Raw genomic sequence first — 230,686 nt, 5'->3', positions numbered from 1 at the left:
ACAACCAAAACAACCAGAATAACCAGAACAACCAAAACATAGAAAATTCACAACCTTAATGATGAAAGCTGAACCATAAGTAGAGTCCTTCTACGAATGAGCCAGCTTTTTTTCTTATAAAAAATAGCAGAGCAGCGTTTCTCCCGTTACTTGGAGATCGCTGCTCTGCTGTTGCTGTGCCGCTCGGTGTTGCTCAGTGCTGCTCTGTGCTGTGGGCTCGGTGTTGCTGTGCTGCTCGGTGTTGCTGTGTGGCTCGGTGTTGCTGTGCTGCTCGGTGTTGCTGTGCCGCTCGGTGTTGCTGTGCTGCTGTGTGTTGCTCTGCTGCTCTATGCTGTTAGTCGTTGGCTGCTTGACCCAGCAGTTTCATCATCCCCTAAGGCTTAAGGACCCAGATGCCGTTATTTGCGAATTTTCAGCTTTTTGAGCAGGGTTTCGGACTCCAATGAAGCTATTCGTTAGAAAGAGGCGTAATTATGGTGTTTTTCATACCAATAGCGACTATGGAGTCCGATAGCATAACAAATATGGATTAATATTGCGTTTAGGGTCATCCATGTCCGATAGGTGCTACAGATGTTTCGTAGGTCCAAATATTATCAAACTAAACAAAGAACAGGAGTTGTCCCAACGGCCATTTCATGGCTTATGTGACAACTCCTGTTTTTACTCATTGGTGCTTGATTCAGCAGCTTAATGATTAGTGAGATTAAGGATCTATTTTACAGATAATTTCAATTGTTTCTGTGTTGCATTGTAACTCCATACAAGCGCAGGGAACTTCTTCTTAAAGGCATTTAATTCAATGAAGGTCTCGCCGTTCTGAGAAAGCGCCTCTTTGGAGGACAATGTAAAGCCGGTCGCTTTACCTGCCCCGTTCGTTACGATGACTTTTTTGTTCTTGGCATCCCATGTGATGTCGCCTTCGATCAGTGCACCTAGTACGAGCGAAGAAGCATAAGTCTTATCTCCTTGCTTTATTAGACCTACATTACCAGCAAAAGCAACCCCGTTGACGTTCAAGATATGATGATCACCGGAAACCTCAATGCTTTTCATTCCTGCAATCTGTAGAGCGGTAATTAGCTGTGCAGTTTTGCCTTTAACCTCAATATCCGGTGCAAGCCCGATGTGATTAAAGTCTTCTTTATTTGGAGTTAGGTATTTCTGCGTAGTCAGCTTCAGCATGTCTCCATTAGACATTGGAAGCAGGCTCTGAATACGTGCTTTGCCGAAAGAACGAGTGCCTACGACGGTAGCGAGCTTATTGTCACGTAATGCGCCAGTAAGCGCCTCAGAAGCGCTGGCAGTGTACTCATTCGTTAGAATGACGACGGGTACGCCTATTTTGCTGCCGCTGGTAATCGTTACTGGAGTAAGTGCTCCGGTTTGATCAGAGGTATACATCATAATGCCTTTATCCATAAAATTGGAGGTAATGTTGTATGCCGAATCCATATAGCCGCCTAAGTTGTCACGCAAATCAAGCACCATCGATTTCATACCTGCTGCGCGCATCTTTTTCAGCATAGCGGCGAATTCTTCATCGGAATTCTGTGTGAAACCGCTCAGTGTGATGTAGGCTATCTTCTGTCCAACAATGGTTCCGGTAACGGAAGTTGAGCTGATTTCATTCCGGGTTACACGAAATGATTTAGACACTCCATTCCGGAGCACCTGCAGAGTGACCTTGGTGCCTGCGGCTCCGCTTAACTCGTCACCTTCAGTCTCTTCAACGGGGATTCCGTTAATTTTGACTATCGTATCGCCGCGTTTCAGACCTGCTTGTTCTGCAGGCGAACCGGGTGTTATGTCTTCGATGTAGAGCTCTGTTGCGGTATATTGCAATCTAACACCAATACCAACGTATTCCAGATCAACATCATGTTCAAATTGTGCCGCTTCCTCGGTATTGAAGTATTGGCTATAGGGATCATCCAGGGTGTTCACCATGCCATCAATGGCTCCACGAATCAAGGTATCCTTATCTACACCGGAGAGGTTATAGTTCTCCAGAATATTCATGACTTCATTGATAAGATCACGGTTATCTGTAGATGCCTGAGCGGCATCGGCAGCAGACACCACTGGAGCAAAAGTTAGGGATAAAGCCAGACAGCTGCCTAGAAGTGCACTTATTACTTTATTGGATTTCATGGAATCATACGCCCTTTTTATATAATTTATAAGATAAGAAAGTATACACTGCACGAATTAACTTTCTGTGACGTATGGTTGTTAGGATTTCACAAGTTTATAGTAAACGCTGTAGGTGTTATCAGTAGTCCATACCCCGTTATCCGACTTGGATAAAATGAAGATCGTGCCTTGCTCAAAAGTTTCCTCTTCACTGGCATCCTTCTCTTTGCTTTCTACATAAATAGCTGCTTCTTTGGCGCTAAAATAGTAGATACTCGAAACGCTTGGAGTATAAATGACGTCATATGAAGTAAAGAAATCTTCCAGATCTTCCTTAAGGGAAGTATCATATTCTTCTCCGTATGAAGTCATGGTGGAAAGAACAGCGGCCGAATTTTGTTCATTCATAGCTTGATAATATTTGGTGATATTACCTTTGATGGCATCCGCATCATTTTGAGGAATGTTAGCTGCTGTTTTTAGAGCTTGTTCACGAGTCAGCAGTATCACGGAGCTTTGGGATTCCACAGATGATATTTTCCAGCTTCCATTCTTGCGGACAAGTGTATACATGTATTCGTCCTCTGTATCTGGCGTATAGGCCCCACCTGTCCGGCGAGAGCTTTCCAGTGTATAGACAGTAGCGTCATTGCCTGAAATATCAATGATTTCCAAACTCTCAATAGTATTTTTTATGTCAAAAATCTCAAAGGATGCATTAAGATCCGCTACTGACTCCGCATTTGAGGATTCTGAATCCATAAGGGAATAGAAGCTAATCGCTTTTTCTTCATTGAAATACTTATTAGACAAACGGATTAATGCTGTAATCGCTGCTTCGTCCTTATCTTTGGATACTGGGGTGGTAATTTGCACGCTTCTGCTGGTTGAATTCCAGACGGCTGTGCCTCCGGTTGCCTCTGCGATAAAACGTAAAGGAATGTATGTAGTGCCAGCTGAGGAGACTGGTGCGGTGGTCAGTTTTTTCACGGTTCCGTTAACGGTTGCGCGGTTGCTGCCAATTTTCAGGCTGATCGCCAGATTTGAACTTTTACCTGTTACTGTTCCAGTCTTGGCATCCCAAAGCACCTGGAGTCCAAGCTTTTCGAAGATGACCCGGAAAGGGACAAGTACAGAATTGTTCGCTAAGTATGGGGTTCCTGCGGTAAAGGAAACCTTACTGCCGTTGATATAAACATCAATCGGTTTTGAAGCAGCAAAAGCCGGGACCGCCAGTATCAGGGCCAGAAGACTTATGCTCAAGAGGGATAATAATTTTTTCAACAGTACTCTCTCCTTTTATGTAACTCTTTGTAAAATAGCCTCATTATACCATTTGATTTCTCTCTATGTCTATCAATTGGTGTTAGTTTTGTCACACCAAAAATAGCCGGAGATATTGAAATCTCCAGCTTTTTGATCCCCTGATCTCAGACTAAGAAAGCTTCACGGACACGGTTCCAGAACGGAAACGGACGATACCTTGCGAAGCTGACTTTTTTGTCTGAAACTTGACAGCGTACTGAAATCAGGTCATCAACAGGAATGTTGTTATGATCTACGGTGAGCAGCAAACGCTGGTCTTTACATGAAAAAATGTCACAATGATGATGCTTCGGCAGTAGTAGCGGCGAGCCCATTGTCCGGAATACACGGTTGTTAATAGACGCGATTTCGGCAATCTGCAGCGCTTCTATTGAAGGGTGAACCATAGCGCCACCAAGGCTTTTGTTATAAGCGGTGCTGCCAGAGGGAGTTGAAATACAAAGTCCATCGCCTCGGAACATTTCGAAGGTGACATCATTGATGTCGATTTGGATCATTATAGTTCCATCCACCCCTTTAAGGGTAAATTCGTTGAGGGCAATGTGAGACGAAGATCCCGATTTTTTGTGAATCTCCAGCTCTATTAATGGATATTTCACAATGCGCGGTTTCTGCGGCTCAGTATCACCGGTTCCGCACATATAATCGATTAAGGTGGGCAGCTCTTCTGCTTGCCAGTCCGCATAGAAGCCGAGGTGTCCTGTGTGCACACCTACAAAGGCTAAGTTGGGAATCTGATCGATAAAGGTATGAAAAGCGTGCAGCATTGTGCCGTCTCCACCTATCGAGATGACGATTTCCGGAGACTCGGCATCCAGTTGCAAATCCCGCTCCGCCGCCAGCTTGTGAAATTGCTCGGCAAGTTTGATTGACAGCTCATCACCGCGGTCCAGAACATAATATCTCAAGATGTACAAGCTCCTTTATATAATTCCGTCATACACCGATCATAATCAATCTTGCCCCGGAACACAATATGTAATCAACTTCGGCGCATCAATCGGAGCATTGCCATAAAGACAGGAATAAGCAGTGACACTAGAAGAGCAACGGCCAGTATAAGACTCAGTAGAGCTAGGCTGGCAGTGACACCAGAGGCTGAAGGTGTGAAGGCGGTGGAGGCTGGCAGAGAGACCCAGGCAGAAGACAATCCTGATCCCATCACAGGCTTCCATAGCAGCACCACGAGACCTGCTGCGAGTACGGCATGTATTAGTCTCGCAGTTAAGAACGGCAGATAACGCAGCCCGGTACCGTTCAAAATACTGGCGACTTGGGCATGTACAGATAATCCGCCCCAAGAGAGAATAAAGGCAGCTGCTGCGACCTTGAATTGAAGCGGGATGGAAGAAGCGGCTTCACCAGCAGAACGGGCACCTATGGTGACCTCGAATAATCCGCTGATCAAGGCCTGAGCTAATTCGGGAGGCCCTCCAACAAGGGAGACGAGAGATCCGGCCAGGCTAAATAGTGAGGGCAGGATTCCGGCACGGGCAAGCAGCTCCATTAGCACGTTGAAGAATACAACCAGACCCCCTACGACAATAATAAGCTGTAGCGAGGATTGGATCGCTCCTTTTAACAGCTCCCCGAAGCTACGTCCATCCTTGCGCCGGGCTTCGGACATCGCAAGGAGTGCGGCATGTATTCTGCCGAATCCTTGTTTTGCTGGAGCAGAGGGGACGTCAGAACTACTTTTTGTTGGGTCTTGGGTGGGGGTCTTTTGTTCCTTACGTCCATGAAATGACATTAGGAGACCAACCATTAAGCCACTTCCGTAGTGGGCTAGTGCCAATATTAGCCCCAAAGAAGCATCGCGAAAGAACCCAACGGATACCGCCCCTAATAGAAAAATAGGATCGGAGGAGGTTGTAAATGCTACAAGGCGTTCACCTTCAATTCTGCTGATCAGCTTCTGCTCCCGCAGCTTAGCGGTTAATTTGGCTCCAACGGGATATCCTGATACATATCCCATGGCCGCGACAAAACCACCGCTGCCTGGTATACCGAAGAGGGGACGCATCAGTGGATCAAGTAAAGCGCCGAAGAGATGGACAATGCCTAAGCCTAGCATGATTTCAGAAATGACGAAGAAGGGAAACAGTGAAGGGAAGAGCACGTCCCACCAGATGGCCAGGCCACGTAAGGCTGCGGCAAGAGATGCTTCAGGATGAAGTAACATAAGCAGCATACAACCTGCCAATATGAATCCCAGCAGCGGGCCGCCAATCTTTTTAAAAGTCATAATTAACGCCTCCTGGTCTATGGTTAGATGTATGCAAAAAGAGGGACAAACAGCACAAAAAAATGGAGAAAGCGGTTACAATTATCTGTGCTTTTTCGCAGGAATTATGATATTATGTAATAAATAAATGCACCCTCTGTTACACGATTAAATGGGATGGAGTGATGGCGATGAGCGTTATAGCCGGAGTTCTCGTTTGTGCTTTTGTATATGTAATCCGGGTCTCTCTCGTCCCTCCTGGTGATGAGGAATTTAGGACCTACTAACCTTACTCTTCAGGCGCTGAACTATAGTTTAGCGCCTTTTTTCTGTAGTTTAGAGAGCACTTTCGACGGATATCCGTGTTATGCTTATCTTTGGTATAATAAAATAAGTAACGTTTCATTAATATGGAAGAAGGCTGGTAACCTCAATGAATCCAAATGAGAGTATATATGACAATCTAGGGGGGGCTGAAGCACTACATCGGTTGGTGGAAGTGTTCTATGCCAAGGTACAGCTTCATCCGCAGCTGGGACCCTTGTTCCCTGAAGATATTACTCCAGTTCTGGAGAAGCAATATCAATTCCTGACACAGTTTTTTGGCGGGGGTCCACTTTATTCGGAATTACATGGACATCCCATGATGAGAGCAAGGCATATGCATATTCCTATTACTCCAGAACGTGCTGAGGAGTGGTTACAATGTATGAAAGAGGCACTGGTGGAGACTGGAGTCGAAGAACCACTGCGTTCATTCGTGCTTAGCCGCCTTGCAGGTCCTGCACATCATTTTGTTAACATGCCCCAGGAATAACAAGGGACAGGTTGATCCTGAAAGGAATGAGAGTACTTGACAGAGTTAATACCCCTATATTCTATTAAGGTCAAGTGTTGCAACTGTGAAAATGAATTTTCAACCTCGCGGGTACGCCCTAGTCTAAAAAAGGCTATTCGGCGTGATGCTGATTTCTGCGCGTATTATAAAAATGAGAATCCGGATTATTATGTTGTACGGGTCTGCCCCAATTGCGGGTTTGCCTCCACAGAAAATTCGGCTGACAAGCTGACGGAACGCCAGCGCAAGGCATTTAATGAACAGGTAGGGAAACGCTGGAAGAGCCGGGACTTTGGAGAGAAACGAGACTGGGAAACTGCGCTCGAGACCTATAAGCTGGCGCTTTTATGTGCTCAAAGTATTAACGATAAAGATCGGATTATCGCAAGTCTGCTGCATCATATTGCTTGGCTCTATCGCTATCAAGGGGAGACTGAGCAGGAGAAGCGTTTTTTACGCTATTCTTTGGACGAGTATGTTAAGGTCTATGAAATAGATGGCATTGCCGGCAATGATGCCCGGCTCATGTACCTGATCGGCGAACTTAATCGGCGGATCGGAGAATACTCAGTGGCTGTAATGTGGTTCTCCCGTCTGATCAATGATCAGAAGATCATGGATGCGGCGATGATTCGAGCGGCACGTGAGCAGTGGGTTATTTTACGGGAGCAAATGCGTGCTGAGGCTCTAGATGTTGAAGTTGATATCGAAGGCTTGTCTTCAAGTTCATAATGTTTGCGAACAACAAAAAGCGCAGAAGAGAATTAAATTCTCCTCTGCGCTTTGTAGAAAGAAAATGTTAGGATTTGCTTATCTGACAGCTCGATCGAACAAAAGGTAATCGCCGTCATTATCTATAACTGTAGGACTGGCGCTGCAGCAGGGGAAGACGAGCAGTTTTTTCTTGCCGTCACGAACGATTTGTAATTCTTTTGGCTTCATAGGCAGAAGCACATTCTCTGAGTTGCAGAATGGACAGTATTGCACATACATATCGCCTAGAATGATGTCATAAGGCCAGGTATGACTAAATGGAATCATTGTGAGTCCTTCCCAGAAGGAGTCTCTTCATTTTCGCCCTCAGTTTGTGGGGGATTTTCTTTTTTGGATAGCTCCGCTATTTTTTGTAGTAAAATATGTTGGGGCATATGCATCAAGTGTTCCAAAGGAACGCCTAGTTGCTTGGATAACGTAATGGCTGTTTCCGGTGAAATTTGTAGTGGCTTCATATGGATGCCCTCCTAAAGTTTATCGGCTATAAATGTTCAGATATCGTTATTCACTTTACCATGGTGTTAAGACAATTACAAAGAAAGTCAAATGAAAGCAAAGGAATGGTGAGTACACATGAAACAACCGTTATCACTGACTTGGGAACTTGATACTATTTTTCCGGGGGGTTCTTCGTCTGCAGAGTTAGAAGGGTTCTTGAGCAAGCTTGAAAAAGATATTTTATCCTTGCAAGGCTTTGTGAAGGATGCTGTGGCACCAACGGATGTTGCGTCTACCAAAGCATTGGATGAGGTTATAGCATTGCTTCAGAGCTGTTCAGGAAGACTTGTGGAGGTCACTTCCTTCGCAGACTGTCTAGGCGCTCAGAATCAGATGGACAAGGGTGCGGTAAGGCTGGCGGCCAAAGTGACAAGCATGCGCGCCGGATTCGAAGGGATCAGCTCGCAATTTAGCAATGTACTTCGTCAGACTACGGACAAGGTATGGGCTGAGTGGATGGCTCGTCCAGAGATTGCTCCTTTAACGTTCGTACTGAGCGAGAGCCGTGATTTGGCCCGTGAGAAGATGAGCCCTGAGCTGGAAAGCTTAGCGTTGGAATTAGCTGTTGACGGATATCATGGATGGAGCGGGCACTATGATACGATTGTTAGCTCGATCAAGATCCCATTTGAGGATGAAGAAGGAACAAAGCTGCTATCTGCTGGTCAAGCTTTTAATAAGCTGGATGATCCAGATCCAAAAGTGCGGCAAACGATGTTCCATAAATGGGAAGAGGCTTGGACTGAAGCGGCAGATAATTGCGCGGATACCTTAAATCACTTAGCAGGCTTCCGCCTGAAGCTCTATAAGGGCAGAGGGTGGGACGATGTTCTGAAAGATCCGCTCAGCATCAATCGTATGACACAGGACACCTTAAATACGATGTGGGACGTGATTACGAATAGCAAACCTGTACTTGTGTCCTACCTTCAGCGTAAAGCCAAGCTGCTGGGACTGGATTCTCTCTCATGGGTCGATGTCGAAGCTCCTGTAGGCAAATCCTCCGGCAAGATCCCTTATGATCAAGCTGCGAAGGATATCGTCACACAGTTCCGTAAATTTAGTCCTAAGATGGCTGAGTTTGCAGAGCGTGCCTTTGATAATAACTGGATCGAGGTTGAGGATCGTAATGGCAAACGCCCTGGTGGATTCTGTACTTCCTTCCCTGAGAGTAAAGAATCACGGATATTCATGACTTACAGCGGCACACCTTCCAATGTTTCAACATTGGCCCATGAGCTGGGACATGCTTATCATTCCTACCTGCTTGATGATCAACCTGTATTTAATCAGAATTATGCAATGAACGTTGCAGAGACCGCTTCAACCTTTGCAGAAGTGATTGTATCTGATGCTCAGGTTAAAGCTGCGGGCAATGCAGAGGAGAAGCTGGCTCTGCTTGAAACGAAGATACAGAACAGTGTGGCATTCTTTATGAACATTCACGCTCGATTCTTGTTTGAGACTCGCTTTTATGAGAAACGTAAGGAAGGTCTTGTAAATGCTGAGGAACTGTCCGCTCTGATGGTGGAAGCACAGAAAGAAGCTTTCTGTGGTGTGCTTTCTGAATACCATCCTCACTTCTGGGCGTCAAAGCTGCATTTCTATATCACAGATGTACCTTTCTATAATTTCCCGTACACCGTTGGTTATATGTTCAGTACAGGCTTATATCGTCTGGCATTACAAGAGGGAGCTTCCTTTGCAGACAAATACGATAGCTTGTTGCAGGATACCGGCGTGATGACATTGGAGGATTTGGTGCTCAAACATTTGGGTGTGGATCTGACAAAACCGGATTTCTGGCAAGGAGCTACAGATCTGATTGTGGCTGATATCAACGAGTTCTTGGAGATGACAGAGCATTTAGCATGAAATGTCTAAAATAAGACAAATTTCAGTGCGCAAAAAATAACGGAATTTCAGTGTGAACACGCAAAGACCCCGGTTAAGGGGTCTTTTTTTAATGCTTAAATGTCGAAAACCCCCGGTTTATAAAAATTAATATACGAATGATCCATGAATTTTGCGCATTACTAGGGATAATAACCCAATTTTGTAGAATAATGTTGTTTGACGTATTTAAGGGGTCTATAATGAGCCTTGAGCCTTATAAAAGGCTTGCATGGAAGACAAATGAGCTCAGCTCAAAAAGCTTAAGTAAGCGCTTACTAAGCCGATTTGTACGAAGTAAACTCGAAGTAGCTAAGCTCACAAAACGATATAAATCGAACCAGAAACTTGGGAAAAGGGGAAGGAGTGGCGGAGGGGAATTTTGGAACTGTAAGAGCGAGAGCGACTGCCTTTGTCTCCGAATTTCACCCGCTATACGCGTAAGAATTCAAGAAATTTGGAGACAACAGCGGCTGGAAGTCCAAACATTCCCCGCAGTAGCGACGGACCCTTAGCCCAAATATTTAGGGTTCGATTTATAAGACGAAGTAAACTCGAAGAAGCTAAGCTCACAAAACTTTTAGGAGGAAAGATATGCTTAAGACAGAACAGCTATCATTAGCAAGACAGATGGATTTGGTGTTTAGGGAACTGCAAGAGGAATTGTCAGGACTATCTTCCGGTACGGTATTTGTGCAAATACGAAATAATACCATTGGCAAATTCGGCATACGTCATCATCCTTTAGCCGGTCGGGGGGGTGGATTCACAGAAGTGAAGGAAGGAATAACGGAGAGCCAGCAGTCTTCTTTTCGTCTAATGGCACTGGAGAGTCTGAAATACAAACGCCGTTGGACTCATGGTGAGATCAGCTATGAATTCGCTATAAGACAGGGTAAGCTAATCGTAGATGCTACGCTGGAGTCTAATTATAATATGGCGAATCTGATGATTCGATCTCCCCGTAATGCTTACGCCGAGAGTGCTGATCAATTTTTAAGTTAAACGTTTTACATAAAAATTGTTTGCAGCTGGGACTATAGGCTATAAATTAGAAAAACCCCCCACAGCTTCTAGAAGAAGTGTGAGAGGTTTGAAAGCTAGTCGGCAATAGGCTGTTTAAGACCTCTGCCGGATAAAACACTTAAGATAACGATGTTACTGACGACCGGACAGTTGTTGTTCTGCCAGTTGTACTAGACGTTTAGTGATGTAACCTCCCAAAGAACCAGTTTCGCGGGAAGTGTAGTTCCCGTAATAACCGTCAGCTGGGATCGTTACTCCAAGCTCTTGTGCTGCTTCATATTTCAATTGTTGCAACGCTGCATTTGCTTGAGGAACTACAAGGTTATTGGAACGGCTGCTACGACCTTGACCTGCTTGACCCATGTGTGTCACCTCCTTCGCCCGTTGTGAAGATAGTATGAGCGCTAAGAGGCTAATTCATGCATGCTATCGAAAGGTTTTAAGGATGGTAATTATTAGTCGATTAAAAGTAAGGGTAGAAAGCCCAAATAACTAAGCTCGCACAAAAAATCGGCCTTCTCTTACGTAAACGCAAGGGAAGACCGATATAATGTATATCTGCTTTAATTCTCGGGATAGATCATTTCCAGCATAGTGGACAGCTCAAGACTTTGACCTGGTTCTACCTTCAGCAAGCCCGTGAAGGAAGGGTCATCGGAAACGTTAGGAGCATCCGGGAGCCAGGTGTAAGGTTCGATGCACAGAAATTGATCGGCCGGCCCTTTGGTATACAGGACCCAGTGGCGGAAATGATTCTCGTCAGCTGTATAACGAAGACCATAACCATCATCGCGTAATAGCAAGGCTTCTACGGGCTGCTTGTCACCAATACGTAGAGCAGTATCAAAATTAGTTCCCTGGAGGTTGATTCCAGAGTTTAGTGAATCTAGATCACCAAGTGGAATTAGATTGCCGCTAGGGAGCAATTCATCGTTTAGTTCATAAATGCTGTTTACGGGCAGCTTGAGATTCCAGCGTTCAGGTTCTCCATCGATCATAAACCAGGTGTGATAACCGATCCCAAAGGGAATACGATGATCGCCGAGATTTGTAACCTTTAAAGTCTGGCTGAGCCGGGCATCCTGAAGCCTGAATGTCATTTCGAATTTGAGTGGAATGGGAAATTGCTCCATCCAGTGCGGATCATCTTCAGTAAGGAATTCAGTAGTGACTGCACAACCGTCCTCGTCTTCCTCAATATCGCTGACACACCAGGATTGAGTCCGGTGTAGACCATGGATATGATTGTCACCAGCGGTATTCTGGTCAAATTGATAACTTGTACCCTCGAATTGAAATTTTCCTTTACGAATTCTTCCGGGTGGAATTAAGAGCGGGATGCCAAAATGGTAAGGTTTTTGCATAAAGAAAGCTTGATCGCTTTCATCAGGCCGCCGCAGAATTTCCCGTTGTTCTTTTACATCAAACAATGAAATCACGTTGTTTCCTAGTCGCGGCAAAAGCGTGACTTCCAGTTCGCGGCTGTGCAAAATATAAGTATCATAACCGCCCCACTGCCCTTTGGTCACCTGTTTCATGAGATATGCTCCTTTATCGTAACTGTAATCGAATAGAACATGGATAACCTTATCATAACAGATTTATGCGGAAGTGGTTAAGTGATTTGACAACTTCTCTTTATGGTTCTATGATGAAGGCATTAAATTATGATGAGAATGTGATGACGGGGACAAGTAGACAGGAAATGCACCTTCAGAAAGCCGGTGGTTGATGCGAACCGGTAGGACACTCCTGATGAATGGACCCCTGAGCGCCGCGCTTGAACGGGAGCAAGATGCCCTAGTAGACCGGCCGGATCTTCCCCGTTAACGGAAGACTAAGGCTGTTTCCCTTTGACTATACAAAGGTTAAGCAGCGAATAAGGGTGGCACCACGGTCTCACGTCCCTTGCGGATGAGGCTTTTTTTGCGTTCTCGGAAATCGGAAATTACATCTAACGGAGGTCTATATTATGTTGAAAAAAGTAATGTCAGGCATACAACCGAGCGGTTCTCTAACTTTGGGTAACTATATCGGAGCGCTGAAAAATTTTGTGAAGCTGCAAGACGATCATCAATGTTTCTTTATGGTTGTCGATATGCATGCGATCACCGTTGCTCAAGATCCTGCGGCACTGCGTGAGCAGTCTGAAGCTGTAGCTGCACTCTTTATCGCGGCAGGAATTGATCCTGTGCGTTCGAATGTATATATGCAGTCTCATGTGCCTCAGCATGCGGAATTGGGCTGGATCATGACTACGCTAACGGCAATGGGCGAGCTTGAGCGTATGACACAGTTCAAAGATAAATCATCAGGTAAGGATTCAGTTGGTGCGGGGCTATTCGTATATCCTTCTTTAATGGCAGCAGATATTCTTGTTTATAATGCGGATCTTGTGCCAGTAGGTGAAGATCAGAAGCAGCACTTGGAGTTGACCCGTGATTTAGCTGGCCGTTTCAATAACCGTTTTGGCGAATTCTTTACGATTCCTGAACCGTATATCCCTGAAGTTGGCGCACGCATTATGTCTCTGGATGATGGCACTAAAAAAATGAGCAAGAGCAGCCCGAATGCAGGCAGCTATATTGCCCTGTTGGATTCGCCGGATGTGATCCGTAAAAAAATCAGCCGCGCAACGACTGATTCTGGACGTGAAGTGATCTTTGATCCGGCTAACAAGCCAGAGATTAGTAACTTGATGAGTATTTACTCGGAATGTTCTGGGATGTCCCTCCAGCAAATTGCCGATCGTTATGAAGGACAAATGTATGGTGGCTTTAAGAAGGATCTTGGGGAAGTGGTTGTATCCACACTTGAGCCTTTGCAACAAAGATATCATGAAATTCGCAGTTCAGGTGCGATCACTGATATTCTTGCTGAAGGTGCTGAACGTGCACGTATTGTTGCAGCTGAGACGTTGAATGGCGTAAAAGAGCGGATGGGCTTTCTGCCAGCTCGTTAATCTTAGTCAGAGCTTAAGCTTTCCTGTTTGCGTCTAATTCTGGCTTTGAGGATAAATCCCCAGCCAATATTCATTACGCAAAGAAAACCAAGCAGAAGTGCCAGCCAGAAGCTATAGCTGATCGCGATTGAAGCGGCAGTGAGAATAAGAATAGAAGAACAAGCGAACCAAAGTGAGAGTCCTTTACCCATTAAGAGCCTTCCTTTCCGTGTCTGCTAAAATGAATCCCGGAGTATTATAAAATACTCCGGGATTTTTTGTGATTATAGAATAGATCTCTCAGTAAGTCTACAGTTTCATCGTAAAGAACCAGGGTCGATGGAAAATCGTTTGTCGAGCTTATCACTGCTAAGCCAGCCTACATAAGTATTTAAAGGTTTATATTGGTTATCCATAACTAATACAGCCACAAAAGGGTATTGTTTGCGGTGTAAATAACGAACGTCTCCCCAGCGCACCATATATCCTGAAGGAAGCTCCTCCACTTCGGCAACCGCATAAGAGGTGAAATATAGAAAGGACTGAATATCTGGATGCGACTTGGATATTTCCACAGCGGGATGATTCGAGCAGACCGCATGTTTGAACCATTCCAGGCGGTTGTTCAGTAGCTGTCCAACGTCATAGCTGCCGTCTTTTTTCACTTTAACTACGTTCCAGCGTTTAAGTGAAATTGTAGGGATTACAATATAACGTTCACCAGCATTATGGTGTATATCTTTAAGCTTGATGTTTCGTGTAAGGCGGGCATGAACAACCGTTCTCCAAATATAATAAAGAATGGTACAGGCATAAAGCGTAATAAATAAAGGTTTGGGCGGCACAATCCCAGTGATCCAGAGTAGAATAGCTGCGATATGGCTGCCAAAAATAAATGGATCGAAAATGTGGATGATATTCCAGGCAATCCATTTCTCAGTAAATGGACGGGCGGCCTGGGTTCCATAGGTGTTAAACAGATCAGAGAAGACGTGCACGCCTACGCCTATGAAACCCCAGAGTGCAACATGGCTTAAAGCTGCCAAATCAGTAAATCCAAACAGAGGCCCTAAGACTAGGGCAATCAGAGCGGGCCACAAAATTAGAAAAGGCAAGGAGTGTGTGATTCCCCGGTGATTACGAATATATATTGCATTGTCCTTTAGTCTTAATGCGGTATCGGCATCAGGAGCTTGTGAGCCTAAAATCGTAGCCAGCATAACGGCCCCGGCCAGTTTAGGGTCAGAAGCAACGACAGGATCTACGAATGAAAGTCCGGCTAACCCTATGCCCATAACTAAATGTGTAGCGGTGTCCATTGGTCAGTTCTCCTTTGTTGTTCGGAAGTACATTATTAATAATTACCCAAATACAGCTTAGGTTATTAACGGGCTGGAAATAAATATTGTCACGTAATTGTCAAATTCATGAACATACTGTGCCATGACTGTCAAAGTCTCCTCGGGTTTGATATGATAAAGTTAACAGCGAAGTCTATTTAGTGCTTCGGCTAGAACGTTAGAAGTTCGTTTAGAAGGAGGATCATTTGGTGTGGATAATCATATAACATTTCAAGCTTCTTCCGATTCTGCAGCTATGTCTGCAAAATCTCCACCGGAAGGTGCAAGTTGGCGTGATTTCATTACCGTAACAAAACCCGGTATTATCCGATCTAACCTCATCGCTGCCTTTGCAGGATATTGGCTGGCTTCAGGTTGGGATGTTCAATACGGCAGATTAGTTCTGACTCTGCTCGGTACAATGCTGGTTATGGCTTCGGCCTGTGTTTTTAATAACTATTTCGACCGTGACCTGGACATGAAGATGGAAAGAACGCGCGATCGGGGGCTTCCTACAGGACGACTGAAACCCAAAACCGTATTGCTGTATGCTATTGGGCTAGGGATTGCGGGCTTGATTGTACTGTTTGCTTTTTCCGGAGTTTTAGCCGGTCTGTTCGGGATTGTAGGGATGTTCGTTTACGTTGTAGTATACACCCTTTGGTTGAAACGGACATCAACATGGAGCACTTCAGTAGGTGCGATCTCTGGAGCTATGCCACCGGTAATTGGCTACGTTGCAGTTACGGGAACAGTTGATCTAGGGGCTTGGCTGATGTTTGCGATGTTGTTTCTGTGGCAACCTCCCCATTTCTGGGCACTCGGGATTAGACGTAAAGAAGAATATAGAGCCGCTGGATTTCCGCTGCTGCCTGTAGTCAAAGGAACACGTCGTACGAAGTTTCAAATGATTCCTTATGTAGCACTGTTGCTGCCTATTCCAGTGTTAATGTACGCCTACGATTATGCAGGCATTTTTTATCTGGTGATTTCAACAGCGCTGTCCCTGGCTTGGTTAATCATAACCTTGATGGGCTTTGCAGCAAAAGATGACGAAGTCTGGGCGAAGAAGAACTTCCTCTTCTCCATTAACTACCTAACGGTAAGTTTGATCGTACTTGTATTGAATACGATTCACGGTTAAGAAGAGGGAGGGTATTATTGTCCGTGCAGACCTTTAAGCGTTATAAATGGACCTGGATTCTACTATTGCTTGCTTTGGTAATGGCTGGTTATCTGGCAGTTAATTCTTTGAATTTAGGAAAAGAAAAACTGCCGGTAATCGGAGAAGTGCAGGACTTTTCACTTGAAAATGTGGATGGAAACCAGATTACTCTGGCTGATACACAAGGTAAGGCGCGGCTGGTATACTTTTTTTTCACACAATGTCCGGATGTATGTCCTATAACTACGTTTCTGTTATCTCAGACGCAGAAAATTCTGGTCGACGATGGCAGCTTTGGAAAAGATACGGCGTTCGTCTCCATTTCTTTTGATCCAGAGAATGATACGCGTGAAGCCATTAAAAGCTTTGCGGACCGTTTCCAGGCAGATTATAAGGGTTGGTACTTCTTACGGGGGGATCAGGAAGTCATTCGTAAGCTGGCAACTGATTCTTTTAAAGTACTAATTGCAGGGAATAGTAAAGAAAATTTCGTACATGCCAATCGCATAGCATTGGTTGATCGGGACAATCGTCTCCGTGCATTGTATGACGCAGGGGATACGGATAACATAACGCCTGAATTTCTTGCCGATAGGCTGAATGAATTGGCTCGTGAATAGAACATAACCGCATAACAGAAACGCCTTTTTCGAATCCCATTTATTGAAGGATAACGAAAAAGGCGTTTTTAATTTCTTAGGCAATATATCGCGAATCAAAAAGGAATGGGTTCAGGGTAAATGATGAACTCTTCCAGACCCGCTTTTTCAAGCTGATTGATATTGTATTCATCTGGAGTGCCTTCCACTCCGGCATAACCCCGGCGTGTATAGATGTGACCAGCATCGGGAAAGGCATCGCGGAGAATCCCGCGTATTTTTTTGCCTGAACTGTCGTTATCCATATAAAGATATACTTCTCCATCTCCTACTTTTTGTCGCAGGGACTCGAGTTTGAGCGTATTTAATGTACCAAAGGTACAGAGGATTTCGACTTCCGGTACCAGCACGCGTCGTAATCTGCTGCGATCGTTTTTGCCTTCGACAATAATCGTAATGGACATTTGCTGACAATCACCTCCGGAAATGAAGTCTGAACTTACAGACTCATTATAGTTTACCGAAGGAGGAGCAGTTTTAACAACTGTTTCTACAGGAAAATCTTCATTCCCCGGGAAATGTCGTAAAAACAATAAATCATGCGGCCCGCCCATTCCATTTGGAAGAGTAGGTAGACAGTTTGGTTGAATTTTTTGGCGGAAGCAGTAATAGTGCAACCATCAGCAATAGAAAGGCAATGAAATAAGGTGAAACAACGGCTCTTAATTGTCCTGCGGCCACAGGGCCTGCGAATGCGCCTAGTGACATGGCTATCGACTGCATGGAGAAGGTGCGTCCCATACGTCCTGGTCCACCTAGACTAATAAAGAGCGATGCCATTGCAGGAAATAATATTCCTTTGGCTGCACCCAGCATAAAGAGAATAACGGAAGCGGGAATGCTGTGAAGTGAGGCGAGCGCAAAAAAACAAAGGGCCATACCTAGCAAGGCCACGGCTATTCTTCCTCCTGGGGAAAAGCGGTTCAGGAAGAACAAACTGAGTGTTACCAAAGCCCCTAAGCTAAGGAGCGATAAAAGAATTCCTGTGGAAACAATGCTATTACTTCCGGTCTGAGATAGAGGAAGTTCAAAGAACAGAACCCCTTGTGAACAAGAAACGAAAAAAGGCAGCAGATAATAACGTTTGGAAACTGGATTGGCATCGGATATAGGGACCGAAGGAAGATCCTGTTTTTTTAAAGGAGGTGCTGCAGAGTTTACAGGGCGCACTAAACGCCGGGCAGGCGCCGGTACACTGAAAAAAGCCATGATGCCTGTAGCGATAAGCAGCCATCCCAATGTGGTGAAGGTGCCGGAATAGCCAGCTTTAGCTACGATAAAGGCCCCCGCTGCCGGGGATACCACTGAAGCTAAGGTATGAACGATACCATGTCCGGACATATATTTCCCCTGCTCAGTAGCATCAGATGATAATGAAGCCAGCAAGGTCATGCACGCTGGAGAGAGGAAGGCGAGCGCGAACCCGCTTGCTGCTCGTAGCATCAGCAAATGCCACGGAAGCTGAGCATGAGCCTGCAGCAGTAGAATGGCTCCCGCAGTAACAAGGCTAAAGACGATGTAGCGGCGGCTGCCATTACGATCGACGAGTACGCCTGCGAGCAAATTGCCAGGAAGATGGGTTAACGAATACATGCCCATCATCCAGCCAATAAAGGCGGGTCCCGCACCAAGAGAGATGGCAAAGGGCGTTAGAATAGGATACTGTGCATGTAAATCAAAAAACGCCAGAAAAAGAAACAGGTACAGCCACAGCGCAGTTTTCACAGGGAAACACCTCCGAGAGCCACCTACAATAAAGATTAATGCAGGAAGGCGGATTTTAAGAAGATCAAATTTAAGCAACTACTTGTACTTTACGTGGGACAGAGAGGGCTTATACCGCTTTTTTAATTCCTATAAGCAGGTATACCTTTCTCTGGCTGTGGAACCATGAATTATGATGGGCATTCATGTATAATAATTAATATTGGCGTCATGTCTATAGAGGAGATAATCCTTAGGACGAAACTAGGTGATAGGGGTGTTGTGAGGTTGATGGATCCAGAGGTGTGGTCACAGTTTATTAGAGAGAATTGGTTAGTTATTGTTATTGCGCTCATTCTGTTGTTCGCGGTTGTTAATTTGGTCAAAACGATGTTGAAATGGGCGATTGTCATTATTATCGTTGTAGGTCTATTCATCTATAGTGGTGTGACAATGGACCAAATTGGTAACGCTGTGAATAAGGTGGCAGATGGAACGGTAAGTACGGTGAAGAAGGAAGCACAAGAGGTTATGCTTAAAGAGGCGCAGGATGCGAAGTACACTTCAAATGGTGACGGAACATTTACGATTACAACTCCGAATATTGAAGTGAAAGGTACTACTGGCGAAGATAAGGTAGAGGTTACTTTCCGCGGAGTTAGTCTTGGGAAGTGGAGTATTACTGATACCACACAAACATTTATCGAGGAAGCTCGGAAACATCAATAAACGGCTTCAGTTTAAATCATTATCAAAAACAAGCAAGCGGGCGACTGAAAGGGGAGATCGGATATGATAAACGGTTGGTTGACTAGTCTGAGTGATGCAAATATCATCTCCATCGCCCTCCTGCTGGTAGTAGTCTTTTCACTATTGCAAGGCTGGAGCAGAGGGTTCTCAAGTGCTACCGGAAGATTATTCGGTCTGCTGGGAACAGGACTGTATACAATAGCTTCTTTGGTGCTGGCCATTCCTGCTGCGGCTTATCTCAATCCTCATGTACAGACTTGGGCAGCAGGAATAAGTCTGCCTGATAAACAGCTGACCCAGTGGCAGCAAATTTATTATACGGCTGTGTCTGTGCTGGCGGAATCGCCGCTGGTGCGGTTTCTATTGTTGTTATTGCTCTCTTATATCTTAATTCGCATGCTTCTGGGATTGTTGTCTATACTGCTCCCATTCCATCAGCTACGGCGCACCAAGACATTTAAGGACAGAAAGATTACGCAAGTAAGCCGTATGGGCGGAGCTATCATAGGATTAATTATAGGTTTGACTCGTGGTTTAATTATTGTGCTTGCTCTCTTCATTTGTGTTGGCCTAAATCCAGAAAGTCAATTTAGCCGTTATGTGGAATCTTCTCCGATCTACAGTCAAAGCGCTGCCGCTGTATTTGAGCCCTTTGTTGGGGAGACAGTGCAGAAAAAGCTGCCTATTCTGACGAAGACCGTTGCAGCTGAGATGAATGATATCCTGCGCAGAAAATATGAAGTTATTGATCATGACATTCCACAAGATATTGTGGGTGCGGCTGAAGATATTATTGGACAAGCGCAAGGAGACGAGAAGAAAGCCAAACTACTGTATGATTGGGTAGGAACACGAGTAACTTATGATTACGCCAAAGCGGAAAATTATGAAAAAAATAGAATTTGGCATGAACAGACCCCGCAGGATACCTTCGACACACGCATAGGGGTATGTATTGATTATGCACGTCTTTACGCTGTAATGGCCCGCTCCCAAGGATTGCAGGTGCGCGTTGTAACGGGTCAAGGCTATGATGGTCGAGGCGGGTATGGCGCACATGCCTGGAATGAAGTTTATATAAGTGACCGGCAAGCTTGGATTCCATTGGATCCCACTTGGGCGAGCAGTGGGGATTGGTTTAATCCGAAGGATTTTGACGATACGCATATTAGGGAGAACGCACTCTGAGTGAGGGCGCCGCACTCCTTCCGTGTGGTACAATAAACTCATACCAACCGCTCTAACACAAATGCGAGTGCAATGCTCACAATCAGCTTCTTAGAAATCACCTTCATTATAAGAGCAATGTCGCTGGCTAAGGCAATTCAGACATTATTTTTATATAGAAGGGAAGAAAGCTGGTGAGCTTTGGGAAGCAGCTCCCGCCTGCGGACGGGAAATCTTCGAAACATTCTGTAGGTCTGAGATTGAATCTGTTTTTCTTTGGCACCTTTTTTATTTTTTGTATCATTATTGTGCGTCTTGCAGGTTTGCAGTTTACTGAGGGAGCTTTGCTGACAGAAGAAGAGATCAAACGGGATACGAAGTTTGTTCCGCTGGCAGCCATGCGAGGGATTATTTTTGCTGCCGGGGGTGAGCAGATAGCCTATTCTACACCTATTGAGTCGCTCTATCTTACCCTAAATAAGGAATATACAGCTAAAACTACCGATAAAGTAACGGGTGAAACCTCACTAACGGAAAAAGCGAAAAATAAGTCTAATGACCTTGCAGCAAGATTAGTAGCGGAGTTTGAGAAATATGGAAGTGCAGATGCCCCTAAGTTAACGCAGCAGGACGTGCTGGATTTACTTGATCTGGACTTTAAAAAGTATCTGGGTTATGTACCGCGTCGTATAAAAGCAGGGCTAACTTCAGAAGAAATAGCTTATTTCATGGAACATAAGGATGAATATCCAGGTATTACCATTGTGGAAGAAAGTGTACGCCACTACGATAAAGATACGGTAGCTGTGCAGACGGTGGGTTTTGGTAAACCTTTTAAATCAACCGAAGACATAGCGATGTACAAAAATATTCGTAGTGCAATGAAAGACAATTCTTCACCGGGACTTATGTATAAAACGGAAGAATATGTAGGATTTGACGGTCTGGAAATGCAGTATCAACGCGAACTGCGCGGAGAAAATGGTTATCAGGTCATTTCGGTCACTCCTCAAAATATGGCGGAGAAGGTAGAACAGACCGTTCCCCCTGTAAAAGGCAATAACATTTGGATGACCATTAATAAGAATGTTCAGATGAAGACTGAACAGGCCATATTGGATCAGATTAAATGGCTGCACACCAATGCTGTTCAAGGCGAAACTCATCCTGATGCTTTAACAGGTTATGCAGTAGCAATGGAAGTAGAGACTGGGAATATTGTCGCTATGGCGAGTATGCCTGATTACGATTCGAATGTATGGACAAAGGACTCGCTGCCTACATCTGTCTGGAATAAAATTATGAATAATCATCTGAATGGTACAATTACCTCGAATTCTTCCGGGAGATCGGGTCATGATTTTAGCTCACTTGTATTCTTGGGATCGACCATTAAACCGTTAAGTGTATTAATTGGTTTAAATGAAGGGTTTTTTAACACCTCGAGCACCTATCCCGATGTGGGGATTACCTATTTCGGTAAGGATGATAAATCATCGGTTAGAAATTCATCAGGTCACGTCTATGGAAAACTGTATCCGGCTGATGCTATCAAGCAATCCTCTAACGTATTTATGGTAGATATGGTCGGAAAGCAACTATACAAGAAATACCTGGGGGATAAAGGTGTAGAGGTCTGGGACGAATATATGAAAAAGTTCGGACTGGGTGTGTCAACACAAAGTGGTCTTCCCGGTGAATCACCAGGTCAGATTAACTATACAGATTTCAAGGCTGCAGGGAGCTCACAGGCCGCGCTCGTCTACGCATCTTTTGGCCAGCAAGGCAGTTATACTACATTACAGCTTGCCCAGTATGCTACTACACTTGCAAATGAAGGTGTTCGAATTAAACCGCAGCTTGTAAGTAAGATTACTGATGCGCAAGGTAAGGTGGTTAAGGAATTTAAAAAAGAAGTGCTTAATAGCGTAACCTTTGATAAATCGTTCTGGAGAGAAATCAAACAGGGAATGAGCAGTAAAGTTAGTGCTTTTGACGATTTTCCTTATGATTTTGCCCGTAAGACAGGAACCTCTGAAAAAACGGATAGAAAAAATATAAACCGTGATAACGGGGTCTTTATTGCCTTTGCTCCACGTGAGAATCCGAAGCTGGCTGTAGCGGTTGTGATTCCGGAAGGCGGCTTTGGCTCCAATAGTGCAGCTCCGGTTGCCCGTAAGATTTTTGATGCTTATGATTGGGAATATGGGCTGGATGGGGTTCCGAAGAAGAATATTCCACCTGTGGCAGATCCCGTTCAAGAACAATAAGCTTAAATTAGAGAAAAAGGAGAGAAAAACTGTGAGTTTTTTCCGTAAGCAGGCCTCACCTCCTGACGAGACCAGCAGCAAAAGTTCCATTGGCCTGCGACTCAACGTGTTTTTCTTTAGCACGTTCGTTATATTTTGCGTAATCATCATCCGACTAGCTGTTCTGCAGTTCGTGGAAGGTCCAACTTTAACTGAGGTAGAGACGAGTAGAGATACTAAAAATGTACCGTTAGCTTCCATGAGAGGGGTTATATACGCTGCAGGTGGTGAGAAGCTAGCTTATTCCACACCTGTTCAATCGCTGTATATCACACTCAATAAAGAGTATACGGCTAAGGAAACAGATAAAGTCACCGGTAAAACAACGCTGACCCCAGAGGCTAAGGCCAAGTCTGATGCATTGGCAGCCAAGCTGGTAGCTGATTTCAATAAATATGGGGATCCAAATGCAGAGAAGATGACGGAGAAAGATGTAATTGATGCGTTGGATTTATATTTCCGTAAATCACTTGGCTTTATGGCACGGCGAATTAAGGCTGATCTGACTACTGAAGAAGTTGCTTATTTCATGGAACATAAAGGAGAATATCCGGGGCTTGAGATTGTCGAGGAGAGCATTCGTCATTACGATAAAGATACGGTTGCTGTACAGACGATTGGTTATATCAAACCCTTCAAATCCGCGAACAGTCTTAATATTTATAAAAACATTCTAAGTGCTATGAAAAACAATCCGGAGCCAGGGCTAACGTATAAGGATGATGAATTTGTTGGATTCGATGGGCTGGAGCTGAAATATCAGCGTGAGCTTCGCGGGCAAAACGGCTATCAGGAAATTTCTGTCAATCCACAGAATATGGCGGAGAAAATTGAGCGTGTCGTTCCGCCTGTCAAAGGAAATGACATCTGGACAACGATTAATAAGAACGTTCAGATGAAGACAGAACAGGCGATAACAGATCAGCTCAAATGGTTGCACTCTAATACCGTACAAGGCAGAACGCATCCGAATGCTTTAACGGGATATGCAGTAGCGATGGAAGTAGATACTGGCAATATTGTTGCTATGGCGAGTATGCCTGACTATGATACGAATGTTTGGACAACGGGTTCTTTATCTGCAGATGTCTGGAACAGTATTATGGATAACTATCAGAACGGCACGATAACTCCTATTTCTTCAGGAACTTCAGGGAATGGACTAAGATCTGTATTGCTTCTAGGTTCAACGATTAAACCTTTGAGTGTACTCGTGGGCCTGAATGAAGGGTTGTTTTCAACTTCTTCTTATTATCAGGATAGAGGTTTTGCGACTTTTGGTAAGTCTGGGCATGAAACGAAGGTAAGAAACTCTTCTAACCACGTATATGGTTCTTTGGATCCTGCTAGAGCCATTGAGAAATCCTCGAATGCATTTATGGTCGATATGGTCGGTAAAAGATTGTATGACAAATATAAAAGCAAGGGGATAGACATCTGGGATGTCTATATGAAAGAGTTCGGCCTTGGTGTATCTACGGGAATTGACCTGCCAAATGAATTCTTGGGTCAAAGAAACTATACCAATATAGAAGCTGCTGGTAGTGCGCAGTCCGCACTGGTCTATGCCTCTTTCGGACAACAAGGAAGTTATACAGTAATGCAGCTTGCACAGTATGTTACAACACTTGCTAATGAAGGACAGCGGATTAAACCTCAATTGGTTAGCAAGATTACTGATGCAGATGGAAATATAGTCAAAGAGTTTAAACGTGAGGTGCTTGATGAAGTAACAAACTTCGATAAGTCCTACTGGAATGAAATTAAGCAGGGGATGCGAAGTGAAGTTAGTGCTTTTTCTGATTTCCCTTATGACTTTGCCCGTAAGACGGGAACCTCTCAGCAAGTAGCTAAGGGTGAAATTCGCGATAATGGGGTATTTATTGCATATGCTCCACGTAATAATCCTAAGTTGGCTGTGGCGGTTGTAATCCCTGAAGGTGGTTTTGGTTCACAAAGTGCGGCACCAGTCGCACGTAAAATATTTGATGCCTATGATTGGGAATATGGCCTTGATGGAGTTCCAAAGAAAAGTCTCCAGTCTGGTAATAATACTAATGATAATGCGAAGGAGGGAGAGACTACAGGTACCGAGTAACTCTGACCCTATGGCTAAGATTTAAAAAATAAACAGCTTCTCAATAGAGAGCATACAAGAATGGAGGGGTGGCAAATGATTGCCAAATACCGCCTGCTTGCATTGGATATGGATGGAACCCTACTGAATGATGATCAGATAATTACACCCACAACGGTGGAATGGATTCAAAAGGCGGTCAACGCAGGCGTTCATGTCTGTCTGTCGACAGGCCGGGCATTTGTAAGTGCCTTACCCTATGCAGAGCAGCTAGGTTTAGAGACACCGATGATCACTGTGAACGGCAGTGAGGTGTGGAGAGCGCCACATGAAATATACCGGAGATCACTAATGGATCCCAAGCTGGTACAAGAAATGTATGATCTTGCAAAAGCAGATGACATCTGGTTCTGGGCTTATTCTCTGGACGAAGTTCTTAAACAGGATAACTGGGATGGGGATGTAACGGGTAGAGAATGGCTTAAATTCGGTTATCACACTGAAGATGATGAGCTTCGTCATAAGCTGTTGCTTCGTCTTCAAGATATGGGTGGACTGGAGATCACGAACTCTTCTCCGCACAATCTGGAGATTAATCCTCTAGGCGTGAATAAGGCAGCAGGAATAAAGGAAGTCTGCAAGCTGCTGGGAATAGAAATGTCGCAAGTTGTAGCTGTGGGCGACAGCCTTAACGATCTGGCGGCGATCCAGCAGGCTGGGCTTGGGGTTGCCATGGGCAATGCGCAAAAGACGGTTAAACAAGAGGCTGATGTTGTGGTGGCGACCAATAATCAAGACGGGATTGCCGAGGTCATCCAAAAGTATATCTTTACCGAAGCTGCAGCCTCTGTAGGCAGCAAATAATAAAAGCAGTACTGCGAAGTGAATCCATGGAGCATTATGCTAGTAGGAGGTTAAGGAATTGACGATCCTGGGTTGGATTCTTATTATTGTTTTGTTTGCTGTAGGATTGGCAGGGGCTGTGTATCCCATACTGCCGGGTGCGTTAGCGATCTATCTTGCCTTTTTTGTATACGGCTGGTTCTTTTCTTTTGAGCCCTTTGGGGTTTGGTTCTGGATTATTCAAACACTGATCGTTGTAGTTCTTTTTGTTGCTGATTATGTTGTAGGAGCGTGGGGTGTCAAAAAATTTGGCGGTTCACGTTCATCGATTATCGGGAGCACGATCGGGCTGATCTTGGGACCTTTTGTTATTCCCGCTTTTGGTCTTATCATTGGACCATTTCTAGGGGCTTTTATTGGAGAACTGATCGTGGGATCTTCCCCGTCTAAAGCTGCTAAGGTAAGTGTTGGCTCCATACTCGGCTTATTTAGCAGCACCTTGGTCAAAATCGTGTTGCAGGTAATTATGGTCGTCCTCTTTTTTATATGGGTCGCCCGGTTTTAATTTAACAGTGAAGAAGGGGAAAGAGTTTGTCCAAGAAAGAGTCTTTTGTTAAAGGCACGCTTATCCTTGCTGCTGCAGCTTTGGTGGCAAGGGTACTCGGGCTTGTCCAGCGTGTGCCGCTGGAGCATTTATTTAATGATGTTGGTAATGCTTCATTTACACAGGCAAACACAGTTTATTTAATGTTATTACCGCTGGCTACAGCAGGGATTCCAAGTACATTAAGTAAAATGGTATCTGAGCGTTATGCACTGAATAGACCAAATGAAGCTCAGCAGGTGTATCGGGCGGCATTAATCTTTGGTGTTGTAGTTGGCGTAATTATGAGCGCATTGTTATACATAGGTGCTCCTTATTATGCAGAATATGCAAAAGTTCCTGAAAGTACTTTGGCGATCCGGGCCATAGCTCCGGCACTCCTACTCTTCCCTTCTATAGCAATGATGCGTGGGTACTTTCAAGGGCGGAATAATATGATGGCTGGTGGCATCTCTCAAATTGTGGAGCAGATCGCGAGGGTATCTACAGCTGTTCTTCTGGCATTTGTATTGTTACAAAAAGGGTACGACAACACTTGGATGGCTGCTGGAGCATCATTCGGTAGTGTATTTGGTAGTGTTGGTGCTTTTGGTGTAATGCTCTATTACGCTATGAAATTACGGCGTAGTGAGGGGCAAACTGCGTTATACGAAACGAATGAAGCGAAGCTTCCTCTATTTGGAATTTATAAGGATATATTTAAATTATCCATTCCTATCGTTCTATCTTCAGTTACGGTTCCAGTAGTGAACTTTATTGATACATCTTTAATTGTACCGTTACTGAGTGGACAAGTTGGTGTAGCTGATGCCACACGTGCTTTGGGTATTTTCGGGAGTCGGGCACAGAGTGTCGCCGGGATTCCGCCGGTTCTTTCTATAGCACTGAGCACTTCACTAATACCAATTATTTCAGCTGCATATGCCCGTCGGGATGAGAAACATCTAAAAGGGCAAGTGACGTTAGCGCTTCGTATCTCTATTTTAACAGGAGCACCGATTGTTCTATCACTCGTAGTTGCTGCATATTCAGTTAATGGCCTCTTATTCAGTAGTTTAGATGGCAGTGGTATCGTAGCCATGCTTACTTTAGGAACGATTTTTCAGATTACGATGATGACAACGAACTCTATTTTGTTAGGTATGGGCAAATCGCGAATTTCCATGTATTATGTGTTAGCGGGTATTATTGTAAAATTAGTGGCAAGCTTATTACTTAGTAAGGTATTTGGCATCTACGGAATCATCGGTGCAACAGCACTTTGTTTCGTGGTCATTACTTTGCTTAACTTACGTATGCTGAAATCGATTGTGCCTTTTGAAATTATGGGCAAACGTTGGGGCGGTTTCGTGATTGCGGTACTTGTGTCCGGCGGGATTGGTTATGGCTTGAATGAGGCTGGGATTCTGTTAACAGATCTGATGCCTGCACGTTTGGCGTTTCTGATCACTTGTCTTGTTGTAGGAGCAGCCGTTGTTGTTATTTATCTAGTACTGCTTATTGTGCTGGGTGTGCTGACTAAACAGGAAATCTCCAGTTATCCGCGGGCGCTGCAAAAATTATTGAATCCGCTGATGAAGTTACAGCCTGCACGTGTTCGTATGAGAGAATAGGTTTGACTTCTACACTGCATTTTGCTTCACTTAAAGAGTAGAAAATAGACAGATATTGAAGAAGGGACTGAGTAAATCATGGACAAAATTAGTTCTCCTGCTGAATTTCAGGTAGCCATTCAATCACCTCGATTAACAGTGGCCATCTTCAAGGCTGACTGGTGCTCGGATTGTAAATTTATCGATCCTTTTATCCCAGAGGTAGAGCAGGCTTATGCAGACCGCCTTACACTGGTTGAGGTAGATGTTGATGCCGTGGGCGATGTTAGCCAAGAACAAAATATTATGGGTATTCCAAGCTTCGTCGCATATTCGGATGGACGGGAATTGGTTAGATTCGTTAATAAATTGCGCAAATCCCGTGAAGAGATTGAGAATTTCCTTGATAAAGCGGTCCAAGTGCATCAAAGCCTTCAAAAGTAATTCCTAAGGAACCACCGCTTTCGCCTGTTTGTGCAAAAGCGGTGTTTTTTTGAAATATAAGTCTGGCTGCTTCTTCATTACTAAAAACTGCGGGTGATATTTTTGACGACAAATCAGTTGAAATGGCTTAGTTATCTTACTTGCCTTATCATGTTCCTCGCTGTACTCGGAGGAGCGGTAGTGACGAAGACTGGATCGGGCTTGGAATGCGGAAATGAATGGCCGCTCTGTCATGGAAAATTAATTCCGGCTTATACTATAGGCTCGATGATTGAATACACCCATCGCTTGTTTAGCGGTTTGGCAGGGTTATTCTCACTTGCCTCGATGTTTGCTTTTTGGCGTTATGCTCGTACGCGGCGCGATTTGCTGGGATATGCATTTATGACCTTAGTATTCGTCATCGTTCAAGGTGGTATGGGAGCGCTTGCAGTAATTAAATCCCAATCCGCTGCTGTAATGGCGTTGCATATGGGTTTTTCTTTGATCGCCTTTTCAAGCGCTATGATGTTGGCTCTTGGAACCAAGAGATGGCATGAAGCACGTGAATATGATCATAAGCTGGAGGCTCAAAAGAAGCCCGTAAGTAAGGCTTTTCGCAATTTAACCTGTTTTACTGCCATCTATTCTTATATTGTCGTGTATATTGGAGCCTTTGTAAGTCATACGGATTCACAAGGCGGGTGTTCGGGTTGGCCGCTTTGTAATGGAGAATGGGTTCCGGAGCTTTCCGGAGGTGTAGGTGTTGTTTTTACGCATCGGATTGCGGCTTTAATCTTATTCATGCTTACTGCGCTGCTTGGGCATTTAGCATTTTGGAAACATAAGGATTATCCAGAGCTTAGAGCGCTAGGTATAGCTGCAGTGCTGTTATGCTTGATGCAGGTATTTAGTGGGGCGGCTGTGGTTTACACTCTAGATAATGAAAGGCTGTACATATTTGCCGCTTTGGCTCATATTTTACTGATTGCCAGTTTGTTTGGTGTCTTATGTTATATGAGTGTAAGAGTCTGGCAGCTAAATCGCGCGAGTAGTGTCGTGTCTGGAAAAAATGTAACGAGCCCAATGATTCCACCGCCTTGGTAGAACATTCCCTCCGTGGATAGAGGTGCTTCACCCGCGGAATAATAAAGTGGAAATCGGTATATCGTGGAGCTGATTGGCCGATGCTTACGTCGCGAGTTTTGTACGAAGCAGTCCATGGAAGCAGACGCTGAACAAAACTTTAGGAGGACTGGGATATGCTGCGGGTATTACTTGGAGAGCCGCCTCGAAAGAACAGCGGTGTGTTGGCTGATGCGATGGAGAATATGGCCACTTTTGCAGCATTGCTGCGCAAGGAAATGAGTGCCCATGAGGATAATGACCATGAATACCGCAAGCTGGAGATTTGGACACGTGGGCTGATTTCCTCTCTGGATGAACTGGAGCAAAGTTGGTTCGCGGCCGCTTTTTACCGGAAATTAGTGATTGCGGGTTATATGGATGATATGACACCGGTGGAACAGGGCGATTATGCACGTTATGTTTATTTTTATAAAGATGGCTTTATCCGGGTTTTCTCTCTTCTGGACAAGCTTGGGACGGTACTGAATCATTTTTATGATCTCAAAACATCCAAATTAAAAACGCACTTTTCTTACTTTACAGTGCTGCGTCAGCTTCAATTATTGAATGTGCATCCTGCATTAGCGGATCAACTGGAAGAGATTAAGAACTCCTACCGCGATCCATTGGAGAATTTACGCAAGCGCAGAAATGCTGAAATTCATTATATGAATTCCGAAATGCAGGATGATTTGTGGCAGCGGCACCAAGGTCTGCATGACAAAATTCAGCTCGAGGATCTGGATAGCCATCTTGAGGATTTAAAACAATCGCTCGAAATGAACTGTAAGACATTAATCGCGGCATTCAGCTACAGCAATGAACAGCTGCGTAAGGAAATAAGCAAGGTAAAGAGCATAAAATCGTAATTGTTCAATATATTTCCTTTTGACAAAAATAGATAAACTCACTATACTTATGCTTGCATTAAAGTATGTACGATTTCAGAAAAAATATAATTTCATAACTTTATCTTATCGAGAGCGGCGGAGGGATAGGCCCGATGAAGCCCGGCAACCGATTTGTATCCAGCGCGGGAAGCGTTGTACAAATGTCATGGTGCTAATTCCTACAATGGCGCAGGTTGCGGTCGTTGGCAGATGAGAAGGCATTGTCTTAATAAACCCACAGAGCCTCTTGCGATCTGCATCGATCGTTGGAGGTTTTTTTGTATAGAATAAGTGAAGTATAAAGGGGGGCGACGAGAGTTGATTAATCTAAAAGGGATAACAAAGGTTTATGGAAAAGGGAGTAATGCGGCAACAGCACTTTCTGGATTGAATCTGTCCATCGAGAAAGGTGAAATATTCGGAGTCATCGGCCACTCTGGAGCCGGGAAAAGTACATTGATCCGTTGCATTAATCTGTTGGAACGTCCGACAGAAGGAGAGGTCTGGGTAGACGGTGTTGAGCTAACCAGTCTTAACCAAGGTCAGCTGCAGGAACAGCGGCGCAAGATTGGGATGATTTTTCAACATTTCAATTTGCTGTCTTCAGCGACCGTGTACGATAATATTGCCTTTCCACTGCGCCTTGCAGGTACGTCGAGAACAGCTATTGATACAAAAGTCAAAGACCTGCTCGCTCTAGTTGGGCTTGAAGAACATAAAGATAAGTTTCCTTCTCAGTTATCTGGAGGACAAAAGCAGCGGGTCGGCATCGCCCGGGCACTAGCCAGTGACCCTGATGTGCTGCTGTGTGACGAGGCCACTTCTGCGCTTGATCCCCAGACAACGGACTCCATTCTTAAGCTGCTGCTCGATATTAATAAAAGATTCCATTTGACCATTGTGCTGATCACACATGAAATGCATGTAATCCAGAGCATCTGCGACCGTGTCGCGGTCATTCATGGTGGTGGGATTGTTGAGCAAGGCAAAGTTACAGAGGTATTTCTCAAGCCGCAGCATGAGGTTACACGCGATTTCATCCGCAGTGAGACACAGAATGAAGGACCTCTTCGAGTGGCGCTTGATGCTGCTGCCGGGGATAACTCTAAAGCTGTCAAAATTACTTTTTTCGGAGAAAAAACATACGGCTCGGCACTATCCGATGTCGTGCGTGATACGGGTGTAAGCTTTGCAATCTTACATGGTACCATCTCAACGATTAAAGATGTGCCTTATGGACAGATGATTGTGCGGTTCGAAGGGCCAGCTGAGGCGATTGCTGTAACGATCTCCAGGCTAATTGCTCAAGGCCTTGATGTGGAGGTGATTTCGTAATGAATTTTGCAGATCTAAATTGGCAAGAAATGATGGATGCTACGGTTGCTACTATAAAAATGATATTTTTTTCCGGATTGTTCACAATTATTCTTGGTTTACCACTCGGAATTTTATTGTATTTATGGGGGAAATCGAATAGTATAGTAATCAGAGTAACTTACTCGGTCTTATCATTACTTGTAAATATTCTACGTTCCGTACCCTTTATCATTTTGATGGTGGCTCTAATTCCTTTCAGCAAAGCCGTTGTTGGAACCTCCATTGGTGTACTCGGTACGATTCCACCTCTGGTGATTGGTGCAGCTCCGTTTTTTGCCCGCTTGGTAGAGACGTCGTTAAGAGAGGTAGACCGCGGAGTCATCGAAGCCGCACAAGGTATGGGAGCATCGACGAACCAAATCGTTATGCGTGTTCTTTTGCCAGAAGCTCGTCCAGGTCTGCTCGCTGGAGTTACGATCACACTGGTTACACTGGTCTCCTATACAGCAATGGCTGGTATGGTTGGGGGCGGCGGATTAGGTGACTTGGCGATTCGTTACGGCTACCACCGCTATGAGACGGAGATTATGATTGTTTCTATAGTATTTATTGTCGTACTGGTGCAATTGCTACAAATGGCCGGTGACCGACTCGTAAAACATTACACACGGAAATAAGGTACATCCATATATATCCTTATTCAATACAAAATATAGATTAGAGGGGGATTTACAATGAAAAAAGTACTACTTACATTTTTTAGCCTGACACTGGTTGCGGTGCTTGCGGCTTGCGGTAACAACAATGCATCTAATAATGCTGGGAGCTCGGCTGCTACAACAGCACCAAACGCAGAAGCAACAAGTGAACCTACTAAAGATCCAGTGAAATTGGTTATTGGTGCCTCACCTGTTCCTCATGCTGAAATTTTGAAGGCTATTGCTCCATTGCTTGAAAAAGATGGAATTACACTTGAAATCAAAGAATTCACTGACTATATTCAACCTAACGTGCAGCTTGATGAGAAGGAGTTAGACGCTAACTTTTTCCAACACCAACCGTATCTGGATGACCAAAACAAAAATAATAAAACCGACCTGGTCTCTGTTGCATCCGTTCACGTTGAACCTTTTGGAGCTTATTCCAAAAAAATCAAATCGATCGATGAGTTGGCTGATGGTGCAAAAGTTGCCATTCCGAACGATGCTACTAATGGTGGCCGTGCACTAATCCTACTTGCAAAAAATGGTCTGATTACCTTGAAAGATGATACAAACATTGCTGCAACAAAAGCAGATATCACTGAAAACAAGAAAAATCTCGACATCATTGAGTTGGAAGCTGCTATGCTCCCACGTCAACTGGATGAGGTAGACCTTGCTTTGATCAACACGAACTTTGCACTAGACGCTGGTCTTGTGCCAACTAAAGATGCATTGTTCATCGAGGGTGTAGATTCCCCTTATGCTAACATTTTGGTAACCCGTCAAGACAATAAAGATTCCGAAGCCATCAAAAAGCTGGTTGCTGCCCTGAATTCTCCAGAAGCTAAAGCTTTCATTGAAGAAAAGTACGAAGGTGCGATCATTCCAGCGTTTTAAGGAATGAAGCTAAATACGTCTATAGTCATAACAAGAACCCGCAGCCAAGTTGGCTTGCGGGTTTTTATGTTCTAAGGTTGTGAGAGAATGTTAAATCCTCTATAATAAGAAAATCCCGATCTCCTATACAGGAGAATCGGGAGGGTTATTGAACGGGATTTAGAATACTTGAACTACTTCTTCAACGCCTTCTACTTCTTCAAGGAGGGCGCGTTCAATCCCGGCTTTCAAGGTGATCGTGGAGCTTGGGCAGCTGCCGCAGGCACCCATAAGTTTCAACTTAACGATGCCGTCTTCCACATCGACCAGTTCTACGTCACCGCCATCGCGCTGCAGGAACGGACGAAGCTTATCCAGCACTTCTAGTACTTCATCATACATTTCGGTGCTTTGTGCATTCTCACTCATTTCTCAATCACTCCTTTCGTAAGTTCATTATAGTACAAAAAGTTAAAAAATAAAATGGTTAGGCGGAATAGGGAGATCATCATGAGACCAATTATTGAATTTTGTTCCAGCAACATGGGTCACGGAACAGACAAGCTAATGCATAAGCTGGAGGAAAATCCAGATTATGATGTCATTGAATACGGTTGTCTGAACAATTGTGGAGAGTGTTATTTAATGCCTTTCGCCATGGTTGAAGGTGACATTATTGCAGCAGACACTGTTGCAGAGCTAGAAGAGAAAATTGAGGCCAAGATCAAAGAGCTTGAGGCTTGGTTTAATATAGATCTTGACTAAATTTCTCGAGAAAAAAAGAGGGAGCACTCCATAATCTAAATTATGGAGTGCTCCCTCTTTTTGGAACCTTACTTGAACAAAATCCACCAATTTGATCGATTAGGCAACATATTGGAGAGTGCAGGTGCTACCGTGAAGGTGCCACCGGACTCAGGCGACCTTATATTGAGTGTTTTCCTACATTTGGATTGCTATCGGACCCCATAGTCACTATTCACCTGAAAAACAGCATAAATGAACCTCATTATAAGCAATAACTTCACTGGAGTCCGAAACTCTCCTTCAAAGGCTGAAAATTTGCGAATAAGGTCATCTGAGTCCGAAGGGTATACGCACCAATAACGTAAGGAAGCTACTCTCGTGTTTATCTGAGAGTAGCTTCATTTAATACTTATGAACCAATCATAGGCTTATCCTAAAGTGCGTTTCGACATCCAGAGCACTCCGCTCTTGAGGATGCGGGGAACCCGTCCTTTGACGGAGCGTTGTCCCATAAGTCCGAATCCTGCTTTTTTTCCTAGTGACCCTAAAGTACCCTTCAGGCGAATAGGATGAAGCTTAGGAGTCTCACCGCGCCAGGTCGCTTGGATAACCTGAGCTACCTGCTCACCCTGTGCTCCAGCGGCTTGTGCGCTTGGTGCGAATGGCAGACTGGCACAGTCGCCAATCACATATACCTCCGGATAATCCGGTATACGATAATACTCATCCAGCATAATCCGTCCACCACGGTCCTTCGACACATTCAAATCTTGAACTACTTTTACAGGTTGAATCCCTGCGGTCCATACTGTCACATCTGAAAGGATTTCCTCGGTACCGTTAAAAATCGAATCCTTCTCTACATGAGATACAGAGATTCGTCCCAGCGTTTGCACCTGATGGTGATGAAACCATTCCTCTACGTACTGTGACAGCTTTGCCGGAAAGGCAGACAAAACACGTTCACCGCGATCCAGAATAGCGATGTTAAGGTCTGGACGGCTTTCCCGAAGCTCTGCGGCTAATTCAACACCGCTCAATCCTCCACCTACGATGTTTATCGTTCCGTAAGGCTTCACATCATTTAAACGGCGGTAGGTTTCCCGAGTACCAGCAAAGGTCTGGATGCTGCAGGTATATTGATCAGCACCAGGGATGTTGTGGTAATTGTCGGTACAGCCAAGAGCAATGGCTAGGAGATCATAAGATACAATCTCACCGGACTCCATACTGACTATTTTGCTCTCCAAATCAATGGAACTCACTTCACCGTACCGGACAGTAAGCCGGGGGTGAACCGGAAAATGAATGCGCAGGTGATAATCAGTTACGGTACCTGCGGCGAGCGCATAATATTCCGTTTTGATTCCTTGATAAGGCATTCGGTCAATTAAGATAATTTCAACATCATGAGGAAGATGATTATTGAGTAATTCTTGAATTAAGGCTAGGCCGCCGTAGCCACCGCCAAGAACGAGTATTGTTCTCATGCTGACCGAACTTCCTTTCCAATATGGGATAACAAATCTCAGGTAGTCTTCTTATTCGTATACCTTAACTTCATTATAGAAAGTGTCACGTTCGACAGGAATTCGTCCAGCACCTTTCACTAGCCAGATCAATTCGTCGCGAGTCAGACCTTCCGGTGTTAAGGCGCCAGCTGCGTGGCTGATACGTTCTTTTAGAATTGTGCCATGCACATCTGATGCACCGAAGTTCAGCGCGACTTGAGTAAGCTGAGGGCCAATGTTAATGAAGTATGCTTTGATGTGATCGAAATTGTCCAACATCAATCTGCTGATCGCAATGGTCTTCAGATCCTCATAAGCAGAGTTGCGGCGCATGATGCCAGCGTTTTTATTCTTAGGCTGCATGGACAATGGAATGAATACCATAAAGCCATTGGTTTCGTCCTGCAAATCACGGATTTGCATCATATGGCGGATACGGTCTTCGTGAGATTCAATGGAGCCGTACAGCATAGTGGTATGGGTCTTCATCCCAAGCTGATGTGCTGTCCGATGGACTTCCAGATATTCTTCCACATTAGCTTTATCTACACGCATTTTTTTACGATATTGGTCGGATAATATTTCTGCACCACCACCGGTGAGTGTTTTCAGTCCAGCAGCACGCAATTGTTCCAGTACCTCACGAATACTCAAACCGCTAATACGGGTAAAGAAATCAATTTCAGCGGCAGTGTAGGCTTTTAAGGTAACCTCAGGGAAACGTTCGTTCAAAGCTTTTAAAGAATCCACATAATATTGGAAGGGAACCTTGTCGTTATGGCCACCAACAATATGGAATTCACGTACGCCTGGGTGGATATGCTGTTCGACATATTGCACCATTTCCTGACCGGAAAGGGTATAGGCTCCCTCTTCTCCATCATCTTTGCGGAAATTGCAGAATGCACAGTGCGATTCGCAAACATTGGTGAAATATAGACTCATGTTTTCGATAAAATATACCCGATTGTGATTCTTGGCGATATTGACTTCATTCGCTAGCTGGCCAATGGTAAGTAAATCGTTGCTTTGATATAAATAAACGCCATCTTCCAAATTCAATCTTTCGCCGCTGCGAACCTTATCAATAATGTTCGCCATTCGGGCATCCGTGTGGGGGGTAAAAAGAGTAGACATATTATGATTTCCTCCTGAAAGTTTACGAGCAGATTGCTCGAAGATAAATTCCAGACGTACCCAAGTGGTAGCTGTTCATTCTAGAAAAGAAAGAGGCGAGCTTGCCTCCGTGACAAATTTCCGAATTTTTACTTAGAGTGCCTTCCCTATTATAAACCTACTCTCCTAAGGGTATCAACAGCTTGATATTGATGGTGTTTTTTGCTGTGAAGGGTCATGCCGAAGGCAGTTGTGACTTGAGGGTAACGGAATAGTCGGTTATACTGAATTTATCAAGCATAAACGTCATTGGCATCCTTATAAAGTTGATAAGCGTTTAAGCGAGAAATATAAGACATAAAGAATAGGTGCAACACTTATACTTTCTTATATTTTTAAGAAATAACTTTTGGCCGGAAGGTCCCTTAAACATAAGTTTCCGCTTATGAAGGGAGACGAATTTGTAGGAGGATGAGATCATGATTAATATTAGTGAAAAGGCAGCAGAACAATTAAAGGCGATGCTTGCTGAACAAGAAGTACCGAACATGTTCCTCCGTATTGGAGTAACGCCCGGCGGTTGCAGTGGATTCTCGTACGCTATGGGCTTTGATGATAATGAAACCGATCAGGACGTATATATGGACATTCAAGCCATGAAAGTGGTTGTGGAGAAGGAGAACCTTCGTTACCTGGACGGTCTCGAAATCGACTTTGAAGAATCCGGTATGACGGGTGGTTTCACCATCAACAACCCTAACGCTACTGCAACTTGCGGCTGCGGTTCAAGCTTCCGTACAGCTACGGATGCAGGGAAACCTAACGAAGAGCCTTGCTAATCACAGCAATCACGGCTCCAAGCCCCGTGTTGGATTCTAACAACACAGGCTTGGAGTTTTTTTTATTCTCAATGACAAAAATCATCACAAGGAGTTCGGAAATGGAAATGGAAATCAGAAAATTAAAAGCTGGTGAACAGCCTCCATTAGAATTACTTCTATTAGCAGATCCTTCGGAGAGCTTAGTTAACGGATATTTACAAAGAGGGTTATGTTGTGTGGCTGAGGTGGATAACAGCATCATCGGAGTCTACGTTGTGCTGCAGACAAGACTGGAGACTGTAGAAATCGTAAATATCGCCGTCGACGAAAATAAACACGGGCAAGGAATAGGTAAGCAGCTGCTGAACCATGCGATTCAGAATGCCAAGCAGCTTGGGGCAAAAACCATTGAAATTGGCACAGGAAATTCGAGTGTTGGACAATTGGCACTTTATCAGAAATGTGGATTCAGAATCACCGGCATTGATAGAGATTTTTTTATTAGGCATTACAGTGAAGAAATCTTTGAAAATGGGATTCAAGTCATAGATATGATACGCCTGTCGCTGGATTTATGAGTAATAGGGGAGTTTCTCAGAAGTCATTTAATGGGCGCTGGGGTAGTTCTTTATTCTTTTACATAGGAAGCAAACGATATATCGCTAATCATGTATCGCAAGCCAGGTATCGGACACAGAGGACCCTAAACGCCGCATTTTCCCATATTTGTGGTGCCAACGGACCGGATTGCCGCTATTGCTATGAAAATCAGTAAATATGAAGCTCTTTCTAAGCGATAGTGTCACTGGAGTCCGAAACCAGCCTCAAAGGTTGAAAATCTGCAAATAACGTCATCTGGGTCCGAAATGCTCATGGGTTAACGACACTGTTGAAGCAGATAGCTATTGTTTAAAAACACAGAGCAGCGATTCTCCACATAACTGGAGAATCGCTGCTCTGTGTTTTTTTTGCGAGGGTCGGACCGTCTGTGCATAGAAGTAAGCTGTTTATAGGCAGTCCCCTGCGTACATTAGGCTGGAATAATAAACTTGTAATTAATCATAAATACGATGAGCGCTGCAGCTCCAAGGGAGAAGGCGATACAGCCCGTACCCAGTGCTCTGCGTTTGTCTTTAATAAATTTAAAGCCAATGGCGCAGATCAGTATAGTCGTTCCAGCCAATACAATGGACATCCCAAGCATAGCCACCCAATATAAAACCTCAAAAAACTGTGCCATTCTGAGCCCTCCCCGCGCTGTGCTTTTTAGTGATTCTGTTAGTACTCACTATAATAGTAGAAATTGAAAATGTAACCGCTATTAATAATACAACGATTTTGAAGATTATTCTAGTTATAGTGAACTCATCCATTAAGATATTGATGTCGAATTTCTTGAGAACTGAATCTACAAAATCCGCGGTTGTACCCTGTCGCTGTCGACTGATGCTGTGCTAAACACTAAGCCCTTTTTGCTAAGAGCGGCATCTTACACGGACAATCATACAAGAGGGCGAGACCTTCTCTGAGTAATGTATAGGGTAGGCTGGATTGTGAAGGGAGGGAAAGGACGATGGCAGGAAGACAATTGGCCAGTAAGTGGCTGAAGACAGAGGCGTTGCTGACCGACGCTCGGGTTGCACCCTATATCCCAATGACGAGGGGGTACAGGGCAGAAACGCTCCTGGCAATGCTTCGTAGATATGGAAATGTTGTCATTAAACCTATTGTGGGTGGCGGAGGTTACGGTGTAATCAAAGTTTTTCGGGATAGTCGCGGTTATGGATTCACCTATATGGACAGAACTCGAATTTACAAGGATTTTGGATCCATGAGACGTGCGCTTAATACTGTGAAGGCAAGACGCAGATATTTGATTCAACAAGGGATTTCCCTTGCGAGAATCGGTGGACGGCCTATTGATTATCGGGTCAAAGTAGTTAAGAATGGTGAGGTTTGGGAATTTCGCTCCATGGTAGGGAGATTGGCTCGGCCAGGTCTGTTCGTAACCAATCTTTGTAAAGGGGGAACGATGCTATCATGTCGTGAAGGACTTCGTAGATCGTTGCCGCGGATTAAAGCTTCAGCGAAGAAAGCAGAAATGCGGAGACTAACCCATGTATGTATCGGAATTATGGAACGGCATTTTCCGGGAATAGGTGAGCTGGGCTTTGATTATGCTGTAGATTATTCGGGGAAAATATGGATTTTGGAGGTTAATACAAGACCTCAATAAATTAACAATTATTTTAAGAATTGACGATAATAGAGTAGTAAGATAAAATTGCGTTTAGTTGCGTTCTTTTGGGGTAAATAACATTGTAATTTATTTACAATAAAAATATATTTTTTGCTTTATACAAGTGGTTCAATCCTGTGTATAACTATTATCCCCATAGTCCACTGTGTAGCTAGTACCTTTATAACGCTTACACACATTTTATACACAGGATTTCCACATGTACTTGTGGATAACGCGAACGCTTGTTCGAAAAATGATAGTTTGATATGATAGATTCAGATCCAAATAAAGGAAAGGTAGATGAAGTTTATGGTTGAATTGTCGGATGAGATGCTGCTTGACTCTTACCATAGAGCAATAGAGCTGCAACTAGAGCATGATTTCATCGCTCTTCTACTCGTTGAAATTCGCAAACGAAACTTACACTCTCCAGTACATGCGGTTCTTCATTAAAAAAGCGCAAAGGATAACTTTGTAGCAGGCTACATATATAAAACCGCGAGGCACAAACAAACATAAAAGGGTATCCTCACAGGCTGTTATCAACAGGCCTGTAAGAATACCCTTTTTTATTGTGTTAATAGATTTAGAGTTTCATATTACTGCTGTGACCCGGTGATAGCTTCGCTTCTGGATCAATGTACACCTTAGCATTATTCACAGCCGTTGGAGCTTCGCCAAATCCTACAGCAATCAGCTTCAGCTTACCAGGGTAAGTTGTGATATCGCCGGCAGCAAATATGCCTGGAATGCTTGTTTCCATACGCGAGTCAACAACAATGGAGTTCCCTTCAATATCAATACCCCATTCGGCAATAGGACCTAGGGAAGAGATGAATCCGAAGTTAACAATAACGCTGTCCACTTCAATTTCTTGAGTTTCTTTGGTCTTGATATTTGACAATGTAACCTTGGTAATGAACTCATCACCATGCAGCTCTGTAATTTCAGTAGGGGTAACTACGTTAACCTTGGAAGCCATCAGGTTCTCAACGCTATGTTCATGCGCACGGAATTTATCCCGGCGGTGAATCAGGGTTACCTGTTCAGCGATGGGTTCCAGCATGAGCGCCCAGTCAACTGCAGAGTCACCGCCACCGCTGATCAGAACTTTTTTATCTTTAAAGGCATTTAGATCATTTACAAAATAATGGAGGTTTGCTTTTTCAAAACGTCCAGCGTTGGGTAATTCCAAACGACGAGGTTCAAATGCACCTACACCAGCTGTAATGATGATCGCCTTACTGTGGTATTCGGCTACATCGGTTGTAACCACAAAATGACGTTCGTCCCGTTTTTGAACAGAAATCACTTTCTCCTCCAGCCGGATATTGGATTGGAACATATCCATTTGCCGAGACAGGTTGTCGACCAATTCTTGTGCTGTTACTTTTGGAAAACCTGCCACATCATAAATGTATTTTTCTGGATAAAGGGCAGCAAGTTGTCCCCCCAATTGGGGCATACTTTCAATAAGGGTTACTGATGCCTGACGCATTCCGCCGTAAAATGCGGCAAACATGCCAGCTGGCCCGCCACCTATGATTAAAAGGTCGCTCATAGGAACGCTGGATTGCTCTTGGGTCACGGGATATTACACCTCCGAGTTGATATATTCATTTTGCCATACTTGTGTACCTACTTATTATAATCATTGTGACACATACCTGCAAAGAAAGACTTTAGAAGTCAATAAAAGTGTGACGTTTTTTAGTATTTTAATGTTTGATTAATGCTACACTAAGGTTTACAATGGATATGGTCAATTTAGAAATGCTTCAAGTTTGATTGGAATTTCTTCTAAATATAAGTGTATAAATTCACAAAAAGGACCGTACATTGTTTCAATAAAAAATACAAAGACAGATTTACCTCTTGGAAGGAGCCGGAACATGAGTAGTATTCCCAAAATCGTTATCTTAGGCGCGGGCTATGGGGGTATTTTGACCGCACAGCGCTTGCAGAAGGCTTTGAATTATAATGAAGCGGATGTCACGCTTGTAAACCGTCACGAGTACCACTATTTTACTACCCATCTACATATGCCTGCGGCGGGTACGGACAGTATTGAACACACTCGGGTGTCCATTTCGAAACTAATCGATGAATTCAAGATTGACCTCGTGAAGTCATCTGTTCAGGAAATTCGTACTCAGCAGAAAAAGATTATTTTGGAGGATGGTACCCTATCGTACGATTATCTTGTCATTGCTTTAGGTGGAGAGCCTGAAACATTTGGTATTCCTGGACTTGATAAATACGCACTGACAATCCGGAGCATCAATTCCGTTCGTTTAATTCGCGAGCATATTGAATATCAATTCGCTAAGTACAAGAACGAGAACAATGCTCAGGAGCATATTAATTTTGTTGTCGGTGGTGCCGGCTTTAGCGGTATCGAATTTGTAGCTGAATTAGCTGACCGTATCCCTGGACTGTGTAAAGAATATGACGTTGATCCAAGTATGGTTAATATATATAACGTAGAGGCTGCTCCGACAGCACTGCCTGGTTTTGCTCCTGAGCTTGTGGAGTATGCGATGGACTTGCTCACCAAAAAGGGAGTTACCTTCAAGATGGGTGTTGCGATCAAGGAGTGTCTGCCAAACGGGGTAATTCTGGCATCAGGCGAAGAAATCAAAGCCTCCACAATTATTTGGACAGGCGGAATCCGTGGCAATCGTCTTATTGAGGCTGCCGGATTTGAAGCTATGCGTGGGCGCGTGAAGGTAGATGAATATCTACGTGCACCGGGCCAAGAGAATATCTTCATTATTGGTGATGGCTCCCTTATGATTAATCCGGAAGGACGCCCTTACCCGCCAACCGCTCAAATTGCTATGCAGCAGGGTGAATGCTGTGCGCATAATTTGGTGGCGGCAATCCGCAATCAACAGCCGAAGAAATTCGCATTCAGCAATAAAGGAACCGTAGCTTCCCTAGGCAAAGGCCAAGGAATCGCTGTAGTAGGCAGCAAAACTTACAAGGGCTGGACTGCAGCTCAGTTGAAAAAAGTTGTAGATATGCGCTACTTGTTCATTATCGGCGGAATTCCGCTGGTTCTGAAAAAAGGAAGATTCTTATAAGATGCGCCATTGCAGCGTACAGGTACGCGGACTGCTGACTCGTGAAGAATTGGACCGTTATAACGGACTGATAGAGGTTGGATCTTATCTGGAGGATCAGAACCAGTATGATCTGGCTTATATCGTTCAGAAGGAAATTGATCTGCTCATTCTCCCTGGTATCGAACGCCTGAAGGATAAAGGGCGCGCTCGGGATCGGGCCACGGCTGAATATCTGGAAAGTTTACGTGAAGATGATGAGGATAACGAAGATGAGGATTCAGGAACTTCGGTGTCTTAATCTAATCATATGGCAGTTAAAAAGGGTGTGTCTCCATGCGAACTGGAGACACACCCTTTTTTTGTTGTTACAGCTTGAGCATTTCTTCAAAAGATTCTTCAGTCAGCAGATTGCCGACATAAAAAGGTCCGAATTCGCCGTAGCGAGCACTTACTTCGTCAAAACGCATTTCGTATACCAGCTTTTTGAATTGCAGTGCATCTTCAGCGAACAGAGTCACGCCCCATTCCCAGTCATCAAAACCGACGGAGCCGGTAATAATTTGCTTCACTTTACCTGCATATGAACGTCCAATTAACCCGTGTGAAGCCATGAGCTCCCGGCGTTTGTCCATATCAAGCATGTACCAGTTATCGGCAAGCTCGCGTTTTTTGTTCATAGGATAGAAACAGATGTGTTTCGCTTGCGGTAAAATAGGCTTTAAACGTGCGGCAACATGCGGATTCTGCATAGGGTCGCTGCCGTCGCTGCCACTGCCACCAGCAGCGTAGTTGCTTAATTCAACAATACTTACATATGAATAAGCTTTGGTTGTATATTGAGCAAAAGCGATTTTGTTAAAGGCGGTCTCAAGCTGGTTCAAAGCTTCTAGGCTTTCGCGCAAAAACATCATTACAAAATCAGCCTTTTGGCCCACTATGGAGTATACTGCGGTGCTGCCTTCTTTAGCTTCCTCAACAGGGCTCCATTCCTGCATAAAAGCATGTAGTTCTTCCAGGGCAACGGCACGTTCTTCATCATCTGCTGCCGTCCAAGCGGTCCAGTTCAGAGAGCGGAAGTCATGCAGTGCATACCAGCCTTCCAGTGTCAAAGCGGCTTCGATCATGATCTCACTCCTTAAAAGTTTTACGAAGCATAAGCCTCGCTGAAATAACATCGCGTAAAACTTGCTTCGAAAGCATACGCTTAGTTTTACGAAGCATAAGCCTCGCTGAAATAACATCGCGTAAAACTCGCAATTGAAGCATAAACTTAGTCTTACGAAGCATCTGCTTCATAGGCTATGTATGATCTGATTAATCTACTTGCATTGTATCGCAATCAAGCCGCCAAGAGCAAACGGAGGCATCCTCTAAGTGTGCGAATTAGTGCGTGAATTTGAATAAAGTTCATTGCTTCGTGACATTTTTTCTAGTAAACTTACTACTAGCTTGTAAAAGATGTGCGCTTCTTTATAGAAAGGGGTGGAGACGGTAAGATGGGATTTATTCCAGTGTTTATCCTAGCCGTTTTATTCTTTGTGATGATGTTTGGTATCGGCTTTATTCTTAACATGTTAATGAAGACAACCTGGTTTCCCGCTTATCTATTCGTACTTATTATTCTACCCGTCGTAATCTATTCTATTTGGGATAGAAACGCGATGTCGCTCTGGGAGCATCTCTCCAGTTTCCACTTTGTTGATTATCTTACAGGTGTCGCTGGTCTTGCAGGTGCTATACTTAGTGGATGGACCATTCAAAAGCTGCGCTTTGGCGGTTACAAGATGTTTTAAAGATTCGAAAGAGCCTATGTTATGAATCAGTCTTATATTTCTGCGAGAAACGGGATACCTTCCTCTTTAGAGGACGGCGAAGCCGTTTCTTCTTGTTTAATAGAGGTAGATATTCGTAAGAAGAAGTTGATTATATTGCGAAAAGAGTCGAAATTGGGATTTTATTTACATTTTCGCTATGTTAATTTGTGATAGAATAGAATCCTGTATGAATTCGTGTAAACAAGGGGGTATCCGTAGATGCGGATGAGTAACTTACATCATTTCACCGAACATCATCGGTACTGCGTTTCCCGCGAATTTGGTCTTAGTGTTATAGATGGACGTATGCTTAGCTCTGTATATCAACCTATGGTAGGAGCCTTTGCAATCAGTTTCTATCGCTTGCTGGTTGAACATGTGCCAGCAGATAGCATTGGCTATTCTGGAGTGGAGCAACAGCGCAGGCTATTTATGACTTTGGGTGTTGAACCCAATGAGAAAGGCCGCAAATATTTAATTGATCAGGCTTCCCGGTTAGAAGCAGTGGGTCTGTTGCAGACCTGTCGAATCTATGTGCCGGAAACAGATGATTATTTGTATGAATATGAGCTAATGCCGCCGCTATCGCCAGCCGACTTTTTTGCCACTCAGCATTTAACCTTGCTGTTACGTGATAAGATTGGCAAATTTGCTGTGCTGTCCTTACGGGAACAGTTCTGGAATCGCGAGCCGGAAGAGTGGAGTCGCAGATCTATAGGCAAAGAGAATATTTCCGTGCCTTTTTATGATATTTTTCAACTTAATACACATGTCATTGATTATGAGCTGGAGCAAGCTTTGGCAGAGGTAGCCTCTGTTCGACAGCCCGGCACGCTTGAATCCGGAGAGCAGGCAATCGGATATAGTGACATTATTTTGCGTTTTCCACGGGAATCTGTGAATCGGGCTCATGTAGAAAAACTGCGCTTTGACCATACTCAAATGGGTGTAATTAACTATGTTGCTCATAAATACGAACTGAGTCCGCAGGATTTATGTCGTTTGCTGGATGAGGATGGAGTGTTCTCACCGGAGGGCGAGGTCATGCTGGATGCGTTGCAATATAAAGCGAGCCAACATTTCAGGCAAGATATGAAACGACAGGAAAAACGTGAAATTGCAGCTGCGAAAGTTGTTTCTATCCGGTCCAGTGCGACTGAAGAGAACGATGATTCTATAGCACCACCAGAGCAATCAGTAGAGATGGAGTATTATGTAGAAGTACCGCCACAATTTTTGTCCAAATGCGACATTCACCAATATAATATGATGCTGCGAAACGAACCTTATACAAGACTGCTACAAACCTTTTTCCCGGGTGCAGTACCCAGCCATCTGATGGATATGTTCGAGAAAATAGATCTGAACTATAAGCTGAGCGGTGAAGTAATTAATGTACTCATTCATTATTTAATGACTATGGTAGCCTCGGGTGGAGAACAGCGGATGAACCGCAATTTTGTAGAGGCTATCGCCTCCAATATGCTGGTGAAACAAGTGAACACCTACGAGAAGGCTGTAAGATATATTAGAGATCAGTCCAAAGTGAAGGGCAAGGGGACAACGGCTAATACGGCTGGAGGAACACGATCACGTTCTTATGCCAAAAATACAGGCCGCTCCAATAAACCGGAAATTCCGATTGTGCTGGATGATGGAAGTGCCGGAACAGTATCGGAAGAGGAATTCGCGGCGATGATGAAGAAAGCGGCAGAAATTAAGGCCAGTAAGAAAAAAGGCGTATCGCAAACGCCTTAATGAAAGAGAGGTGGAACAATGGAGTCTATGGGCGATGTACTTCGTTCGATCAACAATCCAACTCTACGGCAGCGTCAACGCGATCTTGAACAGGGGTTATTCAATCATCCACTTGTGAAGGCATTACAGTCCGAACATCCTGAACTGGACGAATCACGACTGCGGCTTCATATGAGTCGCCTGTATCAATATGTAGAGGAAAGCCGAAACTGTGCGAACTGCCCAGGACTAGAGAAGTGTCCAAATGATTTTCCTGGCCATTATAGTAAACTAACGGTAGAAACTGTGAATGGTTCAGTGGATCTATATGAACGCAAGACGGCATGCCGGCTTAAAGTGGCACAAGATAATCAGGATAACATCCGCAAACGTATTCGTAGCTTTTATGTGGACGAGCGTGTACTTAACGGCGGTTATGATGAGATAGATATTATGGGCAAAGACCCGCGCCGGGTCTCGGCTGTGAATAAAATATTTGATTATATCACGAATGTTAAAGAGGAAGGCCTGACTTCACGCGGCATTTATTTACATGGCTCTTTCGGAACAGGCAAAACTTTTTTGATGTGTTATTTACTGCATGAGCTTGCTGTTACTGGATATACCGGAGTGATCGTATACATGCCGGACTTTATAGAGGACTTGAAATCGATCATGATGGATGGCCAGAAGATGAAGGAAACTGTTGATACGATGAAAAACTGCGATTTACTTATTTTTGATGACATTGGTGCGGAAAATTTGAATCCTTGGGCTCGTGATCATGTACTTGGGGCGATCTTGAATTATCGGATGAACCGCAAACCAACCTTCTACACCTCGAATTATCCGTTGGATGGCTTGGAGAAACATCTTAGCTTTACGAGCAAAGATGGTGAAGAGGTCTATAAAGGCCAACGACTAATGGATCGCATTGCTCCTTTTGTGGATGTTCTTCCACTGCATGGGGAAAATCAACGAGGGGCCAATAGATAAGCCTGGAATATTCATAATGTAAAATTCAAAAGAGCAGTGATTCCTCTTTTATTGGAGGATCGCTGCTCTTCGTTTTTTTTAGTTATTCGAACTCAAACGCCGCTTTTTCCCTGCTACGAAGCAGGATCGCCTTAAGTCCTGATTGTTTTTCACTTGTTCAAACACACTTTCGGGTTGCAGCATCTGGCGGGCATACTGAATCTGATCGATAATTAGGGAATATCTCCCTAAAAATGAACTGATTCGTCAGCGAAAACAGATATTCTCCCGATTATTAGGGAGGAATTCCCTGATTCCGTTCATTTATAGCAATTATCGGCTATAATCAGGGAGGTTTTCCCCCATTATTCTCAAAAAAAGAAGCCGCCCCATAAGTAGCATTCACTACTTTTGAGACAGCTTCTTTTTATTGTGCGATGATTCCTTTATTCCGAGAGAATGAATTTAAGGATGACCATTCCGAAAAAGACAACCGTCATAAACGTGGTCATTCCGAAAAATCCGGTCATTAAATCCCCAAGATCATTGCGGGGTTCTTCGTTGATATGTTCTCGTGGGTCCCGTACTTGCGCGTTAACATCCATAGTTTCTGCCTCCTTACAGGGACAAGCCCTGTATTATTAGATGCAAATTGACATTAGTTTATGAAATAAGTCATTGACAATTAATGCGCTTTCTTTAAGTATACCGAAATGCTGGGGAGGTTGTAAAGAAAAGAGTACGCAAAAAAAATACATTGAAGGCAATATAATTGCGAGTGATATTTCACATATCCCATAAAGATATGTTATACTTGTAATGTGTCGGTAAGTGGTAATTTGGTTATCATATTACATGAAACAATTTATTAACTCATATTTCGGAGCAGCTTCCATGAACTAAGCTTTGGCTTAAGATGTGCGTAATGCTTCGCAAAACTTAAAGGAGGAACAATATCATGGCTATCGTGAACGTGTCTGACCAATCCTTCAGTAACGAAGTGGAAGGTCAAGGTACTGTAGTAGTAGACTTCTGGGCTCCTTGGTGTGGTCCTTGTAAAATGCTCGCTCCAATCTTGGATGAATTGTCCACAGAGCTCGGAGACGACGTGAAAATTGCAAAATTGAATGTGGATGAGAATCCGGAAACGGCTTCCCGTTTTGGTGTTATGAGTATCCCAACTCTGATCTTCTTCAAAGATGGTCAACCGGTAGATAAAGTTGTGGGACTGAACTCCAAAGAATCCCTGAAAAATATCGTAGCAAAACATCAATAATTGATAGATGCTACTGTTCGGGCCTCGGCCCTGCCACTCAGCGCCTTCGGTTCATTCCGGAGGCGTTTTGTGTGCTGAATGCCAACTAATCATGGGTCCAATTTAGCTGGAGGGGATCATTTTGGACAATATCCGCAATAAACTGGCACTACTACCCGATCTGCCTGGCTGCTATCTGATGAAGAATCAGGAAGGCACTATTATTTATGTGGGCAAAGCGAAGGTACTTAAGAATCGGGTACGCTCTTATTTTACAGGCAGTCATAATGGTAAAACGCAGCGGCTTGTCGCTAATATTGCTGATTTTGAATACATCGTTACGTCCAGTAACATGGAAGCGCTCATTCTAGAGTGTAATCTGATTAAGAAACATATGCCGCGTTATAATGTGCTTTTGAAAGACGACAAGACGTTTCCTTATATAAAAATAACGAATGAAACTCACCCGCGCCTTGAGGTTACACGCCGGGTGATTAAAGATAAAGCAAAATATTTTGGCCCTTATCCTAATGCTTATGCTGCTCAGCAGACAAAAAAGCTCCTAGATCGTATGTACCCGCTTCGTAAATGCGGCGTGATGCCAAAGGAGGTCTGTCTTTACTATCACATGGGCCAGTGTTTGGCACCGTGTGAGAAGGAGGTTCAGAAATCCGAGTATGAGCAGATTACGCAGGACATCGCTGCTTTTCTAGGCGGAGGTCATGAGGCGGTTAAAAAGGATTTACAGCAAAAAATGCAGGAAGCAGCTGAGGAATTATATTTTGAGCGGGCGAAGGAACTGCGGGATCAGATTATCCATATCGATGCATTGATGGAGAAGCAGAAGATCAACACTACAGATACTAAGGACCGGGATGTATTTGGTTATGCTGTAGACAAGGGATGGATGTGTGTACAGATTCTGTACATGAGACAAGGGAAGATGATTCAGCGCCATTCCTCCGTGTTCCCGTTCTATGGTGAAGCCTACAGTGACTTTATGTCTTATGTGACGCAGTATTATAGTGATAATCCCGCTTTGCCGCAGGAGATCCTGCTGCCGGATGTGCTCGATGAGGAATCTCTGGCTAATAAAGAGACTAAACCCGAGATCGCCATAGCTGCTCCAGCAGAAGCGGATTTACAACAGGGTGAAGATACTCCTGAATCGGCTGAAGAGGCTGAGGCACGTGCGACGGCGGCGGAGGAAGCTGCGGCAGCTGGGATCGTGGATGCCGCTGGCGGCGCCTCCATTCTGCAGGAGTGGCTGGGCATTAAGGTGCTTGTGCCACAACGCGGTCTTAAGAAGCAGATGGTTGGCATGGCTTGCCAAAATGCAAGAGTGGCTATCGACGAGAAATTCCGGCTGATTGAACGGGATGAAGAGCGTACCTCTGGAGCAGCGATCAGCTTAGGCGAGAGCTTGGGGCTTGAACGCTTGAGCCGTATTGAGGCGTTCGATAACTCGAACATTCAGGGGACTAATCCGGTCTCAGCGATGGTTGTCTTCATTGATGGTAAGCCTGCACGAAAAGAGTACCGTAAATATAAGGTTCGTACGGTGGTGGGTGCGGATGATTATGGAACGATGCGCGAGGTCATTCGGCGGCGATATGAGCGGGTATTGAAGGAGAATCTTCCGATACCGGATCTTATCGTGGTCGATGGAGGGAAAGGGCAAATCTCCTCTGCTATTGATATTCTGGAGAATGAGCTGGGATTATTCATTCCGGTCTGCGGCCTTGTTAAGGATGATAAGCATAAGACGGCTCAGCTTTTGGTTGGAGATCCGCCAGAGCCTGTCGCGCTAGCCCGGGACAGTCAGGAATTTTACCTTTTGCAGCGGATTCAGGATGAGGTCCATAGGTTCGCGATCACCTTCCACCGTGAACAGCGCGGGAAGTCCATGGTTACCTCCAAGCTGGACTCTATACCTGGTATAGGTGAGAAGCGCCGTAAAGCGCTGCTAAAGCATTTCGGGTCGCTTAAGAAAATTAAAGAAGCCTCCGTGGATGATTTCCGTACACTTTCTATTGGAGAAAAGCTGGCAAAACAAATTCTTGATGCGCTCAAGGATGAAGAGCCAACCTCATAGCAATGGTGACAAAAGAAAAAGGGTATCAAAGCAGCGACTAAAGCTGCTTTGATGCCCTTTTTTAATTTCATTACGTCTTCACATTAGTTTAAATCAAAGAAGAAGGCTCCACCGGCTTAGGCTTCTGTGGTGGATTAAATCGATAGACGATGTAAGCGACTATGAACGGCATAATAATCGCGAAGATACCCGCGCCTACATTTACGCTCTCCTTCATAAAGATCAGCGTAGCGCCCATCAGGATGCTGTCAAACACGACGTGGCTGAACATGACAGCAATAAATCCGTAACGAAGGAAAATATAACTGAACAGCAGCCCGATTACGGTCAGCTCAATGGGACGGGAGCTGATGGGATAGATCGGATATAACGTATGGCCAAACGCCCAAACCAGCGTGGTGATCAAGCAAGCGATAAAAGTGTTCCGGAACACCTTTTTCAGCATAGGAATTCCGAAAAAGCGATAAATGGCTTCCTCAGATAAACCAGCGAGCCATGCGACGATAGGCAGAAGCCAAGCATATCTCATGTTATAAGGAGATTGGGTGGCGTCTGTAGTAGACCAATTGTGCAAGGTAAACGATAATATGATGAACATAACCGTCTGCACCCCTAGCAGAACGAAAGCCCAGATGTATCCAGCCCGGATACTGTCCAACACATATTGTCCATAGCCGGGCTCTTTGGCGCGGGGCCAAGGGTTCATGCCTTCCTCTTTTCGCCATAAGCCATTGCCGCCCACTAAAGAAAAGTAGAGCAAGGAGGACATCAGCAGGCTGTACAAAGCATAAATGATAAACATAATGACAGAGGTAATCTGTGCTTCTAGCCCTTCGCCCGTTGATTCAGGCAGCATATTATAGGTGCTGATCATCATGATTACAAAATAGGCTGAGCTTAGGAATACTCCACGTTTAAAGGAAGTATGCTCTCTTCTAAGAATACTGTAGACGAGTGCCAGAATTCCTAAAATCAGTGTGGGTATACCGTAACCGAATAATGTTAGCTTTTCCGCTAAAGAGGTCTGTCCTTGTACGTAGGAGGTATGCCAAGCCGGTGCAGTGAATCCGGCATTAAAGCTGGATACCTGCTCTCCACTGAAATCAAAATAATAGTGCAATAAGGATTCGCCGACCTGAACAGTACTATCCGTATATACTAGCCCATGGCTTCCTGTATTCGATTCAATTTGTAGTTTGGCAGGATTTACTTCCCATTCCTGAAGCCAAGGACGAGCAAGATTCTCCTTCTGCGCTAGAGTGAGGTCAGCTCCCTTGTCCTCTTTTGCACCAACGGAAGCAATGCCTGGCCCCTCATCGGAGACAACTTTTGCAGCCTTTGAGAAAGCGACAATCTTACCGGTATACATATTGAGGTCAACGATGATTTGCGGCTCTTGCTCCGCTGAAGGAGTAAGCGTTGCCCGAAAGACATCAAAAGGATAGTTTTGATCCAATTTTTTCTTGGTGTAGTCCTCCACAAGCTTCTCGCGAGACATATAACCATAAAAGGAAGAGTCCGTCTGGTAAAGTACATTCCATTGATCGTTTGGTGCTTCGGTGTAGTTGAGCTTTTGTTCTGCGAATAATATGGCTTGGTCACGGGCTTCTGCCTTGCTAATGACGGTGGTATCTTCACCTGTAGGGCTACTAAGCAGTGAAGGGGAAATCTGAAACATAATAAATAGAATAAGACCGATAATGCCCGAGATGATGAGCCTCTTGGAGAGGGCACGTTGCTGTAAGGGCTGGCCGACGGGATTCATGTAACGCCTCCTTGTTATGTACTGACAATGTTATGTTCCATTATAGTATTAGTGCCTGGTTGGTTACAAAAAACATTATATGTTCTTTTTATGGGTAATAGAGATAGTATAGAATAGTCATGTGAATTTATACCATGAATTTTATCGTGTTCATTTCTGCACGAATGATGAGAATCGGTGTAATTGCAGGGAAAACACGGAAAAGTGATGAGAAAAGGCACTCCTTTTGATGCAGTCTCTTTAAACCGCATTTTTTCATGTGAATGAGCATTAATTGTGTCTTTGTGAATTCACTAAATAACGTATATAATTTGTATGCAATTGTATAGTAGCCGAATTTCTGGTGAAAACGGGGGAACCATAAGAAGTGATGAAAAGTGGAGTGTACACGATAAATGGCACTTTCATCAGGGGTGAATTTCGTTCTGGGAACGAATAGGGCAGCCTGCACAGTCCGAATCCGACAGCTAACCTCGTAGGCTAATTTACTGCAGGAACCAAGTCAGCATTGGTTTTCCAGTGCTTTTTTTGTTGGAATTTTTGATAAGAAGGTGAGCAAAGTGGCTTCACAGTTTCGCAGGATTTCTGAATTTAAGTTTCTGAAGCTCTCGCCGCCGCAGATACTGGTGCTTGGTTTTGCATCGATCATTCTGATAGGGGCCTTGCTGCTTATGCTGCCCATCTCAAGCACAAGCGGGAATTCCGTGGAATTTATTGATGCATTATTTACTTCAACGTCGGCAACCTGTGTTACAGGGCTTGTTGTGCTGGATACCGGAACTTCGTTCACCATTTTTGGGAAAACCGTAATTATGATCCTGATCCAGATCGGCGGCTTAGGTTTTATGACCATGGCCACTCTATTTTCACTGGTGTTAAAGCGTAAAATATCTTTGCGGGACAGGCTAATCCTACAGGAAGCCATGAATCAAGGCTCTATGGAAGGAATTGTGCGACTGATCCGGAGAGTCCTCATATATTCTCTTGTCATAGAAGGCTGTGCCGCTGTGCTGCTGTCTATTCGCTGGGCTTTTGATATGCCGTTGGGAAAAGCGATTTATTATGGCATATTTCATGCGGTGTCTATGTTTAATAATGCGGGGTTCGATATTTTTGGGGATTTTCGCAGTTTAACTGATTATGTATATGATCCGCTTGTGAATATTATTGTAATGTTTCTGATTGTCTCCGGCGGGATTGGTTTTATTGTAATGTCAGATCTGGTGGAGTTTCGGGTAACCCGCAGGCTGTCTCTACATAGTAAAGTTGTCCTGTCCACCAGCACAGGGCTGATTCTGATCGGAGCTTTGGTTATTTTTATATTTGAGTTTACTAACACTCGTACCCTGGGTTCACTGAATTTCGGCGGTAAAATATTATCGGCCTTCTTTCAATCCGTGTCTCCCCGTACGGCTGGCGCGAACACAGTAGATATTGCTGGACTTCGGCAGGCTACACAATTTTTTATAGTGATTCTTATGTTTATTGGTGCTTCTCCGGGCTCAACGGGCGGCGGGATCAAGACAACAACCTTTACAATGATGATTGGTGCTGTAATTGCTATGCTGCGTGGACGGGAAGATGTTGTGTTGTTCCGTTATCGGCTGGCTCAAGAGCGCATCTACAAGGCATTAACGATCACGCTGCTGGCTTTGTTGTTAATCGCCTCTGTGTCGATGATACTCTCCACAACTGAAGACAGTAATTTCTTGGCAATCTTGTTTGAGACGACCTCCGCCTTTGCTACGGTAGGACTGACTATGGGGCTAACTCCGGAACTGTCAGCGATCGGTAAGGTTCTACTCTGTCTGACGATGTTTGCAGGTCGGCTAGGTCCACTAACCTTAGCGTATGCACTCGGTCCCAAACAGGGTAAACCACTGTATAAGTATCCGGAAGGTAAAATAATTATTGGATAGGAGTTAATTAGAAATGAAAGCACAGCAATTTGTAGTAATCGGCTTAGGTCGCTTCGGTTCAAGCCTGGCGCTTGAGCTGATGGAAATGGGCTACGAGGTGCTCGGCATTGACCACCATGAAGAACGCGTGGAGGAAATGAGCGATCAGCTGACGCATACGGTAGTAGCAGATGCTACAGATGAGGGAATTATGCGCTCGCTTGGTGTACGGAACTTTGATTGTGGGATTGTTGCGATTGGTGACAATATGGAGAGAAGCATTCTGGCGGCCATTTTGTTGAAGGAGATTGGAGTCAAGCAAGTGGTGGCTAAGGCAATCTCTATCCTTCATGGCCGCGCACTGTCGCGGCTGGGGGTTGATCGGGTTATTTTTCCGGAGCGGGATATGGGGATTCGTGTGGCACATCAGCTGGTGACGCCCAATTTGCTGGATTATATTGAACTGTCCAAGGATTATAAAATTGTCGAGCTGACCGTACCGTCCTGCATGAACGGCAGAAGCTTGTCTGATTTAAATACAAGAGCTAAATATGGCTGCAGTATTGTTGCCCTAAATAGGGAAAGTGGAATAATCGTCGCTCCAACTGCCCATGATTATTTAAGTGAAGGCGATGTTATGGTACTCATTGGTCCTAATGAAAGTATTGACCGTTTTGAGAGTGAAGTTGTGAACCAAGAATCATAGGAAAAGAAGCTGACTCAAAAGTAGTGAATTCTACTTGGGGGCAGCTTCTTTTTTATGGAGTAAAGAGTAGGAAACGTATTGGATTTTAATATGCCATATGACTATGGACCATGCGTAGTGTTCTATAATGTTGGTTTGGTCGGTGCGCGACTTGCTAGGTGTGGTTATCGTACGGCTTGCAATTAGATGATTTGTGGTATCTGTGACGGTGAAATATGTGTGGCGAAAAGCGATATGTGTTCTTTGTTTGTGCGATGTACAGAGTGGGTTTTAAACTAGTTGGGGAAAAACTCCCTGAAAATAGCCGCTATTCGCTCTAAATGAACGACATTAGGGAATTCCTCCCTAATAAACAGAGGGATTCCTTAATTAGTTACTGAATCGGCCGAAAATTAGGGAAGTTTTCCCTAATTTTAAGTCTGCTGAACAGAAATCTCTGAACTTCAGGGAGAAATTCCCTAATTACGCTATAAGTACTTCACTTATTGCCTCATTTGGAGATCACTAGGTGCGCCCCTTGATTCATTTGGTCCGGCTTTACTGCTCGCGTTCTGTCAGAAACATCTCTTCGGTAACTTGCACCAGACTGCGAGCCGCCGTGCTCATGCTTCCATCGTCACGGTAGATCAGGCAGGTGGTCCGTTGAGTTTGCTCCAGCTCCTTGATATGTAAGGACACCAGCCCGCCGCCGTTCAGCAGTTCTGGACGCAGATAAGACTTTGGCAGTAACGCAGCCGCTTTGACGGTCGGAAGCAGCCGTACGATGGCTTCGAAGGAGTCAATCTCCATGCGCACATCGGGATCAATCCCGCAGCGCTGGAATAGATCGTCCGTCAGACGCCGGTACCAGGTCCCCTTTGAGAAGAGAATCATAGGCAGCCGGGATAGATTATCCATGGTTAGCTTGGAAGATAAATTTAAAGGATGCTGCTCTGAGACGACTAGTCGCAGTTGATCCTCAAATAGAGAAATGCAGCGCAACCCGGGTTCTTGAATAGAGGAAGCGATCAGACCTACATCTGATTTTCCCTCACTAACTGAGGATACGATCTCATGCGTTCGGCCAGTGATCAGCTTCAGCTCTGCGGTCGGATATTTGTCCATATAAGCGTTTACCAGCGGCGGAAGCGTGGTCTGCAGGGAGGTAAGACTAGCCCCCAAGGTGACAAGCCTTGGCTCCCCCTCTTTGAATTTGGAAAGAGCCTCCAGAAACTTCGAACGCTGCTGCCGTTGTTCAAGCGCATAGGAATAAGTGAGACGCCCAACCTCGGTTAACTCCAGTCGTTTGCCATAACGATTAAACAGTGCGACCCCCAGACGTTCCTCGAGTTTAGAAATTTTGCGAGACAAGGCGGGCTGGGATAGATTGAGCTGGCGTGAGGCCCGGTTTAAGCTGGAATGTTCCACAACTGCTGCAAAAACATCTAAATCGTCAAACATAATTGAGTTCCTCTCCTAATGCGATGTACGATCAGTAGTGATGAAATTCATAGCCGTAAGAGTAACTGTTCTTATTACATAAGGAAAATCAGGTTATGTCGGAAAATGTTGTTTTGCTAAATGAGAATTATTATCATATAAAATCTATTCTTATGCGTTTATTGTATAACGTTTAATAATTAGATTGCAATTCCCTTATAAGCGAAAAAAGAGTAACATGAAAAGTGACACAAGATATTCACATTTTGTGAAAAATAAAACTAAGTCCGGTAAACTCTAGGATAACGGTAAATTAAGGAATTATTGTCATTGGATTGTCAACGTTATCCTGTGTCAAATGTAGTTCCGGCGGTGAATACCCATTAATGAAAACGCTGTTTTAATCGGAAAGGGGTTACTTTGTATGAAAGGATTTTATTCCAGAAAGATTCATTCCTTGCTAGGCGTTATCCCACTTGGAGCCTTCTTCATTGAGCACATGATGACGAATTTTGCGGCTGTAGAGGGTGGCGCTTCCGGTTTCACTGACAGCGTGTTATGGCTGAACAGCCTGCCGCTCGTCTTCTTCCTGGAATTGTTCGGTATATGGCTTCCTCTGCTGTACCATGGGGTATACGGACTTTATATTGCGTATCAATCCAAGCCGAACTTGAACCGTTTCAACATTGAAAGAAACTGGCGTTATACCCTGCAACGGATTACAGGTATTGTTACCTTCATCTTTATCGTCTGGCACTTGTTCCAAACACGGGTTCAGGTGGCGGTGGGTAATGTGGAGCACGAAGAATTAGGCGGTCTGATGCATGATATCGTGACTCAGCCACTTCTGCTGACACTGTATATTATCGGTATCGTTGCTGCATGCTTCCACTTCTCGAACGGTCTCTGGTCTTTCTTGATCAGCTGGGGAATTACCGTTGGTCCACGTGCACAGCGGGTATCTTCTTACCTCTGTCTTGGCATATTTGTATTAGTAACTTTCATGTTCCTGATTTCGCTGGTTACTTTCCGTGACAGTGAATTTCAAACTGCAGCAACCATTGCCCAGTCCATAAAGACCTTCATTTAATTTAAGAATCCTTTCTGATATTTTCGATAAAAGGAGTGAACTATCATGGCAACATCCGATATCATTATCGTGGGCGGCGGCCTGGCCGGCCTGATGGCTACCATCAAGGCAGCGGAAGCCGGTGCGCATGTCCATTTATTCTCATTAGTTCCTGTAAAAAGATCACACTCCGTATGTGCGCAAGGCGGCATCAATGGCGCTGTAAATACCAAAGGTGAGGGCGACTCCCCTTGGGAGCATTTTGACGACACCGTCTATGGCGGTGACTTTTTGGCGAATCAGCCGCCGGTTAAGGCGATGTGTGAAGCTGCGCCAGGTATTATTCACCTTATGGACCGGATGGGCGTTATGTTCAACCGCACACCGGAAGGTCTGCTCGACTTCCGTCGTTTCGGCGGAACGAAGCGGCACCGTACAGCTTTTGCCGGCGCGACTACAGGCCAACAGCTGCTGTACGCGTTGGATGAGCAGGTGCGCCGCTGGGAAGCTGAAGGTCTCGTAACTAAACGCGAGAACTGGGAGTTCCTTTCAGCTATCATCGACGACGAAGGTGTATGCCGCGGCATCAGTGCCCAGAATCTTAAGACGATGGAGATTGAGACTTTTCCTGCGGATGCTGTTATTTTAGCAAGCGGCGGGCCGGGTATTATTTTTGGCAAAACAACGAACTCCGTTATTAATACAGGGACAGCCGCAAGTGCGGTGTATCAACAGGGCGTACATTATGCCAACGGAGAATTTATCCAGATTCACCCAACGGCTATTCCGGGAGATGACAAGCTCCGCCTGATGTCGGAATCGGCACGTGGCGAGGGCGGCCGTATCTGGACTTATAAAGACGGGAAGCCGTGGTATTTCCTAGAAGAAAAATATCCGTCCTACGGTAACTTGGTGCCGCGCGATATTGCTACACGTGAAATTTTTAATGTGTGTGTGGATCAAGGGCTGGGCATTAATGGCGAGAACATGGTGTATTTGGACCTCTCTCACAAGGATCCAAAAGAGCTGGACGTGAAGCTTGGCGGGATTATTGAAATTTACGAAAAATTCATGGGGGATGATCCCCGTAAAATACCAATGAAGATCTTCCCGGCTGTGCACTATTCTATGGGCGGCATGTGGGTTGATTACAATCAAATGACGAACGTTCCGGGTCTTTTTGCAGCCGGAGAATGTGAATATCAATATCACGGAGCGAACCGTCTAGGCGCCAACTCTCTGGTATCTGCTATTTACGGCGGTATGGTCGCAGGACCAAAGGCTGTTGAATACATTAAAGGCCTGAAGAAATCATCGCAGGATATCTCTTCTTTCGTATTCGATAGCTTCCACAAAAAGCAAACGGACAAATATGAGTCTCTATTGGCAATGTCAGGGACAGAGAATGCTTATGTGATCCACAAGGAACTGGGCGAATGGATGACCGCTAATATGACCGTGGTGCGGCACAATCCGAAGCTGGAAGCGACCATTGGCAAAATCAAAGAGCTTAAGGAGCGTTATCGCAAGATCAATATGAATGATGCATCGCGCTGGAATAACCAAGGTGTGGCCTTCACTCGCCAGCTCTGGAATATGCTGGAGCTGTCCGAAGCGATGACACTTGGAGCGCTTATGCGCAATGAGAGCCGTGGTGCACATTACAAACCGGAATTCCCGAATCGTAATGATGAGGAGTTCTTGAAGACCACAAAAGCAGCCTGGACTGCAGAGGGTCCACAAATCTCCTACGACGAAGTGGATGTCTCGCTGATTCCTCCACGGGTACGCGATTATTCGAAGGATTAATGCTTTCCAGAAACAGAATAGCTTGCGAGGCAAGCTTCATGAAATAAAATCAGGCAATTTTAGGAGGGAACCATTATGGCGGAAACAGCTGCAGCTCCCAAAAACGTAAAGTTTATCATCACCCGCCAGGACGATCCACAAAGTTCATCGTATGTCGAGGAATTTGAACTTCCTTATCGTCCAGGTATGAATGTGATCAGTGCTTTGATGGAAATTCAGCGTAACCCTGTGAATGCCAAAGGTGACAGCACAGTTCCCGTATGCTGGGATTCCAACTGTTTAGAAGAAGTGTGCGGAGCTTGCTCCATGGTGATTAATGGCAAACCCCGCCAAGCCTGCGCTGCACTTATAGACAATCTGGAGCAGCCTGTACGCATTGAGCCTATGAAGACATTTCCGGTGGTGCGTGACTTAGTCATTGACCGTACCCGGATGTTCAATGCGCTAAAACGGGTGAAAGCATGGATTCCGATTGACGGTACGTACGATCTTGGACCGGGACCGCGGATGCCGGAGAAAAAACGGCAGTGGGCCTATGAATTATCCAAATGTATGACCTGTGGCGTATGTTTGGAGGCTTGCCCGAATGTCAACGAAAAGACGGATTTCATCGGACCGGCAGCCATTTCTCAAGTACGTCTGTTCAATGCTCATCCTACAGGTGAAATGAACGCTGACGAAAGATTGGATGCTCTGATGGAGGATGGCGGGATCGATGGCTGTGGTAACTCACAGAACTGTGTACGTGCTTGTCCAAAGGGGATTCCTCTTACGACATCCATTGCAGAAATTAACAAGCAAACAACGAAGCATATGTTCAAACGTTGGTTAGGTGTGTAATTAATAGTACCGCCAAATGTTTATCTATTGAGCTATCCTCAAAGTGGATTCCATTCGCTGGGGGTAGCTTTTTTTATGTTGTTAAGACTCTCTTATCTGCTTGAGGCGGGAAAGTCTTGCAGGGCTGGAGCAGGTTCAGAACATTGACCAATTTATGCTATAATATCCATTGTTAACGTAATGTTAGCTGTGGAACAAGGAGGAATAATCGTGATTTGTCGGGAGCAAGATGGAGCAATTGTAATGGTTAAGCAGCATGATCACGGGAAACTTGCCGGAGAGCTGGCCATTGGGTTCAAAGAGCAGCATGTGCCAACTGAAGGACGCCGGGAAGAGGTACTGTGGGCAGTAGCACAGCATGATAGGGGCTGGATTGATCTGGATGAGACCCCTTTCTGGAATGATGCGGAGCAAGCACCCTACACCTTTATTGATTTTCCTGTAGTGCCTAAGTTGACCTTTTATAAGCGTGGATTAGATGAGATCGAGGAACACACACCGTACGGAGCGTTGCTGTGCAGCTTGCATTTTGAACGGCTTATTAAGATAGCGGGACTCGATTATCCAGAACTTACTTTATATCAAGAACATGAAGAGGAACGCAGAGCACGTATCCATCGGGAACTTGAAGCTTCTAAGCCTATTGGGGAAGATGAGCTGTATTATGATGCCCGCCTTTTAGAATTCTGCGATGATCTGTCCTTGTATTTGGCCTTAAATGAGCCGGGGTGTCCGAAATCAGAGGAGCATCCATGGTGGCGTGAAGGGTTCTCAGGTACTGAAGATTTCAGTTTTACGTCAGGTCGTGTCATCACAGCGGAGTGGCAGGATAAGTCAACGTTAATGCTTGAACCGTTTCCTTTTGAAAAAACGCTGGAAGTAGCATTTATGCTGAGACGAGTCGAAAAATCAGAAATCGCAAAAAAAGGGATTGCACGCGCTTACAGCGAAACTCCGGAAGAAGAATGCCGGATTGTTCTAACTGCCCGGAATAATATATAAGTTATTATTTGGACCATCTGTTTTTCGGGGAAAAGGTAAAGAAAGGAGAATCTCCCTATGAAGATACAATCGTCTGGGGCTTCTCCCAATAAGAATGGCGATAAGATCCACAAGGACACCTCTAAGGGGCATTCTGGTGGCGAGTCTACAATTACCCGCCGGCAGTTCCTGACTCGGGGTGCGGCTGCTGTAATCGGCGCAGGATTGCTTACAAGCGGATATGCATGGCAGGGGGAGCCAAACTGGATTGAGGTCACTAAGCTGGACTTGCGCTTCAAGGAGCTTCCTTCCGCTTTTTCAGGGATGAAGCTTGTTCATTTCAGTGATACGCATCTCGGATTTAATAAGGATGCCAGGGATCTCGCCCGGCTCGCTAAACATATAAGTAAAGCTGAACCGGATCTTATTTGCTTCACGGGTGACATTGTGGACAGCGATCCTGAGGATCTTGTTGAAGCCGTACCGGTGCTGGCAGCGTTAAGTGCGCCATTGGGTAAATTTGCGATATTAGGCAATCATGATTACAAGAATACCCAGCTGGTTACCGAGCTGCTGGAGTCTGCGGGCTTCCGGGTGCTAAGGAATAAATCCTACCTTCTAAAAAGAGGCGGGGCAGTCATGGCGGTTACGGGTCTGGATGATCTGTTACACGGTAAACCCGACCCAGCGAAAGCAATTACTGGTGTTCCTGAAGGAACCTTTAACGTTCTTTTGATGCATGAGCCGGATTATGCGGATACCGCACAGGCCTATTCATTTGATCTACAGCTTTCCGGGCACAGTCATGGCGGACAAATTCGCCTGCCCTTTATAGGTGCGCCATTTACACCTTATGGATCTCTTAAATACATAAATGGATTGTATTATACAGAAGACAAAGCCATGCCTGTGTATGTGAATAGAGGGTTTGGAGAGACATACATGCCTTTTCGGTTATTGTGTAGGCCAGAATTAACGGTTCTGACGCTGCATCGGTCCATGAGCTGATTAGGCTGGAATTTTAGCTGCACGGAAGGGGAGAGAAGATGAGCACCTATGGAGCAGTGTTGTTAGAGACACAACATGGTTTAGCGGTAGATCTGAGGCTGATCATGCCTGAGGATGTTTTAGCTTTGCGGCAGCTGCTCTCCCATCCAGATGTGCAGCGCCATATTCTAGTACGCTCCGGCCCTGGATCAGTATCTGCCCAGGTGGAGAAGCTGGTAAACCGGATGTTATTTGCCTTCGATCCTTGTGCGCTGCATGCCGGGATCTATTTAAAGGGGCAGCAGCGGTTAATCGGTATAGTGGCTTTGCAGAATTGGAACCGCCGTGAGGGCACAGCTACCTTAGGATATATGCTGGACCCGGCATGGTGGGGATGCGGGCTGGCGACGGAGGCCGTGGGTTTGTTTTTGAACTATAGTGTTCATACCCTTGGGATAACAAGGATCGAAGGACGCTGCACAGGAGATAATATTAGATCGGAACGTGTGATGCTCAAGAACGGTATGAAGCTGGAGCGGGTGATGCCCAAAGTCGGCTCCTTGGACGATGTAATGAAAGTATTCACATTGTTACACAAATGAAATAATGCCGTTATCAAACTCTAACAGTGTGCGGTTAAACTAAGTACATGACCCCCTTTTAAAAATATACTGCTTTGGGACCCGATGATTCGGGTCCATTTTTTTTGTTTGAAAAGAGTAGCGTAAGTGATTGGCAGTACCGAATCCGATCGTTTATGATTAACATACTATGGAGTGGAATGACCAAGGAGGCGTAACATTTTGAATGAAGTGGTACAAACATTAAAAAATCATCGTTCTTTCCGGCAATATTCAAACCAGCCTGTGGAGCCAGAGAAGCTACAAACAATGATTGAATCGGCTCAAGCCGCACCGTCATGGGTTCATGGACAGCAGGTATCGATAATCGCCATCAAAGATCCTGCGCGTAAGCAGCAGCTTTCAGTTTTGTGCGGAAATCAGAAGCATGTAGCGGCAGCACCGGTTTTTTTGGTGTTTTGCATGGATTTTTATAGAGCTAAAGTAGCTAGTGAGCTGGAAGGCAAGTCTTTTGAAGCCGTAAAAGATGTGGATGCACTTTTGGTTGGAGCTACAGATGTGGGAATCTCATTGTCTAACGCGATTGCAGCGGCGGAATCCATGGGACTGGGCATCATTCCTATTGGAGGTGTACGCCGCAACACAGCGGGTGTGATTGAACTGCTGAAGCTGCCGGAGTACGTATTCCCTGTCGTCGGTCTCTGCGTGGGATACCCAGCGGAGGAGGTTTCTCAGAAGCCGCGGCTGCCGCTGGAAGCTATATTTCATGAGGAGCAATACAATCCGGATGTACAAGGCCTCCTGGAGGCATATAATCAAACCCACCGTGAATACTTGCAGCAGCAGGGGATGACGGAGAGAGATTGGACCAGTACGATTGCTCATTTTTATGAGATCAACCCGGAATATGGAGATGCGAAACGTACGCTGAAACAACAAGGTTTTAGCTGTGATAATCTGTAAATAAACAAAAAAATGCACCAAGCTGAGATTGGTTTAACGGAGGGTGAACCCTGCCCCTAAACCAATAACGCTTGGTGCATTATTTAATTTCTCGCTTTAACGCTTACCGTCCTTATAGGGACGTTGAAGGCGTTTAGGCTTGATTACAGAGAAACTTTGACTTTTTGGCGCTGCTTGTAATAAACCCAGTGTGTAAAGCCTATTGCTTTGAGCTGTGCAGCTACCGCATCCCGATCCTCAGCGACCCGGGACGGCTTATGTGCATCCGAACCGAAACTAACCTCTACGCCAAAATGTAGTGCCCGCTCCAGAATATCTTCAGAGGGATACCAGCCGCCGACCAGCTTAGTTCCGCCTGAGGTATTGATTTCGATGGCCACGTCACATTCACTAATTACACGCAGACAATCGTCAATCGGCTGAGGTGCAGGAATTTCGGAAAAAGCAGGATAATTCCCCTTCATCGCATCAATATGCCCGAGTATTTGGAACATACCACTGCGTGCGGAATCAGCAATCAACCGGTAATATTCAGACTTCACGCGGATCTTCTCATTTTTGCTAAGGTTTTTCCAGCGCCCTTTGTTAAAAATGCTGACTCCACCAACACTATGTACCGATCCAATCACATAATCAAAAGGGTAGGCGGATAATGTCTTGCGGTATATCTCAGCATGTTCGGGGAAGTAATCTGATTCGATGCCTAACAGGACGTCGATAACGCCCTCGTACTCTTTTTTGAGGGAGAGAACATCATCTACATAATTAGCAAATTCGGATTTAGCCATTGCGATTTTGGGAAAAGCCTGATCGGATGGATCTCCGAAATAGGGAGTATGATCGGAAATACCTATAACGCCCAATCCAGCGGCAATCCCAGCTTCGATATAATCTCTAATCGTTCCGTCAGCATGGCCACAGCGGAAATGATGGGTGTGTAAATCAAATTTCATCAAGAACATCTCCTTTAAACAAGGTTATGCAATCAGCTCAGAAGTAATCGGTTCCTGTGGGTGGGATTTATTCAGACCCGATAAATTGGGTTTCTGGCATGCCTTTAAGATCGCTTAGGAACTGCCTCATAGCAGAGTTTACGTATTTTCCTGATTTCGTGATCACACCAACAGGATGCGTGACCTCCAGCTCAATAATTGGCACAATTTTGAGAGTGCCGGCTCGAACCTCAGCGGTAACTGACTGCTTGGAAATAATGGCGGCGCCCAAATCGAGCTCGACCATCCGTTTCACTTCCTCGCTGCTGGTCAGCTCCATAATGACCTGAGGTTGAATGCCATGTTTGTTCAGAACCTCATCCGCAAATTTACGGCCCACTGTGTCTGGTGAGAGCAGAATCAGCGGGGTTTTGCTTAAGGCTTCTATCCCAGCGGTCTTCACTTGAGCGAGAGGGTGTCTGGGAGAGACCACCAGTTCGAAGGTATCATAATACAAAATGGAAGTAGACATGCCCGGGCTACGTCCAATTAAATAACCGATGCCGACATCAACAATGCCGTTTTCGACATGCTGATAAATTTGTGATGAGGACATAGAGGAAATTGATGTTTTGATATGGGGGAACTGGTCTTTAAAATAAGATAGAATACGCGGTAAAATTTGAATAGCGATTGAGGTAGTTGTGCCTAAAACTATATGACCTTGGGGATTTTCATCAAGATCTGCAAGCCGTTCCTTAAGTTCCTCGACAATCCTCACTATTTGTTCCGCATGCTCCAGAAAGACAGTCCCTCTATCCGTTAATGTAACAGGCTGGTTTCGGTCAACCAGCTGAGTCTTGAACTCTTCTTCAAGGCTCTTAATCTGTGCTGAAACCGCTGGTTGGGTCAGATTAAGCAGTTCTCCGGCCTTGCGAAAGCTCATCGTTTTGGAAATTGTTATTAGTGTCTCCAGCTGGCTGATGTTCATGGAATACCTCCTTTGGACCATCGAATTGGATGTGTAATTGCGTTAATATCTTACGTTCCACGTTGGCATTTGTTTAAATTATAGGAGATAATACCCGGCAGAGCAATGTTGCTGCGTAAACTATCTTGGGTTTGAATTCGACATATGCATTAATTTTTGCTGAATTGTGCCGATATATAAAGTATAATATATCCATATTGCTTGGGACTTTTGGTATATGACCAAAGCACGATAAAGGGGGAGACTAGACATTCATGAAAGCAGAAGTAATTAATCCGTTTCTAGAGTCTGCACGGACTGTTATAGAACAAGTAATTCAGGTCTCGCCTTCTACGGGGAGTTTAGGCATTAAAGAAATTGAACTGATCGATAATCATATATGGATTCAAGTAGGGATGACAGGCCAACTGAGCGGAAATATTATATTTGGTATCGCGGAGCAGGTAGCCTTGCGAATGGTATCGATTATGATGGGTGGCTTTGTGATCACCGAGATGGATGAGATGGGTCAAAGTGCAATTTCAGAGCTGAGCAATATGATCAGTGGGAATGCCAGTACCATTCTATATAATCAAGGTGTTTCGGTGGATATAAGTCCTCCTCAGATTATGAAGATGGAAAGCATGTCTTTTATGCCTCGTAAAGCGCTTAGTATTCCGTTGTTGATGGATGGGGTTGGAGAGATGGATATTCAGGTGATGATCTCTTAGGCAAGAGTTAGGAGCTGAAATACTTTTCATGGTACTCAAAGATAAGGTTGTTGTGATTACAGGAGCGTCCAGCGGCATTGGTGCATTAACGGCACAGATGCTTAGTAAAAAGGGGGCAATCCCTGTCCTGGTAGCACGTTCCGAAGCGAAGCTGAAAGAAACAGCGGCCGGTATCCCGGGCGTTTTTGGACTGTACACCTGTGACGTAACAGATGCTGAGGGTGTTCAGAAGACCTTCGCACAAATTTTGGAGGCATATGGCAGAATTGATATTTTGCTAAATAACGCAGGGTACGGCAAATTTGCTGCTTTTACGGAGATGGAGCCTCATGAATTTGACGATATGATGGATGTTAACTACATGGGGATTGTCCGGTGCACGAAGGCTGTTATTCCACATATGCTGGAGCGGGGAAGCGGCCAGATTGTAAATGTGGCTTCCATGGCAGGGAAGATAGGCACAGCCAAGTCCGTAGCCTATACGGCTACCAAACATGCTGTACTCGGATTCACAAATGCGCTCCGTCAGGAGCTGCGGAAGAGTGGAATTATCGTCTCGGCTGTGAACCCGGGGCCGATCGCCACCGATTTTTTCAAAACGGCTGACCCCTCTGGCAATTATGAGAAGAGTGTAGCCCGGATGATGATGACCCCAGAGCACGTATCTTCTAAGATCGTTAAGGTTATGGAGACCGGCAAAGAAGAGCTCGATCTTCCGGGTCTGGCAGGGTTTGGCATACGGCTTTACGGGCTGTTTCCTCGCCTGGCGGACAAGCTTACTTATAATGCGATGAACAGAAAATAGACCCTGTTGTCAGCTTTATTGGCCTTCCATTTGGTGGAGAGGCCTTTTTGGCATATAATGAAGATATTATCTCAAGCGAAAAGGATGAATTACACTTATGAATAAAGCTTCTTTTGCGGCTATCGGCATTCAGGAAGACCTCATTGCCCGGTTGTCGGAATTCGGCATTAACGCTCCATCCCCGGTACAAGAGCAGACAATACCGCTTCTACTAGAGGGAAGAGATGTTATTGCAGCTTCCCAGACTGGAACGGGTAAGACGCTGGCCTATCTATTGCCGCTGCTTCAAACGATTAACCCGGAGCAGAAGGTGGTCCAAAAGCTGGTGCTCGCCCCTACACAGGAGCTGGCGATGCAAATCTTACGCGAGGCGGAACGTTATGGTGAACAGCGCGGAATCCGAGTTATGGGTCTTATTGGCGGGGCCGCAATCAAACGCCAGATTGACAAGCTGCGTGAGCATCCACAGCTAGTTGTGGGAACACCTGGGCGGATCCGCGAGCTGATTGGACTTCGTAAATTGAAGATGCATGAAGTGAGTACTATTGTTCTGGATGAGGCGGACCAAATGTTCCAGCTTAGCGGAGCCGGCGAAGTCACAAAAATTGTCAGCAGTGCGCTGCGTTCACGCCAGCTTGTTATGCTGTCGGCAACGATCGGACCAGAGACGAAAGCGCTGGCTAATCGTGAAATGAAGAACCCGGCAGAGGTTGGGATTGCTCCAGGTGTAATGACTGCTGAAAGCTTGGAGCATCATTATGTTGTTGCTGAAGAGCGTAACAAAATGGACATGCTGCGCCGGGTGATTCGCCATTACAATCCCGATAAAGCGATTGTGTTCGTGAATGCTACAGATGATATTGCCGAGGTTGAGGCTAAGCTGAATCATCTTGGGCTTACTGCGGCAGCACTTTATGGAGATGCCGATAAGGTAACGCGCAGCAATGTATTAAAAGGTTTCCGGGAAGGCAAATTTCGTGTGCTTGTTGCCAGTGACGTAGCTGCCAGAGGACTGGATATTGAGAATCTTTCTTTGGTAGTTAGCTACGATCCTGCTTTTGATTCTGAACATTATGTACACCGTGCAGGCCGTACCGGACGGATGGGACGCCGCGGCTTATCTGTAACGATTGTTACAGAGCAACAGACCTTTATCATGCGGAAATTCGCCCGCGAATTGGATATTGCGCTTGAGGAGCGGGAGATGGTCGGTGGTAAGGTGCTTGCAGCAGATGAAGCACGCAGCGCTTTGCACAATGGACGGGGACGGAGTAATGAAGGCAGTGGGCAACGCCGTGATGGATCTGCTCCACGCAGCGGCAAGCCGCCTGTTAGCACATCTGGAGCCTCCAATGTTCAGTCGCCATCCGTTGGAGCAGGTACACCGCCTGCCAAAAGAATGGCTACGATTAACACAAGTGAAGCAACAAGCGGAGAACAACAACGCGATTCACAGCGCAGCGCGAATCCTTCTGCGGGAGCACGCGGAGATGCGACTCCTGCACGGAGCAAACGCAGCAGCAATGCGGAACGTGAGAAGAACCGTAAAAATAAAGGAGCTCCAAAGTGGTTGAAAGACAAAACTCCGAGAGGTGACGGTCAATGAATAATGCTCCCGTATTGCAAATTACGGGTCTCAGTGGTGGGTACAGCCTGAATAAGCCAGTGCTGCATGATATTGCACTTCAGGTGCAGCCTGGCGAAATGGTTGGATTGATTGGTTTAAACGGAGCAGGAAAAAGTACGACGATGAAGCATATTCTAGGATTGATGTCGCCCCATAAGGGCGATATCACCGTACAGGGCAAGACGCGTGCTGAAGATCCCGTTGGATACAATAATGCGTTGTCTTTTGTACCGGAATCGCCGCTACTGTATGACGAAATGACGGTTCGTGAGCATGTTGAATTTACTGCCAGAGCTTATGGGGTAGATCAAAAGGATTATGAATCCCGCACCTCGCATCTTGCCAAGCTGTTCCATATGGAGGATAAGATGGACACCCTGTCGACCCATCTATCCAAAGGGATGAAACAGAAGGTTATGATCATGTGCGCTTTCGTTGCACGACCTGCGTTATATGTCATCGATGAGCCTTTTTTAGGATTGGATCCGCTAGGGATCCGTTCCTTGCTTGATTTCATGATGGATCTGAAGAACTCTGGATCGTCGATTCTGTTAAGCTCTCATATTCTTTCCACAATAGAGAATTATTGCGACCGTTTTATTGTATTGCATAAAGGTAAGGTGATTGCACAGGGCACGCTGGCGGAAATAGCGGCAACTGCCGGGCATCAGGGGCTGACTTTGGAGCAGCTGTTCTACGAGCTGGTTCAGGGAGGGAAATAATATGGATTTGAAAGAGCTGCGGCGCACGCGGCGCGGTAGATTCATGGGAAGTATGCTTCCTTATGTGGGATATATCATTCAAAGCGGCGTAGCCATGGTCTTCCTGTTCGTGTTGATCGTCTTCTCTGCTTGGTATACATCGCTGCTACAAAATGTACCTGAAGGCATTCCCATTCGCTGGATTATGTTAGCATTACTGTTGCCTGCGACAGTGCATAGCGGCTTCCGAACCTATTTGCAGACCCCGGATACGATCTTTCTGCTGCCTCAGGGTCACCGCATGAAGGAATATTTTGCACCATCCTGGGTCAGTGGAAACGTGTGGAAGATCATTCGCTTGTTATTTGTACTGATCACCCTTTGGCCGTTGTACATACGTACAGATGATTCTTCCAAGCGACTTTTATTTACAGTGTTGATCCTGATTGCTGTGAAGCTGATCGCGAGTTATGGATTATGGAAAGAGATAGCTATGCTGTCACGTCCGATGGCAGGTGTGTATGCTTTCTTGCGCTGGGCAGTTGGAGGTTTGATTATTGCCGCTTGGTTGTGGCAGCCTGCCGGCCCGAGCCTGATATTTATGGTGTTATTGGCAGCAGCCTATCTTGCTGCACTGTCTGTGCCCGGACGTCACGCTGTGCCATGGGAAAGACTGATCGCCATGGAAAACAATCAAGGTGCACGTGCGCTGATGGTTCTGGGCTGGTTCGTGGATGTGCCGGGCCGTGAGCAACGGGTGTATTCCCGCCGTTATCTTTCCAAATGGGGCGCTAAGCTGCCTTGGCGCAAGGATACTGCTTATCGGTATCTGCTGACCAAAAGCTTTGCCCGGGGCGATATCTTTGGAATCATTATGCGGATATCGGTGCTGGCTCTGCTGCTGAATTGGTGGAACCGTGATAGTTACTTTGGCACCGGAATTTATTTGTTCTTCCTGTTTATCATTGGTGTTCAATTGTCGGCACTCCGCAAATTGCATAGCGAGTCTTTTTGGCTGACAGTGTATCCTTTTCCTGAAGGCAGTAAGGCGGACAACACGACACAATTTGTATTCCGTGCGCATCTGGTTGTGGCATTGGTTCTTGGATTACCTTTCTTAGCTTCCATAGGTGACCGTCTGATGCCAGTGATCTTTACCTTAGCGGCAGGTATTGTGGTAGTCTTTCTGTTTAAAGGATACTTGTCCCGCAAAGCGGCACGATTGGATGACGACGATCTGTAAGGCAATTTCATATTCACAATAAAAAGGCTGTCTCACAGTAGAGAAATTCTACGAATGAGAGAGCCTTTTTTTGCTGGAAGCATAATTTGAGCCGGGCAAGTCCTTAAATTTGCAAAAACGGAACAGAGTATTTAAAAAATGCTGTATGTCTTTTACCAGATGGCTCCAGCATAATAAGCCTGTATCTTATATCGTGTATACGCTTCCATTCATAGGCGTAGTCATCCGTACCAACAAAACAGTATTGGGGGAGGATTCAGGCGTGAAAAGAAGATTATCAATATTCATGGTGGCGCTTTTACTATCATCTTTATTCTTGAATGTGCTTGAGGCGGGTATACCGCGGGCCGCAGCGGATGCCGCAGGAGTTCCAGTGTACTATGATCCCACAAAAAGTGTGGAGGAGCGCACTGCGGATCTATTATCCCGAATGACGCTGGAAGAGAAGATTGGGCAGATGGTTCAAGCAGAAAGAGCTGCCGTCACACCTGAGGAGGTACAGAAATATGCTCTTGGCTCTGTACTCAGCGGGGGAGGCTCATTCCCTAACGGAAAAGAAAGTGACAGCACTCGCGATAACTGGAGAAGTTTGATTGATAGTTATCAGGATGGTGCATTGTCTACCAGATTAGGCATTCCGCTGCTCTATGGGGTGGATGCGGTGCATGGACATAACAATGTCAAAGGCGCGACGCTTTTTCCGCATAATATTGGTCTAGGGGCTGCTAATGATCCCGCATTGACTGAGCTTATTGGTGCAGCTGCTGCTAAGGAAGTAGCCGCAACAGGAGCGAACTGGACGTTTGCCCCAACGATAGCCTCCCCTCATAATGCAAGATGGGGTAGAACCTATGAAGGTTTTAGTGATAATCAGGATATTTCAGCAGAACTAGGTGCGGCTTATGTGTTTGGTCTGCAAGGACGGACTGCTGCTGCATTGGCAGGGACAGATACAATCACGGCAACTGCAAAACATTATCTAGGTGAAGGTTATACGGATAATGGTGTAAATCAAGGCAACATCACTAAATATACCGAGCAAGAGATCATGGATAAGGATTTGAAAATTTATAAAGCAGCTGTAGACGCAGGGGTGCAGACGGTTATGGCCTCCTATCACAGCATCCAAGGTCTTAAAATGCATGCCCATAAACATTTGCTGACCGATGTTTTGAAGGGTGACAAGAAAAATGGCGGACTTGGCTTTACCGGTTTCGTTATTTCGGATTATAACGCTGTGCAGCAAATCACAGTGGATAGTGAAGGCAAAGCTGTTAGCGGGTTGAAGAACCAGCTGAATGTGTCCGTAAACGCCGGAGTCGATATGTTCATGATGCCGACCGTTTGGAAGGATACGATTAAGTACATCACAGAACTTGTAGGCGAAGGTAAAATCTCTACTGAGCGCATAGATGATGCGGCAGAACGTATCCTGCAGGTCAAAATCGCTTCAGGATTGTTCGAGCATCCCAAAAGCGAACCGGAGCTGTTGAGTGCTTTTGGCTCAGCAGAAAGCCGCAAATTAGCCCGCCAAGCTGTGGCGGAGTCGCTTGTTCTTTTGAAGAACGATGAGGTAAATGGAAGTCCAATTCTATCGCAATTAAGCGGGATGGATAAAATATTCGTAGCGGGTAAAAACGCTAATAATATCGGTAACCAAGCCGGCGGCTGGTCGATCACTTGGCAAGGGAAGTCGGGCAATATAACTGAAGGCACGACGATCCTCGAAGGGATAAAGGAGGCTGTTCCTGCTTCTACAACGGTCACATATAACCTTAATGGGCGTGGGGCTGCGGGTTATGATGCGGCGATCGCTGTTATCGGTGAGACACCTTACGCCGAGACCGATGGCGACCGGACCAGCTTGAATCTGGATGAGCAGGATCTGGCGACACTTGCGAATATACGTGCTGCTGATCCTAATATTCCGCTTATCGTTGTACTGGTGTCTGGACGTCCAATGACGATAGCCAGCCAATTGGAAGATTGGGATGGGCTTGTGGCAGCTTGGCTACCAGGCACAGAGGGTGCTGGAGTAGCTGATGTGTTATTTGGTACTAAGGATTTTGTAGGCAAAAATCCGATTCGTTGGCCATTCACTTTGAACAATTATCCGGCAGACAATAACAGTACAAATGTGTTATTCAAAACGGGATATGGCTTGACCAAAAATGAGAAAACACCAAAGCTTCCAACCGCTCCTGTCGATCCGGAAGCTCCAGAGATTCCTTCCCTGCCGATTCCCGGCAAAATTGAAGCAGAGGATTTTTTGAACAAAAGCGCAGGACTGCAAACTGAAAATACGCAGGATATAGGTGGCGGTCTCAATGTCGGCTATACCTCGGCTGGACAGTGGCTCGAATATAACGTGAATGTGGCGCAAGCAGGTACGTATCAAGCCGATTTCCGCTATTCCGTTAATAGTGGCACTACAGGCGTCAACATCAAATCAGCAGAGGGAACTAAGCTAGGAACATTAAGCGTGACCTCAACAGGTGGCTGGCAGAATTGGCAGACGAAAGCTGTAGAAAATGTTGTGTTTAAGAAGGCAGGGTTGCAAAAGATCCGTCTGGAATTTACCGGTGGGGATATCAACCTGAACTGGGTAAGCTTCACTCGAACAGGTGATGTGCCTGTAGATCCATCGAATCCCGGAGATGGCGGGGAAAGCACTAAACATGTTATTAAGTCAGATGTAGTTAGCTCTTGGGTATCGAGTGAGCGAGATCCTTCCGATCGGAAGTGGTATTATGCTGACCGTTATCAAGAGGGTGATTTGAAGCTGGAAGAGCAGGCGAAGCTGGATATTGTGGTTCCCGACGTGAAGGCAGGTACAGAGCTCCATATTGATCCTGACCGGAAATATCAATCTATTCTAGGGATCGGTACCTCCATGGAGGAATCGACGGTCAATAATCTGGCGAAGATGTCTGCGGCGAAGCAGGAGGAATTGCTGCGGAAAATGATTGATCCTGTATCGGGGATCGGAATGAGTATGCTCCGGTTGACGATTGGGACGGCTGACTTTACAGATAAACAATTTTATACCTACGATGATATGCCTCCAGGACAAACCGACATTAATTTGGAGAATTTCTCCATCCAAAAGGACATTGACTACCATATCATCAGCACGGTTAAAAAAATTCAAAACATCAATCCGGATATTAAGTTTTTCGCCTCACCTTGGAGCCCGCCCGGTTGGATGAAGACTACAGACAGTATGATCAAAGGCCAAGTGAAGGATGAATATCTGCCTGTACTGGCCAAATATTATCTTAAATTCGTACAGGAGTACGAGAAGCTGGGAATTACCTTTGAAGGTCTGACCTTGCAGAATGAACCTTTGCTGGAAATTGAATATCCAAGCACCAAAATGCCGTGGGAGCAAGAAGCCCAGCTGGCTAAACTGCTGCGGAAGGAATTAGATGAACATGGTTTCAAAGACGTGAAGCTGTGGACATTTGATCATAATCCTGGTGACACGATGGCCTATCCAGCACAAATCCTAGGCAATCCTGAATTAGGTGCCTACGATGCGGTGGACGGAACTGCTTTTCATGATTATGGCGGTGACCTTGGTCTGATGACCCAACTCCATAATCTCTATCCTGACAAAAATGTATATTTGACCGAACGCGCAGTCTGGGGTACCTCAGGCGCAGACCGCATTGCACAATATTTCCGTAATTGGGCCCGCAGCTATAACTCCTGGGTAGCGATGCTGGACAGTGATATTGCCTCCCATCAGTGGACCGGAACGCCAGACCCAACCCCGATTGTGCAGGATTCGGGAGACCGTAACCATTACTGGCTGCTGCCAGAATATTATCTGATGGGCCAATATACAAAATTCGTTAAACCGGGGTACGTGCGGATTGATAGTGACTACGGCTCAAGCAGTACTGTAACGAACGTAGCTTTTGCTAGTCCAGATGGAAAAGAGATTGTGACGGTAGTAATCAACCAGACGTCGGATCCACAGCCGTTTAAATTGCTAGTGGACGGTGCGCAAATTAGTGCTGTGCTGCCGGCGAAATCAGTGGGCACTTATAGCTGGGAACGTCTGAATGGTATACAGGCGGTGCCGGGTGTAGTGAATGCTGTTGATTTTGAAGAAGCGCAAGGGGTTTACACTGTGAATGAGCAGGGTTATATTGGCGGGTTCTCGCCAGACGCATCGTCCACCTTCGACTATGTGATTGATGTTAAAGAGAGCGGTGAATATTCACTTCAATTTAAGCATGCCGCTCAATTCAGCGATGGCGCCGGAAAATCGGTGGAGATTAGTGAAGATGGTAAGGTCATTGCTACGCTTCCAATTGTGCAGCAGACGGAGAGTCTGACCGATTTTGCAGATTATCAATCCTTGATCTCTCTGAACAAGGGCATTCACAAGCTCACCTTGAAGACGAACGGGAACGGTTATAATATCCGTTCATTAGCTTTACGCCAAGCGCCTTCCGGATCACATGAGCTTCCTGCTGTGCTTCAAGGGCAAGACTACACGACAGCTTCAGGTGTATTAGTAACGGGTGGTGCAGTGGGTTATACTGACCCCGGCGATTGGGTGAAGTACAAGATTAATGTACCTGCCAGCGGTACCTACCCACTCCTGATCTCCTATGCTACTAATCAGGATGATGCAGAGCTGGAACTGCTGACGGGAGAGGATGGAGTAACGGTAACGGCAGCTACTTATGCTTTGACGAAGACGGGGGGATGGTCCAATTGGCAAATAGCTAATGGAACGGTAACCTTGCCTGCCGGGGAGCAGACGCTGACCATGAAAGTAAATGGAGCAGGATTTCATCTGCAGTCGCTTACGATCGGCCCCGCGCTTCAATCGGAGACTGCTCTGGTAGAAGGAAATGAGGAGGGTGCAGAAGTTATCGTCAAGCTAGTAAATGACAAATATGCACCTGAACTGGACACCGCTTATTGGTCTATTGAAGGTTACGAAGGTACAGTTGTCGATAGCGTATACCGGGTGGATGATTATACAGCGAAGGTCGTATTAGCGGGTACGCGAATTATTGATTTCGACACGGATCGTATTCTTACGGTTACCGCTGATGTGTATCAGACAGAATCAAATCAGTCTTTTGGCAGCGTACGTGTTCTGAAATTGCCTCTTATAGTTACAGCAATCAACGACGAAGAGAGCATCAGTCTTTCTCCGAGTACTCTGCCTTATCAAGTGAACGGGAATGAATTGGTAGTCAGCCTTTCAGGAGGGACATTTAATCCTGATGCCATTCAGAGCATTTCTGTCTCGGGCCCAGGTAAGGATCAGGGGCATGTAAGTATTGGGGCAGCTGCCTTACTTGACCCTACCCATGTGAAGCTGACGCTGGCATGGAATGATCATACCCCGTATTATAGTGATTTGCAGCTTACCGTAAATGTGCCAGCAAATGCTTATGCCGATTCAAGTGGTGGCGGCGTGCTGCGTGCGGAGGTTAAGCTCTTAGGAACAACTAGTGCTACAGCACCTATAGAAGTCACAAGCTTGAACGCACTGGATCAATTCTACCAGCTGCAAGGGATCACAGTCAGCGGTCAAGGCAGCGGAGCGAAGCTGACCGGCATTGATGCTGGAGACAGCATCGATTACTGGGTAAATGTGCCGCAGGATGGAAACTATGCTTTTACGCTTACCGCGACTTCCGCGAATGGTGCTCCTAAGGGCATTATTTATAAAACGGAGGATGGGAAGACATTAAGAACCGTTGATGTGCCGAATCTTTACTCGCAAACCGTTGGCATACGCACCGTTCTTCAATTGAAGGCGGGTGAACAGAAGCTGCGCCTGCAAGCTGGATCAGCAGGATACGAGCTCAGTGGTATTCAAATAGAACCTTATACTGAAGAAATCATGGATGGCGCTGGTTCTTTAAAGGTGGAAGCCGAGAATTATTACGATGCTACACCCAATGGAATTCAGAGTACCATGACTGGCGGTGTGCTGGACTTTAGAAATGTAGGGTTTACCGTTGCAGGGGGTTCCATGGATTATGTCCTTGATATTACTGAAGCCGGATTTTATAAAATCGTATATCGGTATGCTACAGCACAAGGCGGGGTAAGCACTACGTTATCTGTAAAGGGTACAAAACTCTCAACAGTGCCTATGCCTACTACAGGTGGATGGTCGAATTACACGCTGGCGAGTGGTGTCGTACAACTTGCGCAAGGAAAACAGGTAGTACGGATGAGCTTCAATAATGACGGTGCCAATCTAGATTGGTTTACGCTGGAACGGACGGAAGAAGGAGAGCAGCCGATTCATTCAAAGGTTTCCTTACCCGTTTCTTCTTTGAAACCGGGAGCTTACAGCGGATTACAAACGATCAGCCTTACTACAGCGACATCAGGAGCAGAGATTCATTACACAACCGATGGGTCATTGCCTACAGCAGACAGTCCACTTTATACCGGAACTATTGACGCAGCAGGAGTCACAGTTCTTCGTACGATAGCGGTAAAAGAGGGCATGGAGAACAGTTTTGTAGCTCCATTCACGTATGTGATCAGCGGAGTGGTTGATATGAAAACGGTGTCTGCACCGCAGGCTGATCCTGCCGGGGGAACTTATACAGGGCAGGTTGCCGTGAAGTTAACTACAGCTACAGCTGGAGCGTCTATTCACTACACGTTGGATGGCACTGTACCTACAGCAGCCAGCGAACTGTATAGTGGAGTGATTTATGTAGGCAAGAGCAAGACGATTAAGGCGATTGCTGTAAAAGAGGGCTGGAAGCCAAGTGATATTTCCAGTTTTGAATATATTGTTTCTGCGGATAAACCTGATCCAACACCTACACCAACAGCAACGCCTGAACCAACCCCAAGTCCAACCATTGAACCGACTACTCGGCCAACGACAGCACCAACTTCCGGAAGCGGGGGTACCACAGGGGGTGGCAACAGCGGAACAACAGGGGGGAATTCAAGCGGAAATGCAGGCAGTGTAACCGGCAGCACCATCCTTACAGCAACACCAGTGCTGAACAGTAATACCGGTGCGGCGAGAGCAAGTGTAGACCTGGAGAGCTTGAAAAAGGCTGCTACAGCAGGCTTAAGTGGAGCAACTTCAGCGGTTACTGTTGATATACCAGCAGGAGCTACAGCTAAGGGTTATGAGCTGCAATTGCCAAACGGTATAATCTTTGCAGATGATAAGACTTCATTGGTCGTTCATACTGAATTTGGTGTGCTGGAGCTGCCAGGTAGTCTGCTGAAACAAGCGGCAAAAGAGGCAGGAACCCCTTGGGTAATTACGATAACCAAGGTGGATTCAGATTCTCGTCCAGAATTTAAACTGAGCGTAACTATCAATGGCAAGGAAGCCGTATGGAACAGTCCTGACATGCGGGTTAAGGTGTCCCTACCGTATATTCCACGATCAGAAGAACGTGGTAAAGAAGGACATATAACGATTCATAGTCTGAATCCGTTGGGGATTCTAACGGTTGTTCCAAGTGGCAGATATATCGCTGCTACAGCGATGGTTTCCTTTACAGGAATTCTCTCTGGTACGTACAGTATCACCTTTACGGAGAAGACATTCCGGGATATCGGTAAATTTGAGTGGGCCCGCAATGCGATTGAGGTGCTTGGCTCCAAAGGCATCATCAACGGAATGACAGAGGATCAATTTGTACCTCAAGCGGAAGTGAAGCGGGGAGATTTTGTGCTCCTGCTTATAAAAGCGCTTGGCTTGGAAGGCGTTAGTGCAGAAAGCTTCACAGATGTGCAGCCTGGCGATTACAGATATGAAGCGTTGGCTATAGCGAAGCAGTTGGGGATCGCCACTGGTCGTCCAGATGGAAGCTTTGATCCTAACGCTTCTGTTACGCGGCAGGAAATGATGACATTGGCTGCAAAAGCGATTGCAGCAGCCGGCAGACAGCTTCCAGCCGGCAACGGAGCTTCAATGACCCGTTTCACGGATAGCCAGCAAGTATCAGCGTTTGCACGTGACAGTGTGGCAGCACTAATACGTGCTGGCCTGATCAAGGGAGACGGCTTGCGGATTCATCCACAAGGTGTTACCACCCGTGCAGAGGCAGCGGTTTTGATCTACAACTTGTACAATCTGTAATACATCAGTTGTAAAGATACTTTAAGCTTTTGGGCTGTCGCAGCCGTAGATTTTCTACGTTTGCGACAGCCTTTTTTAGGTGTGGTTGTTGGATCTACATTAAGCCCGCACCTCCGCCGCCGATCATAATTATCCCCTGAGGCTTACGGACCCAGTTGACGTTATTTGCAAATCTACAACCTTTATCGGGGAAGTTCGGACACCAGTGGCGTTATTCCCTATGAAGAGGTTCATATTTGGGGTTAGGCATGCCAATAACGGCTTTGGGGTCCGTAAGTGAGTAAAATATGGGATTATACTGCCTTTAGGGTCTGCGGTGTCCGATAGCTGCTTTTGTGCGGGCAAATGTGATCTGAGGTAACAAAGGTTGGTGCGGTTGGTGCTAAGAACAAGGTGGAATTTTTAAAAAAAGACGCAGACGTCACAGCAGCCATTATCATGACCTACTGGACACCCACGTCTATTGTGAAAAAAAGGGATTGAAAATAGGAAAGAGCTTAGAGCTCTCTCCCGAGACTGTCATTAATGGTTAGACAAAAAGTGAACGGCTGATGATAACCAGCAAGATAAAGAGAACCAGGATGGCGCCAGTGCTAGTGAATGGGCCACCTCCACAACATCCATATCCGCCTCTAACTTCTTCGCTCATGTTCATTCCCCTTTCGGTGTGTGTGTTGTACTTGAGTACATCGTATTGTATGTGCGGAGAGTGGGGCGTGTATAGGCCAATGTCGGATTCGTGTACAAAAAAAATCAGCTCCGTGAAAACGGAGCTGATTGTAAGCTATATAAAGTTCAGTTAGGCTTTTTCTAAATCGCGAACACCTGCGTATACAAGATCGAAAAGATCTTCGAGCTGTTCCTCTTCGATACATGAGAAAGCAATACGTAGGTCAGTTTCACCCAAAGCAATAGTGCCTAGTCCGTAATTATGAATCAGGTGAAGCCGGAGATCTTCAGCCGCAACTGTGTGCAGCTTCAGACACATAAAGTAACCGGAGTTAAAAGGATAATACGTCCACACATCCTCGCCGTATTTGCCGCTATCCAGCAGTGCTTTTACTTTATTCGCACGGCCTTTCATGATCTGGAACTTCTCTTCCTTCTGTGCTTCGAATTCCGGAGATTTCAAGGCGTCTAGTACGAAGGTCTGCGAAGGATGCGCACCGCTGGAAATGGTGGCACGGATGATGCCTAGTGTTTTTTGCTCCAATGCTGCCAGCAGGTCTTTGTCCTCCGAGGCATAAGTGATGAAACCCACACGGAAGCCCCAGACAAATTCTTCTTTGGTCGCACCGTCAATCTTGATTGGAAGCACACGAGGATGCAGATGAGCCAGTTTGCCAAACAGCGATTCTTTAAGTGAATCCTCAAAGAATAACCCGAAGTATGCATCATCACTTACAACAACAACGTTGATGCCTTCCTCAGCCGCACGAAGGATAGCTGCAACGATCTCATCGCCTTCCTTAATCCCTGGAGTATATCCGGTAGGATTGTTAGGGAAGTTCAGCAGCACAATCGCTTTGCCGCGTTCTTTTTGAGCAAGCAGCGCGTCTTCCAGACCTGCACTGTTAAACGTCATTTCTTCTGTGAACAGCGGATAGTTAACGGTCTCCCCATGGCGGCGGATTCCGAAGGTTAATTCGTAGTTCTCCCAGTTCTTGTCCGGGTAGATAATCGCGTCACCTGGCTCTGCGAAGAGGTCAGCGACAATGCTAAGCCCGTGAGTCAGGGCATTGGTTACAACGGGATTGCTGATGGTTTTACCTTCTAGCGATGGATTTTCGCGCAGCATCTTTTCACGCCATACAGTACGCAGCTCTGGTTTACCTGCCGGAGGGGCGTAACTATAAAGATCCTTAGGACTGTAAGCGGAGAGTTTATCCTGAATGACGCCGAGGTGCATAGGTACGCCACCTTCAGTAGCAATACCGATGGTTGCGTTGTATTTCTTGGCGTGAGCTCCTGCTTCAGCGGATTGGCTAAGGATGCCCTCTTTTGGGAAGTAAATCTCTTTGCCAAGCGTAGAGAGCATATCATACACATGTTCATTTCCTGCTTTGATACTTTCGTTTAATTGTCCAGCTAGTGGATTCATCAGTTTCATCCTTCCAGGGTTCTTTGGGGATAACATACTGTTAACATTGCCTAACATTATATCACCGCCAATTGCAACCGTCACTTGGAAAGATACGATTTTTAAAAAATATCATTCGGCGTGGAAAGGGCAGTATTTTTTCATCATTTCTATCGTTTCTTCATCACGCGGATTATTTCTTTCAGACAGGCCGGAAATGATGCCGGAGCGCTCTTCTTCTTTTAGGTTTTGCCCAAACTTAAACTTCGCAGTGATCTCCTCGGGGGTAATGCGCACAACGGCAACTCCCTTTAGACGGGGACGATATTTAGGGTCCTCTGCATCGATGGAATCATAACCCCCCTCGGGCTGGAGCTTTTTCATAAATAAGGAGAGTACACTGGCTTTTTCACTAATGTCTTCAACAGGTTCGGCTTTGCCGTAGGCGGTCACACTTTTAAAATAGGCGGTTGCTGGGCAGGCCAGCTCGGGATCGCTAAAATAAGACGGGATAAGAGCATACTCATCCGCTACCGTAAAGCAGACCTGCTGCTGATTGCGGATCGACTTCATTTTGCTACCAGCATGACTGCCGTGGAAATAGAAACAACCATCTGTATATACAAAATTCAACGGTGTCACCCGCGGTTGCCCCTGCTCATCGCTTGTTCCGAGAAAACCAAAACTCATTCCGTTTAGAAAAGAGACCAATTCTTCCTCCTGATCTACTTTAAATTCTTTTCTGCGCATAGGGATCACGTCCTCTTTCTTTTTTAGTCTAGAGCTTCTGCACCAATGTAAATGTTCTTTAAAGAATAGTAGAGTGGTTGACAATTAAAAAGGACCAATTAAGATAGTTTTTAATGGACCACTTGCTGGTCAAGGAGGATAACGATGAATATCACGCTGGCATACGATCAATATCTGGCGATACACCGCTACAAATATTTAGCGTTATATCACGCGCTTCGCGCAGGAATATTGGAAGGAACACTTCCGGGAGGCACTCCGCTGCCGTCTACACGAAGTCTTGCTAAGCACTATGAGATGTCACGCGGATCGGTCTCGCAGGTGTATGAAATGTTGCTCGCTGATGGTTATGTAAGGACTGAAACGGGGCGGGGGACATTCGTATCGGAAGATAGCTTTGCTTCAGCTACCAGTGGCAGTGACGGTGAGAATCGGGTTCTGAGTGAAGTCGCAGATGCTGCTGGAGGAGATTGTGCAAGCGAGACTACGATTCCAATCTCGGCATGGGGAAAGCGGCTGCTTGCGCGCCCAATACCCTTCTATGGAAAGAGTAACAAGAAAGTAGTGAGCTTCCAGAGTAGTGGTATGCGGATGGAACATTTTCCTTACTCCGAATGGCGTAGTGCGCTCTCTTATGCCGGAGGGAAGGAAGGTGGATTGCTGCAAAGCACTTGTCCACCTCAAGGCGATGAAGGACTTCGGAAAGCTATCGCTGCACATCTGCGGATTACCCGCGGGATTCGCGCGGATGCAGAGCATATCGTATTGTTCAGCGGCTCGATGCAAGGCATCGTTATTTTGACGCAGCTGCTGCTGGATGCAGGAGGCTCAGCGGTCGTTGAGAACCCGGGCTTTCACGGGATTCGCCGAGCCGTAGAGATCACCGGAGGTCGATTGCTGGCAGGGGAGCTGGATGGCAACGGTCTTATTCCGGAGGATTGGGATGCCCGGCTGTTGTTTGTTACGCCGAGCCGTCAATTTCCTACGGGTGTGGTACTGCCTTTGGAACGACGCCGAACCTTGTTGGAATGGGCGCAGCGGCATCATGCAGTAATCATTGAAGATGATTATGACAGTGAGTTCCGTTGGGCTGGGCGTCCTATCGAGCCCTTAAAGGCACTGGATCGTGAAGAGCGGGTCGTATATGTGGGCTCCTTTTCAAACACGATGTTTTCAGGCCTGCGGCTCGGTTTTGCAGTGCTTCCGCCCCCTTTAGTAAAGCCGACTATCGCCGCCAAGGCACTATATGAGCCCTTGCCGGTAGGGCTGCTGGAGCAGCGAGCCTTGGCGAGGTTCATGAATACAGGCGGCTATGGCCGTCATCTGCGCCGGATGACACGCATCTATGGTGAACGCGGACGAATCCTCAGGACGCTGCTGTCGGAACGGCTTAAGGAGCTCTTCGAGCTGCTGCCTGGTGATGCGGGCTTGCATGTATATGCCCGCTGGCTGCGCAGCAGCGAAGAGTTTGTTGCTTTCCGAGCGGCAGCGCTTAGGCGCGGCACGGATTTTAGAGATGCCGCGTTATATCAGCTATCACCGGGAGCGCCGGCCGCTTGTTTTTCTTTTGCCCATCTGAATGCCGCGGAGCTGGAGGAAGGGATAACAAGCCTGCATCTGGCGTGGGAAGATGTACAAAATGCAACATGACAAGGTATGATAAAGAAGATGAAATGCAAAACTAACCGAATGCTTGCGAATTTTGACGAAGAAACTCGGAGTAGATTAAGCTAAACAAAACTATATAGACACTGCGAAGTCAGAAAGAGCAGATTTGCTGAGAATACTAAGCGGATGCTTACGAGACAAGTTTTGCTAACAAAACAAAGCGGATGCTTACGAAGCGAGTTTTGCGAAGTAGTTCAAAGCAGATTTGCTAACAAAACAAAACAAAACGGATGCTTACGAGGCAAGTTTTGCGAAGTAGTTCAAAGTAGGTTATGCTAACAAAACTTTTAGGAGGGAACGTTATGCTGCATGCATCGCCGTCCTCTTTTGTTATTTTGCCGGCTCTGGCTAAGATTGTATGCGAGCCGGGCTGGAAATGGCAAAAAAGAGAGAAGTCGCTGCAAAATTATGATTTATTTTATGTATGGAGCGGGGAAGGGACGGTTGTGCGTAACGATGAACCCTTTCAAGTAGGTAAGGGAAGCTGCTTCCTTTTTCGTCCGGGTGACCATACAAGTGCTACACATAATCCGCAAAAGCCACTTGTACTTACATATATTCATTTTGATGTCTCCGAAGAGGTGACGGATATTCCGCTGCCCTATCGTGAGCTTACAGAAACCGTTGAATTTGAACATCTGCTTGCTAGGTACGTTCGACTATTTCTGGTGGATACTTACGCCGCTGAAGAAGAAGGGCAGCTTGTACTGAAGCAGCTGATGATTCATCTGCTGAGGGAGGACCGTGTGAAGCCAGTAGAACGTTATGTTAGCAACCATTTGACAGAAATCATTCACGAAATAGCGAACTATGTGAGCCAGCATCCGGGGATTGCACATCGAGTAGAGGATCTTGCTGCTCGTGCGGGGCTTTCACCGCGGTATTTTTCAATTAAGTTCAAGGAGCTTACGGGTTCTTCTGTGCAGTCTTATGTCATCCGAGCCCGGATTGAGCGTGCTCAGCATTTACTGCTGTACGCGGGAATGAATGTTACTGAGGTAGCAGATGCGCTTGGATATCGTGACATTTTCTTTTTCAGCCGCCAGTTCAAGCAATATACCGGAAAAAGTCCATCTGAGATCCGCTGATTCACTTTTTTTGTTTCAGTTTGATCAACCAAGGGTAAATACTTTGCAGTTTAGTTTACAGAGAATTTACATAACTTCTTGGAAGGAGACTCTTGGCATGATCATCAGACGCAGAATTTGCAACACGGATTGTAAGAGTGGAGGCGGAGGTATTTTTAGAAACCGCTTAAAACGGTTAAAGCAGGCGAATGCTTTTGTCGTGGATAGCTGGTTCTAAACTGAACAAGCTTGCATAGAATCGCCTGATATGACTAAAAATATAAATAGCCGGGGCCGTGAGGCATCCGGTTTTTTTGTGTTGTTAGAAAATGATATATATAATGAACTTAAGTCGAAGATTAGAGTAACTGATGCGCATTTCATCGTGCCTCACGTTGTATTTTGTACAATAGATTGACTCTAATAGCAGTCGAATTTGAATTCTGTGACACATCTTACATTCAAATTCAGCAGAAACAGCCTTTCTAGAGATTATCACGATAATCTATTGCACGAAGTACAATGTAATGTATCTTCAAGTGAAAGTTAAGATTTTCTGTTGCACATTCTGCAATGAAGCGTACGCTCATTTACCGCAATATCCACACACCGTTCACGCTCCATGCACGCCTCATTCACGTACCTTTGAGGATGTTTAATTGGCCTAACTATGAGGTAGCGGTAGATATTTATTTCTACGATTGGGTTATTACTAAGGTGAGAGCTTTCTGCGATACGTTTCGCATAATGTTGTTCGTCGGTAGAATATAAGGTCCATAGTTGGAAGGAGAGAGAGAAAATGTACGAAATCGTACTTATACGTCATGGTGAGAGCCAGTACAATGTACAGAATTTGTTCACAGGCTGGAGTGACCCGGATTTAACTGAGAAGGGTATCCAAGAGGCAAAGACTGCTGGCAAGCTGTTGAAGGACGCTGGGTATACATTTGATCTGGCTTTTGCTTCGGTACTCAAACGCTCGATTAAAACTCTTAACTATGTACTGGATGAGATGGATTTGCTGTGGATTCCCGTGCAAAAGTCTTGGAAATTGAATGAACGCCATTACGGGGCATTGCAGGGATTAAGTAAAAGCGAGACAGCACTAAAATATGGAGATGAGCAGCTGCATATCTGGCGGCGGAGTTTATCGGTGAGACCCCCGTTGCTGGAGCTTGATGATCCTAGGTATGCCAGAAACGATATTCGCTACAGCAGTGTTCGTCCGGGAGATATCCCGCGTGGAGAGAGCCTGGAGGACACTGTACATCGTGTAGGCGATTTCTGGGGAAACCGGATCGTACCTCTTTTGCGTAAAAAAGAACGGGTGCTTATCTCAGCCCACGGCAATACGCTGCGTGCATTGATTAAATTTATGGAGGATATTGATGAAGCGGCATTACTGGAGCTCAATATCCCTACCGGAGTACCACTCGTGTACAAACTGGATGAGGACATGAATCCTATCAGTCGCTTTTATCTAGGCGATCCGGAACAGGTAGCGGCCAAGGCGCTTGATGTTGCTAAGCAGGGACATGTGTAATTGGCGTGTAATAAGCGTATAGGCGTAGCAGGTGTATTGAGTATGACGGGTGTACAGTAATAAGCAAAACGGGGCGTAAAGGTTAAATAAGCGCAACAGGTGTAGTAGGTTATATAAGCGTAACAGGCGTATTAGGTGTAATAAGCATATTAGGGCGTAGCAGGTTGAATAAGCATAACAGGTTTAATAGGTTAAATAGGCGCAACAGGCGTAATAGGTGGGTTACATGAAAAGATAAAAGGACAGCCTTGGGGCTGTCCTTTTTGTTATTAGTGTGTTTGTGACCAAGCAAATGTGCGAAAATGGCGCGTATAAGGTCAGTTGGGTCCGATGGCGTTGAATGCTAACCTTCCACCAATTCTCCGTTGATTCTCGACCAACGCTCTACCAGCCCTCCACTAACGCTCTACCAGCCCTCCACTAACGCTCGACTAGTCCTTAACTAACGCTCGACTAGCCCTCCACTAACGCTCGACTAACCCTCAACTTACTCTCGGCCAGCCCTTAACTAACTTTCGACCAACCTCCACCAACGCTCTGCAAATGCTTACGGACTCAGCAGCCGCTATTTGCCCATTTATCGCCATTTGAGCGGATTTTCGGACTCCAGCGCCGCTATTGCCTAAGATCTAGCGCAAATAGGGTGTTTTTCATGCCAATAGCTGCGGTGGAGTCCGATAGAATCGCAAATGTGTCAAAAATCCGCGTATAAGGTCAGCTGGGTCCGATAGCGGCGAGCGCACACCTTCCACCAGCTCTCGACCAGCCCTCAACCAGCCCTCAACCAGCCCTCCACTAACACTCGACTAGCCTACACTAACACTCGACCAACCTCCACCTACGCTCTGCAAATGCTTACGGACTCAGCAGCCGCTATTTGCTCATTTATCGCCATTTGGGCGGAGTTTCTGACTCCAGCGCCGCTATTGCCTAAGATCTCGCACAAATAGGGTGTTTTTCATGCCAATAGCTGCGGTGGAGTCCGATAGAATTGCAAATGTGTGAAAAAGCCGCGTATAAGGTCATCTGGGTCCGATAGCGCTGAGGCTAACCTTTCACCAACTTTCCGTTGATTCTCGACCAACGCTCGACCAGCCCTCCACTAACACTCGACCAGCCCTTAACTAACTTTCGACCAACCTCGACCAACGCTCTGCAAATGCTTACGGACTCAGCCGCCGCTATCTGCCCATTTATCGACATTTGGGCGGAGTTTCGGACTCCAGCGCCGCTATTGCCTAAGATCTCGCACAAATAGGGTGTTTTTCATGCCAATAGCTGCGGTGGAGTCCGATAGATTTGCAAATGTGCGAAAAAGCCGCGTATAAGGTCAGCTGGGTCCGATAGCTAGCGATAGGTGTACGTTGGCTAGCGATAGGTGTACGATGGCTAGACGATATGTATACGTTGGCTAGCGATAGGTAGATGATAGCTGGACGATAGCTAGAGCGTTCGCCTCCGCAACTGTGCTCCACACGAAGTCCCCAAAATTAGAGGGCACCCCAGCAGCCATTTCATGGCTTTTGAGGCACCCTCTAATTTTTCTGGGAATTCGCCTAAATCTCCCTACAAAGGTCGATGCAACGTTCCCAGTAGTTCGCCCATTTTTACCTTTGAGTTGACCTCAAGCTTGGGTCTCGGGGTAAAGGTACCGCTTTCCGTGAGCAGCACTACGGTGGAGCCAAACTCAAAATAAGCCAGATCATCGCCAATTTGCCACTCGGCAGCGGTATCATCCGTATAACGAATACTGCTGACGTTCATTGCGCCTACCTTTACTACCGCGGTTTCTCCGTGACTCCCGGCAATATACGTAATGAGACGTTCGTTGCGGTTCAGGACACCCTTCATATGTCGCATTCCGAAATCGTTGACAGGATAGGCCCGTCCGCGAATATAATCGCTCTCCACCTTTTGTCCGGTAAGGGGAGAGTGTATCCGGTGATAATCGGTAGGACTCAAATAAAGAACGAAGAAAAAACCCTTCTTGTACAGCTCCAGATGCGGGGAGTGATTAAGGAGATCCTCGATCTTATAATCCTGCCCTTTTACATTCATAATCGTACCGGCGTTAATGTCACCCATAGCAGTAATCGTTGCGTCTACGGGACTAACCAAAGCGTCAGCGTCGGTTGCAATAGGCCGCATGCCCGGCTTCAGCCGGCGGCTGAAAAACTCATTAAGAGTGAGATATTCTCCAGGATTTTTCTCCGCTTGAGCGGAGGGGATTTGATAAGTCTTAATAAATGCCGGGATAAGAAAACGGCTGATTCTACTATGAGAAAAAGATCCCATTAACCGTGAAAGCCACCGGTGTGAGGATAGCTCGGTCATCAGCCGTAGCAATTGTTTTACCATGCCCATCTCCCTTCCATAATGCAGCAGTACGGTTGTATACGGGTCGTCTCTGCTCTGCATTATATTGACATAGAATAGGAGACAAATCAATAACTGTTATATACCGTACTGTTCGTTTCTATTAAAAAACGCGCGTATCCCATAGGTCTGCGATAGCTGTCTTTCCAAATTTCCGTAAGGCCGGCTTTATGAAATCCGTAGCGTTGGTCGCGACCGTTACATTCTATGAAGAAGAGTCGTCCGTCCTTAGTAATGCCTATATCCAGTCCGATATCGGCCAGTCCGGGAAGGTCTTGCTCCAGACACCGTGCGATTGCAAGGCTAAGTATTTCGACAGACATACGGATGTGGGCCGCTGTGGATCTTGAAAAGGCCTTTTCGAGCGCGAGGGAGGAGCTTAACGCTTCTCCTCCGCGGGCTATATTGGAGACAAAGCCCCCTGGGGCAGCCAGTTTGGCGAAGAGCCCAGTGACCTGCCAATCTCCTCCCCAGCCGCGCTGAACGGTGACGCGTAGATCAAAGGGACGTCCTCCAATCTCAGCAAGGGGAATACGTTCTTGTACAAGATAAGGCACGGAGGTTAGGCGTGCGCGGAGCGCTTGTGGCAACGCCGCCTGATTGACGGGAATACTTCTCCAGCGCTGCATCGAAGGGGAGAGGTAGCTCAAGGTCCAACGCTGAGCTCCCTTGCGGACCAGCCGCATGACCCCATTCCCTATACTTCCCCGGCAAGGTTTAAGAATGAGATCGGGATAAAGATTCATCATTTCTTTTAGGCCTGAGACTCTCGTTGTTACGGGTAAATATTCGCGAAGCTCCGTATTTTTTTCAAGCAGCTGATGGATCTCATCTTTGCCGTATCGATTACATGTATTGAAAATCAGGGGATAGTGCTTCAGCAGACGCTGCATTCCAGGGCTGTTTTTGCTGTATATTGCCCGGTTATGGATAACAGCAGGCGTAGGAACAACTACGCTTTTATATCCATTAGCTCCCTTTATATAGGCGGCACTAAAGCCTGTGTCCGTATCGATGTCCGCGAGCTTCAGGAAGCAAGGGACTAAACCGTATGCCGCCGCGGCCTCTTCATAGTTGGATAGAGACTCCTGTCCTGTTTTTAGCCGGGGAACGCCCCGGTGCATATCGGCATTTAGTAATATTCCAACGAGCTTATGCCCCATGTTTGTTCCTCCTGTTTCATCGGTTACATGATCCCTGCTTTTTCTACTCTTGTCATAGTATGTTTGTACCCGCGTGTCAGGGTGGACGAATGCGCGAAGGCAGATGCCTTTTTTTATACATAATCTTATGAAGGCCTCATCGCAAAAGGGTGTCATAAGCCCATACCGCTGCATATGATGCCTAGGAGAAACATTAGATGGAAGGAGGAGACTGCTTGTGAGGGGTTCCAAAAAAAAGCAGCCGCGCAGTCCACAGAAACGACTCTATTTTGTAGATAATCCCAATAAAGAGGAACTGAGTATGCTGGATACCAAAAGCAGCTCTAGAAGCTCGGGGAATAACAGTGACGGAGTCAGTGAAGCAGAGATCGCGGAAGTTCAGGTAAGTGGGGGAGCAATAGCTGAAGTCGTTCTAGAGGAGCCAACTTCTGCTCCAGTTCTACAATTGGAGCCGGAGCTTATAGAGGAAGCGCAGCTTCAGAAACAGGCGGATAATCTTCCTGAAACCGTATGGTTCGCTCCTCCAGAGAAAGAACGTTTTCAGCCCGTTTATACAGATGATCTTTCGGATGCAGCGGTGACCGGAGCCAAAATCGCTCCACGTACCATTGACGGTTCTAAGCTAAAGTTCGGCATTATTGGTACACCTTGGCTGCAAGATTACGCTGTACAGAGTATCAATATCGCGGACAAGGCAGTCACTTCTGCAAAAATCGCACCAGAATCGATAGTGGGCGAGCATTTAGCAGAAGGAAGCGTTAGTGGCGGTAAGCTGCTGGATCATTCGATCAGTGGAGAGAAGCTGAAAAATGGCAGTATTAGTCCAGAGAAGCTGGCTGATCGGATTATAGGCGGCGGTCAAATTGCGGATAAAGCCATTGAGAGCCGCCATTTAAGCGATTTGATTATTACTGCGGATTTACTGGAAGATGGAGCCGTTACTAGTGACAAAATAGGAAGCAGCAGCATCACAAGCCGCCACCTGGCAAACGGCAGTGTTGACCGTTCCAAGCTGGCCGATGCAGCGGTATCTGGCGATAAAATTGCTGATGGTGAAATCAGCAGCTCAAAGCTAGCGGATGCTGTCATTGAAGGCCGCCATCTTAGCGACGCTTTGATAACCGCCAGACATCTGGCCCCGGGAGCGATTGGTTCTGATCAGCTTGCCAGCAAATTGATCGGTAAGGAACAGCTGCAGTCGGGTATTATCGAAGGCGGGCATTTAGCTGATGGAGCTATAGGTTCTAAGCAACTTGGTGCAGATGTCGTAAGAAGCGTACATTTAAGCCCAGAAAGTGTGAATGGTAATCATATCGGTGATGGCGAAATATCAAGTCGGCATTTGGCTGACCGCAGCATCTCTTTTTTAAAGCTGGCTGAGGGTGCAGTAGGGACTGCGCAGTTAGTGGAGCAAGCGGTAACCTCGTCCAAAATTGCTGACCAAAGCATTCTCCCACATAAGCTGGCAGACGAAGCAGTGACCACAAGACATATTGCTAAATCCGCCATTCGCGGACCGCAAATTGCTATGCAAGCCATAACTTCTATTCATCTGGAACGCGAAGCAGTGAATCATTCGCATATAGCTGCGGAAGCGGTCGGCTCGGAGCAGCTCAAGGAAGAAGCTATTCAGACTCAACATTTATCTTCCGGTGCTGTGACTGGAGAACAGCTGGCTTCAGAATCTGTGGGTGGGGAGCATCTTCGTGCACAGAGCGTTACTTCAGCCAAGTTGGCAGATGGAAGTGTAAATGCAGCTAAGCTGGCAGCGGGTGCAGTGATTGGCAGCACGATTGCGCGTGAAGTAGTCAGTGGTGAACATATCGCTTTTTGTACAGTGGAGGAAAAACATCTGGCGGATGCCAGTGTGAGCGGCCGTGTATTGCAGGATGCTGTGGTAAATAAGGATCATTTGGCCACGGGAGCCGTGGAACGAAGACATCTTGGTGAAAATAGTGTGACTTCCGCTGCGATTCAGTCGGGCTCAGTTTCAGGAGATAAGCTGGCTTCCGCTGCGGTGAGAGAAATTCACCTGGCAGCAGGAGCCGTGCAGCCTCATCATCTGGCCGATCATGCAGTGACCTCGTTGAAGCTTTCACCGGAAAGTGTCTCAACGGATAAAATCAGTGATTTAGCAGTCACTTCGGCTAAGCTTGCAGACGGCAGCATAGAATCGAGTAAACTGGCGGCGTCAGCAGTTCAAGCGGAGCATTTGTCGGTAAATGCTGTAAGTTCGAAAACCATAAGCGAAAGTGCTGTTCAAAGTAGACATTTGAATCCTGGCAGTGTCAGTGGGGCGCATATCCGGCCGTTGTCTATCGGGAATGGTCATATCCTTCCGAATTCTATTTCTGCAGTTCAAATCCAAGAGGGCAGTATTAATAGCTCTAAGCTGGTAAAAGGTGCCGTGGATTCTCAGCATCTTTCACCTGGTAGTGTAGACGGCAGCCATCTGTGTATCGATACCATTGAAGGCCGTCATATCCTACCGGGTGAGATCACGCTGGCTCATCTGGCGGAAGAGGTACGTAGCTCTGAGTTGCTGCCAGACGGCTGCATAACTGGGGAGAAGCTGGCAGAAGGATCGGTAGATTCCAACCATCTCCTGCCTGGAAGTGTGAACGGAAGCCATTTGAACTCGGGTTCTGTAGAAGGTCGACATATCCTACCGGGTGAGGTCACGCTTGCTCATCTGGCTGCAGATGCATATACCTCCGACTTGCTGCCTGAAGGCAGTATTACCGGGAAGAAGCTGGCGGGAGCATCCGTAGATTCTATTCATTTAGTGTTTGGAAGTGTGGAAGGCGGACATCTGAGTTCAGGTTCCGTCGAAGGACGTCATATTGGAAAAGGTGAGATTACCCTAGCTCATCTCGCCGATGAAACCCGAAGCGCTGATCTGCTGCCAGACGGTAGTATTACTAGAGAGAAGCTGGCGGAAGAATCCGTAAGTTCTATACATCTAGTGCCTGGCAGTGTGGATGGCAGCCATTTAGGACCAGACACAGTTGAAGGACGTCATATCCGATACGGTGAGATCACGCTGGCTCATTTGGCAAAAGAAACACGCAGCTCCAAATTGCTGCCAGACGGTAGTATTTCTGGAGTAAAGCTGGCACATGCTTCCGTAAATTCAAATCATCTAGTACCTGGCAGTGTGGAAGGCGTTCATCTAAGCTCAGGTTCTGTCGAAGGACGCCATATTGGAAAAGGTGAGATTACGTTAGCTCATCTGGCCGAAGAAACACGTAGCGCTGACTTGCTGCCAGACGGTAGCATCACTCGGGAGAAGTTGGCGGAAGAATCCGTAAATTCTAATCATCTGGTGCCTGGAAGCGTAGATGGCAGTCATTTGAGTCCGGACACAATAGAAGGACGTCATATCCGATATGGTGAGATCACGCTGGCTCATTTGGCCGAAGAAACACGCAGCTCCAATTTGCTGCCAGACGGTAGCATTACTGGGGAGAAACTGGCGGAAGCATCCATAAATTCAAATCACCTTGTACCTGAAAGCGTGGAGGGAACTCATCTGAGTCCGTCTGCAATAGATGGACGCCATATTGGAAAAGGTGAGATCAAGCTAGCGCATCTGGCGGATGAGGTACGCAGCTCCGAGCTGCTGCCAGACGGAAGCATTACTGGGGAGAAGCTGGCGGAAGCCTCCGTAGAAGCAATTCATCTAGTGCCTGGAAGTGTGGATAGAACTCATCTGAGTCCGTCTGCAGTAGAAGGTCTCCATATTGGAAAAGGTGAGATCAAGCTAGCACATCTAGCGGATGAGGTACGCAGCTCCGAGTTACTGCCGGATGGCAGCATTACCGGTAAAAAGTTGGAGGGTGGATCTATTACTGCCTACCACTTGGCTCCTGGCAGTGTCTATGGGGGACACTTAGGGGGGAATGCGGTAGATAGCCGCCATATCCGTGCTGGAAGCATTACTCTGAATCATTTGGCAGAAGAAGTGCGCAGCGCTGATTTATTGCCGGAAGGCAGTATTACAGGCGAGAAGATTGAAGTTGCGACGATTCAGTCTTTCCATTTAGCCCAAGGCAGCGTCTCTGGAGGTCATTTGGCCGGGGATGCGGTGGATGGCCGCCATATTCGATCGGACAGCATCACGCTGAAGCATTTGGCAGAAGAGGTACGCAGTGCGGATTTGTTGCCGGATGGCAGCATTACGGAAGAAAAACTCGCTGAAGGCTCCGTGAGTTCTTCACATTTACAACCATGGAGTGTTTACGGAGAGCATCTTGCTGACAAGATCGTGGCAGATCGGCATTTGCAGCCTGGCATCATCAAATTAGAGCATCTTGCGGATGAAACACGCAGCTCAGCCCTGCTCCCGGATGGCAGTATCAACGGAGCTAAGCTGAAGGAAGGCAGTATCGAGTCCGCTCATCTGACAGAAGGTGCAGTAGGGACAACAGAGCTTCAGGATGAAGCAGTAGTAGCATCCAAAATCTCTTCGTTTGCGATTCAAGCCCGCCATCTGGAAGAAGAAAGTGTTCAGGAATATCATATTTCCCCAGGTGCAGTAAACGGGACTCATCTGGCACCGAACTCTGTAAATACAGATCATCTGTCCTTCAGTCCGATTCAGACAGCTGGGAAGCGAGAAGCACTACAACAGTTTGGAATGACAGCATTTATGTTCAATGGGGATGCAGAGAGTGTAGAGGTGACCGTATCGTTTGATGAGAGCTTTGGGCATACGGGTTATGTGCTTGTTGCCATGACCAATCAGCCTTACTTCTATGCTTCCTTAAAGAGCAGAGCCAATGGAGAAGCAGTGATTCAAGTGGTGCGGTTGCGCGAAACTCCGCATTTCTATGGGGTTATCTCTTGGATTGCTATAGGTGCTCCCTTAGCTAAACCGGCAACAGATGATCGTGTATTTGATTGAACCTTAAGCAATTCCTCTTAAAAACAGCAGAGCAGCGAATCTCCTTATTGGAGATCGTTGCTCTGTTTTTTTGGTGGGGAACGGTACTTGTCAGCATCGCCGGGTTTAATCAATCGCTGTGGCTGCGGTTCTGTCCGATAGCCTGGTACTCTAAACATCTGCTACTACTTACGGACCCAAATGGCGTTATTTGCAGGTTTGTTGTCTTTTGAGGCTGGTTTCGGACTCTAGTGACGCTATTGTATAGAAATAGAGCCTTATTGGGTTCTTTTGATGCCAATAGCTGCTATGGAGTCCGTTAATAATCTAAAAGTGTGATAATGCGGCGAATAGGAGCAACTGTGTCCGATAGCGCCAAAGTATAATCATCCGTTATGGATTCGGTTGTGTCCGATAGCGCAAAAGTATAATCATCCGTTGTGGATTCGGCTGTGTCCGATAGCGTCCTAACCTAATCCCCCTGCTGCGTTACTGCGTTCGTTACCGCCGCAGATTGTGTCCGCGGCAGCTGGCTATGCGCAATGTATCTAAGCCGAAGTTTGGTGGGGAGTACATTTGTCCTGTTTTCAGAACGACAGGAGACAATTGCCGTTACCCTGTGCGTTATAGTACATAAACTGTGATGTAACCCTCAGCCTGAAGAATTGGCTCTGTAAGGAAGGTGGATGAGCATGAAGCCCAAACGAACTTCTGCCCGCCGCACAGGGCGGCGGGTCTCTCGGATGAAGCGGCGGACTTCACGCCCAGTGCGGCAAGTCGCTGTAGTCCCTATAGTTAACCATCCTAATCCCTATGTTTCGGTTATTATTCCAGCCATGAATGAAGCTCAGACCATTGCGGGAGTGATATCTGGAGCCAGAGGGGTCCATCCGCGCTGCGAGGTAATTGTGGTCGTGAATGGATCCACTGATCAAACGGCAGGGATTGCACAATCGCTAGGTGCGCGTGTTATTTCCTATGAGTTGCCGCTTGGACACGACGCTGGCCGTAGTGTGGGAGCTGAGGCAGCCAAGGGAGAAATCCTATTGTTTACAGATGGAGATTTGGTGATACCTGCTTCGGGGCTGCGTCCTTACGTCACTGCTGTTAGTGGTGGAGTGGACATAGCGCTTAATGATTATTCCGGTCCGGTCCGGAAGCTGTCCCCCCATCCGGTGGTGCTGTCTAAACATGCACTGAATATTCTGCTTGGCCGTCCAGATCTGAAGGGATGTTCGATGACGGCAGTTCCGCACGCAATCAGCCGCAGAGCACTTGATATTTTAGGGAGCGATTCATTATCACGTCCTCCACTGGCGCATGCCCAGGCAATTCTTAGTGGACTGCAAGTGGTAGCCGCTCACAAAGTACCTGTAGGGAAGTTAAATGCGGTGAGACGCAAGGAAGGCGGCATAGATCCATTGCAGCAGTTGATTACAGCGGATCATATGGAGGCTGTATCCCTCTTGCTGGAACATCGGGGGAACAGAGCGGGCTTTGGCGACGGAGCCCGGCGCAGAGAGATGGTGAGATGATGGTTGCAACTTTACAAGGCACAGCAGCTCGAACGGCAAAGAAACGGCCAATCCGTCACAGGTCAGCCAATCGCTCTGTAAAAGCCAACGCTGCTGCTCGCCCGCTTCTGTCTCGGCAATCGAAGGCAGGCAAGGAGACTCTGAAATTACCGAAGTTACGTGGGACTTTGTCAGTCATTATCTCCGCGCGTAATGAGGAGCAGACCTTGTCCCGTCTGCTGCATCAGGTTGCACGGCTTGAACCTGCAGAAATTATCGTCGTACTTAATGGCTGCAGTGATAACTCTTTTCCTATTTCTAGACAACATCGTCAAGCCATTGTAGTACACTGCCCAGAGTCTGTCGGACATGATGTGGGTCGGGCTATCGGTGCAAAGCTGAGTCGCGGGGATATATTGCTTTTTCTGGATGGAGATATGGTCATTCCGGCCTCTCAGCTCGTTTCATTCACGGCGGCTGTAGATCGCGGAATTGATGTAGCTCTTAATGATTTAGACTCACTGATGCCTTCCTTTGGATTATGTGATGATGTCACCCGCAGCAAACTGTTTCTGAATTATGCTCTGGATAGGTACGATCTCGGGGTTAGCTCTATGACAGCTGTTCCTCATGCGCTTTCGCGGCATGCGCTTGAGACCATAGGCTACCGTGAATTAATGGTTCCACCTAAAGCCCAAGCTCGCTCTGTATTAGAAAAGTTACGGGTGGAGAAGGTAGGAACGGTAAATGTTATTAAACATAATCGGCTGCGCAAGGCAAATACAGGGGTTGGAAATGCTGTGGAAAAACTGATCATAGGAGATCATGCTGAGGCTCTACATGAGGTTCTTTCCCGGCGAAAAGCTGGCGGTCTGCTAAGTAGTGAAACACAGCGTGAGTACCGCAGACAGGTAGCCGCTTGGAGGAATCGGATATGACGCTGACGAGTATTATTATTCCAACCTACAATGCGCTGCCCTTGCTGCGGGCCTGTGTGGAATCTATTCGTGCCTACACTCCGCCGCCTTATGAGATTATCGTAGTGGACAATGCTTCAACGGACGGAACAGACACCTATTGCCGTGCGAATCATATAACGTTTATTTCATTGCCAGACAATCGCGGCTTTCCAACTGCATGCAATTTGGGGCTACAGCTAGCGTCAGGTGATGAAGTCCTGCTGCTGAATAACGATGTAGTGGTGTCTCAAGGATGGTTAACTAATCTGAAGAGGGCTCTATATAGTGCTCCTGATGTAGGTATTGTTGGACCAGTCACAAACTATGCCAGTGGACGTCAACAGGTGAAGACCGATTATGAAGGTCTGATAGGTTTTCATCAGGCTGCTGAGAGGGCGAACCTTCCAAATCCCCAGAAATGGCTGGAGACGAGACGGCTGGTAGGATTATGTTTTTTATTCAAAAGAGAGCTGCTAACTTCCGTAGGTCTACTGGATGAGAGATTCTCACCTGGACATTACGAAGATGATGATTATTGTTATCGCGCCAGGATAAAGGGATATCGGCTGCTTATCGCCGGGGATTGCTTGGTGCACCATGAAGGAAGTGCAAGTTTCAAGCAAGTTTACAATACCGGACTGCAAGAACTGGTGGAACGAAATCGCAAGATCTTTATAGATAAATGGAATGTAGATCCTATTAATTTTATATGAAGTGCAGATCCGAAGGCAAAGGACGTAGATAAAGAGGAGGAAAGTAAGTGAAAGGAGTCATACTGGCGGGCGGAACAGGATCTAGACTTCAACCGCTGACCCGGCTTATGAACAAACATTTGCTTCCGGTCGGCAAATATCCTATGGTCTGTTACGGCATAGACCGGCTTCGCCGGGGAGGAATTACCGACATTCTTCTGGTCATAAGCAAGCAGTCTGCTGGATTATACACGGATTTTTTAGGCAGCGGTGCTGCATTTGGTGTATCTCTGACCTATAAAATTCAGGAAGCTGCCGGAGGCATTGCCGAGGCGCTTGATTTAGCAGAAGGGTTCATTTTCCCAGGGGAACGATTTGTTGTATTGCTCGGGGATAATCTTTTTATGGATGATCTGAAGCCTTATGTGGAGAGTTATCTTCGTCAGCCGGCGGGCACTGCAAAGGTGTTGCTGAAGCCGGTGGAGGACGCGCGCAGATACGGTGTACCTGTGTTTGATAGTCAAGATGCGGCATGGATTGCTTATATCGAAGAAAAGCCTGAGCATCCGAAGACCAATTATTGTGTAACTGGTATTTATATGTACGATGAAGCTGTATTTGATATCATCCGGCGGGTATCGCCTTCCAAGAGGGGGGAGCTGGAGATTACCGATGTAAATAATATATACGCCGCTGATCGCAGACTTAGTTATGATGTGCTTAAGGATTGGTGGAGTGATGCGGGGACGTTCCAGTCTTTACACGAGGCGGGGGAAAAGTTAAAGGATGCACTGCCATAAGGCAGTGCTTTTTTTGTTGTAATCCTGCTATAGATAGCCGCAAGGGCTTTGAAATCACGCGTTACTCAGAGAGCTCGGGGGTTAGAAATCCTCCACCAGATTAAATCCTCAGTTTCTTTGTATCTCTCAGAGCCTAGACGCTCCAATACTTTGTGGGAGGCTGTATTATCTTTTTCAGTGTCAGCGATTACATAGACAGCTTGGGGATGGGAGAAGATCCATGCATTAATTGTGTGTAGTGCCTCTGTTGCATACCCTTTTCTTCTATATTTCTCATCAATCCCATACCCTAGAATAACCTCGCCTTTCTCATTCGGGTAACCTTTAAGGATAATGAATCCTATAATACATTGATCTTCCCGATGGATGATGGCCCAGTTCGTTAACCATAGGTAATGGTCGGGGTCCTGCTGCACCTTTTTTAGCCTGATCTGCATAGCATATTGCATTTCATCATCAAGCGCCGCACTGATGGCAGCTAAGCCTAATTGCTGCTGTAGCTCCGAATAGTTATCTATTGCTAGCGTGAGCTCTGGGGCAGTTAAAGGTATTAGATCGATACGCTTGCTTTCAAGCTTCATATATTCCCCACCAACCTTTGGTAAACTCAGGATTGTGCATTTCACATTTTAATCCTTTTAAATGTACTTAGCAATAACGTAATTTTTATGTCATTCCAGTCACGAATAGAGCCTTAACTTGTCGAGGATCCCGGCACCGTCCCGGCTCCTGCCGCATATGCTGTAGCAGGGCGTTTGAGCAAAGGAGACATGAAGGTGCAGAGTAAAATAACTAAAGTCCTGCAGCACATGGCCCATACGCACGAACAGATGGCGCGGATTCTAGACGCTGAGCGCCATGTGGCTGTCCGTATGTCGCAAATTGTCCACGATCTGCCAGATGCGGAGCCTGATTTTGATGGGATCAGCGGGATGATCGAAAGCTCAACTCAGGTAAACAAGAACATTATTGCTTACTTGAATGCACTTGCAGATCTGGAAGAAGCGATGGCTGATGGGGTAGGCAGAGTGATTAAGGAATTGAACGGTCAAGAAGAAGAGTAACGCTATAGGAGCAGGAGGCGGAAGATGAGCAGAGAAAAGGCTTATCTGCAAATGCTGGAGTCCACCGCCGCCATCCAGTGGAACGTTGCGTTGATTCTGGAAGCTAAGGCGGTTGAAGCTGAAAAGGTAAAGCAGTGGGCACAGCATCATATCCACGCTAGAGCCTTTGATTCCCACAGTGAGCAACTGAAGGAGTCCCTCTCTATACACGAGGTCATCGTGGAGATGGTCGAAGGGCTGACCAAACTGGAGAACGGACTCTACAGCAATTTAAAAGCAGTGCTGGGCAGTGGTGAAGACGATGGTGGCGGGGAAGGTTTTGGAGACATGTCAGGTGATGGCTTTAGTTTTGGAGAAGACAGCAAATGAGCGGGGACCGTCTCTCTGAACATGCCGTCAAGCTGGAGATGATTCGCTCCATTTCGCGCAGTCAGGCTGCTTTGGCGGCCATCTTGGAGAGCATCGCCGAATTGACGGAGCAATCTGAGTTGACGGCCCGCAAATTGAGCGACAATATCAGGATTTTAAGTGGGTATCAGAGTGCGATGTGCCGGATGATGTCCGGGATTTCACTACATCGTCCTAAACGGGGAATTCCTGCTGCGCCATGGCTGAGCAAGGCATACGCCGTAGGAACCTCCAGAGAACATGGAGCACAGGAGGAGTAGAAGCATGAAGAAAAAAAGCCGCAGAACGCTACGTTCAGGCAGAACCCGTAGACGCACATTGCTGCTCTCGCGGAAAGCAAAAGTTCGTAAAGGGCTAGCCCGTAAATCCCGCAGAGTTCTTGCCCGGAAAACTGCTCGTTATGGGAAGTCAAAGAAAGGCCTATTGCTACGCAAGAAAAGAAGACTTCGTCGCAAGCTTGTTCGTAAAGTAAGGGTTGCGCAGCCACCGGTGATTGTGGTACCCGTGAGCGAGGCTCCGCCTGCTCCACAGGTAATTCCGCTCCCCCCGGAGCTGGGCGTTTCGCCGGAAACGCCTCCGGCAGACGCCTTTCAACAGGGCTACACCGAAGCATACAACGTGGGGTTCGACGCCGGTTTCGCCAAGGGCTTCGAGGACGGGCATAAGCTGGAATTCAGCTAGGAGACACAGATGACAAGATCCGCTCCGTCCGTGAGCGGGTCTTGGGGTTTTCGTGCGGACTGGTTTGCTGCGCTGCCGATGTGATAAACTTCATAATGAAAGTGAAAATAATATGAGGTTAAGATGAAGGCAGGGATGATTCATGGGTACTGAGATTCGCAGAGCACGCAAAGATGAGATTGATGAAATTATGGAGCTGATTGCCAAATGCGTACAGGTGATGCAAGCAGGTGGCAGCGATCAGTGGGACGAGCATTATCCGAACCGGGAGATCATCTCCCTTGATATTGAACGTGGCAATCTATGGGTATGTGAGGAGAACAATGCGGTGGCCGGCATTCTAGTGTTGGACGAGCACCAATCTGAGCAGTATGGGAAGATTGACTGGACAGAAACGCAAGGGCCTCATTTAATTATGCATAGATTGGCTGTGCATCCCGAAGTGCAAGGGAAGGGAATTGCGCGCCGTCTTAGCACTTATGCAGAAGAATATGCTCGCCAGAATGGTTATTCCAGTATCCGTCTGGATACATATGCTAAGAACACTGGGGCACTCGCCCTATATCCCAAGTTAGGTTATGATCGCAGGGGTGAAGTAACTTTTCCGGGGCGCACCGCTAATTTTCCGGTGTTCGAGAAGGTTCTAGAAAAGCACGGAAATTCGGAAGCTTAACATAGCAAGAGAACCAGAGGATATCTCAGAGCCATCAAATGGCTGCTGGGATATCCTCTTTTTTCGTGAAAATAACACCTTTCTCTAAACAAAAACTTTGTTTGATTAGGTAGCATTTGCGCTTACGGAAACCCTGCTCAAAAGGTGATAAGTGTGCAAATAGCGTCATTGGAGTCCGAAAGCATCAGTGGCAGAGTATGACTCGACACTATCGGACCCAGATGACCTTAAACGTGGAATTTTCCCACATTTGGGATGCTATCGGACTCCAGCGCAGCTATTGGTATAAAACACACTGCATATGGACCTGTTTCGAGGGAATAGCGTCACTGGAGTCCGAAATCTTGCTCAAAAGGCGATAAATGTGCAAATAGCGTCATTGGAGTCCGAAACCCTGATCAATAAGCGGAAATATGCAAATAGCGTCATCTGGGTCCATAAGCATCAGCAGTTGAGTATGACTCGATAGTAACGGACCCAGATGACCTTAAACGTGGAATTTTCCCGCATTTGGGATGCTATCGGACTCCAGCGCAGCTATTACTATAAAACACACTGCATATGGACCTGTTTCGAGGGAATAGCGTCACAGGAGTCCGAAACCCTGCTCAAAAGGCGATAAATGTGCAAATAGCGTCATCTGGGTCCGAAAGTATGGAGGATTATGACTCACCTGTGGTGTAGACGTAGCGAGAGCAGTAGAAGCAGAAGTAGATGTAGCAGTGGAGTAGGCGCATGGGGAAATTAGCGGTGAAGAAGAAGGAGTAGTGTAATAGGCGCAAGGAGAAAGTAGAAGTACAGAAGTAGGAGTAGTGTAGGGGCAGTAGTAGAAGTAGAAGCAGAAGCAGTAGACGTAGCAGTGTAATAGGCGCAAGGAGAAAGTAGAAGTACAGAAGTAGGAGTAGTGTAGGAGCTGGAGTTGTAGTTGTTGTAGCAGAAGCAGTAGACGTAGCAGTGTAATAGGCACAAGGGAAACGTAGAAGTGCAGAAATAAGAGTAGTGTAGGGGCAATAGTAGAAGTAGAAGCAGAAGCAGTAGACGTAGCAGTGTAATAGGCGCAAGGAGAAAGTAGAAGTGCAGAAGTAGGAGTAGTGTAGTAGTAGCAGAAGTAGACGTAGCAGTGTAATAGGCGCAAGGGGAAAGTGGTGGTACAGAAGTAGGAGTAGTGTAGGAGCTGTAGTTGTAGTTGTAGTTGTAGTTGTAGTTGTAGTTGTAGTTGTAGTTGTAGTTGTAGAAGCAGAAGCAGTAGACGTAGCAGTGTAGTAGGCACAAGGAGAACGTAGAAGTGCAGAAATAAGAGTAGTGTAGGGGCAGTAGTAGAAGCAGAAGCAGTAGACGTAGCAGTGTAATAGGCGCAAGGGGAACGTAGAAGTGCGTGCAGAAGTAGGAGTAGAGTAGTAGAAGCAGAAGTAGATGTAGCAGTGGAGTAGGCGCATGGGGAAAGTAGCGGTGAAGAAGAGGTAGCAGTGGAATAGGCGCAAGGGGAAAGTAGTGGTGCAGAAGTAGGAGTAGTGTAGGAGCTGTAGTTGTAGTTGTAGTTGTAGTTGTAGTTGTAGCAGAAGCAGAAGCAGAAGCAGAAGCAGAAGCAGTATCAGTAGACGTAGCAACGGAGTAGGCGCAGGGAGGAAGTAGAAGCGCAGAAGTAGGAGTAGTGTAGAAGCCGAAGCAGTGCAGAAGTAGCAGTTGAGTAGCAGTAGGGTCGGCATAGGTCAGTTAGATGAATAGAGCTAGACGTACACTTTCGGGCTCTGACCAGTCCACCATACCGCGCTATATGCAGGCAGTGGTTTAGCACAACGCGTTAGAGTAAGCAGAGATACTGTCCGAAATGGTCGACCTAATCGTGCGAAACGGCCGACCTAATCGTGCGAAACGGCCGACCTAATCGAACGAAACGGCCGACCTAATCGTGCGAAACGGCCGACCTAATCGAACGAAACGGCCGACCTAATCGAACGAAACGGCTGTCTCTTAAGCCATGAAATAGCTCTTGGATAGCTTATTTTTTATGTTTTCCTGACAGTAAATCTGACGCAAAGTACAGGGTATCGTGATCGAAATTTTCTTGAAACAGAATAATCGTGATCATAAATCGAATTGTGTTATTTAACATAACATAAAATACTAAATTCCTTTAATTAAACAGTATTAATAAAACGAAATCAATCTTATATGTCATATATATTGACATATAACCTGTCTTTAGATTATTATTGGACTATTCAAATTACAAATGAATAGTCTTTTTTTCGTATATCCTTAATAATTGGTTTAAGGGTCTCTACCGGGAACCGTAAATTTCTGGCTACGAAAATATGCTCAGGCATATTTTTGTGGCCTTTTTGTGCTACAAGCGTGAAGTTGTACTGGAATTAACTCAATGAGGGGGAGAAGGGCTATGGGAAATATTTTGATCAAAAATGCCGAAATCATTACGATGAACAAGCAAGAGGAAATTATACACGGGGATGTCCGGATTAAGGATGATCTCATTGTTGAAATCGGCACTGGCCTGATCCCGCAGGGTGACGAGCAGATCATTGATGCTACGAACCGTACATTGATTCCGGGTTTTATCCAGACTCATATTCATTTATGCCAGACGTTATTCCGAGGTAAAGGGGACGATCTGGAGCTGATGGATTGGCTGCGCAAACGAATCTGGCCATTAGAGGCCGCGCATGATGAAGAATCCCTTTATTATTCGGCTATGCTTGGCATCGGCGAACTGATCACCAGCGGCACGACGACGATTGTGGATATGGAGACTGTCCATCATACGGATTTTGCGTTTCAGGCTATAGCTAAAAGTGGAATCCGGGCCTTGTCCGGCAAGGTGATGATGGATCAAAAAGGGGGAGATGTGCCTGAGGCGCTGCAGGAGGATACCGCATCTTCTTTGCAGGAAAGTGTCGATCTACTGGAAAAATGGAATGGTTATGGAAACGGCCGGATTCAGTATGCATTTTCTCCACGTTTTGTGATTTCCTGTACAGAGCCTTTATTAACCGAGGTGCGAGATCTGTCCGCAAGATACGATGTGATGGTGCATACTCATGCGTCTGAGAATTTAGGGGAAATTGAGATTGTGCAGGCCATGACTGGCATGCGTAACATCGTCTATCTGGACCATCTAGGATTAGCCAATGAACGGCTTATACTGGCGCATTGCGTGTGGCTGGATGCTGAGGAGCGGCGGATTTTGCGGGATCGAGGGGTGCATGTAAGTCATTGCCCGGGTTCCAATCTGAAATTGGCCTCCGGAATTGCCGACACACCAGGGATGCTTCATGAGCATGTTTCTCTTAGTCTGGGAGCGGATGGCGCTCCATGCAATAACAATCTGGATATGTTTAATGAGATGCGATTGGCGGCGATTATTCAAAAGCCTCATCACGGACCCACAACCATGGATGCCCGCAGTGTATTCCGTATGGCTACTATTGGTGGGGCGAAGGCCGTAGGGATGGAGCATAAGATCGGGAGTATCGAGGTAGGCAAAAAAGCAGATCTAGTGCTCCTGAATCTCTACAATTTTCATACCTTCCCCTCTTACGACGTAGATCCCATCTCTAGAATTGTATATTCCGCTACGCGGGCAGATGTGGAGACAACGATAATCGACGGGGAGATCGTGATGGAAAGAGGTTTGCTAAAGACTGTGGATAAAGATATTGTACTAAATGAAGCTAACCGTTCTATTAAAAGATTACTCACGCATACCTCGATCGTTTGAGGGGAGAGGTCGATTCGGATTCGGATATCTTATCATTCGCAGGGGATCATCACTGGACCCCCTGTTTTTTTATGAGAAAATATGAACATAAGGGAACTAAAGTGCCTTTTATGAGGTCGTATTAAGTGAGGTGAAGCTAATTGGAACTGGAAGGTCTTCAGCATTGCGAGACGATGAATGAACAGCAACTAAGAGAAATCATGAGCCGTTACGGAGAGGATATATGGAATTATATCTATTATCTTACCAAAAATTCTGAACAAGCCGATGATCTGGCTCAAGAAGTATTCATTAAATGTTATTACCGGATTGGAACGTACCGGGGGAATTCTTCATTTAAAGCATGGTTGCTTACGATTGCCAGGAATACTGTTTTTTCGCACCGGAAATCGCGCTTTTTTCGTTCGGGCTTATGGGGTGGTGTACAGCCATTGTCCACGGTTGATGTGGAGCAGCGGGAAAAAACTATCGAACCTCTTGGCGTAGCCCGATCTGCGGAGATGGAGTATTTGGGTAATCAGTCCATTGGTGAGATATGGGATCTAATTATGGCATTGTCTCCAAAGCTGCGCGAAATATTGGTCCTGGATTTGAAATATGAGCTCTCTATAAAAGAAATAGCTGAACTGATGAACTTGAGTCACGGAACGGTAAAATCAAGATTGCACCGAGCGCGGCAAAAAATTCAGAACAAATTAAAGGGGGTAGAATGATGGAGGATCATAAACCGGAATGGTATGCTCAGGCCCGAAAAGGACCTTTTGGAAATGAAAAGTTTACTATGAGGCATGCAGACAACGTCATTCGCCGAATTCAAGAAGATCAACAGGGAGCGAAATCTTACTCAGGAAAAAGACTGCCTGTGCAATTGTTGGCTGTGGCGAGTTTTATTGTATTGTTGGGCTTAGGTGTATTCTTTCTGAACGGAAGGTTCCTCGGTAATGAATCAAGCAACCCTGCGCAAACTGAGGTTTCGTCGCATTTCACGGAGGCTGAGCTACAGCGGAACGCAGATCAGGTGATGCAGAGTTTACTTGGAAAGACTTATCCGCTAGATCACCGGGAATGGCTTAAGGAGCAACAGCAGATATTTTACTCTTACCAGAAAGGTGAGGACTCCGCATATATCTGGATCAATTATGAGACAGGAGAACTGGTGCAAACGAAGATGAGTAGGATTCTGACAGCTGCGGAGATCGACGCTGAAATGAATACCCGTGCGGAAGAGATCAAGGGCAAACTGGGTTATGCGAATGATTCAGCTTATGAAGTGCTCAGATACGTTGAATATGATGTTACACAACATTCTGGCGTGAAAATTGAGAATAACTTTAGGGCGGAGAAATGGCGTATCGGATTTGTAAATGGTGAATTCGATTACGCATCAGCCACGCTTGAGGCCTCGACGGTTTCAGAAGAGATGCGTCAAGCTGGGGAAGAGGCATTGAAGGTGTTGAGAGGTAACGGAGGTGATGAAGAGCTTAGTTTAGTATTTCGGGCTATGGACAAGGATCAGGATACGCTTACGCTGCAATACGGATCAAAGGTTTCGGTTACGTTCGATACTGTTACTAGAAGGATTGAGCAGATTAGTGATACAAATCCTCGTGCTAGTGATAAAACAGATCCCAAACAACTAACGGTATTAGACCGGGAGCTGTCTCTAATTGATGGGGATCGACTACGTGAGAAGGCAGCACCTCTGCTGACTAAGATATTTAGCGTTGCTGATGTGGGCGAATATAGCTTGCTTAAAAGAGATCAGGAGCCCGGGAATCTCACCTTTCATAAGCTTGGCAGTCCTGAGATCACTGTATATTATGATAGTGATTTAACGATCTGGAAGGTAAAAGAGGATTTGCCAGCAAGCCAGTCTTAGATTGAAAGGCATAACATAATAGGCTTAAATAGGGAGGTTCCACAGCCGAAAAGGCGTGGGATTTCCCTATTTGTAGTGGGAGCGAAAGGTGCACATTTTTGATAAAAAAAGTAAGTATTGTTATACTAGAACAATCTGATATTTTACAGAAAAGATGAATAGAGTTCATAATCAGAACAAATGAAAAGGTAAGAGGGGATTAAAACGTGAAAAAGCACGGGCCGAATCGAGCTCAGTTCTATATTGTTGTCCTGCTGCTATGGTTGAAGCTGCTCCTGCTGAGAGTGCTGTTCTTTGATAGAATTGCTTGGGAATGGATTGCAGCAGATGTTGCTCCAGTCCTCTTCATCATGGGGATACTGACGGTCATTACTCCTTCGCGGGTGAGAACAGCTGTCTATTGGACATTTAACGGGATATTATCGCTGCTGCTGTTCGCAGCCAGTGTATATTTCAATCACTTTGGTTCTGTTCCTACGTATCTGGCTTTATATGAACTGAATCAGGTATTTCAAGTGAAGGCAAGCGTAGAATCAACGATACAGACTATTGATTATTTATTTTTCGCTGATTTTGTGATCATGGCAATGTATGTCTTGATCCGCAGATGGAAGCATGGAAAAGCCTATCCGCGTGAGCGTGAGCGATTCAGCTCCCGGAACACACGATTGGCACATATGATGGTGATTCTGGTGGCTATTCTTGGAGGTTTTGCTTTATCGGCCAATTCTGTCAATTCTGCGCGGGGAATTACAAATGAGCTTGTGCAGGCAGAAAGTGCCGGATTCCTGAATTATGAGGTCGTTGCCGCAATTAAGGTCAAGGAAGATAACAATCTCATTGGAACCGGAGATATTAAGGATACCATCGCGAAGATTGATGAACTGCAAGCTTCCTATCCTTATAGTAGTAAGGCCGCGGGCACAGCACCTGATTATTTTGGCTCGCAAAAGGGCAAAAATGTAATTGTCATCCAAATGGAAGCTTTCCAAAACTTCCCGCTGCATCAATCCCTGAAGGGTCAAGAGCTGACTCCAGTGTTGAACAAGTTGGCAGATGAGGGATTTTACTTCCCCCATGTCTACCAGCAGATTGGTCCGGGCAATACTTCTGACGCTGAATTTATGAGCAACACGTCGATTTATCCAATCGGGACCTTGGCAATGTCCACTGGATTCGGGGACAGAGAACTGCCGAGCCTACCACGTCTGCTGAGAGATAAAGGATATGAGGCGTACACCTTTCACGTGAATCAAGTGGGCTTTTGGAATCGGAATGAGCTATATCCTGCACTTGGATTTAACGGCTATTATGATAAAGATTATTTTACCAATGATCATTTTAATGCGTTTGGTGCTTCCGATGAACAGCTTTATATTACGGGTGTCGAGAAATTGGCAGAGCTGCAGAAGAAAGGAACTCCTTTCTACGCACAAATGGTGACGGCGTCCAGCCATCATCCCTTCCAAATTCCGGACTCTTTTAAGAAGATTTCAGTGCCTGATGAGTTAAAAAACACGATGTTTGGCGATTATTTGACTGCTATTAACTATACTGATTATGCCATTGGAACTTTAATAGAGGGTTTGAAGAAAAATGGAATGTGGGATAACACTGTGCTGGTGATGTATGGCGATCATTTTGGCTTGCAGCCGCAGGATGTGCCACCGGAGCAAGTAGAAAGTGCGTTGGGGATTCCATACGATTCCCGGATCAGTCGCTTTAATATTCCATTGATTGTACATGTACCAGGAATGGAGCAAGGGAAGGTAGTAGAGAGAACAGGTGGACAGTTGGATATTCTTCCTACGATAGCTAACCTATTGGGGGTTTCTTTAAAAGAAGAAGGTTATACAGCATTTGGTCATGATCTCTTGAACATTGATCGTAATGTGTTAGGAATGCGGTATTATTTGCCTTCTGGTTCTTTCTTTAATGATGATATTCTCTATGTGCCTGGTAAAGATTTTGCTGATGGTAAAGCTGTGTCGCTGGATACGCTTAAGCCAGTATCGGATTTCACAAAATATCAGACTGATTATGAGTATATTTTGAAGCTAATGAATTTGTCCGACGAATATGTGAAGCTGTTACCACAGAGATAGGGGGAATCATGAAAAAGTTCTGGAAACCAGAGTATCTCGTAGGCCTTGCCGGCTGCGGTATCATTATTTATTTGCTATTCGTAGGGCCTTTTATTGGTGTTGCCGATAACGGAGATTTTTTGCGTATGATGAATACCATCGGTCTGAACTACTATGACACTGGAGCATCGTATGCCGACCAGTTTTTCAATTTTAGTCATTCCAGTTTTGCTTATGAAAATTTATTTAGAGGTTTTTATCCTTCCTCACAGATTTTAATAGTACTTGTGCCGAGATTGATCGGCGGGCTCATCCATGGCAGCTTTTTTGATGTTCGTTTGCTGGGTGCAGTTTATGGGCTTCTTTTACTGGCGGCAACTTGGCTGCTGGTGAAGTATAATGCTCGTGGCTCTTATGTTACAGGGCTGCTGTTGGGAGCAGCTATCTTATTTGTATTTTACGATATCGGGTATGTGGCCTATTTCAACTCCTTGTTTGGAGAACCAGTGTCGATGGTGTTTATGCTGCTGACATTTGCATTAGGATTAAGATTAACCAGCCAAGAGAAGCCAACCACTAAAGGATTAACCTTATTTTTTATCGCGATTCTGTTTCTGGTCACCTCCAAAATCCAGAATGCACCGATTGGGATTGCCTTTGCACTGATTTTCTTGCGGTTTATGATGCTTGACGGAGAGGGCAAATGGAGGAAGCTGGCGTTACGTTTTTCGATTGCCATCTTTCTTGTATCCATCGTTTTGTATGTGGCAGCGCCAAAAGATCTGAAGCATATTAATCTGTATCAAACGGTGTTTTTTGGGATTCTAAACGAATCGCCGGATGTGAAGGGAGACTTGCAGGATCTCGGATTGCCGGAGCGGCTGGAGGTACTGGCGGGTACAAATTATTTTCAGACCGATACAGTGATTAAGCAGGATGATCCTTCGCTGGTTCCGGACTTCTATGACCGTGTATCTCATAAAGATGTATTGTTCTTCTATCTGAAGCATCCGGACCGGTTGATAGATAATATGAAATATGCTGCGAGTAACAGCATGGCGATTCGCCCGTATTATCTAGGAAACTATGAGAAAAGCGAGAATAAACCAGCAGGTGCATTATCCTATACTTACAGTGCATGGAGCCAATTCAAAAACAAACATATTCCGCACACGCTCGGATTTCTCTCCATATTCTATCTGGTGTATTTTGCGGGAGCCTTGTTCCAGTATTTCCGCAGCAGAGATATTCGTGGCAAAGTTGCCGGCGAGCTGCTGATGCTGCTAGGGCTAATAGGGATTTTCTCCTTCTTGGTTCCGATTCTTGGGGACGGAAGGGCTGACATCGGTAAGCATTTATTCTTGTTTAATGTGTGCTTCGATATGATGGTTGTAGTCATGTTTGGATGGATTGTTCACAAGCTGACGGGGATTGCGAGACACTAATTTCAAGAACCTATCAAACACAAAATAACACAAAGCAAACAGCAAGTTTCCGATTTGGAGACCTGCTGTTTTTTTAAAAATATGGCTATGTTAAACTTTGTTGTTGATATTCCATAATTACGAACAAACGTTCTATAATAAGGGCGATATAACTGTTCGGAGATGATTTGCCCATGGATTTAAAGGAACTGAAAAAGCTGCTGATACGTTGGACGATAATGGTAAGCGAGAACTTATCTACTTTTTGCAGTCCCGAACCAAGGGAGTGGCACTTCCAGTTCGAGCAATTGATGAAATTCAAGAGCAGAAGCATAAAGATGGACTTGTTTGCCCGCATTGCAAAAACCATTCTGTTGTTCGATTTGGAAAGTAGGCTGTAAGAACACGCACTGGAGAGGTTAAACGTCAACGTTACCGTTGTAAGTCCTGTCGCCAAACATTCAATGACCTTACGAACACCCCTCTGCAACGAATGAGGCGACCTCATATGTGGGTTCGTTATATCGAATGCATGATTGAGGGCTTTTCTCTGAGAAAATGTGCAGAGCAGTTAAACGATGAAGTCACGCATGTCACCTTGTTTTACTAGCGGTATAAGATTCTTTCCGCTCTGAAGCAGATTCCAACCGAAGCATTTCAAGATATTGTTGAAATGGACGAGACCTACTTTCTTTACTCGGAAAAGGGCAAGCGGAATATTACCGAACGCAAGCCACGTAAACGTGGCGGCAAAGCGAAATATCGTGGTATAAGCCACGATCAAGTGTGCGTGCTGGTTGCCCGTGACCGTCAGAAAATGACTTACTCTGGCGTACTTGGGCGTGGACGTATTCGGATTACAAAATTAGACGAAGCGATTGGTGGTCATCTATCTGACTCAAACGTGTTATGCACTGATTCATGGAGGGCATTTAGCTCTTATGCGAATTCAAAAGGCATGACTCATTACCGATTCAAGTCCGACGGAAAACAACGTGTGAAAGGCGTGTACCATATCCAAAACGTAAACAGCTACCACAGCCGCTTGAAGAAATGGATGGATCGCTTCACTTTTAGGGAATGTAAACATCTAAATAACGTAAGGAACGAGGAGGCAGACAATTCATGGGAGGAACGAATGTATGGGATGCGGAGTGGGAGGTTAACGAAGAGCAGGCGCGGACGCTGATCGGCAGACAATTCCCTCAGCTGTCATCGAAGCAAGTGAAGCGATTGGGCTGGGGCTGGGACAATACGGTTTTTCTCATCGGTGACGAGTACGTGTTCCGGTTTCCAAGAAGAACGATTGCAGTTGGCTCGATTCGTATGGAAGGGAAGCTGCTGCCAAAGCTGGAGACATATATAACCATCCCCTATCCGAAACCGTTGTTTTATGGCGAAGCAAGTGACGAATACCCGGCACCATTTCTTGGCTATGACTACGTGCTAGGAGATTTCCCAATCGGTTTGACGGAAGAACGCCGGGCTTTATCGGCAGAGACGCTGGCGAAATTTTTGCGGAGATTGCATGAGTTTCCGGTGCAGGCGGCGCTGGAGTGCGGAGTTCAGCAAGATCATCGAAACTTGACGGACATAGCATCGCGCAAAGTGAAATTGGAGGGCTTTCTATCGAAGGTGGTTGAACACTTGTCGCCGGAGGAGTCCGGTGTGATCGAAGCGTATATTAGCAGGCTGAAAAAGGACCGTGTCGAGGCGGTGAATGCACTGCTACATGGCGATCTTCATTTCAAAAATATGCTTGTGAATGAGAACGGGATCGTTTCCGGCATCATTGATTGGGGCGATCTGAGCGTAGGCCATCCGGCTTGCGATTTGAGCGTTGCTTATAGCTTTTTACCACCTTACGCTCGCGGCGTGTTTTTCGAAACGTACGGAGGAGCGGACGAGGAAACGAAGCTGCTGGCGCGGCTAATCGCGGTATACATCCCCATACTGATCTTAATGCAAGCGGTCGATGACGGGAATGAAGCAATTGCGGCAGAGGCGAAATCCAACATCATGCGGGCACTGTCGGATTAGGCTTATTATTTCGTTGCGGCTATGGGGCTATGGCTATCGGCACCATTTTGTCGTTTAAAGGCCGCGATAAGGTACGATCCGCCTTCTCTGATGCCGCTTTATGTTGAGGAACACGAAATTCAACAGAGTAAGTCGTTGCGCTAACGGGACACGATAGCAATAAACCGCCTTTTCAACGAAGGCGGTTTTCTTATGGTCAAATATCAACATTAGAATTTAACATAGCCTATAATATAAGAATTTATATGTTCCATGTTGTAAATTATCCTTATATTTCTCGCTTAAACGCTTACCGTCCTTAAAGGGACGTCGAAGTCGTGTATGCTTATTCATCTTCAAATAACTCACGCAACATCCCTTGACGATCGTTCATAAACGCTTTGGTCACGGTATAATGTTCGGTTTCCTCCAAGGCGACGGACCGTATTCCCTCCCCCTCCAAGAGAAAAATTTCAGCACCGGGATAGGACATCAGAATGGGGGAATGAGTTGCGATAATGAACTGTGAATCCTGTCCGACCAGCTCATGCATACGCACCAGCAGAGACATTTGACGTAAGGGGGAAAGCGCTGCTTCAGGCTCATCGAGGATATAAAGGCCGCGGCCGCCGAAACGGTGAACGAATGTAGCTAAAAAAGACTCTCCGTGGGACTGCTCATGCAGAGATTTGCCTCCGTAGGAGTCTTTGATCGGTGGGCCACCGGGTTGTTCATCCAACTCATCAATATAAGATGCCACATTATAGTAACTCTCCGCACGCAGAAAAAAGCCGTCCTTCGGCCGTCTAACCCCTCTAGCAATTCTAAAATACTCATAAAGATTCGAATGCGAGGAACGAGTGTTAAAAGAAAAGTTTAGCGTTCCACCCTCAGGGTTAAAGCCCCAAGCAGCAGCAATTCCCTCTAACAAGGTTGATTTGCCCGTGCCGTTCTCTCCAACAAGAAAGGTCACTGGTTTTTGAAAAGTCAGGCGATCCAGCGTTCGAACAGCAGGCAGATGAAATGGATAGGTTTGAAAGGATGGCACCAGATCACGCAGCAGCTCCGCGTGTCGCAAATACAATGTGGTGTTATTCATAGTTCCCCCCTTGTGAATTTCAAAAAGTAATCATCTTCGGACAGATTGGACAGAGATGACAAGTTTAGTGCCTCTAGCTAGACCTTTATAGTATAACAGCATCCAGCGAGTGGATGAAATCTGACGGGGTTCGGGCAAGCCGGGCAAAAGACAGGGTACATCTGCCAATTTAGTTTTAGTAATGACAGATGTCCATGAGGCGAGTGCTGACTCCGCATATAGTTATACTGTCTTGAGAATACAACGGGGCAGGGTGAAGGCCGTGAAAGCGAAAAGGAGAAAACACAAGCGTCCGCGAGATTATCGCGACGGTTATCACGAAGGATATCGTCTTGGCATGTGTGAGGCTGTGCAGCGTCGGAGTACTGTAGAGGTCGAAGCCTGTCGGCCATTTAAGCTAATGTATGTTCCTCAAGGGTTCCATGCAATCGATACTGGGGTAATTGAGGCGCTTCAGCAGCTTGTAAGTGAGCTTGTGATAAGCACTCCAGAAACTATGCTGGAGACCGCAGCTCGGGAGATGCCCGGGGCAGTGCTGGTTATGAATGGACTGCATGTTTTTCCGGAAAATCATTTAGAACAGATTACAGAAATCAGAAAGCTGGGCATTCGGACTGCGATCTGGTTTGTGGATGATCCTTATTTTACAGAGGATACTTCAGTGATTTGCCGGCATTATGATCACGTCTTTACGCATGAGCTCGGTTGTGTGGAGTTTTATCAATCCTTTGGAGTTCCATCCGTTCATTATTTACCGCTTTGCGTCAATCCAAAGATGTTCTATCCGCGCCGTACGGCACCGCAGTATAAGTACGACATTGTGTTTATTGGCAATGCATTTCATAATCGGACAGCGCTGTTTGATGAACTTGCCCCCTATTTAAGGGATAAGAAGGTGCTGATCGCTGGCGGCTTCTGGGAACGGCTTGCGACTTATGACCAGCTTGCCCCTTTTATTAGCAATGGCTTTATCCCACCTGAGGAAACTGCGAACTATTACAGTGGTGCAAAGCTAGTCATTAATATTCACCGTCCGTGGGAGGAGGGGCAGGATAACCGGAATAGCTTCCGTTTACCATCACGCTCTATCAACCCACGTACTTATGAGATCAGTGCCTGCGGTACTATGCAGCTTACGGATGTTCGTGAGGATCTGGGCAATTATTATCGGCCAGGTTATGACTTGGATACTTTTGGCTCTGCTAAGGAATTGCAGGAGAAGATTGAGTACTATCTGAAGCATGAAAAAGAGCGCCGAATTTACGCTTTACGGGGACTACAGACAACCATGCGCAACCATACATTCACTGCGCGTTTGCCTCATTTGCTGAATGTGATTGCTTCAAGTGTATGAAATCTATAACGGGATAAAGGAGCGAGGATGATGATGAACAACAATGAATTTATTATGCCTGCACCACCGCTACCACTGACACCTCCAGAGGAAGAAAAGCTTCGTGGTCGTCTGAGTGGTTTTAAGGGCGGATATGATGAGGGATATTTACGGGGACGGCTTGCGATTTTAGATGGTCGGCCAGAAGAAGTATTTCCTGTACGGAATATTCATGTAATGTATGTGGCTTCTGGTAAAGGATATCCCTACTCTCCATTAGACGATGCAGTCCTCTACGCGCTGCAAAAATTAACCACACAAGTCACGATAACAGATGTGCGTCAAAACTTAGTGGAGTTAGCCGCCGCTCAAAGACCGGATCTGGTACTTGTGCTGGATGGTATGGATTTACCGCTTGAGCAGATCTCCGTTCTTCGGGCTAGCGGAATTAAGACAGCCATTTGGCTTACAGATGATCCTTATTACACTGATTTTACAGTTAAAATTGTGGCGCATTACGATTTTGTGTTCACGCTTGAGCGTAATTGTATTGATTTTTATAAGGGACTTGGCTGCCCTGAAGTTCATTATCTTCCTTTTGCCGCTCACCGCGAGCATTACCGTCCAACTACAACACGTTCACCATTGAATCGCGAAGTTAGTTTTATTGGCTCTGCCTATTGGAACCGGGTTAATTTCTTCCGTGAGATTCTTCCGGATTTGATGAACTATAACACGGTGATTAACGGCATCTGGTGGGACCGTCTGCCTGAGGCGGCACTCTATGGAGATCGAATTGAGATTGGTAAGTGGATGTCACCACAGGAAACAGCGGTAGCTTACAGCGGATCCAAAATCGTCATTAACCTCCACCGCTCGCACATTGATGAAGTAGTGAACAACAATACGCTTTCGATTCCGGCGGTATCTCCTAATCCGCGTACTTTTGAAATCGCGGCTACGGGTACGCTGCAATTAGTGGATGCCAGAGATGATATGGGATCTTTCTACAAACCTGGTGAAGAAATTGAGACTTTTGCAAGCCCTCAAGAAATGATGGATAAAATCCGTTATTACCTGACTCATGAGGAAGAACGCCGTGCGATTGCCCTGCGCGCTTTTGAACGGACGCTTAAGGATCACACCTACACCAAACGTATACACCAGCTGTTAACAGTAATTTATGGCTAGGTCATATGCCCGGAAATGGAACGGAAATGTGCGCTTACCAGGGGACAGGTGTCGTGCCGGCATCTGTTTTTCCTCGATATACTGTAGAACCGAACCTCAGCTTATGCCTGTGGCCTGATGAAAAGAAGCAACGTCTGGAGCGGGCTTGTATAGCGGAGCGGAAGCGACTGGCTAGATTCGAGAGCAGAGTGGAAGTGAAGGGGCGAAGCTCGGGAGCGAATTGAAATTGACTGACGAGATTCTAGAGCGAAGCGGAAGCGATGTTGCGAGTCACAGGAGCGACCATTTTCAAAGAGAGTTTTACTGCGAAGGATAGAACTTAGCGCAAAGTTTGTAAATTTTTTAAGGAGGTGAATGGCTGCTCCAGGCCCCTCGTTAGGGAGCGCCGAAACGCCATGGCTGACAAAGCTACAATCGTCCTCTTTTCACATGTATCCAATACACGCAGTATTACGGGAGCGGAGAAGCTATTGTTGTTTTTCGCTCAGGAGCTTTCTCCGTACTTTAATTGTATTCTCGTTGCGCCTCAGGACGGCAAGCTGACTTCTCAGGCTCGAAGCTGTGGAATAAGTGTACAGTTGCTTTCGATTCCTCTTTTATATGGAATGTACACTCCTTATGCAGGGTTGGAGGCAGATGCTCAGAAATTCCAGGAAAGCAGGGAGTATCACGAATTAACAGACTGGCTGAATTCCCTGCGCCCGGCGTTTGTTATTACAAGTACCTGTGTGCATGCTCTGCCAGCAATGGCTGCAAAGTCACTGGGCATTCCGGTGATATGGAAAATATCAGAGACGATAACAGACAATGAATATACACCTATTAGTGTAGGGCTGATTCTTCGGAATAGTGATGAGATACTAGCTATTTCACAAACAGCTGCAGCTTGCTTTCCAGAGGACGTGAGAGCGGAAAAAGTGATCCAGCTGCCTCCCTCTTGGAATGATAAAGAGATGATGATTGAGGCTTGGAGCAAGCTTCGGAGCGAACGGCGGCGGGAATTGCGGGTTAAACCGCATGAACAGCTGATCGGTTATATTTCTTCTTTTATCAACAAAGAAAAAGGTCTAGAACATTTTGTGAAAATGGCTGTGCTTGTGCACGCGGTTCATCCAAGCTCGAAATTTGTTGTCATTGGGTCAGCTGGCGATAAAAGCTATTATGAGCGTTGTGTTCGCAAGGTAAAGCTTGAGGGACTGTATACCCGGTTTAAATTTGTTGGTTATGCTGAATGTCTTCCATCTGCCTATTGCGCCATGGATGTGCTAGTGGTTCCTAGTCTGATCCGCGAAGGCTTCGGTATGACTGCTTTGGAAGGAATGGCTTTTGGAAAGCCCGTGATCGCTTACGACTCTGGGGGCTTGCGGGAAATTCTGCACGCAGCGGGCTGTGGCGAAAATCTCGTGCCAGCATCGGACATTTCCGCGCTGGCAGAAAGAGTCAACGTCATGCTGGCGCAGCCGGGACTGGCGTTAACTCTAGGCAGTCAAGCGCGGGAGCGCGTCGACGCCGTCTATGGTCCGGCGGCTTATCGGAGCCGCCTGCAGGGTCTTGCGGAGATGTGGAACCTCCGCTATTGCAGCGCACCTGCGGTGCACGAGGCTGACAGCGTGGTGGTGGTGGAACCACCCGCTGTCCAGCCTGATTTACCCGCAGCGTCGCCGGCTTTGCCGCCGCGAAGCAAGGGCCTGCCGAGCCGCGTCGCCCGCAAGCGGCGCGGCAAAGCCCGGGCGCGCCGGCGAAGCGGGCGCCCGTTGGTTTTGCGCCGCGTTGCTCGCAAGCGGCGTAAAGGTTCTGCCCGGCGGCGCAGCACCGCCGGGGGCAAGCGCCGCCGGGCCCGCCGCGGTGGACGGCGGCGCGCGGCGTAAATGCCTCGATTGCAGCGAACCGGCAGGCTGAGCGCAAAGAGAGGCATATCTGCCCTAGATTTCGTCGAATTCAGCTAGCTGAGTGCAAAGAAAGGCATATCTGCCCTAGATTTCGTCGAATTCAGCTAGCTGAGTGCAAAGAAAGGCATATCTGCCCTAGATTTCGTCGAATTCAGCTAGCTGAGCGCAAAGAGAGGCATATCTGCCCTAGAATGCGTCGAATTCAGCTAGCCGAGTGCAAAGAGGGGCAAATCTGCCCTAGAATGCGTCGAATTCGGTAATCTGAACGCAAAGAGAGGCATAAATGCCCTAGAATGCGTCGAATTCGGCAAGCTGAGCGCAAAGAGAGGCAGTTATGCCCTTGAATGCAGCGAATTTAGCTAGATGAGCCCAAAGAACGGTATAAATCCCGCAAAAAGAGCTCATTCCAGCAACTTGAGCCCAATGAGCGGTATAAATCCCGCTTATTGATCTCATTCCAGCAACCTGAGCCAAATGAGCGGTATAAATCCCGCTAAATGAGCTCAATCCAGCAACCAGAGCCAAATGAACGGTACATTTCCCGCTCAATGATCTCAATCCAGCAACCAGAGCACAGTCCGCTGACTGAACCAAGTCAGACCATAATTAAACAGGCAGGGGAGTGAACTCATGAAGATCATGACGATTTTAGGCACGAGGCCTGAAATCATTCGCCTCAGTGTAATCATTCCGCTTCTCGACGAACATGCTGAGCGGCACATCCTGGTGCATACAGGCCAGAACTTCACCGCCAGTCTCAGCGGCATTTTCTTTGCTGAGCTGGGACTGCGGGCACCGGATTATGTGCTGCAGGATAAACAAGCAGGACTAGGCGGCCAGCTTGCCGCCATGTTCGGAGGGTTAGAAAGCATTTTACTAAAAGAACAGCCAGATCGCGTCTTGCTTCTGGGCGATACGAACAGCGCGTTATGTGCGATTTTGGCTGAACGTATGGGAATTCCGGTGGTGCATATGGAAGCGGGCAACCGCTGCTATGACCTCCAAGTACCAGAAGAGAAAAACCGCCGTGTCATCGACGCCGTTTCGACCATTAATATGCCTTATACGCAGCAGAGCAAAAGACATCTAATCAGCGAAGGTTTCCCCAGCAGGCGTATCGTGTTAACAGGAAATCCGATCCATGAGGTCATGACCCATTTTGAGCACAAAATCCAGACCAGCGACATTCTGGAGCAGCTGAAGCTTACCTCAGGACAGTATTTCCTAGTCACGGCCCACCGTGCTGAGAATGTAGATGATCCAGAGTCCCTTGTACAAATTATGTCGGGTCTTAACGCAGTGGCTGAGCATTTTGGAATTCGTTTAATATGCAGCATTCATCCTCGCACTCGCTCCAAACTTACTGAGCAATTTTCCCTTCCAATGAACCCACTAGTTGAATTTCATGAACCTTTCGGATTTTTTGATTTTGTCTATTTGGAACAGCACGCCTTATGTGCCATCACCGACAGCGGGACTGTACAGGAGGAATGCTGCTTGATGAAAGTGCCAACAGTTACGATTCGCAGAACGACGGAACGTCCAGAAACAGTGGATTGTGGCAGCAATGTAGTCTCAGGTGTAGATCAGAAAAGTATTCTGCGCAGCGTCAAGCTGATGACGGCGCTCAATCGGGATTGGGAGGCACCGGAAGGATACATGACTCCGGATGTTTCGGTCAAGGTAGTTAAATTCTTGCTTGGAGGGAACCTGCATGTTCAATAATAAAAGGATTGTGGTCACAGGCGGAACTGGTTCCTGGGGGCATGAGCTGATTAGGCAACTTCTGCCACAAAATCCTAAGGAAATCATCGTATTTTCCCGCAGTGAATCCGCTCAAGTGGCGATGAGCCGGGAGTTTGAAGATCAACGTCTCAGCTTTATCATTGGCGATATCCGTGACAAGGATGCGCTGATTGCAGCCTGCCGTGGCGTTGATTATATCTTTCATCTGGCGGCGCTCAAACATGTTCCAGTCTGTGAAGATCAGCCTTATGAAGCACTCAAAACCAATGTAGTGGGAACTCAAAATGTGATCGAAGCTGCCATTGTAAATGGCGTTGAGAAAGCAATTTACATCTCTACCGATAAGGCTGCGAACCCATCCAACTTCTATGGAATGACCAAAGCGATCGGGGAAAAATTGTTCGTTTATGCCAATCTGATTGGCTCAAACACCCGGTTCGTTACTGTACGCGGAGGTAATGTGCTCGGAACGAACGGCAGCGTAGTGCATTTGTTCATGAAGCAGATTAAAGATAAGGGTCAGGTACGCATTACGGATATGAAAATGACCCGCTTCTTTTTTACCCTACGCGATGCTATTACGTTATTATTTAAAGCTTCTGAGGTTAGCTTAGGTGGAGAAATCTTCGTCATGACTATGCCTACCTGCCGAATTATCGATCTTGCTGAGGTGCTGATTGAGGCTTCCGGAGAGTCCAATGTGAGTATTGTTGAGACCGGGATTCGTCCGGGGGAGAAAATCCACGAGATTCTGATGAGCGATTTCGAAAGCTTAACTACCGTTGTCTACGATGAACAGTATCTAGTAATTCTCCCTACGCTGAACATGCCGGAATTAAAGGCACATTATAGCGCTTATCCTCATGTCTCTTTCAATAGCTTCAGTTCAGAGACGAATCTGATGGATCGGGAAGAGATCAAAAGCATCTTGATCCGGGGAGGGTTCCTGCAATGAAGCTGCTTATCCTAGGTGGAAACGGTATGGCGGGGCATATGCTGGCGGATTATTTTCGCCGCCAGGGCAAGCATCACGTCTTCCATACAACCCGGGATAAGAGCGATCTTGGCGGGCTGTATGTAGATGCGAACGATATAGCCGGAGTTGAGAAGCTGGTCGATATCGTTTCCCCTCATTGCATTATCAATGCAATGGGGGTTCTCAATCAATTCGCGGAGCGTGACAAAATTGGGGCTTACCACGTGAATGGCTTTCTCCCTCATCACTTGTGGCGAAAGGCGGAGGATGTTCAGGCAAGGCTCATTCATATCAGTACCGACTGCGTGTTCGAAGGAACACGCGGAGGGTACACCGAAGAGGATGCTCCTGATGGAACCTCTGTATATGCAATTTCGAAAAGTCTCGGTGAGGTGCAAAAACCCGGGCATCTTACGATTCGCACTTCCATTATTGGTCCCGAAATCCGCTCAGGCGGTATTGGTCTGATGGATTGGTTCCTGGCGCAGAGTGGTAAAGTTTCAGGATACCGGCGGGTGATGTGGAACGGGGTCACAACGCTCCAATTAGCCAAAGCAGTGGATGTAATGCTGGATTCCCCCGTATCGGGGCTAATCCATTTAGCGCATCCAGAGCCGGTAAGTAAATATGAGCTGCTTCAGCATATTCAGGCGGCTTTTCATAAAGAAAATGTGGAGATCATCCCTGAGGATGAACATATTCAGGATCGTACACTAGTGAATACAAGAGCGGATGTCCTCTTGCCGCTGCCTTCATATCCTTTAATGCTGCAGGAACTGGCTGACTGGATGAAACAGTCAGAGATGTATTTATGACAGGTCAAAGACTTCTGATTACCGGAGCCGGTGGATTTACCGGGCAACATGCCGTTCGATTATTTTCGGCAGGAGGGGGTGAGGTTATCGCTGTATTGCGGCCGCAATCAACAGCTGCCTCCACTCTTTTTCCAGAAGGAGTAAAGATATATATTTGTGATTTAAGTGACCGGAAAGCAGTAGCTGAGATGATCAAGCAAACTACACCGGACGCTGTCCTTCATTTGGCTGGGAAGAACTCCGTACCCGAGTCATGGCTTAATCCCTTGCTTTATATGGAGACCAATGTGATGGCCACCTTATATTTACTGGAGGCCATGCGAAGCCTGCCGAGCAGTCGGATTCTAGTGGCTGGCTCCAGACTTAAGTTCAAACCGGGTGTGGTGGCTGGGCCACCACACCCGTACAGTCTTAGCAAAACAATAGAAGAGCTGGTGTCCCTCGCTTGGGGCACCTTATTTAAACAGCCGGTTCTGCTGGCTGAGCCCTGTAATCTGATTGGTCCCGGTCCTTCCACCGGCTTCTGCTCTTTATTAGCACAGCACATTGTCCGAAGTGAAGGCCAGCCAGAAGAGGAAATACCTCCATTTAAGCTCTCTTCTCGTTATGCGCTGCGTGATTTTTTAGATGTAAGAGATGCCGTTAGAGCTTATGATTACATTTTGCGTAAAGGTACAAATGGAACCATCTATCGCATCGATTCGGGGAAGCAGCGGGAACTCGGGGAGATCGCGGAGCAGTTGCTCAGTCATTCTGTAGGTCCAGTGCCAATGGACTGGGGACCTGCAGATGCTGAACGGGCTATTTCAGAGATCGCAGCCACAGCGGATAAGAAGGTTCATTCAGAAGCATCAACCCCTGAGGCTGATGTGACTTCACTGGGCTGGCTTCCGGAAATTGGGCTTAACCAATCGTTAATGGATATTTTGAATTATTACCGAGTTAGCGGGGAGGGGAGGTTGTTATGAGACCGAAGGTTTCGGTAGTGATTCCTTTTTATAATTGTCCTTATATTGAGCACGCCCTGCAAAGTGCGTTCTCCCAGTCTTGGGAACCTTACGAAATCATTGTTGTCGATGACGGCTCGCATGCCCATAGCAATCTAATTACACCGTATCTTTCCCGAATTCATTATTTGGGCAAAGGCAATGGGGGAACCGCCTCCGCACTGAATCACGGCATATTGAATGCAACGGGTGACTATGTGGTCTGGCTTAGCTCGGATGATTTATTTTATCGGGATAAGATCAACAATCAGGTTCTGTTCATGGAGCAGAACCACTTGTTAATCTCCTATACCAACTTTAATTATATTAACGCTCAATCGCAGCTGGTTCAGCTGAATGCTGCGCCATTGTTTCCTAGTCACCTGGATTACTTACGTTGTTTTTTACACGGTAATCCCATTAATGGCTGTACGGTGATGTTTAAACGAGAGGTGTTTGGAGCCATCGGACTTTTTGATGAATCACTTCCTTACACCCATGATTATGACTTATGGTTCCGCGCCATTCTGAACGGATATCCACCGGTGATGTTGAATCAATCCCTCACAGCTTACCGGACGCATGAGGGCATGGGAACGATCAAATATTTTGATGTAATTATGGCAGAGGCAGCTGCGACCAATGCCCGCTACAAGAATTCGCTGCAGCACTTGATTTCTTCTATGGGGGGCTGAAGGTAATGTACCGGGAAATTGAAGTGAATGACTTTCTGCCAGTCTTACTGGAACAGTTGAAATTCTGCCAGAGTATTCTGGATATCGGCAGCGGCACCGGTACCCTGCTTGAACGATATGAAGCCGCAGTAGTGCTTGGATTAGAAATTCACAGGCCGTACCTGCTGCATCGTCAATATAAGTCACCTCATATTATTCCGGTACATGCAGATGCCAGTCATATGGATAAATTATTCCTCCCCAAAACATTTTCAGCGGTTACCTTTATTGATTCAATAGAGCACTTTAATAAAAATGAAGCGAAGACTCTGCTAGGGATGGCCGAAAGAATCGCCAATAACCGAGTAGTTGTATTTACCCCTCGGGGCTTTTTTCCACAGGAGGGTATGGATCATTATCATTTGCAGGGAGAGTATTTTCAAAAGCATCGGAGCGGATGGGAGCCGGAGGATTTTATTGCACTTGGGTATGAGGTAACGGTACTTAAAGGTTTCCATCATGCCCAAAACCCATCGTTTCGTGAAGCATTCGGGGAGGGCCATGCACCAGTAGATGCCCTGCTTGCTTGTAAAACAGTATAAAAGTTGAGCTCCGGGTGAAGGAGGTGAGCGCGTATGAGTGAAGAATCTAAAGTATCGGTGATCATCCCATTTTATAACTGTTCGTATGTGGATCTCGCCATCCAAAGTGTCTTGGATCAAAGCTATCCGAATATAGAACTTATTGTAGTCGATGACGGTTCTACCCTATGGCTGGAGAAGTTGGCCCCCTTCCGTGACAGAATCATTTATATACAAAAGAGTAATGGAGGGACGGCTTCTGCTTTGAACAAAGGGATAGAAGTGGCTACCGGAACGTATTTTGCCTGGCTCAGTGCAGATGATCAATTTCACCCGGATAAAATCAAAAACCAAATAGAAAAGCTCAAAAGTACGGGTACTTTGTTTAACTATACAGCCTATTATTATATAAATGAGCAGGGAGAACGGATCTCAGATACGGTAAGTATGCTTTTTAGCAGCAGAGCCCATTTTATTGAGACTATGATGTTGGGTTGTCCGGTGAATGGGAGTACAGTTCTTCTTCATATGGATATATTTCGTGCTGTAGGAACGTTCGATGAAATGTTGTTATATACTCAAGACTATGATTTATGGCTGCGTATTTTACCGCATTTTAGCTGGTCTTATATTGAGTATCCGCAGCTTGATTATCGAGTGCATCAAGAGATGGGCTCAGTGATTTATAGTGAGGCGCAGAAAAGAGAGATAGAACAGGTACAAGCAAACCATCATGGGGTTCTATCGCATCTGCTGCTAAAGGAGAGAGGGGAATGAAATTAATATTTCCTGTTCTAACTCTATCTAGGGGCGGAGCACAACGGATGCTGGCAGAACTGGCTAATCGTCTGTCAGAGATCGGTCATGAAATTACGATCCTCTTGCCCAGCGATGGTGTCGTTGAATACGAGATAAATTGTGAATTGCGTTATGCGGCAGATGGTGATTTGTCGGCCAGCGATTTTCCAGTGGGGGACGTGATTGTCTCCAACTTTTATACCACAGTCGAGGTATCGCAGCAGGCAAGTAATGAGGGAAAAGGGATTCATATTCGTTTAGCGCTTTGCTACGAGCCCACTTTTTTACCTGACAATAGCCGTTCTTTTGCATCCTATAGTTTAACCAGCAATCTGCTTGTACTATCCCGTTGGCAGCAAGAAATCGTCCAGATGAATCATGGGATTAAGGGGACAATCGTGCCCATTGGTGTGAATCCTGTTTTTAGAAATTTGAACATTCGTGAACCTGAAAATAAGCTTGTAGTTTCCGCGGTTATGCGAAAGCCAGAGGGTGGATTCTCAGGCCATCGTGAACAAGACTATTTGCTTGAACAGTTAAATCGGGTCAGAAGACTTCATCCAGAAGTTGAACTTTATTTGATCATTCCTCCTGGTGAATTTGCTGAGTCGACTACCCTGCAAACTTTATTAGCGGACGAACGATATCATATAAGGACTCCTGCAAATGATACTGAGCTTTGTTACCATTATAGTGAGAGCGATATTTTTGTAAGCTCAAGTACGTATGATACGGGATCGCTACCAGGCATCGAGGCTATGCGTTGTGGAGCAGCGCTCGTTACTGTTTACTCCGGTGGGAATATGGAATATGGCAGGCATGGCCATAACTGCTTAATGTCCTACCGGTTTGAGAATCGGCTCGCGGATGATATCATAACCTTGATCAAAGACCCTGATTTACGCCAGCGGCTGGCTCGTAAGGGGGAGCAGGATTCACAGCATTTCACTTGGGAAAAAAGCACACAATTGTTTCAGAATGCACTGTTTGAGATCGTAGCGAGGAACTCTTAATAATATGTCCTTAAAATATAAAAAACCTTCAATACCACGTGAGAAGTGGCTTGAAGGTTTTTTTGCATGATATCGGTTAGAAGATGGCATAGGAATTCATCATTTCACGAAAAGATTGCGCATACTTCTCGGTTCCGAAGCGTGAGACCATATATCCTCTTCCTTGCTGGCGGAGACCCTCTCGCAGAGGAATATTGTTCATAAGCTCCAGTCCTTCGTTGACGGCAGTTGGAATATTGCCAAGCGGGTAAAATTTACCCGTGACATTATGAACAATAAAGGATCTGACACCATCGGAATCTGTACTAAGTACTGGACAAGTGCAGCAAATCGCTTCGGCAACAGCATATCCAAATCCTTCTGTAATGGAGGTAGCTAACAGGAATCCACCCGAATTAGCGATCGAGGAATAATAAATGGGCATTACATGATTAGGAATATTGGTAAAAGTACTTAGACGATCATTCAGCCCTAGAGCGTGTAGCTCCTCCTGAAAGGATTGTTTCTGATCCTCTGCGGCTAAATTAGGATCATGGAACATCCACAAATGAATATCTGGTTTATAAAGGCGAATTTCATGGGCGATTCTCAAATATTCCCGCCAATTTTTATTGCTCTCTAGCCGGCCTACCCAAGCGATAACCGGATTAGCGGGAGGTTCAGCAGGGATATGCTGAAAGGACTGGACATCAACAATATTCGGAATTACATAACGATGCAGCCAGGGACAGATTTCAATAAACAGCTCCAATAAATGATCGGTTGGCGGGATTAGTACCGCATTACAATAAGAACGTAAATAAGGGACGGCATCTCTGATCAGAGTTTCCGCATGACTGCGTTTTCCAAGGCCTTGAGATTCGTATATCATAATACCGCGGTAACCGAGTTCACGCAGACGTTTCAGTAATAAATAATCAGATGTAACAATAATGGCATCGTAATTATGGGTCTCCAGCAAATTTTTAATTTCTTCATCTGAAGATGAGACAAATACCGGAAAATTGGTCGTATTCTGGCCTGAACCCGGCATTAGATATAAAACATGGCATTCGATCCCACTTCGCTGGAGACTTTCACATCGCAGCTTATTTAATGTCTCCACCCCGCCACTCGGTACATAAAACGTAAATAGAACTTTCATGCACAAGCCTCCTGACTTTTGCGGAGTAATACCGACTTGTTGAGATATGGCTTACTGTTTATAAGATACGCCGATCTGCACTCGCGGGTGACGGTCAAAGCGGCATAGTTCCAAATCCTTTCAGGATAGCTTGTTCTTCAGAAGGTCATCCTAACGATCGTACACTGCACACATACAACATTAGAGATGGAGGATGAATTCATGTTGCGATCCAAGATCAGTATGTCAGTCTCAGCTGCATTGCTTCTCGGCTTGGTGAGTATTACGGGGTGTGGAACCAATACGGCAGAAAAATCGAATGTGCAAACCAATAGTGTCCGGGGAGTAAATGATGGGCGTATTGGTGTGAATTCCGTACGCGGTGGCACACATAACATCACTAAGATGGAAGTTAGTCAGGAGCTTGCAGACCGGATTGCTGCAATGCCTGAAGTCCGCTCAGCGAATGTAATGCTTGCAGGAAAAAGCGCGTATGTAGCAGTAACTTTAAATGATGCAACTGCTGGCCTGCGTGCCAAAGGGACTCCATCTTATCGGGCAAAATCCTCAACCACTCCTCACAATTATGGACCGACTGGCGTAATGTCTGGTACAGGAAGAGTGAAAATTGGCCGTGATGGAATGAATGATACTGGAGCCGTAACCAATGGTATGAACGGAGCCTTAAAAGGTACTGTAAATACAGTTCCTGGTACAACAAGTACTGGACCGGCAACCAGAAATGGAATCAATGGCATGGGTAATTTGGGAGCGGATATGTTGGGAACAGGAACAGGTACAGGTACTATGGGAACAGGTACGACAAGAAACCATACTTATAATAATGGTCCTCTGCTGAACAGCAATGGCTCGAAACATGATGTAGATATGGGGATGGGAAAAGGTATGGGAACTGGAATGGGAATGGGCATGCGCAGTACCACTCCTAGTACCCATGATACGAATTACAGAAGTAATTCGACGCATATGTACAACACCAATAGCACGAATAACACAAATAACACCATAAATACAAGAGAAACAGAAACAGTTACCAAAGCAATTAAAGATAAAATTGCTGCGGAAGTTAAAAAACATGATGCGAGAATTAAGGATGTATACGTATCAGCAAATCCTGACTTCGTGGAACGCGCCAATGTTTATGCTGAAGAGGCTCGTGCCGGTCATCCGATAAAAGGATTTGTGGATGAATTCCGCACCATGGTTGAACGAATTTTCCCAACTCGTAATTATTAATGATTTTTGTGATCTAAATAAAAAAGCAACAATCTCACCATCTGGAGAGAATTGTTGCTTTTTTGTTTGGAGCTAATTTTATTAAGTGGTGATTGGACGTCCGCCGATCCATACGCCGCGAATATTAAATTCAGCATCAAGGCGTAGGATATCGCCGCGTTTTCCAGCCTCCAAGGAGCCAATGCTTCGTTCCATTCCAATGGACGCCGCTGGCGTAAGGCTTGCAGCGCGGGAGGCCTCTTCCAAGGTGAGTCCTACCTCTTGGATCAGATAACGGAAGCCGCGAATCATCGTTAGTGTGCTTCCAGCTAGAGCAGCGGGATTATCTTTAAGGGTAGCGATGCCATCTTGAACGAGTACAGGTAAATCACCGATTGTATATTCACCATCACTAAGTCCAGTTGCAGACATGGCATCAGTAATCAGTAATAAATTGTTCTCTTTCTTGAGACGGGTCAATATAGAAATGGCTGCGGGATGAACATGAATCCCGTCGGCTATAATCTCTGCGCGAATGCGCTTATCGAACAAAATAGCTCCAGCCGCTCCAGGCTTACGGTGATGTAGGGGTGTCATCGCATTGAACATATGCACGGCTTGGTTAAGTCCAGCATCTGCTGCGGCAATAACCTCTTCAAAGGAGGCATCCGTATGCCCGAGAGCTGCAGTTATACCGTGCTTGCGCAGCCAGAGAATAGCTTCGAGGGCACCTTCACGTTCCGGAGCAAGCGTGACTTGCCGGATCATTCCTGGATAATCGTTCTCCCATTGTGCTAGCCACTCAATATTGGCAGGAACAATATGCTCTGGATTTTGTGCGCCGGACCATTTCGGGCTGATGAAGGGTCCTTCCAAATGCATGCCTGCGATTTGTGTGTAAGGCATTTCAGCAGCGCGATAAGCGCTGACTTCGGAGAATACTTGGTCAATAGCAGACTTGGAAGCGGTCATGGTTGTAGCCAGCATTGTTGTTGTTCCTTGGGAACTATGGAACTTAGTGATGGCATTCAGCGATTCAGTATCACTGTACATAAAGTCGTGGCCAGCTCCACCATGAACATGTACATCTACAAATCCGGGGATCAGAAGATCCGTTGCTTGACCACTGGCAGGCCAATGCGCGTAACGCTCTGGAAGCCAAGCCGCATCGCCAGCATAGTGGATCTGCTCTCCAGATACGGCAATCACACCGTGCTCAATTAAACCTTGGGGAGTCAGTACCTTACCGAACAGCAACTGTTCTAGTTCTTTATTTATTTCAGCCATTTGCCTGCTCCTTCATCTACGAGAACGATTACATTTGGATGGCTCTGCAGCAAAGATGCAGGGCATTGGGTTGTAATCGGGCCTTCAACAGCATTGCGAATGGCTTCAGCTTTGCCGGCACCACGAACTAATAAGAGGATTTGGCGTGCTTTTAGGATGCCTCCAATGCCCATTGTGATCGCTTGCCGAGGGACCTCATCCAAACTGTCAAAGAATCTAGCATTTGCTTCCCGGGTATCTTCAAGCAGGTCGACGACATGGGTTTTGCTGCTGAGGTTAGCATCGGGTTCGTTGAATCCAATGTGGCCGTTGCTGCCAATACCGAGAATCTGCAAGTCAACGGGTCCGTTTTCTTCCAGCATTTTATCGTATGCAAGGCATTCTGCTTCCATATCCGCTGCGTTTCCGTTAGGGATATGTGTCTGTCCTGAATCAATATCTATATGGTTAAATAATTGCTCGTTCATGAAACTGCGATAGCTCTGTGGATGGTCGACAGGCAAGCCGATATACTCATCCAGATTAAAGGAAGTTGCTTTAGAGAAACTCACAAGTCCTTTTTGGTGCATTTCAACCAATTTGGCATAAACCCCAACTGGGGAGCTTCCGGTCGCAAGACCGAGCACGGCTTTAGGATTGCTTTGCAGCAGGCTGGCAATAAGATTCGCACCCGTTTGTACGAAATCTTCATCACTATGGAACTTTAGAATATTCATTAGGATTGTCCTCCTCGTTTGTTTCGGTATTGTTGGACATTGAGATAAGATTGCTCCAGTCTAGGAATAAAATCCCCAAAACGGGTGCTGACCATTCCAGTGAACAAAATATCAATGATGTGAAGCTGAGCTATGCGTGAGGCCATGTCTCCCCGGCGCATGCCTTTCTCCAAAGATGAGGAGAATAGGGGGATATCCGCCAGAGTAGCCAAGGTGCTGCTGCCATAAGAGGTTAGTGCGATAGTGCTTGCTCCGCTAGCCTTCGCACACATCAAGGCATCAATGGTCTCGGGAGTCTCTCCCGAATAGGATACTGCAAATACGACATCACCTTCGGAGAGTGATGAAGCAGAGGTAATCTGCATATGGGAATCAGCAAAAGCAGTACAATTTACGCCTATGCGGATCAGCTTCTGATAGAAATCCTGAGCGACAATGGAAGAGGTCGCCATCCCGTATAGATCAACGCGGCGTGCTTGGCACAATAAATGAACTGCTGCCTGCAATCGCTCCAGATCTAACAGTGAGGTAGTATCCCGGATGGAGGTCAGATGGTTCGTCTGCATCGCTTCCACAATCACGGAGAGTGGGTTGCCGGCTACAATATCTTGATAAGAAGAGCCACCATCCTGCGGCGCGGCATCACTATGAGCAATTTCTGCTGCCAGCTTCACCTTGAAATCCGGAAAGCCTTTAAAATGAAGCACCTTACAGAAACGTGTGATCGTTGCCGGGCTTATTCCGCATTGTTCTGCTAATTCTGTAATGCCCATATGAACGATTTCGCCTGGTGAGGAGAGAATTCGTTCAGCCAGCTTTCGTTCCATTTGAGAGAGCTTGGCCTTCTCATGCTCGAGTGCATGCAGTATTGGGGACATCCATTCATCCACCTCGTTTCAATGGGGTATTGAAATTATTTTTATGATTATTAACTAAATGCAGAAAATTATTTTCATATTTAGGATAAAACAAATTCCATTCGGAAGCAAGGGATAAAAATGAATACTAAAGGGGAATATGCAAAAATAAAAAACGGTCTACTCGCAGAAGGCTGCAAAGTGGACCGTTAAAATGATGTAATTACGGAGATATAAGATGAAAAGGATACTATACTATACTGTATTGCGTTCTATAATACGGTACTCAAGCTTGCGGTGAACGGGTTGTCCATCATTTCGCTGGATCTGATCATAGATAATCCGAAAAGCGGATATGCCCATTTCAGTTAACTGATTATCTACAGTGGTCAGACCTAACGTTCGGCCGATAGGCTGATCATCAAATCCAATGACGGCCAAATCCTCAGGAATGCGGATACCCTTTTTCCAAGCTTCGATGATTAAACCAGCCGCTATATGATCGCCTGCTGAAATAATCAGGGCATCAGGACGATTCTTCATCTGCAGCAGTTGGTGAAGTACGCGGGCACCGTCCTCTTCGGTCAGACAGTTATAGATCATCCATTCATCATTGTAAGGCTGATCTGTAGCTTCTAGAAAGTCTCTAAAGGCAATTTGGCGGATAGAGCTGCTGCTGCCGTGTGGTCTTCCTTCACAGTAGCCAATATGGCGGTAACCTTTATCATTCAAATATTGAAGGCCACTGCGAAAAGCAGAATAATGCTCAATATATACAGAAGAAAATTGGCGTTCTCCCCTATCCTGACATACCACAATAGGACCATAAGCTGTATATTCTTCAATAGCTTCTGAGCTCATTGTTGAAGAGACCATAACTACACCGTCAATTTCTTTGTTCCGCAGCATCTCAAGCACTTTAATTTCTTCTTCCGTACGATAATCGGTTTGGCAGAGAACGAGCCGGTATTGAGCCAGCAGTGCTTCTTGAGCCAAGCCTGCAATAATGACTGAGAAATAAAATAAGTTGGTATACGGAATAATAACAGCTATAGCTTGAGTCCGCCCAGTGATCAGATGCACGGCGTTCATATTACGCGTGTAGTTTAATTTTTCAATAGTATTTAGGACTGCGGTTCGTTTGACTTCACTTACATAAGGGTGATTATTGAGCACCCGCGAGACTGTTGTCACAGAAACACCAGCCATACGGGCAATTTCTTTAATATTAGCCATTAGAGTACAACAGCCTCCCTTTTGTGCTTGTGTATAGTCATTTTATTTTATCATATTGTCCGCAAATTACCTCCCAAATAAAAAGCTTGCTATGGAATCCATTTCATAAATTAGACTGTAAATGCAAGAGATTACCGGACTAAACCGGCGTAACCACAAGGGCGTGACGGACCGGTATATCTATTGTATTAATAAAACTAAGCTGTTCGTGAAGCCTTTGGCGATCTGTTCCGAAACAGCTCCCACACAATAAACAACAGGACAAGCAGCTGTGGAAGCAAGGTTTCCCAAGTGGGATACATGCCAAGCCAGTTAATTGAAGGCAAGCCCTCTTGTACATGTGCAGGAAGTTTGCCGGCAACCTGAAGCGAGTGAATGCTCTCCCCAAGAAAGCGGAATACTAGGTAATAAATCAGAATTGTAGCTGTACGGAAGAAGGCGGCAATCGGTAATTTTGCACTCAAGGCAATAATTGCATAACCTACAATAACAAGAATAATCAGAGCACATCCAATCCCAAGCAGTAATTGAGACAGCTTGATGGATGGAGCCATGCCCACATAAAAAATTGTAGTTTCTGCACCTTCACGTAAAATAGCAAGCGCTGCAACGGAGGACAGTGACCAAAGGTTTCCTTTGGCCAGCGCGCCATCAACTTGCCTACCCACGTAGTTGTTCCAATTTGCAGTGTTTGATTTGCTATGTAACCAGCGTCCGATTGTGAGCATCATAACTACTGCGACAAGACCAGTAATTCCTTCAATCATCTCCCGTGCTCCCCCGGAAGCTGCCCGAGAAATGGTATAAGTGAGCACAACAGCCAATCCGATACTTGCGATGAGGCCGACAGCTGCACCGGACCAGATCCATTTTTGCGCTTTGGCGTTCCCATCACGTTTCAGGTAAGCAAGAAGAGCTGACAAGACGAGAATAGCCTCAAGCCCTTCGCGCAAGAGAATCAAAGCGGCATCCCAAGCATTATAAGTGGTTTCACCAGCCAAAGGCGTTAGTTCGCTAAGCATATTGTTCATGATGGTTAAAGCCTGATCCAGTTTAGGCGGATTTGAGAGCAGGTAACCTGTGACAGCCGCACTCTCATTTTCGATATTGTTGTAGACTGTTGGTGAGGCGATCTGGACTTGCCCTTCGGCAGAAGGCCAGGCTACGATGAATTGCTCCATGATGTTAGCGGCTTCTGTGCTGTTATTGTCTTTGGCAGCGGAGGATGCTTTGTTCAGGTAGCTGATTAGTCCCTCTATAGAAGCTGGTTCACTGGAAGTATCCCCAGCGTCAATGGTTTTGCCTTCACTGTAATCAGCCAGCAGTTGATACAGAGCTTCTGCTTCCGATTTCGCCGATGCCTCGCGAAGCGGTTCAGCCTGCAGCGCAATCCGCAGCAGGCTTATTCGCGTCTCCAGCAGGCTGTAGACGGCGGAATCGTCCGCCCGGATGTTGCGCTCCGCCGGCTTCCATCCGCTGACGATGTCGCGGTACGCTGCCGCTGCCGCGCTCCAGTCGGCGCTGCGCGCCGCATCCCGCGTGCGTTCCGCCGCGGGCAAAAGCTTCGCCGCCGTCTCGCGTCCGGCGGCTCCGGTGTCACCGCCGACCGTGCCGGAGGCGGCGGTGACGTACGCGTCCACGCTTCTCGCGAGCGTGGACAGTGCGGTTTTGGCGGGCTCGCCGCCGCCCGCCGCAAGGGCTTTCGCCGCGTCTGCAAGCGCGGCGTCAACGGCAGCAGCCGGACCGGCGAGTGCCGGGTCCGGCGTGCCTGTGTTCGCGGTGCGCCACAGCGCAGCGAACACTTCTACATCGGCCGCGGCCGCGTCCCAGCGGCTCTGGCCGGCTTCGACGAGTGCGCTGCCGACCGGCGGCAGGAGCTCGTCGACCGTGCCATCGCCCTCCGCCCCCGCGGGGTTGGAGAGCAAAAGCATACACAAAAAGCCAAACAGAATCAGCAAGGCAACCTTTGGCATTTGCCGTTTAGGATGCGTAAGAGATAACATCGGGATAATCCCCCTTCAATAATGGACAGCCATAAATTTAGCTTAGTAGTGTTTCCCCGATAAAGCCGCCTCTGCGGACACCGGGGAAGCAGGCAAATACAGCGCTGCCGGTGTGAGTCATATATTCGTTCAAAAGATCAGTCTTAGAGAGGCGCTGCTGAATGGCAACGAATTGTTTCATTAAATCACGTTGAAAGCTAATGAATAACAAACCTGCATCAAGCTGGCCCGTGGTGACGTCCAAACCGCTGGAAAAAGAATAGGAGCGGCGCAGCATTTTGACTGTACCGTCACCATGCGCCAATGCGGAATGTGAATTCACCGGAATGACAGGTTTCCCGGAAGCGTCCGCAGCTGAAAGATCCAGATCATCGAATTCATCCTTAGCTCCGAGTGGAGCTCCGGTGTGACGATAACGCCCGAAGGTAGCCTCCTGATCACTTAGCGACGACCGATCCCAGACTTCAATACGCAGACGTACCCGGCGTACCGCCATATAAGTGCCGCCGCTCATCCAAGAAGGACCGTCACTGCTGCTGTTCCAGACCACTTTGTTCATTTCAGCGTTATCGGTTGTATCGGGATTGCCCGTGCCGTCTTTGAAACCCAAAAGATTGCGTGGCGTAGCCCCCTTGGGATCCGCTGCTCCAGTGCGTTGAAAACCTTCCTGTGTCCAGCGCAGTACAGCAGTCCCCCGGGCGATACGCGCCAGATTACGGATCGCATGGAATGCGACCTGCAGATCATCCGCACAGGCTTGCACACAAATATCCCCGCCACACCATTTCGGATCAAGATTGTCACCCGCAAATGCCGGAAGATCGGCCAATAGGGCTGGGCGTTTCGAAGCTAAGCCGAATCTTTCATCAAAAAAGGAAGGACCAACACCAAAGGTCAGCGTACACCGTGCAGGGTTTAGCCCGTCCGCTTCCCCGGTGTCTGAGGGTGGAAGATTGGGGTTGTCGTTTACGTCACCAATAAGCTCGCCAGTAGTAAGAGCGGCAGCGGCAGTGGTCCATGCTTGCATTATTTTTTTCACATCGGCCAGTTTGGTTGTGGTGAAATCAAAGGCAGCAAAATAAATAAAGTTCTGTGCAGGTGTCAAAATCCCCGCCTGATGGCTCCCATAAAAAGGAATGGAACTGGAATCACCTTCTGCGGCCTTCGTTGGCTCAGCTACAGCATTACGCGCAGCCATAATTCCACCGACACCTCCGCCCCCTAACAAAAGACCAAGGCCAGTGGCGCCAGTAAGCCGCAGCATATCGCGGCGGCTTAATTTTTTACCAAATATAGGCTCATTCTTCGATTGATCATTAAGAGGGGGACTTTCAGGATTACCTGGTACTCCAGTGAACTTGTTATGTTTATTCATGAGGGTCACACTCCTAGAATAGTTCCCATGTTGGACAATGGCTCAGCCAAGGCGTCCAAATTCTGACTCAGTTTACGTACTTCATCTTCTTTCAGCTCTTCATAGGAAACATATCCATCTCCGGATTTGAAAGGGGCAAGCTCAGCTTGCAAGGCAGCGAATCGTTCACCAATGGTTTTTTCAAGATCGGCATCTTTTTTTGCTAGTTCTGGTTTTAACAGCTCGTATATCTTTTGCGCACCCTCAACGTTTGCGACGAAATCATACAGGTCTGTGTGCGAGTAACGTTCTTCCTCTCCGGTTACTTTGGAGGAGGAGACCTCATTTAACAGCTCAACAGCACCAGTTACGAGCAGATTCGCGTCGATCTCAACGGTCTCCACTTTCGCACGCAGCAGCTGTGCATCCTTCAGCAATTGGTCAGCAACTTCTGTCATGTCTTTAGTTGTATTGTCCTGCCAGAGTGCTTTCTCAAGCTTGTGGAAACCGCGCCATTCTGCCGCATCTACATCATTTTCCCGGGCATCGATATTTGGGTCCAAGTCACCAAGGGCTTCTGCAATAGGCTCAATCCGTTCGTAGTACATGCGGGCAGGAGCGTAGAGCGCCTTAGCCTCATCAATCTTGTCCTCTTTTACAGCGTTGGTGAAACTCTCTGTTTGCTTTACAAATTCATCACATTGCTGGATGACGTATGTGCGATATTGATCTATAGCTGACGTGAAGTCAGCGGTGGCAGTCTCCGGTGTGTTGGTAGCCGCATCAGTCGTCGGTGCGTTGGTGGCTGTAGTGCTGTTGGCAACAGTATTTGTAGAATTGTTGTTATTGGCACATCCAGTGAACAGTATGGAGGCCGCAAGTAGACTTGCAGGCACAGCATAAGTAAATTTCATTAAAAAAACACCCCTTTTTTTATATCTAAATGATAATCGTTATCAATTATGCTGGACTTATCATAAGTCCGTATACAATTACTGTCAATATAAAAATGTGATGTATCTCATTGTAATAATTGCACGACAAAAAACTCCCAGGGTTGGGAGTATAGTTTGTAGCAATGTATCCGATTACAATTGAAAAAGCAGAATAGTAACCGACCCGGCGAACTTTTGTGCATACGTAGTAACTAAAGGACCCAGATGACACTAAATGCAGCATTATTTGATATTTGAGTCGCTATCGGACCGCATAGTCGCTATTGGCTTGAAAAGTACCGAATATGAGCCTGTTTCTAAGGAATAGCGTCACTGGAGTCCGAAACTTCGCTCAAAAGGCGATAAATTTGTTAATAAAGCCATCTGGGTCCGAAAGCCTCAGTAGGGGCTGATGAATACACTATTGAGGCGGGCAGTCGACCCGGCGAACCATTACGCGCACGCAGCAGTAACCGCCCCAGCAAACTTTTGCGCGTACGCAGTAGCTAAAGGACCCAGATGACACTAACCGCAGCATTATTCGATATTTGAGTCGCTATCGGACCGCATAGTCGCTATTGGCTTGAAAAGTACCGAATATGAGCCTGTTTCTAAGGAATAGCGTCACTGGAGTCCGAAACTTCGCACAAAAGGCGGCAATTTTGCAAATAACGCCATCTGGGTCCGAAAGCCTCAGTAGGGGCGGTGAATACACTATTGAAGTGGGCAGCCGACCCGGCGAACCATTGTGCGCATGCAGCAGTAACCTACCTAGCGAACCAGTGTGTGTATGCAGCAGTAAAGCCCCAGCGAACCTTTGCGCGCACGCAGCAGTAACGGCCCCGGCGAACCATTGCGCGACGCAGCAGTAACCGCGCCAGCGAACTTTTGCGCATAAGCAGTAACTAAAGGACCCAGATGACACTAAATGCAGTATTATGCGATATTTGAGTCGCTATCGGACCGCATAGTCGCTGTTGGTTTGAAAAGTACCCTATATGAGCCTGTTTCTAAGGAATAGCGTCACTGGAGTCCGAAACTTCGCTCAAAAGGCGATAAATTTGTTAATAACGCCATCTGGGTCCGAAAGCCTCAGTTGGGGCTGGTGAATACACTATTGGAGCGGGCAGCCAACAGCCTACAACATAAAGCAGCGATTCCCATTAATGGCGAATCGCTGTTCTAAGTCGTTTACGATGTTTAAATGAAGGGAACCGTCTCATTTATAGTTAATTAAGCTGTTAAAGTGACAGTTCCATTCTTTGAAGGTTTGATCTGCTTAAGAATAAGATCAAGGCGTCATCCGCTTTTTATCGTTCATTATGGGATTCATGATCTGCAGAGGGTTGGTTTTCGAACACTTCTGCAGCTTCCTCTGCAGAAAATTCAGGTTCGAATTTACCTACGAGTGGTAATTTGTTTAATTTCGTTGTTTGTACTTCTGCTTTGGTAGGTTGATTGTTTTTTGAATGGCTCATACATACACCTCCTTTAATAAGGAACAACAAACCGTAGTTTGCCCTGAAAAAAGATGTTCTTATTCATGAAAATTTCAGGCTTTTGCATTTGAATGAACTAAGCCCATTTTATAATTGTGACAGCACCATTAACATCAACACTACATAATATGTTTTGACTGTATCCCTTTACCTTGTTATACCAAACAAACCCAGGGCAAGGAGGGGTGACACCATTGAAGGGTGTACTACCAAAGTTTATAAACGTTGATATATAAGGGTTTTTTAAGATGTGAAGTTGCTTTTTTTACGATTTGGTGCTAATTTGGTGTTAATCACGTTTTTAAATGATCGGAGGTTACCCAATGGGAGTATATAAAGATAAGAACGTTAAAAAGAATCCTTGGTATTATTCGTTCTATACGGGAACTATAACGAATGGCAAACGAGATCGGGAGAAGCAACGTGGATTTAAGACAAAGAAGGAAGCTGAGGCAGCTGAGGTTGAGCATAAGTCTAGGCTAAAGAATGGAACTTACTTTAATCCTCAAAAGACTCCGTTTGGAGAGTTCATTTCAGAATGGTGTAAAAATAAAAGAAAAATATCTGAAGAAACAAGGGAGATGTATGAGAACAATATTCGGCTCTACATCAAACCGTCCTTGGGTGATATTCCATTATCTAAATTGAATGCACAACACATAGAGGATTTCATTACATTCATGATAGAAGAAAAAGGACTTGGTGAATGGTCGGTTAAACGTACATTCTCCAATGTTAATACATGTTTGAATGATGCCGTTAAGAAAAAACTGATTGAGTATAATCCATGTAGTGTTGTAGACAAGCCGAAGGTGAATAAAAGAATACGCCCAATTTGGACTCCTGAATTTGCTTTTGATTTTTTGGAGAAGACCAAAGGGACGAGCCGATATTGGATTGCAACATATCTTGCCATAATGACTGGTATGAGACCTGGAGAGATATTAGGATTACGTTGGTCGGATATTGATTTTAAAAATAACAACCTATCCATAAAGCAGACCGTAACCAAAAGACGGCGGATTAAAGAGGGGGCAAAAACCAAGTCAAGTGTTAGGTCAATAGCGTTGTCTACAGAGACAATTACAGCTTTGAAGGAACACCGATCCCTCATTTTACAGGAACGATTATCACTCGGCTCCGAATATCAAATGAATGATTTGGTAGTATGCACGTCTTTTGGTGGTCCATCAACAATGAGAAGTATTCAACGTATGTGGGAACGTCAATTGAAGAAATACGAAGCACCTCATATTGCATTTTATGATCTCAGACACACTCATGTGGCATTCTTGATCCAGCAGAAGGTACACATCAAAGTTATATCTGAAAGATTAGGGCATACCTCGGTGTCGTTCACGCTGGACACATATGGGCATTTGATGCCTAACATGCAGTCAGATGCAGCTGAAAGTTTAGACCAGCTCCAAAGAGATATTTTAACCACCATAAAGTAGCAGCAGAGAGTAAAGAATAATAAAAGGAAAAACAAAGGATTAGGAATGAGCATTAGGTTTTAGACGTGTTATATTAGTAGCATAGGAAATCAAGAAAGAGCAGTACCCGACACAATCTAGTACCTGTTTGACGGCGGTAGGTAGCCAAGAGCGTAAAGCCTACAGAGAGTCGCAAGGGTATCAATTGCGGGATAGCTGTTCTTTTTGCTTCCTATAGTATATGTAGTATCATTGATTTAAAAATGATATGGGGGTTGGAGAGATGGACCTCGAAATAATAAATAAGGCACAGGAAATCTTTAGCGATAGTTATAGCCTTGTTGAGGAACGGGCAAAGAAGTACGCAAATGATACCGAGAACAAAATGGTAGACGTACTCAATGTATTGATAACCATCGCACAACGCAGAGGACCGGAGTTAGTGATAGGCGAAAGTAACGTGCGAGCTTTGATAAATGAAGAAGCGTTATACCAGCTTATCAAATAAATGATACTTAAGAAGTCGCCAATAGGCGGCTTTTTTGTGCCCAATAAGAATCGAAGAGTGTCTTGTGTGTGGGTTAAGCGAGATAAGGGTAAAAGTGTATGCATAATACTCAAACGCATAAACTAAGAGGAGTTGCAACATATAGGAGGTGATGGCTATGTGTCTCCATGGGGTCTACAAGATGGTGAAAATCATAAATGTGAATCAAGGCAAAAGAGAAGTGGTAGTAGATGCCTGTATTGCAGACGAGATACAAGAATTAAATAACTTGGGCATTGTTACATTGGGATGTTGCTGTGGTCATGGCATGTCAGGGCATATTACTGATTGGGAGAACAGTTTCGGGAAGTGGAAAGGTGTTCAGGCACCCCCGAGCACTTTAATAGACGAGGCAAGTGTAGAATTAGCGAAGAGTCAAGGATATAGACCTTACCCTTATTTTTATTCAGATGGTAGTCAAAACGGCGTATGGCAAATGAATCTCAAATCCGGATGCATTACAACGGACGAATGTATTCGGTGGCATGAGAGTAACGACGTACCGTATATAGAGGATATTGGCGTATTGTGAGGAAAAGAGGAGTCATCAGCTCCTCTTTAAAAGATTTATTTACGATGTTTTGCGGCGTAACAGTGTTTACAACCGTCATAGGTCGCAGGGTAAAGTACAGTGTAGTCAACTTCAGTATCAATCCTGTGACTCGAACTAATCAGGTTTATGTTGCATGCAGATACCGTGTGGGCTGATCTGTGAACTTCCTTTTCAGGTCCGCTATTAACAATATAAGTTGCCATTTTATTCATCCCTCCTTTCATATACCAATATTCGACCAATTTAGAGGAAAATCCTTCCTAATGGCGAATTGTGGTGGTGGGGGTGAATAAACATGAAAATATCAGCAAGTCAAACAGTTGTCATTTATTTTGTAGGTGGTGGGACAACAACGATCACTGGAGATAACGCAAGAACCATAGCTTCAAATCTCCAGAGAAACGAATGGTTAGATTTAGGTGATAAATTTATCCAATCTAAGAATGTTGCTTACTACACAGTTGATGGAGCACCTGAGTATGATCCTCCGAATGTCGATGGAGGGTTTTAGTCATCGTACAGTTGTCAATCGGTCATGTAGAAAGTAGTACATAAGCCATCCATAACCTGGGTGGCTTTTTCTATGCCCAGAAAGGAGTGAGCTATCTGAATAAGCGCATTAACATCCTATTACAACTGATCTTTATTGCAGCTATAACATTAACCCTATGGAATGGTGCAGAAGGAGCAAAGCTTAATCAACGATATGAGAGGTCTATCCAACGTCATGAGCAGAGCAGTAAGCAATATGAGCAAAGCGTAAAAGAATACAACGATTATCTGCAGAGTACCAAGGCACGCATTGAAGAGAGAATCAGAGAGATAAAACAGGCTAAAGTTAATTAAACATTGAGAGGATCGGTGAACAAGATGATTAGAGTAGAATATCGCAATCGTGTTGGTGACGCGGATATCGAAAGGATCATAGAAGTGGGTGACATCAGTCAACTGACAGTGCAAGAACGCGCTGTAGTCATAGGGTTGCCCGTGCGGATAAGCGAATCAGTGTGTGAGGATTGCTGCGCCGAACGTGAAGAAGTTGACAACAGTACAACAGAAGAAAGGATGAACGATATGCAATTCGATCAAGTAGGAGCAATCATGTTCTATGATAAGGACAACACGCTGGTAGGGAGTGTAGGAGTTGAGTCTGGCACGTACACTGAGGAACAGATTGAGTCTATCGCACAAGGGGCTCTAATGGATGTCTTCTCCTCTGAGGAGGTTAAACGTATCACCTACTTCACTGTAGAGACTCATCACCTTATACCCTATAAAGGTGAGTGCACAGAGCCCGAAGGGCAGGGAGACTCAACAACAATATCTATACATCCAACAGAAGAGAAGGTAGAGGGGATCTCTGAGAGGCGTATTGAATTACTCCTACAACAAGGTGGATCTATAGAGGGGGTAGTTGATAGAGCCTCTGCATCCCATGTACAGAACCTTGTAGAGCATGGACTGTTTGAGAAGGACTTCTATATTAAGCATAAGCTCGAAGCCTTGCGTATCCTTCACGGAGGAGATAGCTTTCAAATGCAACAATCTCTTATTGTTAAATCATTAATGAGTGATCTCGGCATTGATAATGAGGAATGCAGCGTAAATGCGTCAGATTTTGGTTTAAAATAACTTTTTTTAGCTTTTGGGTCCCTCTGAGATTTAAAAAAATAATGCGGGTGCGCGTGAGCCCGAAAACCGTTCAGATTTTATTTTTGGTTTTCGCTTTCCCTTTACCTTATCTGTACGCCTTCTGAGGGCTTCTCTGAGGGGTTATTTCGCGTTGCTTGGAGAATAATCCCTTCTAATAATGAGGCGCTATTACATGGCTTAAATTCGCTCTGAGGACATAGTTGAAATCATGAATCAAAAAGGAAAGTGGTGAACGACTTATGAGGAAAGGAGAAAACAAAACGGAGGGCATCGTCGGCACAAGTGAATTAGCTGCTGTTGTGGGGAAAACGAAACAATGGATTGGTCAATTGACACGTGACGGGGTGCTTGCTCAGGTAGCACGGGGGAAATACAACCTAGCTGAATCAGTGCAGGCTTATATTCGGCATGTGACCGGAACAGCAGAAGTAGGAAAGATCAGTTACAACGATGAGAAGGCACAGCACGAACAAATAAAGAAGGAAATTGCGATTCTGGAGTTGGAGGAGAAGAGAAACAACCTGCACACAACGGGGGATGTGCTGGATGCATGGGGCGAATTGGTTGTGAATTTTCGGGAGAGGTTGCAGGGTCTGCCTCCGAGGATGGCAACCGAACTGTCACACATGACTGATGAAAAGGAAATCCGTTTATTAATGGAATCCAAGATCAACGATGCTCTAACCGAGCTCGCAAAATATGACCCGTTGGCTGATAGAGAATGAACGCGCAGCGAAAGCAAACCTTCACTCTCTTACGTCAGGCAATCCAACTCGTCAAACCTCCGGAACCATTAAGTATTGCTGAATGGGCTGACCAGCACCGCATTCTTTCACCAGAGGATTCCTCAGAGAAGGGACCGTGGAGAACAAGCCGTTCACCCTTTCAGAAAGAACCGATGGAAGCTATTTCTGATCCAGAAGTGGAGTCAGTAGTAATGATGTGGGGCGCGCAGCTAGGTAAAACTGCTGTTCAATTGAATACAATCGGCTATTATACCGGGCATGATCCGGCTCCGATCATGGTAGTACAGCCGGATTTAGTAGTCGCGAGGGACTTTTCCAAGGACCGACTTGCTCCAATGTACCGAGATTCTCCGCAATTGGCGAAGCTCATAACCAAAGATAAGAGCAGAGACACCAGTAATACCATACTATACAAGTCCTATCCAGGCGGCAGAGTTAACATAGCAGGAGCGAATTCTCCGGCTTCACTGGCATCCAAACCGATCCGCGTTGTCATTGCGGACGAAATTGACCGTTTCCCAGTGTCAGCTGGAAAGGAAGGCGATCCTGTATCACTGGCTACAGCCCGTACAGATACCTTCTATAATAAAAAGTTGGTATTTGTCTCCACGCCAACAATCAAAGGTATGTCCCGAATCGAGAAGCTGTATGAGGACAGTACGAAAGAAGAATGGTGTGTACCGTGTCCATCTTGCGAAGAGTACCAGCCGTTCAAGTGGGGTCAGATCAAGTTTGAATACGACGAGGAAACTTCGGACTGTATTAAGGTTGAAATGGCTTGCAAACATTGTGGTTCTTTGCATCAAGAACATGAGTGGAAGCATGACTACACCGAACGTGGTAAGTGGATTGCGGGTAAAAAGCACGCAACAACACGGGGTTTCCATCTGAATAGTTTGGCTGGGACAATAAATGTTACTTGGAAAAAGCTTGTTAATGATTGGATGAAGGCTCAGCGGGGTGGATCTCAGCTGCTCAAGACGTTCATTAATACCAAATTGGCTGAGACTTGGGAAGAAAAAGGGCAAAAAGTAGAGCATGAAGTGCTCCTTAATCGCCGTGAAATGTACCAGGCTCGGGTGCCTACAGGCGTACGATACCTCACTGCAGCTGTCGATACTCAGGACACACGCTTTGAAATTGACGTGATGGGCTGGGGAAAAGGGTACTCAAGTTGGAGAGTTCAGCGCCATATCATCGTTGGGGACCTTAATCAGCAGCAGCCGTGGGATGAACTGGACGAATTTCTAGGGCGAAGCTGGAAAGATGCGGAGGGACGGACGTTTCGCCCGGTCAGAAGCCTCATTGACTCCGGTGGTCATCATACGCTAAAGGTGTACAAGTTCTGCAAGCCACGCCAAGGTCGGAATATCTATGCTTTGAAAGGTGAAGAGAAGGGTGATGGCACGGAAACTCCGCTACTAAACGGGATCAGTACAAATAATGTGGTGAAAGCAACTGTGATTCGCGTCGGAGTATCCGAAGGGAAAGCTACGGTGTTTGCATCGTTAAAACTTGAGCCGGGTAAGCCAGGTTCTTGCCGATTCCCTTTACCACATCCAGATAACCCTGACCCATTTGTCTATGATGAGGAATTTTTCAAGCAACTCACAGCCGAGCAAATGGTTACTCGTTACAAAGAGGGGTTGCCTTACACCGTTTGGGTGAAGACTCGAGCACGGAACGAGGCGCTTGACCTTGCAGTGTACAACCGGGCTGCCATTGAAATGATAAATCCAAACTTTGACCTTCCATTACCGGATCCAGTGAGTGCGCGGGCGGCTCCGATAAAAGCCAAAAAGCCCAAGAAAAAGAATGTAGCAAGCAGCATATAGACCAGTTAAAGGAGGTGAGAAAGGGAAAATGCCAAGAATACCTTATGAGGAAGCTAAAGCCAAATATCAAATGTGGAATGAAGCTGAGGATGCTATAGCTACAGGGAGTTCCTACAGTATTGCCGACAGATCATTAACCCGTGCCGATATGGCTACCGTTCTTATGATGAAAAGAAAGTATGGACGTATTGTTGATGCTTATGAGAATGGTGGTAAACGCCGTTCTAGGACAGCGGGATACTACCCTGTTGACCGATGAATATCATCGATAAAACACTTAACCTAATTGCTCCTGGAATTGCCGCTAAGCGGGAACAAGCTCGAACCGAGATTGTAAGGCAACAGGCGGTACGCAATGTCACCAGCCAATTAATCGGAGGTTCCGGAAGTAATGGGCGGGGTTACGGCAAGCATGGAGCCAGTACAACCAAGTCATCCATGCTTTTCTGGCAAACACCTGCAGGAGATGCAGACGTAGACATCCATCAGAACGTCCCTAAACTGCGGGAGCGGGCTCGGGACTTGCATATGGGTACTGATATCGTAGCAGCTGCACACAAAGGATTGCGTACTAATATAGTCGGAACCGGACTACGTCTTAACCCTTCCTTTGATGCTAAATTCTTAGGTCTGGATGAGGTTAAGGCTGAGGAGCTACGTAGTACCATTCAGCGAGAGTGGTCCTTATGGGCAGATACAACAAAATGTGACGCTGCTGGACTCAGTGATTTTTACCAATTACAAGCCTTAGCATTTATATCAACCATGATGAGCGGCGATGTATTCGCACTTATGCCGAGTAAAAATCGCCCGTGGTCAGTATACGATCTCAAGGTGAATTTAATCGAAGCAGATAGATGCGCAACGCCGCCAGATAAAGTGATTACAGACAGGGATAGAGTTCAGTCTGGTGTTGAAGTCGATGATGATGGAATGGTTGTAGCATATCATTTCAGCAATCGACATCCGGGAGCAGATGGATACAACCTGACTGGAGCGAATGAATGGGTGCGCGTCGAGAAATATGGCAAACGAACTGGACGGGTAAATGTCCTTCATTTGTTTGAAGCAGAACGTCCGGGGCAGCGTAGGGGTATTCCTGTTATTGCGCCAATCATTGAATCACTGAAGCAACTAAGTCAGTACACAAGTGCAGAGCTAGCGGCGGCTGTTATTACTTCTATGTACACAGTTTTTATCACAACCCCTGCAGATGACGAGGGAAGTACCCCATTTGATGGTGTTGGGATGGATGACGATGACTTAGATGGAGCGGATAATGTGCCAGGATCTACTGGTGACGAAATCAAGCTTGGTCAAGGTGCTATCATGCGGACTGATCCGGGTGAGGATGTGAAATTTGCCGACCCGACCAGACCTAATCCGAACTACGAGGCATTTGTTCGTGCCATGCTTAAGCAGATGGCAGCGGCGCTTGAGTTGCCTTATGAAATATTGACTAAACAATTCACCAGCTCATATTCAGCGAGTCGTGGCGCACTTCTGGAAGCTTGGAAGATGTACCGTATGCGCCGTTCGTGGCTATCAAAAACATTTTGTCAGCCTATCTATGAAGAATGGTTTGTAGAGGCAGTTCTTAAAGGAAGAATCAACGCACCCGGCATCTTTGATGATCCGGCTATTTTTGCTGCTTACACAAAAGCAGAATGGCACGGTCCTTCGCAGGGATTGCTTGATCCAACCAAGGAAGTTGATGCGGCTGTCAAACGGATGGATAACAATCTTTCCACAGCAACGCGTGAAACTGCTGAGATTAATGGCGGTTCATGGGAGGACAACGTTCGGCAGCGGGCGTACGAAAAGTCTCGCTTAAGAGAGCTAGGGTTAACTGAGTCTCCAGCGGGATCATCAACCACCGTAGCGCCACCCGATCCTTCGAAAGAAGGTGATGAAGATAACGATGACGAGGAAGGGGGTGATTAATAAGAATGGCAAAAAAAATCAGACTTAACGGAACAGTTGTAGGAGATAGAAACGCCTACATTTATGAGTGGCTTGAGATTCCGCACATCAGTCCTTCCTCAGTAAGTAGGTTGCTCGAAGAAGCGAATGGAGAAGAGATTGAGGTTTACATTAGTTCAGGTGGGGGAGATGCATGGGCTGGCAATGAGATCTTCACTTTAGTGAAGGAGTATAGCGGGTTCGTAACTACAAAAATCCCTTCCATTGCCGGTAGCGCCGCATCTGTTTTTGCAATGGCAGCTGACAAGGTTCTGATCTCTCCAACTGGTCAAATTTTCATCCACAACTCAGCGACTTGGACTGATGGAAATAAGGAAGATCATCAGCAAACAATTCAAATGCTTGAAAGTGTTGATGAAGCGATGGTCAATGCTTATGTTCTCAAAACAGGGAAAACGCGCGAAGAATTACGGAACTTAATGAAGAATGAAACGTTTTTTAACGCGCAACGCGCGGTTGAATTGGGATTTGCTGACGAAATTATGTTTGCAACTGAAGAACTTAATCCAACAGCAAACCTGTCAATGGGTGCAGAGTTGCCACCGGATGTACTGGATAAAGTTCGTAATAAATTGCTGTCTATGACGCCAGCAAAGGGCGGGGCAAACAGTCAGATTGAATTGACTGCGGCGAAGGCGAAAGAGCCTAAGACTGCAGATAAAACAAAGGAGGAACCAAAGACAATGGATATTAACGAATTAAAGGAAAAACACCCTGAGCTTTTTGCACAGGTGACTGGAGATGCCGAGGCAGCCGAGAGAACGAGGGTCGCTGCAATTACCGCTCTTGCAGAAAAAACGCCGGGTTCTGCTGATCTGGTCAAAGCAGCGATTGCTAATGGCGAAACAGCGGGAGAACTGGCTATCAAGATTGTAGAAGCATCGCAATTGCGCATTAGCACTGCTGCTAAAGAGCGCGAACTTGATGTTGAAGAGAGTGGAATTGATACGGTGAAATCATTAGAAGCCAAAACGCCTAATGCAACTAAGGAAGAGGATGCAGAGGCAGCAGTCGCCAGTATGATTGCAATGGCACAAAATATGAAACCCAAGAATGGAGGTCGTAGATAATGTCAGAGTATACTAGCCCATCGTTTGATGAATTGTTTGCAGGTGGAGTAAAGCCGGAGAGAATGACGGCGATCATTATTAAAGCTGGTTCCGGGGTAGTAACACGGGGAACTGTATTGGGCGCTGTGTCTCAGCTGCCTGAAACGGATTTATACGCTGGAACACCTATCACAGCTCCAGTTGATTCTACTAAATCTGATGGCTCTGAAGCACCATATTGCATTCTGGCGGATAGCAGCATTGATGCAACCACAGTTGATGTGCGAGCTGCTGCTTATCTAGATGGTGAATTCAATCGTGATGCTCTTAAGTTCGGCGGTACAGATAAAGTAGCCACACATGAAGAGGCTATGCGTAAAATCGGCTTGATTACAAAACGAGTAGTTAAATAAGGGAGGATAAAAAAATATGCCATCATATCATGACATTTTAGAAATTCCAACACTAGTACGAGTTGTTGAAGCATTTCCTGAAGACTCGTACTATCTGACAACCACGTTCGCTAGCGAAGGCGAGACATTCACGACTGATGAAATTGAAATTCAAACAAAAAAAGGTCATCGTCCACTGGCGCCATATGTAAACGAGTTGTTGCCAGGTAAGGTAGTCCTTCGTACTGGGTTCACAGCCAAGACGTATACTCCTGCACTATTAAAACCGATGCGCGTCATCACTAGACACGACCTGAAGGTTAAACAAGCAGGAGAAACACTCTTGAATCCAAAGACTCCCGAACAACGTTACCAAGAGTTGATCGTAAAGGACCTGTCCGAGCTTACGGATACTATCGATAGACGTAAAGTGCAGCAACTATCTGAAATTATGTTTACAGGTAAGACCGAACAGATCGGTGAAGGCGTCAGCCAAGTGCTCGACTGGGGCTTTACGAATATTGAAGTGTTGTCTGGTACAGATTTGTTCTCCAACCCAGACACGAATGTCATTGAATACCTTACCGACTGGGTACAGGAAGTCATGGAAAAGAGCGGTCGTACAATGCGTCGTATTCTTACTACGGCGAAGGTGGCTCGGACCATCGTGAACCACCCGACACTGTTGAAACTGATTGAAGCAAAGAAAGAAACTCTTGATGTTGGTGATCTGAATCAACAAATTTTACCTGAAGGTGTTATCTATCATGGATATCTGCGTCAGGCTAATCTTCAAATCTGGTCTTATACCAACTCGTATACGGATGACGAGGGCGATGAGATTTCTTATATTCCTGAGGGAACACTTGCGTTGTTGCCGGACGGTCAACCATTTGAATTTTTGTATGGTGCGAATTTAGTTGCCAACGAGAATGGTGATTTCATGTTCGCCCAAGCAAAAATTTACCCTCAAGTGCTTAGTGAAAAGGAGCCGCCAAGCCGTAAACTACAATTGCTTTCCCGTCCAATCTGTGTTCCTGTTAACGTTGATGGCTGGTATGTCGCAAAAGTTCTTTAATTCAAAGGAGGATATTTACTCATGGTATATGTTGCTGAAATGAACATTCGTCACAATGGTAAGAAAATTGCGATCGGGGAACAGATTCCCAAGGACATGAAGAAAGAAGAAATTGAACGTTTGCTTTCTATGAAAGCAATTAAGGATCCAGAAACTGAGGCTAAAGCAATTAAAGAAGCGGCCGCAAAGAAAGCAGAAGCGGCTGGCGAGTAAGGGGTGTTTGTTGTGAACCTCCGTGATCAAATCAAAATTGATAATCAGCGAACATTTTTAAACACAAATGAATTTGCTGATCTTTATATCATCAACGGAAAGCCAGTTAAGGTAGTTCTTAACGCAGCTACCGACAACAAGCACCCCCTGGCTTATGCTGAGGGGGTTTCGCTTGTCAACGATACTTTGCATGTGGATGTGCTGGAGCTAGGCTACACACCAAAGCAAGATGAATGGCTGAACATCAACGGCACCGAACATAGGGTAGTGCGAGTGGCATCCGAAAAGGGGATGCTTGCAATTTATCTGGAGGCGAATGTCGGGTGAAAGTTGAGGGTTTGAGTTTAGCGATTAAAGGTACTAAGGCTCTAAAGGATAAGATGCAACCAGCAGCCTCACTCGCTCTTAACCGTGTTGGTAAAGGTGTTGTAACCGAAGCCTCACGCAAGGTAAAGGAGACATATAACATCAAGTCAGCAGATGTTAAAAATGCAATGCGGCTAGTGTTATCGTCTCCGGGCGCTGGGGAGGTCATTATTAACTCCAAAGGTCGAAACCTACCTGTTACTCGGTTTAAGGTCACACCTAAGGCACCGACAGGCAAGCGACAGAAAATGGTTAAGGTCGCAATCAAGCGCGGAGATGCCAAGAAGGTAGGTAATGCGTTTGTCGCTGTACGGAGAGGCACAGTCGGAGTTATGAAGCGGCAGAAACCCACTGGACAGAGCGGGCGTGCTCGCGTGCTTAATGCTAAAGGATTTAAGCCTGAACTGCCGATCGAGGAGCTTCACGGTCCAGCAATACCGCGTATGCTCAATGAGTCACAGGTTGTGGAGCATATCCAAAACGAAGCCAAAGAGCGAATGGAAAAACGTCTTGAACATGAGATAAAGCGCATTTTGAAATGAGGTGTCTAATATTTCTACGCCAGTCTTATTGCTACAAGCAATCAAGGAATTTATCGAAGTGTTGGTAAGTAAGAACGTGGATAAACCGCCAGCTGTTCATATCGGTTTTTTGCCTCAGAAAAATAGGGAAAATGCAGAGATTAGCGAGTTCCCTTTTATTCTTGTACGTCCTTCAACTGGTGACGATCAACAAGACAGCTCAAAAGTTACAGTAAAGCTTGTATTTGGCGTCAAAGCGGAGGACCAACAAGGATTTATTGATCTTTTTAATATCATGGAGCAAGTGCGAATCGAATTTCTACGGCAACGGATTATTAATAGGCGATACAAGATGGAGCTCCCTTATAAGTGGGAGTTTTTTGACGAGCAGCCATATCCAGAATGGTACGGTCAGGCTACTACTATTTGGACATTGCCAGCAATTCAGGAAGAGGAGGGGTTATTTTGAGTGTTAAGAAGGAAAAAGAAGTGCCAGATTTTGAAATTCCTGATGTTTTACCTAAAGAAGAATTACCGCAGGAGTCCGGAGATGTCAAAGAAAGGATTGCTCCGTTAATTTACTTGGGACCAAACCTGCCGGGTGGGTTGTTATCCGGCAACACCGTTTTTAAAGGTGGAAAACCTGCACACATTGAGGAGTTAATCACTGCACAGCCAGAACTATCTGACCTCATTGTCCCAGTGGATAACATTAATGAAACGTTGTCTCGCATTAATAGAGCAGGTACTGCGGAATACCAAGCCTATCAGGCTTTGAAGGAGGCTAAGTAATGGCATTTAATCATGGTGTTACCACTTCGGAGAGAGCGACATCTGTACTCTCCACAGCTAGCGTAAGCGCTGGTATACCAATCGTATTCGGCACGGCTCCTGTTAATCAGACGGGACTTACTAAAGCCCCTGTAAATACCCCGGTGCTTGTTAACTCCTATGCAGAGGCTGTAAATGCCTTTGGTTATAGTGACGACTGGAAATCGTACTCTCTGTGCGAATTCATCAACGCATATTTCCAACTGAACGGACTGAAACCTGCGATCCTAGTCAATGTACTTGATCCGTCAGTACACAAGACTGTTGTTGCGGCTGCATCTAAAAACGTAGTCGATAAAGCGGTCACGATTTTAGATTCTAGCGTTATACATGACGATACATTGACTGTTAAATCTTCAGATGCTGCCACGTCTTACGCCAAAGGAACAGATTACACCGTAGCCTTCGATAGTGATGGCAACACGGTTATCTCCATTAAGCCAGGAGGCGCTATTCCGAGTGGCGTTTCAGCCTTGAGTGTGGCTTATACGAAGCTTAACCCATCAGTTATTGATGCTGATGACATTATAGGCGGTATGGATGTAGGTACAGGTTTGGTAACTGGACTTGAACTTGTCAATCAAGTATTTCCTCGCTACGGATTGGTTCCGGGGCTGATCCTTGCACCTGGCTATTCCCACAACCCTACAGTCGCGGCAGTGATGGTTGCTAAGGCTGGGAATATCAATAGCACATTCACTGCGTTCGCATTGACTGATATGCCTACAGACACATTAAAACGTTACACGGATGTGCCGGCTTGGAAAAATATAAACGGGTATACATCGGCGCTTCAAGTTCCGTTATGGCCTAAGGCGTCTAAGGGCGGCAAGCAATACCACATGTCTACTCATATCGCTTGTGCAATTGGGGTTGCTGACGCCGCTAATGATGGCGTTCCTGTGGCATCTCCATCCAACAAATCACTTGTCATTGATGCAGCAGTGCTTGCTGATGGTACTGAGGTATTCCTTGGTCCTGATCAGGCTAATTTCCTAAATAGTCAAGGCATTATGACTGTTCTGAATTTTGTAGGAGGATTCAAGGCGTGGGGTAACTATACAGGAGCTTATCCAGCATCTACGGACCCAAAAGATGTGTTTATGTCCATTCGTAGAATGTTCATTTGGGCTAAAAACAGCATCATCTTGACGTATTGGAGCCAAGTGGATAACCCAGCTACACCACGACTGATTGAGACGATAACTGACAGCATTAACATTTGGCTTAACGGTTTAACTGCGAGTGGTTATCTACTTGGTGGACGTGTGGAGTTCAATGCTGCAGACAATCCCATCACAGACTTGATGGCAGGGAAATTTAATTTCCAGATTTACATTACACCACCGGGACCGGCTCAGGAGTTGGCGTTTAAGTTTGAATATGACGCTGCATATCTTGAGACGTTATTCGGTTAAGGGGAGGGGAAATAACTTATGGCAGTAATACCTGAAAGACTAACGGGTTATAGTGTGTTTCGTAATGGATCTGAGAGAGTGGGTACATCGGATGTAGAGCTTCCAAGCTTGGAGGCTCTAACAGATACAGTCAGCGGAGCCGGAATTGCAGGAGAGGTAGATTCTCCAACAATCGGGCACTTCGGTAGTATGCGTACAACTCTCAACTTTCGGACGCTTGATATTCCGATGTTTAAGCTTTCTGGACCTAAGTCGCAAGCGCTTGACTTTAGAGGATCTCAACAGGTTTATGACTCCTCAGCGAGCGAGTACAAGAGCATCCCTGTACGGGTTAGCGTTAGAGGTATCCCCGTCAATACAACTTTGGGAACTTTTGAAAATAATGCCGCGACTGGTAGCTCTATTGAGCTGGAATGCACCTACCTGATGGTAATGGTAGACGGTGTTAAAGTGATCGAGATCGACAAATATAACTACATCTGCTTTATTGATGGCGTGGATTATTTAGCCGTCGTTAAACAGCAGTTGGGACTGTGAGGGATATTAAAATGAGCGAAAAGAATATTGCAGTAGAGGCTGACGAGCGTGTGTTTACGCTGAGTCGGCCTTTTGTTTTTGAAGAGAAAGAATACACATCGTTGATGCTGGATTTTGATGCATTACTCGGAGAAGACCTGATCCGCATCAACACACAGTTTGATGCAGCACAAAAAAGCCCGGTGTTTGTAAAAGCATTATCTTTACAGTACCAACTCAATATTGCTGCAGCAGCTGCTGGTGTACCTATAGAGTTTTTCAACAAGATGAACGGTAAAGATGTCTCCAAAGTGGGGCTGCTGGCACAGAATTTTTTGCTCATTTAGGATTGGCTGACAAAGAGGGGACGCGAAAGCTGAAAAAGCTTGCAGCGTCCCTTTCTGCTGCTTATTCTTCGCCAATCCCATATTGGCTAGGTATGCCAGTTAGTGAGATGTATGACTGGGTTGATACAGCCAATGAAATGAATAAAGAACGGGAGCAGAACCGGAAGCAACAACGGGGAAAGAAGGGGTGATCTATGGCCGGAAAAGAGTATAAAATTGCGTTTGACCTTCAGGCAAAACTTGACTCCTCATACAACTCTGGTATGCGCAAGGTACTTGATAATCTCAATGATCTGCAAACTACTGCCCGTGCCATAGAAGCAATTCGAATCTCAGGGGATATGGTTCGACCGCTGCGAGAAGGTTTGCAGGCGGCAGAACGTGAGTTTGATCAATTACGCCGAATGCCGCGTATTGATGGGATATTTACCGAGACAGTTAAGGAACTCAAGGAAGCCGTAAAAGAGTCAGCTCAGTTAAGCCGAAACCTACAGGAGATTGCTCGTATTCGGATGCCGTCCAACATGTTCGGTAATGATCTACAGCGGTACACCCGAGATATGCAGGACCTTGAACGCCGTATGCGGGAGATAAACGACATTCACGGTCCGTCTCCTGGTGAAGGTGGTGGAGGGGGCGGAGAAGGTTCAGGAGGAGACAGTTCTGGCATGTGGGCGCTTGGCGGCGCTGTTTTAGCTGGTGGCGCTATTGCGGGAGTCGCTGCTGGGGCTGGTTTGGCAGCTCATGCTGTATTCTCGTTTTCAGAAGAATATCAGGAAGCTATGAATCAGATACAAGCAAGCACAGGGGCATCTGAACAGCAGATGACTGGATTTAGCAAAATCGCCACCAATATTTACAATCAGAATTTGGGTGAGAGTTTTTATGATATAGCAGAGAGTATGAGTGCGGTCCGAAAAGTCACACAACTTAGTGGTTCGGAGTTGGAATCAACGACAAAGAATGCAATTGTTTTTAGCGATGTGGTTGGTGAAGATATTTCAGAGTCTATTAAAGCCGCAGATACAATGATGAAAAACTTTGGGATTACTTCGACGGAAGCCTACAATCTGTTAGCGCAAGGTGACGCAAAAGGACTCAATAAATCCGGCGAATTGTTGGACACTGCAAATGAATATAGCGGATATTTTGCTAAATTAGGGTTTTCCGCGGACCAGATGTTCGATACATTCAAAGCTGGTTTGGATGCAGGTGCTTTTAACCTCGATAAAGTCGGCGATGGGATTAAAGAGTTTGGCATACGTACAAAGGATGGCTCAAAAGCTTCGCTGGAAGCTTATAAGGCTATAGGGCTTAGCGGTACACAAATGACGAAAGAATTTGCAACCGGAGGAAAGACTGCTCAAGAAGCATTTTTGAAAACAACAAAAGCAATTGCGGCAATTAAAGATCCGGTTAAAGCGAATGCTGTATCTGTTCAACTGTTTGGTACTCAAGCCGAGGATTTGGAAGCTAGGGTAATCAAATCCTATGCAAACATTGAGAGCCAATTTGATATGACCAAGAACACTATGGAAGAAATCACGAAAGTTAAGTACAACACCATCGGCAAAGCTCTGGGAGGGGTTGGGAGGACGTTGCAAACCAGCCTAATCCTACCCATTTCAAAGAAACTACTACCTTTTTTTCAGGGATTGGCGGATAAAATGGTAGACTGGGTCCCTGCGGTCATGGCTTCGCTTGATAAGGTGGGCGGAGCAATATCTAAGACCTTCGAATTCGTTCGAAATCTATTTACGCAGGACTCGTCAGGAGGCGGCATACTTACTAGTCTTGGGTTGGACAGTAGTTCGTCTCAGATGGTTATGAGTACGATTAAAAATATTTACGACAGCGTTAGCGGTGTGTTTAGCAACGTGAAAAAGTTGTTTACGGGTGAAATTAATATCGCTGAAATGTTTGGGTTCAAGAAAAAAGATACAAAAGGAATCACGTCAGGGTTCAAGGATATTATTGGTGGACTCATGGATTATTGGGCTGATTTTGGCAAGGGATTGATAGGACTATGGCCGAGCATCAAGGGGATCTTCGTTTCACTTGGAAATATAGTTAAATCAGTTGCACCTGTAGTCGGGTCGCTGGTGACAACTGCGGTGGCTGGATTCAGGGCGGTGTACAATGCAGTATTACCGATTGTTACTTATCTCACAGGCAAGCTTTGGCCTATTATCCAAAACATCTTTAATTATCTTAGTACACAGGTTTTTCCACAAGTTGCTGGGTTAATTGCTGCTTTGGTCCCAAAGATCATGAGTATAGCCACTAAAGCTCAAGAGGCTTTTGGAGCGATTGGCGGCTGGATTAGTCAGATGTTCGAGGCTATTAAACCTACGCTTGATAATCTTTTCGCAACCTTCGAGTTTGTATGGGGAGCCATAAAAATTGTGGTATCCAACGCTATTGATGCTATCGGCGGCGTGATCAGTGGTCTACTAACAGCGTTAGGCGGAATAATAGATTTTGTAACTGGCGTTTTTTCTGGTGATTGGGGAAAAGCGTGGCAAGGGATTAAAGATATTTTTTCTGGTATTTTTGAAGGTCTTGGAGCAATTCTTACATTCCCGATTGATGTTGCAATTGATGCAATTAACGCCGCGATTCATGGTATCAATAAGATTAGTTTCGATTGGCCGGAGTGGGTTCCAAAGTTTGGTGGTGAGCACTTTGGGTTGAATATACCGGATATTAATCATGTCGGAGGGTACGCAAAAGGCGGGTATGTTGACAGTCCTGAACTTGCATGGGTCGGTGAGGGTAGATCCCCGGAGTGGATCATACCAGAGAATAACTCAGCACGTTCCCAAGGGTTGCTGCAAGCTGCAAATCGAAGTATGGGCAGCGGTAATACAAGCGATAATACAATTGGCGATTTCATCTACAAACCGACCTTTATTATACAAGGCAATGCAGATGAGTCGGCAATCCGGCAAATGGATCAGCGGAATCGTCAGGAATTTGGCAAACAGTTTGCGGATTATAAACGTCAAGCAACGAGGGTGAGTTTATCGACATGACCTATACAACAATACAAGGCGATACCTGGGATGGTATCGCCTTTAAAGTTTATGAACAAGCGAATCTCATGAACCTGCTTATAAACGCCAATCCTGAACATGCTTCGACCGTATTGTTTTCTGGAAACATTATGCTAAACATTCCAGATAAGCCTGCTGAATCTTCTGACACTCTTCCGCCATGGCGAAGGGAGGAATAGCATGAAACTCATGCAGGATGCCCGTAGAGCGGTTCTGGTGATCAACTACAACGGCAAAGATGTAACCACCGATCTTGCTAAATCCCTTATAGACTTTTCCTACAATGACGCAGCTCCTGGCGATGCTGACGACATATCAATTAATTTGGAAGACGGGGCGCAAAATTGGCAAGGTCCCTGGTCTCCAACCGAGGGAGATAAGATTAAAGTTGAGATCAGAACAATCAATTGGGATAAACCGGGAGAGATTAAAAAACTCCCTCTCGGATCTTTTGAAGTCGACACATTCGATTTTACAGGACCGCCAGATTCTGTATCTATAAAAGCTCTATCCATACCCATTGGAGCTGATATAAGGCAAGAAAAACGTTCGCGAAGTTGGGAAAAGGTAGCGTTGAAGACAGTCGCTACGCAGGTTGCAAAAAGTGCAGGTCTGAAACTTCTTTATGAAACTAAAGAAAATCCTTCTTATGATCGGTTGGAACAGAGCGGCATGTCTGACCTAGCCTTTCTGGTTGATGCTGCGAAGAAAGAAGGAATTGCAGTTAAAGTTGTAGGCGGGAAGTTAGTATTATTTGATGAAGCTGAATATGAAAAGAAAGCTCCTATTACGACGATTACACGCGGTAAGGATAATGTAATATCTTATGCTTTTAATTGGAGTACGACATTGGTTGCTTACCGTGCTTGCGAAGTGTCTTATACCAATGCAAAGAAGAAAAAGACATTCAAAGCAATGTACTCCCCTCCAGGAGCGCCCAAGTCTGGTCCAGTGTTAAAGCTTAATGAACAGGTTGATTCGCAATCTGCTGCTCTTAGATTAGCCCGTAAGAGCCTCCGAGAAAAGAACAAAGAATCCGGTAAGGGCAGTTTGGTCTTGATGGGAGATATAAGGATGGCTACAGGTTTGACAATCAATGTAAAGGGCTGGAAACGATTTGATGGTAAATACATCATTGAATCATGTACACATGCAATTGGTAGTGGTGGCTATGTTACAAATATCGGAATCAGGAAGGTGTTGGGGTGGTGAAATGATCAGAATAGGTACTGTATCTACAGTAAACATGACAGCAAGAACGGTAAGGGTTACGTATCCAGATAAAGATAATCTTGTTTCCGGTGAGTTGCTGGTTATCGGTCCAATAACAATAGAAATGCCCATACCTGGAGAAACAGTGCTTGTAGGTTACCCCGACAACAGTACAGACGGGTACTGTATCGGAGTTATTCAGGGAGGTGCTGAATAAATATGGCGATGAGCAAGATTGGAAATCTCGGTCCGATCGTTTTTGTTGTGTCACCGGAAGCCATTCGGACCTTTCAGGAATTTACCCGAGCTAGTGCGGGAAGGTGGGCAAAGCATGAAATCATCGGTCAAAAGCCCAAAACACAATTTCTCGGGCCGGGGCTTGATACGATCTCGTTTACCATGTGGTTTGATGCGCGGTATGGTCTCAATCCCCGTAAGGAGTTAGATAAGCTTACCGAGATTGATCGGGCGGGGAAGGCACTACCATTGATCGTAGGTAAAAAAGGCGTGGGCACAGGATTGTGGGTCATCACAGGTTTATCCCAAGCTTGGACCAAGATTGATAATGTAGGTAATATAATCCGAGCCACAGTGAATGTCAGTTTGGAGGAATACGTAAAATGAGCACATACACAGTAGACATGACACAGCCATCCAATATCATTTTTGCTCCAAAGGATTTAGCAGAAGAAGTCAGTCAGAATATAAGAACAATCCTTTCCACAGCAATTGGGAGCGCGCCTTTAGCACGAGATATAGGAATTGACTATAGTATCGTGGATGAACCTTACCAAATTGCAGAAGCGCGGTTAACAGGTGAAGTATACGCCGCTATTGCTGAGCAGGAGCCGCGAGCGCAGATCATTGAAGTATCTTTTAATGGAACGATAACAGATGCTCTGGCAGGTCGTATAGCGGCTGTGGTGAGGTACACGCTGGCAGAGGGGGTGACCTGATTTGGTGGAATATGTAGATTTGCCGGAGATCCTTTTTACTCCGGAAGATGCAGCAAAGATAGAGCAGAACATCATAACTGTATATGAGGGGTTAACCTTACGCACACTGCAGCCCGCCGATCCGGTGAGGCTGTTTTTATCGTCTTTGGCTACGGTTATCGTCCAGCAACGAGTGTTGATAAATCAGACGGCTAAAAGCAATTCATTGCGCTATGCAACCGGAATTGTATTGGACTACAAAGGTGCCGATTTTGGTTTAATCCGGTTGGATGCTGCTCCATCAATTACTAACTTGCGCTTTACCCTCTCTATTCCACTGGCATCAGTGACAACCATACCTGCGGGGACGCGAGTCGGGGCGCAGGGTGGGGATGGATCCATATATTTTGCAACAACCGAGTATTTGGAGATTCCGGCGGGCGCTACAACTGGTATGGTGACGGGCGAGTGTTCGACAGTAGGCACGACAGGCAACGGATTTTTGCCCGGCCAGGTCAATGTATTGATGGATCCCTTACCGTTTGTTCAATCGGTTACCAACACTACCGAGAGCAGTGGCGGAGCAGCAACAGAAACAGACGAAGCTTTTCGTGAACGCATCCGAACTGCACCGGAGTCATATAGCACCGCTGGTCCACAAGGATCTTATGAGTTTTGGGCAAAATCTGCATCAGCTGCCATCTTGGATGTACATGCTTATTCTCCGTCTGAGGGCAAGGTTACAATTGTTCCCTTACTCGTTGATGGTGTAATCCCAGGAGAGGATATGCTCGAAACTGTGGCGGAGACGCTAGAAGATCGTGGTGTCAGACCTTTGACTGATCACGTGACAGTCACAGCACCGATAGCTGTACCTTATACCACTACACTGACTTACTATATCAGTCGTGACCGCGCGTCAGAAGTTACAGCTATCCAGACAGCAGTTACATCAGCGGTGGAGACTTACCAACACTGGCAGAGATCCAAGCTTGGCCGACACATTAACCCGTCTGAGTTGATTGCCCGCGTCATGGCTGCCGGAGCGCTGAGGGTAAATGTCTTAGCGCCAGTTTATACACCGCTGACAGCTACTCAAGTTGCACAGCAAGGTATAACGACATTGACCTATGGAGGGCTTGTTGATGATTGATATCCAGAAGCTAAGTCTGCGAGATATTCTGCCACCGAGTATCGCCAACGATCCGGCTATTGCTGCTGCAGCCGCAGCACTGGATACAGAGTTACAGGTGACTACATCGGAGATCCGTAAGTTAGACATTCTCGGACGATCTGAGGAATGGAGCAGCGAGGAAGTTGATGAACTGGCGTGGCAGTACAAGCCTCCTTACTATGATCCGGAGTTGCCTTTGGAACAGCGGTGTGAGCTGGTTAGAACAGCCATACAATTTCACCGTAAGAAAGGGACTCCTAGAGCTGTTGAGGATCTAGTTAAGCTGCTCTTTGGTGAGGGGCGTGTGGAAGAATGGTTTGAATACGGAGGGCGACCTTATCATTTTCAAGTCATAACCAATAACGCTGACGTAACAAACGCCCGAGCTCAAGAGTTCATTCAAGCGGTGGATTCTGTGAAACGTCTTTCAGTGGTTTTGGATCGGGTTACAATCTCGCAAACAGAAGATTTAGAATTATATTTCGGTGGAGCCTTGCACATGGGCGAAATCATGAGAGTAGGGGAATAAATGGGCGCATTTGGGAGTTTTACTCTAACAAACAAGGGCAGGACGCTTCAGTCAAAAGCCCAAGCCGGATCAAAGCTAAATTACACAAGGATTGCCGTCGGGAGTGGTCAACTCGGTGGGCAGTCTATTTTATTGCTTAATGGACTTATTGATCAGAAAAAATCATTACCTGTAACACGACTGAGAATGCAACCACCAAACAAAGCTGTCATTGGTACGGTTCTATCAAATCAAGACGTAACAACAGGATTTTACTTCCGGGAAATTGGTGTATTTGCTCAAGATCCTGATGAGGGAGAAATCCTATATTGCTATACTAACGCGGGAACCGATGCTGAATATATACCTGCTGTTGGCGGTAGTAATGTTATTGAAAAGACCATTGATTGTATTGTGGTAATTGGTACAGCGTCAAATGTATCAGCTACAATAGATGATTCTTTGGTATTTACAAGAGAATCTGAATTTAACGCCAAGTTTGATGCATCCGGAGGACATAAACACACAGGAGCTGCAGGTGATGGTCCTAAGCTCACAGCAGCCAGCCTAGCCGCAGGCGCAGCTACTGACACCGTTATAGGTGATCGCACAGCTGACCCAGCTACAGCTACTGCTTATGGTTTAAAGGGTTCCATCACCCAGTGGTTCTCATGGATCACTAAGTATCTCAAAGCCATTACAGGCAAAGCTAATCCATTCGACACACCTGACATAACACTCTCGCAAACTAAGACCCACGTTGATAACACCGTAGTACACATCACAGCATCAGAACGTACTGCCTGGAATGCTATGCCAGGTACTGCTGACGGTAAATACATTCCAAAAACCGATAGAAACACAGCTAATGGTGTTGCCGCTTTAGATGCGAATAGACTGGCGGTTTCAGATGGTAATATGCTATCTAGTAGAATATCTGAACGCGTTCTTGGGGCTTCATTCTCAAACAGCGTAGCTAATCAAAGAGTTGATCTTTTTACAACTGGTGCATTGTCAGGCTACATTGAGGTGACTGTGACGGCTAGTTGGAATGCAGTGAACGCAGCTGGTAAAATGACGAAGCGTTTTAATGTGGTTGCTGCTGCTGCTACTACCCTAAATTATCAGAGCACGCAATACCCAGAAGTAACGGGTCTTATCAATCAGCACATATCTATATCTGATATTAGTTGGGACGCCACTAATTCTCGTTGGAAAATAAGTATAGAAGCACGACATGCGCCAGGGGCTGCTATTGCCTTTGCTGTATCTGTAAAGCATGCGAGCCCTACTGCGCCACCAACGTGGAATCTGAGTGCTGTTTACAGCGGCGCAGCACCTACTGCATTACCTGTAGCAGTGCAGACAATTCCCGATGACACTGTTCTCCAATCCGGGCAAGAGTTTCAGAAGTACGCATTTACACAAAGCAACGGCTTCGCTAATCATATGGCTTCAGGTTCCCTAGATGATCAAACTAATCCGGGCGACTTTTATGTTGGTGGTGCTGTTACAGGGAAACACGCTAGTTTCACCTCGGGCCTAGTAGAAGTACGCAGAATAGTAGGCGGAGCCGCAGGTGTGTATCAAAGGGCTACAGACTTTACCACATTAAGAACGTTTATTAGATATCTTAATGCATCTGGAACTTGGCTAAGCTGGTTAGAGTACGAACACAGTGGTAAAAGGAACATAACAGGAGGTTACGCCGGGCTGGATGCTACTGCTAAAATATTTGACGCGCAGATTCCCGCTAACATCTCAAGACTTGCTGCGGCACTACCAAGTGCAACTAACCTAAATGCTGTTATTGACGAGGGTGTATACTACTGTGGTGCTAATGCTACAGCGGCTACAATCCTCAATATGCCACCTTCAATTGTTGGATTAGCCTTCGGGTTACGCGTTACTAGGACAGCTGGGACTGCTGTCAATCAGCAGATCATCTGCTACTCAGTAGGTGGGACAACAGCACCTAAGATGTACTCTAGGAACTACAACTCTTCCGGCGATACATGGTCTCCTTGGCAAGAAATAGAAACAACAGCGTCCAAGGGAGTAGCCAATGGTTATGCGGGACTAGACAGTAATGGATTTGTAAGTGCGAATAATCTGCCATACGGTGGAGTTGTAAACTTACTTGGGGACTCAGGAAGATTTATGGGTATTGATGGTGACCCTAGATCTTTACAAATCACCACCTCATTCGCCAATAACTCTTTTTTATCTCCTTGGAATGGGACTACTGTATTTAGTGGGGGCAAGTTCATCCATGACAACACAACTAACGGAGGTACGGCAGGAGCGCTCACGGAAGACGTAACTAGCTTATTAACCGCGATGAGTCTTGGTGGATCAAGGTACGGCACAGAATTTTATATAGCTTCCTATACGATGGGTTCAGGCACAGCGAATGCGGGAAATGTTGCCGGGACATATCTAATGACGGTAAATAGTAACTTCCCTGCAACTGGAGTTGGCAAGGCGTATACTGTATCTTTCTGGGTTCGGGTTAAGACGGGAACAACCATTTCAATACCTAGAGATGGCAGACTATCTAAAAACGGGGTATCAACATCTGCTAACTATATTTCTTTGACTCCTGCTGATGGATGGGTGCATATCGAAAAAACAGTCCACGCAAGCAATGGATACTATAACGCAGCTCCAGGTATAGCTGCGACGGCGGGGTCTGTAGTTCAAATTGCTATGCCTGTAGTCGTAGCGGGTGCAATAGGAGTAGGCGTCCACACTTCGCCTGTAATGGGTTCTTCGTTAGGTTTCGTCCCTTTGCCAGCGACATCATACACTGCCGCTGACATTTTATCAAAGATACTAACAGTAGATGGTGTGGGTAGTGGACTTGATGCTGATTTACATGCTGGGAAAAACATGGGGGAAATCGCTAACGGTACTTTAACCTATGCTGGGTTAACTAAAGGTACAGCTCCAGCGTTAACGGCAAGTATCGCGGGCAGTGTCATAACATCTCTTATAGCAGGAGATCGAATATCTTTTAAAGCACATGCAGCTACAACAGGTCCGGTTACACTCAATGTAAATGGTCTAGGTGCCAAATCTATCAAAAAGCCAAATGGCAATAACCCGCCTTTGGCTCTTGGTGGTGTCTATACGGTTGTATACGATGGAACGGCTTTTATCTTACAGGGTGAAGGGGGTGAATATGGGACAGCTACAGCAGCGGAAGTCCTGGCGGGAAAAACGATAGGCACAGAAAACGGACTGGTGAACGGAACAATGCCGGACAGAACTAGAGCCGGAGACAGCCTAACCTATACCACAGCCTTGTCAGCTAAAGGGGATGGATTTGGGAGCCTTGTCATGGAACCTCAGACGGGGTACTATGCTTCTGGACTTAATTCCGGTGGATTCGGGACACTGTTATCCGTTGATCCCAATTTTGTACCATCAAGCATTTTGTCTACGAGATCTATTTTTGGAGTTCAGGGTTCCATTCCTGTTATCACATCTGGCGAAGATCCAGCTCTTAGTGTAGGGAAATGGGGTGATGGTAGCTTAGCGGTGTACCCAAGAGAGGGCTACCGCAAAGGTGGTCCTGGGGCGGGTGAAATAAAAGTAACAACAGCACAACTACGATCTGTTGAGGGCGACCTAGCCCCTGCTAACATTCGCAGCGGTGTAGAAGTATTTGGAGTTACTGGAACACTAGTAGAGCGAATGTACGCCGAAGGCTATACAGGTGCCCACTACAGTAACGGAGTGTATCAAATCAGTGGATTGTCATTTAAACCTCGAATTGTACGTTTTACTTTCTTTAAAGAAAATAGCCAAAGCACTTTTGTATATCTTGGGACAGATACTGAACGATGGAATTTTGTAGAGTATGCAGGAACTAATCCATATGGAACAGTAATTTCGAGCGGTGAAATGCAAAGTCCGAGTTCGTGGGGCAATGGATTTTCTGCTTTTTTTAATTTCAGTGGAATATCAGTAAATATATTGTGGTATGCATGGAGATAAAAGGAGGTTTTATGATGGAAATCGGAATGAAAATATACTTTGAAAAAGCAACAGGAAACGTGGTAGTAAATACGGGTGAACAGGTAGGTAGGTTGGTAGTGGAGACAACCGAGGATCAGGACTTTGCAACATATAAGGCGCTGGCTGAACGGGTCCGCGATACCATTGGTGTAGTAAAGCTCAAATACGGTCAGTTTCGTCGAGAATTTGCGGAGTGTAATGGCTACCGTGTTAATCCAGATACCGAAGATTTAGAGTTTACCTATCCGGGCGAGGTTCCAGCAGATGTGTTAATTAAACGAATCGAATTGGTAGAGGGGGAAAATGCTAAAACGGTTCAGGAGCTAGAACAAACCAATAAGAAACTTGTAGAGACCTTGGAAAGACTTGATCAAACCGAAACGCAACTGCAAGAAGCACAGCTTGCTCTTACTGAAAATTATGAAGAGTTACAGACTGCCAAACAAGAGGCGGCAGACGCACAATTGGCGCTCACAGAGCTTTATGAGCTGGTACTTTCCGGACAACCCGTAGCACCTACAGAACCTGTAGTGGGAGGTGAAGAAGACAATGCCTAAAGTATATGCAAGCTTGATCCGTAAAGGACTTAAGAAGTTGGAGCAAGTACCGGAGATTATCCGTGAGGATGTCGCAGTAGAGCTAAAAGAATAGATTAAATTGCTAGCGCCACATAGTAGGCGTTTTTATTTTGCCCTCGGGATTCCCGGGGGCTATTTATGTTGAGGGGGGAATGGGGATGGGTGTGGAACAATCCGAGGTTTTGCAACGGATAACGAGAGTAGAAACGAAAGTAAATGAAATGGACAAAAAATTAGATCGTGCGATTACGGCTAATGAAACAGCTGTAGAGGCATTATCTTCTGCAAGGTCAGCCCACCACAGATTAGACAAAATCGACAAAACAATATTTTGGTTAGGGACGACTATAGTCGGAGCTGTTATATTGGCAATCATAAAATTTACTATGGAGGGTGGAAATTAATATGGAGTGGAATGCAGTTATGGAGTTTATTAATCCCGAATTAATGGCTGTCGTTGTAGCTTGTTGGATCATAGGCTATGTTTTGAAAAAAACACCGAAAGTGCCAGATTGGAGTATTGTATACATCGTTACGCTGATGGCCATCGTATTTGCTGTACTGATGTTAGGGTTTGTCATTACAAGCTTTATACAAGGCATCCTATGTGGTGCTGTAGCTGTATATGGTAACCAACTGGTCAAGCAGTCTCGTAAAGCGGGTGATGAGTAATGAGTCGCAAAATTTCGCAAGCGGGCATTTCCCTTATCAAGTCGTTTGAGGGCTGCCGTCTCACGGCGTACAAGCCTGTGCCTACTGAAACATACTGGACAATCGGATGGGGTCACTATGGTCCAGATGTTAAAGCAGGTATGACCATCACTCAGGCACAGGCTGACAGTATGCTTGTATCCGATCTGGCAAAGTATGAGGCATATGTTAATGATCCGGTCTACGTGCCGGTTACAGCGTGGCTCAATCAAAATCAATTTGATGCACTCACAAGTTTTTGTTACAACTGCGGCAACGGCAGCCTTAAAAAACTTTGCGTCGGTCGGACAATAACAGAGATCGCTCAGAACATTACTAAGTACAACAAAGGCGGCGGCAATGTTTTGGCTGGTCTAGTAAGACGGCGTAAGGCGGAACTCGATCTGTACAATAAAGTAGAGGAACCAATCAAAAAAGAATCTGAAAAAGCCAAGGAGGACGACAAATTGGAACTGACAACTTATCAATGGACAACGTTACACATTCAAGTTAAGGCGCTGCTGGATGTAGGTACGATCAATGACAAGACTTGGCTGGATAAGATCGATAAAAAGACGTTGACGACATCAGAGCTTGCATGGCTTTCGTTTATTGTTTCCAAAAAGTAAATATCTAACGATGAGAGATACGGTAAAAGCCCTACTAACCTATATGGTCGGTAGGGCTTTTTTTTTATTTTACATCAACAAATTTTGCTACAAACATTCCCCTGTCTTCATCGTTAAAAAACGGATTACTAATTCGCCCTCTCCATTCGTCATCGGAGGTAAGTGTATTAAAATCAACCTCATAGAATTTTTCCACTTCTTCTTTAGTTAAAGAGACGGAATAGGTCTTCCCCTCAAACGGAATTGATATCCCTATGGACGAAGCTCCATGAAATTCTTTGAACAATCGGCTCGACTCTTCCATCAGTATTTTATTGATCTGGTCTCCAGTGGAAAAATAATCCTTGTATTCAGCCTCTGTAATCATGGAACCCGTGTTTTCCTTTTTGTACTCTTTAAAATCTTTGAAAAAGTTAACTTTTATGTAGTCTTTTCCAACATCGATATTTTTAATAAAAGTTTTTCCTGTCAAATTAATGGTGTAATCAAGCACTTTGACCTCATCTAAAGGCTCTGTTGTAACTTCAACACCCGGCTTTGGAGAAGGATCCATCGTTTCTGATGCTTCTGTTGGAGCGTCGCTTGCTTCCTCAATTGGTTCCGCTGTTGGATTAGTTGTGGGCTCAACAACGGCTAATTGAACTTCTTCTGTTGGAGCAGGAGTTACTTGTTCTATAGATGCATCTTCTTTATTCACAATTCCGATTATGCCACCCACAACGATTACAATGACCCAAAATACCCATTTTTTGTAGAAAGGTTTCTTCATGATGTTCCCCCTAAATATGATAATAATTTACAAAGTAAGTCTACCAGATAAAGGGATGGTAATCTATGTATTTTACAAAGATGCCAACTTTGCAAAGCCAGAGTAGTGGGTTCCCGCGACCATCCTGCGCCGTAGCGCAAAATGGTTTCGACCGATGCCCATCCGGTCATCATCAGGCGGTGTATTAGGTAGTCCTGCGAATCATCCTATATATAGGAATGTATGCAAGGAGGTATCTAATTAAATACGTTGCTTTTCGATTCCAAGACTTCGTTTCAATCCCTCTTGCAATACTTGGCTAAAGTTCAGATGCTGTTTTTCTGCCTCATCGTTTAACCACTTCGGCACAGTCAGTGTTTTTTTTACAGCCTTTGCTTCCATTGCATCCCTAACAATCGGCATATAGACCTGCACTTCACAGGCGGCCTCTGTCAGATCTGCTTGCTTCAAAATGGAATCGAGCGATGAAGGATCAGGGATGGAGTCTCCATCTTGTTCCATCACATACATAAACCCCTCAAGAGCTTCGCGTGCTGCGGCGTGTGCTTCTTCGGCAGTGTCTCCAGCCGTTAGGCATCCGGGCAGATCGGGAAAACGAACAGATATTCCTTCGTCTGCCGTGTCTAGCAACGCCCAGTAGCGATAAACGTCTTTCTTACTCATTTATATTAACCTCCTTGGGGGAGGGGCTTGTGCCCCTACAACCCTGCTGATTTTAGGATACTCTTTTGTGTTTTGGGAGGAAAGCTTGCTCTAGGATGTGGTACTGTTATTTTCCCCGGCTTGCTTGGATGTTTGAAGTAATGGTGGCTGCCATGTACTCCAACTATGTACCATCCGTCTTCTTCGATAATTTTTATGATTTCCCTAGAACTATATGACTTCATCTCAACCCTCCTTATACTTATATTATACACGTACTTAACATACGTGTCAACGTATTAATTATACGTATTAAACTAATTTGTAAAAAGGATATAAGATACCATTCACTGGCGGTGAATCATTGGTTGTATATTGCGGAATCATATCCGCAAGGTGATGCACATGGATATTCCAGTGGTAAATATGAAAACAGGCAAAGCAGAGGTCATTGATTCAGCTAAGATATTGTTCGTCCAAGCGGACGGAATGACCTACATCCATACCCGCGATCAGGTCTACAAACCTGCGAATGCACTGAAAGATTATGCAGAGATATCATTGCCGACAGGATTTGAATATCTAGATAAGTCAAATGTCGTGAATATTAATCTGATCCAGAATTATGACAAAATTGCGAAGCAGGCATATTTCGACAAAGAGAGGATAGGTAAGAGTGTGAAGGTATCGCGGAGAAATCGAAAGAAATTAAATGATTGAATACCGTTGAGTGACCGTATTCGGTCGATTTTTTACGACACTGAGCGACAGCATATATATAAGATGGGGGGTATAATAATTGTAAAACTGTGAAGTAATACTTCACACTCTGTTCGAGGGAGAGTAAAGAATCTACTCTAACCTACTGTTTGACCATTTCAAAACATACAGATCAGTTACCCGGCAATTGAGGAAATGCGCTGCATTAATCGCGAATTCTAGGGACATACGTGACTTCCCTTTGATAACTTGAGTTACGAATGATCGCGAACACTGCATATGCCTAGCAAAATCAGCGGGAGTGATCCCTTTTTCTTCAAGACGGTCAAGCAGTAGGCATTCCCCGAGCAGGAACGCCATATGATTCTCCTTTCATATGGAATATTCATGGAAGTGTTCGTATATTTGTTCGTATTTTTATGCTATACTGATTCTACCATTACAGATGCTATTTAACAGATGAAAGGAATGATGTATATGGGAATTATAGATCTAGAGAAATACATAATCAATCTTGAAAAGTCAGGAGTTGAGACTTCGGAAATAAAAAAGAAGCTGGAAGATATTATTTCTTCCAGCGTTTCAATGCAGCCTCCAGCAATTCAATAATATCGTCTGCTTCGTCCTTGGATAATGTATGTCCCTTATATGTAAGTTGATACTGATTTAGTCTTTCTATAGGAATGTTTGCCAACTCTGATTCTTCATGTGAATCGGAGTTATTTTTGTTTTCTGAATTACCCTCGTATTGATTTACATCAGTTACCCCGATCAAATAATCAACAGTTGTATGTAATATCTCGGCTAATTTTCCTGCAATCTCAGTAGTTAATCGGCGTTCACCTTTTTCGATATCGTAATAATATTGAGGAGTTATTTCCAATTTTTTTGCGACAGCAATGCCACTCATTTTATTTTCTTTTCTTAAATCCTTCAACCTACTATTAACGACCGCCATGTTCAGCTCTCCTTTTATTTAAGCATTATGCTGTATAAATAATAACATGCCCATTTTTTTATAGCAATAATCAAAAGATCAAAATATTAAGTAAATTTAAGCATTGTGTTGAATTTAGGACTATGTACCCCTATTTTATAAGCATAATGCTGTTATTTGTCGTTTTACTAATGTAAGCATAATGCTTATTATTTGGTGCATGGAGGTGAACAACACATGGATTTCACAGTAGCAGTTACAGCAGCTATGGAGGCAACTGGAATGAGCAGAGCGGACTTAGCTCGCGCAACTGGTCGAAGCTATCAGTATATCAGTGATCTACTCAAAGGTGAACGTCGTTGGCATGAGGCAATCATTAATGAGGTGTGTGAAGCGCTTGGATTGAGAGTGGACTTCAGAATGCCTGAACAAACAGTAGATCAGGCTGAACAAGTTCAACGATAGTTTCAAATGCGCAATAAATACGCGCACATAACTTATGGGTTTTACGATTATATCAGAAAGGATGACGAACACATGCTCACACCAATACACACAATTAATATAGGTAACCGGATCCGTGAAGACATGGGCGACATTGCAGGGTTGGCAGAGAGCATCAACGCTCGCGGTTTATTGCATCCCATAGTTATTGATGAGTCAGGCAACCTGATCGCTGGACATCGCCGCTTGGAAGCTCACAAGTTGCTAGGTCGGGAGGAAGTTGAGACCAAGACAATAGCGGATCTGACTGAGAAGGAAAAGCGGCTGATTGAACTGGAGGAGAACACAAAGCGCAAGGCGCTGACGGAGTTTGAATCATCTAAGAATCTGTTAGAACTGGCAGAAGCGACGAAAGAAATTCTTAAAGAAGAATATTCAGCGCCCGGCGCTGAAAAAGAATCTGAACGAGGGCGACCAAGTAAACCGGATTCTGAAGCTAAAGTCGCTGAAAGGCTGGGTATCCCCGAACGAACTATCAACGAGGCTAAGCATCATGTTTCCGCAGTCGAACAATTCCCAGCCCTTGAATCACTCGGAAAGAAAGAAGCCATTAAAACCGCTAAAGACCCAGACAAGGTAGAGCTTTACCAGAAGGCAGTGAATGAGTTTCCAATCCTTGGGGAGGCAAAGCTTCCAGCAGATGTGGTTATTCAAGGAGCTGAGAAGTTACGGAGCGCACCGCCTGAAGTCGCTCAGAAAACGCTGGAGAACATCGCTGCTGAAGAGAAACGTTCGGCACTCCACCAGCAACTGATTGATGAGCAGTACAAACAAAAACGGGTTGTAGACAACATCATTGATGCCGCTGGAAGAATGTCGGGTGCAGTAACGGAGGAGCGTTGGCTATCGTGGATAGAGTTACAAACTGACCGAATCGTTATTGATGTTTCGGCAAGTCAAGTTCAGCGCGGTATTGAAGAACTTCAGCGGCTTCATTCCAAAATGAAAGATGCACTGAAGGGTCCTCGAAAGGTGGTGAAAGGTCGTGGCTAAGTACAGATTGGTTCGGGAGGATCGGACGGATTTCGTTTTGGGGCATCTTCACAAAAAAATAACTCTTGCTGATGCGGTAGCCTTTCTGAAAGAACGGATTGTACTGGATGAAAAGAAGGCAATTGATGATGCCTGGAACGATAAGGGACGTCAATTACTTCGCAGTTTTAAGGACAGTGAAGGTGTCCGGCGGCTAGCTGCTTATAACGATTCACCCGAGGGTGAACAGCGCCGGATGGTTTATCAGATGATTGATATCTGTAACGATGTCGAAGTTCTCGAGAAACAAATACGTAACATGTCCAAGAATCGGGACGGATCGGATAAGTTGATCAAAAAGGCAGCGGATCGTATTGAAAAAAATTGTGAATCAATCAGACGAAGCTTTGACCTTTGATTTCGAAGAACTGGAGGAGGGGCATCCCAATGAGCGCAACCGCAATAACTGAACGGCAACTGACGCCGGACGAATTGATTCAAAGCAACATGGGCCTTGTTGGATCGATCGCTCATAAAATCAACAAGACAACTGGCGTGGAGTATCTGGAACTCTTTCAGGAAGGATCTATTGGTCTTATCAAGGCAGCTCGAACCTTTGATGAAACAAAGAACTTTAGGTTTTCCACCTATGCTACCAGATGTATTAAGAATGAAATGTTGGCTTATCTTCGCAAAAGACGCCAAACGATTAAGTGTGAGAGTTTGGAATTAATTCCGAATTGGCATGACAGGGCAGGCAAATGCGATGGTGATATGTCTCGTATTGAGATAGATCTAATTGCCTTGCAGAGCATGACGAACAGGCAAAAGCAAGCATGTTTGTTGCTATCTAAAGGATTAACCCGACTGGAAGCAGCAAAAGAAATGAAGTGTACCCCATCTTATATTTCAAGGCTTTTGATTAAAGCTCGTGTCAAATACGAAGTTGCAGCAGGATTTGAAATTTAACCGATCGTGAAGGAGGACTGCGCAAATGCCAATCACAATCCACCCGGCACACCGTCAACTCGCAACAATCACATGGATGAATGTTAACGAAGACGGGGATTTAGTTATGGGCATGTCTGAACTACGTTTGATAATGCCGTTGCTCCGTGACAACCTGTTACTAGTGATGGAAATTGATGGCTTGAAAGAAGCTGGCTATGCTGCACAACTTTCTGGCAATATGGATCTTCTTCAATATTTCGTAGAAAAACTTGATGAAATGGAGGCACAGTTAACATGAATGAGAAAAAAGACGCTCTCAGATTTCATCGCCAAGAAATGGCTTACTGGCTAAGTGTTCAGAAAGACGCTCTATGGCGAGGCGATGTTGAAACTGAACAGTTTGCAATCATGGAACGCCGCAAACATCGTGATGCTGTACTAACTTTATGGGCAACACCTGTGGAGAGACTAGCGGTGTGCGTATGACAGTAATTTTCAACACCACAGTTAGATGTCCTTATCCCAGTTGCAGCTATACAGCAGATTTTATCACTAACAACCATTGCACTGAAGCTCATAACATGCAGCGAAAAGAACTATTTGGGAAATACGGCAAGCCGCAAAGTATCGGATACGATCCTCAAGCAGCCAATAAGAATCTAGAGGGACATGTGCCAGCTCAGAAGGTGAATATAGGTTACCCTAGTGATTCTACATTTGCGAAAGATAGGAGATCAAGTAGACGTAAAGGGAGGTGAACAAGGTTAATCGGAAGGTCTTAAAAACGGCGAATTCTCGAAGGCTTATTATTTTTTTGCCAAAAACGGGGTTTTGAGCCCAAAAACACTAGAAAGCGAGGCTAAATGATGGACAGAAAGACACTGGAGTACATGACGGATCGTACAAAGAAAGCCACTGCAATTGTGAATAAAATTGATGGTCTCACTAAGCAAGCTGAACAACTCATCAATGCTCAAGAAATAAGGTTCAAAGGGAACCACGTATTAGTAGATTTGGAGGCTTGGGCTCAAAAAGGTTATCGGGATTCAGCTAGAGTGGTAGCAAAAATTAAAACGTTTGCTGTACAAGCGATCAACGAAGAAATCCAGCAGCTTGAGGAAGAACTGGCTGCACTGTAACAACAAATAAATCATATCGGAGGAATTATCTATAAAGCATAACTTCAAGGCTAAAACCAATGCGACTATCCTATTCAAACAAGCAACAGCAGCTAGACAATTCGCACTCATTAAATCCCGCCGCCAGTTCAAGCGCGAAGTCTCCGAGAAGACAGCGTATAAGCCCGGATCACTTGGTCCTTCAGTTGTTGCAACAGCAATCATTAAAGAATATGGCGGTATTATCCCTCGTTCTCTTCGTAAAGCCAAGGCTAAACGTACAGGGAAACCATTCATCAAGTTCTATAGCCATCAGTAAAAACGCCCCTGGCTGCAACCGGGGACGTTAGTCAAACGCTTATTCAAAAATTCACGGTCACTATAACACAAAAATCAGGAGGCTGTAAAGATGCTGCATATCAAACGGATTAAAATCACGGATTGGCTAGGGATTAGTGAATTAGAAGTATCTCCCGGAAAAATCAATAAAGTCGATGGTGACTCAGGCGCTGGAAAAACGAGTTTGATAGAGGCGCTGGAAAAGACGCTTACCAATAATAGTCGGCGTACAGAGGTCATCAGCCACGGACATGAAGAGGCTGAATTGTTTGTAGAACTGACGGACGGGCTCCAGATCACCCGCAAGGTTAGGGCAGAAAAGGCGGACTATCTCAAGGTTAAGCATGATAGCAAGGCAGTAAACAGCACGGAGGGATTCTTGCGAAAGCTAATCAACGGCGACATTTTCCGTCCGATTGAATTTGTGCAGAAGGATTCTAAAGAGCAAACCGAGATCATCCTGAATATGCTTCAGATCGATTGGACGGTTGAGAACATCAAGGCTTGGTTCGGCGAGATGCCCGAAGCAGATTACCAATTGCATATCCTGCAGATTTTGAAGCAGATCGAATCAGCGTATTTCGAAGAACGTTCCAGCATAAACCGTGAGATCAATCTATTACGAGCAAACATTGAAGGGATTAAGCGAGACCTTCCGCCGAACTATGATGGCGAAGAGTGGCGCGGGGTTGACCTGCAAAAGCTTTATCGAAAGCTGTCCGATGCCCAAGAATCCAATAAGAAGCTGGAAGAGGCTAGATCCTTAATCGACGGGTTGACTTTGCGGATCGAGGACATCAAACGGCGATCTGCTAACGCTACCGAAGAAAAGACTTTAGATTACCGGAGACAACGCGACACACTGCAAGACGGCATCAAGCGGTTAGAGGAGCGTATCGAGCAGGATCAAAAGATCATTGACGATGCTGACCGCCGAATCGCAGATGCATCCCTACAGTTGGACAACGAAATGGAGCAGGCAATTGAACGCCTCAAGCTTCAATATCAACAGAAAAAACTCAACGTCCGGGAAGATGTCCAGCGTGAGGTAGAACTGAATAAGGGATATGTCAGCGAGCACCGCCAATTGATCGCAGAAAAGTCTTCTTCACTTAATAATATCGCGGAGCATGAGCGCAAGGATCTGGAGAAGATCAGAGATCACGAAGCCAGCCTAATTGCGGCAGAGAAAGCGAAGTCAGGCGATGCTGAGCAAGTGATTGCAGATGTTGAATGGATTGACCCTGAGCCGTTACAAGCTGCTGCTCATAAAGCGGCTGAGATGAAAGAGTATCTTCGAGAGTGGGAACGGATGAACGATATCATTCGTGAAAAGTTGTCTCCGAAAGAAGCGCGGTCCGCTGACCTAACTTCAAAGATTGAGAAGGCGCGCGAGCTGCCAAAAGAATTGCTTAAAACAGCTGCTTTGCCAGTGGATGGACTTACGGTAGATGATAAAGGACGCATCCGAATCGACGGAACACTTATCGACGGATTATCCGAAGGTGAGGCGCTGGACTTTGCATTTAAGCTTGCTAAGGCTCAGTCAGGTCCGCTCAAGGTAATTTGCATTGATGGTTATCAGAACCTTGGAAGCAAGCAACAATCCATTTTGGAGAACGCTCAACACGATGATTACCAATACTTCTTGCTTTCTACTGTTGAAGGCAAAGACCTGAATATCGAAATTGTGGAGGGATAGTAATGAGTGCAGCAATCGAAACAAAGGTCCAGGAAGCCTTGAATAAAATTCTCGACTCCAAGCACGATGCGCTTCCTTCCGACTTCAACAAGAAGAGATTCTCGGAAAATTGTAAGGTTTATGTGGCAGGTGAGAAAGAACTGCATAAATACAGCATTGAAGAAATTGTATTGTCTCTTGTCAAGGGTGCAGTCCTCGGTCTGGACTTCTTGGCTAAGGAGTGTCACTTGATAGCCGGAGCCGTTGAGTTGAAATTTCAGACTGACTATAAAGGTGAAATGAAACTTACCAAAAAATACAGCGTTCGTCCCTTGCTTGACGTTTATGCCAAGAACGTGCGAAAGGGCGACGAGTTTCGGGAACAAATCGTTGAAGGTCGTCCGGTAGTCTACTTTGAACCATTGCCATTTAACAACAGCGAAATCATTGGTAGTTTTGCTGTTGCTCTCTTTCAAGATGGAGGAATGGTATATGAATCTATTTCAGCAGAGGAGACAGAAGTTATCCGCAAAAATTATGGTAAAAACCTCGGCAGTGACACCTGGGAAAAGAGCCAAGGGGAGTTATATAAACGAACGGTCCTGCGCCGTTTATGCAAGACGATAGAAACGGACTTTGATGCAGACCAGACTCTCTTATACGAGGCCGGAAGCGCATTTGAGTTCAACAAGCAGCCACGTGTGATTCAAAGAAGTCCGTTCGATTCTCCTAACGAAAGTGAGGTGGTTAATGATGACAGATCTTCTGAAATTGACCAGGGATAATTACTTCTCACTGGAGGCACAACGTCAGTACATGTCCGTCAGTCAGTTCAAAGGCTTCCTCCCCTCATATGGGGGGTGTGAAGCTCAATCGATGGCTAAGCTTGCTGGGGAGTGGGAGGACTCACAGAAGACAGCCTTTGATGAGGGACATTTCCTGCACGCATGGAACGAAGGTACACTGCCTGATTTTAAAGCCAACAATCCAAGTATCTATAGCAGCCAAGGACCAACAAAAGGGCAGTTGAAGGCTAACTTCAAGCACTTAACCAAATTGATTGAAGTGCTTGAAAACGATCCTAAAGTCATGAACGCGCTGGCTGGAGAAAAAGAGGTTATCATGACTGCTTCTTTTCACGGGATCAAATGGAAAATCATGATTGACAGTTATAACCCTGAGAAAGCTACATTTTCAGACCTCAAGGGACTGCAATCTATTGATAAAACATTTTGGAATAAAGAATCGCGAGCTCCTGAGAGTTTCATTCAACACTATGGATATGACATCCAAATGGCTGTTTACGCAGAGATTGAAAGAAGAGCTACTAATAACAAAGAGTGGTTGCTTCCTCATTTGGTTGTGGTAACAAAAGAGACTGTACCCGATCACGATATCGCTTTTTTATCTCATGAAAACATCCCAAGAGCACTTAATATAGTCGCCAATAATATTGAGCGCGTCAAGGCGGTCAAGTCAGGATTGGTACAGCCAGTCCGCTGTGAAAAATGCGACTACTGCAAATTAGATAAAAAGGTTATGCGAATAAAAGAATTCTCAGAATTTGAGTTGTACTAATGAGTACCTTTGGTTTTCATCCAGCGAAGAAACCTAAGCATAAACGCAATAAACCCACTGCCAAACAACGTGGAGCAATTAGCAACGAGGTATACAACGCCGCTATGGAACGATCAGGTGGACGCTGTGAACGCTGTGGGAGAATCGAGGGCTTACAGTGTGCCCACTTAATCAGGCGCTGGCAGATCGATGGTAAAACGACGGTGAAGGATGTGGCGATGTTATGCGGTCCTAGTGTGAATACTGGTACCTGCCACAACTGGATTGATTACACGAAGGATGGCAAACAGTGGGCGGTAGATTTCAGGGATCAGCTCTATGAGCAATGAACCCGCCGTACAAGTGGAGATACACGTCCTCAGTCCAGATTGCAAGGTGTGTGGTCAAGAGATTAATCCAGAACGAGAGGTATACATTGGACGCACTCGGGTATGTCCTCGCTGCTATGGTGAGCTGACAAGCGGTAGAGATCGCAAGGATCGGAAATATAGAATCAAAAAACGATGAAATTGAGGTGTGGCTAATGTCAACAGAGTTACTAGCAAGAACATACAAGATGATTGAGTGTCTAGCAGAAGCTGCTCGGACAATCCAAGAACAGGACAAGGTGATCAAACGAGTTAAAGAAGAAAATGAAAAGCTTCGTAACGGTGAGTATGCAGTGAATTATGCCCCGCATTATATCGGAGCGCTTAAGGAACGTAATCAGCAGCTAGAGTGGGAACTTGAGGCTTGGCGTAACTGCAAGAAAGTACAACTACCAAAGGAAGTGGCTGCTGAACTTGATGAATTAATCATTAAAGGGATATCAAACGCAGCTATAGCGAGTAGGTTTTTCACGGCAAGTGATGCAGACAAAGAACGTTATGGAGTGAGTAAACTTATCGATTGGTCCGAACGTGGTCTAACAGAGCAAGGAAAAATTAGAGTAATGATTTTTCTATCAGCTTTAGTCAACGGATACACCGAAGAACGAGAGTCGGAGAAGGATGTTCCATCGAATATCCGAACAGAGGTAACTGAAATTATTAAGTACTGGATGGGCACACCTCCTGTAGCAGACGAGGGAAACGACGCTGAACGTTTGACTGAATGGATCTTTGATCACTTTCAGCGGCACGGGGATGACAAATTGCCCTTTTAAAGTAAAGCAGGTGAGGTAATGGACGGGCCGCAACTTGAAGATGGTTATACCCGTGTAGCCAATGAAATATTGGAGCAGGTGGCTCAACGAAAGTTCAATGCCACACAACTAAGAATTATCATGATCGTCTGGCGGTACACCTACGGTTATCGCCGGAAAGACCATGACTTCGCACTAACATTCTTGCAACAGCTCACTTGCCTCTCTGCCAGCACTGTTAAAAGGGAGGTAGGGCTGCTCATTAAATCAAAAGTAATTCTTGTTACTCAAAAAGAAACGAGTGTAATGCCTAGACGGCTATCATTCAATAAACATTATGAACAATGGACTATTCAGAAAAGCGGTGATGAAATGGATTGTGAAAATGACTTGTTTACGTCAGCCGAGGGTTCAGATCTGACCCCTCAAGAATCACTTAATAATGAAATCCGAGGTATCAGATCTAGTACCCCCGAGGTATCAGATCTGACCCCTCAAGTAGAGGTTTCGAGGTATCAGATCCGACCCCCATTAAAAGAAATAAAGATCTTAAAGAAAAGTATTAAAGAAAATATAGCGATGTTTGATGATTTCTATAATAACTACCCTAGAAAGATATCGAAAGAAGCTGCAAAAAAGGCATGGGAAAAGTTGTGCAAGATAGAGGACTTTGATCCGGATACTGCTATTCACAATACAGCCAATTTTGCTGAGACCTGTAAACTGGTTCAAACAGATAAGAAATACATTCCTCATCCTTCAACCTTTCTAAACCAGAAACGCTATAAAGATTATCCGGTGGTAGATCCGGAAGGAATGCTGAAGCCAGCAGTAACAGAAAACCAAAATACAGGCGATGTAATAGACCGCGCTATGCAGAGGGAGTTGATGAACATTGGATCGGGTCGGCGTGACAGCAATTCTGAAATATCTCCGCTCGGCATACCGGAGCTTTGTGATTAATGACAACGAGATAGATGCAGTTATATCCACCTGGCAGGACATTCTTCAGGACATTCCTAATGAAGTGGCTTATGCAACTGTAAGGAATCTTTGTAGGGTGAGACCTAAGTTTGCTCCTGATCCAGCAGATATTTATCTCGCATGCACTGAACACAAAGCAGAGATGACCATTTACCAGGCTCAACGGCTGGAGCAGGAGCAGAGAGTCTTGGAACTTCAAGAGTATCATGAGAAAGAAAAGGTAGGTCCACCACCGGACTTCATTCAGAAAAAGATCGATGCTATTTACAGAACGAAGGTGAAGACAGATGAATCTTGATGCTGAACGAGCGCTACTAGGTTCACTACTAAAGGATCACACCTTGATGGATGATTGTTTTCTTGTGCCTGCTGACTTCACTGAAGAGGAAGAGGATAACCGACTCCTTTTCAAGGTTCTGCAATATGCAAAGGAACATTCGGACGAAGCAGCTAACCCATTTGATCCTGTTGTACTTGTATCCAAATGGGGAGCAAGACTGCAGCGGATTGGAGGGCTTACACGCCTCATGGCTCTACGTGATTCTGTCCCTAGTACAGACAGTTTCACTTATTACCAGCGGGCAGTCCGTACCGATCGTATTCAGCAGGAATTGGCAGAGTTAGGGCGTCAAATTGCAACAAACGGTGGCGGTGACATCGCTGAGCTTAAAGCCAAGATGGAGCAGTTAGAGGAGTTGCAGCAAGGAGACAGTGACGGCGGGCTTGTCCATATGGCTACGTTGCTGGAAGGACATGAAAAAGTAATAGCTAAACGTGCCAACAGTGGTGGTATAACCGGGGCGAAAGCAGCCAGTGAAGATTTCACACAATTGAGTAAAGGACATCAAATTGGTGATTTGGAGATACTGGCAGGCCGCCCTTCAATGGGCAAGACACTCTACATGGCAAATGATGTGGACGCAGTAACGTCATCTGGGTGGGGGGATGCAGTCTTCTCATTGGAGATGGGTGGAATGGAGATTGTTGAACAGATTGCATCATGTATCGGAGGAATAAAAAGAGACCGCATAGCATCGGGGCAGATGTCTGATAACGACTGGCTTCGGTATGGGGATGCCTTAGAGATTATCGCCGGGCGGTTGTTGTATATCGATGATCGTTCAGGAGCGACTGTAGAGTACATTCGCCGACAAGTGAAGTCATTGAAAAAGAAACATCCCGGCAAGCGCTGGGTGATCCATATCGACTTTTTACAGTTCATCCAAACAGAAAAAAACTTTGAAAACACCAAAGAACGTATTGGATACATTACGAAGTATCTGAAGCGAATGGCACGGCAGTTACAGGTCTGCGTTGTCTGCTTATCGGCAGTAGGGCGGAGTTGTGAGCAGCGTCCAGATAAGCGGCCGTTGATGTCAGACTTACGTGACTCCGGGGACATTGAATCAGATGCTGATGTTGTGACATTCATCTATCGAGATGACTATTACTATCCGGAAAGTCCTAAAAAAGGATTCGCTGAGATCATCGTTGCAAAGGGCAGAAAGATTGGGACAGGCACATTTGATATGGCCTTCGTACCGAGTATCAGTCGTTTTGTGAACTTGGACAAGGATCAAAAATACAAGCTCGCTGAGAAGGTGAGAGAGCATGAGCAGCAAAGGAAGAATCGAAGATGATGCAGCCTATGAAAATACGCTTGCATGGATGGTAGAGAAGGCGGAACTGTTGGATGATCCTTTAACGCTGGCAGTGGAAGAACGCAACAAACTGCAACGAATCTATGACTTTGTAGAGCAACGTGTCCTTGAGTACAACCGTGGGCAGATGCTGCTAGCGGACCCGGGACGCCTCAAGCTATACAAGGCTACAGGGGTTGCGTATCAAGAATTCAAATAGGGGGGATGGAAGATGGAAGAATGCAGATGTCCTAATTGCAATTCAGCAGCCACACATACATGGGCGCTAGTGCCATTGTGTCAAGAACACTTTGAAGCAGTGAAACAAGAAACACACCTTTACTATAAAAAGCGAATCGCATATTCTGCACGATTAACATATATGAGCATCAGTTTCTTGATTCCTTGGAGTCGGAAGGAGTGGGGGCATGCGATTCGTAGGGATTGACCCCGCCACTCAAACAGCCGTTGTTGCTCTTGATGAAGATGGAAATCCAGTTCTTGAAGTGACCTTTCGAGGAAAAGGAAAGGATGTCAAAGGTGGTATATCTCCAGAACAACGCATGTCGCTTGAGAACCAGCTTTATAACGTTCTAAAACCCGAGGATGTAATCCTGAAGGAAGGGGTAGCGAACGGCTCTCAAATGCTCATAACCACTGCTAAAATACACGGTGGGCTGGAAGGGATGATTACCCGGAAGGGGTTAACCTTTGAGGAGATAGCTCCACTAGCGGTGAAAAAATATGTGGATGTCCAAAGCTGGATAGGAGAACCGGGATCGAAGGTATTGCTCAAAGGCAAAGCCAAAAAGGAAGCAATGGCTGTCGCAGCCCTGAAGCACTTCGGATACGAGAATCCCAGTCATGACATTGTAGATGCCTATATTATCGCAAAGATATGTGAGGCGATATATAGGGTGCGGAACGGAAGACCAATGGACTCATACCCTCTTTACCAACATGAAGTGATCTGGTCCATCATTGATCCAGAGGCATACAAGGAGTACGAAATAACGAAAAAGAAGAAACCCAAAAAAACGAACACACGCCCAGGGAAGCCTGCGGCGGCGGGCAGTCACACCCATTTGAAGGAACAACAGTTCTTATTTTAGGGAGGTGCGGGGTGAACTGGAAAAAAGCAACGCTTGGACAGCTTTATGAGATTGCCTATAACGATGACGGAGCTGCACCAATTTACAAAAGTAGTGCTCTTGCTGAGATTCAGCGGAGACGTAAAAGACCTATGAGCAAGGTCAATCACAAGATCAAGGCGGTGTATCCAAGATGAGAGAAATCATCGTTGATAACTTCGCAGGTGGCGGAGGTGCTTCCACAGGGATTGAGCTTGCAACTGGACGATCAGTGGACATAGCGATTAACCACGATCCAGCAGCTATAGCCATGCACCGTGCGAATCATCCAGAAACTGAACATTACTGTGAATCTGTGTGGGACGTTGATCCCCGAGAAATTGCAGCAGGACGTCCAGTGGGATTGGTTTGGTTATCACCTGACTGCAAGCACTTCAGTAAAGCTAAGGGTGGAAAACCTGTGGAAAAGACCATCAGAGGGCTTGCTTGGATCGCAGTAAGATGGGCAGCTACAGTTCGTCCTCGGGTGATCATGTTGGAGAATGTTGAAGAGTTTAAAACATGGGGGCCGCTGATGAAAGACGGTTATCCCGATCCTGATCAAAAGGGGCGGACGTTCAATTGCTTCGTCAACGCTCTACGCCGTCAAGGATATAACGTGGAATGGCGTGAACTGAGAGCATGTGATTACGGAGCACCTACAATTCGTAAACGACTGTTTCTGATAGCTCGTCGCGATGGACGCCCGATAGTCTGGCCGGAGCCCACGCACGGAGCCCCGGATAGTCAGGAAGTGTTAGCCGGCAAGCGTGCACCATGGAGAACGGCTGCTGAGATTATTGATTGGTCGCTTCCTTGCCCATCCATCTTTGAACGTAAGAAGCCATTGGCAGATAACACTTTACGTCGAATCGCTCGGGGTATTCAGAAGTTCGTAATCAATAATGCTAATCCGTTTATAGTGCGAGTGAACCATAGTGGATCTAATCATCATTATTGCGATTCTATCGAAGAACCATTTAAGACCATCACGTCAAAGAATGGTTGGGGCCTAGTAACTCCCTATATTGCTCGTATTGGTCAGACTGGATTTGGTGGTGACCGCCTGCAATACGAAGTGGAAGATCCATTAACTACAATCACTACCAAAGCAGAACACTTGCTTGTGACTCCTATTTTGGGGGTCAATACTACCGGCCATCCCGGAAGTCCACCACATGAACCACTCAGGACGATAACAACTGGAAGTCATCACATGCTGCTTAGTCCTACGCTAATTCAAATGGGCTACACCGAAAGGGAGGGGCAAGCTCCACGAGCACTTGATCTTGATAAACCGATCGGAACGATTACAGCAGCTGGAAATAAGTTTGCTCTTGCGGCAGCATGCTTGATTAAGCACTACGGTGGCGGATATAAAGGACCGGGTAACGCAGTAGACGAACCGCTTTCTACAGTCACAACGGTAGATCATAATGCTATCGTTACAAGCCATATGGTCAAGTTACGGGGAACTAATATCGGACATGCAACAGATGAGCCAGTCCATACAGTGACCGCTGGAGGGTTGCATATCGGAGAAGTTAGAGCCTTTCTGATTGCTTATTACGGTTCTAGCGTAGGACAGGATCTATCAGATCCCCTGCAAACGGTAGTTACCAAAGATAGATTTGGGCTAGTAACGATCCATGGTGTGGAATATCAGATCGTAGATATCGGCATGAGAATGCTTGAGCCACATGAACTATTCGCTGCTCAGGGATTCCCGTCCAAATACATCATTAATGTCGATGCCGATGGCAGGCGTTATTCCAAGAGCGCACAGGTTGCTCGGTGCGGAAATGCTGTACCTCCACCATTTGCCGAGGCGCTTGTGAAAGCAAACCTACCAGAAATGTGTGTGGGTGCTGGAAAGTCACTTTCACTTGAGCGCTACAAGCCAGCAGTTGGTCAGATGGAGTTTAGCCTCTGAACTGATTAATTAAAATGCCTCAATGCTGCCTTAAAAGTCTCTACTACTAGTGACACGATTACTGGATGTGCTTCGATCCATTTAATAATTTGAGCTATTTTGTCTTTCATTTGATTTCTCCTCGATAACGTGAGATCCATGGGTATTTTCCATGGTCACGTTAACTATCGCTGTACCTGTCGATTTAGTTGGGAGAGAAATGAAATATTTTAGGGCATAGCCTATAGGAGTGATAAATGATGGATTATCTTCTAAACAAAATCAAAGACTGCACGACAATGCCTGAACTGGACGCAATGAGGCTAGAACTGGTGAAAGCAGGAAAGGCGTTTCCAGATAGTTTTCAGACATTGCAAGCAGCATTTATCAAGAAAAAGAACCAGCTTAACAGGATTCCACTGTGCAAAAGGGAGTGGTAAAGCATGCTAGGTAATGCATAAAAAAACTAGATGGTGAGGGTTAACCTCCCTCTAACTTGCTGAGTAGTAAAACATATAGTTAATTCCAATGAAAAACAGGACTAATAGAACAACTGTCAGAATGCCAAGCCAAATAAGTATCTTACGATTCATTAAATCACCTCGATGTAATTTCCTGAATTATACCATAGGGAGGCATAACCAGTATGAGTGATCAAGAACGTGAGATAAGAGTTAACTTACTGGACGGATCAGAAGTAATTATGAATACCGGTGACAGAGTGTTATTTCAGGCTTCTAGTCCTGGGGCAATTCCACTATCTATAGATCCTGAAATAATCATGGATGATGTGCTGGCTGCTCTAGAAGAGTCACAACAAGAGGGGGAACGATTAAACGAAATTTGCAAACAATTAGCCGGAGAAGAAATGTTGTTCCAAGACGGGAAGTACGAAACTGAAATGCAGATGGTGCAAGGCAAGTTGGTAGAGGCACAGCAGACCATAGCCCGGCACGAAGAAGCGTTAAACGGGATTATTGCTTACAGCACAGATAAAAACGCAGTAGATATTGCGAGTGAATCAATGGGATACCCAGAAGATGAAAACGAAGAAAAAAAATGCGGATATTGTACGGGCAGACCATTAGTTGATAGAAAGCCTTTAATGAAAAGTCAATTAAGTGATTATAGTGTGTTTATCAATAGTGCGAATTACTTGGAGGATAGCGTGATTGGTGGAAGTGTACCACATTCGTTATACGGGGTAAGGATAAAATTCTGCCCTGTATGTGGTAAGGAGTTGGTTGAGTCATGACACAGGTAAAGGATAAGACAGACCAGCAGCTTAACCGGGCGCTGGCGGAGTTGATGGGGTACACAGTCTACCACTATGCAAGGATGTTGCAGAGAGATGCTATTTTGAATTAACAGCTCCTGATGGATATCCGGAAATTGTATTCGGCGGAGAACGTAAGACGGAGCTTGAAGCATGGGCTGACGTTCCTAACTACTGCAATGACCCTGCTGCCAGCCTAGAGGTACAGGCAAAGGCTATAGAGGTAGATCATGAGGGCTATCTGCTTAACTTGATGGATGCTGTATACGGCGGTTATGTAGCTGCATCCTCTGAAAGGATTGCAGGACTACTCACCGCCAGCCCCCGAGAGAGGGCAGAGGAGGCATATATCACGCTACAGGGGGAGACATGAATACCTTAAGCCTGTTCAGTGGAATTGCAGGAATTGATTTAGCAGCTGAGTGGGCCGGCATGCAGACGATAGCATTTTGCGAACGTGAACCATTCCCGCAGAAAGTATTAAAGAAGCGCTGGCCGGATGTTCCTATATACGACGATGTATGCACGTTAACGAAAGCGAGGTTAGAAGCAGATGGAATCGACACTAGAGCAATTGGACTTATTTCCGCCAGATACCCTTGCCAGCCTTTTAGTAATGCCGGGAAGCGAGAAGGCAAAAATGATGACCGCCACCTCTGGCCAGAGGTTAAGCGCCTACTGGAAGAGATCAGACCCCGTTGGTTTGTTGGCGAAAATGTTGCTGGGCACGTCACATTGGGGCTCGACACTGTGCTTTTTGACTTGGGAGACATCGGGTACACCTGCCAATCGTTTGTTATTCCGTCTAGTGCCGTCGGCGCCCCACACCGAAGAGACAGAGTCTTTATTTTGGCCTACACCGACAGCCTCGGAGACAACGGCAAGGGAGAACTTGAAATTGACGGATACAGGAAGAAGGGTATGCAAGAACGGAAGCAGTCACAGTGTCGATCTGGCAACAACAGTGAAAATGTGGCCGACACCTACAACGCGGGAATGGAAGGGTGCCAGGACACCAGAAGCATTAGCAAAGACGGGGCGAAATCCCGAAACGAACACCCTTGGGGATGCGGTGAGAATAAATCAAGAAGGTCAACTCAACCCGAATTGGGTAGAGTCCTTGATGGGATTTCCTCAAGATTGGACAAACACAGATGGCCTGCTGGATTAGGAGCACAACAATATGACTGGGAGCCGAGAAGAGTGGCAACCGGTGTAAAAGACAGAGTCGGAAGGTTGAAGGCACTGGGTAACGCTGTAAATCCACGCCAGATCTACCCGATCATGGCTGCTATAAAAGCGATAGATGATGCACTAAGCCGACAGGCCACCGTAACGACCGAATAGGCGCGAGCCGTAAGAGATCATTCGGATCATTAAGGGAGTAGGAGTAGCCCTCCTCTCCCAACAACTGTGAAGCAAAAGTATTTACAACTTAGATTTCTCTTTATACTTTGACCAATTAATCCAAGAGATGCTTAAAAAACCTAAAGTCATAATAAGAAGTTGTATTGGATCTCGATTAATATCGAATACAATTCCGATGCTAGCAGCGAGAGGAATTAATACAAGACAAATAATAGAAATCCATTTATTAATATTTTGAGATTCCCTTTTTTCGGTATTCATATTTTAACCCCATTTTCAAAAAAAATAGTAATTATCAACCTAATATATTATATCATGCCAACTTAGGTTGATGTCCACACGCTGTACAGTACGAAGATACATGGACAGAGAGGGTTAGTAGCCCTCCTCTCCCACAAGGAGGATATAACGTGGCATGTTCAGCATTTAACGGTTCTACATGTTCGGTAAGCGGCAGCTCTTGCATGTTTGTATTTCCTGACAGCCAAGCTTGCGCTGAAATCTACAATGAAGGTCCTGACGCTCATGTCGATAAGTGCGAGGATTGCAGGTTCTTTTACACGAATGATGGTAAGCGTTGCTGTACAACGAGACCTTATTTTCCAGTATGGGAAGGAGATCCTCCTAAGACAGATTATTTAGAAGATGACTTAACGTCTTGTGGTGGATTTGAAGCAGCAAGGGAGGAAGCCCAATGACACAAAGGGACTGGCAAAAGGATATGGATGATGTACAAGGCTATCTGAAGAATAAGCACCTAGTCCACCATAATGAACAGACTTTAAGAGGGGAACCAGTTGCTGTGGTACTTCAATACTGGCTCCAAGAAGCCAAAGAACTCCAAGAGATCATGTCGGGACGTGGTAGAGAAATACTAAGACTTCGTAGCTTATTGGGAGGTCTCAATGATGAACTGACAGCAACAGAAGACCGCGCAGACGCAGCAGAGGCACGGGAACAAAAATTAATAGATATCATGCATATCATCGCGTTTGAATCAGATGACGAAAAGACCAGGGAATATGCGTCACAGATGTTATCCACCCTTTACCTAGATACCCCAGCACCCACACCAACAAAGACGCGGCATGCTTGCTTCAACTGTGATGGAGAGAAAACGTTCGTGTGCTATCACGATAACCAAGGACCAACCATTGAACCTTGTGAAATATGTAATGGTGAGGGGACTCTGCTGTATGACGAAGAGCAACTCAAGCATTTGCTACCAGACGTAGCACCCAAGGAGGGTAGCTCATGAAGCTTGTGAAATTGAAAGATGTGATAGAGACATTGGAAGATTTAAAGGACAACTATAATGATTTGCGTTTGTTGATAGCTGACCAAGTTAGAGACAAGCAAATCGATGAAGCGAAAAATAACTTTGAGAAGTTGGAGAGATTAGGAATAGCAATAGAGCAAATGGAGAACTTGAATGTCCAAGTGTAGGCAAATGGAATTCGCAGGGTAGGCTGTACTGAACTTATAACACCCAAATTTGAGAGGAGCAATTATAAATGGCTAAAGCAGAAAAGTTTCACACAGAAGCAATCGAGGAAACATATGAAATGTTGGCAGATATGATCCAGAAGCACCACCATTATTTTGGTGACACAGAGGTACTGATCCTCATGAAGCACGGCGGCTGGAAGTCCAAAGGTAAGACAGTGTTCGGCAAGTTTAAGGTGCTGGGTGATGATCTGCGTAGCACATGGGAAAAAGACGCTATCCTGTACCTCAACGCCGAGATGTGGAACAAGATGAGCGAACCACAACAAAGGTACGTATTAGATCATGCGCTCTTTATGCTTGATCTCAAGTCGGACAAGGACGGCAACACTTTGGAAGCAGCTGACGGGCGCCCATTGCTTAAGACAGTTCCGCCTGATATTGAGGCATTTGTTGAGGTCATCAAGCGCCACGGTCCAACGACTGAGGACGTAAAACGCCTTGGACTCGCAATTAAAGAAGTGAATATGGACCAGCTAACCATTGAAGATGTGATCGCTAAACAACAGGGCGGGGATCAACCAAAACAACCAGGAAACGGCGTCAAGGTTACTCATAACCTAGATGGGACAGTGGAGGTTGAGGACAAGAATCAACTCACGATTGAACAGCTCGCTGAAGCAGAAGCTACTACTGAAAATGGTGTAGGTGATGGTCCTAAAATCCCTGAGAGTGACGACGATCTGCCGTTCTAAGCTGGTACACGCCCCGGCTTCGGTCGGGGAACTCTCTTTACAGATAGAGGTGATTGAGTGACACAGATTACGTTTGAACTACCGGAATTGGATAGAAAGAGGACGCAGGCTGCAGTAGAGGCGGCATTGGAGAAGTACCGAATATTCAAATCTACTTTGATTGAAGAACGAGAAGCACAAACAATAGCTTCCTGGTCAGATGCTCCAAAAGGCTTCACAGGAACAACTAGTGACCAGACATCTAACATCGCAATTTATAATGTTGATGAACCGGCAGCTCGCAAAGCTTATTGTGAAAGAATTGAGAGGGCGGTCAGTAAGCTTCCTAGAAGAGAACGTTTATTGATTACAGAGAGGTACCTTAATACAGATTGTGATTTTGATTATGTGGTATTCAATCATGTTTTTGATCCTCCAATCGGAGAGACGACCTATTACAGATTAAAGTGGAAGGCGTTCTATAAGATCGCACTAAACCTTAATATACAAGTAGTTAAGGAAGTGAAGGGATCAAGAAATATTGAAGGGAATAAGAAGTCATAAGACAACCATTTATGACAGTATGATAAATTGAGGTGATGATATGAGCACGCTGAATATAGATGATCTGCCTCCAGTTCTCAAGGTAGAAGATATACAGAAGTTTTTAACAATTGGCAGAAATCAAGCTTATGATTTGTGTAACTCCGGACAGTTCCATGTGGTTAAAGTGGGTAGATCAATTAAAATTCCTCGTGAGCCATTCGTGAAATGGTTTCTGGGAGAAAGTAAAGAAAAGCAAGGCTAACAGCCTGCTTTTTTTTTGCAAAGTACATTTCAAAAAGTAGTATCTAGTATCAATATTCACTTAGGTTTCTGTGAAATATGGTATTATTTAGGGGTGATATACAATTTTAAAAATTCATATCCAAGTAGGGGAGAAATATATGACAAAGATCTGTTCTGTGAATATGTATTTTGAATATGTGTGGGATGAAATTGAGGAACTTGGATTTGAAGATAGTCAATCTTTTTTGGATTACGAAATTATAGTATGGAATCCTAACCATTTGTTTGGGAGTTATACGGAGCATTCGAAATATAAAGGGTGCAGGTCAATTGATGATCATGATTCTGTTAGAATCTTAAAGGATATTGAGAGACGACTATTAGAAATTAATACACTATTAGAAATGGGGAAAAATATTTTTATAGTTTCTCCAAAACCGGAGACTTGTTACCTTGATTCTGGACAGAGAGAGTATTCAGGAACAGGGAAAAATAGACAAACAACAAGAAAAGTTTACCCGTTTAATTTAGTAAAATCCATGCCTATAGAGGGAATAGATACAGTTGAGGCTGAAGGGAAAAATTTTGAATTTAGGGGGGGAGGGCCATTCAAAGACTTTATCGAGTCTAATAAAAAAACGATGAGGTATAACTCCTATTTTAGTAAATCTATGGGGTCTCCTTATTTATTTATAAAAGGTACTGAAAAAGTTGTAGGAACCTGTTTTGATAGCTTGAATGGGAAGATTGTTTTTATTCCGAATGTACTCGATGCAGAAGTGGAGGTTTCAGATGATGAAAGGATGCAAGCTGAAGAGGTTTTCATTGAATCGATTGTGAAGCTAGATAGCGCGTTAAAAAGTAAAGTGGAAAGCGAGATTTTACCTGAATGGAGTAATAACTACCTACTCCCCGATGAGCACGAAGAGAAGGGGAAACTTATGGAGTTACAGAAACAAATAGAATTGTTGGAGTCTAGGATTATAGATCAGCGTCAAGCAATTAAAGATATTGAGGAATATAAAATATTATTTACAGGGACAGGTACTCCTTTAGAGCAAATAATAAAGAAAATATTCATAGAACTTGGTTTTGAAGCTACCGAGGGGCTACCTGGTCGAGATGATTTGATTTTAAAATATATGGATAAAGTAGCAGTAGTAGAAGTAAAAGGTGTGACCAAAAGCGCAGCTGAGAAGCATGCGGCCCAGTTAGAGAAGTGGGTTAGTGGATACATAGAAAAGTATGGCGTTAGTCCGAAAGGTATGCTTATTGTAAATTCTTTTTGCAATTTACCTCTCACTGAAAGAGTGGAGGAGACCTTTCCACATCAAATGTTGAGCTACTCAGAAAAAAGAGAGCATGTTTTATTAAACACTTTGCAACTTTTAGGCGCATTTATAGATATTCGCAAAAAACCTGAAATTAAAGAAAGTGTAATCGAAGATCTATTTTCTACTAATGGGACTTACAATTCCTATAACAATTGGTTTGAATTTCTGGATCACACTGCATTATAGATGAGATTTTTCCAACTTCTAAATTGGTGCTATTTTTGGTGTTAAACTTTAGAATATTTAAAGGGATATCGAAAAACTAAGAAAGATTAGAATAAGGACAACCCCTTTGTTGACGCTAATCCAAGGTAATAATAGGGGATGGTAAGGGAACATGAAATACGCGCAAATACACGGTGTTCACACCATTGAAGGGGAACGAACACCACAGCAAATTTCTGTTGACTCATCGTGAGCGCGAAGTTTTTGAGCTTCTCGTGCAGGACAAAACGACTCGTGATATCGCTGGCTTATTATTTATCAGCGAAAAAACAGTTCGAAACCACATTTCCAATGTAATGCAAAAACTAAACGTTAAAGGCCGTTCACAAGCGGTTGTCGAGCTGATCAAGCTTGGGGAGCTGAAAATATAGCTGGCCATGTCTTCGGAAGTGACGCGTTTAAGCCTTCTTTTGCCCTTCGGGGCAAAGGGAGGTTTTTTGTTTACTCACCAAAACAACTGAAGAGTGAGTTAGATCACCGTATGATTTTTATGACATGGTAAATTAGAGCTATTAAGGTAGTTCAGGAGGATCTGTTATGACCAGATATGAACAACAAAGAAATTTTCTGAAATCCAATTTTCATGAATTCAAACATATCAAAACAGATAAGATCAAGGGAATTGCACAACCGCCAATTGTTAAGCTATTTGATTCAGATGCACTAATTATTGATTTGCCCAAGGTCAGCAAAGACGTTGTGAGTAAAGAAAATATTTTTGATTGTATAGATCAAAGAAGAAGTACACGGTTCTATTCTGAGGATACTGTTAGTCTGGAGGAGTTATCCTATTTATTATGGGCTACCCAAGGGATTAGCGGTATGAATAAGAACGGACTTACGCTGCGGACTGTACCCTGCAGTGGGGCGACGCACACCTTTGAAACCTATTTAATGATTATGCGTGTAGAGGGCATTGGACAAGGGATCTACAGATACCTGCCTGTGGAACATAAGCTCTTATTTATGTTTGAATTAGATCAACTTGAACAAAAGATTGATGCTATTACTTTGGATCAGCCCTTTGTCCCTAACTTTGCCAAAAAGGCTTCTGTATTGTTTGCCTGGAGTACCACACCCTACCGCTCCGAATGGAAGTATGATATTTCTGCTCACAAAAAAATCCTCATCGATGTTGGACATGTCTGCCAGAACCTTTATTTAGCCAGCGAATCCATCGGTGCAGGTGCTTGCGCAATTGGAATCTATGATCAAAAGTTGATAGATGAGATTTTAGAATTAGACGGCGATGAAGAGTTTGTTATCTATCTTGGGGCAGTTGGGAAGAAACGAGAGTAGCTATGAAGGCTAGATACGGCTTCGGAAGTGAGACATATAAGCCTTTTTCACCCTTCGGGGTGGGAAAGGTTTTTTTGATTATAATCCAGTGTATTTGCCCAACTGCTCAGTCTGAACGAAGAGGAAATCGTAATGTTTAATTGATAATCATTCTCATTGCATATATAATTAACCCAAAGTAAGAGGAAGCAGGGATGAGCATGGAGCGAAGCAATGGACTGAAAGAAGCAGAAACGATTGATGCCCATAAGACGCTTACATGTGAAGGGGTGGATTATAATTATCGTTTTGATGGGGCTCATTTTGAGATTAAACCTCCAGTCGAAATAGGGGAAGGCAGTTGCCGTAGCCTGCTTAGCCATGGGTATATCCAGATGACAGATTTTAATCTCTGTTTTAATCGGGATATCGAAGCGAAGGGCAATTTTAGCACTCCGCGTACAGAGCTGGCATTCTGCATGGGGCATGGCATTGAGTGGGGGACCTCGCTGAAATCGGACTATTTTGTTATAGATACAGGAGAAATTGCGCTGTTTCATGGCGGAGTAAGAAGTGAAAACTGCACATACCTGAGTGGAGCGGGGTACCGATTCATCAGCATAGATATGAGCCCTGCACAATTTGAGCGGATGACCAGTGGTCTGACTGAGGATACACGGCTTCGCATCGGAGCTGGTGCGGGTTTGTTTTTTGGAAAAAATAACATCACACCATCCATCCGCTTCATTCTATCGCAGATTGCGGATTGTTCCTATAGCCATGGCATGCGTGAACTTTATCTGGAGGGCAAAATGCTGGAGCTTATGGCGGTCTATCTCAATGAATCTTTATATGAAGCAGACCGGATTCCACGCTCGGTCAAGCTGTCCAGAGAGGATATGGAGAGCCTGCGGCTCGCTAAGGAGATTTTACAGCGTGATTATTTGCACCCGCCGACGCTTGCAGGCCTTTCTCGCATTATATGCCTCAATGAGTTCAAGCTGAAAAAGGGCTTTAAGGAAATGTTTGGTTATACCGTGCATGCCTACGTTATCGAACAACGGATGCAGAGAGCGCAGCAGCTGCTGGAACAAGGGAGTATGACTGTAAGTGAAGCAGCCTCCAGAGTTGGATACGGTAATGTGAGTCATTTCTCGGCAGCCTTCCGCAAAAAGTTCGGTGTGCGTCCAGGAGAATATCTGATCAGCGGCAGGCAGCGTCTCTTCGGTATTAAGTTGTAAGTCCGTATCCTGCACAGATGCTCCTGATTTGGTTAATTATAATCCCTTAAACGGTAGCAATCGTGAACAACGTTCCTATACACTAGTGCACAGAGAATCATTCTCAGTGCACTTTTTTTGCGCGTAATTACCAAGAGTGGGGGAACGGCTGTGAGTAAAACCAAAACCGGCATGCCAAGGCTGCTGGAGATCGCCGGAGAGAAGCGAGGTTTGCTGCTCTTGTCCGGAATATTGTCATCTGTCAGCGCTGTATTAATGCTGATTCCGTTTTTGTCTGTTTATTTCATTTTGGCAGAGCTGCTGCGCCATGCTTCATCGCCTGGACAGGTCGACGGTGCGTATATGATCCGCTGGGGGTGGATTGCACTTGGAGGGTTAATCGGAGGGCTGGTGACTTCGTATTGTGGAATTATGTGCTCGCATATTGCGGCTTTTCGAATTCAATATAATTTGCGTGTGCGAATGACCGAGCATTTGGGCAGATTGCCGCTCGGATTCCTGAACGGGACTTCAACAGGCGTGGTCAAGAAGACGCTAGAGCAGAATGTCGACAAGGTGGAAAATTTCGTAGCGCATCAGCTTCCCGATTTAGTCAGCGTGCTGGCTTCTACGGTGCTGATGATCGTGGCGATGTTTTGGCTTAGTCCGCCGTTAGCGGTAGCTTGCCTGCTGCCGATAATTATAGGATTAGGTGTGCAGTCAGCGCTTATGATGAGCAGCAGAGGCAAGGCCAGTGTGAAGCAGTATCATGATTCGTTGGAGCAGATCAATACTTCGGCGGTGCAGTATGTACGGGGGATGCCCGCGGTTAAGGTGTTCGGGCAGACAGTGCATTCTTTCAGAAAGTTCTACAGTGATATGACCAGCTACCGCGATTATTGTCTGGAGTATACGGACCGTTATCAAACAGGTTATATCTTATTCAAAACATTGCTGGCATCACCATTTGCCTTTATTTTGCCGGTGGGCGTCTTCATGCTAAGCGGTCGGCCGGATTCCATGTCCTTTGCGCTTGTGCTGTTGTTCTTTCTGATTATGGCACCCGGCGTTTCATCTCCGCTCTACAAGCTACTTCTGCTGGCTTCAAGCACTCGGGATATTGGCGAAGGCGTGGAGCGGATGGACCGTCTCTTAGCACAGCAGCCTGTACCGGAAATAGCAGAACCGCTATCCCCGCATACTTTTGATGTTGAATTTGTGGATGTAACTTTCTCCTACAGTGAAGATGCAGGGACTGCAGCGGCGCTTAGCGAAGTCTCATTCCGTGCAGAACAAGGGAAGGTTACAGCACTGGTAGGCCCGTCAGGTTCGGGAAAATCGACGGTGGCCAGCTTGGTGCCGCGGTTCTGGGACCCGCAAGTGGGTGCGATCCGTATCGGTGGAGTCGATATTCGCCATATGGCGATCCATGAATTAATGAATACAGTTGCTTTTGTATTTCAGGAAACCTTCCTGTTCTATGACACTTTGTATGAGAATATTGCTGTCGGCAAACCGGGAGCGACTTTGGAGGAAGTCCAGGCTGCAGCCAGAGCGGCACAATGCGACGAGTTCATTACTCGGCTCCCGCAGGGATACGATACGTTAATTGGTGAGGGCGGTGTCTATCTCTCGGGTGGTGAGGAGCAGCGCATTGCGGTAGCTCGGGCTATTCTCAAAAATGCACCAGTGCTCGTGCTCGACGAAGCGACCGCTTTTGCCGACCCGGAAAATGAGTTTCATATGCAGTTAGCACTTACGGAGCTTATGCGCGGCAAGACGGTTATTGTCATTGCTCACCGACTCTCCTCTATACGTGAAGCTGCACAAATTCTGGTGCTGCGGGATGGAGAAATCGTGGAACGTGGAGAGCACGCAGGTTTGATTGAGGCGGACGGGCTTTACGCAAAAATGTGGCATGCCTACACTGACGCCGGAGATTGGCATATGGAAAAAGGAGGGGATCAGCTATGAAGGTATTGCATAATATTACTGCCGGTAAACCGCAGCAGTTGCTGAAGCCTGTGCTTTTTTCCTTGTTGGCTAATCTAGTTAGTGTGCTTCCGTTCGCGCTTGTAATTGAGGCGGTGCGGTTGATTTTTGCTCCTTATATTACTGTAGGCGCAGAACTTCAGACAGAACGCCTTTGGTGGATCTGCGCAGGGCTTGTCGCCGTCATGGTGCTGATGTTCCTGAGTGAGATTCCCGCCTATCGCACCGCTTACCGCGGGGCATACAATGTTGCTGCACAGGGACGTGCGGAATTAGCAGAACATCTGCGGAAGCTTCCGCTGGGTTACCTGACTCGCCGGGACCCAGGTGATTTAGCCAATATGATGATGGGCGATTTCACGCTCGTTGAGACGGGCATATCACATCTGCTGCCACAGCTTGCGGGGGCTTTTGTCCTGCCGATATTTGCACTTGCTGGTTTACTGTTTTTGGACTGGCGGATGGCGATTTCCATGTTCGTAGCGCTGCCGGTTGCTCTTCTGATCATGTATATATCGGGCAAGCTGCGGCGGAGACTCGGAGCGGATCATATGAAGGCCAAGCTGAACGCTGCGAACCGCTTGCAAGAATACTTGAACGGTATACGGGTAATGAAGGCCTATAACCTGACGGGAGAACGATTTGTCCGTCTGGATAACTCTTTTAAAACTTTGATGAAGGAAAGTGTGAAGCTGGAAGGGATGTTCGGTCCGGTTATTCTAACCGCTATGGCTCTTCTTCGTGCGGGACTGACCTTAATGGTATACGTAGGTGTTCATCTATTATTAGGGGGGGAGCTCGGTATTTTGCAGTTGGCAGTATTCCTTATTGTCGGCACACGTATCTATGATCCATTGACCACGGCGCTAGCCAATTATGCCGAATTCCGCTACAACGAACAAGCGGGTGAACGTATAGTAGACCTGCTACGCCAGCCGGTAATGACAGGTAATACGAGTCCTCTTCCTAAAAGCAGCACCATTCGGTTTGACAATGTAACCTTTAGCTATGGAGGAGAGCCTGTTCTCAAAAATTTAAGTCTGGAAATGCCGCAAGGTTCACTGACTGCAATTGTGGGCCCGTCAGGCAGCGGCAAGAGTACAGTGCTGCGCCTGATCTCACGTTTCTATGATCCTGAAGAAGGGAGCGTTCTGCTAGGTGGGCGCAACATCAAGGATATTGATCCAGAACATCTGCTAGGATCTGTATCGGTGGTGTTTCAGGATGTGTACCTATTCCAAGATACCATCGGGAACAACATTGCTTTTGGGCGGCCGGGGGCGTCGCAGCGGGATATTCAGCAGGCAGCGCAAATGGCTCACTGCCATGATTTCATCATGAAATTACCGCTTGGTTATGACACGCCGGTAGGCGAAGGCGGCAGTACGCTGTCCGGAGGGGAGAAGCAGCGAATTTCCATTGCCCGTGCGATTCTCAAGAACGCTCCAATTGTGCTGTTGGATGAAGCTACTGCATCGCTTGACCCGCAGAATGAGGCCGAAATCCAGAAAGGAATTGATGCGTTGATTACGGGCAGAACCGTCATTGTTATCGCCCACCGGTTGAAAACCATACGCGGTGCGGACAACATTATCGTACTGGAAGACGGTCGGCTGGTCGAGCAGGGACGACATGAAGCCTTACTGTTGTGCGGCGGACTGTACGACCGGCTCTGGAAGCTGCAACAGCAATCCGTTGGATTCCGCATCACATCTTAGGCAATGCTCGGCACATTTTAGGAGGGAAACGTATGGCTATAACAAAGGATGAATCCGCTTGGCCGATCATAAGCCTTAGTTTGGGGGAGGCGTTTGATCAGGAGACAGTAGAAGAATATATCGCTTATTGGGAAGAACTGCTCGCGCGCCGATCTGCCTTCGGCCTGCTGATGGTGCATTCTGCTGAGAAAAACACACGTCCAGAGCGTGCGGTCACACAGCTGTATATGAACTGGTGCAAGATGAACAAGCGGGAAATCGCCCAATATTGTTCAGGCATCGCGGTCGTAATGCAGAATGCAAAGTTGCTTGCTGTCTACAAGCCAGTTACAGCGTTGTCCACTAAAAGAACCTACGGCTGCCCCGGAGGCGCCTTCTCTGGAGAGGCTGAGGCCATAAGGTGGCTGGAGGAGCAATTGACTAAGACATCCTCGGGTACGAAAACCTAATATAGCTGCCCATATTTTGGGGATACACATTTAAGCTTTCTTCACCCTTTTGGGTGGGGAAGGCTTTTTTTATCTAGAAAGATAAGAATCCGCCAACCCCTCACAACCAATGTGTCAGAGTAAGCTTTTTGAAATATAAATGGGGTGTGTTGGATGAAGATAAATAATAATTATTTGAAAGAACAATTAAACCAAGAAGTTTGTAGAGGAATTAGGTTTTCAAACATTAGAGGATGATCTCTAGCCAATGGTTATTTCAAGTGGTCGAAGAGATGATGGAATTCTTTATTATTGACTTGCTGAAGTTACCTGATGACCAACCAATCCTAATAGATTTAGGAATAATGCCTGAATTTATATTACCGTTTATCCCGGAAGAGAGAATGCACTAAGCTGGGCATCAAAACCATAGAAAGAACACCAAACATGAGCGTAGAAGAACAATTTAGGTTAGTTCGTGAACATTTTAAAATGTAGGGATGACCGAAAGGTATACCTACTCAAAGAAACCATTCCATTGTCAGGGATGGTTTCTTCATAACTAGAAAAGTACACAGGTATGCCCGTATAATAAATAGGAGCAAGTAATTGGCAGTAGATTGATGATGAGGGGAGAGAAGACATGTTTTTCTTTAAAAAAAATAAAGGCATCACAAAAGAGGAGCTGCAAGCCCTGGTTGAAGGCTTGGAGCAGGCTTATATGGATAAGGATGAAGAAGGTTTGAGCAAAAGATTTCATCCAGATAAAAGGGGAATGTCCTTTTTAAATCACTTTCAATTAATGATGACATTTCAAATCTATAATATAAAATCTGAAATTCTCGAATTTGAATTGCTGTCAATGGATGCCACTAAAGCAGTCTTTACATACACTCGGAAGCACATTCATACCTGTATCAACCCCGCCGATGAACGTGAGGAAAAAAGAAATCAAATTATCAGTTATTACGTTGAGGCTGTGAAGGAGAATGGTTCAATTTGGATTACGAGGTACAGCCCTTATAGCACGATTTTTGTAGATAAGAAGGGTGATTTCCTTAGTGGTGTGGATGCGGTCATTCCTCCTGGAGAAGAGATCAATTCAGGCATTGCGCGATTCATCCCGTATTTTCAGCTTGATAGCTATGTACCTGCAACATTCCATGTCTACAGTAACAGTCAATTTATCGGATATTATCCGTTAGGAGAATACCATCGGTACGAACCTTCGCATACGTTCACGATTAATTATTTTGATAAGATAGAGGCATCTTCTGTAGAGAAGCATACAGCGGATTATATCTCCCAAGAGACCTTGTTGACCGCTCAAGTACTGCATCAGACTGTTAATAGCTCTATAGTGGAGACGCAGTTGATGAACAATAATGTATTAGAACATGAACTTGTTACCAGCCTGCTTACGAAGGATGGGTTCTATATGATTAGATTTCTGTATGACAAAGGGGAGCCGATCCCGCCAGAGGAGCGAGAAAAGTGGAAGCGTGAGATGGTCACTTTAATAGAAAAAGAGCACAGCAGTTAACACAGAAACTTGCCGTTACAGACAATACGCGAACCGTATCCTAAGTAACGATAAGTTTTTTTGGTAATAATGAGAGAAAAGGAGAGATGAAAATGTCCTATATCGTTGATTTTAAAAATGTGTCTACGGTTGGGTTAGAATCTTCACCTGTAGTAGATGCACTTGCTGGTCTGCGTGCTAATGAGGCCCGTTACTTTATGAACAAATACAAACATGAGTTTACGGTTGTACGAGCCAGCGAAAGTCAGGAGACCCTTGATTATGTGAACCGAATTTTAAAAGAAGAACGCGATATTGAGTTTGCGGCCAAACCTTTAGAAACATCGCGTTTTCAAGTGGAAAATATTAAATTCGCTTATGTCTTTTATGAGGATGGTCTTGCGGTGAACGTTATGTATACGGTGGATGACCCTAAGAAGCGGGCTGTTGGTTTTAAGCTTTCTGAGGGGATGGAGATCCCAAAGGAGCTAGAAGAGAAGTTTAAGTTTGCTAGGCAGAAGTCCAAGCTAGCCGGAACAATTCGGGGTTCGTTTTTTGTAATTAAAGGAGAGTATTAAGGTTAGCAAAATTGCAACTTAATCAATGAGAGGACCATCCTGTAAAAGGATGGCCCTAAATCTTGCCGATATAGATAATTTGCGTAGGTTATCTATGGGAATGGACTCTCATTCAAGAGGCCGAATTTATTATATAGGGCAACGAAAACTGGAGTTGCGAGCGTACTTCATAATTATTTTGCATGAATAGCTGGGACGGTAGAATGTACGGTATAAATCCCGTAGATAAGAGCTGGAGTAGCTGAAACGGTGGAATGTACGGTTCAACTGGTGGATATTCGCCAACATGTGATACGTAGACAGAGTAAACAGCAACATATACTCCATTGATGCAGGGTACTTTTTGGGATGTTAAGCTCTTCCGCCAAGTCGCCCACTGTCTTTGTTTGCTCTTGAATGAACTGCACTGTCTGTTTTTAAATTCTTCGTTATACCGTTGTCGATGTTCTCCCATGTGAACACACCTCCGTGGACTCATTATCGCCAGTCTGTTAACTACTGTCCACTTTTTATTCTAGCTTCAGTGACTACGTTATTGTCCTTACCGTAAAGGACAAAGAACCGCCTAAGTTGCCAGCGACATGGAAGATGTTGGATGCGGTCAAAAACAATCGAATGATTGAGATTGATATGGAAAAATATTTTGCAGCAGATTCATACTCCTCCTTATTACAAGCCGAAGATATTGCCGACAAATTATCGAAGCTGGCTTCATCAAAATAACCTTATTGGATTGAACCTACCTGAAGCCATCTAAATATAAAGACGAAGCCTATTATGGCTTCGTCTTTTGTAGTTTTGCATACCCTTTTACAAATGAACTATTGGACCGAAAGTACAGTCTCCAGCTCAGGGATATATTCCTTGACCATATTGTTGTCTTCCCACAGTCCTTTAGTCCCAGCTGGGGCTTGACCTTCGGAAACGACTAAGTACGGTTTGATGGTTACGGTATTCGGTATAGTCTTGAAGGGTTCAAAACGAACATTATAAGATTCGCTTAAGGGGTGAGCACCGATGGGCTTCAGTTGAACGCCACGTTCATCGACAATGTCAAATTGAAGAGCGATGACGCCCCCGTTAGCACCCTTATATTTCGAAGGGATAGAAGCGAGCATTTCTTCTACGCTCTGGCCCGGTTTGGTTTTGTACTCAATGGATACCTGCGTTGTGATTGGGGTGATTTCTACCTTACTGATCTGCAAGTTAATGTTATCGTGATGCTTGGTCTCCTCTGAAGTTAGTGCGGTAACAGGCGTTGATTTGGTAACAGGCAGAACGAATTCGAACGGGACATCGTAACCCTTTAACGTTACATTTACAGTCAAGTCAAACTGATCAGGGAACTGGACAGTCTGTGTTGTTGTGCTCGGATCATAATAAGTGTTCAAAACCTGAACCATTATGCTGGAAGCAGTCTCACCATCCATGTGTTCGTAACTCCAGAGCAGAGGTTGACCTTTATAGAGAACCTCAAACTTATCCACCGCGCCTTTATTGGCATCTGAAGGCGGCGAATTGGGCTCCGAAGCCAAACGGTTTCCAGGAGTGGTTAGGTTCATAAGAATTCGGGTTCCGTCAAATAACAACGTTGGGATATTCATGGTCACCTCGCTATGGGTCACGCTTTGGTTTACGTTTGTGATGAAATCCCCGGCTTGTTGAACACCGGGATCTAAGTTTTTTTCGCCCCATAATGAATAGATTTGTCCCAAAACCGGAATTTGCTTGAGTGCACCAGCCATTGCGGGCGATACAAAGCCGGAAGCAAGGACTGTAACTCCAAGAATTGCAGCGGCTGCAGTGGAAATCAACCACTTATTAAAAGTTCTTGATGCATCCATCTTTCTCTGAATGGGGGAAGTGGAATTATCGGTCTCCCTGATGATTTGGTAAGTCTCATTCAGTTTGGAGCGGGCAATATCCGATAACTGAGCGGGAAGTAGGCTTTGGCAGTTCTTTAACTGTTCTTCTAACTTAGTGTTTACCATGTCGCAACTCCATTTCTTGATTGAATTGAGATGAATGCTTTAGCTTTTTGCGGGCGCGATGCAGCCGGGTCTTCACAGCAACCGTAGAAATTTCGAGAATGTCGGAAATTTGACGGATCGGCATGTCCTGTAGGTAATGAAGGTGAATGACAATCCGGAGGTTCTCCTCAAGATGTTGAACGGCATCCCATAATTCGATTTTCTCATAATCCTTGGAAGTGGAAGGGATTTCGGGAAGCTCTCCATAAGGGAGGGATCTTGAGTTGTTTTTGAGCATTTTATTGCATTCATTAATCAGAATCCGGAAGATCCACGTTTTGAAAAAAGCGGGCTCTCTGAGTGTATGGATGTTCTTAAAGGCTTTAAGCATCGTCTCCTGCAGGGCATCTGCACAATCTTCTTCTTTGTTGACGATGGACCTTGCAGTTCTGTATAAAGGTAACTCTATCTCCTGCATCAACTGCACGAATGCTTCAGGGTCTCCAGCTTTGGCTTTGACGACAATAGGATCTATATGCAAAGATTTACCTGCTTTCTTGACTAGAAGTCTTAGGATGTTCGTAACGTTACTTAAATATTAGATCGGGTAGGTAGCTAGAAGGTTACCACAAACATGATTCCATTCTCCGCATCTCGCAATGCTAGCAAGGGGAGAAATTGGTTTTTTTTCACAAAAAAATCGCCGTTCAAATTCCCTGTCAGGAATCGGACGACGATTTTCAAAAGCTAGTCAGTCAGTTAGTCAATCAATCAGTCAATCAATCAATGATATAAATGACCCATTCCCCTTGATCGTTTGGCCGAATAGCGTATAGCATTTTTACATTTTCAACGGTCTTTGCGGCCATATCCAAGCGTTGTCCGGTCACCGTTATATTTACCTGATGTTCGTTGGGTAACATGGAATCGATGCTTTCGATGTCTGTGAATTTGTACTGATATTGTTCGTCATAATAAGGTTCCATAGCATCTGCTAGTTTTTTGTTTACGAACCCGGATTGGAAAAGTGTGTGGTCATGCTCAACCAAAGCAGTTAGGTTTTTTTCCAGCACTTCAAGTGCGGGGAGATCATACTCTGTCAATTGATCTGAATATGATTTCAGATTTATCGACAATTCTGCTTTAAAGCTGGTTTCATTTGGCTGCTTGGGTTCTGTGTTTTGCGGCTTCTGCGTATTCATCGCTGGACTTTGGGTTGGCGTATTTGCTCCTGTGTTCGGCTCCTCGATGGGTTTAACATCCCCTGCACATGCTGCCAGAAAGATTAAAGACATCAACATGAGCATTCTTGCAATAGTTTTTAACATCTAACCCCACCTTTTTAAAGATATGTTAGTTAGTCGCGAGAAAATATGGAGAAGTTTCAAGGGCTGAATGAAGCCCGAAAAAGTGGATTAAATCGCTAGCTTTTGTGGATCATCTACAGAGTAACGTCCGCTTACCGCAAGCATGATTGTAGAAATAATGACGAGTATGAAACAGAGTACAAATGAATACCGGTACCCAACAACACTAGCTAATAACCCGCCAACAAGACTGCCAATCAGTCTGCCGATCGTGGATGAATTAGAGTAGAGTGTGGATGCATACCCAGGCATGTTTGGAAGCAGATCCTGAATGTAGCTAATGCCAATCGCTGAAATAACGGCAACAAAAAAGGCAAGCAAAATTTGGGCTGCAAGCATTTGCCACATCGCGCCTGAAGTAATGACAACGAGATAATAAGCTCCTCCGAAAATGGCTCCGCACATCATCAGGATTCGGTTACTGTATTTTGCACTAAGTAGTCCCAGCATGATCATAAAAGGAATTTCCAGCGCAGCACAAATACTGCTGACTAAACCGACATCGCTTGTTGTTCCCCCTAGATTGTTGGTAATAAAGAGGGCAGTATTGATGCTACTCGTCCAGTGGGCTACATACATGAGTATCATAATCAGAAAAGGAAGCAGAACATTACGGTTCTGACCCAACCGGAAACTTTTTACTTTTACTTCTGCAGTACTGCTTTTCACTTCTGTATTTGATTTCAGGAATAGCGAAATAAGTAAGGCAACCAGCAGGAATACTCCGATGGTGCCCGAGAAGATCCCCTTAAACCCAACAGCAGCAATTAGCAGAGTACCGATTAAAGGACCTGTAATAAAGCCGAGAGAGAAAGCAGAACGCAAGGTAGAATTTGCAAACGCAGTATCCGTAAAATCGCTCTTATTCACTGCTTCTCTAGCTATGGCGAACAATTGAGGCATCCCTGGTGCACCGAGGGCGGTGAACACAATCATGTAGATGAATAAGATCGTAAAATCCCCAATGAGCAAGTATCCGCTATAAGCCAGAGCATTACAGAGCGTGGAGACAAGGTAAATGTTTCTTCGATTTAAGCCGAGGTCAGAGCGTCTTCCGATTAGTGTACTGATCCATATCCCGGCAATTAACGTGGTGGCCAGAAAAACACCAAACAACCCGACAGATACTCCAAGCTGTTCCGTAAAATAAATGGATAAAAAGGGTGCGCTGAGTGAAATCCCCATCCCCTGCAGTAACATACATAAAAAGAGTAAGCCATAAGAGGGAATCGAAAATAGTGCAGTTAGTCGTTTGAACATGTTGTGAAAGTACTCCTCTATATTTGTTTAGATATTTCATAAAAAAAAGCCGTTGAAATGAATTCCAACGGCTTTTTGTATGCTTGTTTTTTTCAAGACCTTATTCAACATCATAATTGATCAGAAAGAATAAGTCTATACTTTCGGCTGGATTTTATTTACTATTGTGAAGCCGGCAAAACCTAATCAATGGAGTGTTGTTAATGGACGTTACTTGTCATCTCGATAAGGCTGACTTACAGGATTATATTAGTAGGGTTTTTGGCAGCAGTTATTTCGTTGCTCGTGTTTCGCGCATGCATGGCGGCGCACAAAAGGTGGTCTACAAGATTGAGTGCAGTAATGGATTTTCCTGCGTTTTGTATGTGTGGGATCTTTCCATGAATTATTTTAAAGAAGAAAAAGCCAATGAAGATATAAATGAACAATCCTATGGAAGTCATTTATTCGAATTAAATAACAGGTACTTAACACAACATGGAATTCAGACCCCTGCTCTTTATGATCTGAATAAGGCAAGAGATCGTTACTCTTTCGATTATGCTCTGGTTGAATATATAGATGGAAGAATGGCAGAAACCTATTTTCATCATCCCGAGTTACGTGTTCAAGATAAAGTTTTTAAGCGTGTGGGGGAGATGCTTACTGCTATGCATACCCACGAGAGGCATGTTTTTGGGAAAGCAAATGCTAACGAGAGCAGCATGGGGCAATGTCATTTATTACAAATGGAAAATGCGAAAGTACAGCTAGCCTATGCCTCCCAACATATTGAGAAGATCAGGTCTAATCAAAGCAAACTGCTCGATAAGTTGTACGAGCTTGAATCAAAAATTCAACCCAGACAGCAATATGGGTTTATTCACGGGGAACTGGGTCCTGACCATGTTATGGTTAACGATAAACTGGAACCTTTCTTGATCGATATCGAAGGAGCAATGTTTTATGATATTGAGCATGAACATAGTTTTTTGCAGATGAGATTTGGGGATTTCTACCGGTACTTAAAGAACGATGCTCTGGATCATGATAGGCTGTTATTTTATCAATTCCACCATCATGTCTCCTTAACTTCAGGTGGATTAAAGCTGCTGCATAGAGGATTTCCTGATCAACAATTCGCCCAAGGCCTAGCTGATTATCAATCGGAACGCGCGCTGAGGTTTATCGAAGGATGAACTAAACAAGGCCTTTGAATTGATAACCTACTGCCATGTCCTTGAAAGTAACCTATTAGCCTTCTTCACCCTTTAGGGTGGAGGAGGTTTTTTCGGTATACAACTACAAGGCATAATAAAAGACCGCATCCACTGAAATTGCTTCCAGAACTGGCGGTCTGATGTCTTCGTTATGAATCAATCTTTATCTGAAGGGTTAGTTAATGAAATTTAACGGTCTTGATGCGAGCCTCTTCTTCATAGCTAAGTGGTTTCGGAGATTGCGGAGTGTGCAGATGGCGCTCCACGGAGTACTCCATTTTCCGGTAGTCCTCATTACCTGTATTCAATGTTGGATTCCAGTTTTCTGTCACCCAATTTTTAAGTTCCTTAAGTCCTGCTAGCATTTCCTCCAGCCTCCTTTGGCGAAGAAACAAAATAGATTTTGTTGTTCTTTGTTTACGCTTTCATTATAATCCTAAACTCCATTTTTTAAAAGGTGTGTCCGTCTGAAAAACACAGATTATTCAGTGAACATTGTGTGTTATTTAGGTTTTGTGCTTCATCTGGAGAGAAGTGTCTCCCTGTAGGAGACATTTTTAACGAAGCTGAAAGGATACTCATTAGTACCACCTTTTTAAATTATTTTACATCCGTATATCCAACAAATACTGCCCTGAAGAAATAAATTTAGGGTGGAGAATTTACAGGATTATTTTCTAATGAATATGGAAAAATAAATGATTATTAGCTGCGAGTTGCACTGAAAACCATTATTTTGCTAATCATAAATAAGATTGGTGGAAATAAATTTTATTTTTCTAAAAATAGAGAAAATAATTTACAAAAGCAAAATATAATGATATTTTGTTTATGTAGAAAAGAAACCGCTCACAACTTAAGGGGGATTAACAATGACACTCACAAAGTTCCACGGAATTATACCTGCCTTTTATGCCTGCTATGACGATCAAGGAAATATTTCGGAATCCCGGACGCATGCTTTATGTGATTACTTATTTGAAAAAGGAGTTCAAGGTGTATATGTGGGAGGCAGCTCAGGAGAATGTATTTACCAGAGTCTCGACGAACGCAAAGCGGTACTAAGCTACGTAGCTAGTAACCTGAAAGGTAAAATGACACTGATTGCCCACGTGGGTGCCCCTTCCACTAGAGATAGTATTGAGTTAGCGAAACATGCTGCAACCTTAGGATACGATGCATTATCCGCAATCCCGCCTATATATTTCAAGTTACCTGATAGTGCAGTCTATAAATATTGGAGCGAGATTATGGAGGCAACCCCTCTAAGCTTCATCATCTACAACATTCCTCAGACTACTGGATATACACTGACTCCGTCCCTATTTGAGAAGCTGCTTGCGAACAAAAAGGTGATTGGTGTGAAGAACTCCTCCATGCCGACTATGGATATTGAAAGATTCAAAAGAGTGGGTGGAAAAGATGTAGTGGTATTTAATGGACCGGATGAACAATATGTTGCGGGAAGAATCATGGGAGCGGATGCGGGAATCGGTGGAACCTATGCGGTTATGCCTGAGCTGTTCCTGCAAGCTAATGAATTTGTTAAGGCTGGTAAGTTCGAAGAAGCTGGACAAATTCAAAGCGATATCAACGATATTATCATCGCCCTTTGTTCGCTGAAAGGTGCCATGTATGCCGGAATAAAAGAGATTCTAAAATTAAGAGGCGTAAACATTGGTAGCGTAAGAGCACCGCTTGAGGCAGTAGCCGCTGAAGATGCTGGTCCGATCGCAGACATTATGAAATTGATTGATCAAGCTATTGAAAGATATTGCGGTTAAGACAATGAAGAAATCCATCGTATGCTTTGGCGATTCTAATACTTGGGGCTACGACGCAGAGACAGACCGCAGATTTAAGGATGATATTCGTTGGACGGGAATTCTTCATACAGAATTGGGTGACGCCTACCGAATGATCGAAGAAGGGCTTCCCGGCAGAACAAGTGTCAGTGAGGACCCTCTATTTGAAGGACTTTCTGGAATTTCCTATATCTATCCCTGCCTGATGTCACATTCGCCATTAGACTTGGTTGTGATCATGCTTGGAACCAATGATACCAAAGAAAGGTTTGGATTAACTTCTTATAACATCGCACAAGGTATTGTTAGGCTGGCTCTTAAAGCTAAAGGTAGCGGTGCAGGACCTGAGGGGAAGGCTCCAGAGGTTCTAGTAATCGCGCCCCCTCCGATTGGAGCAGAGTATATTCATACCCCTATTGGCAAACCAATGGGTAGCGGATGTAGTGAGAAGTCTATGGAGCTCGCTGAGCATCTTGCAGCTTTGCTAACGGGAACTGGTATCCACTTTGTAGATTCCAGAGACCATGTATCGATGAATGAAATTGATTATATGCATCTTGATCCGCAAGGACATCGCAGCATGGCCGATTTAGTGCAATACCATGCCAAACGGATTTTAAATTAAAGGTTCTATGCTTTCGAAGCGAGTTTTGTACGTAGCGATTCAGAGAAGGTAATGCTCACAAAACTTTTAGGGAGGTTTATAAATGAAGAAAAAACGTTTACTCTCGGCAATGCTTGCGCTAATGGTGATTATTTCTTTAATTTCAGGTTGCTCAGGTAACAATGCTGCGAGCTCTAATACATCCGATAATTCTTCTGCGTCTGGGAAGGAAAAAGTGGCGATCAGAGTATGGCTGACTCCACAGTGGAAGGGTGTTGTGGATGCCACGGAGGCAGGTGCGGACTATGATAGCTTCCTAAAGCACGCCGCTGAGAAATTCAAAGCACAATATGATAAATACGATGCAGATATTCAAATAGAGGTCATTGCTGGAGATCAGCGCGATCAATTGCTTAACGTTAACTTAAGCGGAGGAACACCTCCAGATGTGTTCTTTGAGAGTGTATTCCCGATGGGGGATTACGTTCACCGTGGAGCATTGGTTCCTTTGACCGACATCATTGATGAAGACGCGAAAAGCGATATTGCTCAAAACTACTGGGACGCTGTAACGTTCGGAGAAGATATTTATTTCTATCCATTCCAGCACAACCCAGGCACCTTGGTTTACAACGCGGACATGTTTAAAGCAGCAGGCTTGGAAAAGTTTGTGGGTGAAGAATCCGAAATCAAAACTTGGAACTTGGATGAATATCAACAAATTCTTGAGGGTCTCAAAAACAATCTGCCGAAGGATAAGTATTCCAATGCATATCCAATGGCATTATTCGCTGTAAATAATCAGGGCGATACATGGAACCTTGCCTATATGAGAATGTTCGGCAATAAGTTCTTTGATGATCAAGGCAACATTGTCCTGAATGATGAGAACGGAGTTAAAGCTGCAACTTGGCTGAAAAACCTATATGACGGCGGATATACAAATCCAGGCGCAGAATCTGTTTCTTCTAATGATGCCAATGCTATGTTCCAAAATCAGCAATTAGCGATCAGTTTCACTAACCCAATTCTGTTTAATGGTACGAAAGCAAATATGGCGGACGGTACGGCAGCGAAATTCGATATGAGACTTGCTAATATTCCGTCGGAAAGCGGAGATCCTCTATCCTTTACTTATGTAGTAGGCGCTAGTGTATTCAAGTCCAAAGATGCTAAGAAGACTGAAGTAGCTAAGGATTTCGTGAAGTTCTTCTCAAGCGATCCTGAGTTAGTTAAATCCTCTAAGAATGGTATTCCTGTAAGAAGTTCTGTAGCCGAAGCGCTTAAAGCGGAGAATCCACTGTTTGCAGCTTACGATGCCAACTCTAAATATTTGTTCAACTTCACAGGCAACGTTCCAGGATACAGCCAATTAAGAGAGGTCTTATATCCAGAGCTACAAGCACTTTACATGGGAGCTAAGACACCGGAACAGTTTGTGCAAGATTATCAGGCAAGTGGCAACAAGGTGATTGAGACCAATAAAGCTGGCTCTGTAATTTTCCAATAATCTAAGACCAGATAAACAATACACGATTGACAGCCTTTAGGGTCTGAAGAGACTCTAGGGCTGTTAATTAGAAAGGTAAACGATATGAAACTACGTAGTAATTACCTAAAAGAGAATATTACAGGTTATCTGTTTATTTTACCTCAGATGATAGTATTCTTAGCCTTTCTTGTCTATCCGATCTTAGAAGGGATGCGGCTGAGTCTATACCAGATTAATTATGACAGCGAGAAGTTTGTGGGTTTTGCCAATTACACCACATTGTTTAATGATCCGGTATTTTTTAAGGCTACCATCAACACCGTTGTGTTCGTAATATTTATCGTTCTACTTACAGTGGGGTTTGCATTGTTCGTAGCCTCTGCGGTATTTGATAAGAATGCTAAGTACGTTTCCTTTATTAGAGGAAGTTATTATATCCCGGTAATGGTGTCCATGGTGGTTATGAGTATGGTCTGGAGCTTTTTGCTGAATCCGGCTAACGGACTTATCTCTTATCTATATAAAGACATGGGACTAGGGACGATTAATCTGCTGGGAAATCCAAAGACGGTTCTGCCAGTCGTGATATTTGTAACCTTCGCAACTAACGTGGGCCAGGCAATTATTCTGTATATAGCTGCGATGATTGGTGTCTCGAAAGAGCTTTTTGAAGCAGCAGAAATCGATGGTGCTAGCAGATGGCAAGTGATTACAAAGATCCTGATTCCTTCGGTAGGACCTACAACAACTTATATTACGATTATCAATATTATTGCCGTATTAAAAATCTTTGTAGTTATTCAGTTATTGACCGGTGGCGGACCGAACAATTCCTCCGTAACGCTGATGTACTACCTTTATAATAATGCCTTTAAATATAACCAACTCGGTGTAGCTTCTGCGGTAGGGGTTATCATGTTCGTGATTACATTGATATTGTCTGTGCCACAGCTACGAAGCATGATTAAGGTGAAGTGAGGGGGAATACAACATGTCGAAGATTAAAAACAAGAAAAAGAGAGAGAAGTTTGATGTGATATCGAATGTGATCATTATCCTCTTCGCACTCCTTAATCTTTTTCCACTATATTGGTTATTCACAAGTTCACTTAAAAACAGCTCGGATGTTGTGAAGATGCCTCCAGACTGGTGGCCCAAATCGATTACATTCTCCAACTATGTGGATGTATTTCAGAACCAGCCGGCTTTAAGATGGACGTTTAATAGTATTTATGTATCTGGTATTTCTACTATTTTGGTTATTGTTGTAGGCTCTATGGCCGCCTATGCGTTCTCAAAGATTAATTTTAAAGGTAAAAATATAATCTTCATTATCTTTATATCAAGTTTGATGATTCCTAAAGAAATTATGATAGTACCCTTATTCCGGATCACCCAACAATTTGGAATGGTAAATAGTTATAACGGTATGATTTGGCCGAACGTGGCGGGTGCATTTGGAGTGTTCCTATTAAAGGGATTCTTCGATTTAACCCCTAATGCCTTAAGAGAAGCCGGGAGAATAGATGGTGCAAATGAATGGAGAATCTTCACGCGCATCATGTTGCCTATTGTCAAACCTGGTATTGGAGCCTTATTTATTCTAAATTTCGTGCAAGTCTGGAATGATTACTTGTGGCAGCTGGTTATAGGCCAAGAGAACAAAATGAAAACATTAATGGTTGGTACTGCGACCTTAATGCAGGATTTGAATCCTAATTTCGCTTATAAAATGGCCGGAGCTACCATCGCTGCAATTCCGATGTTGCTAGTGTTCATGTTATTCCAACGGTTCTTCACCAATGGGATTACGGCAGGAGCAGTTAAAGAATAAATAAAAATGTGGAGTGGGTTACTGATGAATACTGAAAATAATGTACTTAAAAAAATAAAACATAAACTAGTCGTCTCCAGTCAAGCCTTACCAGAAGAACCGCTGCATAGCCCGTTTATTATGGGGAGAATGGCTTATGCTGCTTACTTAGGCGGGGCTTCTGGAATTCGGGCAAACAGCGTAGTGGATATTCAAGAAATCAAAAAGCAAGTGAATCTGCCGATCATTGGGATAATCAAAAAGGTGTATAAAGGCTCTGAAGTCTTTATTACACCCACTCAAAAGGAAGTCGATGAGCTGTACCGCGAAGGGGTAGATATCATTGCTATGGATGCTACAGACCGGATTCGCCCGGACGGATCTACTATTTCTGAACTTTTTCCACTTTTAAAAGAGACCTATAAAGATCAACTGTTTATGGCGGATTGTTCTACATTTGCGGAAGCTGCGAAGGCTGTTGAGCTGGGATTTGATCTGATAGGAACTACCTTGAGCGGTTATACCGAGGCCACTAAAGGCCGCAACTTGCCAGATTTTGAATTGGTTCAGCAAATCGTCAACAACTTCTCTGTTCCCGTTATAGCTGAAGGTGGGGTTTCCACTCCTGAAGAATTAAAGACCATGTTTGATTTAGGTGTGTATTCAGCAGTGGTTGGCTCTGCGATCACGAGACCGATGGAGATTACGAAGCGGTTTGTGAACGCTATTCAGTAGAACACCAGAGAGGGTAGATGGGAATGAGAATTGTAGCCGTAGATATTGGCGGTACCAATACCAAGATGTGTATATGCGATAAACAGGGGAATGTACATGACTTCAAGGAGTATGCAACAGAAAGCTACTTGGGGGGACCCCATGTAATCTCGAGAATGCTGGAAAAGATTGCAGAATACGATCATTTTGATGCCATTGCCATAAGCACCGCGGGCCAAGTTAATGCAGAAGAAGGATTTATTGTCTATGCTAACGAAAATATACCTAGATATACTGGAATGAAAATTAAGGATATTGTCACCCATCATTTTAATAAACCTGTTATGGTAGAGAACGATGTGAATTCAGCTGCATTAGGCGAAGCTTATTATGGAGCTGCTCAGAGCTTTAACAATTTCTTATGTCTAACCTTTGGCACAGGCATTGGCGGTGCGATCGTCATTAATCGCCAAATCTATAAAGGGGCTAATGGGGTAGCGGCTGAATTTGGCCATATCTTTACTCACCCATTGTCGGCCACATGCGGAGTAGAAGGACTGCCGTATTATGAGAAATACGCTTCAACTACAGCTTTAGTGAAGATGGCTCAGCTGGCAGATCCCGAATGCATGGACGGAAAAGCTTTATTTGATAAAATACAGAGCGGAAATGAGCAGCTTGAACGTATTTTAGATTTATGGATTACTGAAGTGGCTGTGGGTTTAGCCTCTATCACACATATCTTCAATCCATCCGCGATCATTATTGGTGGCGGCGTAATGGAACAAGAAGATTTGGTTCGAAGGGTAGAAGAACGCACGAAGTCTTTGATTATGGAAAGCTTTGCGGGAGTGAGAATTGTTAAAGCCTCATTAGGGAATAAGGCAGGTCTGCTGGGAGCTTCCTCCTTATTCGTACATTAATTTATTGAAAAGGAGGGGCTTTTTTGCGGACAATCAGTATTTTTTCTTCAATTCATTCTAAATACAATAATTTGACGAATACGGAGAAGAAGGTAGCGGACTACGTACTGGAGAATACGAGAAGTGTAGTCTACATGTCGATTACTGATCTTGCAGATGCATGTGATGTTGGGGAATCAAGTATATTTCGATTTTGCAAATCTTTAAGTTATAAAGGGTATCAAGAGTTCAAGATCGCATTGGCACATAGCATCACTGTGGAGAATGAGATCCCGCAGCTTACCGATCAAATTCTGATGGATGATACGATTGAAGCTGTTGCTTCTAAAGTGCTGACCACGAATGTAAGTGCACTCAACGAGACCTATAATTTAATTGATATACAGAAGATCAGTGAGGCCATTGAGTATTTGATTAATGCAGAACGTGTATTGTTTTTCGGTGTGGGCTCTTCTCTAGTCACAGCTATGGAAGCCAAGATTAAATTTATGCGCATTACGAACAAAACGGAATGTTTAATGGATTCACATCTGCAGATGATGTCGGCAGCGTTGATGTCTAACCGGGATGTCGCTGTTGTGATTTCTTATTCCGGCTCGACCAAGGATAGCATTGAGGTTGCGAGAAAAGCAAAGGAACGAGGAGCCAAAGTAATATCCATTACCAGGTTTGAAAAGTCACCGTTAACCTCGTACTCCGATCTGACCCTGCTATGTGGGGCTAATGAAGGACCGCTGCAAGGGGGTTCATTATCTGCAAAGATATCGCAGCTTTATCTGCTTGATATTTTATATGTAGAATATTTCAAGAAGACTAGTGAGCAATCCATAATCAATAAAGAAACTACAGCTTCAGCAGTCAGTGAGAAACTGGTTTAGCACATTAAGATGTGAGGGGAATGGGAAGTTATGATCTTAGGTTCTTTGTCATCTTGGGAAGAGCATATCAAGTATGAGAATCCTGTCATTGTTGAGGCTATTGAGGAATTGAAAGTAATCTTACAACATGATCCTGATCTTGGGCGAATCGAAATCCGCGGGAACGAAATGTATGCTTCGATTATGGCTCTGGAGGCAAAATCGCTGGAGGAACAAGTCGCAGAGAAGCATGAGACTTATATTGATGTGCATTATCTGATAGAAGGTGAAGAAACGATTGGCTGGGCACCCCTGCAAGAAGGGATCGAGCCCATTAAGCCTTACGATGCCGAAGGAGAATATGCGCTTTATCCCCCATCAGCAGATGAAATATTGTTATCTTTGAAGCCTGGAATGTTCGCGGTCTTTTTCCCTCATGATGTTCACAGACCGGGCATGGGTCAACCGGGGCAGCAGATTAAAAAAGCTGTCATTAAAATCCACACAAATCTACTAACTCCATAATATAGAGATTGAGGCTGGTAGCGGAACCATTCCGCTGTCAGCTTTTTTTGCGTCGCTTCTATTTACTTATATCTAAATTTATAAATATACAAAATATAAAGATTGGTGGTAAACTTAACATGCCTAAAGCTTTTTTTGTAGAGCTTAAGGATTTTTTTGCATGCACATTTATGAGTGAGCAAAGAATATTACAGAGAATTACACTATAGAAAGAATAATGGAGGCAGGAGAGTTAAATGAAGAATAAAGGTCTAAAGAGAATGTTGTTGTTATCTATGATGGTTGTTGTCATCGCTGCACTTGCAGTGGGTTGTGGTTCGAAAAATAATACAAATACAGAATCGTCAGAGGGAGCTGCTCCAGAGGCTGCAAAAGAAGTTACCTCATTGTCGCTCGGTTTATTACCCTCGATTGATGCTATTCCTTTTATCATCGCACATGAACAAGGTTTCGATAAAAACCACGGTGTGGATCTGGACATCCAGACGTTTAAAAGCGCCAAAGATCGGGATGTAGCTTTTCAAGCAGGCAAGCTGGATGGTCTAAGTGCTGACCTGGTTGCGATCTCCATTTACAATGAGGCTGGACTGGATGTGAAGATCACCAGTACAACTTTTGGGGAATTTGATTTGCTGACTGGAAATGAATCGATCCAGGATGTGAAGGGTTTGAAGGGGAAAACCGTGATTTTGTCCAAAAATACCTCCACACAATATACAGTGGCCATGATGCTGAAACAAGCAGGTCTGACCGAAGCTGATATTACAGTGACAGAGGTTCCACAGATTCCGACCCGTTTAGAATTGCTTAAGAATAATAAGGCGGATGCGGCAATTTTGCCAGAACCTTTTGTAACGATGGGCAAAACCTCAGGCCTGCGTGTACTGAGCTCAACGCTAACTGCGGGAGTAAATCCGTTCGTATTAGCTTTCCCGCAAACTGCAATTGATGCCAAAGCAGAAGCTATCCGCAGTATGTATGCTGCTTATGATGAAGCAGTAGCTTATATGAAATCCCATGAACAATCTGAATATATCGATCTTGTAATCAAAGAAGTAGGATATCCAGAAACATTAAAAGATGAGATCAAGGTACCGGATTATGTACCAGCTTATCAAGTGGATGTGAAGGAAGTAGAGGCTGCATTTGCTTGGGCACGGGAAAAAGGTTTGCTTAGCAAAAATATCTCGGCTGAAGATGTGATTTCTGATGTCCAATTCAAGAAATAAAGGACTCGCCATAAAGGATCTGAAAGTAGAATATAAGAGCGGACAATTAGCCTTAGGTCAGGTGGATTTATCTTTGCCGGAACATGGGATCTACACCATTATCGGACCCTCTGGCAGCGGAAAATCAACCTTATTACGGGCGATTGCGGGCTTGCTGCCTAGCTATCAGGGACAAATTCTTTTTAATGAGAAATCTGTACATGAGAAAGAAACGTTAATCGGGCTGGTGCCGCAGAACTACGGGCTTCTTCCTTGGAAGACTGTACATGATAATATTCAGATAGCGATGAAGATTACGCATACGGCAAGTTCATCCAAGCAAGAACGGGAGACGCAGATTAAGCAGTGGCTTTCGTCGATGGGGATCTCTGATTTAGCAGAACGTTATCCCTTATCCCTCAGTGGAGGCCAGCAGCAAAGAGTAGCGATTGCCAGAGCTTTTGCCATTTTGCCTACTATTCTGTTGCTGGACGAGCCATTCTCTGCACTCGATGCGATAACAAGGGAAACGCTGCAGGTCCTCTTTTTAGAGAACTGGATGGCTAACCCGACGACTACATTATTTGTCACTCATGATGTGGAAGAAGCGATTCTGCTGGGGCAAAAGATTATCGTCATGCCGTCCAACAAAGAAACTACACCTGAAATTATTGATAATCATTTGGTGTTTCATATGAAGCATGAGGATAAGCGGGACAGTGTGGATTTCTTTGAGCAGACTAAGCGGATTAGAAAGGTAATGCAGGAGATATGGTAAACAAACGTCGACTTCATCATCTAGTAAGGCTGCTATTTGTATTTGTCTGTATGAATGTAGTCTGGTATATCGCATTTTTACTTATGAACCATTCGATTTTGCCAAGTCCCTTTGCTGTATATAAGGCGATGTTTCAGTTAGGAGCGCAGGATATTGCTATAAATGTAGGGTATAGCTTGTTCAGAATTTTTGCAGGTGTGGTACTGGCGTTAATTATTGGACTGCTTGTAGGTCTTCTAATGGGACGTTCGTTGACCTGGAACAAACTGCTGGACCCTGTGGTTTACTTGACCTATCCTGTTCCCAAAATTGCCCTGCTTCCAGTAGTGATGCTGTTCTTCGGGCTTGGGGAGACGTCCAAAATCCTAATGATCATGCTGATTCTATTGTTTCAGATCATCATTTCGGTAAGGGATGGGGTTAAGGCTATTCCGGACAATACCTATGATGTCTTAACTAGTATAGGTGCCAGCGCTGTGAAGAAGTTCTGGCATGTGACACTGCCGGGGGCATTGTCAGTAATTCTGAGTACGATTCGTATTTCGCTTGGAACGGCGATATCTGTACTGTTTTTTACGGAGATCTATGGAACAGAGCACGGTATGGGCTTTTTCATCATGGATGCGTGGTTAAGATTAGATTATCCGGAGATGTATGCGGGAATTATGTTGTTCAGCTTGGTCGGTTTTATTCTCTTCTTGCTTGTTGATTTTCTTGATTACAAGTTTATGAAGTGGCGGAACTAAATTTAGTTGGAAATTAAACGATAGCTTTCCTTTGCCTGAGTTTGGGCAAGGGGGAGCTTTTTTTATATGATTTTTTGGGGGCAACACAATTAATTTTAGTTTCATTATTATTTGAATGGAAAAATAAAACAGTAAAATAAATGAAGGAAAAAATGAAAATTAAACTTACTTAGGGCTGTAAACCCCCGTTTATTTTAGAAAAATATAAAGATGGTGAGATGAAAAGAGGGAATTTGTTTTAAAAAAACTAATAAATCTCTTGATTTCTTGCAAATCTATTGGAAATTATATTCATAAAAGTATAAAAAGGTTTAGTTTAATTTATTTACAACCAGATTTTAGTATGGTATTTTATCAATGGAAACGGATTCATTTAGGTTTTGTGAAATGATTTTAAGTTATTACGAATGGAAGGATCTGTTCACTTCATAAAAATGAAAACGCTAATAAAAGGTTGGGGGTAATTATCTTTGAATAAATATGGACGGAAGCTATGGCTTACGGTACTGATTTTCGTGATTGCGATTGGCGGGCTGACGTATTATTGGGCTTCTAAGGGCGAAAACCCAGCAACACTGTCTCAGGAGTCTGCCAAAGAAGCAACGGGTGAAGCGGGAAAGAAAACTCTTCCAACGGCGACAGCAGCTAACACAAGTAGTGGAACCGCATATACGTTGACTGTGGATACGGCGAATCCGGGAGCTAAGATCAGCCCGATGTTGTACGGAGCCTTTTTCGAAGAGATTAATCATGCGGGAGATGGAGGGCTATATGCAGAGCTGATTTCCAATCGTTCCTTTGAGGATAGTTCGGTCACACTGTTCAATTGGTGGATGGATGAAAAAGGAGGGAGTAAAGGGAAGCTTGCTCTGACCAGCACTAAGCTTTTGAACGATGCTCAGACCCAGGCAATGGCTTTAACAGTATCATCAGCTGCCGAGGGTGGTTCGGTATCTGCTGTGAATAATGGTTACTGGGGGATTGCTTTGACGAAGGATGCCAGTTACAAGTTGTCTTTCTATGCGCGGCCAGAGCCAGGGGACAATATGCCACTGCGTATAACGTTAGAGAGCCCAGATGGCAATGAGCTATATGCAGAACAGACCGTTGATAAGTTAAAAGAAGGATGGCATCCATATACATACACACTGACTTCTACAGGTACTGTAGCAAACGCACGAATTGTAATCTCTGCTGCCAATGTAGGGACTGTTTATCTCGATATGGTGTCTTTGTTTCCTGAGACTTGGAACAACAGGGAGAATGGGCTTCGCATCGATTTGGCTGAAAAGGTAGCTGCGATGAAACCCGCATTCGTTCGTTTTCCGGGGGGATGTTTTGTGGAAGGGAAAACGCCAACTGATGCTTATCAATGGAAGAACACCATTGGTCCGATTGAAACGCGTCCCGGTCATAAGGGATATTGGGATTACCGCTCCTCAGATGGGCTGGGCTTTCACGAATATCTGCAATGGGCCGAAGATCTGAAAGCGGAACCATTATATGTAGCTTATATCGGGATTTCACATAACGGAGATCCTATAGCCAAGCAGAATACCGTTCCAGTCAGTGAAATTCAGCCATGGATACAAGATGCGCTGGACGCCATTGAATATGCAAACGGACCGGTTACTAGCAAATGGGGGGCACAAAGAGCCGCCAATGGTCATCCGGAGCCTTTTAATATGAAATATTTAGAGATTGGTAACGAAAACAATTTCCAGATGAGTGAATATATTAAGCGTTATGGCTTGTTTTATAAAGCAATTAAAGAGAAGTATCCAGAGATTCATCTCATTGCCAATGCGGCAGTTGAAGGTGAGCCTATCGAGATGGTTGATGAGCATTACTATGAAACCTCTGAATGGTTCCTCAGCAACTCGAACAGATACGATACTTATGACCGGAGTGGTCCTGAGATTTATGTTGGTGAGTATGCGGTGACCAAGGGTGCGGGAGAAGGCAATCTGAACGCTGCAATCGGCGAGGCCGCTTTTATGATGGGCATGGAACGGAATTCTGATATCGTAAAAATGTCCTCTTATGCCCCGTTGTTTGTGAATACGAAGGATCGTACTTGGAACCCGGACGCTATTGTGTTTGATTCATCGACTAGCTACGGAACACCTTCTTATCATGTGCAGCAGATGTTCGGAAGCAATAAGGGGGATGTGGTTCTTCCAACCTCACTTGTGGCTCTAGGTCAAGAAGAAACCTCCGGTAAGCAATCCATTCAAGGTGGAATTGGTTTGGGGACTTGGGCCACCCAGGTAGAGTACAGCGATGTACGAGTAGCGAAAGGTGATGACGTTCTTTTTGAAGATCATTTCAAGAAGGATTCCGGAGCCTGGACTCTAAACAATGGGGACTGGGAACAATCCAAGGGTACTTTTAAGCAGACTTCTAATGATATTGATATTCGTGCAGTTGCCGGTGAGACTTCATGGAGTGATTATACACTTTCTCTTAAGGCGAAAAAGACTGGCGGAGCAGAAGGCATGCTCATTATGTTCGGCTCTAAAGATGAAGGTAACTTCTATTGGTGGAATCTTGGCGGCTGGGGAAATACGCAGAGCGCGATTGAAAAATCAGTAGGTGGAACAAGAGCAGTCATCGGAAGAACGGTTCCTGTAAGGATTGAGACTGGGAAATTGTACGATATTCGCATTGAATTATCAGGTGCTAATATCCGGCTCTATCTCGACGATGAGCTTATACAAGAGGTGAACGATGAAAGTCCAGCAGGGCCGCTGTTCCAAACTGCGAGCCGTGATCTTGCCACAGGTGAGCTGATCGTTAAAGTCGTTAATGCGGGTGACACTGCTCAGCGCACGGATGTTTCTTTTGCCGGACTTGCCACATCAAGTCTGGAAGGAACAGCTACCGTACTTCAGTCGGACGATTTAAATGCTGAGAATAGCTTCGCTGAACCTGACAAGGTGGCACCTGTAACTCAAAAGGTAAGTGTAGACAAAGGTAGTCTGGAGTTTGAATTCCCGAAATATTCCGTGACCGTGTTAAGACTAAAGGAAGGGGGGAAATAGCCGGTCACGGAGGGAGGTTCACTCCTTCACTATAAACAAGCATTTATTTGTTCAATTTAAGAGGGAGGTTAGGTTATGAGTTCGAAAAGAAAAACGAGCAGTTTAGTCGTATGTATGGTAATGGTTTTTGTGCTTATTCTGTCAGCCTGTAGCAGCGCTGGAAGCTCAACGACGAATCAAAATGCAGCTAACAACGGTAAAACGAACACTGAAAAAACTAATAATGCTAGTGAACCAACCAATGCAACAGCTACTGAGGGCACGGAAGCAGTAGATCCTGCCAACGACCTGCCAAGCAAAGATATTCAAGGTGAGGTTACCGTTTGGGCCTTTAATGAAAAAGTGTTCGAGGAAGTCGGCGCTGCATTTATGGCTGAATATCCTGGAATCAAGTTGAAGACGGTAGTTATGCCCTTTGGCGACCTGCATGACAAGCTGCAAACGACAATCGCCGCAGGTAGTGGAGCGCCGGATGTAGCTGAAGTAGAAATGTACCAGTTGAACCGTTATATGGCGGGCAATGTGCTGGAGAATCTTTTGGAAGAGCCTTATAACGCTGGAAAATATAAAGATCTGGTTGCTCCATATAACTGGGAACGTTGGATGACACCAGACAGCTCACAGCTGCTTGGTATGCCTTGGGATATGACACCGGGGGTTTATTACTACCGTGCAGACATTTTTGAAGAGCTTGGATTGCCAAGTGATCCTGCTGAGCTTGGTGAATACATGCAAGATGAAGAGAATCTCTTGAACCTGGCTCAAATTTTGAAAGCTAACGGTAAATATTTCATGGAGTGGAGCGATGGCCCGATCGTATGGGCAGGAGATGAAGTCGGCTACTTTGATAAGGATATGAACTGGACACGTAATACGGACAAAATGGTGAAAGTTCTTGATATTACAAAACGTGGACAACAGCTGGGCTGGGCACCTCATATCGGTTATGGCTCAGACGAAGGTAAACAGCTAGTTCTGAAAGGTGATTTAGTTGGTGTCGTATCGGGTTCATTTGGAGCGCGCGGACTTCAGGAAACATTCCCTGAGCTTGCCGGAAAATGGAAGGTAACCCGTTTGCCAATAGGAATTAACGTGGGAATGGGCGGCTCAAGCTTTGTTATTCCTTCGCAAAGCAAAAATAAAGAAGCGGCATGGGCTTACATTCAGTGGAGCATGAGAAGTGAAAATGCTTGGAAAATTTGGACAAAACATTCCATTCAGCCGGGTTACAAGGATATTTCCAGTCTTGATTGGTACGCAAACACTAAAAATGAATATCTGGGTGGGCAAGAGGAATTTAAACTATATGAGCAATTAAGCAACGATATTCCAGTCAAACACCTTACACCAGTAGATAACAAGGGCTGGGAAATCTTTATAGCGGCGATCGGTGATGCACTGGCTAAGAACACAGATTCCAAGACGGCTATTCAAAAAATTGGTGATGATGTCTTGAAGCAAGCTTCCAAAGAAATTGCTGCCTTTAAAAAGGCAATGGGAATGCAGCCGTAAGGAAATCTAAAAACAGGAGGGGCAGCCTGCAATTGCCAGAGCTGCCCTGCTTGTATTCACTTAAGTCCGAGAGGCCCGTAAAGATGGGAGGAGACCGATGCGTGTTACGCATACTGCGAAAATATAAGATTAGTTTGTTGTTACTGGTACTTTTAGGAGTCTCCCTAGTGTGGTGGAATCAATCACGAGGGTTTGATAATTCAGCGATGGAGGGCATCCCCGTTTATGCGGATGTTGATGAAAGCTCTATTTTAGAAAGCGATAGTGTGAATTCAAAACTCGAAGCCTCTTACTTAAGCTATTACGAGGAAAAACAGCAGGATGGAGCAAAGGACTCATCGGATTTTACGCTTGCTATTCCTTCGGCGGATTATACGGCCATTAGTGCTGAAGGTACAGAGGTAATGACGGATCTTGGTGGAAAACCCGGCAAGGTACTAGCGCTTAAAGCAGAGGATAGCTGGGTGGAATATACATTTACGGTTCCGGCAGATGGGTTATATCAGATGGGGATGGAGTATTATGCCCTTCCTGGTAAACGATCCTCGATCATTCGAAGCGTAAAGATTGATGGGGAGTATTTATTCTCTCAAGTAAAAAAAATGGAATTCCAGCGGATGTGGAAGGAAAGTGCAGAGCCATGGCTGGACAATCAAGGGAATGAATTTAATCCCAAGCGGGAAGAGGTAACAGGCTGGCAATATCGGGAGTTTCGAGATGCCGAGGCCAGAACTGCGGATCCCTTTCGCTTTTATCTGACCAAAGGGGAGCATACGGTGAAGCTGGAAGCCATCCGGGAACCGGCTGCACTTAGTGAACTGAGAATATTTTCTCCAGAACCGCTCCCGACTTATGCGGAAGTGAAGCAGGAGTATGAGAATAAGGGTTACAAGCCTGTTCAGAATCAAGTGATCAAAATTCAGGCAGAAGAATCCTCCCTTCGTTCAGATCCAACGCTGAAGCGGATCGAGGACCGGGAGCCACTCACCGAACCTTTTAACAAAGATGCTATTGTGCTTAATAGTTTTGGGGGTGTCGGGTGGCGTACGGGTGGACAATGGGCGGAATGGAATTTCGAGATTCCTGAGTCAGGGCTCTACAATATCGCAATTCGTTACGGCCAGTGGTTCCTAAACGGGATACCGGTGGAACGCCGGATTATGATTGATGGCGAGGTACCGTTCCAAGAGCTGAATGCCTTGAAATTCCCTTACAAAGCGGAATGGCAAGTAAACAAGCTGGGGAATGAGGACGGAGAATACTTCTTTTATCTCGAACAAGGCAAGCATACGTTGCGGATGGAAGTTCAAGTATCGGGTGTAGGCGGAATGATTGAAGCTGTGCTGAACACTACACATAAAATGTCTCTTTTGGGACGTGAAATCACACAGGTAACGGGAACGAACCCCGATCCAAACGGGGATTGGCAGCTGGAGCAGAACATTCCTAATCTTGTGCCACGTTTACATTTGATGGCGCGGACGTTGGATGATGCCGTGCAGGATATGTATGCTTTTGGCGTTGCGGATGGAAGCTCTGAGCTGAGTACGCTTTATGAAGCACGTGATCGGTTCCTGGAAATGGCGAAGGATACCTCAAGTATTCCAGGTCGTCTTCAGCAATTTACGGATCTGCAGTCATCGCTTGGCTTATGGGTCAACGGATTAATGAAGCAGAGTATTGTAATGGACTATATTGAAGTGAAGTCGGAAGATCAGCCATGGCCTAAAGACGCGGCTCCTTGGTATACCCGTGTAGGGACGATGACGTATGACTTCTTTAGTTCTTTTACAAAGGATTACAGCGGCATAGGAAATACGTACAAAAATGAAAAGGTGCTGGATGTCTGGATCTCTCGTGGACGTGATTGGGCGGAGATCATTAAGCAAATGGTGGATGAGGACTTTACACCAAACACGGGCATCAAGGTGAACGTCAATATTATTCCTACGCTTGCAGCGGATCAGAAGCAGATTCTGTTATTAGCCAATACTGCCGGACTTGCTCCCGATGTGGCACTGGGGGTTGAGGGTGAAGTGCCGATTGACTTCGCGGTGCGGAATTCACTCGTGAATCTGAATGAATTCTCGGATTATCAAGAGGTTGCTGAACGTTTCAGAGCGGGCGCACTGATTCCTTATAAGTATGATAACGGAGACTTCGCATTGCCGGAGAATCAGAACTTCACGATGCTCTTTTACCGGAAAGATATTATGGCACAGCTGGGCATTAGCGAGAAGGATATTCCGAATACGTGGCAAGAGGTTATGGAACTGATTCCTGTGCTGCAACAAAACGGGATGGACTTCTATTATCCACATGCCCCGAACAATCCGAGTCTAGCCATTAATGAGTTTGCGCCGTTCTTATTCCAGTATGGTGGAGATTTCTATAAGAATAATGGGATGTTGTCTGATCTGGATTCACCAGAAGCACTGACAGCTATGAAAATGTGGACGGGACTCTTTACGAACTACAAGCTGCAGAAACAAGCGGATTTCTATAACCGTTTCCGTTCTGGAGAGATGCCAATCGGCGTTGCTGATTATTCCACATACATTCTGTTATCTACTGCCGCACCTGAGTTGACAGGCTGGTGGGGCATGAAACCAATGCCGGGTATTGAACAAGCCGATGGACAGATTAACCGTTCTACAGGCGGGCTTGCACAGACAGGAATTATTTTTAAGGATACGGATATGAAAGAAGAGTCTTGGGAGTTCCTGAAATGGTGGACCAGTGCGGATGCACAGGAGAACTTCGGCTCAGAGCTTGAGTCTTTGCTGGGTGTTGAAGCTCGTTGGAATACAGCCAATGTTGAAGCGCTCAAACGTCTGCCGTGGCAGCAAGATGATATCGACGCCATTATGGAACAGTGGGAGTGGTTTAAAGAGCGCGAAGTGGTGCTTGGAGGATATTACACGACCCGGCATATCGCCAACATCTGGAATGAAATTGTGCTCAACGGTAAATTCCCGCGGGAGGCGATGGAGCAAGGTGTGCGTGAAATCAATAAAGAGCTTAGTAAGAAACGCGAAGAGTTCGGAATTGAAACTTCCCAGACTTCAAGCGCTAAAGAGGAAGGAGGTCAGAAATGAGTAGTGAAATAATTACACCGGCACAGAACGAAGCCGTACAGATGCAGCCGACGAAAACTCCCGGGAAATGGGCTCAGCTTTGGTTGGATATCAAGAAAAATAAAGTTTCCTATTATTTCTTGGCCCCTTTCCTGATTCTGTTCACCGTTTTTACTATTGTTCCTATTATCATGTCCGTCGTTCTAAGCTTCAGCTATTACAACATTATTGAGACACCGAGATTCATTGGCTTCTCTAACTATAAGCTGTTGTTTGTAGACGATGATATCTTTCTTAAAGCTGTTGGGATTACGCTAAAATTTGCTATTATTACAGGTCCGATAGGTTATATTATGGCCTTCTTGCTGGCCTGGCTGATTAGCCAGATTCCGCAGAAGTTCCGCTTTTTCTATACCCTATGCTACTATGTGCCATCGATTACAAGTGCAGTAGCAATGTCCGTGGTTTGGTTGTATTTGTTCGCCGGAGACCGCAAGGGGTTGCTCAATCACTGGCTCATTCAGCTGGGGATTATCAATGAACCTTATTTATTTCTACAAAATGTAGATTCGATCGTACCGGTGATCATCATAGTTTCCTTATGGATGAGTATGGGGGTAGGTTTCCTTGCTTTTCTGGCCGGACTTCAAAATGTACCGACAGATTTATATGAAGCTGGCTCAATTGATGGGGTCAAGTACCGCTGGCAGGAGCTTTGGTACATTACGATTCCATGCGTCAAACCGCAGCTGTTATTCGGTGCGGTGATGCAGGTGGTCGGTTCGCTTACCGTATTTGACGTCAGTATGCGGCTTGTTGGATTTCCGAGTCCCCTTTATGCAGGCCATACGATTATGGCGCATCTGTTCGACTACGCATTTATCCGCTTTGAGATGGGATATGCGTCAGCGATTGCTGTATTACTGTTCGCTTTGATGCTTGGGCTCAACCGTCTCATCTTCAAAGTGCTGGGGAGGGATTAGGATGCACAAAATAAACTTACGGCGTATTGACTATGGCGGCATCTTTTTATATCTGTTCTTAACGGTGTTTGGCCTAATTATGCTGCTGCCACTTGTCTATATGGCAGTGACTGCTTTAAAACCAACAAGCGAACTATTCCTGTTCCCACCGCGGTTTTTCGTAGTGAATCCGACGTTGGTGAACTTTCGTGATTTGCTGTTAATTACCGGAACTTCGGCGGTGCCGTTCTCTCGGTTTATTTTCAATAGCGTGGTCGTTACATCGGGGATTGTGGTCGGGGGTGTCTTAATTTCAGCAATGGCGGCTTATCCGCTTGCCAAGCACAATATGCCATTTAAAAGCGCTATCTTTAGTATGATTGTGGCGGCGCTGATGTTCTCACCCCTAGTATTGCAAATTCCGCAATATCTGCTGATTAGCCGCAGCGGATTAATGAATTCGTATTTTGCAATGATCTTACCTTATCTGGCTGCACCGATGGGAATGTTTCTTATGACCCAGTTCCTGCGGCAGCTTCCAGATGCTTTATTAGAGGCGGCCCGCATAGACGGGGCTTCAGAATGGAAGGTATTCTGGGTGGTTGTGATGCCAATGCTTAAGCCGGCGATTTCGACTTTTGCTTTATTTAGCTTTATTTCTGCTTGGAATGATCCGTATCCTTCAATGGTCTATACGACTGTTCAGGAAATGAAGACATTGCCGCTTGCCATCCAAACCATCAGTGGTGGAGCCGGAGTCGTTGCTAGGGTAGGCACTTTGGCAGCAGCAAGCTTCTTGATGATTCTCCCGACTATTCTTGTCTTTATATTAACGCAGCGGATGGTGCTTCAGACAATGGCCCATTCGGGGCTGAAGGAATAGGGGGAGTCATGATGATAGGACGTAATATGAAAAAAATGCTGCTAACAGGGCTACTGGTGACGCTGACACTGCCAGTGCTGCTGCTTCCAGGGCAGGCGCTAGCTGGCGAAGCCCCATATGAGGGGTATACGTGGAATCAGTCCGGCAATGAGGTCCGCTCGATTAATGGTTATCTCTACGATTCTTCTATCGATCCAACAGGAACAGATACGGGGTCCTTCAAAAATCCGGAATCTCTCTTTATTAGTGATGACGATTCACTCTACGTAGTAGACACGGGCAATAGCCGGATTGTTCATATGGATAAGGACGGTCGTCTGCTAAATTTGATCGGTGATACGGAAGGCAGCGGCAAGCTGCAGGAGCCGAAGGGTGTATTCGTGAAAGAGGATGGAACGGTATATGTAGCAGATACAAAAAACGCGCGTATTGCTATTTTTGATAAAAATGGCAAGTTTGTAAAAGAGTTTCTAAAACCGGATAGCCCATTACTGGGTGCTAATTTCTCTTATTCTCCTTCTAAATTAGTTGTAGATAAGCGTGATTATATGTATGTGGTGAGCGATGGTAACACGCAGGGGTTGCTGCAAATTGACTCGGGCGGTAAGTTCAAGGGGTTCTATGGAGCGAACCATGTAGGCTTCTCCTGGACACGACTCTTAATTAAGCTGGTGGCCACCAAAGAGCAGCAGAACCAGCTGGCGACCGTTAAACCTTCTGAGTTCTCCAACGTGGATCTGGATGAAGAAGGATTTATCTACAGCACGACCCTGGGCGAAGAGTATAACCAGATCAAACGGTTATCTCCGGTAGGCGTAGATACGCTGAACATTGGTAAACACTGGTACGGTGATTATTACTCCGAGGGTCCATTCAGTATGGCTTCTTTTATGGGCATCAGTATTGATAAGAACGGGTTTATAACCGCGCTGGATTTGCAGTCCAGTAAAGTCTTCCAATATGACAAGCTGGGGAATTTGTTATTCAGCTTCGGCGGGATCGGGGATCAGAATGGACTCTTCGTGACTCCTTCCGCCGTAGATCAAACCGCTGATGGTCTGATCTATGTAGTGGATAAAGGACGGGGCAGAATCGATCGCTTCCGGACCACGCCGTTTGCGGATTTGGTTCATCAGGCATCTTTGCTATATGTAGATGGCAGCTATGACGAAGCGCAATCCTTATGGCAAGAGGTGCTGCGATTAAACGCCAATTATGATATGGCTTATCAGGCTATCGGCAAAGCGCTTTATAAAGCAGAGCAATATAAGGAATCTATGAGCTATTTCAAGCTTTCAAATTCCAAAGCTGACTATTCATCCGCTTTCCGCGAATATCGTAAATTGTATATCCGGGAGCACTTTACTTATTTCTTTGCCGGCGGAATTGGACTGTTCTTAGTACTGTTCTGGAGTGCGCCGAGATTATACCGGAGATTCCATGCCTGGCTGTATAGAGGAAACAAGGCAGTTTTGGAACCGGCAAAGGGGGAGATTGGATGAACACTTTGCGAATGATTCATCAGGTTGTAGTTCATCCTTATCAGTTCTATAACGATATTCAAGGAAAGCAGCGTATCCGCTGGATACAGGGGATTGCCATCGTTCTACTGACCTTTGTGGCACGAATGATCTCGATTCTGATTACAGGGTATGCTTTTCAAACTAGAGAGCCGCATGAAATCTCTATGTTTCATGAGTTTATTTGGCTTATCGTTCCTTGGTTGACCTGGTGTGTCTCGAACTGGGGTGTCAGTACGATTATGGATGGTGAGGGGAAATTTAAAGAGATTTTTGTGGGCAGTGCCTTTGCGCTTGTTCCATACATGCTCTTTATCATCCCAGTCACACTGCTAACGTTGGTCCTTTCGCTGGATGAGGCTTCAACCTTCAATCTGCTGCACAAGTTTGTGATTCTTTGGGTGGCTTGGTTGATTTTAATGAAGGTGAAGATCCTGCATGATTTTGAGATTCGCAAGGTTATTTTTATCACCATAATCAGTGTAATAGGGATCGCCATTATCTGGTTTGTAGGCATTTTGCTATTTGGTATTTCCAATCAATTTGTTTCATTTATTGTCGATCTGCTCAAAGAATTGAGATTGCGCGCGTAAGGAGGGAAAGGTAACACGATGAGAAAAAAAGTTAAAGTGCGGGGCATTCTCTGTATTGTTGTGATGATGCTGTTCGCAGTGATAAATGTTCAACCCCTACACAGTTCCGCCGATCCGTCCACCGCTACGCAGTCTGTTCAGACTGAAGAAAGCAAAGAGGTTGGGCAAGAGCAAACATCGGTGGTGACTGAACCAGCTGAAGGGCAGGCCACTGCTGTGCAAGAAAAGGAGACCACGGCTCCGGCAGAAGAGCAGGCTCCAACAGCTGTAGCAGCACTTGTTCAGAAGGTTGAGCTGCAGCCGGTCACGCCTGGAACAAAAGCACTGGAGAACGAACGCTATATTTTATATGTAGATGAGAAATCGGGAAATCTTCGCATCACAGATAAAATCACAAACAAGGAGTGGCTTGGATCTCCACAGCTGGAGCGAACAGCCATGCCAAATATTAAGAAATATACGACCGCGCCGATTTATGCCAGATACACACAGGGGGCTGACATTACACAGGTCTACCCACTTAAAGATGAAGACTCCACGGTTACCGTAACGATTGAGCAAGATGTCGTCCGCGCGGAGTTTGCTTTTATTAGCCTGAAGCTTTCTTTTGCTCTGGAGTACAGACTGACTGCTAATGGATTTGAGGCTTCCATTCCACAGGAGTATTTGAAGGAAGAGGGGAATGCGAAATTCACGAGTCTGGAGGTGCTGCCATTTTTTCATGCGGCTAGAGAAGATGCAGAGGGGGCAATGATGCTTCCAGATGGTTCAGGGGCATTGCTGGAGTTTCGGAAAGATCATCCCGCTTATTTGAAAGGTTATTCTGAATACATTTACGGCGGGGACGAAACCTTCGTGAAACAAAATCATGAAATTACGGATAACTCTTGGCAAAAGGCGGCACCTCTTAAAAAAGCTATCGCCTTGCCAGTGTTTGGGATCTATCAGGGAGACACAGGATATTTAGCAATTGTTACTAAGGGAGATACCGACGCTAAAATCAACGGTGTTCCATCAGGCATTCGCGCTATTTCGCTTTATAGAGCATCAAGTGAATTTACCCTGCGCAAGGATGATGTTATTTTTGTCGGCAATTCCGGCCAAATTCCTTATTATCAGGGTGAGATGATCAAAACCGATCGTAACGTACGTTATGTTCTGCTCCAAGGTGAGGAAGCCAACTACGTTGGGATGGCGAAGGAATACCGTAATTACTTAATGGAGGAGAAAAAGGTCAAGGAAGTAGTTCTTGAGAACACGCCATTGTATCTTCAAGTGCTCGGTGGGATTTCACGTGATGAAGTCATCGGTTCAACTTTTATAGAAGCAGCTACGTTTAAACAAATCAAGGACATGATTGATCAATATCAGGCAGAGGGTGTTACTCAGCTAGAGATTACGATCGAGGGATGGTCCAAAAATGGTTTATACGGAAACCAGCCAGAACAATTCCCTGTTGAGAAGAAGCTGGGAGGCAATAAGGGACTAAAAGAGCTTCAGGAATATGCCGCAGGCAAGGGCGTAAATCTTTATTTGAAAGCTAACTACGTGAAACCTTTCCAAGATAGCAACGGCGTGAAGGCAAGCAGAGATGCTGTGCGCGGTATTAATCGTGAAGTCTTGAAGCAGTACGTCTATTATCTCTCTACCCGGTGGAATACGGATGACTATTTTTATTTAATGAAACCTAGTGTTATCGCAAAACGCAGTAATGCTGAGTTAAGCAAGTTTCAGGATCTGGGTGTGAAGGGTGTGCAGTTTGAACACTTTGGAAGCTTGCTATACTCCGATGAGGATAATAAATCCAATACGGACCGCCAGCTTACAGAAGATACTTATGTTAATGCATTGGATAACTTCCGTAAGGGTGAGCTTAACACGGCAGTAGATTATGGTTTTGCCTATACATTAGGACATGTGAACCGGATTGATCAGGTGCCGCTCGACTCCAGTCAATTTGTCTATACAGATCGGGCGATTCCTTTTTATCAACTAGTGTTACACGGCTTAGTGCCTTATACAGCAAGCCCGGTTAATCTGTACGATGATTCCCGTAACCAAACCTTACGGGCGCTGGAATATGGAGCCCTTCCAAGTTATGAATTAACCTATGCTCCGACTAGCGATCTTCAGAGAACCATGGCAGACCGGCTGTTCAGCTCTAGTCTTGAGAACTGGCTGGCACCTTCTGTGCAGAATTATCTCGCATTGAAAGAGGTCTATGACAGCATTAGCAACCAGCAAATGACGAATCATGAGCAGCTGCAAAGTAAGGTCTTTCGGACGACTTATGCAAACGGTGTGAGCATTATAGTCAACTATAATGAGCAGTCCGTTGACGTGTCTGGTCAGACCGTCGAGGCATTCAGCTATGCGGTAACAGGAGGATGATGAAGTGAAAAAATCAAAGCTATCGATGCGAGCGCGTTATTTCGTTGAAGGATATTCCTTCATCGGCCTGTGGCTGGTCGGATTTCTGGTGTTTATGGCTGTTCCGCTGGGCCGTTCCTTGTATTATTCCTTTCAGGATCTCCAAGTGAGCAAAGGCGGTTTACTGGCCACTTTTGTTGGGATGGAGCATTATCGCGCCGCTTTTACTACAGATGTTAATTTCTTGCCTCTGCTGAAATCGACGATGGTGTCGACGGTGACTCAGGTTCCGTTAATTCTTATCTTTTCGCTCTTTTGTGCGATTCTGCTAAATCGCGGACTCGTAGGAAAAACCTTTTTTCGTGGCGTGTTCTTTTTGCCGGTCATCATTGCTTCAGGGGCGATTCTGGGCAAATTGATGGATCAGGGTGCCGCAAATTTACCAATTTTTTATAATCAGGATTTATATGATAAGCTCCATAACTTTATCCCCGGCGACATTTTGAAGTCATTGCTGAAATATGCAGAATCTTTAACGCTGGTGATGTGGGATTCTGGCGTGCAAATTCTGATTTTTCTAGCGGGGTTACAGACGATTTCTGTTTCACTGTATGAAGCGGCCAAATGTGATGGAGCAACCGCGTGGGAGAGTTTTTGGAAAATCACCTTCCCGATGATTATGCCGATGATGCTCGTAAACACGTTGTTTAGTATCGTCAGCTCATTCACGAAGGCA

General features: G+C 45.4%; 228 protein-coding genes, 2 pseudogenes, 3 riboswitches and 1 other annotated feature (2 of these 234 cut by a window edge). Of the genes and pseudogenes, 180 read left to right on the top strand and 50 right to left on the bottom strand.

Translation table 11 applies throughout. From position 1 onward, the window contains the following. Together MKY14_RS17010 and MKY14_RS17005 are read left to right on the top strand one after the other, a co-directional pair. Window positions 1–59, top strand: partial view of a YutD family protein gene (locus tag MKY14_RS17010; RefSeq protein ID WP_081386415.1) — the end only. Its footprint begins 625 nt before the window's first position; only the last 59 of its 684 coding nucleotides appear in the window; the start codon falls outside the window, past its left edge; it ends in the stop codon at window positions 57–59. A 112-nt stretch (window positions 60–171) separates the two neighbouring features. Then, a complete protein-coding gene (locus MKY14_RS17005) occupies window positions 172–384 on the top strand; it encodes a hypothetical protein (protein ID WP_139331114.1) in 213 nt (70 codons plus the stop codon). Between the two features lie 330 nt (window positions 385–714). Here the strand turns inward: MKY14_RS17005 and MKY14_RS17000 are convergent, their stop codons facing one another. The 4 genes from MKY14_RS17000 to ylbJ all read right to left on the bottom strand — a co-directional run bounded on the left by MKY14_RS17000 (window position 715) and on the right by ylbJ (window position 5,707). Continuing rightward, window positions 715–2,154, bottom strand: coding sequence for a S41 family peptidase (locus MKY14_RS17000; RefSeq protein ID WP_076128004.1), 1,440 nt, complete (start codon window positions 2,152–2,154; stop codon window positions 715–717). A gap of 81 nt (window positions 2,155–2,235) precedes the next feature. Beyond that, window positions 2,236–3,420 carry a copper amine oxidase N-terminal domain-containing protein gene (locus MKY14_RS16995; protein ID WP_076279682.1) on the bottom strand — a complete coding sequence of 395 codons (1,185 nt, stop codon included), beginning with the start codon at window positions 3,418–3,420 and terminating at the stop codon, window positions 2,236–2,238. A gap of 146 nt (window positions 3,421–3,566) precedes the next feature. Beyond that, a complete protein-coding gene (locus MKY14_RS16990; RefSeq protein ID WP_076184770.1) occupies window positions 3,567–4,370 on the bottom strand; it encodes an NAD kinase in 804 nt (267 codons plus the stop codon). 74 nt (window positions 4,371–4,444) lie between these two features. Beyond that, window positions 4,445–5,707, bottom strand: a complete 1,263-nt coding sequence (ylbJ, locus tag MKY14_RS16985; RefSeq protein WP_340976929.1) for a sporulation integral membrane protein YlbJ — start codon at window positions 5,705–5,707, stop codon at window positions 4,445–4,447. Window positions 5,708–6,119: 412 nt separating this feature from the next. Here ylbJ and MKY14_RS16980 point away from each other — a divergent pair, with 412 nt between their 5' ends. Continuing rightward, the gene (locus MKY14_RS16980; RefSeq protein WP_076134176.1) at window positions 6,120–6,503 is read left to right on the top strand and encodes a globin domain-containing protein; all 384 of its coding nucleotides are present in this window, start codon (window positions 6,120–6,122) and stop codon (window positions 6,501–6,503) included. Window positions 6,504–6,539: 36 nt separating this feature from the next. Beyond that, window positions 6,540–7,256 (top strand): DUF2225 domain-containing protein, encoded by a 717-nt coding sequence (locus MKY14_RS16975; protein WP_036685310.1) that lies wholly within the window; start codon window positions 6,540–6,542, stop codon window positions 7,254–7,256. Between the two features lie 78 nt (window positions 7,257–7,334). On the opposite strand, the gene MKY14_RS16970 is transcribed toward MKY14_RS16975, so the two are convergent. Continuing rightward, window positions 7,335–7,565: a hypothetical protein gene (locus MKY14_RS16970; protein ID WP_036685307.1), complete on the bottom strand. Its 231-nt coding sequence runs from the start codon at window positions 7,563–7,565 to the stop codon at window positions 7,335–7,337. Continuing rightward, the gene (locus MKY14_RS16965) at window positions 7,562–7,753 is read right to left on the bottom strand and encodes a YycC family protein (protein ID WP_036685305.1); all 192 of its coding nucleotides are present in this window, start codon (window positions 7,751–7,753) and stop codon (window positions 7,562–7,564) included. Before MKY14_RS16965 ends, MKY14_RS16970 begins: the two co-directional genes overlap by 4 nt. Before the next feature lie 118 nt (window positions 7,754–7,871). On the opposite strand from MKY14_RS16965, the gene MKY14_RS16960 reads away from it, so the two are divergent. Together MKY14_RS16960 and MKY14_RS16955 are read left to right on the top strand one after the other, a co-directional pair. Then, a complete protein-coding gene (locus MKY14_RS16960; protein WP_076184769.1) occupies window positions 7,872–9,671 on the top strand; it encodes a M3 family oligoendopeptidase in 1,800 nt (599 codons plus the stop codon). Window positions 9,672–10,283: 612 nt separating this feature from the next. Then, entirely contained in the window at window positions 10,284–10,694 is a 411-nt protein-coding gene (locus MKY14_RS16955) for a hypothetical protein (protein WP_036685297.1), read from the top strand. A gap of 153 nt (window positions 10,695–10,847) precedes the next feature. On the opposite strand, the gene MKY14_RS16950 is transcribed toward MKY14_RS16955, so the two are convergent. Together MKY14_RS16950 and MKY14_RS16945 are read right to left on the bottom strand one after the other, a co-directional pair. Then, window positions 10,848–11,078 (bottom strand): alpha/beta-type small acid-soluble spore protein, encoded by a 231-nt coding sequence (locus MKY14_RS16950; RefSeq protein WP_036685295.1) that lies wholly within the window; start codon window positions 11,076–11,078, stop codon window positions 10,848–10,850. 200 nt (window positions 11,079–11,278) lie between these two features. Beyond that, window positions 11,279–12,253: an aldose 1-epimerase gene (locus tag MKY14_RS16945; RefSeq protein WP_076184767.1), complete on the bottom strand. Its 975-nt coding sequence runs from the start codon at window positions 12,251–12,253 to the stop codon at window positions 11,279–11,281. Between the two features lie 134 nt (window positions 12,254–12,387). After that, window positions 12,388–12,627: a binding site (T-box leader), on the top strand. A gap of 63 nt (window positions 12,628–12,690) precedes the next feature. On the opposite strand from MKY14_RS16945, the gene trpS reads away from it, so the two are divergent. Beyond that, complete coding sequence (gene trpS, locus MKY14_RS16940) at window positions 12,691–13,677, top strand: tryptophan--tRNA ligase (RefSeq protein ID WP_036685592.1); 987 nt, start codon at window positions 12,691–12,693, stop codon at window positions 13,675–13,677. Between the two features lie 2 nt (window positions 13,678–13,679). Here the strand turns inward: trpS and MKY14_RS16935 are convergent, their stop codons facing one another. Together MKY14_RS16935 and MKY14_RS16930 are read right to left on the bottom strand one after the other, a co-directional pair. Then, the gene (locus MKY14_RS16935; protein ID WP_036685291.1) at window positions 13,680–13,868 is read right to left on the bottom strand and encodes a hypothetical protein; all 189 of its coding nucleotides are present in this window, start codon (window positions 13,866–13,868) and stop codon (window positions 13,680–13,682) included. Between the two features lie 105 nt (window positions 13,869–13,973). Next, a complete protein-coding gene (locus tag MKY14_RS16930) occupies window positions 13,974–14,975 on the bottom strand; it encodes a metal-dependent hydrolase (protein WP_076218717.1) in 1,002 nt (333 codons plus the stop codon). A 232-nt stretch (window positions 14,976–15,207) separates the two neighbouring features. Between MKY14_RS16930 and cyoE the strand changes: the two genes are divergently transcribed. Together cyoE and MKY14_RS16920 are read left to right on the top strand one after the other, a co-directional pair. Beyond that, window positions 15,208–16,140, top strand: coding sequence for a heme o synthase (gene cyoE / locus MKY14_RS16925; RefSeq protein ID WP_036685285.1), 933 nt, complete (start codon window positions 15,208–15,210; stop codon window positions 16,138–16,140). A 23-nt stretch (window positions 16,141–16,163) separates the two neighbouring features. Beyond that, window positions 16,164–16,781, top strand: coding sequence for an SCO family protein (locus MKY14_RS16920; RefSeq protein ID WP_139331113.1), 618 nt, complete (start codon window positions 16,164–16,166; stop codon window positions 16,779–16,781). 95 nt (window positions 16,782–16,876) lie between these two features. On the opposite strand, the gene MKY14_RS16915 is transcribed toward MKY14_RS16920, so the two are convergent. Both MKY14_RS16915 and MKY14_RS16910 read right to left on the bottom strand, forming a co-directional pair. Further along, a complete protein-coding gene (locus tag MKY14_RS16915; RefSeq protein ID WP_036685586.1) occupies window positions 16,877–17,224 on the bottom strand; it encodes a DNA primase in 348 nt (115 codons plus the stop codon). Window positions 17,225–17,357: 133 nt separating this feature from the next. Continuing rightward, the gene (locus tag MKY14_RS16910) at window positions 17,358–18,545 is read right to left on the bottom strand and encodes an MFS transporter (RefSeq protein ID WP_076127992.1); all 1,188 of its coding nucleotides are present in this window, start codon (window positions 18,543–18,545) and stop codon (window positions 17,358–17,360) included. Between the two features lie 270 nt (window positions 18,546–18,815). Here MKY14_RS16910 and MKY14_RS16905 point away from each other — a divergent pair, with 270 nt between their 5' ends. The 13 genes from MKY14_RS16905 to MKY14_RS16845 all read left to right on the top strand — a co-directional run bounded on the left by MKY14_RS16905 (window position 18,816) and on the right by MKY14_RS16845 (window position 33,225). Beyond that, entirely contained in the window at window positions 18,816–19,253 is a 438-nt protein-coding gene (locus MKY14_RS16905; protein WP_076127990.1) for a hypothetical protein, read from the top strand. A gap of 63 nt (window positions 19,254–19,316) precedes the next feature. Beyond that, complete coding sequence (locus MKY14_RS16900) at window positions 19,317–20,462, top strand: transglutaminase domain-containing protein (RefSeq protein WP_340976928.1); 1,146 nt, start codon at window positions 19,317–19,319, stop codon at window positions 20,460–20,462. A 173-nt stretch (window positions 20,463–20,635) separates the two neighbouring features. Beyond that, the gene (locus MKY14_RS16895) at window positions 20,636–22,711 is read left to right on the top strand and encodes a peptidoglycan D,D-transpeptidase FtsI family protein (RefSeq protein WP_339244854.1); all 2,076 of its coding nucleotides are present in this window, start codon (window positions 20,636–20,638) and stop codon (window positions 22,709–22,711) included. Between the two features lie 31 nt (window positions 22,712–22,742). Next, window positions 22,743–24,848 (top strand): peptidoglycan D,D-transpeptidase FtsI family protein, encoded by a 2,106-nt coding sequence (locus tag MKY14_RS16890; RefSeq protein ID WP_076193375.1) that lies wholly within the window; start codon window positions 22,743–22,745, stop codon window positions 24,846–24,848. A 75-nt stretch (window positions 24,849–24,923) separates the two neighbouring features. Then, entirely contained in the window at window positions 24,924–25,691 is a 768-nt protein-coding gene (locus MKY14_RS16885) for a Cof-type HAD-IIB family hydrolase (protein WP_076302418.1), read from the top strand. Window positions 25,692–25,749: 58 nt separating this feature from the next. After that, window positions 25,750–26,235 (top strand): DUF456 domain-containing protein, encoded by a 486-nt coding sequence (locus MKY14_RS16880; protein ID WP_038573189.1) that lies wholly within the window; start codon window positions 25,750–25,752, stop codon window positions 26,233–26,235. A gap of 26 nt (window positions 26,236–26,261) precedes the next feature. Beyond that, a complete protein-coding gene (locus MKY14_RS16875) occupies window positions 26,262–27,887 on the top strand; it encodes a putative polysaccharide biosynthesis protein (protein ID WP_076279677.1) in 1,626 nt (541 codons plus the stop codon). 78 nt (window positions 27,888–27,965) lie between these two features. Then, window positions 27,966–28,310 carry a thioredoxin family protein gene (locus MKY14_RS16870; RefSeq protein WP_036685265.1) on the top strand — a complete coding sequence of 115 codons (345 nt, stop codon included), beginning with the start codon at window positions 27,966–27,968 and terminating at the stop codon, window positions 28,308–28,310. A 93-nt stretch (window positions 28,311–28,403) separates the two neighbouring features. Beyond that, window positions 28,404–29,396: a COX15/CtaA family protein gene (locus MKY14_RS16865; RefSeq protein ID WP_438269052.1), complete on the top strand. Its 993-nt coding sequence runs from the start codon at window positions 28,404–28,406 to the stop codon at window positions 29,394–29,396. A 155-nt stretch (window positions 29,397–29,551) separates the two neighbouring features. Continuing rightward, window positions 29,552–30,286: a Cthe_2314 family HEPN domain-containing protein gene (locus tag MKY14_RS16860; RefSeq protein ID WP_076127978.1), complete on the top strand. Its 735-nt coding sequence runs from the start codon at window positions 29,552–29,554 to the stop codon at window positions 30,284–30,286. Window positions 30,287–30,388: 102 nt separating this feature from the next. Beyond that, window positions 30,389–30,524: riboswitch (SAM riboswitch) on the top strand. Between the two features lie 101 nt (window positions 30,525–30,625). Continuing rightward, window positions 30,626–31,642: a methionine ABC transporter ATP-binding protein gene (locus MKY14_RS16855; protein WP_076193371.1), complete on the top strand. Its 1,017-nt coding sequence runs from the start codon at window positions 30,626–30,628 to the stop codon at window positions 31,640–31,642. A 29-nt stretch (window positions 31,643–31,671) separates the two neighbouring features. After that, window positions 31,672–32,301, top strand: a complete 630-nt coding sequence (locus tag MKY14_RS16850; RefSeq protein WP_370510697.1) for a methionine ABC transporter permease — start codon at window positions 31,672–31,674, stop codon at window positions 32,299–32,301. A gap of 57 nt (window positions 32,302–32,358) precedes the next feature. After that, window positions 32,359–33,225, top strand: a complete 867-nt coding sequence (locus MKY14_RS16845) for a MetQ/NlpA family ABC transporter substrate-binding protein (RefSeq protein ID WP_036685252.1) — start codon at window positions 32,359–32,361, stop codon at window positions 33,223–33,225. A 159-nt stretch (window positions 33,226–33,384) separates the two neighbouring features. Here MKY14_RS16845 and MKY14_RS16840 read toward each other — a convergent pair whose 3' ends face one another. Next, complete coding sequence (locus MKY14_RS16840; protein ID WP_036685249.1) at window positions 33,385–33,633, bottom strand: NifU family protein; 249 nt, start codon at window positions 33,631–33,633, stop codon at window positions 33,385–33,387. An 81-nt stretch (window positions 33,634–33,714) separates the two neighbouring features. Between MKY14_RS16840 and MKY14_RS16835 the strand changes: the two genes are divergently transcribed. After that, window positions 33,715–33,969, top strand: a complete 255-nt coding sequence (locus MKY14_RS16835) for a YuzB family protein (protein WP_036685247.1) — start codon at window positions 33,715–33,717, stop codon at window positions 33,967–33,969. Window positions 33,970–34,379: 410 nt separating this feature from the next. Here the strand turns inward: MKY14_RS16835 and MKY14_RS16830 are convergent, their stop codons facing one another. Beyond that, window positions 34,380–35,441, bottom strand: a complete 1,062-nt coding sequence (locus MKY14_RS16830) for an NAD(P)/FAD-dependent oxidoreductase (RefSeq protein WP_076099373.1) — start codon at window positions 35,439–35,441, stop codon at window positions 34,380–34,382. A 51-nt stretch (window positions 35,442–35,492) separates the two neighbouring features. Beyond that, window positions 35,493–36,599 carry an aminofutalosine synthase MqnE gene (mqnE, locus tag MKY14_RS16825; protein WP_036685236.1) on the bottom strand — a complete coding sequence of 369 codons (1,107 nt, stop codon included), beginning with the start codon at window positions 36,597–36,599 and terminating at the stop codon, window positions 35,493–35,495. Window positions 36,600–37,057: 458 nt separating this feature from the next. Here mqnE and MKY14_RS16820 point away from each other — a divergent pair, with 458 nt between their 5' ends. Beyond that, window positions 37,058–37,417 (top strand): HesB/IscA family protein, encoded by a 360-nt coding sequence (locus MKY14_RS16820; RefSeq protein WP_076184761.1) that lies wholly within the window; start codon window positions 37,058–37,060, stop codon window positions 37,415–37,417. 107 nt (window positions 37,418–37,524) lie between these two features. After that, a complete protein-coding gene (locus tag MKY14_RS16815) occupies window positions 37,525–37,977 on the top strand; it encodes a GNAT family N-acetyltransferase (RefSeq protein WP_312149031.1) in 453 nt (150 codons plus the stop codon). A 452-nt stretch (window positions 37,978–38,429) separates the two neighbouring features. On the opposite strand, the gene MKY14_RS16810 is transcribed toward MKY14_RS16815, so the two are convergent. Then, a complete protein-coding gene (locus tag MKY14_RS16810) occupies window positions 38,430–38,639 on the bottom strand; it encodes a hypothetical protein (protein ID WP_036685233.1) in 210 nt (69 codons plus the stop codon). A gap of 333 nt (window positions 38,640–38,972) precedes the next feature. On the opposite strand from MKY14_RS16810, the gene MKY14_RS16805 reads away from it, so the two are divergent. Beyond that, window positions 38,973–39,635, top strand: coding sequence for a YheC/YheD family protein (locus MKY14_RS16805; protein WP_076127972.1), 663 nt, complete (start codon window positions 38,973–38,975; stop codon window positions 39,633–39,635). 315 nt (window positions 39,636–39,950) lie between these two features. Next, window positions 39,951–40,094: a sporulation histidine kinase inhibitor Sda gene (locus tag MKY14_RS16800; protein WP_036685584.1), complete on the top strand. Its 144-nt coding sequence runs from the start codon at window positions 39,951–39,953 to the stop codon at window positions 40,092–40,094. Window positions 40,095–40,227: 133 nt separating this feature from the next. On the opposite strand, the gene MKY14_RS16795 is transcribed toward MKY14_RS16800, so the two are convergent. Beyond that, on the bottom strand, window positions 40,228–41,202 hold the full coding sequence (locus MKY14_RS16795) for an NAD(P)/FAD-dependent oxidoreductase (RefSeq protein ID WP_076128050.1): 975 nt from the start codon (window positions 41,200–41,202) through the stop codon (window positions 40,228–40,230). 331 nt (window positions 41,203–41,533) lie between these two features. On the opposite strand from MKY14_RS16795, the gene MKY14_RS16790 reads away from it, so the two are divergent. Further along, window positions 41,534–42,727 carry an NAD(P)/FAD-dependent oxidoreductase gene (locus MKY14_RS16790; RefSeq protein ID WP_036685230.1) on the top strand — a complete coding sequence of 398 codons (1,194 nt, stop codon included), beginning with the start codon at window positions 41,534–41,536 and terminating at the stop codon, window positions 42,725–42,727. Window position 42,728: 1 nt separating this feature from the next. Next, window positions 42,729–43,007, top strand: coding sequence for a hypothetical protein (locus MKY14_RS16785; RefSeq protein ID WP_036685228.1), 279 nt, complete (start codon window positions 42,729–42,731; stop codon window positions 43,005–43,007). A 67-nt stretch (window positions 43,008–43,074) separates the two neighbouring features. Here the strand turns inward: MKY14_RS16785 and hemQ are convergent, their stop codons facing one another. Continuing rightward, window positions 43,075–43,833, bottom strand: a complete 759-nt coding sequence (hemQ, locus tag MKY14_RS16780) for a hydrogen peroxide-dependent heme synthase (protein WP_036685226.1) — start codon at window positions 43,831–43,833, stop codon at window positions 43,075–43,077. Between the two features lie 372 nt (window positions 43,834–44,205). Between hemQ and MKY14_RS16775 the strand changes: the two genes are divergently transcribed. The 3 genes from MKY14_RS16775 (at window position 44,206) to dnaI (ending at window position 47,256) form a co-directional block, all read left to right on the top strand. Next, the gene (locus MKY14_RS16775; RefSeq protein ID WP_036685224.1) at window positions 44,206–44,502 is read left to right on the top strand and encodes a YuiB family protein; all 297 of its coding nucleotides are present in this window, start codon (window positions 44,206–44,208) and stop codon (window positions 44,500–44,502) included. Window positions 44,503–44,742: 240 nt separating this feature from the next. Continuing rightward, the gene (locus MKY14_RS16770) at window positions 44,743–46,281 is read left to right on the top strand and encodes a DnaD domain protein (protein WP_076134189.1); all 1,539 of its coding nucleotides are present in this window, start codon (window positions 44,743–44,745) and stop codon (window positions 46,279–46,281) included. 18 nt (window positions 46,282–46,299) lie between these two features. Further along, window positions 46,300–47,256 carry a primosomal protein DnaI gene (gene dnaI / locus MKY14_RS16765; RefSeq protein WP_076304903.1) on the top strand — a complete coding sequence of 319 codons (957 nt, stop codon included), beginning with the start codon at window positions 46,300–46,302 and terminating at the stop codon, window positions 47,254–47,256. A 425-nt stretch (window positions 47,257–47,681) separates the two neighbouring features. Here the strand turns inward: dnaI and MKY14_RS16760 are convergent, their stop codons facing one another. Then, window positions 47,682–47,840 carry a YqzM family protein gene (locus MKY14_RS16760; protein WP_094902239.1) on the bottom strand — a complete coding sequence of 53 codons (159 nt, stop codon included), beginning with the start codon at window positions 47,838–47,840 and terminating at the stop codon, window positions 47,682–47,684. Between the two features lie 353 nt (window positions 47,841–48,193). On the opposite strand from MKY14_RS16760, the gene trxA reads away from it, so the two are divergent. Together trxA and uvrC are read left to right on the top strand one after the other, a co-directional pair. Further along, on the top strand, window positions 48,194–48,511 hold the full coding sequence (gene trxA, locus MKY14_RS16755) for a thioredoxin (protein WP_036679814.1): 318 nt from the start codon (window positions 48,194–48,196) through the stop codon (window positions 48,509–48,511). A gap of 121 nt (window positions 48,512–48,632) precedes the next feature. Then, window positions 48,633–50,585, top strand: coding sequence for an excinuclease ABC subunit UvrC (uvrC, locus tag MKY14_RS16750; RefSeq protein WP_282580007.1), 1,953 nt, complete (start codon window positions 48,633–48,635; stop codon window positions 50,583–50,585). 88 nt (window positions 50,586–50,673) lie between these two features. On the opposite strand, the gene MKY14_RS16745 is transcribed toward uvrC, so the two are convergent. Then, complete coding sequence (locus MKY14_RS16745; protein WP_340392771.1) at window positions 50,674–52,350, bottom strand: CPBP family intramembrane glutamic endopeptidase; 1,677 nt, start codon at window positions 52,348–52,350, stop codon at window positions 50,674–50,676. A 320-nt stretch (window positions 52,351–52,670) separates the two neighbouring features. Then, window positions 52,671–52,848, top strand: a riboswitch (cyclic di-AMP (ydaO/yuaA leader). Between the two features lie 62 nt (window positions 52,849–52,910). Between MKY14_RS16745 and MKY14_RS16740 the strand changes: the two genes are divergently transcribed. Further along, complete coding sequence (locus tag MKY14_RS16740; protein ID WP_254848997.1) at window positions 52,911–54,269, top strand: TrkH family potassium uptake protein; 1,359 nt, start codon at window positions 52,911–52,913, stop codon at window positions 54,267–54,269. A gap of 13 nt (window positions 54,270–54,282) precedes the next feature. After that, window positions 54,283–54,954, top strand: coding sequence for a potassium channel family protein (locus tag MKY14_RS16735; protein WP_036679808.1), 672 nt, complete (start codon window positions 54,283–54,285; stop codon window positions 54,952–54,954). Window positions 54,955–55,491: 537 nt separating this feature from the next. Here MKY14_RS16735 and MKY14_RS16730 read toward each other — a convergent pair. Next, window positions 55,492–56,394: a LysR family transcriptional regulator gene (locus tag MKY14_RS16730; RefSeq protein ID WP_036679806.1), complete on the bottom strand. Its 903-nt coding sequence runs from the start codon at window positions 56,392–56,394 to the stop codon at window positions 55,492–55,494. 403 nt (window positions 56,395–56,797) lie between these two features. On the opposite strand from MKY14_RS16730, the gene MKY14_RS16725 reads away from it, so the two are divergent. The 7 genes from MKY14_RS16725 (at window position 56,798) to MKY14_RS16695 (ending at window position 63,603) form a co-directional block, all read left to right on the top strand. Then, window positions 56,798–57,463, top strand: a complete 666-nt coding sequence (locus MKY14_RS16725; RefSeq protein WP_036679804.1) for a succinate dehydrogenase cytochrome b558 subunit — start codon at window positions 56,798–56,800, stop codon at window positions 57,461–57,463. Between the two features lie 45 nt (window positions 57,464–57,508). Further along, complete coding sequence (gene sdhA / locus MKY14_RS16720) at window positions 57,509–59,251, top strand: succinate dehydrogenase flavoprotein subunit (RefSeq protein WP_340976927.1); 1,743 nt, start codon at window positions 57,509–57,511, stop codon at window positions 59,249–59,251. 75 nt (window positions 59,252–59,326) lie between these two features. Beyond that, on the top strand, window positions 59,327–60,091 hold the full coding sequence (sdhB, locus tag MKY14_RS16715; protein ID WP_036679800.1) for a succinate dehydrogenase iron-sulfur subunit: 765 nt from the start codon (window positions 59,327–59,329) through the stop codon (window positions 60,089–60,091). A 210-nt stretch (window positions 60,092–60,301) separates the two neighbouring features. Further along, complete coding sequence (locus MKY14_RS16710) at window positions 60,302–61,093, top strand: DUF3891 family protein (protein WP_076193300.1); 792 nt, start codon at window positions 60,302–60,304, stop codon at window positions 61,091–61,093. A gap of 57 nt (window positions 61,094–61,150) precedes the next feature. Then, window positions 61,151–62,080: a metallophosphoesterase gene (locus tag MKY14_RS16705; RefSeq protein ID WP_081392550.1), complete on the top strand. Its 930-nt coding sequence runs from the start codon at window positions 61,151–61,153 to the stop codon at window positions 62,078–62,080. A 38-nt stretch (window positions 62,081–62,118) separates the two neighbouring features. Further along, window positions 62,119–62,661, top strand: a complete 543-nt coding sequence (locus tag MKY14_RS16700) for a GNAT family N-acetyltransferase (protein WP_076184756.1) — start codon at window positions 62,119–62,121, stop codon at window positions 62,659–62,661. Between the two features lie 210 nt (window positions 62,662–62,871). Continuing rightward, window positions 62,872–63,603, top strand: coding sequence for an NADPH-dependent oxidoreductase (locus tag MKY14_RS16695; RefSeq protein ID WP_254847707.1), 732 nt, complete (start codon window positions 62,872–62,874; stop codon window positions 63,601–63,603). Between the two features lie 143 nt (window positions 63,604–63,746). Here the strand turns inward: MKY14_RS16695 and MKY14_RS16690 are convergent, their stop codons facing one another. Both MKY14_RS16690 and MKY14_RS16685 read right to left on the bottom strand, forming a co-directional pair. Further along, window positions 63,747–64,556 carry a histidinol-phosphatase gene (locus MKY14_RS16690; protein WP_076193295.1) on the bottom strand — a complete coding sequence of 270 codons (810 nt, stop codon included), beginning with the start codon at window positions 64,554–64,556 and terminating at the stop codon, window positions 63,747–63,749. Between the two features lie 67 nt (window positions 64,557–64,623). Beyond that, entirely contained in the window at window positions 64,624–65,526 is a 903-nt protein-coding gene (locus tag MKY14_RS16685) for a LysR family transcriptional regulator (protein ID WP_038573173.1), read from the bottom strand. Window positions 65,527–65,780: 254 nt separating this feature from the next. Between MKY14_RS16685 and MKY14_RS16680 the strand changes: the two genes are divergently transcribed. The 6 genes from MKY14_RS16680 (at window position 65,781) to MKY14_RS16655 (ending at window position 78,719) form a co-directional block, all read left to right on the top strand. Then, on the top strand, window positions 65,781–66,236 hold the full coding sequence (locus tag MKY14_RS16680) for a chemotaxis protein CheX (RefSeq protein WP_036679793.1): 456 nt from the start codon (window positions 65,781–65,783) through the stop codon (window positions 66,234–66,236). A 28-nt stretch (window positions 66,237–66,264) separates the two neighbouring features. Further along, window positions 66,265–67,041 (top strand): SDR family NAD(P)-dependent oxidoreductase, encoded by a 777-nt coding sequence (locus MKY14_RS16675; protein WP_076141978.1) that lies wholly within the window; start codon window positions 66,265–66,267, stop codon window positions 67,039–67,041. Window positions 67,042–67,138: 97 nt separating this feature from the next. Beyond that, complete coding sequence (locus tag MKY14_RS16670) at window positions 67,139–68,647, top strand: DEAD/DEAH box helicase (protein ID WP_340976925.1); 1,509 nt, start codon at window positions 67,139–67,141, stop codon at window positions 68,645–68,647. Further along, window positions 68,644–69,390 (top strand): ABC transporter ATP-binding protein, encoded by a 747-nt coding sequence (locus MKY14_RS16665; protein ID WP_036679788.1) that lies wholly within the window; start codon window positions 68,644–68,646, stop codon window positions 69,388–69,390. The genes MKY14_RS16670 and MKY14_RS16665 overlap by 4 nt, the downstream gene beginning before the upstream one ends. 1 nt (window position 69,391) lies before the next feature. After that, a complete protein-coding gene (locus tag MKY14_RS16660) occupies window positions 69,392–70,612 on the top strand; it encodes an ABC transporter permease (protein WP_340976923.1) in 1,221 nt (406 codons plus the stop codon). A gap of 262 nt (window positions 70,613–70,874) precedes the next feature. Continuing rightward, a complete protein-coding gene (locus tag MKY14_RS16655) occupies window positions 70,875–78,719 on the top strand; it encodes a glycoside hydrolase family 3 N-terminal domain-containing protein (RefSeq protein ID WP_340976922.1) in 7,845 nt (2,614 codons plus the stop codon). A gap of 529 nt (window positions 78,720–79,248) precedes the next feature. On the opposite strand, the gene MKY14_RS16650 is transcribed toward MKY14_RS16655, so the two are convergent. The 3 genes from MKY14_RS16650 to MKY14_RS16640 all read right to left on the bottom strand — a co-directional run bounded on the left by MKY14_RS16650 (window position 79,249) and on the right by MKY14_RS16640 (window position 81,549). Then, complete coding sequence (locus MKY14_RS16650; RefSeq protein WP_212592220.1) at window positions 79,249–79,368, bottom strand: YjcZ family sporulation protein; 120 nt, start codon at window positions 79,366–79,368, stop codon at window positions 79,249–79,251. Between the two features lie 150 nt (window positions 79,369–79,518). Continuing rightward, a complete protein-coding gene (locus MKY14_RS16645) occupies window positions 79,519–80,820 on the bottom strand; it encodes an aminotransferase class I/II-fold pyridoxal phosphate-dependent enzyme (protein WP_036679816.1) in 1,302 nt (433 codons plus the stop codon). A gap of 111 nt (window positions 80,821–80,931) precedes the next feature. Further along, entirely contained in the window at window positions 80,932–81,549 is a 618-nt protein-coding gene (locus MKY14_RS16640) for a pyridoxamine 5'-phosphate oxidase family protein (protein WP_339244829.1), read from the bottom strand. 144 nt (window positions 81,550–81,693) lie between these two features. On the opposite strand from MKY14_RS16640, the gene pdxR reads away from it, so the two are divergent. The 3 genes from pdxR (at window position 81,694) to gpmA (ending at window position 85,827) form a co-directional block, all read left to right on the top strand. Further along, window positions 81,694–83,199, top strand: a complete 1,506-nt coding sequence (gene pdxR / locus MKY14_RS16635) for a MocR-like pyridoxine biosynthesis transcription factor PdxR (RefSeq protein ID WP_340976921.1) — start codon at window positions 81,694–81,696, stop codon at window positions 83,197–83,199. A gap of 320 nt (window positions 83,200–83,519) precedes the next feature. Next, window positions 83,520–84,305 carry a helix-turn-helix domain-containing protein gene (locus MKY14_RS16630; protein WP_036679782.1) on the top strand — a complete coding sequence of 262 codons (786 nt, stop codon included), beginning with the start codon at window positions 83,520–83,522 and terminating at the stop codon, window positions 84,303–84,305. Window positions 84,306–85,083: 778 nt separating this feature from the next. After that, window positions 85,084–85,827 carry a 2,3-diphosphoglycerate-dependent phosphoglycerate mutase gene (gpmA, locus tag MKY14_RS16625; RefSeq protein ID WP_076127912.1) on the top strand — a complete coding sequence of 248 codons (744 nt, stop codon included), beginning with the start codon at window positions 85,084–85,086 and terminating at the stop codon, window positions 85,825–85,827. 1,566 nt (window positions 85,828–87,393) lie between these two features. Here gpmA and asd read toward each other — a convergent pair. After that, window positions 87,394–88,185: an archaetidylserine decarboxylase gene (gene asd / locus MKY14_RS16620; RefSeq protein WP_076130450.1), complete on the bottom strand. Its 792-nt coding sequence runs from the start codon at window positions 88,183–88,185 to the stop codon at window positions 87,394–87,396. 86 nt (window positions 88,186–88,271) lie between these two features. Continuing rightward, a complete protein-coding gene (locus MKY14_RS16615) occupies window positions 88,272–89,366 on the bottom strand; it encodes a YheC/YheD family endospore coat-associated protein (RefSeq protein WP_076219591.1) in 1,095 nt (364 codons plus the stop codon). A 217-nt stretch (window positions 89,367–89,583) separates the two neighbouring features. On the opposite strand from MKY14_RS16615, the gene MKY14_RS16610 reads away from it, so the two are divergent. The 5 genes from MKY14_RS16610 to MKY14_RS16590 all read left to right on the top strand — a co-directional run bounded on the left by MKY14_RS16610 (window position 89,584) and on the right by MKY14_RS16590 (window position 98,216). Further along, window positions 89,584–94,272: a WIAG-tail domain gene (locus MKY14_RS16610; RefSeq protein WP_076309305.1), complete on the top strand. Its 4,689-nt coding sequence runs from the start codon at window positions 89,584–89,586 to the stop codon at window positions 94,270–94,272. 671 nt (window positions 94,273–94,943) lie between these two features. After that, complete coding sequence (locus MKY14_RS16605) at window positions 94,944–95,786, top strand: glycosyltransferase family 2 protein (protein WP_340394581.1); 843 nt, start codon at window positions 94,944–94,946, stop codon at window positions 95,784–95,786. Next, the gene (locus MKY14_RS16600; RefSeq protein WP_340976918.1) at window positions 95,783–96,703 is read left to right on the top strand and encodes a glycosyltransferase family 2 protein; all 921 of its coding nucleotides are present in this window, start codon (window positions 95,783–95,785) and stop codon (window positions 96,701–96,703) included. Before MKY14_RS16605 ends, MKY14_RS16600 begins: the two co-directional genes overlap by 4 nt. Then, window positions 96,700–97,437, top strand: coding sequence for a glycosyltransferase family 2 protein (locus MKY14_RS16595; protein ID WP_076142551.1), 738 nt, complete (start codon window positions 96,700–96,702; stop codon window positions 97,435–97,437). The genes MKY14_RS16600 and MKY14_RS16595 overlap by 4 nt, the downstream gene beginning before the upstream one ends. Window positions 97,438–97,484: 47 nt before the next feature. Beyond that, complete coding sequence (locus tag MKY14_RS16590; protein ID WP_076130445.1) at window positions 97,485–98,216, top strand: sugar phosphate nucleotidyltransferase; 732 nt, start codon at window positions 97,485–97,487, stop codon at window positions 98,214–98,216. Between the two features lie 65 nt (window positions 98,217–98,281). Here MKY14_RS16590 and MKY14_RS16585 read toward each other — a convergent pair whose 3' ends face one another. Beyond that, window positions 98,282–98,797, bottom strand: coding sequence for a GNAT family N-acetyltransferase (locus MKY14_RS16585; RefSeq protein ID WP_076278183.1), 516 nt, complete (start codon window positions 98,795–98,797; stop codon window positions 98,282–98,284). Window positions 98,798–98,992: 195 nt separating this feature from the next. On the opposite strand from MKY14_RS16585, the gene MKY14_RS16580 reads away from it, so the two are divergent. The 12 genes and pseudogenes from MKY14_RS16580 (at window position 98,993) to MKY14_RS16525 (ending at window position 112,205) form a co-directional block, all read left to right on the top strand. After that, on the top strand, window positions 98,993–99,280 hold the full coding sequence (locus tag MKY14_RS16580; RefSeq protein ID WP_036679726.1) for a hypothetical protein: 288 nt from the start codon (window positions 98,993–98,995) through the stop codon (window positions 99,278–99,280). A 24-nt stretch (window positions 99,281–99,304) separates the two neighbouring features. Further along, window positions 99,305–99,649 (top strand): hypothetical protein, encoded by a 345-nt coding sequence (locus tag MKY14_RS16575; RefSeq protein ID WP_036679724.1) that lies wholly within the window; start codon window positions 99,305–99,307, stop codon window positions 99,647–99,649. After that, window positions 99,646–99,948, top strand: a complete 303-nt coding sequence (locus MKY14_RS16570; protein WP_051491084.1) for a hypothetical protein — start codon at window positions 99,646–99,648, stop codon at window positions 99,946–99,948. The genes MKY14_RS16575 and MKY14_RS16570 overlap by 4 nt, the downstream gene beginning before the upstream one ends. Beyond that, entirely contained in the window at window positions 99,929–100,369 is a 441-nt protein-coding gene (locus MKY14_RS16565) for a hypothetical protein (protein WP_139330222.1), read from the top strand. Before MKY14_RS16570 ends, MKY14_RS16565 begins: the two co-directional genes overlap by 20 nt. A gap of 142 nt (window positions 100,370–100,511) precedes the next feature. Beyond that, entirely contained in the window at window positions 100,512–101,042 is a 531-nt protein-coding gene (locus MKY14_RS16560) for a GNAT family N-acetyltransferase (protein ID WP_076179672.1), read from the top strand. A 2,229-nt stretch (window positions 101,043–103,271) separates the two neighbouring features. Continuing rightward, a riboswitch (purine riboswitch) is annotated at window positions 103,272–103,370 on the top strand. A 70-nt stretch (window positions 103,371–103,440) separates the two neighbouring features. Continuing rightward, the gene (locus MKY14_RS16555) at window positions 103,441–104,778 is read left to right on the top strand and encodes a 5'-deoxyadenosine deaminase (RefSeq protein WP_340976917.1); all 1,338 of its coding nucleotides are present in this window, start codon (window positions 103,441–103,443) and stop codon (window positions 104,776–104,778) included. A gap of 140 nt (window positions 104,779–104,918) precedes the next feature. Continuing rightward, a complete protein-coding gene (locus tag MKY14_RS16550; protein WP_340976915.1) occupies window positions 104,919–105,491 on the top strand; it encodes an RNA polymerase sigma factor in 573 nt (190 codons plus the stop codon). Then, complete coding sequence (locus MKY14_RS16545; protein ID WP_340976914.1) at window positions 105,491–106,657, top strand: hypothetical protein; 1,167 nt, start codon at window positions 105,491–105,493, stop codon at window positions 106,655–106,657. Before MKY14_RS16550 ends, MKY14_RS16545 begins: the two co-directional genes overlap by 1 nt. Window positions 106,658–106,863: 206 nt before the next feature. Next, complete coding sequence (locus tag MKY14_RS16540; protein WP_340976913.1) at window positions 106,864–108,762, top strand: LTA synthase family protein; 1,899 nt, start codon at window positions 106,864–106,866, stop codon at window positions 108,760–108,762. 8 nt (window positions 108,763–108,770) lie between these two features. Beyond that, window positions 108,771–110,186 (top strand): glycan biosynthesis hexose transferase WsfD, encoded by a 1,416-nt coding sequence (gene wsfD / locus MKY14_RS16535; protein WP_340976912.1) that lies wholly within the window; start codon window positions 108,771–108,773, stop codon window positions 110,184–110,186. Between the two features lie 173 nt (window positions 110,187–110,359). Next, window positions 110,360–111,264, top strand: a pseudogene (locus MKY14_RS16530) (IS1595 family transposase); the annotation flags it as partial. Window positions 111,265–111,290: 26 nt separating this feature from the next. Next, window positions 111,291–112,205 carry a phosphotransferase gene (locus tag MKY14_RS16525; RefSeq protein ID WP_076130436.1) on the top strand — a complete coding sequence of 305 codons (915 nt, stop codon included), beginning with the start codon at window positions 111,291–111,293 and terminating at the stop codon, window positions 112,203–112,205. A gap of 325 nt (window positions 112,206–112,530) precedes the next feature. Here the strand turns inward: MKY14_RS16525 and MKY14_RS16520 are convergent, their stop codons facing one another. Continuing rightward, window positions 112,531–113,283 carry an AAA family ATPase gene (locus MKY14_RS16520; protein ID WP_076130435.1) on the bottom strand — a complete coding sequence of 251 codons (753 nt, stop codon included), beginning with the start codon at window positions 113,281–113,283 and terminating at the stop codon, window positions 112,531–112,533. A 253-nt stretch (window positions 113,284–113,536) separates the two neighbouring features. Here MKY14_RS16520 and MKY14_RS16515 point away from each other — a divergent pair, with 253 nt between their 5' ends. The 4 genes from MKY14_RS16515 to MKY14_RS16500 all read left to right on the top strand — a co-directional run bounded on the left by MKY14_RS16515 (window position 113,537) and on the right by MKY14_RS16500 (window position 117,675). Beyond that, the gene (locus tag MKY14_RS16515) at window positions 113,537–114,637 is read left to right on the top strand and encodes a CgeB family protein (RefSeq protein WP_340012766.1); all 1,101 of its coding nucleotides are present in this window, start codon (window positions 113,537–113,539) and stop codon (window positions 114,635–114,637) included. A 54-nt stretch (window positions 114,638–114,691) separates the two neighbouring features. Further along, complete coding sequence (locus MKY14_RS16510) at window positions 114,692–115,807, top strand: CgeB family protein (protein ID WP_076134266.1); 1,116 nt, start codon at window positions 114,692–114,694, stop codon at window positions 115,805–115,807. Between the two features lie 53 nt (window positions 115,808–115,860). Continuing rightward, a complete protein-coding gene (locus tag MKY14_RS16505; protein WP_175619029.1) occupies window positions 115,861–116,031 on the top strand; it encodes a hypothetical protein in 171 nt (56 codons plus the stop codon). Window positions 116,032–116,202: 171 nt separating this feature from the next. Then, window positions 116,203–117,675: a glycosyltransferase family 4 protein gene (locus tag MKY14_RS16500; RefSeq protein ID WP_340976911.1), complete on the top strand. Its 1,473-nt coding sequence runs from the start codon at window positions 116,203–116,205 to the stop codon at window positions 117,673–117,675. 309 nt (window positions 117,676–117,984) lie between these two features. On the opposite strand, the gene MKY14_RS16495 is transcribed toward MKY14_RS16500, so the two are convergent. Then, window positions 117,985–118,245 (bottom strand): hypothetical protein, encoded by a 261-nt coding sequence (locus MKY14_RS16495; protein WP_340976910.1) that lies wholly within the window; start codon window positions 118,243–118,245, stop codon window positions 117,985–117,987. A gap of 81 nt (window positions 118,246–118,326) precedes the next feature. On the opposite strand from MKY14_RS16495, the gene wecB reads away from it, so the two are divergent. From wecB to MKY14_RS16455, 8 genes are read left to right on the top strand one after another with little or no spacing between them, the layout of a single operon-like run. Next, entirely contained in the window at window positions 118,327–119,421 is a 1,095-nt protein-coding gene (wecB, locus tag MKY14_RS16490) for a non-hydrolyzing UDP-N-acetylglucosamine 2-epimerase (RefSeq protein ID WP_076103696.1), read from the top strand. Continuing rightward, a complete protein-coding gene (locus MKY14_RS16485) occupies window positions 119,411–120,397 on the top strand; it encodes a polysaccharide biosynthesis protein (RefSeq protein WP_036679704.1) in 987 nt (328 codons plus the stop codon). Before wecB ends, MKY14_RS16485 begins: the two co-directional genes overlap by 11 nt. After that, complete coding sequence (locus MKY14_RS16480) at window positions 120,394–121,233, top strand: dTDP-4-dehydrorhamnose reductase family protein (RefSeq protein ID WP_076130430.1); 840 nt, start codon at window positions 120,394–120,396, stop codon at window positions 121,231–121,233. Before MKY14_RS16485 ends, MKY14_RS16480 begins: the two co-directional genes overlap by 4 nt. Further along, the gene (locus MKY14_RS16475; protein ID WP_076309179.1) at window positions 121,230–122,201 is read left to right on the top strand and encodes an NAD-dependent epimerase/dehydratase family protein; all 972 of its coding nucleotides are present in this window, start codon (window positions 121,230–121,232) and stop codon (window positions 122,199–122,201) included. Before MKY14_RS16480 ends, MKY14_RS16475 begins: the two co-directional genes overlap by 4 nt. Further along, a complete protein-coding gene (locus tag MKY14_RS16470) occupies window positions 122,198–122,914 on the top strand; it encodes a glycosyltransferase (RefSeq protein WP_076130428.1) in 717 nt (238 codons plus the stop codon). Before MKY14_RS16475 ends, MKY14_RS16470 begins: the two co-directional genes overlap by 4 nt. A 5-nt stretch (window positions 122,915–122,919) precedes the next feature. Beyond that, complete coding sequence (locus tag MKY14_RS16465) at window positions 122,920–123,495, top strand: class I SAM-dependent methyltransferase (protein ID WP_076141519.1); 576 nt, start codon at window positions 122,920–122,922, stop codon at window positions 123,493–123,495. 33 nt (window positions 123,496–123,528) lie between these two features. Further along, window positions 123,529–124,251, top strand: coding sequence for a glycosyltransferase family 2 protein (locus MKY14_RS16460; RefSeq protein WP_076219321.1), 723 nt, complete (start codon window positions 123,529–123,531; stop codon window positions 124,249–124,251). Then, complete coding sequence (locus MKY14_RS16455; protein ID WP_076141521.1) at window positions 124,248–125,285, top strand: glycosyltransferase family 4 protein; 1,038 nt, start codon at window positions 124,248–124,250, stop codon at window positions 125,283–125,285. The genes MKY14_RS16460 and MKY14_RS16455 overlap by 4 nt, the downstream gene beginning before the upstream one ends. Window positions 125,286–125,361: 76 nt before the next feature. Here MKY14_RS16455 and MKY14_RS16450 read toward each other — a convergent pair whose 3' ends face one another. Further along, window positions 125,362–126,429 (bottom strand): glycosyltransferase family 4 protein, encoded by a 1,068-nt coding sequence (locus MKY14_RS16450; RefSeq protein ID WP_076219322.1) that lies wholly within the window; start codon window positions 126,427–126,429, stop codon window positions 125,362–125,364. A 201-nt stretch (window positions 126,430–126,630) separates the two neighbouring features. On the opposite strand from MKY14_RS16450, the gene MKY14_RS16445 reads away from it, so the two are divergent. Then, window positions 126,631–127,665 (top strand): YhcN/YlaJ family sporulation lipoprotein, encoded by a 1,035-nt coding sequence (locus MKY14_RS16445; RefSeq protein ID WP_076281923.1) that lies wholly within the window; start codon window positions 126,631–126,633, stop codon window positions 127,663–127,665. Window positions 127,666–127,746: 81 nt separating this feature from the next. On the opposite strand, the gene nagA is transcribed toward MKY14_RS16445, so the two are convergent. The 8 genes from nagA to MKY14_RS16405 all read right to left on the bottom strand — a co-directional run bounded on the left by nagA (window position 127,747) and on the right by MKY14_RS16405 (window position 137,510). Then, on the bottom strand, window positions 127,747–128,931 hold the full coding sequence (gene nagA / locus MKY14_RS16440) for an N-acetylglucosamine-6-phosphate deacetylase (protein ID WP_076130422.1): 1,185 nt from the start codon (window positions 128,929–128,931) through the stop codon (window positions 127,747–127,749). After that, window positions 128,919–129,647: a glucosamine-6-phosphate deaminase gene (nagB, locus tag MKY14_RS16435; RefSeq protein ID WP_076219324.1), complete on the bottom strand. Its 729-nt coding sequence runs from the start codon at window positions 129,645–129,647 to the stop codon at window positions 128,919–128,921. Before nagB ends, nagA begins: the two co-directional genes overlap by 13 nt. Next, complete coding sequence (locus tag MKY14_RS16430) at window positions 129,647–130,525, bottom strand: MurR/RpiR family transcriptional regulator (RefSeq protein WP_076219325.1); 879 nt, start codon at window positions 130,523–130,525, stop codon at window positions 129,647–129,649. Before MKY14_RS16430 ends, nagB begins: the two co-directional genes overlap by 1 nt. Before the next feature lie 234 nt (window positions 130,526–130,759). Next, window positions 130,760–131,740, bottom strand: coding sequence for a LacI family DNA-binding transcriptional regulator (locus MKY14_RS16425; protein ID WP_076130419.1), 981 nt, complete (start codon window positions 131,738–131,740; stop codon window positions 130,760–130,762). A gap of 197 nt (window positions 131,741–131,937) precedes the next feature. Beyond that, window positions 131,938–133,743 carry an FTR1 family iron permease gene (locus MKY14_RS16420; protein ID WP_445669868.1) on the bottom strand — a complete coding sequence of 602 codons (1,806 nt, stop codon included), beginning with the start codon at window positions 133,741–133,743 and terminating at the stop codon, window positions 131,938–131,940. A gap of 37 nt (window positions 133,744–133,780) precedes the next feature. Further along, window positions 133,781–135,118 (bottom strand): iron uptake transporter deferrochelatase/peroxidase subunit, encoded by a 1,338-nt coding sequence (gene efeB / locus MKY14_RS16415; protein ID WP_340976907.1) that lies wholly within the window; start codon window positions 135,116–135,118, stop codon window positions 133,781–133,783. 5 nt (window positions 135,119–135,123) lie between these two features. Beyond that, window positions 135,124–136,011, bottom strand: a complete 888-nt coding sequence (gene efeO / locus MKY14_RS16410) for an iron uptake system protein EfeO (protein WP_340976906.1) — start codon at window positions 136,009–136,011, stop codon at window positions 135,124–135,126. 1,331 nt (window positions 136,012–137,342) lie between these two features. Further along, entirely contained in the window at window positions 137,343–137,510 is a 168-nt protein-coding gene (locus MKY14_RS16405) for a hypothetical protein (RefSeq protein ID WP_169744806.1), read from the bottom strand. Between the two features lie 344 nt (window positions 137,511–137,854). On the opposite strand from MKY14_RS16405, the gene MKY14_RS16400 reads away from it, so the two are divergent. The 35 genes from MKY14_RS16400 to MKY14_RS16230 all read left to right on the top strand — a co-directional run bounded on the left by MKY14_RS16400 (window position 137,855) and on the right by MKY14_RS16230 (window position 165,820). Beyond that, on the top strand, window positions 137,855–138,988 hold the full coding sequence (locus MKY14_RS16400) for a site-specific integrase (protein ID WP_076219172.1): 1,134 nt from the start codon (window positions 137,855–137,857) through the stop codon (window positions 138,986–138,988). Window positions 138,989–139,250: 262 nt separating this feature from the next. Continuing rightward, the gene (locus MKY14_RS16395) at window positions 139,251–139,475 is read left to right on the top strand and encodes a hypothetical protein (RefSeq protein WP_340976904.1); all 225 of its coding nucleotides are present in this window, start codon (window positions 139,251–139,253) and stop codon (window positions 139,473–139,475) included. Window positions 139,476–139,656: 181 nt separating this feature from the next. After that, window positions 139,657–140,046 carry a hypothetical protein gene (locus tag MKY14_RS16390; RefSeq protein ID WP_340976902.1) on the top strand — a complete coding sequence of 130 codons (390 nt, stop codon included), beginning with the start codon at window positions 139,657–139,659 and terminating at the stop codon, window positions 140,044–140,046. Between the two features lie 316 nt (window positions 140,047–140,362). After that, the gene (locus tag MKY14_RS16385; RefSeq protein WP_340976901.1) at window positions 140,363–140,578 is read left to right on the top strand and encodes a hypothetical protein; all 216 of its coding nucleotides are present in this window, start codon (window positions 140,363–140,365) and stop codon (window positions 140,576–140,578) included. Between the two features lie 86 nt (window positions 140,579–140,664). Further along, the gene (locus MKY14_RS16380) at window positions 140,665–140,913 is read left to right on the top strand and encodes a hypothetical protein (RefSeq protein WP_340976900.1); all 249 of its coding nucleotides are present in this window, start codon (window positions 140,665–140,667) and stop codon (window positions 140,911–140,913) included. 24 nt (window positions 140,914–140,937) lie between these two features. Next, window positions 140,938–141,699, top strand: coding sequence for a hypothetical protein (locus tag MKY14_RS16375; RefSeq protein ID WP_340976899.1), 762 nt, complete (start codon window positions 140,938–140,940; stop codon window positions 141,697–141,699). Window positions 141,700–141,959: 260 nt separating this feature from the next. Next, a complete protein-coding gene (locus tag MKY14_RS16370) occupies window positions 141,960–142,445 on the top strand; it encodes a hypothetical protein (protein WP_340976898.1) in 486 nt (161 codons plus the stop codon). Continuing rightward, window positions 142,442–144,301, top strand: a complete 1,860-nt coding sequence (locus MKY14_RS16365) for a phage terminase large subunit family protein (protein WP_340976897.1) — start codon at window positions 142,442–142,444, stop codon at window positions 144,299–144,301. Before MKY14_RS16370 ends, MKY14_RS16365 begins: the two co-directional genes overlap by 4 nt. A 28-nt stretch (window positions 144,302–144,329) precedes the next feature. Further along, window positions 144,330–144,560: a DUF6148 family protein gene (locus MKY14_RS16360; protein ID WP_076274358.1), complete on the top strand. Its 231-nt coding sequence runs from the start codon at window positions 144,330–144,332 to the stop codon at window positions 144,558–144,560. Beyond that, the gene (locus MKY14_RS16355) at window positions 144,557–146,245 is read left to right on the top strand and encodes a phage portal protein (RefSeq protein ID WP_340976896.1); all 1,689 of its coding nucleotides are present in this window, start codon (window positions 144,557–144,559) and stop codon (window positions 146,243–146,245) included. The genes MKY14_RS16360 and MKY14_RS16355 overlap by 4 nt, the downstream gene beginning before the upstream one ends. Window positions 146,246–146,250: 5 nt before the next feature. After that, window positions 146,251–147,354, top strand: a complete 1,104-nt coding sequence (locus MKY14_RS16350) for a head maturation protease, ClpP-related (RefSeq protein ID WP_340976895.1) — start codon at window positions 146,251–146,253, stop codon at window positions 147,352–147,354. Next, the gene (locus MKY14_RS16345) at window positions 147,354–147,746 is read left to right on the top strand and encodes a head decoration protein (RefSeq protein WP_340976893.1); all 393 of its coding nucleotides are present in this window, start codon (window positions 147,354–147,356) and stop codon (window positions 147,744–147,746) included. The genes MKY14_RS16350 and MKY14_RS16345 overlap by 1 nt, the downstream gene beginning before the upstream one ends. 16 nt (window positions 147,747–147,762) lie before the next feature. Beyond that, entirely contained in the window at window positions 147,763–148,803 is a 1,041-nt protein-coding gene (locus MKY14_RS16340) for a major capsid protein (protein WP_340976891.1), read from the top strand. 21 nt (window positions 148,804–148,824) lie between these two features. After that, entirely contained in the window at window positions 148,825–149,016 is a 192-nt protein-coding gene (locus MKY14_RS16335; RefSeq protein WP_340976890.1) for a hypothetical protein, read from the top strand. Window positions 149,017–149,028: 12 nt separating this feature from the next. Further along, the gene (locus MKY14_RS16330) at window positions 149,029–149,343 is read left to right on the top strand and encodes a hypothetical protein (protein ID WP_340976888.1); all 315 of its coding nucleotides are present in this window, start codon (window positions 149,029–149,031) and stop codon (window positions 149,341–149,343) included. After that, a complete protein-coding gene (locus tag MKY14_RS16325) occupies window positions 149,340–149,924 on the top strand; it encodes a phage tail protein (protein WP_340976887.1) in 585 nt (194 codons plus the stop codon). The genes MKY14_RS16330 and MKY14_RS16325 overlap by 4 nt, the downstream gene beginning before the upstream one ends. Before the next feature lie 58 nt (window positions 149,925–149,982). Next, entirely contained in the window at window positions 149,983–150,372 is a 390-nt protein-coding gene (locus MKY14_RS16320) for a hypothetical protein (RefSeq protein ID WP_340976886.1), read from the top strand. Then, window positions 150,369–150,695: a hypothetical protein gene (locus MKY14_RS16315; protein WP_340976885.1), complete on the top strand. Its 327-nt coding sequence runs from the start codon at window positions 150,369–150,371 to the stop codon at window positions 150,693–150,695. The genes MKY14_RS16320 and MKY14_RS16315 overlap by 4 nt, the downstream gene beginning before the upstream one ends. Continuing rightward, on the top strand, window positions 150,695–152,152 hold the full coding sequence (locus tag MKY14_RS16310) for a phage tail sheath family protein (RefSeq protein WP_340976883.1): 1,458 nt from the start codon (window positions 150,695–150,697) through the stop codon (window positions 152,150–152,152). The genes MKY14_RS16315 and MKY14_RS16310 overlap by 1 nt, the downstream gene beginning before the upstream one ends. 18 nt (window positions 152,153–152,170) lie before the next feature. Further along, window positions 152,171–152,689 (top strand): phage major tail tube protein, encoded by a 519-nt coding sequence (locus tag MKY14_RS16305; protein WP_340976882.1) that lies wholly within the window; start codon window positions 152,171–152,173, stop codon window positions 152,687–152,689. An 11-nt stretch (window positions 152,690–152,700) separates the two neighbouring features. Beyond that, a complete protein-coding gene (locus tag MKY14_RS16300; protein ID WP_340976881.1) occupies window positions 152,701–153,015 on the top strand; it encodes a hypothetical protein in 315 nt (104 codons plus the stop codon). Between the two features lie 194 nt (window positions 153,016–153,209). Next, window positions 153,210–156,050, top strand: a complete 2,841-nt coding sequence (locus MKY14_RS16295; protein ID WP_340976880.1) for a phage tail tape measure protein — start codon at window positions 153,210–153,212, stop codon at window positions 156,048–156,050. Beyond that, window positions 156,047–156,250: a tail protein X gene (locus MKY14_RS16290; protein WP_340976879.1), complete on the top strand. Its 204-nt coding sequence runs from the start codon at window positions 156,047–156,049 to the stop codon at window positions 156,248–156,250. Before MKY14_RS16295 ends, MKY14_RS16290 begins: the two co-directional genes overlap by 4 nt. A gap of 1 nt (window position 156,251) precedes the next feature. Then, the gene (locus tag MKY14_RS16285) at window positions 156,252–157,283 is read left to right on the top strand and encodes a phage late control D family protein (RefSeq protein WP_340976878.1); all 1,032 of its coding nucleotides are present in this window, start codon (window positions 156,252–156,254) and stop codon (window positions 157,281–157,283) included. A 1-nt stretch (window position 157,284) separates the two neighbouring features. After that, entirely contained in the window at window positions 157,285–157,500 is a 216-nt protein-coding gene (locus MKY14_RS16280; RefSeq protein ID WP_340976877.1) for a hypothetical protein, read from the top strand. Between the two features lie 2 nt (window positions 157,501–157,502). Beyond that, on the top strand, window positions 157,503–157,907 hold the full coding sequence (locus MKY14_RS16275) for a phage tail protein (RefSeq protein WP_340976876.1): 405 nt from the start codon (window positions 157,503–157,505) through the stop codon (window positions 157,905–157,907). Then, a complete protein-coding gene (locus MKY14_RS16270; RefSeq protein ID WP_340976874.1) occupies window positions 157,904–158,239 on the top strand; it encodes a GPW/gp25 family protein in 336 nt (111 codons plus the stop codon). Before MKY14_RS16275 ends, MKY14_RS16270 begins: the two co-directional genes overlap by 4 nt. A gap of 4 nt (window positions 158,240–158,243) precedes the next feature. Beyond that, window positions 158,244–159,371 (top strand): baseplate assembly protein, encoded by a 1,128-nt coding sequence (locus MKY14_RS16265; protein WP_340977059.1) that lies wholly within the window; start codon window positions 158,244–158,246, stop codon window positions 159,369–159,371. After that, the gene (locus MKY14_RS16260) at window positions 159,364–159,921 is read left to right on the top strand and encodes a phage tail protein (protein WP_340976873.1); all 558 of its coding nucleotides are present in this window, start codon (window positions 159,364–159,366) and stop codon (window positions 159,919–159,921) included. Before MKY14_RS16265 ends, MKY14_RS16260 begins: the two co-directional genes overlap by 8 nt. Beyond that, window positions 159,922–163,902: a phage tail-collar fiber domain-containing protein gene (locus MKY14_RS16255; RefSeq protein WP_340976872.1), complete on the top strand. Its 3,981-nt coding sequence runs from the start codon at window positions 159,922–159,924 to the stop codon at window positions 163,900–163,902. Window positions 163,903–163,913: 11 nt separating this feature from the next. Continuing rightward, window positions 163,914–164,480, top strand: coding sequence for a hypothetical protein (locus MKY14_RS16250; protein ID WP_340976871.1), 567 nt, complete (start codon window positions 163,914–163,916; stop codon window positions 164,478–164,480). After that, entirely contained in the window at window positions 164,473–164,574 is a 102-nt protein-coding gene (locus MKY14_RS16245; RefSeq protein WP_256717569.1) for a CD1375 family protein, read from the top strand. Before MKY14_RS16250 ends, MKY14_RS16245 begins: the two co-directional genes overlap by 8 nt. Window positions 164,575–164,659: 85 nt before the next feature. Next, on the top strand, window positions 164,660–164,905 hold the full coding sequence (locus MKY14_RS16240; protein ID WP_234530029.1) for a hemolysin XhlA family protein: 246 nt from the start codon (window positions 164,660–164,662) through the stop codon (window positions 164,903–164,905). 1 nt (window position 164,906) lies between these two features. Continuing rightward, entirely contained in the window at window positions 164,907–165,173 is a 267-nt protein-coding gene (locus tag MKY14_RS16235) for a phage holin family protein (protein ID WP_339815073.1), read from the top strand. Beyond that, window positions 165,173–165,820: a lysozyme gene (locus MKY14_RS16230; RefSeq protein WP_340976869.1), complete on the top strand. Its 648-nt coding sequence runs from the start codon at window positions 165,173–165,175 to the stop codon at window positions 165,818–165,820. Before MKY14_RS16235 ends, MKY14_RS16230 begins: the two co-directional genes overlap by 1 nt. Window positions 165,821–165,884: 64 nt before the next feature. On the opposite strand, the gene MKY14_RS16225 is transcribed toward MKY14_RS16230, so the two are convergent. The 3 genes from MKY14_RS16225 to MKY14_RS16215 all read right to left on the bottom strand — a co-directional run bounded on the left by MKY14_RS16225 (window position 165,885) and on the right by MKY14_RS16215 (window position 167,476). Next, entirely contained in the window at window positions 165,885–166,589 is a 705-nt protein-coding gene (locus MKY14_RS16225; protein WP_340976868.1) for a hypothetical protein, read from the bottom strand. A gap of 240 nt (window positions 166,590–166,829) precedes the next feature. Beyond that, complete coding sequence (locus tag MKY14_RS16220; protein WP_340976866.1) at window positions 166,830–167,252, bottom strand: type II toxin-antitoxin system HicB family antitoxin; 423 nt, start codon at window positions 167,250–167,252, stop codon at window positions 166,830–166,832. 35 nt (window positions 167,253–167,287) lie between these two features. Continuing rightward, window positions 167,288–167,476, bottom strand: a complete 189-nt coding sequence (locus tag MKY14_RS16215; protein ID WP_340976864.1) for a type II toxin-antitoxin system HicA family toxin — start codon at window positions 167,474–167,476, stop codon at window positions 167,288–167,290. A 160-nt stretch (window positions 167,477–167,636) separates the two neighbouring features. On the opposite strand from MKY14_RS16215, the gene MKY14_RS16210 reads away from it, so the two are divergent. Next, window positions 167,637–167,951, top strand: a complete 315-nt coding sequence (locus tag MKY14_RS16210) for a LytTR family DNA-binding domain-containing protein (RefSeq protein ID WP_340976863.1) — start codon at window positions 167,637–167,639, stop codon at window positions 167,949–167,951. Window positions 167,952–168,083: 132 nt separating this feature from the next. On the opposite strand, the gene MKY14_RS30855 is transcribed toward MKY14_RS16210, so the two are convergent. Both MKY14_RS30855 and MKY14_RS16205 read right to left on the bottom strand, forming a co-directional pair. Further along, window positions 168,084–168,311 (bottom strand): helix-turn-helix transcriptional regulator, encoded by a 228-nt coding sequence (locus MKY14_RS30855; protein ID WP_445669867.1) that lies wholly within the window; start codon window positions 168,309–168,311, stop codon window positions 168,084–168,086. Between the two features lie 205 nt (window positions 168,312–168,516). Then, window positions 168,517–168,909 (bottom strand): helix-turn-helix domain-containing protein, encoded by a 393-nt coding sequence (locus MKY14_RS16205; protein ID WP_076275441.1) that lies wholly within the window; start codon window positions 168,907–168,909, stop codon window positions 168,517–168,519. Between the two features lie 216 nt (window positions 168,910–169,125). Here MKY14_RS16205 and MKY14_RS16200 point away from each other — a divergent pair, with 216 nt between their 5' ends. From MKY14_RS16200 to MKY14_RS16010, 40 genes and pseudogenes are all read left to right on the top strand, one after another. After that, complete coding sequence (locus tag MKY14_RS16200) at window positions 169,126–169,353, top strand: helix-turn-helix domain-containing protein (protein ID WP_340976861.1); 228 nt, start codon at window positions 169,126–169,128, stop codon at window positions 169,351–169,353. 72 nt (window positions 169,354–169,425) lie between these two features. Beyond that, on the top strand, window positions 169,426–170,385 hold the full coding sequence (locus MKY14_RS16195; RefSeq protein ID WP_340976860.1) for a ParB N-terminal domain-containing protein: 960 nt from the start codon (window positions 169,426–169,428) through the stop codon (window positions 170,383–170,385). Continuing rightward, a complete protein-coding gene (locus MKY14_RS16190) occupies window positions 170,378–170,782 on the top strand; it encodes a hypothetical protein (protein ID WP_340976859.1) in 405 nt (134 codons plus the stop codon). Before MKY14_RS16195 ends, MKY14_RS16190 begins: the two co-directional genes overlap by 8 nt. 29 nt (window positions 170,783–170,811) lie before the next feature. Continuing rightward, window positions 170,812–171,333, top strand: a complete 522-nt coding sequence (locus MKY14_RS16185; RefSeq protein WP_340976858.1) for a sigma-70 family RNA polymerase sigma factor — start codon at window positions 170,812–170,814, stop codon at window positions 171,331–171,333. 25 nt (window positions 171,334–171,358) lie between these two features. Further along, a complete protein-coding gene (locus tag MKY14_RS16180; RefSeq protein ID WP_076277295.1) occupies window positions 171,359–171,613 on the top strand; it encodes a DUF7667 family protein in 255 nt (84 codons plus the stop codon). Further along, a complete protein-coding gene (locus tag MKY14_RS16175; RefSeq protein WP_340976856.1) occupies window positions 171,610–171,801 on the top strand; it encodes a hypothetical protein in 192 nt (63 codons plus the stop codon). The genes MKY14_RS16180 and MKY14_RS16175 overlap by 4 nt, the downstream gene beginning before the upstream one ends. Before the next feature lie 377 nt (window positions 171,802–172,178). After that, entirely contained in the window at window positions 172,179–172,454 is a 276-nt protein-coding gene (locus MKY14_RS16170; RefSeq protein ID WP_340976855.1) for a hypothetical protein, read from the top strand. A 388-nt stretch (window positions 172,455–172,842) separates the two neighbouring features. Next, the gene (locus MKY14_RS16165) at window positions 172,843–174,474 is read left to right on the top strand and encodes an AAA family ATPase (protein WP_340976854.1); all 1,632 of its coding nucleotides are present in this window, start codon (window positions 172,843–172,845) and stop codon (window positions 174,472–174,474) included. Between the two features lie 2 nt (window positions 174,475–174,476). Then, window positions 174,477–175,238, top strand: a complete 762-nt coding sequence (locus MKY14_RS16160) for a RecT family recombinase (protein ID WP_036687878.1) — start codon at window positions 174,477–174,479, stop codon at window positions 175,236–175,238. Continuing rightward, window positions 175,204–176,031 (top strand): PD-(D/E)XK nuclease-like domain-containing protein, encoded by an 828-nt coding sequence (locus MKY14_RS16155; RefSeq protein WP_340976851.1) that lies wholly within the window; start codon window positions 175,204–175,206, stop codon window positions 176,029–176,031. Before MKY14_RS16160 ends, MKY14_RS16155 begins: the two co-directional genes overlap by 35 nt. After that, on the top strand, window positions 176,031–176,360 hold the full coding sequence (locus MKY14_RS16150) for a hypothetical protein (RefSeq protein ID WP_340976850.1): 330 nt from the start codon (window positions 176,031–176,033) through the stop codon (window positions 176,358–176,360). The genes MKY14_RS16155 and MKY14_RS16150 overlap by 1 nt, the downstream gene beginning before the upstream one ends. Continuing rightward, a complete protein-coding gene (locus MKY14_RS30850) occupies window positions 176,350–176,538 on the top strand; it encodes a TraR/DksA C4-type zinc finger protein (RefSeq protein WP_445667992.1) in 189 nt (62 codons plus the stop codon). Before MKY14_RS16150 ends, MKY14_RS30850 begins: the two co-directional genes overlap by 11 nt. A 16-nt stretch (window positions 176,539–176,554) precedes the next feature. Beyond that, a complete protein-coding gene (locus tag MKY14_RS16145) occupies window positions 176,555–177,175 on the top strand; it encodes a hypothetical protein (RefSeq protein ID WP_340976849.1) in 621 nt (206 codons plus the stop codon). Between the two features lie 18 nt (window positions 177,176–177,193). Next, complete coding sequence (locus MKY14_RS16140) at window positions 177,194–178,117, top strand: replication protein (protein WP_340976848.1); 924 nt, start codon at window positions 177,194–177,196, stop codon at window positions 178,115–178,117. Beyond that, window positions 178,050–178,436, top strand: a complete 387-nt coding sequence (locus MKY14_RS16135; RefSeq protein ID WP_340976847.1) for a replicative helicase loader/inhibitor — start codon at window positions 178,050–178,052, stop codon at window positions 178,434–178,436. The genes MKY14_RS16140 and MKY14_RS16135 overlap by 68 nt, the downstream gene beginning before the upstream one ends. Then, on the top strand, window positions 178,426–179,778 hold the full coding sequence (locus MKY14_RS16130) for a replicative DNA helicase (RefSeq protein ID WP_036687867.1): 1,353 nt from the start codon (window positions 178,426–178,428) through the stop codon (window positions 179,776–179,778). Before MKY14_RS16135 ends, MKY14_RS16130 begins: the two co-directional genes overlap by 11 nt. Then, a complete protein-coding gene (locus tag MKY14_RS16125; protein ID WP_340976845.1) occupies window positions 179,750–179,998 on the top strand; it encodes a hypothetical protein in 249 nt (82 codons plus the stop codon). Before MKY14_RS16130 ends, MKY14_RS16125 begins: the two co-directional genes overlap by 29 nt. A 208-nt stretch (window positions 179,999–180,206) precedes the next feature. Beyond that, a complete protein-coding gene (locus MKY14_RS16120) occupies window positions 180,207–180,890 on the top strand; it encodes a hypothetical protein (RefSeq protein WP_076218633.1) in 684 nt (227 codons plus the stop codon). Between the two features lie 11 nt (window positions 180,891–180,901). Continuing rightward, window positions 180,902–181,066 carry a hypothetical protein gene (locus tag MKY14_RS16115; protein ID WP_179086920.1) on the top strand — a complete coding sequence of 55 codons (165 nt, stop codon included), beginning with the start codon at window positions 180,902–180,904 and terminating at the stop codon, window positions 181,064–181,066. Beyond that, a complete protein-coding gene (locus MKY14_RS16110; protein ID WP_340976844.1) occupies window positions 181,063–182,841 on the top strand; it encodes a DNA cytosine methyltransferase in 1,779 nt (592 codons plus the stop codon). The genes MKY14_RS16115 and MKY14_RS16110 overlap by 4 nt, the downstream gene beginning before the upstream one ends. A gap of 236 nt (window positions 182,842–183,077) precedes the next feature. After that, window positions 183,078–183,260, top strand: coding sequence for a hypothetical protein (locus MKY14_RS16105; RefSeq protein ID WP_340976842.1), 183 nt, complete (start codon window positions 183,078–183,080; stop codon window positions 183,258–183,260). A 206-nt stretch (window positions 183,261–183,466) separates the two neighbouring features. Next, window positions 183,467–184,075 (top strand): hypothetical protein, encoded by a 609-nt coding sequence (locus MKY14_RS16100; protein ID WP_340976840.1) that lies wholly within the window; start codon window positions 183,467–183,469, stop codon window positions 184,073–184,075. Window positions 184,076–184,465: 390 nt separating this feature from the next. Beyond that, window positions 184,466–184,948: pseudogene (locus MKY14_RS16095) on the top strand (DNA cytosine methyltransferase); the annotation flags it as partial. 351 nt (window positions 184,949–185,299) lie between these two features. Next, window positions 185,300–185,443 (top strand): hypothetical protein, encoded by a 144-nt coding sequence (locus MKY14_RS16090; RefSeq protein ID WP_340977062.1) that lies wholly within the window; start codon window positions 185,300–185,302, stop codon window positions 185,441–185,443. A 431-nt stretch (window positions 185,444–185,874) separates the two neighbouring features. After that, window positions 185,875–186,162 carry a hypothetical protein gene (locus tag MKY14_RS16085; RefSeq protein ID WP_340976839.1) on the top strand — a complete coding sequence of 96 codons (288 nt, stop codon included), beginning with the start codon at window positions 185,875–185,877 and terminating at the stop codon, window positions 186,160–186,162. Beyond that, entirely contained in the window at window positions 186,159–186,722 is a 564-nt protein-coding gene (locus MKY14_RS16080; protein ID WP_340976838.1) for a hypothetical protein, read from the top strand. The genes MKY14_RS16085 and MKY14_RS16080 overlap by 4 nt, the downstream gene beginning before the upstream one ends. After that, the gene (locus tag MKY14_RS16075; protein ID WP_340976837.1) at window positions 186,719–186,910 is read left to right on the top strand and encodes a hypothetical protein; all 192 of its coding nucleotides are present in this window, start codon (window positions 186,719–186,721) and stop codon (window positions 186,908–186,910) included. Before MKY14_RS16080 ends, MKY14_RS16075 begins: the two co-directional genes overlap by 4 nt. Before the next feature lie 68 nt (window positions 186,911–186,978). Next, window positions 186,979–187,665 carry a putative metallopeptidase gene (locus MKY14_RS16070; RefSeq protein ID WP_340976836.1) on the top strand — a complete coding sequence of 229 codons (687 nt, stop codon included), beginning with the start codon at window positions 186,979–186,981 and terminating at the stop codon, window positions 187,663–187,665. Window positions 187,666–187,722: 57 nt separating this feature from the next. Beyond that, window positions 187,723–188,208, top strand: coding sequence for an ArpU family phage packaging/lysis transcriptional regulator (locus tag MKY14_RS16065; RefSeq protein ID WP_340976835.1), 486 nt, complete (start codon window positions 187,723–187,725; stop codon window positions 188,206–188,208). A gap of 40 nt (window positions 188,209–188,248) precedes the next feature. Further along, window positions 188,249–188,452 (top strand): helix-turn-helix domain-containing protein, encoded by a 204-nt coding sequence (locus MKY14_RS16060; protein WP_340976833.1) that lies wholly within the window; start codon window positions 188,249–188,251, stop codon window positions 188,450–188,452. Window positions 188,453–188,591: 139 nt separating this feature from the next. After that, window positions 188,592–189,953, top strand: coding sequence for a hypothetical protein (locus MKY14_RS16055; protein WP_340976832.1), 1,362 nt, complete (start codon window positions 188,592–188,594; stop codon window positions 189,951–189,953). Between the two features lie 185 nt (window positions 189,954–190,138). Further along, on the top strand, window positions 190,139–190,363 hold the full coding sequence (locus MKY14_RS16050; protein WP_019908812.1) for a helix-turn-helix domain-containing protein: 225 nt from the start codon (window positions 190,139–190,141) through the stop codon (window positions 190,361–190,363). Between the two features lie 166 nt (window positions 190,364–190,529). Then, window positions 190,530–191,291, top strand: a complete 762-nt coding sequence (locus MKY14_RS16045; RefSeq protein WP_076281920.1) for a SagB/ThcOx family dehydrogenase — start codon at window positions 190,530–190,532, stop codon at window positions 191,289–191,291. Between the two features lie 194 nt (window positions 191,292–191,485). Continuing rightward, window positions 191,486–192,511, top strand: a complete 1,026-nt coding sequence (locus MKY14_RS16040) for a helix-turn-helix transcriptional regulator (RefSeq protein WP_076281919.1) — start codon at window positions 191,486–191,488, stop codon at window positions 192,509–192,511. A 171-nt stretch (window positions 192,512–192,682) separates the two neighbouring features. Then, entirely contained in the window at window positions 192,683–194,464 is a 1,782-nt protein-coding gene (locus MKY14_RS16035; RefSeq protein ID WP_076281989.1) for an ABC transporter ATP-binding protein, read from the top strand. Beyond that, window positions 194,461–196,200 (top strand): ABC transporter ATP-binding protein, encoded by a 1,740-nt coding sequence (locus MKY14_RS16030; RefSeq protein WP_076281918.1) that lies wholly within the window; start codon window positions 194,461–194,463, stop codon window positions 196,198–196,200. Before MKY14_RS16035 ends, MKY14_RS16030 begins: the two co-directional genes overlap by 4 nt. A gap of 32 nt (window positions 196,201–196,232) precedes the next feature. Next, complete coding sequence (locus MKY14_RS16025) at window positions 196,233–196,649, top strand: hypothetical protein (protein ID WP_081392548.1); 417 nt, start codon at window positions 196,233–196,235, stop codon at window positions 196,647–196,649. Window positions 196,650–197,271: 622 nt separating this feature from the next. Beyond that, window positions 197,272–198,171: a hypothetical protein gene (locus MKY14_RS16020; RefSeq protein ID WP_076130858.1), complete on the top strand. Its 900-nt coding sequence runs from the start codon at window positions 197,272–197,274 to the stop codon at window positions 198,169–198,171. A 92-nt stretch (window positions 198,172–198,263) separates the two neighbouring features. Further along, a complete protein-coding gene (locus MKY14_RS16015) occupies window positions 198,264–198,728 on the top strand; it encodes a phage tail protein (RefSeq protein ID WP_076194578.1) in 465 nt (154 codons plus the stop codon). A gap of 570 nt (window positions 198,729–199,298) precedes the next feature. Then, the gene (locus tag MKY14_RS16010; RefSeq protein ID WP_175619009.1) at window positions 199,299–199,451 is read left to right on the top strand and encodes a hypothetical protein; all 153 of its coding nucleotides are present in this window, start codon (window positions 199,299–199,301) and stop codon (window positions 199,449–199,451) included. Between the two features lie 98 nt (window positions 199,452–199,549). On the opposite strand, the gene MKY14_RS16005 is transcribed toward MKY14_RS16010, so the two are convergent. From MKY14_RS16005 to MKY14_RS15990, 4 genes are all read right to left on the bottom strand, one after another. After that, window positions 199,550–200,719: a DUF4179 domain-containing protein gene (locus MKY14_RS16005; protein WP_076279972.1), complete on the bottom strand. Its 1,170-nt coding sequence runs from the start codon at window positions 200,717–200,719 to the stop codon at window positions 199,550–199,552. Next, a complete protein-coding gene (locus MKY14_RS16000) occupies window positions 200,706–201,239 on the bottom strand; it encodes an RNA polymerase sigma factor (protein ID WP_076279971.1) in 534 nt (177 codons plus the stop codon). The genes MKY14_RS16005 and MKY14_RS16000 overlap by 14 nt, the downstream gene beginning before the upstream one ends. Window positions 201,240–201,477: 238 nt before the next feature. Further along, window positions 201,478–202,026, bottom strand: a complete 549-nt coding sequence (locus MKY14_RS15995) for a hypothetical protein (RefSeq protein WP_076218769.1) — start codon at window positions 202,024–202,026, stop codon at window positions 201,478–201,480. A gap of 87 nt (window positions 202,027–202,113) precedes the next feature. Then, entirely contained in the window at window positions 202,114–203,325 is a 1,212-nt protein-coding gene (locus tag MKY14_RS15990) for a sugar efflux transporter (RefSeq protein WP_052097297.1), read from the bottom strand. Between the two features lie 248 nt (window positions 203,326–203,573). Between MKY14_RS15990 and MKY14_RS15985 the strand changes: the two genes are divergently transcribed. Further along, window positions 203,574–204,503: a phosphotransferase gene (locus tag MKY14_RS15985; RefSeq protein WP_340395709.1), complete on the top strand. Its 930-nt coding sequence runs from the start codon at window positions 203,574–203,576 to the stop codon at window positions 204,501–204,503. Between the two features lie 200 nt (window positions 204,504–204,703). Here MKY14_RS15985 and MKY14_RS15980 read toward each other — a convergent pair whose 3' ends face one another. Then, entirely contained in the window at window positions 204,704–204,889 is a 186-nt protein-coding gene (locus MKY14_RS15980) for a hypothetical protein (RefSeq protein WP_036679656.1), read from the bottom strand. Window positions 204,890–205,396: 507 nt separating this feature from the next. On the opposite strand from MKY14_RS15980, the gene MKY14_RS15975 reads away from it, so the two are divergent. From MKY14_RS15975 to MKY14_RS15875, 21 genes are all read left to right on the top strand, one after another. Next, the gene (locus tag MKY14_RS15975) at window positions 205,397–206,308 is read left to right on the top strand and encodes a dihydrodipicolinate synthase family protein (protein ID WP_038573110.1); all 912 of its coding nucleotides are present in this window, start codon (window positions 205,397–205,399) and stop codon (window positions 206,306–206,308) included. A gap of 4 nt (window positions 206,309–206,312) precedes the next feature. After that, complete coding sequence (locus MKY14_RS15970) at window positions 206,313–206,954, top strand: SGNH/GDSL hydrolase family protein (RefSeq protein WP_076129213.1); 642 nt, start codon at window positions 206,313–206,315, stop codon at window positions 206,952–206,954. Between the two features lie 82 nt (window positions 206,955–207,036). Then, window positions 207,037–208,443 carry an ABC transporter substrate-binding protein gene (locus tag MKY14_RS15965; RefSeq protein ID WP_076129167.1) on the top strand — a complete coding sequence of 469 codons (1,407 nt, stop codon included), beginning with the start codon at window positions 207,037–207,039 and terminating at the stop codon, window positions 208,441–208,443. A gap of 84 nt (window positions 208,444–208,527) precedes the next feature. Continuing rightward, on the top strand, window positions 208,528–209,403 hold the full coding sequence (locus tag MKY14_RS15960) for a carbohydrate ABC transporter permease (RefSeq protein WP_076129168.1): 876 nt from the start codon (window positions 208,528–208,530) through the stop codon (window positions 209,401–209,403). 13 nt (window positions 209,404–209,416) lie between these two features. After that, a complete protein-coding gene (locus tag MKY14_RS15955; RefSeq protein ID WP_081382492.1) occupies window positions 209,417–210,259 on the top strand; it encodes a carbohydrate ABC transporter permease in 843 nt (280 codons plus the stop codon). A 24-nt stretch (window positions 210,260–210,283) separates the two neighbouring features. Then, complete coding sequence (locus MKY14_RS15950; protein ID WP_340976830.1) at window positions 210,284–210,973, top strand: N-acetylmannosamine-6-phosphate 2-epimerase; 690 nt, start codon at window positions 210,284–210,286, stop codon at window positions 210,971–210,973. 23 nt (window positions 210,974–210,996) lie between these two features. After that, a complete protein-coding gene (locus MKY14_RS15945) occupies window positions 210,997–211,875 on the top strand; it encodes an ROK family protein (protein WP_076303275.1) in 879 nt (292 codons plus the stop codon). A gap of 23 nt (window positions 211,876–211,898) precedes the next feature. Beyond that, the gene (locus MKY14_RS15940; protein WP_051491079.1) at window positions 211,899–212,753 is read left to right on the top strand and encodes a MurR/RpiR family transcriptional regulator; all 855 of its coding nucleotides are present in this window, start codon (window positions 211,899–211,901) and stop codon (window positions 212,751–212,753) included. 30 nt (window positions 212,754–212,783) lie between these two features. Then, complete coding sequence (locus tag MKY14_RS15935; protein WP_076186392.1) at window positions 212,784–213,257, top strand: YhcH/YjgK/YiaL family protein; 474 nt, start codon at window positions 212,784–212,786, stop codon at window positions 213,255–213,257. 236 nt (window positions 213,258–213,493) lie between these two features. Beyond that, entirely contained in the window at window positions 213,494–214,486 is a 993-nt protein-coding gene (locus MKY14_RS15930; protein ID WP_139329957.1) for an ABC transporter substrate-binding protein, read from the top strand. Beyond that, window positions 214,467–215,243 carry an ABC transporter ATP-binding protein gene (locus MKY14_RS15925; RefSeq protein ID WP_076129171.1) on the top strand — a complete coding sequence of 259 codons (777 nt, stop codon included), beginning with the start codon at window positions 214,467–214,469 and terminating at the stop codon, window positions 215,241–215,243. The genes MKY14_RS15930 and MKY14_RS15925 overlap by 20 nt, the downstream gene beginning before the upstream one ends. Then, entirely contained in the window at window positions 215,237–215,989 is a 753-nt protein-coding gene (locus MKY14_RS15920; protein ID WP_076186390.1) for an ABC transporter permease, read from the top strand. The genes MKY14_RS15925 and MKY14_RS15920 overlap by 7 nt, the downstream gene beginning before the upstream one ends. Before the next feature lie 470 nt (window positions 215,990–216,459). Then, entirely contained in the window at window positions 216,460–219,033 is a 2,574-nt protein-coding gene (locus MKY14_RS15915; protein ID WP_081394068.1) for an alpha-L-arabinofuranosidase C-terminal domain-containing protein, read from the top strand. 75 nt (window positions 219,034–219,108) lie between these two features. After that, the gene (locus MKY14_RS15910) at window positions 219,109–220,545 is read left to right on the top strand and encodes an ABC transporter substrate-binding protein (RefSeq protein ID WP_340976829.1); all 1,437 of its coding nucleotides are present in this window, start codon (window positions 219,109–219,111) and stop codon (window positions 220,543–220,545) included. A 167-nt stretch (window positions 220,546–220,712) separates the two neighbouring features. Continuing rightward, the gene (locus MKY14_RS15905; RefSeq protein ID WP_076194598.1) at window positions 220,713–223,643 is read left to right on the top strand and encodes an extracellular solute-binding protein; all 2,931 of its coding nucleotides are present in this window, start codon (window positions 220,713–220,715) and stop codon (window positions 223,641–223,643) included. Beyond that, entirely contained in the window at window positions 223,640–224,605 is a 966-nt protein-coding gene (locus tag MKY14_RS15900; RefSeq protein WP_076129175.1) for a carbohydrate ABC transporter permease, read from the top strand. The genes MKY14_RS15905 and MKY14_RS15900 overlap by 4 nt, the downstream gene beginning before the upstream one ends. Window position 224,606: 1 nt before the next feature. Then, on the top strand, window positions 224,607–225,467 hold the full coding sequence (locus MKY14_RS15895; RefSeq protein ID WP_036679629.1) for a carbohydrate ABC transporter permease: 861 nt from the start codon (window positions 224,607–224,609) through the stop codon (window positions 225,465–225,467). An 8-nt stretch (window positions 225,468–225,475) separates the two neighbouring features. Beyond that, window positions 225,476–226,969 carry an NHL repeat-containing protein gene (locus MKY14_RS15890; RefSeq protein WP_139332089.1) on the top strand — a complete coding sequence of 498 codons (1,494 nt, stop codon included), beginning with the start codon at window positions 225,476–225,478 and terminating at the stop codon, window positions 226,967–226,969. Further along, complete coding sequence (locus MKY14_RS15885; protein ID WP_076129177.1) at window positions 226,966–227,580, top strand: YIP1 family protein; 615 nt, start codon at window positions 226,966–226,968, stop codon at window positions 227,578–227,580. Before MKY14_RS15890 ends, MKY14_RS15885 begins: the two co-directional genes overlap by 4 nt. A gap of 18 nt (window positions 227,581–227,598) precedes the next feature. Then, on the top strand, window positions 227,599–229,971 hold the full coding sequence (locus MKY14_RS15880; protein WP_340976828.1) for a DUF5696 domain-containing protein: 2,373 nt from the start codon (window positions 227,599–227,601) through the stop codon (window positions 229,969–229,971). A 4-nt stretch (window positions 229,972–229,975) separates the two neighbouring features. After that, a protein-coding gene (locus MKY14_RS15875; protein ID WP_081382489.1) for a carbohydrate ABC transporter permease crosses the window boundary here: on the top strand, window positions 229,976–230,686 show its 5' portion. The gene runs 165 nt beyond the window's last position; 711 of the gene's 876 nt are visible here — the first part of the coding sequence; it begins with the start codon at window positions 229,976–229,978; its stop codon lies off the right edge, out of view.

Source organism: Paenibacillus sp. FSL R5-0887, assembly GCF_038002305.1.
Lineage (GTDB): Bacteria > Bacillota > Bacilli > Paenibacillales > Paenibacillaceae > Paenibacillus_AQ > Paenibacillus_AQ odorifer.
This window is presented reverse-complemented; position numbering and strand designations above follow the sequence as displayed.

Excerpts from the sequence above, each read along its gene's own strand:
- MKY14_RS15920 (WP_076186390.1), top strand. The coding sequence starts at position 215,237 with ATGGTAAACAAACGTCGACTTCATCATCTAGTAAGGCTGCTATTTGTA.
- MKY14_RS15970 (WP_076129213.1), top strand. The coding sequence starts at position 206,313 with ATGAAGAAATCCATCGTATGCTTTGGCGATTCTAATACTTGGGGCTAC.
- MKY14_RS16035 (WP_076281989.1), top strand. The coding sequence starts at position 192,683 with ATGCCAAGGCTGCTGGAGATCGCCGGAGAGAAGCGAGGTTTGCTGCTC.
- MKY14_RS16350 (WP_340976895.1), top strand. The coding sequence starts at position 146,251 with ATGGCAAAAAAAATCAGACTTAACGGAACAGTTGTAGGAGATAGAAAC.
- MKY14_RS16015 (WP_076194578.1), top strand. The coding sequence starts at position 198,264 with ATGTCCTATATCGTTGATTTTAAAAATGTGTCTACGGTTGGGTTAGAA.
- MKY14_RS16170 (WP_340976855.1), top strand. The coding sequence starts at position 172,179 with ATGATGGACAGAAAGACACTGGAGTACATGACGGATCGTACAAAGAAA.
- sdhA (WP_340976927.1), top strand. The coding sequence starts at position 57,509 with ATGGCAACATCCGATATCATTATCGTGGGCGGCGGCCTGGCCGGCCTG.
- MKY14_RS16475 (WP_076309179.1), top strand. The coding sequence starts at position 121,230 with ATGACAGGTCAAAGACTTCTGATTACCGGAGCCGGTGGATTTACCGGG.
- MKY14_RS16055 (WP_340976832.1), top strand. The coding sequence starts at position 188,592 with ATGACAAAGATCTGTTCTGTGAATATGTATTTTGAATATGTGTGGGAT.
- MKY14_RS16615 (WP_076219591.1), bottom strand. The coding sequence starts at position 89,366 with ATGGGGCATAAGCTCGTTGGAATATTACTAAATGCCGATATGCACCGG.
- MKY14_RS16360 (WP_076274358.1), top strand. The coding sequence starts at position 144,330 with ATGCCAAGAATACCTTATGAGGAAGCTAAAGCCAAATATCAAATGTGG.
- MKY14_RS16560 (WP_076179672.1), top strand. The coding sequence starts at position 100,512 with ATGGGTACTGAGATTCGCAGAGCACGCAAAGATGAGATTGATGAAATT.
- MKY14_RS15960 (WP_076129168.1), top strand. The coding sequence starts at position 208,528 with ATGAAACTACGTAGTAATTACCTAAAAGAGAATATTACAGGTTATCTG.
- MKY14_RS15880 (WP_340976828.1), top strand. The coding sequence starts at position 227,599 with ATGAGAAAAAAAGTTAAAGTGCGGGGCATTCTCTGTATTGTTGTGATG.
- dnaI (WP_076304903.1), top strand. The coding sequence starts at position 46,300 with ATGGAGTCTATGGGCGATGTACTTCGTTCGATCAACAATCCAACTCTA.
- MKY14_RS16180 (WP_076277295.1), top strand. The coding sequence starts at position 171,359 with ATGCCAATCACAATCCACCCGGCACACCGTCAACTCGCAACAATCACA.
- wecB (WP_076103696.1), top strand. The coding sequence starts at position 118,327 with ATGAAGATCATGACGATTTTAGGCACGAGGCCTGAAATCATTCGCCTC.
- MKY14_RS15975 (WP_038573110.1), top strand. The coding sequence starts at position 205,397 with ATGACACTCACAAAGTTCCACGGAATTATACCTGCCTTTTATGCCTGC.
- MKY14_RS16345 (WP_340976893.1), top strand. The coding sequence starts at position 147,354 with ATGTCAGAGTATACTAGCCCATCGTTTGATGAATTGTTTGCAGGTGGA.
- trxA (WP_036679814.1), top strand. The coding sequence starts at position 48,194 with ATGGCTATCGTGAACGTGTCTGACCAATCCTTCAGTAACGAAGTGGAA.
- MKY14_RS16870 (WP_036685265.1), top strand. The coding sequence starts at position 27,966 with ATGGACAAAATTAGTTCTCCTGCTGAATTTCAGGTAGCCATTCAATCA.
- MKY14_RS16805 (WP_076127972.1), top strand. The coding sequence starts at position 38,973 with ATGGCAGGAAGACAATTGGCCAGTAAGTGGCTGAAGACAGAGGCGTTG.
- MKY14_RS16545 (WP_340976914.1), top strand. The coding sequence starts at position 105,491 with ATGGAGGATCATAAACCGGAATGGTATGCTCAGGCCCGAAAAGGACCT.
- MKY14_RS16125 (WP_340976845.1), top strand. The coding sequence starts at position 179,750 with ATGAGCAGCAAAGGAAGAATCGAAGATGATGCAGCCTATGAAAATACG.
- MKY14_RS16690 (WP_076193295.1), bottom strand. The coding sequence starts at position 64,556 with ATGAAATTTGATTTACACACCCATCATTTCCGCTGTGGCCATGCTGAC.
- MKY14_RS16245 (WP_256717569.1), top strand. The coding sequence starts at position 164,473 with ATGCCTAAAGTATATGCAAGCTTGATCCGTAAAGGACTTAAGAAGTTG.
- MKY14_RS16150 (WP_340976850.1), top strand. The coding sequence starts at position 176,031 with ATGAGTACCTTTGGTTTTCATCCAGCGAAGAAACCTAAGCATAAACGC.
- asd (WP_076130450.1), bottom strand. The coding sequence starts at position 88,185 with ATGGTAAAACAATTGCTACGGCTGATGACCGAGCTATCCTCACACCGG.
- MKY14_RS16430 (WP_076219325.1), bottom strand. The coding sequence starts at position 130,525 with ATGTCCCCAATACTGCATGCACTCGAGCATGAGAAGGCCAAGCTCTCT.
- efeO (WP_340976906.1), bottom strand. The coding sequence starts at position 136,011 with ATGAAATTTACTTATGCTGTGCCTGCAAGTCTACTTGCGGCCTCCATA.
- MKY14_RS16110 (WP_340976844.1), top strand. The coding sequence starts at position 181,063 with ATGAGAGAAATCATCGTTGATAACTTCGCAGGTGGCGGAGGTGCTTCC.
- gpmA (WP_076127912.1), top strand. The coding sequence starts at position 85,084 with ATGTACGAAATCGTACTTATACGTCATGGTGAGAGCCAGTACAATGTA.
- nagB (WP_076219324.1), bottom strand. The coding sequence starts at position 129,647 with ATGAATATTCTAAAGTTCCATAGTGATGAAGATTTCGTACAAACGGGT.
- MKY14_RS16060 (WP_340976833.1), top strand. The coding sequence starts at position 188,249 with ATGAGCACGCTGAATATAGATGATCTGCCTCCAGTTCTCAAGGTAGAA.
- MKY14_RS16185 (WP_340976858.1), top strand. The coding sequence starts at position 170,812 with ATGAGCGCAACCGCAATAACTGAACGGCAACTGACGCCGGACGAATTG.
- MKY14_RS16335 (WP_340976890.1), top strand. The coding sequence starts at position 148,825 with ATGGTATATGTTGCTGAAATGAACATTCGTCACAATGGTAAGAAAATT.
- MKY14_RS16640 (WP_339244829.1), bottom strand. The coding sequence starts at position 81,549 with ATGCGCAGAAAAGAATTTAAAGTAGATCAGGAGGAAGAATTGGTCTCT.
- MKY14_RS16525 (WP_076130436.1), top strand. The coding sequence starts at position 111,291 with ATGGGAGGAACGAATGTATGGGATGCGGAGTGGGAGGTTAACGAAGAG.
- MKY14_RS16785 (WP_036685228.1), top strand. The coding sequence starts at position 42,729 with ATGCGCCATTGCAGCGTACAGGTACGCGGACTGCTGACTCGTGAAGAA.
- MKY14_RS16200 (WP_340976861.1), top strand. The coding sequence starts at position 169,126 with ATGGATTTCACAGTAGCAGTTACAGCAGCTATGGAGGCAACTGGAATG.
- MKY14_RS16305 (WP_340976882.1), top strand. The coding sequence starts at position 152,171 with ATGGCAGTAATACCTGAAAGACTAACGGGTTATAGTGTGTTTCGTAAT.
- MKY14_RS16595 (WP_076142551.1), top strand. The coding sequence starts at position 96,700 with ATGACGCTGACGAGTATTATTATTCCAACCTACAATGCGCTGCCCTTG.
- MKY14_RS16630 (WP_036679782.1), top strand. The coding sequence starts at position 83,520 with ATGCTGCATGCATCGCCGTCCTCTTTTGTTATTTTGCCGGCTCTGGCT.
- MKY14_RS16955 (WP_036685297.1), top strand. The coding sequence starts at position 10,284 with ATGCTTAAGACAGAACAGCTATCATTAGCAAGACAGATGGATTTGGTG.
- sdhB (WP_036679800.1), top strand. The coding sequence starts at position 59,327 with ATGGCGGAAACAGCTGCAGCTCCCAAAAACGTAAAGTTTATCATCACC.
- MKY14_RS16375 (WP_340976899.1), top strand. The coding sequence starts at position 140,938 with ATGATTAGAGTAGAATATCGCAATCGTGTTGGTGACGCGGATATCGAA.
- MKY14_RS16205 (WP_076275441.1), bottom strand. The coding sequence starts at position 168,909 with ATGGCGGTCGTTAATAGTAGGTTGAAGGATTTAAGAAAAGAAAATAAA.
- MKY14_RS16255 (WP_340976872.1), top strand. The coding sequence starts at position 159,922 with ATGGGCGCATTTGGGAGTTTTACTCTAACAAACAAGGGCAGGACGCTT.
- MKY14_RS16140 (WP_340976848.1), top strand. The coding sequence starts at position 177,194 with ATGGACGGGCCGCAACTTGAAGATGGTTATACCCGTGTAGCCAATGAA.
- efeB (WP_340976907.1), bottom strand. The coding sequence starts at position 135,118 with ATGAATAAACATAACAAGTTCACTGGAGTACCAGGTAATCCTGAAAGT.
- MKY14_RS16145 (WP_340976849.1), top strand. The coding sequence starts at position 176,555 with ATGTCAACAGAGTTACTAGCAAGAACATACAAGATGATTGAGTGTCTA.
- MKY14_RS16130 (WP_036687867.1), top strand. The coding sequence starts at position 178,426 with ATGAATCTTGATGCTGAACGAGCGCTACTAGGTTCACTACTAAAGGAT.
- MKY14_RS16845 (WP_036685252.1), top strand. The coding sequence starts at position 32,359 with ATGAAAAAAGTACTACTTACATTTTTTAGCCTGACACTGGTTGCGGTG.
- MKY14_RS16240 (WP_234530029.1), top strand. The coding sequence starts at position 164,660 with ATGGGTGTGGAACAATCCGAGGTTTTGCAACGGATAACGAGAGTAGAA.
- MKY14_RS16275 (WP_340976876.1), top strand. The coding sequence starts at position 157,503 with ATGGCGATGAGCAAGATTGGAAATCTCGGTCCGATCGTTTTTGTTGTG.
- wsfD (WP_340976912.1), top strand. The coding sequence starts at position 108,771 with ATGAAAAAGTTCTGGAAACCAGAGTATCTCGTAGGCCTTGCCGGCTGC.
- MKY14_RS16660 (WP_340976923.1), top strand. The coding sequence starts at position 69,392 with ATGGATTTGAAAGAGCTGCGGCGCACGCGGCGCGGTAGATTCATGGGA.
- MKY14_RS16700 (WP_076184756.1), top strand. The coding sequence starts at position 62,119 with ATGAGCACCTATGGAGCAGTGTTGTTAGAGACACAACATGGTTTAGCG.
- MKY14_RS16935 (WP_036685291.1), bottom strand. The coding sequence starts at position 13,868 with ATGGGTAAAGGACTCTCACTTTGGTTCGCTTGTTCTTCTATTCTTATT.
- MKY14_RS16020 (WP_076130858.1), top strand. The coding sequence starts at position 197,272 with ATGTTTTTCTTTAAAAAAAATAAAGGCATCACAAAAGAGGAGCTGCAA.
- MKY14_RS16670 (WP_340976925.1), top strand. The coding sequence starts at position 67,139 with ATGAATAAAGCTTCTTTTGCGGCTATCGGCATTCAGGAAGACCTCATT.
- MKY14_RS16455 (WP_076141521.1), top strand. The coding sequence starts at position 124,248 with ATGAAATTAATATTTCCTGTTCTAACTCTATCTAGGGGCGGAGCACAA.
- MKY14_RS16260 (WP_340976873.1), top strand. The coding sequence starts at position 159,364 with ATGATTGATATCCAGAAGCTAAGTCTGCGAGATATTCTGCCACCGAGT.
- MKY14_RS15930 (WP_139329957.1), top strand. The coding sequence starts at position 213,494 with ATGAAGAATAAAGGTCTAAAGAGAATGTTGTTGTTATCTATGATGGTT.
- MKY14_RS16675 (WP_076141978.1), top strand. The coding sequence starts at position 66,265 with ATGGTACTCAAAGATAAGGTTGTTGTGATTACAGGAGCGTCCAGCGGC.
- MKY14_RS16680 (WP_036679793.1), top strand. The coding sequence starts at position 65,781 with ATGAAAGCAGAAGTAATTAATCCGTTTCTAGAGTCTGCACGGACTGTT.
- MKY14_RS16915 (WP_036685586.1), bottom strand. The coding sequence starts at position 17,224 with ATGTCCATTACGATTATTGTCGAAGGCAAAAACGATCGCAGCAGATTA.
- MKY14_RS16100 (WP_340976840.1), top strand. The coding sequence starts at position 183,467 with ATGAGTGATCAAGAACGTGAGATAAGAGTTAACTTACTGGACGGATCA.
- MKY14_RS16650 (WP_212592220.1), bottom strand. The coding sequence starts at position 79,368 with ATGAGCGAAGAAGTTAGAGGCGGATATGGATGTTGTGGAGGTGGCCCA.
- MKY14_RS16405 (WP_169744806.1), bottom strand. The coding sequence starts at position 137,510 with ATGAGCCATTCAAAAAACAATCAACCTACCAAAGCAGAAGTACAAACA.
- MKY14_RS16280 (WP_340976877.1), top strand. The coding sequence starts at position 157,285 with ATGATCAGAATAGGTACTGTATCTACAGTAAACATGACAGCAAGAACG.
- MKY14_RS16510 (WP_076134266.1), top strand. The coding sequence starts at position 114,692 with ATGCCTGCACCACCGCTACCACTGACACCTCCAGAGGAAGAAAAGCTT.
- MKY14_RS16425 (WP_076130419.1), bottom strand. The coding sequence starts at position 131,740 with ATGGCTAATATTAAAGAAATTGCCCGTATGGCTGGTGTTTCTGTGACA.
- MKY14_RS16575 (WP_036679724.1), top strand. The coding sequence starts at position 99,305 with ATGAGCAGAGAAAAGGCTTATCTGCAAATGCTGGAGTCCACCGCCGCC.
- MKY14_RS16285 (WP_340976878.1), top strand. The coding sequence starts at position 156,252 with ATGAAACTCATGCAGGATGCCCGTAGAGCGGTTCTGGTGATCAACTAC.
- MKY14_RS16385 (WP_340976901.1), top strand. The coding sequence starts at position 140,363 with ATGAAAATATCAGCAAGTCAAACAGTTGTCATTTATTTTGTAGGTGGT.
- MKY14_RS16930 (WP_076218717.1), bottom strand. The coding sequence starts at position 14,975 with ATGGACACCGCTACACATTTAGTTATGGGCATAGGGTTAGCCGGACTT.
- MKY14_RS16860 (WP_076127978.1), top strand. The coding sequence starts at position 29,552 with ATGCTGCGGGTATTACTTGGAGAGCCGCCTCGAAAGAACAGCGGTGTG.
- MKY14_RS16480 (WP_076130430.1), top strand. The coding sequence starts at position 120,394 with ATGAAGCTGCTTATCCTAGGTGGAAACGGTATGGCGGGGCATATGCTG.
- MKY14_RS16885 (WP_076302418.1), top strand. The coding sequence starts at position 24,924 with ATGATTGCCAAATACCGCCTGCTTGCATTGGATATGGATGGAACCCTA.
- MKY14_RS16585 (WP_076278183.1), bottom strand. The coding sequence starts at position 98,797 with ATGAAGCTTGAAAGCAAGCGTATCGATCTAATACCTTTAACTGCCCCA.
- MKY14_RS16835 (WP_036685247.1), top strand. The coding sequence starts at position 33,715 with ATGAGACCAATTATTGAATTTTGTTCCAGCAACATGGGTCACGGAACA.
- MKY14_RS16735 (WP_036679808.1), top strand. The coding sequence starts at position 54,283 with ATGAAAGCACAGCAATTTGTAGTAATCGGCTTAGGTCGCTTCGGTTCA.
- MKY14_RS15900 (WP_076129175.1), top strand. The coding sequence starts at position 223,640 with ATGAGTAGTGAAATAATTACACCGGCACAGAACGAAGCCGTACAGATG.
- MKY14_RS16195 (WP_340976860.1), top strand. The coding sequence starts at position 169,426 with ATGCTCACACCAATACACACAATTAATATAGGTAACCGGATCCGTGAA.
- MKY14_RS16730 (WP_036679806.1), bottom strand. The coding sequence starts at position 56,394 with ATGTTTGACGATTTAGATGTTTTTGCAGCAGTTGTGGAACATTCCAGC.
- MKY14_RS16960 (WP_076184769.1), top strand. The coding sequence starts at position 7,872 with ATGAAACAACCGTTATCACTGACTTGGGAACTTGATACTATTTTTCCG.
- MKY14_RS16215 (WP_340976864.1), bottom strand. The coding sequence starts at position 167,476 with ATGAAGTCATATAGTTCTAGGGAAATCATAAAAATTATCGAAGAAGAC.
- MKY14_RS16485 (WP_036679704.1), top strand. The coding sequence starts at position 119,411 with ATGTTCAATAATAAAAGGATTGTGGTCACAGGCGGAACTGGTTCCTGG.
- MKY14_RS16685 (WP_038573173.1), bottom strand. The coding sequence starts at position 65,526 with ATGAACATCAGCCAGCTGGAGACACTAATAACAATTTCCAAAACGATG.
- MKY14_RS16175 (WP_340976856.1), top strand. The coding sequence starts at position 171,610 with ATGAATGAGAAAAAAGACGCTCTCAGATTTCATCGCCAAGAAATGGCT.
- MKY14_RS16900 (WP_340976928.1), top strand. The coding sequence starts at position 19,317 with ATGATAAACGGTTGGTTGACTAGTCTGAGTGATGCAAATATCATCTCC.
- MKY14_RS16775 (WP_036685224.1), top strand. The coding sequence starts at position 44,206 with ATGGGATTTATTCCAGTGTTTATCCTAGCCGTTTTATTCTTTGTGATG.
- MKY14_RS16770 (WP_076134189.1), top strand. The coding sequence starts at position 44,743 with ATGCGGATGAGTAACTTACATCATTTCACCGAACATCATCGGTACTGC.
- MKY14_RS16470 (WP_076130428.1), top strand. The coding sequence starts at position 122,198 with ATGAGACCGAAGGTTTCGGTAGTGATTCCTTTTTATAATTGTCCTTAT.
- MKY14_RS16310 (WP_340976883.1), top strand. The coding sequence starts at position 150,695 with ATGGCATTTAATCATGGTGTTACCACTTCGGAGAGAGCGACATCTGTA.
- MKY14_RS15890 (WP_139332089.1), top strand. The coding sequence starts at position 225,476 with ATGATGATAGGACGTAATATGAAAAAAATGCTGCTAACAGGGCTACTG.
- MKY14_RS16120 (WP_076218633.1), top strand. The coding sequence starts at position 180,207 with ATGCGATTCGTAGGGATTGACCCCGCCACTCAAACAGCCGTTGTTGCT.
- MKY14_RS16030 (WP_076281918.1), top strand. The coding sequence starts at position 194,461 with ATGAAGGTATTGCATAATATTACTGCCGGTAAACCGCAGCAGTTGCTG.
- MKY14_RS16220 (WP_340976866.1), bottom strand. The coding sequence starts at position 167,252 with ATGAGTAAGAAAGACGTTTATCGCTACTGGGCGTTGCTAGACACGGCA.
- MKY14_RS16905 (WP_076127990.1), top strand. The coding sequence starts at position 18,816 with ATGGATCCAGAGGTGTGGTCACAGTTTATTAGAGAGAATTGGTTAGTT.
- MKY14_RS16945 (WP_076184767.1), bottom strand. The coding sequence starts at position 12,253 with ATGAAACAGGTGACCAAAGGGCAGTGGGGCGGTTATGATACTTATATT.
- MKY14_RS16450 (WP_076219322.1), bottom strand. The coding sequence starts at position 126,429 with ATGAAAGTTCTATTTACGTTTTATGTACCGAGTGGCGGGGTGGAGACA.
- MKY14_RS15925 (WP_076129171.1), top strand. The coding sequence starts at position 214,467 with ATGTCCAATTCAAGAAATAAAGGACTCGCCATAAAGGATCTGAAAGTA.
- MKY14_RS16160 (WP_036687878.1), top strand. The coding sequence starts at position 174,477 with ATGAGTGCAGCAATCGAAACAAAGGTCCAGGAAGCCTTGAATAAAATT.
- MKY14_RS16790 (WP_036685230.1), top strand. The coding sequence starts at position 41,534 with ATGAGTAGTATTCCCAAAATCGTTATCTTAGGCGCGGGCTATGGGGGT.
- MKY14_RS30855 (WP_445669867.1), bottom strand. The coding sequence starts at position 168,311 with ATGGCGTTCCTGCTCGGGGAATGCCTACTGCTTGACCGTCTTGAAGAA.
- MKY14_RS15980 (WP_036679656.1), bottom strand. The coding sequence starts at position 204,889 with ATGCTAGCAGGACTTAAGGAACTTAAAAATTGGGTGACAGAAAACTGG.
- MKY14_RS16600 (WP_340976918.1), top strand. The coding sequence starts at position 95,783 with ATGATGGTTGCAACTTTACAAGGCACAGCAGCTCGAACGGCAAAGAAA.
- MKY14_RS16555 (WP_340976917.1), top strand. The coding sequence starts at position 103,441 with ATGGGAAATATTTTGATCAAAAATGCCGAAATCATTACGATGAACAAG.
- MKY14_RS16390 (WP_340976902.1), top strand. The coding sequence starts at position 139,657 with ATGGTGAAAATCATAAATGTGAATCAAGGCAAAAGAGAAGTGGTAGTA.
- MKY14_RS16355 (WP_340976896.1), top strand. The coding sequence starts at position 144,557 with ATGAATATCATCGATAAAACACTTAACCTAATTGCTCCTGGAATTGCC.
- MKY14_RS15910 (WP_340976829.1), top strand. The coding sequence starts at position 219,109 with ATGAGTTCGAAAAGAAAAACGAGCAGTTTAGTCGTATGTATGGTAATG.
- MKY14_RS16830 (WP_076099373.1), bottom strand. The coding sequence starts at position 35,441 with ATGAGAACAATACTCGTTCTTGGCGGTGGCTACGGCGGCCTAGCCTTA.
- nagA (WP_076130422.1), bottom strand. The coding sequence starts at position 128,931 with ATGGCTGAAATAAATAAAGAACTAGAACAGTTGCTGTTCGGTAAGGTA.
- MKY14_RS16795 (WP_076128050.1), bottom strand. The coding sequence starts at position 41,202 with ATGAGCGACCTTTTAATCATAGGTGGCGGGCCAGCTGGCATGTTTGCC.
- MKY14_RS16645 (WP_036679816.1), bottom strand. The coding sequence starts at position 80,820 with ATGAATCCACTAGCTGGACAATTAAACGAAAGTATCAAAGCAGGAAAT.
- MKY14_RS15935 (WP_076186392.1), top strand. The coding sequence starts at position 212,784 with ATGATCTTAGGTTCTTTGTCATCTTGGGAAGAGCATATCAAGTATGAG.
- MKY14_RS16950 (WP_036685295.1), bottom strand. The coding sequence starts at position 11,078 with ATGGGTCAAGCAGGTCAAGGTCGTAGCAGCCGTTCCAATAACCTTGTA.
- pdxR (WP_340976921.1), top strand. The coding sequence starts at position 81,694 with ATGAATATCACGCTGGCATACGATCAATATCTGGCGATACACCGCTAC.
- ylbJ (WP_340976929.1), bottom strand. The coding sequence starts at position 5,707 with ATGACTTTTAAAAAGATTGGCGGCCCGCTGCTGGGATTCATATTGGCA.
- MKY14_RS16290 (WP_340976879.1), top strand. The coding sequence starts at position 156,047 with ATGACCTATACAACAATACAAGGCGATACCTGGGATGGTATCGCCTTT.
- MKY14_RS16460 (WP_076219321.1), top strand. The coding sequence starts at position 123,529 with ATGAGTGAAGAATCTAAAGTATCGGTGATCATCCCATTTTATAACTGT.
- mqnE (WP_036685236.1), bottom strand. The coding sequence starts at position 36,599 with ATGTCTACTCTTTTTACCCCCCACACGGATGCCCGAATGGCGAACATT.
- MKY14_RS16970 (WP_036685307.1), bottom strand. The coding sequence starts at position 7,565 with ATGATTCCATTTAGTCATACCTGGCCTTATGACATCATTCTAGGCGAT.
- MKY14_RS16040 (WP_076281919.1), top strand. The coding sequence starts at position 191,486 with ATGAGCATGGAGCGAAGCAATGGACTGAAAGAAGCAGAAACGATTGAT.
- MKY14_RS16235 (WP_339815073.1), top strand. The coding sequence starts at position 164,907 with ATGGAGTGGAATGCAGTTATGGAGTTTATTAATCCCGAATTAATGGCT.
- MKY14_RS16965 (WP_036685305.1), bottom strand. The coding sequence starts at position 7,753 with ATGAAGCCACTACAAATTTCACCGGAAACAGCCATTACGTTATCCAAG.
- MKY14_RS16605 (WP_340394581.1), top strand. The coding sequence starts at position 94,944 with ATGAAGCCCAAACGAACTTCTGCCCGCCGCACAGGGCGGCGGGTCTCT.
- MKY14_RS16025 (WP_081392548.1), top strand. The coding sequence starts at position 196,233 with ATGGCTATAACAAAGGATGAATCCGCTTGGCCGATCATAAGCCTTAGT.
- MKY14_RS16760 (WP_094902239.1), bottom strand. The coding sequence starts at position 47,840 with ATGGATGTTAACGCGCAAGTACGGGACCCACGAGAACATATCAACGAA.
- MKY14_RS15895 (WP_036679629.1), top strand. The coding sequence starts at position 224,607 with ATGCACAAAATAAACTTACGGCGTATTGACTATGGCGGCATCTTTTTA.
- MKY14_RS16445 (WP_076281923.1), top strand. The coding sequence starts at position 126,631 with ATGTTGCGATCCAAGATCAGTATGTCAGTCTCAGCTGCATTGCTTCTC.
- MKY14_RS16570 (WP_051491084.1), top strand. The coding sequence starts at position 99,646 with ATGAGCGGGGACCGTCTCTCTGAACATGCCGTCAAGCTGGAGATGATT.
- MKY14_RS16705 (WP_081392550.1), top strand. The coding sequence starts at position 61,151 with ATGAAGATACAATCGTCTGGGGCTTCTCCCAATAAGAATGGCGATAAG.
- MKY14_RS16230 (WP_340976869.1), top strand. The coding sequence starts at position 165,173 with ATGAGTCGCAAAATTTCGCAAGCGGGCATTTCCCTTATCAAGTCGTTT.
- MKY14_RS16820 (WP_076184761.1), top strand. The coding sequence starts at position 37,058 with ATGATTAATATTAGTGAAAAGGCAGCAGAACAATTAAAGGCGATGCTT.
- MKY14_RS16800 (WP_036685584.1), top strand. The coding sequence starts at position 39,951 with ATGGTTGAATTGTCGGATGAGATGCTGCTTGACTCTTACCATAGAGCA.
- MKY14_RS16565 (WP_139330222.1), top strand. The coding sequence starts at position 99,929 with ATGGAGCACAGGAGGAGTAGAAGCATGAAGAAAAAAAGCCGCAGAACG.
- MKY14_RS16500 (WP_340976911.1), top strand. The coding sequence starts at position 116,203 with ATGGCTGACAAAGCTACAATCGTCCTCTTTTCACATGTATCCAATACA.
- MKY14_RS16210 (WP_340976863.1), top strand. The coding sequence starts at position 167,637 with ATGGATATTCCAGTGGTAAATATGAAAACAGGCAAAGCAGAGGTCATT.
- MKY14_RS16075 (WP_340976837.1), top strand. The coding sequence starts at position 186,719 with ATGAAGCTTGTGAAATTGAAAGATGTGATAGAGACATTGGAAGATTTA.
- MKY14_RS15885 (WP_076129177.1), top strand. The coding sequence starts at position 226,966 with ATGAACACTTTGCGAATGATTCATCAGGTTGTAGTTCATCCTTATCAG.
- MKY14_RS16400 (WP_076219172.1), top strand. The coding sequence starts at position 137,855 with ATGGGAGTATATAAAGATAAGAACGTTAAAAAGAATCCTTGGTATTAT.
- MKY14_RS16225 (WP_340976868.1), bottom strand. The coding sequence starts at position 166,589 with ATGAAGAAACCTTTCTACAAAAAATGGGTATTTTGGGTCATTGTAATC.
- MKY14_RS16365 (WP_340976897.1), top strand. The coding sequence starts at position 142,442 with ATGAACGCGCAGCGAAAGCAAACCTTCACTCTCTTACGTCAGGCAATC.
- hemQ (WP_036685226.1), bottom strand. The coding sequence starts at position 43,833 with ATGATCGAAGCCGCTTTGACACTGGAAGGCTGGTATGCACTGCATGAC.
- MKY14_RS16850 (WP_370510697.1), top strand. The coding sequence starts at position 31,672 with ATGATGGATGCTACGGTTGCTACTATAAAAATGATATTTTTTTCCGGA.
- MKY14_RS16810 (WP_036685233.1), bottom strand. The coding sequence starts at position 38,639 with ATGGCACAGTTTTTTGAGGTTTTATATTGGGTGGCTATGCTTGGGATG.
- MKY14_RS15950 (WP_340976830.1), top strand. The coding sequence starts at position 210,284 with ATGAATACTGAAAATAATGTACTTAAAAAAATAAAACATAAACTAGTC.
- MKY14_RS16815 (WP_312149031.1), top strand. The coding sequence starts at position 37,525 with ATGGAAATCAGAAAATTAAAAGCTGGTGAACAGCCTCCATTAGAATTA.
- MKY14_RS16105 (WP_340976842.1), top strand. The coding sequence starts at position 183,078 with ATGATGGATTATCTTCTAAACAAAATCAAAGACTGCACGACAATGCCT.
- MKY14_RS16270 (WP_340976874.1), top strand. The coding sequence starts at position 157,904 with ATGAGCACATACACAGTAGACATGACACAGCCATCCAATATCATTTTT.
- MKY14_RS16005 (WP_076279972.1), bottom strand. The coding sequence starts at position 200,719 with ATGGTAAACACTAAGTTAGAAGAACAGTTAAAGAACTGCCAAAGCCTA.
- MKY14_RS15990 (WP_052097297.1), bottom strand. The coding sequence starts at position 203,325 with ATGTTCAAACGACTAACTGCACTATTTTCGATTCCCTCTTATGGCTTA.
- MKY14_RS16295 (WP_340976880.1), top strand. The coding sequence starts at position 153,210 with ATGGCCGGAAAAGAGTATAAAATTGCGTTTGACCTTCAGGCAAAACTT.
- MKY14_RS16045 (WP_076281920.1), top strand. The coding sequence starts at position 190,530 with ATGACCAGATATGAACAACAAAGAAATTTTCTGAAATCCAATTTTCAT.
- MKY14_RS15965 (WP_076129167.1), top strand. The coding sequence starts at position 207,037 with ATGAAGAAAAAACGTTTACTCTCGGCAATGCTTGCGCTAATGGTGATT.
- MKY14_RS16300 (WP_340976881.1), top strand. The coding sequence starts at position 152,701 with ATGAGCGAAAAGAATATTGCAGTAGAGGCTGACGAGCGTGTGTTTACG.
- MKY14_RS16420 (WP_445669868.1), bottom strand. The coding sequence starts at position 133,743 with ATGTTATCTCTTACGCATCCTAAACGGCAAATGCCAAAGGTTGCCTTG.
- MKY14_RS16745 (WP_340392771.1), bottom strand. The coding sequence starts at position 52,350 with ATGAATCCCGTCGGCCAGCCCTTACAGCAACGTGCCCTCTCCAAGAGG.
- MKY14_RS16070 (WP_340976836.1), top strand. The coding sequence starts at position 186,979 with ATGGCTAAAGCAGAAAAGTTTCACACAGAAGCAATCGAGGAAACATAT.
- MKY14_RS16980 (WP_076134176.1), top strand. The coding sequence starts at position 6,120 with ATGAATCCAAATGAGAGTATATATGACAATCTAGGGGGGGCTGAAGCA.
- MKY14_RS16250 (WP_340976871.1), top strand. The coding sequence starts at position 163,914 with ATGATGGAAATCGGAATGAAAATATACTTTGAAAAAGCAACAGGAAAC.
- MKY14_RS30850 (WP_445667992.1), top strand. The coding sequence starts at position 176,350 with ATGAGCAATGAACCCGCCGTACAAGTGGAGATACACGTCCTCAGTCCA.
- MKY14_RS16165 (WP_340976854.1), top strand. The coding sequence starts at position 172,843 with ATGCTGCATATCAAACGGATTAAAATCACGGATTGGCTAGGGATTAGT.
- MKY14_RS16725 (WP_036679804.1), top strand. The coding sequence starts at position 56,798 with ATGAAAGGATTTTATTCCAGAAAGATTCATTCCTTGCTAGGCGTTATC.
- MKY14_RS16370 (WP_340976898.1), top strand. The coding sequence starts at position 141,960 with ATGAGGAAAGGAGAAAACAAAACGGAGGGCATCGTCGGCACAAGTGAA.
- MKY14_RS16840 (WP_036685249.1), bottom strand. The coding sequence starts at position 33,633 with ATGAGTGAGAATGCACAAAGCACCGAAATGTATGATGAAGTACTAGAA.
- MKY14_RS15955 (WP_081382492.1), top strand. The coding sequence starts at position 209,417 with ATGTCGAAGATTAAAAACAAGAAAAAGAGAGAGAAGTTTGATGTGATA.
- MKY14_RS17000 (WP_076128004.1), bottom strand. The coding sequence starts at position 2,154 with ATGAAATCCAATAAAGTAATAAGTGCACTTCTAGGCAGCTGTCTGGCT.
- MKY14_RS15945 (WP_076303275.1), top strand. The coding sequence starts at position 210,997 with ATGAGAATTGTAGCCGTAGATATTGGCGGTACCAATACCAAGATGTGT.
- MKY14_RS16465 (WP_076141519.1), top strand. The coding sequence starts at position 122,920 with ATGTACCGGGAAATTGAAGTGAATGACTTTCTGCCAGTCTTACTGGAA.
- MKY14_RS15995 (WP_076218769.1), bottom strand. The coding sequence starts at position 202,026 with ATGTTAAAAACTATTGCAAGAATGCTCATGTTGATGTCTTTAATCTTT.
- MKY14_RS16340 (WP_340976891.1), top strand. The coding sequence starts at position 147,763 with ATGCCATCATATCATGACATTTTAGAAATTCCAACACTAGTACGAGTT.
- MKY14_RS16395 (WP_340976904.1), top strand. The coding sequence starts at position 139,251 with ATGGACCTCGAAATAATAAATAAGGCACAGGAAATCTTTAGCGATAGT.
- MKY14_RS16080 (WP_340976838.1), top strand. The coding sequence starts at position 186,159 with ATGACACAAAGGGACTGGCAAAAGGATATGGATGATGTACAAGGCTAT.
- MKY14_RS16665 (WP_036679788.1), top strand. The coding sequence starts at position 68,644 with ATGAATAATGCTCCCGTATTGCAAATTACGGGTCTCAGTGGTGGGTAC.
- MKY14_RS16155 (WP_340976851.1), top strand. The coding sequence starts at position 175,204 with ATGATGACAGATCTTCTGAAATTGACCAGGGATAATTACTTCTCACTG.
- MKY14_RS16520 (WP_076130435.1), bottom strand. The coding sequence starts at position 113,283 with ATGAATAACACCACATTGTATTTGCGACACGCGGAGCTGCTGCGTGAT.